Raw genomic sequence first — 230,686 nt, 5'->3', positions numbered from 1 at the left:
CCGGATGCGGTCGTCGAGCGCCTCCCGGGCGGCGCGGGCGCGGAGGACGGCCGCGCGGCCGCCACCGCGGTGCGCGACTCGGGGGCGACGGCCGTGCTCGCCTACAACGACCTCGTGGCGATCGGCCTCATCGACGGTCTGCAGGAGCTCGGCATCCGGGTGCCGGACGACGTGAGCGTGACCGGATTCGACGACATCCCGTTCGCCCGCTACACCTCTCCGGCGCTCACCACGGCATCCGTCCCGCACGCCGAACTCGGGGTTCAGGCGTGGCGCCGGATGATCGCGCTCATCCGCCACGAGGCCCCCGGAGACGACGTGCAGTTCCCGCCGCGTCTCGAGGTGCGGCGCTCGACCGGGCCGGCGACGCGCTGACGCGGATGCGTTGACACGATCCGGGTCGGGTGCTACTTTCCCGAGAAAGCGGTTTCTCGGAACCGCGACGACGAGGTCGCAGCGAGCCTCGGCAACCCCGCCAAGACACATCCGGTGGCCACGCCACCGCATCACGGAAACGAGGCGCAATGACGCGTACAGCACGTTCTCTTGCGACGAAGGGCGCCCTCGGCGCCGCGCTCGTCACCACGCTGGTCCTCTCGGGCTGCTCGCAGACCCCGACGGAGACCGGCGGATTCGACCCGGACGAGGAGATCGAACTCACCATCGCATGGTGGGGCAACGACGACCGGGCCGCCATCATGACCGAGGTCATCGACCAGTTCGAGGAGAAGTACCCGAACATCACGGTCGTCGAGCAGCCCGTCGGCGCCCCCGACGACCTGTTCAACCGCCTCGCCACCGACTTCGCCTCGGGCACCGCGCCCGACGTGTTCGCCCTCGGCGGCGCGAAGCCGCAGGAGTACGGCGCAGCGGGCACCCTGCTCGACCTGTCGACCGTCTCCGACTACCTCGACACGAGCAAGTACGAGGACTTCACGCTCACCAACGCGACGGTCGACGGCACCCTCTACGGCCTCCCCACGGGCGGCAACGCGATCGGCGTGCTCATCAACACCGACCTGTTCGAGGCGGCCGGCGTCGACCTGCCGGACGACGACTGGACGTGGGACGACTTCGCCGACGCCGCCAACGCGATCTCGGCGAACTCGGCCGACGGCGTGGTCGGGCTCGACCTGCGCATCCAGGACATCCTGGGCACCTACGTCGCGCAGAACGACGAGGACGGCATCTACAACTGGGACGGCGAGCTCGCCACGAGCGCCGAGACGATCGAGTCGTGGTTCAACTTCGAGGTGGGCCTCGTGAACGACGGCGGCCTGCCCGACCCGTCGGTCATCGTCGAGAACCAGAACCTCACCCCGGACCAGACGCTGTTCGGCACCGGCAAGGCCGCGATCACCTTCTCGTACAGCAACCAGATCGGCAGCTACGCGGCCGGCACGGGCGGTGCGAACGTCGAGATCCTGCCGCCGCCGAGCTCCACGGGCGTCTCCGGCGTCGCGGTGCTACCGTCGCAGTTCTGGTCGATCGCGGCCGAGAGCAAGCACCCCGAGGCCGCGGGGCTGCTCGTGAACTGGCTGCTCAACGAGCCCGAGCCGGCGAAGGTGATCCTGTCGAACCGCGGTCTGCAGTTCAACCCGGACATCCTCGCGGTCGTCAAGCCGCTGCTGGCCCCGGCCGACGCGCAGGCGGCCGAGTACCTCGAGAAGGTGCTCGAGATCGGCGTCGTCGCTCCCCCGCAGCCGGCGGGCGGATCGATCCTCAACGAGCTCTCGCAGCGCATCGAATCCGACATCCTGTTCGGGCGGTCGACGGTCGAGGCCGGCTCGCAGCAGTGGATCGACGAGCTCACGACGTCGCTCGCGAACGACTGATCCCGCACCATCCGCGCGCCGTGGGCGGTCCCGAAGGGGGCCGCCCACGGTCGTCTGCGGCAGACTCGTCCCGGAAGGGGACCGCATGACCGCGATCGACGACGCGCTCGCCGCACTGCGCGCGAGCGACCCGGTCGAGGGCGTCCCCGCGGGCCCGCTGCGGGCGGGGATCGCGGATGCCGCGCTCGGCTTCGTCGCGCTCGGCGGCCCCCTCGCGGCACGGCGCCGGCAGGCGCTCACGGAGCTGGCCGACTGCATCCGCCCGCTCGCGGGGGCGGGCGACCCGGTGCTCGTGGAGGGCGGCGCCTACCCGGGCGCCTGGGTCGAGAGCACGGGCTCGATCAGCGTCGAGGTGCTCACGCGCTTCGCGCCCGCGGTCGCACGCGCCACCCACCTGCGTTTCGCCGAACTGCAGCGCGACGACGGGTTGCTGCCCTACAAGGTGACCGACGCCGGGCCCGGGTTCAGCCAGATCCAGATGGTCACGCCGCTCTCCCGCACCGTGTGGAACCACTACCTGCTCACGGGCGGCACCGACACCGGCTACCTGCGCGCGATGTACGACGCGCTCGCCGCGAACGACGCCTGGCTCGCCCGGCACCGCGACACCCGCGGCACGGGCGGGGTCGAGGCGTTCTGCACCTTCGACACGGGGCACGACGCCTCGCCGCGCTTCTGGGGCGTGCCCGACCGCTGCTACCGGGGCGACGCCGCGCGCGTCGACCCCGCGCATCCCGAGCTGCCGTTCGTGGCGCCCGACCTCACGGCGAACGTCGCGGCGCAGCGGCGGTACCTCGCGCGGATCGCGACCGAGCTCGGGGCGGATGCCGCCCCGTGGGTGGCGGCGGCCGCCGCCTCGACCGCGGCGCTCGTCGCCCAGTGCCTCGCCGACGACGGGCGGTACTACGACCGCGACGCCCGCGGCGAGCTGCGCCGGATCGCATCCGACGTCATCCTGCGCGTCTACGAGGCCGAGCACGGCGACGACGCCGAGTTCGCGGCGGCGCTCGACCGCGACCTGCTGAACACCCGCCGCTTCCTCTCGGCGGCCGGGCTCACCTCGCTCGCCATGGACGACCCGCGCTTCTCGGGCGACGCCTCACGCAACTCCTGGGGCGGACCGGTGAACCTGCTCTCGATGATCCGGGCCGCGCACCCCTTCGAGCTGCACGGGCGCGTCGCCGAGCACGCGCGCGTCGCGACCGCGACCCTCACGGCGCTCGCCGTCGCCGATCGCTTCCCGCAGTGCCTCGACCCGTTCAGCGGCGCGGCCGGCTACACCGAGGCGTACTCGCCCGCGCTGCTGTTCCTCCTCGACCAGCTGGAGCGTTCGAGCGGCGTACTGCCGCGGCCCGACGGCGAGCTGTGGCTCTCGGGGCTCACCCCGACCCGGCTCGAGCACGGTGCGGCGGCGGATGCGGTGGGCGCCTCGCGGCGGGTCGGCGGTGCGCTCTACGAGCTCGCGGGCGACGACGAGCGCATCGTGGTGGAACGCGACGGCTCGCGGCTCGCCGAGTTCCCGCGCGGCTGGCGGCTCGTCGCGGATGCCGCGGGTGCCCCGGTCGCGGTCGTGAACCTCGCCGCGGCGCCCGTCTCGGGCGAGCTCGTGACGGCATCCGGCGCCACGCGCCTCACCCTCGCCCCGAACGAGCGCGTCACTCTCCCCCCTCTCGCGGTTTCACAGACCGCCCCCGCTGTCACCACCCCGCCGATCTTCCGACAAACGCTGTAGCGCCAACCGCCGGGCTACGGTGATCCCTACTGCCGGAGGCCAAGCGCTGCAGCGTTTGTCATCCTTCGAGGTGGTTGTCAGTGTCGGAGGTGGGTGGAGAGCAGCTCCGTCAGCCCCGTGCGCTCGACGCACGCGTCCAGCCGGAACGAGCGTGCCAGCTCGCGCGCCTGCTCGGGCGTCACCCCGCGGAAGCGCGCCGCGAACTCCTCGGCCATCGGCTCCGCGAGCAGGATGTGCCGCACGAGCACCGCGACGTGCGGCTGGCGACCCCACGGCCACGGCGCGTAGTCGGGCCACTCCCGCTCGAACAGCGCGTGGATCGGGTCGATGACGTCGCGCACCCCGGCATCCGATCCGCCCCACGAGTCGATGCCGAGGCGCCCCTTCTTCTCCACCAGGTCGCCCACGAGCTGCAGGTACGGCGACTCGGGCCGGGCGTGCACGAGGCCCTGCAGGCCGATGTCCTTGTACGTCCACAGCGCCCAGCTGGCCCCGTGCTCCCGGTAGATCTCGAGCTGGTCGCGCAGCAGCCGGTAGCGCCACTCGTCCTGCGAGCGGTCGTGCGAGTACACGGGCCCGAACTCGCCGATCCAGATGGGCGTGCCCGTCTCGCGCATGTAGGCGGTGCGCCGCAGGAAGCTCTGCTCGACCACCGAACGGTCGAAGTACTCGCCGCGCGTCACCCCCGGGTACTCGGTCGCGCTCGTGATGCCGGGAAGCGCGTAGTCGTGCGCCGTGTAGACGACGTTCGGCAGCGGGTTCGCGGCGTCGAAGCAGCTGAAGTCGGTGGAGTACTTGTTGCCGTCGAGGAACAGCACGTGCCGCGGGTCGATCGCGCGGATCGCCTGCTCGAGCCGCGCGTAGAACGCCGGCAGCACCTCGCCCGTGGGGTCGCTCGGCTCGTTGATGGGGTTGTAGCCGGCCACCTCGGGGCGGTCCCGGTAGCGGTCGGCGAGCGCCTCCCACAGGTGCACGACGCGGTCCTGGAAGTGCGGATGCCGCCAGAACTCGGCCAGGTGCGTCGGGTTGTCGGAGTGCCAGTGCTGGTTCTGCCGACCGGGCAGCGCGTGCAGGTCGATGACCGAGCGGATGCCGTGCCGCGCGAGCAGGGTGATCACCCGGTCGAGCTGCGCGAAGCCCGCCTCCTTCAGCTGGAACGGCCGCGCGTCGTCCTCGAAGTGGCGGTAGTTGACGGGGATGCGCACCGAGTCGAGCCCGATCCGCGCGAGCAGGGCGGCATCCGCCTCGTCGAAGAAGTCCGTGAGGAACTCGTCGAAGAAGGCGTCGGAGCTCTCGCGGCCCATGGCATCCCGCAGCAGCCGGCGGATCGCCTCCTCGTTGCCGGGGTAGCCGGTGATGAAGTTCTCCATGTTCATCCAGCCGCCGAGGCCCACCCCGTGCAGTTCGACGGTGCGGCCGTCCTCTCCGGCGAGGCGGTTGCCGTCGACGCGGATCCAGTCGAGTGCCATGTGTTCCCTACAGTTCGAGTTCGGTCGGTCGGGCGAGCCCGCGCACGGTCGTGGTGGGCCAGCCGGGGTCGACGCTCAGCACCTCGATGCCGTCGGCGTCGATCACCACCGTGTCCTCCACCTTGGCCCGCGGGGCGGACGGATTCCAGGCGTACGCCTGCCCGGCGACCACGAGCTCGGGCGCGGCGGGCGTGGCCCGCGGGTCGCGGCCGAGGTAGCCGGTGGGGCCGCCCTGGTGGTGCCGCAGCCACTCCTCCGGGCCGAAGCCGTGGCGTTCGTAGGAGGCGCGGATGTCGCCGAGCACCTCGCCGAGGGTGCGGCCGGGGCGGGTGGCGGCGAAGGCGTCGGCCTCCACCTCGAGCAGGCGCGCGTCGGCGGCGAGCTGGGCGGCATCCGCGGAGCCGAAGCGCAGCCAGCGGGTGAGGCTCAGCACGAGGCCGTGCCGGCGGGCGCCGACGACCGCGATCGCGCGGCGGCCGAGCGGCGCGGCGGTGGGCAGCGGATGCCGCCAGTCGAGCCGCCCCTCGCCCGCGACGAGCAGCACGGTCGGCTCGGCACCCGCCGCGACGACGGCGCGGGCGAGCTCGGCGGCGAGCTCGCGCTCGCTCAGCTCGGGGCGTGCTGCGCGCAGCACGGCGCCGACGGCGGTGGCGAGCTCGCCGCCGAGGGCGCGGTAGCGGGCACGCTCGGCGGGCAGCAGCGGTGCGCGCAACGCCCGCAGCTCGGCGGCGTGGGCGGTGTCGAGGATGCTCCCCGGTGCCGGGTCCGGCAGCGATGCGGACCACGGCACCGGGTGCAGTTCGAGGCCGCCGAGTTCTTCGGCGGCGAGGCGTTCGACCTCGTTCGCGTAGGCGTCGACGCGGATGCCGCCGTCGCGGTCGACGGTCGCCGTGAGCACGGGCGCACCCGCGTAGGGCACCTGCACGCGGGCGCCGTCGAGCAGCCAGGCGAGGTTCTCGGGCGTCGTGAGGGTGAGGGTCGCGGCGCCGTGCGCGTCGAGCAGCTCGCGGATGCGGGCGAGCTTCGCGGGGCGGTCGCTCGGGGCCGCGGCCGCGCCCCCGTGCGCCCTCGGCTCGCGCTCCGTGCCCGCCATCGTGCTCCTTCGCATCCGCCGCGTCGCGGCTCCCCCGAGCGTACCCAAGAAAGCGCTTTCTCGCACCTGCATCCGCCTCGCCCGGCTTCACGCAACTCAGGAACCGCCGCCCGCCCCGCCACGCCACCACCTCATCCGCCCCGCATCTCCTGAGTTGCGAACCGGGCTGGTTTCGCAACTCAGGATGGATGCCGTGTTTTCCGGATGCGGGAGGCCGTCGAGGCCGATTCTCCTGAGTTGCGAAAACCCCGGCGCGGCGCCGGGCGCACTACGGCTGCGGGTCGCGGGCGTCGTAGTGGCGGAAGGTGGACTGCACACGCAGCAGCACGGCGATGATCGCGACGATCGCGAGGCCGCCGGCGACGGGTGGCAGCCACACCGTCGTGAGCACCGCGAGACCGCCCGCGATGAGGTCGCCGACGCGCGGACCGCCGGTCACCACGACGATGAAGATGCCCTGCAGCCGCCCGCGCATCTCGTCGGGGGCCGCCGTCAGGAGCATCGTCGAGCGGAAGATGGCGCTCACCTCGTCGGAGGCGCCGGTGCCGGCGAGGAAGACCGCGGCGAGCAGCAGCAGGGGCAGGTTCACCCGGTCCCATTCCGCGCCGACCGGCCCGAACCATCCGGTGGCCGCGAGGGCGATCACGGCGCCGAACAGCGCCGTGAAGATGCCGAACAGCATGATCGCGCGCCCGATCGCGACGCCGTAGCGGTGCACGTGGGCGACCGGCCCGCTGAACAGGCTCGTGAGGAAGGTGCCCACCGCGGTCGCCGCCGTGAGCACGCCGACCGTCACGGATCCGCCGCCCAGCACGCTCGCCCCGATCGCCGGCAGCAGCACGTACGGGCGGCCGAGGCTCATCGCGACGATGTCGACGATGAAGCTCATGCGGATGTTGGGCGCCGTGCGCAGGAACCGCACCCCGTCGCGGAGCGACTCCCAGCCGGGTTTCGCCGTGCGGCTGAGGGGCGGCAGCTTCGGCAGCCCGACGACGCCGAGGAAGCCGGCGGTGAACAGCACGGCATCCACCGCGAAGGTCAGCGGGAACCCGATCGCCGCGACGAGCACGCCCGCGAGCGCGGGGCCGATCGTGAGCTGCAGCCCGAAGGCGATGCCGTTGAGCGCGTTCGCGCGCGACACCATCTCCTCCGGCACGATGCGCGGGGTGATGGAGCTGCGGGTGGCGTTGGAGATGGTGGCGGCGACCGCGTTGAGGGTCGTGAGCACGTAGAGCGGCCAGATGGGCGGGCGGCCGCCGACCGCGCCGTCGACGAGGGCGAGCGCGACGATGCCGAGGATCGACACCCACGCGACGATGCTCGAGACGATGAGCACCCGCCGACGGTCGAAGGCGTCCGCCAGCATCCCGCCCCACAGCCCCGCCACGATCATGGGGGCGAGCGAGATGCCGCCGACGAGCGCGACCGCGAAGGTGTCGCCCGTGATGTCGAAGATGAACAGGCCCACCGCGACCGAGGTGACCCAGTAGCCGACGCCCGAGACGGCCGAGCCGATCCACAGCCGCGCGAACGCCGGATGCTCGCGCAGCGGGCTGAGGTCGACGAACCGTCGCCGCCGCGGCAGCTCGATCGCCTCCGTCGGATGCTGGGCGTCTGGCGGGTTCGAGCTCATGGCCCGTCGAGCCTACGCTTCGCGGGTGATCTCCACCGTCACGAACAGCTTCGAGCTGGAGGGGCCCGCGTAGACGCCGCGCAGCGGGGCGACGTCGTTGTAGTCGCGGCCGCGGCCGACGATGACGTGGCGGTCGCCGATGTCGATGAGGTTGGTGGGGTCGAAGCCGTGCCACTGGCCGCAGTACCACTCCACCCACGCGTGGGACTCGCCCGCCACGGTCACGCCGAGCTCGGCATCCGGACGCGGGTGCAGGTACCCCGAGACGTAGCGCGCCGAGATGCCGACGGCGCGCAGCGCCCCGATCGCGAGGTGGGTGATGTCCTGGCAGACGCCCTTGCGGTGGTCCCACGCCTCGGCGGCCGTCGTGTGCACGCCGGTGACGCCCGGCATGTACTCGATGAGCTCGCCGACGGCCGTGCACACGGCCCGCGCGGCGGCGCACGGGTCGTCGTGGCCGGCCACGATCTCGCGGACCAGCTCGACCACCTCCTGCGGCGGGCGGGTGAGCGGGGTCTGGGCGAGCTGCTCGACGTACTCGGTGGCGCGGCTCGTCTCGACCGCGAGCTCCTCCCAGCCGAGCCCGCGCTCGACGGTGTCGCGGGCGCGCACCTCGATGAGGCTCGTCGCGGTGAGGCTCAACTCGTGGTGGGGGTTGAGGATCTCGAAGCTCGACACCCGGGTGCCCCAGTAGTCGACGTAGCTGTGGGTGCCCGACATGGGCGAGATCTCGAGGTTCGAGTAGAGCACGAGCTGCCCGTCGCCGGTCACGGGCAGCATCCGCGCCTCGTTGTAGGAGGCGGTGGCCTCGCCCTCGTAGTGGAAGCCGGTCACGTGCCGGATGCGCAGGCGGTTCACGTGGACTCCCCCGCCCAGCTGGGGGCCGCGTTGGTCGGGAAGTAGCGCTGCCGGATCGCCTCGGATGCCGCGCTCGTGGCGAGCTGCACGTTGTCCATGTGGCGGGGCAGGTCGACGATGATGTCGGAGATCGGCCGGTACTCGAGCTCGGAGCGAATCTGCCCGAGCAGCCGCTGCGCCTGGTCGGACACGCCCACCCGGTCGCTGCGCGGCTCGATCTCGCGCAGGCACTGCTCGGCGCGCGTCACCGAGAACAGGATGCTGCGGGGGAACAGCCGGTCGAGCAGCAGGAACTCGGCGGCGTTGCGGGCGCTGGGCACGCCGCGGTAGGTGCGCAGGTAGGCCTCGTAGGCGCCCACCGAGCGCAGGATGGTGGTCCAGCTGGGTCCGGATGCCTCGGTGAGCGAGCGGGTGGCGAGCAGCCGCGCGGTCATGTCGGCCCGCTCGATGGAGCGGCCGAGCGTGAAGAAGCTGTACGCCTCGTCGCGGCTCGTCGACGACTCGATGATGCCGACGGCGAGGGCGGCGCGTTCGCGCACCCAGCCGAAGAACTCGTGCACCTTGTCGGCGGCGACCTTGCGCGGCATCCGGGCGCGGGTGGTGTTGAGCACCTCCCACAGCTCGGTCGAGACGACCTCGCGCGCGCGGCGGGCGTTCTCGCGCGCGGCGACGAGCGAGTAGGAGATGGATGCCGACTGGTTGCGGTCGACGGCGAGGATGGCGAGCACGTCGGCGCGTTCGAGCGCCTCGTCGTCGGCCACCTCGACGCCCATCACCGACAGCAGCGAGCGGCAGGCGATGTCCTCCTCGATCCACGGGTCCTCGAGCAGCAGCTGCAGGTGCACGTCGAGGATGCGCGCCGTTCCGTCGGAGCGCTCGATGTACCGCCCGATCCAGAACAGCGACTCGGCGATGCGCGAGAGCATCACTCCTCACCCCCCGTGGAGCGCGCCTGCTGCTGTTGCTGCTGCTGGTCGCGTCGAGGCGCGTCGAGGGGGTTGTGGTCCTGCAGGTGCGGCTCGGTGATGATCGGGATGGAGCTCGTCACGGCGGCCTGCTCGGCCACGAGGCCCTGGATGTTGTGGTCGTGCGACATGAGCGGGTCGTGCCCCACCACCCAGGTGTCCTTCGAGCCGCCGCCCTGCGAGCTGTTCACCACGAGCTGACCCTCGGGCAGCGCGACGCGCGTGAGCCCGCCCGGCAGCACCCACACATCCGAGCCGTCGTTGACGGCGAACGGCCGCAGGTCGGCGTGCCGCGGGCGCAGGCCGTCGTCGACGAGGGTGGGGATGGTGGAGAGCTGCACGACGGGCTGCGCGATCCAGCCGCGCGGGTCGCGCTGCAGCCGCGACCGCAGCTGGTCGAGCTCCTCGCGCGACGCATCCGGCCCCACCACGAGCCCCTTGCCGCCGGAGCCGTCGACGGGCTTCACGACGAGCTCGTCGAGCCGGTCGAGCACCTCCTCGAGGGCGCCCGGCTCTTCGAGGCGCCAGGTCTGCACGTTCTGCAGGATCGGGTCCTCGGCGAGGTAGTAGCGGATGAGGTCGGGCAGGTAGGTGTAGACGAGCTTGTCGTCGGCGACACCGTTGCCGACCGCGTTGGCGATCGTCACGTGGCCGAGGCGCGCGGCGAGCATGAGGCCGGGCGAGCCGAGCATCGAGTCGGCGCGGAACTGCAGCGGGTCGAGGAACTCGTCGTCGACGCGACGGTAGATGACGTCGACGCGGGTGGGGCCCGCGGTGGTGCGCATGAAGACGCGCCCGCCCGAGCAGAACAGGTCGCGTCCCTCGACGAGCTCGACGCCCATGAGGCGTGCGAGCAGGGTGTGCTCGAAGTAGGCGGAGTTGTAGACGCCCGGCGTCAGCACGACGACGGTCGGGTCGTCGACCCCGTCCGGGGCCGCGGCCCGCAGCGCCCCGAGCAGCCGCTGCGGGTAGTCGCCGACCGGCCGCACCCGCATCGAGACGAACAGCTCGGGCAGGGTCTGCGCCATCACCCGGCGGTTCGAGATGACGTACGAGACACCCGACGGCACGCGCACGTTGTCTTCGAGCACGCGCCACTCGCCCTGCTCGTCGCGGATGAGGTCGATGCCGGAGACCTGGATGCGCACCCCGTTGGCGGGTTCGATGCCCGCCGCCTCGCGGTGGAAGTGGCTGGAGGAGCTGATGAGCCCCGCGGGGATGACGCCGTCGAGCACGGCGCGCTGGGTGCCGTAGACGTCGGAGAGGAACGCCTCGAGCGCCTTGACGCGCTGCTTGACGCCCGCCTCGACCCGCAGCCACTCAGCCTGCTCGATGACGCGCGGCACGGCATCCAGCGGGAAGGGGCGCTCCTCGCCGGCGAAGTCGAAGGTGACGCCCTGGGCGAGGTAGGAGTTGGCGAGCGACTCGGTGCGCCCGCGCAGCTCCTCCTGCGTCATGCGGGCGAGGGCGGCGTGGATCTCGCGGTACGACTCGCGGGCGGTGTCGCCCGTGGCGAACATCTCGTCCCACGGGGGTGTGCCGCGGCGGCGCGTGGCGACGGCGCCGTAGCCCTCGAACAGCTCGCCCATGGCATGAGCCTAGGCCCGCGATGTTGCGCCGTTGTTTCGCAGCGCATCGCCGCGCCCCACAAAGGGAAACGGCCCGCCGGAGGGGGGACCAGGCGGGCCGTCTCACGGAGCACAAGAGGCTCCGAGGGGGATCTCCCGCGGCGACGACCACCACAGCGTCGCCGCGGGAATGCACCCATGCTAAGGACGGATGCTGGATGTCCGCCTAGCACAGCCTGGGAAATCGGAAATCCGAGTAGCCCCGTCCGCTCTCAGCGCCTCACTCATCGGCGTTCGTCCGGTGAGAGCGGACACGGCCCGTGACGACCGACTCAGTTCGCCTCGATCGACCCCGCGGAGCTGACGAGCTTCTCGATCTCGCTCCGCAATGATTCCAATCGAGAAGGCGAGCGCTCCGGCCAAAGCTCCCATCGACTCTTGCCGACGACGAACTCGAGTTGCGAGGGCGCTCCCGATGCAGCCGCCGCGAACACCACGATTCGAGGCTTGGCTACTCCCTCCGTGAGGACACGCACCTCCCGCACGCTCTCGGCCGGGAATGATGCCAGGAGGCGACTCGTCGACCAGATTTCGATCGCGACGGACGTGACTCGGAGCACGAAGTACCCGGTGAGGTTCGGGCGCGCGGGCGGCTCTACGCCCTGCACGCGCACCAGGCCATCCGCCAGACTTGTCAAGCGCTGACACAGCAGCACGACGCCATCGGTGCTCCGCTGAAGCCGCTTCAGCTGAGCGATGAAGGCGGCGGAGTACGCCCACAACCCCAGCGCGACGGCCGTGAGGGTGACCGGCGTGCCCCACATCATCCCTTGAGCACGGGCGCCGACGTCCAGCCCGGCCGAAAACACACCCACGACGACGATGCCCGCAATGCCGACGCCGGCGGCGATGCCGAAAAGCCAGTTCATCGAGACACCGCCCACGCCACGCCCGTTCTGTCGAGCATGGATCCGATGTTCTCGGCGCTGGACGTCGATGCCCAGCCCAACACCGGGGCAGCGCCTACCCCGAGACCGCCAGCGGCCGTCGCGGTTGCGCCGACGACACAAGCTGTCGACACTCCGAACCGATTGCATTCCATCGCAGCAGCTATCCCCCCGTCACGAGCGAGATCGTATCGAACACGGCAGCGCCCGCATGACGCTGCCGATGGCGGCTGCCCGAACGGGACATACGACGCATGCAACCCCGGGCACCAACACCATCGGAAGACCGGCCGCTCCGCATAGGTAAGGGTTACCTTACTTATCGCATAGAATGGGCGGGTGACCCGAACCCTCCGCGCCGCGCTGGCCGCCGCCGCATCCGTGGCACTGCTCGCCGGCTGCGCGGCGCCCGGCGCAACGGGCGACGGCACGCCGACGCCGACCGCCGACACGCGACCGCTCTCCGAGCTCGAGCTCTACCCCGACCCGAAGGCCGTCGAGGGGCCGAGCACCGCGGTCGTCGCCTCGGATGCCGTCGACCCGATCGTCGAGCACCCCGCCCAGACGCTCCCCGCATCCGTCACCTCGCACGACCCCGACGGCGACCGCGAGGTGACCGTCGACGACACCTCGCGCGTGCTCGCCATCGACATCGCCGGCTCGCTCGCGGCGACCGTGTGGGGGCTGGGCCTCGGCGACAGCCTCGTCGGGCGCGACATGTCGACCACCTTCCCCGGCACCGAGGAGCTGCCCGTCGTCACCTCGGGCGCCCACGCCGTCAACGCCGAGAGCGTGCTCGCGCTGCGCCCCACCCTCGTCATCACCGACGGCTCGATCGGCCCGCGCGACGTGCTCGAGCAGCTGCGCGACTCCGGCGTCGCCGTCGTGTTCGTCGCCAACGAGCCGAGCTTCGAGGGCGCCGCCCAGCTCGCCCGCGACGTCGCGGCAGTGCTCGGCGTGCCGGATGTCGGGGAGCAGCTGGCGACGAAGATCGCCGACGACGTCGCCGAGACGATCGCGCAGATCGACCAGGTGGCCCCCGCATCCGACGACGCCAAGCTGCGCGTGATGTTCCTCTACCTGCGCGGCGGTTCGGGCATCTACTACCTGTTCGGCGAGGAGTCGGGGGCGAGCGCCCTCATCCGCGCCCTCGGGGCGCGCGACATCGCGGGCGAGCTCGGCTGGCAGGGGTCGACGCCGATGACCGACGAGGCGATGATCCAGGCCGACCCCGACCTCATCCTCGTGATGACCGACGGCATCGCCTCGGCGGGCGGCGTCGACGGCCTGCTCGCGGCGAAGCCCGCCATCGCGCTCACCACGGCGGGGCAGCATCGGCGCTTCGTCGACATGGCCGACGGCGAGATCCTGAGCTTCGGGCCGCGCTCGGCGGCCGTGCTCGACGCCCTCGCGCGAGCGATCTACGCGAAGCCCGCGGGTTGAGGCCTCCCGCGCGCGTCCAGCATTCGACCACTACCTGAGACGAACTTCTCCCCAACCCTGTCGAACATACATTCGAATGTGGGAGAATGGGGCATGGCCCCCTTCCAGCTGGTGAACACGCTCCGCGAGCAGCTCGCGACGTTGCGTGGTGTGCCCGCATCGGTGGCCGCGTATCGGGAATCGATGGACGGTGAGCTGCTGGAGGCGTCGCGGCTGATCGGCGAGTTGCAGCGTGTCGTGGATGGGCATCGGGCCCTGGTGGCGGGCGAGATCGCCCGGCGTTCGGTGCCGGCGTTCGGGTATGACGGGTTTGCGCAGCGGGCCGGTCACCGCACGGCGGAGGAGTTCCTGCGGGCTCACACCGGCGCCACGATGCGGGAGGTGAAGACGGCGGTGCGGGCCGGGCAGGCGTTGCATGAGGCGGTCGAGTTGCCGGATGCCCGCACGGGCGAGATCGTGCCGCCGTCGGCGCCGTGGATGCGGGCCGTGGTCGAGGCGGTCGGTGCGGGGGTGTTCGGGGCCGAGCATGTCGCCTCGATCCGGCGCGGGCTCGGGGATCCGGGTGAGGGTGTCACCGCCGAGCTGTTGGCGGAAGCCGCCCGCACGATCTGCGCCGAGGCGGTCGACGCGGGCGGTGCTCCTGGCGAGGCGGTGCCGGATGCGGATCGCGTGTTCCGTCGCGCCCGTGAACTGAGAGACGAGTTGGATGAGGCGGGCATCGCGGATCGCGAACGGCAGCGCATCGCGCAACGGTCCCTGCGGGTCATCCCGCAACCGGATGGGATGACGCGGTTGACCTGGCTGCTGGACCCGGAGTCCGCCGGCTACGTGACCGACCTCTACAACCGCATCACCTCGCCCAAGCGGGGCGGTCCCCGCTTCGTCGACCCGACCCAGCGTGCGGCCGCGGAGCAGATCGAGCTCGACCCCCGCACCCCCGAGCAGTTGGCGTCCGATGTGTTCCTCGACCTGCTGCGTGCCGGCTCTGTGGCGGATGCGACCCAGCTTCTGGGTGCCGGCGGCGCGGCCGTGCAACTCGTCGTCACCCGTGAACAGCTCGAGACCCCCACCGGGCACGGGTGGATCACCGGACAGAGCGACCCCGTCTCCCGGCCGACCGTCGAACGGCACCTCTGCGCCGACGGATACCAGCAGATCACCGTCGACCCGGCGGGGAACCCGCTCGACGTCGGCCGCACCCGGCGTCTCCACACCGCCAAGCAGCGCACCGCCCTCGCCATCCGCGACGGCGGATGCCGCTTCGGCGACTGCGACCGCACCGTCGGCATGGTCGAAGCCCACCACATCGACCACTGGGGCCGAGATCGCGGCGGCACCAGCGTCGAACGCGGCATCCTGCTGTGCCGGTATCACCACCTGCGCATCCACAACGAAGGCTGGCGCATCGACAAACACGGCGACGGGTTCGTCCTCATCCCCCCACCGGGAGTCGACCCACGCCAGACACCCATCCCCATGCGCAGCAAGAGTCCCGTGCAGCGCGACCTCGCACGACGACGCGTCGGCTGACCACACGCTGCCCCCTCCCGCTGGTTGAGTCGGCCGCTCAGCACCCCTCCCCGTGGGTTGAGTAGGCCGCGTAGCCCCCCTCCCCGCTGGTTGAGTAGCCCGCGCAGCGGGCGTATCGAAACCCGTGCAGACGTGGACCGGTGGGGCCTCACCGACGACGGGCGCCCCTTCGAGGGGCGTCCGTCGTGGGTCTCGATACACCGCGCTCCGCGCGGCACTCGACCGGCGGGGGTGGTGGCGGCAGCCTCGCGCCGGTTGCGCAGCCCGCGCCGCACCCCTCCCGTGGGTTGCGCGGCCCGCGCCGCGCCGTCTCCCCGCCGGTTGAGTCGGCCGCGCAGCACCCCTCCCCGCGGGTTGAGTAGCCCGCGCAGCGGGCGTATCGAAACCCGTGCAGACGTGGACCGGTGGGGCCTCACGGACGACGGGCGCCCCGTCGAGGGGCGTCCGTCGTGGGTCTCGATACACCGCGCTTCGCGCGGCACTCGACCAGCGGGGGTGGTGGCGGCTTCGCGCGGCACTCGGGCGGCGGGAGGGCGCGCGGCAGCCCCGCACGGCCGCCGCATAGGTGCGGCATAGCGGCCGTCCCGGCGGGGAGGAATAGGCTTTCGAGCAGGGGTGCGAGATGGCCGGAGAGACCCGCAGAGTACTCGTCGTCGACGACGATGCGGATGTCGCGCTGTTCGTGAAGACGGTGCTCGAGCGGCGCGCGGGATGCGTGGTGCAGCTCGCCGCCGACGGTCGGCAGGCGGTCGCCGCGATCGCCGCGTTCCAGCCCGACGCCGTCGTCACCGACATCGAGATGCCGGGCCTCAGCGGGCTCCAACTGCTCGACGCGATCCGCGCGGCGCAGCCGTGGCTGCCGGTCGTCGTCATGACGGCGCACGTGAGCGTCGACTACGCCGTCTCGGCCCTGCGCGCCCAGGCCGACGAGTTCCTCACCAAGCCGCTCGACACCGCACGCCTCGTCGAGGTGGTCGCCCGGCTCGCCGACGAGGGCCGTGCCCGGCGCGAGAACGCCGCCCCCAAGGAGTTCGTGCTCGCCGTCGGCGCGCATCCGGATGACGTGGAGATCGGCGTGGGCGGCATCCTCGCCGCGCACCGCGCCGCGGGCGACGAGATCACCATCCTCACCCTGTCGCGCGGCGCACGCGGGGGCGACGCCGACGACCGCCAGCACGAGTCGCTCGCCGCCGCCGAGCTGCTCGGCGCGCGGCTGTTCCTCAAGGACCTCGTCGACACCGAGATCCCCGGCGGCGGCCCCACCGTGCGGGTCATCGAGGAGGTCGTGCGCGAGGTGGTGCCGACGATCGTTTACACGCACACCAACCACGACCGCCACCAGGACCACCGCGCCGTGCACGAGGCCACCATCGTCGCCACCCGCTCGATCGACACGGTCGCCTGCTACCAGAGCCCCTCCTCCACGGTCGACTTCCGGCCCACGCGCTTCGTGTCGATCGACGGCTTCGTCGAGCGCAAGCTCGAGCTGCTCGCGAGCTTCCGCTCGCAGGCCGAGCACCGCGCCTACCTCGCGCCCGACTTCGTCACCGCGACCGCCCGGTACTGGTCGCGCTTCGGCGGCGGCGAGAGCGTCGAACCGCTCGAGATCGTGCGCGAGACCGCCGACCTCTCGACCCCGGTGCGCGACCGTGCCGGGGATCGCGCCGACCGGGGGCGCCGATGACCCGCGTGCTCGTGACGGGCGCGGGCGGCCCCGCCGGCGTCGCCGTCATCCGCTCGCTGCTGCGGCGACCCGACGTGACCGTGTTCGCGGCCGACATGGACGGCTGGGCGAGCGGCATCTACCTCGTGCCCGCCGGGCAGCGCCGGCTCGTCGAGCCCGGCCGCTCGGAGGCGTTCATCCCGGGCCTGAAGACGCTCATCGCCGACGACGGCATCGACGTCGTCATCTCGACCGTCGACGTCGAGCTGCAGGCCCTCGCCGAGCGCCGCGACGAGCTCGCCCCCGCCGTGCTCGCCGCACCCTCCGCCGACACCCTCGCGACCGCGCTCGACAAGCTCGCCCTCGCCGAGCGCGTCGCCCCGCACGCGCGCGTGCCCCGCACCGTGCTCGCGGGTCCGGATGCGCTCGACGTCGACTGGGAGTTCCCCGTCTTCGCGAAGCCCCGCTCCGGCGCGGGCAGCCGCGGCATCCGCGTCGTGCCCGACAGGGCCGCGCTCGAGGCCCTGCCGCTCGACGAGAACCTCATCGTGCAGGACCTGCTGCCGGGCGAGGAGTACTCGGTCGACGTGATCGCGGATGCCGACGGTCGCGTCGTCGCCGCGGTGCCGCGCACCCGCACGCGCGTCGACTCGGGCGTCGCCATCGCGGGACGCACCGTCATCGACCCGGAGCTCGAGGAGACCGCCGCCGCCGTGGCGCGCGCGATCGGCCTCGTCGGCGTCGCCAACGTGCAGCTGCGCCGCGACCGCGAGGGCCGCGCCGCGCTGCTCGAGGTCAACCCGCGCTTCCCCGGGGCGCTGCCGCTCACCATCGCCGCGGGCGTCGACATCCCCTCGCTCGTCGTCGACCTGTTCACGGGCCGCCCGCTGCCCGAGAGGCTCGACTTCCGCGAACTCGCCACCGTGCGCTTCCTCGAGGACGTCATCCTCGACCCGGCCGAACTGCTCGTCTCCGAGCACGCCGGCCACCAGGACGAGACGCCATGACCCACCCCGAACTGCGCGGCGACCACCACGTGCATTCGACCTTCTCCGACGACGCGGTCTCCACCCTCGCCGAGAACGTGGCGGCCGCGCACGCCGCGGGGCTCACCGAGCTGCGGCTCGTCGACCACGTGCGCGAGTCCACCACCTGGGTGCCCGAGTTCCTCGCCGCCGTCGCCGCACTCGAGATCCCCGACGGCCTCACGGTGCACACCGGGGTGGAGGCGAAGATCCTCGATGCGCGGGGCGCCCTCGACGTGCCGGCCGACCTCGCCGGCGTCGACCGCATCCTCATCGCCGACCACCAGTTCCCCGGCCCCGACGGCCCGTGGTCGCCCGGCGTCACGATCGAGCGGCTCGCCGCGGGGCTCAGCGTCGACTCGGCGCTCGACCTGCTGATCGGCGGGCTCGTCGGGGCGATGCAGCGGCATCCCGGCAACCAGCTCGCCCACTGCTTCTCGATCCTGCCCAAGGTGGGGCTCGACGAGGCCCAGCTCGGGCGCGACCGGCTGAACGCGTGGGCGCACACCGCGGCCGCCACCGACACCCTCGTCGAGGTGAACGAGAAGTGGGCCTGCCCCGGCCCAGCCGCCCTCGCCGCCGCACGCGACGCCGGGGTGCGGCTCGTGGCATCCACCGACAGTCACGTCGCCTCCGACGTCGGCCGCTACGAACGCGTCGGCGCCCTGCTCGACGCGGCACGCGGAGGCGGATGATGGACGCCGTCTGGGACGTGCTGTACGACGTCCTCGTCGTCGTGCTCATCGTGTTCGTCGCCACCGGCGCGGTGCCCGTGCTGACCGCCGCCTTCCACTTCCTCATGGTGCCGCTGCACAGCGTCGTCAACCACTACCGCCGTGCCGACGCGTACTTCCCCCGCGTCGCCGTCGTCATCCCCGCCTGGAACGAGGCGCTCGTCATCGGGGCGACCGTCGAGCGGATGCTGCAGCTGAGCTACCCGGAGGAGCGCCTGCGCGTGTACGTGGTCGACGACGCCTCCACCGACCACACCCCCGAGGTGATGGCAGGCCTCGTCGGCGAGCACCCCGGCCGCGTCGTGCACCTGCGGCGCGAGCAGGGCGGCCAGGGCAAGGCGCACACCCTCAACCACGGACTCCGGATCATCCTCGGCGACGACTGGGCCGAGGCCGTGCTCATCACCGACGCCGACGTCATCTTCACCCCCGAGTCGCTGCAGAAGATGACCCGCCACCTCGCCGACGACAAGGTGGGCGCGGTCTCCGCCTACATCGCCGAGGGCAGCCGCGACCGCAACTACATGACCCGCTTCATCGCGATCGAGTACGTGCTCTCCCAGCTCGCCGCCCGCCGCGCGCAGAACGTGCTCGGCGCGCAGGCCTGCCTCGCGGGCGGCGCCCAGCTGCACTCGCGCGCCAACCTCGAAGCCATCGGCGGCCGCATCCCCACCGGCACCCTCGCCGAGGACACCGTCGCCACCTTCGAGTCGCAGCTGCACGGGCGGCGGATGGTGTTCGAGCCGCGCGCGGTCGTGCTCGCCGAGGAGCCGCGCACCATCGACGCGCTGTGGAAGCAGCGCCTGCGCTGGGCGCGCGGCAACGTGCAGGTGTCGTGGATCTACCGCAAGGTGTGGTTCCGCCCGCACCGCGGCCACCACCTCGGCAACATCGCGTTCGGGCTGAGCTGGTTCAGCATCTTCCTGCTGCCGTTCGCGATGGTGCTGTCGTCGCTCGGCCTCGTCGGCCTGCTGCTGCTGCAGAGCGAGCTCGCCGAGCTCGTGTTCCGCGCCCTCTGGGTCACCGCATCCGTGTGCTTCCTGTTCTCGATGCTCGTCGGCATCCAGCTCGACCCGCGGATCGGGCGGCACGCCTGGCGGGAGGCGTTCCTGTTCCCCGGGCTCGTGTCGTTCGTCGTCATGATCGCGGCGCTCTTCCCCGGGCTCATCGAGGTGTGGCTGCCGAGCCTGTTCGGGCTGAAGCTGCTGCCGTGGGGCGAGTACGCGCTCACCCTGTTCGTGTACGTGTGGATCTCGGCCGCCATGCTCGCCGCGTGGGCGGCGCGCGCCGTCGAGGCCACACGCGTGGGAAGGTGGCTCTCGCCGCTGCTGATCTACCTCGTCGGCTACGGCCCGATGCTGTGCGCGATCACCGTGGACTCGTACATCAAGGAGTGGCGCCGGGCCGACGCCAGCTGGATCAAGACCGAGAAGGTCGGAAGGGTGCTGGGATGAGTGGACCCACTCGCGTCGAGACGGAGGAGACGCGCCGCGAACTGCGCCGCGAACTGCGCCGCGACGCCCGCCGGGAGTTCGTGCTCGTACCCCAGGCGCTGCTCGCGCTCGCCATCGTGGCCGCCGTCGTGTGGGTACGGGAGGCGTTCTTCGTATGAGCGACGGACTGCTCGCCCTCGTCGTCGACGACAGCGACGACCAGGCGGAGCTGCTGCGGCGCTACCTCGAGCGCGCCGGCTGCCGTGTCGTGACCGCCTCGAGCGCCGAACGCGCCCTCGAACTGCTCGACGGGCTCGACCCGGCGCTCGCCGTCATCGACCTCGTGCTGCCCGGCATCTCGGGCGAGGAGCTCGCGGGGCGCCTGCGCGAGAGCCACCCGGGGTGCCTGCTCGCCATCACCTCGGTGCTCGACGCCTCCCGGTACCCGGAGGCGGACGCCGTGCTGCCGAAGCCGTTCACGGGCGCCCAGCTCGCCCGCGTCGCGGAGCAGGCGCGGCGCGCATGAGCGGACGCGGCGGACCCGTGCGCGGCTGGGAGCGCTGGTACGCGCTCGTCGACGACCCGCATCCGCTGCTCAAGCAGACCCCCACCGCGGTCGCGCTGCTGATCGCGATCGTGCTGACCTTCGCCTGGCCCGACCTGGAGTTCGCCCCGTTCGGCACCGCGATGGCCGGCATCGGCGTCGTCGTCGCGGCGACCGCGCTCGCGGGCGTCTTCACGCTGCAGCGGCGCCAACCCGACGACTGGGTCGTGCTGATCGTGCCGACGATCGACATCATCGGGCTGGGCCTCTTCCGCGCCGGCACCGGCGGGGCGGGTTCGCTCTTCGCGGGCCTCATCCTGCTGCCGATCGTGTGGCTCGCCGCCGCCCCCGGTTTCCGTCACGTGCTGCTCGTGGCGTGGCTGTCGTCGTTCGCACTGCTCATGCCGTACCTCGCCGATCCGCCCGCGAACACCAGCCAATGGCTGCGCGTGATCATCTCGCCCGCGATCTTCTCCGTCGTGGCCGCGGTCGTGAACGAACTCTCCCGCGTCGGGCGGGTGCGCACCGCCGAGGCGGAGCGGCTCGCGGCCGAGCGCGCCGGCGCCCTCGAACAGAACCTCGTCGTGCTGGCCCAGCTGCAGGAGAGCGAGCAGCGCTACCGGGAGCTGCTCGAGATGTTCCGCAGCGTGTGGAACGCCACCACCGCGCAGGCGGTGATCGGCACCGACCACACCGGGCTCATCGTCGCCTGGAACCCCGGCGCCACCGGACTGCTCGGCCCGGAGGACATCGACACCGAGTACGCGGCCCGCATCGAGGAGTTCTTCCCCTTCGAGGAGCTCGACGAGCTCGACGCGGGAGCCCCCGAGACGGCGCCCGACGACCCCCTGCCCCGCGGGCTGCGGGCCCTCTTCTCGCTCGCCGACCGCGGGGAGGCGGTCGAGCGCGAGCTCGAGCTGCTGCGGCAGTCGGGCACCACCGTGCCGGTTCGGCTCACCGTCACCACGCGTCGCGACGGCGACGGGAACCCGGTCGGCTACCTGCTCATCGCGGTCGACGAGACGCGCGCCATCGAGGTCGCCCGTATGAAGGACGAGTTCGTCGGCATGATCTCGCACGAGCTGCGCACGCCCCTCAGCTCGATCCTCGGCTACCTGGAGCTGCTGCGCGACGACCCGCAGCATCCGCTCGGCGAGGAGCAGCTGCAGTTCCTCGGGGTGGCGGAGCGCAACGCCCGGCGACTGCTGACCCTCGTCGGCGACCTGCTGTTCACGGCGCAGGTCGAGTCGGGGCAGTTCCCGCTCGACGCGCGCGAGATCGACCTCGTGCCGGTCGTGGCGGGGGCGGTCGAGACAGCCGCACCCACGAGCGACGCGGCCGGCATCTCGCTCGTCGCCCAGCTGCCGGACGAGCCGGTGCTGCTGCTCGCCGACCCCGTGCGCATGGGTCAGGCGGTCGACAACCTCGTCTCCAACGCGGTCAAGTTCACCCCGCGCGGCGGCACCGTGACGGTCGGGCTGAGCGCGAGCGCCGACGAGGTCACGGTGACCGTGCGCGACACCGGGGTCGGCATCCCGCCCGACGAGGTCGACCGGTTGTTCACCCGCTTCTTCCGCGCCACCACCGCGACCCGCAACGCGGTGCCGGGCGTGGGCCTCGGCCTCAACATCACGAAGGCGATCGTGACCGCGCACGGCGGCTGGATGGACGTGTCGAGCGAGGAGGGCGTCGGCACCGAGTTCCGGATGGTGCTCCCGCGCACCCCGCGCTGAGCACCCGACAGGGGGCTCAGTCGGTGGGCGGTGCGGGCGGGGTGCCGAGCGCCTCGAGGGCGGCCCAGAACTCGACGTCGACCACGGCATCCACGTGGCCCTGCAGTTCGTGCAGCCGCTCGACCGAGTTCACCCCGACGACGGTCGTGTGGATGCGGGGCTCGCGCAGCGAGAAGTGCAGCGCCGCGGTCGCCGGCTCGACGCCCCACTCGGCGCACAGCGCGCGGAACGCGGCGACGTGCGCGAGGAACTCGGGGCTCGGCTCGGAGTAACCGTAGGTGGCGCCGCGGAAGTTGTCGCCCGCGAGGATGCCGGCGCCGAACGGGGCGGCGTTGAACACCGTCATGCCGCGCTCGGTCGCGAGCTCGATGATGCGCTCGGCGGAGCGGTCGACCACCGTGTAGCGGTTGTGGGTGAGCACGACGTCGAACGCGTCGGTCTTCACGTACTCCTCGACGAGCTCGCGGGTGCCCGCCGCGATGCCGATCGCCCCGATCCGGCCCTGCTCGCGCAGCCGGACGAGCACGTCGACGGGACCGCCCGGCGCCATCGCCTGCGCGACCGAGATCGTGTACGGGTCGTGCAGCTGGTAGAGCGGCAGCGTCTCGAGGCCCAGCCGGCCGGTCGACTCCTCGAAGGAGCGCTTCATCCGCTCGCCCGTGAAGGCGCCCGTCACCGGGTCCTGGTCGCCCTTCGAGAACACCACGCGATCCTCGGGCAGCCCGCCGAGCTCGCGGATCGCCTCGCCCAGCAGCCGCTCGCTCTCGCCGTCGGCGTAGTTGTTGGAGGTGTCGGCCTGGTGGAAGCGCGAGCTGAGGATCGCCCGCGCGAGCCCCGCATCCGCCCCGGGCCGCTTGCCGAGGCCCGAGGTGCCGACGGTGACGGGTTGCAGCGCGATGTCGAGCATGCCCCCATGCTGCCACGCTGCGCGTCGGCACGCTCCCGCCAGACCCGATGCCGGCGTCGCGGACACCATCCGCCCACCCGCTGCGCTCGACAGACGGCTCGGGGCTTCGCGAAGCGCGCGTGCGCTAGGACGAGAGCGCGCCCTCCGCCGCCTCCCAGGCCTCCGCGATGAGCTCGGCGCCGAGCGGGGTGGGGTGCACGCCGTCGGCGGCGATCGCGGCGGGGCCGTGGTGCAGCGCGGCGACGGTGAGGATGCGGTGCAGCGGCACGAAGGCGGCCCCGAACTCGCTCGCGAGGGTCGCCACCGCCTCCCGCTTGCCGGCGAGGTCGTCGAGCCACCCCTCCTGCTCGGGCGTCACGGGGGTGAGGAACGGCTCGACGAGGACGAGGCGCGGGGCGGAGGCGACGCGTGCCTCCTCGAGCAGGCCGCGGTAGGCGGACTCGAAGTCGGCGGTCGTCGTGACGAGCCCGCTGTCGAAGCGCCGCCAGGTGTCGTTGATGCCGACGTACACCGAGAGGGTGCCGGGGGCGTGGGCGAGCACGTCCGCCTCCCACCGGTCGCGGAGGTCGCCGATGCGGTCGCCGCCGATGCCGCGGTTGAGCACGGTGCGCCGGTCGCCGCGGGCGGCGAGCGAGGCGGCGACGAGCCGCACGTAGCCGGAGCCGAGGCCGTCCGGGTCGTCGCGGCGGCCGGCATCCGTGATGGAGTCGCCGATGAACAGCAGCGGTGCGGTCATGCCGTCAGGGTAGCGGGCAGGATGAGGGGATGGACGAGCTGCATGTGATCGTGCTGCCGGGCGGCGGCTACCACCGGCACGCGCCGCACGAGGGCGAGCCGGTGGCCGAGTGGCTGCGGGGGCTGGGGCACGCGGCGAGCGTGTTCGAGTACCCGGTGCTGACCCGGCATCCGGGGCCGCTGGATGCGGTGCGCGCGCGGGTGCGCGAGGTGCGTGCGGCGGGGGCCGCGCGGGTGGCGCTGCTCGGGTTCTCGGCGGGCGGCCACGCGGCGGGGATGGCCGCGTACGCGCCGGGGGCGGCGCCCGAGGAGGCGGTCGACGCGGTCGTGCTCTGCTATCCGGTGGTGTCGATGATGCTCGAGGAGCACCGCGGCTCGCGGGAGAACCTGCTCGGCGCCGGCGCCTCGTGGGCGGCGCGGCGGGCGACCTCGCTCGACCTGCTGGTGTCGGCATCCGCGCCGCCGAGCTTCGTGTGGCACACGGCCGAGGACGGCGTGGTGCCGGTGCAGCACAGCTACCTGCTCGGCATGGAGCTCGCGGCCGCCGCGGTGCCGCACGAGCTGCACGTGCTGCCGGGCGCGACCCACGGCATCGGCCTCGCCGAGGGCTCCCCCGCCGCGGCCTGGACCACCCTCTGCGCCGCCTGGCTCCACGCATTGCCCTGACTGGTCGGTTTTTGGCCCCAAACCGGTGGTTTGGGGCCAAAAACCGACCGATCAGGGCAGGGGGCCGAGGAGGTTCTGGGCGACGGTCGCGTGCACCGACTCGGTGTCGGAGGGGTGGTAGATGCCGGCGAGCACGTCGCGCTGCAGCCGGGCCAGCTCGCTCGAGCTGCGGTAGCCGCCTCCGCCCGCCACCCGCATCGCCTGGTCGACCACGTGCCGGGCCGTCTCGGTCGCCCGGTGCTTCGCGCCGGTGAGCTCGCGGAACCAGCGCGCCCCGCGATCGGCCTGCTCGTCGACGTCACGGGCCAGGGTCTCGAGCTGCGGGGCGAGGGCGTCGAGGGCGAGCGCCGCATCCGCCACGCGCCAGCGGATGTCGGGGTCGGCCGAGTACGGGGCCCCGCCGTTCTTGAGGCTCGTGCGGCGGTGGGCGGCCTCCGCGGCGAGTTCGAGCGCGCGGTCGGCGATGCCGGCGTAGACGGCGCCGATGAGCAGCAGGAAGTTGGCGAACAGGGCGAAGATGAACGGGTCGGCGTTCGGGCCGACCGGCAGGAAGCGCACGATGCGCGCGTCGGGCACGACGGCGCCGTCGAGTCTCGTGGTGCGGGACTGGGTGGCGCGCATGCCGAGGGTGTCCCAGTCGTCGAGGGTGGTGACGCCGGGGTCGTCGCGGGTGAGGATGCCGTGCACGAGGCGCGGGCCGTCCGGCCCGTCGGTCTGCTTGCCGAAGACGATGAGGCGCGTCCAGGCGGGGGCGAGCGAGGTGAAGATCTTGGTGCCCGTGAAAGCGTAACCGGCGACGGGGGTTTCCACGCGTTCGGCGGTCGTGAGCGAGTCCCACATGACGAGGTCGTTGCCGGGCTCCGAGTTGCCGAAGGCGAACAGCTCGCCGGCCTCGGCATCCGCGAGCACCCACTCGAGGGAGTCGTCGCCGCGCTCGGCGAGGGTGCGGGCGATGCCCACCACGACGAGGTGCATGTTGACCGCGAGCGCCGTCGCGGGCGCGAAGGCGGCGAGCAGCCGCTGGTCGCGCACGCTCTCGAGCAGGGAGCGCGGCCGCAGGTACCCGGCCGCCCGCAGCTCGGCCAGGTCCTCGTCGAAGAAGCGGTTCTCCCGGTCGTACCCGGGGGCCCGCTCCCGCATCCGCTCCAGCAGTTCCGCGCTCAGCCCGCTCACCCCTCCACGCTACGCGCCCCCCTCCGCGAAAGTACGTACTTTTGGGGCGCCCAGGGCCCCGAACGCCCCAAAAGTGCGTACTTTCGCGGACTAGGCGGCGCCGAGCTGGCGGCGGGCCTCGTCGATGGTGCTCAGGATGTCGAGGGTCGCCTCGAGCGGATGCTCGGGGGCCTCGAGCAGGCCGTCGGAGAGGTGCTGAGCCACGGCGGCCGCCTGGTAGGCGAGCCCGTCGCGCCAGCGCATGCCCGTCTCGTCCTCCCAGTAGGCGTTGCCGCCGTCGAGCCGCCCGAGACGGAAGCCGCCCGGGCCGACGAACGGCTCCACCTCGAGCTTCAGCCCGTTCGAGCCCGCCACCATCGCCGTGATCGGCAGCTCCACCGTCATGCTCGTGAACGAGCTCGCCGACACCTCGGGCCCGTAGCCGAGCACGACGCGCGCATCCGCATCCACCCCGGTCGGCGCGAGCTCGCCGGAGGCCGAGATCGTCTCGGGCCGGCCGAGCACGAACTGCGACCACCACAGCGTGTAGACGCCCAGGTCGAGCAGGCTGCCGCCGCCGAGCGCCGGGTCGAAGGCGCGGCTGTGCGGGTCGTACTCGAAGCGGCCCGCGAAGGTGGCCGCGGCCCCGGCGGGCGCACCGAGCACGCCGTCGTCGAGCAGCCGGCGGATGATCGTCGTCTGCGGCAGGAAGCGCGACCACATCGCCTCCATCGCGAACACGCCCGCGGTGCGCGCGGCGAGCACGATCTCGAGCGCGTCGGCCGCCGAGACCCCCATCGGCTTCTCGACGAGCACGTGCTTGCCCGCGTCGATCGCGAGCAGCGCGAGTCGCCGGTGCTCGGTGTGCGGCGCCGCGATGTACACGACGTCGACCTCGGGGTCGGCGACGAGCGACTCGTAGGAGGCGTAGTGGGTGCGGATGCCGTGCTCGCGCGCGAAGGCCTCGGCGCGCGGGGCGGAGCGCGAGGCGACCGCCACGACCCGCTGATCGGTGTAGCGGTGCACCGCATCCACCCAGTCGCGGGCGATCGCGCCGGGCGCGAGCACCCCCCAGCGCCGCACCGCGCCGCCCCGCAGCGGCACGTGGGTGGGTTCGGGGAAGACGAAGCTCACCCCCGAACGCTATCGGTCGCCCGCTGCCGCGCGCCGCCGGCCTCCCATCTCAAGGAGTCGGGCATCCCATCTCAAGGATGCGATGGGGCTGATGTCGACACGCGTGACCCCCGAGCCGGGTGAGGTCGCCCTCTCCTTGAGATGGGTGGTTCATCTCCTTGAGATGGGATCGCTCGTCGGTGAGGACGGGACGGTCAGGCGAGCGAGGCGAGCACGGCCTCGAGCTGGTCGACGGCCCAGTCGAGCTCGTCCTGCTCGATGACGATCGGGGGCGCGAGGCGGATCGTCGAGCCGTGGGTGTCCTTCGCGAGCACCCCGCGCTCGGCGAGCAGCTCGGCGACGCGGCGCCCGGATGCCAGGGCCGGGTCGATGTCGACACCCGCCCACAGCCCCGCGACCCGCACCGCCAGCACGCCGCGTCCGATGAGCGCCTCGAGGCGCCCCCGCAGGTGCTCACCGAGCGCCGCCGCACGCCGCTGGTAGTCGCCCGACTCGAGCAGCCCCACCACCGCGAGGCCGACGGCCGCCGCGAGCGGGTTGCCGCCGAACGTCGACCCGTGCTCGCCCGGACGCAGCACGCCCAGCACATCCGCATCGCCCACGACCGCGCTCACCGGCACGATGCCGCCGCCGAGCGCCTTGCCGAGCAGGTAGAGGTCGGGGATGACGCCCGCGTTGTCGCACTGGAATGTCGCCCCGGTGCGTCCGAGCCCCGACTGGATCTCGTCGGCGATGAACAGCACGTTGGAGGAACGGGTGAGGCGGCGCACCTCGGGAAGGTACTCATCTGGGGGGATGATGATGCCCGCCTCACCCTGGATGGGTTCGATCAGCACGGCCACCGTGTCGTCGTCGATGGCCGCGGCGAGCGCGTCCGCGTCGCCGTACGGCACCGCGACGAAGCCCGGCGTGTACGGGCCGAAGTCGGCGCGTGCCTCCGGGTCGGTGGAGAAGCTGATGATGGTCGTGGTGCGGCCGTGGAAGTTGCCCTCGGCCACGATGATCTTGGCGCGCCCCGGCTCGACGCCCTTCACCCGGTAGCCCCAGGCACGCGCGATCTTGACGGCCGACTCGACCGCCTCGGCGCCCGTGTTCATCGGCAGCACCATCTGCTTGCCGGCGAGCTTCGCGAGGCCCTCCAGGAACGGCCCCAGCCGGTCGTTGTGGAACGCGCGACTGGTGAGGGTCACCCGGTCGAGCTGCGCCTTGGCGGCGTCGACGAGCACCGGATGCCCGTGCCCGAAGTTGAGCGCGGAGTAGGCGGCCAGGCAGTCCAGGTAGCGCTTGCCGTCGACATCCGTCACCCAGGCGCCGAACGCCTCCGACACGACGATCGGCAGCGGGTGGTAGTTGTGGGCGCCGTACTCCTCGGCCTGCTCGAGGTAGCGGGCGGTCTCGGAGGCGAGCTCGGCGGTCATCGGCGCAGCTCCAGGGTGCAGCACTTCACGCCGCCGCCGCCGAGCAGCAGCTCGGAGAGGTCGACGCCGTGCGGCACGTACCCGCGTTCGCGCAGCTGGCGCTCGAAGTCGGTCGCGCGGGAGGCGATGACGACGTTGCGCCCGTCGCTGAACGAGTTGAGTCCGAGCACGGCGGCGTCCTCGTCGGTCACGTGGATCGCCTCCGGGAAGCGCTCCTCGAGGATGGCGCGGCTCGCGTCGTCGAAGGCCTTCGGCAGGTAGGCGACGGATGCCGGCCCGCCGGCGGAGTCGAGCACGGCGAAGGCAGTGTCGAGGTGGTAGAAGCTCGGGTCGACGAGGGTCAGGGTGACCACCTCGCGCTGGTAGATGCGCCGCAGCTCGTCGTGGCTCGCGGCATCCGATCGGAACCCGGTGCCCGCGTAGATGGTGTCGCCGACGAGCAGGAAGTCGCCCTCGCCCTCGTTGGTGGAGACGGGTTCGCGCACCTCGAATCCGTGGGCGCCGAACCAGTCCATGTAGGCGGGGCCCTCGGGGCCGCGCTCGGGGAACTGGAAGCGGGCGCCGTAGGCGATGCCGTCGAGCACGAAGCCGCCGTTGGCGGCGTAGACCATGTCGGGCAGGCCCTCGACGGGGTCGATGAGGTGCACGTCGAAGCCGAGCTCGAGGTAGAGCTCGTAGAGCGTGCGCCACTGCTCGACCGCGTTGCCGGTGTCGGTGGGGTTCTCGGGATGCATCCACGGGTTGATGCGGTAGCTCACGGTGAAGTGCGAGGGCTCGCACATGAGGACGGTGCGGTGGGTGGCGCGGCGCTCGATGGTGGCCTGCGCGGTCTCGGTCATCGTCATGATGCCCAGTGTCCCACGCAGGCATCCGGTGCGTTCAGGCGTGTGCTGCACGAAAACTGCGCGCTGTGCGGAGCGCGCGCAACGAATCCGCGTACACTCGCCGGGTGGACAACATCGACTACGGCATCCTCGACCTGCTCCGCCAGAACTCACGCGCCGGCTACGGCGACATCGGCGACCGGGTGGGACTCTCGGCCTCCGCGGTGAAGCGGCGCGTCGACCGGCTCGTCGCCGACGGCGTCATCCGGGCGTTCACCATCCAGGTCGACCCCGCCGTCGACGGCATGGCGACCGAGGCGTACGTCGAGCTGTTCTGCCGCGGCACGGTCGCCCCCGAGGAGCTCAAGCGCATCCTCTCCCAGGTGCCCGAGGTCGTCGACGCCTCGACCGTCACCGGCTCCGCGGATGCCGTGGTGCACATCCGCTCGCGCGACATCCCCTCCCTCGAGGACGCGCTCGAGCGCGTGCGCATCGCGCCGAGCGTCGACCACACCCGCAGCGCGATCGTGCTCAGCCACCTCATCCACCGCAGCTACGACTGATGACCGAGCCGGCGCCGTACGAGCGGCTGCGGGCACGCCTGCTCGCCGAGATGCGGGACGGCACCCGCCCCGCGGGGTCGCGCCTGCCCACCGTGCGCGGCCTCGCCGAGGAGCTGGGCCTCGCGCCCGGCACGGTCGCGCGCGCCTACAAGGAGCTCGAGGCGGCCGGCGCCATCGAGACGCACGGCCGCGCGGGCACCATCGTGGCGTGGTCGGCGGATGCCGGCGAGCGTCGCGTGCAGGAGCTCGCCGCCCAGCTGGCCGCCGCGGCGCGCGAGGCCGGCATCCCCGCCGAGCGCGTGCGCGAGCTCGTGGAGGCGGCGCTGCGCGCCTGAGCCCCCGTCGCTGAGTGGTCGGTTTCTGGCCCCAAACCGAAGGAATGGGGCCAGAAACCGACCACTCAGCGATGACAGGTGGCGGAACGACGGGTCAGTGGCCGGCGGTGTTCGAGTCGACGCCCGCGTCGGGGCCGTGGGAGAGGGTCGCGAGAGAGGCGAGGGCCGCGTCGTCGAGGGTGAAGTCGAAGATGGCGAGGTTGTCGCGCATCCGCTCCGGGCTCGCCGACTTGGGGATCACCACGAGCCCCTGCTGCACGTGCCAGCGCAGCACCACCTGCGCGGGGGTGCGGCCGAGACGCTCCGCGAGCTCGACCACGACCCGCTCGCCGAGCACGCCCGCGCCCTGACCGCCGAGCGGGCTCCACGACTCGGTGACGATGCCGTGCTCGGCCCCGTAGGCGCGCTGCGCGGGCCGGGTGATGTGCGGGTTCAGCTGGATCTGGTTGACCGCGGGCACCACCTCCGTCTGGGCCAGCAGGGTCTCGAGGTGCTCCACCCGGAAGTTGGAGACGCCGATCGCCCGCGCCCGCCCGTCGGCGTGCAGCCGCTCGAAGGTGCGCCAGGTGTCGACGTAGAGCCCCCGCTGCGGCAGCGGCCAGTGCATGAGCAGCAGGTCGACGTAGTCGAAGCCCATGCGGTCGAGGGCCGCCTCGAGCCCGCCGATCGCGCGGTCGTCGCCCTGGAACTCGCCGTCGAGCTTCGTCGTGACGAAGAACTCCTCGCGCGGGATGCCGCTGCGCCGGATGCCCTCGCCGACGCCCGCCTCGTTGCCGTAGCGGGTGGCGGTGTCGATGTGCCGGTAGCCGAGCGCGGCGGCGGCCTCCACCGCATCCGCGACCTCGGCGTCGTCGAGCGGCCAGGTGCCGAGGCCGAGCTGCGGGATGCCGGCGCCGGTGTTGAGGGGGACGTTGGGGATGGTCATGGGTCCACGCTAGACGCGCAGGGCGATCATGGCGCGGTCGGGGGTGCCGAAGCGGTGGGCCGTGATCGAGACGGACTGCTCGCGCAGGAAGGGCAGCAGCTCGATGCGGCCGGCGGCGGTCACGGGCCCCGCGTAGACGGCCACCTCGGGCGAGCCGTCGAGCGCCTCCGCGAGCGCGGCCGCATCCCCGCCGACGAGGCGGATGCGGGCGGGCAGCTCGCGCACGGCGCGCGCCGCGAAGGCGGCGTCGGGCTCGACGACCGCCTTCCAGCCGAGCTCGCCCGCGAGACGCCCGAGCCGCAGCGGCACGGCGGAGCTGACGGCGAGCGGCGCACGCGCGAGCGCGGCCGCGGCGAGCACGCGCACGAGCTCGGCGAGCGCGCCGCCCTCGGCGAGGCGCACCGTCACCGCGGCGGGCCGGTAGCGCAGCACGTCGCGCTCCACCCCGAGCTGCGAGACGTCGCGCGCGACGCCGAACTCGGCGGCCCAGGCGTCGGCATCCGAGAGCGCGCCCCGGCGCACGGCGTCGAAGCCGCCGTAGTCGAGCGCCGGCTGGAACGCCTCGACGAGCGTGCGCACGCGGGCCTCGAGCCCGTCGAGCCGCAGGTCGCCCTCGGGCGCGGCCGGCACCGGATGCCAGTCGCCCAGCACGAGCAGGGTGTTGGGGCCGCCCGCCTTCGCCCCCGTGCCGACGGAGGAGCGCTTCCAGCCGCCGAACGGCTGCCGTCGCACGATCGCCCCCGTGACGGGGCGGTTGACGTAGAGGTTGCCGGCCTGCACGCGGTCGAGCCACACGGCCACCTCCTCGGCGTCGAGCGAGTGGATGCCGGCGGTGAGCCCGTACGGCACCGCGTTCTGCAGCTCGATCGCCTCGTCGAGGGTCGCGGCGCGCATGAGGCCCAGCACGGGCCCGAAGTACTCGGTGCGGTGGAACTCGGACCCCGCGGCGACCCCGTCGCGCACGCCCGGCGACCACAGGCGGTCGGTGCCGTCGAGCTGACGCGGCTTGACGAGCCACGACTCCCCCTCGGCGAGCACCGTCAGCCCGCGCGCGAGCTTGCCGGCGACGGGTTCGATGAGCGGCCCGACCGTGACGGCCGGGTCCTGCGGGTAGCCGACCGCGAGACTCGTGACGGCATCCGCGAGCTGCCGGCGGAAGCGCTCCGACTCGCCGACCGTGCCGACGAGGATGGCGAGCGAGGCGGCGGAGCACTTCTGCCCCGCGTTGCCGAACGCGCTCGTCACGAGGTCCTTCACGGCGAGGTCGAGGTCGGCGGATGCCGTGACGACGATCGCGTTCTTGCCGCTCGTCTCGGCGAGCAGCGGCAGCTCGGGATCCCAGGAGCGGAACAGCGCGGCCGTCTCGTACGAGCCGGTGAGCAGCACCCGCCCGACGGCGGGCGAGGCGACGAGCCGCCGCCCGAGCTCGCCCTCCGCGAGGTCGACGAGGGTCAGCAGCTCGCGCGGCACGCCCGCCTCCCACAGCGCCTCGGCGAGCACCGCCCCCGAGCGGCGGGCCTGGTGCGCGGGCTTGAGCACGACGGCGCTGCCCGCCGCGAGCGCCGACAGCACGCCTCCCGCCGGGATGGAGACGGGGAAGTTCCACGGCGGGGTCACCACGGTGAGCGCCACGGGCGCGAAGCGCGCGTCGCGGATGGCGCCGAGCTCGCGGGCGCGTTCGGCGTAGTAGTGCGCGAAGTCGACCGCCTCGCTCACCTCGACGTCGGCCTCGGCGATCGTCTTGCCGGTCTCGGAGGCCATCACCTCGACGAGCCGCCCGCGGTACACGGCGAGCACCTCGCCCACCCGGTCGAGCAGCTCGGCGCGGGTGTGCGGCGGCACGTGACCCCAGTGCCCGCCCGCCTCCGCGGCGGCGGCGACGAGCGCGTCGAGGCGGTCGGCATCCGCGATCCGCGCCGCGGCGACGGTCGCCTCGCCGAGGGTGCTCGTCGCCGAGCGCTCCAGGATGCCGCGCCCCCACACGCGGTTGGCGACGAGCGCGGGGTCGGTGTCGGGCTCGTTGCGGAAGGCCTGCGGCGCCCGGGGTAGCGGCGGGCTCAGCCGGTTCTGGGTGCGGTTCGGCGGCGGCACCTCGGTGTCGAGCGCCGCGAGGGATGCCGTGAAGCGCTCGGCCTCGCGGGCGAAGGCGCGCTCGTCGTCGGCCAGCTCGAAGATCGCCGACATGAAGTTCTCGGTGCTCGCGTTCTCCTCCAGCCGCCGCACGAGGTAGCCGATCGCGGTGTCGAACTCCTCGGGGTGCACGACGGGCGTGTAGAGCAGCAGCCGGCGGGTGTCGGCGCGCACCGCCTGCGCCTGGGCGCTCGCCATGCCGAGCAGCATCTCGACCTCGACGCGGTGCTCGACGCCGCGTTCGACGGCGAGCTGCCACGCGAACGCGAGGTCGAAGAGGTTGTGTCCCGCGACGCCGACGCGCACGGCATCCGTCGCCTCGGGGGTGAGCGCGGCGACCAGCATGCGCTTGTAGTTGGTGTCGGTGGCCTGCTTGCTCGGCCAGGTGGCGAGCGGCCAGCCGTGGATGCGGGCGTCGACGCGCTCGAGGGCGAGGTTCGCCCCCTTGACGATGCGCACCTTGATGCCGGCGCCGCCCGCCGCGACGCGGGCGCGCGCCCACTCGGTGAGGGAGGCGAGGGCCGCGACCGAGTCGGGCAGGTAGGCCTGCAGCACGATGCCGGCCTCGAGCTGCTGCAGGCTCGGCCGGTCGAGCAGGCGGGTGAAGGCCGCGATCGTGAGGTCGAGGTCGCGGTACTCCTCCATGTCGAGGTTGACGAACTTGGTGCCGCGGGCGGACGCCGCCTGCTCGTAGAGGGGGGCGAGGTGCTCCACGACACGGTCGACGGTCTCGTCGAACCCCCAGAGCGACAGCTGCGCCGCGACGGAGGAGACCTTGACCGAGACGTAGTCGACGTCGTCCCGGGCGAGCAGCTCGCGCGTGCCCTCGAGCCGGCGGGCGGCCTCCCGGTCGCCGAGCACGGCCTCGCCGAGCAGGTTGAGGTTGAGCCGCGCGCCGTGCGAACGCAGCCGCGCGAGGCTCTTGTCGAGCTTGGCGGGGGTCGCGTCGATCACGAGGTGCTCGACCATGCCGCGCAGCACCCGGCGCGCGATGGGGATGACGGGCCAGGGCAGCAGCACCCCGGCACCGCCGCCGAGCGTCACGAGCGCCCGCAGGTGCCAGGGCAGGAAGCGCGGCACCCGTCGCGAGAGGCGCTCGAAGTTGCGGGCCGCCACCCGCAGGTCGTCGGGGCGCACGACCCGGTCGACGAAGCCGAGGGTGAACTCGAGCCCGTCGGGGTCTTTCAGCAGGCCCGCGAGGCGCTCGGCCCCGGGGTCGGGCTTCGCGGCGGCCGCGGCGGTGAGCCAGCGACGCACGAGCGCGATCGTCGCATCCGCATCCGGCAGATCGGGGGAAACCGCCATGGTTCCGAGAATAGACAGCCGCCCCGGGATGCAGGGCTCCCGGGGCGGCTGTCTGAGGGTTCTCTCATGCGGCTCAGGCCGCGGCGGCGGCCTCCAGCTTGGCGGCGCGGACGCCGCGCAGGGCGCCGGCCCAGCTCTCGAGCTGGTCGACGAGCGCCTGGAGTCCGGGCAGGTGCTGCTCGCCGGGGGTGAAGACGCTGAAGTTCTCGAAGTCGTGGAAGAACGAGAACATGAGCTGCTGGCGCACGTCGGCGATCTGCAGCTCGCCGAGGGTGCTGCGCAGCTTGTCGGCGGCACGCACCCCGCTCGAGGCGGCGCCGTAGCTGACGATCGCCCCGGCCTTGTCGTTCCACTCGCGGTAGATGAACGAGAAGGCGTTGAGCAGCGCGGGCGACGGCGCGTGGTTGTACTCGGAGGTCACGAAGATGAAGCCGTCGAACTGCTCGATCGTCTCGGCCCAGGCGCGGGTGTGCGCGTGCTCGTAGCGGCCGGCGGATGCGGGGATCGCCTCGTCGAGCAGCGGCAGTCCGGCGTCGGCGATGTCGACGACGGTGTACTCGGCGTCGCCGAGGCGGTTGGCGTGCTCGCCCACCCAGTTGGCGACCTGGTCGCCTACGCGACCGGGGCGGGTGCTGCCGATGATGATGCCGATGCGGAGCGTGTCGCTCATGGGGGTGTCCTCCGAAGTAGTTGACGTGTCACCCGACTATAACCATCGCCCCGTCGACTTATTCCTGTCGGTATCCTGAACCGCATGTCGACGACGTCCGGGGTGAGTGCCGAGCACTGGGACGTCTGGCGCGAGTACTACGGTGCCGGGCGCGCCCTCACCCACGCCTTCGACAGCCGACTGCAGGCCGACGCCGGCATCTCGCACCCCGAGTACTCGGTGCTGGTGGTGCTGTGGTCGGCCCCGCACCGCAAGCTGCGCACCGGCGAGCTCGCCGACGCCCTCTCCTGGGAGAAGAGCCGGGTCTCCCACCAGGTCACCCGCATGGTCGCGCGCGGACTCGTCGAACGCACCACGTGCGAGACCGACGGCCGCGGCGTCTGGGTCGGCCTCACCCCGGAGGGCAGCCGCGTGTTCCTCGCCTCCACGCGCGACCACACCGCCGCCATCCGCAGCTGGTTCTTCGACGTGCTGACCCCCGAGGAGCTGCGCGTCATCCGCGACGTCTCCCGCCGCATCCGCGAGCAGCTCATCGCCGACGGCGCCGCCCCGCTCCCCCGCGAGAGGGAGGCGGAGGCCGACGACGCGGCCTAGGCTCGCCGGGTGACCGAGCTGAGCACCGACGCGACCGCACCCGCGGCCGGGTGGATGCGGCCGCCCCCGGGTCGCCGCGAGCGGCTCGTCGACCTCGCCGTCGCGGTCGGGCTGTTCCTCGCCTCCATCGTCACCCAGCAGCTGTACCGGATCGCGGGCATTTACGAGCACCCGGCCGACGGGGTGCTCACCATCGCGCTCCTCGCCCTCGCGACCCTGCCGATCGCCCTCCGGCGCAGCCGCCCCGGCACGAGCGCGGTGGCCATCTCGGTCGGCTTCGTGCTCATCGGCAGCCTCTCGGTACCCGAACTGCTCATCTGCAACATCTCGCTCTTCCTCGCGATCTACTCGATCGGCGCCTGGATGCGCGGGCGCACGCGGGCGAACGTCATGCGCGCGATCATCGTGGGCGGGATGATCGTCTGGCTCGTCGTCTTCCTCTTCCAGGCGGCGACCGACCCCGACATGCTCGAGTCGTTCTCGCGGGTCGGCGCGTTCTCGCCGCTCGTCGCGTACCTGCTCATCAACTTCCTCGTCAACCTGCTCTACTTCGGGGCGGCGTGGTGGTTCGGCGACCGCGCCTACGCGGCCGCGCGGTCGCGGGCCGAGCTCGAGGAGCGCTCGCGGGAGCTCGAACGCGAACGCGAACGCACCGCGGCACAGGCGGTCGCCCTCGACCGGGTGCGGATCGCCCGGGAGCTGCACGACGCCGTCGCCCACCACGTGAGCGTCATCGGCATCCAGGCGGGCGCGGCCCGCACGGTGCTCGGCAGCGACCCGGAGGCCGCATCCGCCGCCCTGCACACCATCGAGGAGACCAGCCGCGAGACGATCCGCGAGCTGCACGAGATGCTCGTGACGCTGCGCGACCCCGACGAGCTGCCCGAGTCGGCGCGCGGGGTCGACCGCATCGGCGAACTCGTCGACGCCTCGCTCGACGCCGGCATCCCCACGAGCTACACGGTGGTCGGCGATCCGGTGCCGGTGCCCGCCATCGCGAGCGTCAACCTGTACCGCATCGCGCAGGAGGCCCTCACCAACGTGCGCAAGCACGGCGGCCCCGCCGCGACCGCCGACCTGCGGCTGCGCTACGGGCCCGGCCACGTCGAGCTCGAGGTCGCCAACACGGGCGGTGTGACCGCGCTGCGGGTGCCGGGCGGCCTCGGCCAGCTCGGGATGCGGGAGCGGGTCGCCGCGTCCGGCGGCACGCTCGAACTCGGCCCCCGCAGCCGCGGCGGCTACCTCGTGCGCGCCCGCATCCCCCTCCCGGAGGTGTCCGCGTGACCCGCATCCTGCTCGTCGACGACCAGGCGCTCGTGCGCACCGGCTTCCGGGTGATCCTCGACGCCCAGCCCGACCTCGAGGTGGTGGGCGAGGCGGCCGACGGGCTCGAGGGGATCGCACGCGCGGCCGAGCTCGCGCCGGACGTCGTGTGCATGGACGTGCAGATGCCCGGGCTCGACGGCCTCGACGCCACCCGCCGGATCGTCGCGGCGCCCGACGCGCCCGCGGTGCTCGTGCTCACGACCTTCGACCGCGACGACTACCTGTTCCGCGCGCTCGAGGCGGGCGCATCCGGGTTCCTGCTGAAGACGGCGAGCCCCGAGCAGCTCATCGACGCCGTGCGGGTGCTCGCGGCGGGCGACGCGCTGCTGTCGCCCGCGGTCACGCGACGCGTCATCGAGCGGTTCGGGGCGACGGATGCCGCCCCGCCCGCCGACGACGAGCTCGCGGAGCTCACCGAACGCGAGGCCGAGGTGTTCCGGCTGCTCGCCGACGGGCTCTCGAACGCCGAGATCGCGGGGCGGCTGTACGTCGGCGAGGCGACCGTCAAGACGCACGTCTCCAACATCCTGCTGAAGCTCGGCGTGCGCGACCGCGTGCAGGCCGTCGTGCGCGCCTACCGCTCCGGCTTCGTGCGAGCCTGACGTCCCTGCCTTCTGTCAAACGCTGCAGCGGTTGGCCGGCGGACGCAGAGATGACCGGCGCGCTGGGGGAAGCGCTGCAGCGTTTGACACCTCCCCCGGAGGGCGTCCGCCGCGAGGGGGAGGTGGATGGCGGGGGCCGGCCGTAGCGTGAAGGCGAACCGAGGAGGAACCGTGCTCGAGATCCGAGACGTCAGCAAGACCTACGGCACCCGCACCGTGCTCGACGACGTGAGCTTCGACGTCGTACCCGGCCGGATGACCGGCTTCGTCGGCGGCAACGGCGCGGGCAAGACCACCACGATGCGCATCATCCTGGGCGTGCTCGAGCCGGACGCCGGCACCGTCACGCTCGACGGGGAGCCGCTCGGCGCCACCGGCCGCCGCCGCTTCGGCTACATGCCCGAGGAGCGCGGCCTCTACCCGAAGATGAAGCTCGGCGAGCAGCTCAGCTACCTCGCGAAGCTGCACGGCCTCACCGCCGACGACGCTGCCCGCAACACCTCCGAACTGCTCGGGCGGCTCGGCCTCGGCGAGCGCGCCGGCGACCCCATCGAGAAGCTCTCGCTCGGCAACCAGCAGCGCGCGCAGATCGCCGCCGCCCTCGTGCACGACCCCGAGGTGCTCATCCTCGACGAGCCGTTCTCGGGCCTCGACCCGATGGCCGTCGACGTCGTCGTCGAGGTGCTCGGCGACCGCGCCGCCTCGGGCGTTCCCGTGCTGTTCTCGAGCCACCAGCTCGACATCGTCGAGCGGCTGTGCGACGACCTCGTCATCATCGCCGACGGCCGCATCCGCGCCGCCGGCCCCCGCGAGCAGCTGCGCGCCGAGCACGCCACGCTGCGCTACCAGCTGCAGACCTCGGCGGATGCCGGCTGGCTGCGCGAGGAGCCGGGCGTCACGGTCGTCGAGGCCGACGGGGGCTTCGCGCTCTTCGACGCCGAGAGCCCCGAGGTCGCCTCCCGCGTGCTGCAGACCGCCGTCGCCCGCGGCGAGGTCACCGACTTCGCCCGGCAGCATCCCTCCCTCTCCCAGATCTTCAAGGAGGTCGTCCGATGAACGCCGCCCGCACCCCCGCCGTCGCCCGCCCCTACTCGACCGGTCGCACCGTGTGGCTCGTCGCCCAGCGCGAGATCATGGTGCGCCTGCGCAGCGTCGCCTTCCTCGTCTCGACCGGCATCCTGCTGCTGCTGCTCGTCGGCTCGGTCGTGGTCGGCGCGCTCACCTCGCTCAACGCCGAGGCCCCCAAGGTGGCCGTCGTCGCGGGCGTCGAGCTGCCGGCCGACTCGGGCCTCACCGTCACCGAGGTCGCCGACCGGGCGGCCGCCGAGAAGCTCGTGCGCGCGGGGGACGTGGATGCCGCGATCATCCCCGACGACGGCCCGCTCGGCTACGTGGTGCTCGGCGACGACAGCCCGCCGCTCGGCGTCGTGCAGGCGCTCAGCGTCGCGCCCCCCGTCGAGCTGCTCGACACGAGCGGCACGGGCGGATTCCTCGGGTACCTCGTGGCGATCGGCTTCGGTCTGGTGTTCTTCATCTCGGCGATGACCTTCGGCCAGACGATCGCGCAGTCGGTCGTCGAGGAGAAGCAGACGCGCGTCGTCGAGATCCTGCTCGCCACGATCCCCACGCGGGCGCTGCTCGCCGGCAAGATCCTCGGCACCACGATCCTCGCCCTCGGGCAGATCACGCTGCTGCTGTCGCTCGCGATCATCGGCCTCACCGTCACCGGTCAGGGCGAGCTGCTCACGGGCCTCGGGCTGCCGTTCGTGTGGTTCGCGATCTTCTTCGTGCTCGGCTTCGCGCTGCTCGCGTCGCTCTTCGCGGCGACCGGTGCGATGGTGTCGCGCCAGGAGGACATCGGCTCGACGACCACCCCCGTGACGATGCTCGTGATGATCCCCTACTTCGTCGTGGTGTTCTTCAACGACAACGACCTCGTGGTGAAGATCATGTCGTACGTGCCGTTCTCGGCCCCGGTCGGGATGCCGCTGCGGCTGTTCCTCGGCACCGCCGAATGGTGGGAGCCGCTGCTCTCGCTCGCGATCCTCGTCGCCACCTGCGTGGCCGTGATCGCCCTCGGCGCGCGCATCTACGAGAACTCGCTGCTGCGGATCGGCACCCGGGTGAAGCTCGCCGAGGCCCTGCGGGGCTGAGAATAGGAGCGTGACTCTGCACGACACCTCCTTCCGCGGCTTCGCGAGCGACAACTACGCCGGCATCCACCCGGAGGTGATGGAGGCGATCGCCGCGGCGAACGGCGGCCACCAGATCGCCTACGGCGAGGACGTCTACACGGCACGCCTCGGCGAGGTGATCCGCGCCGAGTTCGGCGAGCAGGCGGAGGTGTTCCCGGTCTTCAACGGCACGGGCGCGAACGTCGTCGCGCTCACGGCGCTGCTGCCGCGCTGGGGTTCGGTCGTCGCGACCTCGACGGCGCACATCCACACGGATGAGGGCGGGGCGCCCGAGAAGGTGGCCGGCCTCAAGCTCTTCGTCGTGCCGACGCCCGACGGCAAGCTCACCCCCGAGCTGCTCGCCACCGAGGCGTGGGGCATGGACGACGAGCACCGCTCCGAGCCGGCGGCCGTCTCGATCACCCAGACCACCGAGCTCGGCACCCTCTACACGCCCGCCGAGGTGCGCGCGATCGCCGACGCGGCCCACGCATCCGGCCTCGCCCTGCACATGGACGGCGCCCGCATCTGGAACGCCGCCGCCGCCCTCGGCGTGCCGTTCCGCGAGTTCACGACGGATGCCGGGGTCGACATCCTGAGCTTCGGCGGCACCAAGATCGGAGCGCTCGGCGTCGAGGCGATCGTCGTGCTGAACCCCGAGCGGGTCTCCGACATCGTGCGGCTTCGCAAGACGTCCATGCAGCTCGCGAGCAAGATGCGCTTCTTCAGCGCGCAGCTGCTCGCCCTCTTCGACGGGGTCGGGCTGCGGGCCGCCGAGCACGCCAATGCGATGGCGGCGCGACTGCGCTCGGCGCTCGAGGCGGGCGTCGCCGACGGTTCCATCTCGGGCCTCGACTTCAGCCAGGCCACGCAGGCGAACGCCGTCTTCGCGGTGCTCGCGAACGACGCGGCCGACCGCATCCGCGCGCGCTTCCGCTTCTACGACTGGGATCGCGCGGCCGGCCAGGTGCGCTGGATGACCGCCTTCGACACGACGGAGGCCGACATCGACGCCTTCGTCGTCGCGATCCGCGAGGAGCTCGCCCGCTAGAGCGCGGCGACCCGAGACGACGACGCGCACGACCCGAGACGAGGCCCGCGCCCGCGGGCGTAGGCTCGAGGGGTGACGAGGTCGCCTGCAGAGATGCCCTGGCTCGACTCCTACGCCGACGGCGTGCCCCGCGAGTTCGAGGCGCCGCCCGGCTCGCTCACCGACCTCATCGGCGCATCCGTCGCCGAGTACCCGAGCCACACGGCGCTCGAGTTCTTCGGCCGCGAGACCAGCTACGCGGCCCTCGGCTCGCAGATCGAGCACGCCGCCGAGGGGCTGCGACGCCTCGGCGTGAAGGCGGGCGACCGGGTGGCGCTCATCCTGCCGAACTGCCCGCAGCACGTCGTGGCGTTCTACGCGGTGCTGCGCCTCGGCGGCATCGTCGTCGAGCACAACCCGCTCTACACGCCGCGCGAGCTGCGCCACCAGTTCGAGGACCACCGCGCGCGCGTCGCGATCGCGTGGGACAAGACGGTGCCCACCCTGCAGGACTTCCCGAGCGACCTCGCCCTCGACCAGATCGTCTCGGTCGACATGACGCACGAGTTCCCCTGGCACATGCGGATGCTGCTGCGCCTGCCGATCGAGAAGGCGCGCACCAGCCGGGCCGAGCTGACCGCGGAGGTGCGGGGCACGACCACCTGGGAGCAGCTGCTGACCGGGCCGGCGATCCCGGCATCCGTGCCCGGGCCGTCCGCGGAGGACGTGGCCCTCATCCAGTACACCTCCGGCACGACCGGCAACCCGAAGGGCGCCACCCTCAGCCACCGCAACCTCGTCGCGAATGCGGCGCAGGCCCGCGCGTGGGTGCCGTCGATTCCGCGGGGGGCGGCATCCGTGCACGCGGTGCTGCCGCTCTTCCACGCCTACGGGCTCACCCTGTGCCTCACCTTCGCGATGAGCATGGGCGCCCGGCTCGTGCTGTTCCCGAAGCCCGACCCCGACCTCGTGCTGCCGGTGTTCAAGAAGCGCCCGCCCACCTTCCTGCCGGCCGTGCCGCCGCTCTACGACCGGCTGCGCAAGGCGGCGGAGGAGAAGGGCGTGTCGCTCGAGGGCATCGAGATCGCCATCTCGGGCGCCATGCCGCTGTCGAAGGCGGTCGTCGAGCCGTGGGAGGCGCTCACGGGCGGCTACCTCGTCGAGGGCTACGGGCTCTCGGAGTGCTCCCCCGTGCTCATGGCGAACCCGGTCGCGCCGAACCGCCGCGCGGGCACCGTCGGCCTGCCGCTGCCCGGCACCGAGGTGAGGGTGGTCGACCCCGACGAGCCGACCGTCGACGTCGAGCCGGGCGCGCCCGGCGAGCTCGTCGTGAAGGGGCCGCAGGTGTTCTCGGGCTACTGGAACAAGCCGGAGGCGACGGCCGAGGTGTTCACCGACGGCTGGTTCCGCACGGGCGACATCGTGACCGTCGACGACGACGGCTTCGTGACCATCACCGACCGCATCAAGGAGCTCGTCATCACGGGTGGCTTCAACGTCTCGCCGTCGGAGGTGGAGGACATGCTGCGCGGCTATGACGGGGTCGCGGATGTCGCGATCGTCGGCATCCCGGACGCGCGCGACGGCGAGCACGTGGTCGCCGCGATCGTGCCCGAGCCGGGCGCGACCGTCGACACGGATGCGCTGCGCGCGTGGGCGAAGCAGCAGCTCGCCGCCTACAAGGTGCCCCGCCGGGTGCACCTCGTCGACGAGCTGCCCAAGTCGATGATCGGCAAGGTGCTGCGCCGCAAGGTGCGCGACCAGCTGATCGAGCTCGAGAAGCCGGCCGGCTGACGCCGGCCTCGTCCGCGAAAGTACGTACTTTTGGGGCGAGATCGGGCGATTCGGGCCCAAAAGTACGTACTTTCACGGAGAGAGAGATCATGAAGTTCGGCATCTTCATCCCCCAGGGCTGGCGTTTCGACCTCGTCGGGATCGACCCGGCGCGGCAGTGGGGCGTCATGCACGACCTCGCGCAGGCCGCGGAGGCCGGGCCGTGGGAGTCGCTGTGGGTCTACGACCACTTCCACACCACCCCGGTGCCGAGCGAGGAGGCCACCCACGAGGCGTGGACGCTCATGGCGGCGTTCGCGGCGTCGACCTCGCGCATCCGCCTCGGCCAGATGTGCACGTGCGTGCACTACCGCAACCCCGCCTACCTCGCGAAGGTCGCCGCGACCGTCGACCTCATCTCAGGCGGGCGCGTCGAGATGGGCATCGGGGCCGGCTGGTACGAGCACGAGTGGCGCGCCTACGGCTACGGGTTCCCGGATGCGCCGGCCCGGCTGCGGGCGCTGCGCGAGGGCGTCGAGATCATGCACCAGGCGTGGACGACGGGGAAGGCGACGCTCGACGGCGAGTTCTGGCAGGTGGACGGCGCGATCGTCGAACCGCGTCCGCTGCAGGAGGGCGGGATCCCGTTCTGGGTCGCGGGCGGCGGCGAGCAGGTGACGCTCAAGATCGCGGCGAAGTACGCGAGCTACACGAACTTCAACGGCGGCGCCGAGACCTTCGCCCGCAAGAGCGAGATCCTGCGCGGGCACTGCGAGAAGCTCGGGCGCGACTTCGCGGACATCACGCGCTCGTCGAACTTCAGCACGATCATCGCCGAGACGACCGCCGAGGTGCACCGCAAGGTCGACTCCTACGAGGCGCGTCTGTCGGAGTCGATCGGCGATCGGAAGGCGGCCGAAGTGGTGGCTCCGTACCGCCTGGGCTCGAACGAGGCGCTCGCGGGCACCCCCGACGAGATCGTGGACGCCCTGCGGGAGCGCGAGGCGCTGGGTCTCGGCTACAGCATCCACTACTTCCCCGACTCGGCCTACGACCGCAGCTCGGTCGCCCTCTTCGAGGAGAAGGTCATCCCGGTGCTTTCCTGACGCCGTGTGACATCCGGATTCGGCGCCGCCGACCCGCCTCGGTACCGTCGATCGGGTGACGCGCGACGCCCCCATCCACGAGCTGCTGGTCGAGACGCGGGCGTATGCACCGCCGGCGCACCTCGCGGCGGCCTCGAACGTGGCCCCGGATGCGTGGGCGCGCGCCGCGGAGGACCCGGAGGCGTTCTGGGTGGAGGCGGCCCGGCGGCTCGACTGGGACACCCCGTTCACGCGCGGCCTCGACTGGACGCCCGCGCTCGCCGACGACGGCACGCTGCGGCCGCCGCGCGCCGAGTGGTTCGCCGACGGCACGCTCAACGTGGCCGTCAACTGCGTCGACCGACATGTGGATGCGGGCCTCGGCGACAAGGTCGCCTTCCACTGGGAGGGCGAGCCGGGCGACACCCGCAGCCTCACCTTCGCCGAGCTGCAGCGGGAGGTCGCGAAGGCGGCGAACGCGCTCGCCGAGCTCGGCATCCGCCGCGGCGACCGCGTCGTCGTCTACCTGCCGGTGCTGCTCGAGACGGTCATCGTGACGCTCGCGATCGCCCGCCTCGGGGCCATCCACTCGCTCGTCTTCGGCGGCTTCTCGGCCGAGGCGCTGCGCTTCCGGGTGGCCGACACGGGCGCGAAGCTGCTCGTCACGACCGACGGGCAGTTCCGCCGCGGCAAGGCCGTGCCCGTGAAGGACAACGCGGACGCCGCGGTCGCGGGCCTCGACCACGTCGAGCACGTGCTCGTCGTGCGCCGCACGGGCGACGACATCGCCTGGACCGAGGGCCGCGACGTCTGGTGGCACGAGCTCGTCGGGCGGCAGCCCGAGACGCACGCGGCGGAGTCGTTCCCGGCCGAGACGCCGCTGTTCATCATCTACACCTCCGGCACCACCGGGAAGCCGAAGGGCCTCGTGCACACGAGCGGCGGCTACCTCACCCAGGCCTCCTGGACCCACTGGGCCGCCTTCGACGCGAAGCCCGACGACGTGCACTGGTGCACCGCCGACCTCGCCTGGGTGACCGCCCACACCTACGAGCTGTACGGCCCCCTCAGCAACGCGACGACCCAGGTGATCTACGAGGGCACCCCCGACGCCCCGCGCCGCACCCGTCACTTCGAGATCATCGAGAAGTACGGCGTGACCGTCTACTACACGGCCCCGACGCTCGTGCGCACCCTCATGACCTGGTTCCCGGATGGGGTGCCCGGCGGGTTCGACCTCTCCAGCATCCGCCTGCTCGGCTCGGTCGGCGAGGCCATCAACCCCGAGGCGTGGGTGTGGTTCCGCGACAACGTCGGGGCGGGCACGGCACCCATCGTCGACACCTGGTGGCAGTCGGAGACGGGGGCGAGCATCATGGCGCCGATCCCGGGTCTCTCCACCATCAAGCCGGGTTCGGCAACGCGCGCGCTCCCCGGCCTGCGCACCCTCGTCGTCGACGAGCAGGGTCACGAGATGCCGCCCGGCGCGGGCGGCTACCTCGTCATCCCCGACCCCTTCCCGAGCCTCGCCCGCACCGTGTGGGGCGACCCGCAGCGCTACCTCGACTCCTACTGGCGGCGGTTCGCCGACCGCGGCTACTTCTTCTCGGGCGACGGCGCGAAGGTCGACGCCGACGGCGACATCTGGCTGCTCGGCCGGGTCGACGACGTCATCAACGTCTCCGGCCACCGCCTCTCGACGATCGAGATCGAGTCGGCGCTCGTCGCGCACCCGCTCGTCGGCGAGGCGGGCGTGACGGGTGCGGATGACGCCGTCACGGGCGAGGCGATCGTCGCCTTCGTGATCCCCTCGCGCGAGGTGGGGCCGGATGCCGTGCACGAGTTGCGCGCGCACGTCGCCACCGTGATCGGGCCGATCGCGAAGCCGCGCGACATCCACCTCGTGCCGGAGCTGCCGAAGACCCGCTCGGGCAAGATCATGCGCCGGCTGCTGCGCGACATCGTCGACGGCCGCCCGCTCGGCGACACGACGAGCCTGCAGAACCCGGACGGCCCCGCACGCATCGCGGAGCACGTGGCGAGGCTCGCGCCCTGACCGCTGCTACCCGACGAGGGTGACGGCACGCGGGCCGGGGTCGAGCCCGACCCGCGCCGCGCCGCCGGTGCGCGCCTCGTCGAGCGCCTCGTCGAAGGCGTCGAGCGAGTGGGTGGCGCCGACGAGCGCGCCGAACGCGGCGTGGTCGGCCTGCTGCTCGAGGAACCACGCCGCCTCCAGGAGGTGCTGCGGCGCGTAGTTGTGCACCCCGCGCACCGTCAGCATCCGCCGCACGACCAGCTCGGGGTCGACCGCGACCGTGCCCGCGGGGAACACGCTGCCGACGAGCACGAGCACGGCGCCGATGTCGGAGGCCGCGGGCAGCGACTGCACGGCGGCGGGCGCCCCCGACACCTCGAGCGCGACCGTGTAGCCGTTCCGGGCGCGGGCCGCGGCGAGCGCCGACGCGATCCCCTCGCGGCCGCCGTCGCCGACCGCCGACGCCCCGAACCCGAGCGCGAGCGCGCGGCGGCGCGGGTCGGGGTCGGAGGCGACCACCGTGGCGCCCCGCGCCCGCGCGGCCGCGACGGCCGTGAGCCCCAGCATCCCGCATCCCGACACCGCGACGACCGCCCCCTCGAGCGGACGGATCGCGGATGCCGCCGCGAGCGCCGCCATCACGGTCGCCGTCGCGCAGCCGGCCGGCGCGAGCACCGCGGCGGGCACCTCCTCGGCAACCACCACGACGGGCGTGCGGGCCCGCAGGTGCACGTGGCTCGCGAAGCCCCCGGACAGCTCCCAGCCCCGGCGGATGCGCTCGTGACCGTACTTGACGAGCGACGCGCACTTCTGCGGCAGTCCCGCCGTGCAGTAGCGGCAGCGCCCGCAGTCGACGGCGACGCCCCAGACGACCCGGTCGCCGACCTTGAGCTCGGCCCCGTCGACGGTGCGCGGGGCCCGTCCCGGCCCGAGCGCGACGATGCGACCGACCTGCTCGTGGCCGAGCACGAGGGGTGCGGGCGCGGAGCGGTGCCCGAGCACGGTGTGCACGTCCGAGCCGCAGATCGTCGCAAGCTCGACCGCGGCGAGCGCCTCGCCCGGCCCGAGGTCGACCTGCGGCACCGCGACCCGCTCGAAGCGCACGCCCTCGCCGCGGAACACGAGCGCCTCCATCGTCCCCTGCACGCGGACGGTGCGCCGGGTGCGCTCGGCGAGCTTCACCTCAGGTGCTCCGGCAGCTCGGCGACGCTCGCGAGCACGAGGTCGGCGCCCGCGGCCCGCAGCGACTCCTCCGTCTCGCCGCCCGTCAGCACGCCGACGACGAGACCGGCGCCCGCGGCGCGGCCGCTCGCGGCATCCGCGGGGGTGTCGCCGACGACGACCATCGACGCGACCGAGCCGGCACCGGTGCGGATGAGCGCGGTCAGCGGCAGGTCGGGTGCCGGACGCCCGCGACCGGCGTCGGCGGGCGTCAGCACGACGTCGGCGAGCCCGTCCCAGCCGACCGCCTCCACCACGGCGCGTGCGGTGGTGGAGGCGAAGCCGGTCGTGAACGCGAGCTTGTGGCCCGCGTCACGGAGGGCGCGGATGGTGTCCTCCGCCCCCGGGATCGCCGCGCAGTGGCCGCCGTCGATGAGCTCGCCGATGGCGCGCTCGAACGCGCGGTTGAGCTCCTGCGCGGTCTCCTCGTCGGCGATCGCCCGGAACACCTCGATCTTCGACTGGCCCATCGTGGCGCGCACGTGGGCGAGGGCGGCGGCGCGACCCTCGTCGGTGCGCTTCACGCGGTCCCAGGCGCGGGCGAAGGCCCCCTCGACGAGTCCGTCGTCGACGACGGTGGTGCCGGCGAGGTCGAGCACGACGAGCTCGTAGCGCGGGGTGGTCTCTGCGGTGGTGGTCATGGTTTCCTCTCCTCGGTCGAGGTCAGTCGAACAGTTCCGCGACGACGGTCTCGGCGAGCCCGAGCCCCGTCGTCATCCCGATGCCGGTGGTGACCGACACGACGCGCACGCCGTCGGCGGGGGCCGCGATCAGGAAGTCCTCGGGCGCGGTCGCGTAGACGCCCTGCCAGCGCTGGCGGATGCGCAGCTCGCGCCCGAAGAGCTCGGCGCCGAGGCGCGCGAGCAGCGCGAACGCCTGCTCGTCCTGGAACGGCGGCACGCTCACCCCGCGAGAGTGGGTGTCGCCGACGACGAGGGTGCCGTCCGGCCGCTCGGTGTACATCTGGTTGACGTCGTGGGCGAAGATCTCGGGCTGCTCGCGCGCGTAGCGCTCGCGCACCGCCGCCGCGGCCGCGGTGCCGGCGAAGGCGCGGTAGCGCAGCATCGTGGATCCGGTGAGCACCGGGATGCCGAGGCCCACACCGTCGGCGAGCAGCATGTCGAGCCCGCAGCGTTCGACGCCGTGCTCCTCCGCGAGCTCGGGGAACAGCTGGTCGACGTCGTGGTTGACGCAGAACACCACGCTCTCGGCGCGGAGGTCGCCACGGCTCGTGTGCAGGATGCCGGCGGAGGCGCCGAGCGCCGAGGTGCGCCAGCGGAACGTGACGCCGCGCTCGGCGAGGTGCCGGGCGAGCGCAGGCGCCGCCTCGCGCGGGTCGGCCTGCAGGTCGTCGGCGCGCAGCATCCCGCCGACCGCGCCGACGACGGGTGCGAGCTCCTCCACCTGGGCGCGCGTGAGCAGCCGCCCGAGCCCCGCCTCCTCGAGCACCGCGAGCTCGTCGTCGGCGCGCGCCACCATGAGCGCACCGGTCTCGCGCAGCCAGATCCCGGTGCGCGCGGCGAGGCCGAGCCAGATCGCGCGCGAGCGCTCGGCGTACTCCCGCGCCGGCCCCGTGTGCATCCCGGTGCCGATGTGCCCGAAGTTGCGCACGCTCGCCCCGACGATCGCATCCGCGCGCTCGACGACGACGACCCGCAGCCCCCGTTCGAGCGCCGCACGGGCGTGACCGAGCCCGACGATGCCCGCGCCGACGACGGCGAGGTCGTAGCGGTCGTCGCTCACTTGAGCGCCCGACGGATGAGGATCGCGATGCCCTCGATCACCATGACGAGCAGCGTGATGAGGATGATGAACATCGCCGCCTGGTCGTACTTCGACACCCGCAGCGAGTCGTAGAGGTACAGGCCGATGCCGCCACCGCCGACGATGCCGAGCAGGGTCGCGGCGCGCACGTTCTGCTCGAGCAGGTAGAGCAGGTGGGCGACGAACGCGGGGACGCTCATCGGCACCGTCGAGGCGAAGTACACCTGCGAGCGGGTCGCCCCGATCGCCGCGACGGCGCGCTCGGGCCCGTTCGGCACCTCCTCGAGCGAGTCGGCGATGAGCTTGCCGAGCAGTCCCACGCCGCCGATCGCGAGGGCGAGGGTCCCCGCCTGGGCACCGAGCCCCGTGACGATGACGAACAGGATCGCGAGGATGAGCTCCGGGATGCCGCGGATGATGAGCAGCAGCCCGCGGAAGCCGCCGCGCACGTAGCGGTTCGGGGCGACGTTGCGCGCCGCGAACGACCCGACGACCATCGACAGCACGGCGGCCAGCAGCGTCGCGGCGAACGCCACCTGGAAGGTCGTGAGCACCGCGCCGATCACCTGCTCGGGCGTGTAGATGCCGAAGGTGGGCGGCCAGAGGTTCTCCTTGTCGAGCAGGATCGGCAGGTTGCCCCAGAAGGTGAAGAGGTCGCTCCAGTCGGCCTGCGCGGCCACGAAGCTGCCGGCCAGCACGACGACCGCGAGCCACACGGCGACGCGCGACGCGATCCGCTCGCCCGTCCACGGACGGTTCATGGCCGCCTGGATGGCGGCGGTGCGGTCGACGGAGGCGACGCCCGGCTTCTCGATCGCGGCCGCGAACCGCGGCGAGCGGCGCGCGAGCCCCCGCACGAGCGCATCCCCCGGCCCCTTGCCGGTGGGGCGCACGCCGAGCAGCCGCGAGCGCACGATCGAGGAGACGACCTCGAAGATCACGCACAGCACGATGATGGTGAGCGCGATCGGGAACGCCCGGCGGTAGTTGAGGGCGTGGATGGAGTTCGCGAGCTCGAGGCCGAGCCCGGCGACGCCCACGTAGCCGAGGATGACCGTCTCGCGCAGGTTGATGTCGGCGCGGTGCAGACCCACCGCGATCCACGCGGGCAGCGCCTGCGGCACGATGCCCGACCAGAACTGCTGCGCCTTCGACCCGCCCGTGGAACGGATCGCGACGCGGGGCCCCTCGTCGATCTGCTCGATGGCGTCGGCCATCATCTTCGAGATCATGCCGATCGAGTGCAGGAAGAACGCCAGGATGCCGGGCAGCGGTCCGAGGGCGAAGAGGAACACGAAGATGCTCGCGAAGGCGACCGCGGGGATCGAGCGCGACAGGATGCCGATGGCGCGGCAGGCCACCATGACGGTCGGGTGCGGGCTCGTGTTGCGCGCGGCGCCGTAGGCGACGGGGATCGAGACGAGGAAGGCGAGGAAGGTTCCCGAGATGACGATGCCGAGCGTCATCGCGATGGCGCCCCAGAACTCGCCGACGGGTGCCCAGCCCTCCCAGACGAGCGCCTCGGAGGCGCGGTCCCAGCGCCAGCCGGGCCAGGCGAACGGCACCGTGCGCTCGACGAACTGCGGGATGTTGCCGAGGCTGTCGACGATCGCGGGGAGCGAGAACCCCATGCCGATGAGCGACCACACCCCGAGCACGGCGAGCGCCACGAGCGTCACGATCGAGGCGACGGTCGCCGGTTTCGGCGCCGGGCGGCGCACCGCCTGGATGCGCGCGGCGAGGGCGGGGTCGCCCTCGAGCACGGTCACCGCAGGTCCTCGTCGCGGTCGAGGTCCCGGTCGACGGCGCGCTGCAGCTCCTCGGTGAGCAGCGCATCCCGCACCTCGGCGAGCTCCTGCTCGATCGCCTGGATCTCGCCCGTGGTGGTGGCGACGCGTCCGTAGATCTCCATGACCTGGTCGCGACCGAGTCCGGCGGTGGAGGTGTCGAGCACGACCTGGCCGGCGCGGAGGCCGACGATCCGGTCGCCCCAGTCGAGCGCGAGGTCGACCTGGTGCAGGCTGCAGACCACGGTGAGCCCCTGCTCGGCGGCGATCTCGCGGATGAGCGACATCACCTGGCCGCTCGACTCGGGGTCGAGCGAGGCGACCGGCTCGTCGGCGAGCAGGATCTCGGGGTTCTGCATGAGGGCGCGGGCGATGGCGACCCGCTGCTGCTGGCCTCCCGAGAGCGTGTCGGCGCGCTGGTAGGCGCGGTTCAGCAGCCCCACGCGGTCGAGGTGACCGAGGGCCGCGAGGCGCAGGGCGCGCGGGTAGCTGCGGATGCCGACGCGCGGCCCGCGCAGCGTCGCGAGCGAGCCGGTCAGCACGTTCTCGAGCACCGTGAGCGGGCCCACGAGCTCGAACTGCTGGAAGATGAAGCCGATGCGGCCGCGCAGGGCGCGCAACGGGCGGCCGCGGAGGCTCGGCACGTCCTGGCCGAGCGTGCGCACGGTGCCGGTGGTGGGCGTCTCGAGGCCGTCGATGTGCCGCAGGAGGGTGGACTTGCCGGAGCCCGAGAGCCCGAGCAGCACCACCACCTCCCCGCGGGCGACCGACAGCGACACCCCCGTGAGGGCGGGATCCTCCGCTCCGGGATAGTGCTTCCCGAGCTCGGTGATCTCGACGACGGGGGTGCCGCTGGCGGTCATGTCGCTATCCGTTCGTCCGGTTCGCGCTTACTGGCAGGTCTCGAGCTCGGGGAGCTCGGCGCACAGGTCGCGGATCTGGTCGTAGTAGGAGTCGTCGACGGGCTTGGTGCCGGCGAACCACTCCTTGGCGGCGTCGACATCGGCGACCTCGACGCCCGCGTCGACCATGTCCTGGAAGGTCATGTCCGAGAGCTTGTCGACGAGGATGTCGATGACCGACTGCGGCAGCGCGTTCGAGTAGACGAGGGGCGCGCCGGGCACGAGCTGGCGGTCGATCTCGACGACCTCGCCCGCCTCGATCATCGGGTCGGCCACGGCGTCCTCCGCGAAGCCGGCGACGCACTCGGTGCCCGCGGCGACCTTCTCGGCGGATGCGTCGTGCTTGCCCGCGAAGACCGGGGTGAGGCCGCTGGTCGGGTCGACGCCCGCCTCCTTGAGCGCCTTCGACGGGAACAGGCGGCCCGAGGTCGAGGTCTCCGAGACGAAGCAGATGTTCTTGCCGGCGAAGTCGGCGAGGGTCGTGATGCCCGCGTTCGGGTTGGCGATCGCGACCGAGTAGTAGCCGGGCTCGGTGAGCTCGCCCGTCAGCTGGCCGGCGAAGGGCGTGATCTCGGCGCCGTTCTTCCACGCCTGGTAGTAGGTGAAGCCGGAGAACGCGGCGACGTCGATCTTGCCGGCGATCGCGGCCTCGATGAGGGCCGTGTAGTCGGCGGCCTCGAAGAAGTTCACCTTCTTGCCGGTGATCTCGGCGATGTAGTCGCCGAGGGGCGCCCAGTTGTTCTGGGTCGACTCGGTGTCGGGCACGACGCCGAAGACGAGGGTGCCCTCGTCGCCGGAGGCGTAGGTGCCGGTCTCGGCGACGGGCGCGGTGTCGTCGCCGGTCGCGGGGGTGCTGGAACAGCCCACGAGGGCGGCGAGCACGAGCGCGGCGGCTCCCAGGCTCGCGAGGCGGGTGGCGGTGTTCTTCATGGATGAAGGCCTTTCACAAGGGATGAGCAGGACGCTGCGAAGGTAGGAGCGCCCGGTGAACTCGCGGCGAACGCACACGAACGGGCGGGCGAACCGCACGTGCCCACTGGCTCGGCCCGCGCGCGACGATGACCCCCGTTCGGGGGTGATCTTGTCGGTTGCCCACAGCGTCGACATCGCGGATGCCCCGCCGCGTTGGCGACCTCATTCATCTCGACATCGAGATACTTCGCGGACTGTTAGCGTCATCCGACTCCAGCCGACGGGGGCTGAGCAACGCGGCTGGGCGCGCGTCGTGACTGGGGCGATCCCGCATCCCATTCCCCGAAGGAGTGCTCAATGACGAGCGCGACATTCTCCACCCACCGGCACGGCGCCGGTGCCAAGACGGCCCTCACCGTGCTGGCCGTGCTGCTCCTGGTCGTCTTCGGCCTGTTCATGCTCACGAGCGACAAGATCACCTCCGGCGCGGCGCAGCTCGCCGACGGACTCGAGACCGCGCACGCCGGCAGCGGCGACCTCGCGGCCGGTGCCGTGACGCTCGCCGACGGCAACGCGCAACTCGCCGACGGCGCCGCGAGCGCCGCGGCGGGCGCCGCGAAGCTGAGCGACGGCGCGGGCAGCGCCGCCGACGGCGCCACCCGCCTCGCCGCGGGTGCCGACTCCCTCGCGGCAGGTGCCCAGTCGGCCGCGAGCGGCGCGCTCTCGGTCAGCAGCGGCTCGACCAAGGTCGCGAGCGGCGCGAACTCGGTCGCCGCGGGCGTCGACTCCGCCATCGACGGCGTCGCCCAGCTGCGCGCGGGCGCCATCGCCCTGCGCGACGGCGTGCTGAGCACCCAGCCCGGCGGCCTGATCCGCAGCATCTCCGACATCGGCCTCATCGTGGACGGCGTGGGCAGCTCGACCGGCACGCTCGCGGGCGTCGCGGCGGGCTCGCGCACCGAGGCGCAGAACCTGCAGGCCTACATCTCCGCCAACCTCGCGGTCGGCGAGCCGCTCACGGCCGACGAGCTGACCGCCCTGCTCACGGCCGCCGGCACCTGGAACGCGCAGGCGAACGCCCTGAACACCAACCTGCTCGGGCTGCAGAACGCGATCTCCGGCACCGCCCCGATCGCGCCGAGCACGACGCCGACCCTCAAGCAGGCGATGGGCGCCCTCTCCGCGGGGGTCACCAACCTGGCGACCACGAAGATCGACGGCGCGAACGGGCTCGTCGGCGGGCTCGACACCTTCCGGACGAAGCTGCTCCCCCTCCAGCAGGGTGCCGCGAGCCTCGCCGCGGGCGCGTCCGACCTGAACGCGGGTGCGAGCAAGCTCACGACGGGCACGCAGAACCTGGCCGCGGGATCCACGACCCTCGCCGAGAACGCGGGCGCGCTCGCGAGCGGCGTGGGCGCCCTCGCGAGCGGTGCGAGCGAGCTCGCCGACGGCACCGCGGCCCTCTCGGAGGGCGCCGCGAGCGCCTCCGACGGCAGCACGCAGCTGTCCGACGGGGCGAGCACGCTCGACGCGGGCACCGCCCAGCTCGCCGACGGGGCGACCCAGCTGCACAGCGGCGCCTCGAGCATGACCTTCGGCAGCCTCCTGCCGTGGGTGCTCGTGATCGGCGGCGTGCTCGTGGTGCTCCTCGGACTGTGGATCGTGCACCGCGTGCGCAGCCGCTCCGCGGCCTGACCGCCGCAGACGCGAACGGCCCCGGGAGTCCGCTCCCGGGGCCGTTCCGCGCCTTCGCTCAGCCGAGCTGCTCGCTCGGCACCGCCTCGAAGCGGGTGACGGCGAGGCCGTCGCCGCCGCGGTCGAGGTCGACCCGCACGGTGTCGCCGTCGCGGATCTCACCGCCGAGCAGCGCCTTCGCGAGGCGGTCGTCGATCTCGTGCTGCATGAGCCGGCGCAGCGGGCGGGCGCCGTAGATGGGGTCGTAGCCGCGCTCGGCGAGCCAGGCGCGCGCATCCGGGGTGACCGCGAGCTGCAGGCGCCGCTCGGCGAGGCGACGCTCGAGACGGTCGACGTAGAGCGACACGATCTGGCCGAGGTCGGCCTCCGACAGCGGCGCGAACACCACGATGTCGTCGAGGCGGTTCACGAACTCCGGCTTGAACGACTGCCGCACGAGCTCCTGCACGGCCTCCTGCTTGCGGTCCCAGCTGAGCTCGCGGTCGACGAGGATCTGGCTGCCGAGGTTCGAGGTGAGGATGAGGATCGTGTTGCGGAAGTCGACCGTGCGTCCCTGGCCGTCGGTGAGGCGGCCGTCGTCGAGCACCTGCAGCAGCACGTCGAAGACCTCGGGGTGCGCCTTCTCGACCTCGTCGAGCAGGATCACCGAGTAGGGGCGGCGGCGTACGGCCTCGGTCAGCTGGCCGCCCTGCTCGTAGCCGATGTAGCCGGGAGGGGCGCCGACGAGCCGCGAGACGGAGAACTTCTCGCCGTACTCCGACATGTCGATGCGCACGAGCGCCTTCTCGTCGTCGAAGAGGTAGGCGGCGAGCGCCTTCGCGAGCTCGGTCTTGCCGACGCCCGTCGGCCCGAGGAAGAGGAAGGAGCCGGTCGGCCGGTCGGGGTCGGAGATGCCGGCGCGCGTGCGGCGCACGGCCTCCGAGACGGCGCGCACGGCATCCCGCTGCCCGATGAGGCGTTTGCCGAGCTCGGCCTCGAGCCCGAGCAGCTTCTCGGTCTCGCCCTGGCGCAGCTTGTCGACGGGGATGCCGGTCCACGCGGCGACGACGGCGGCGATGTCCTCGTCGGTCACCTGGTCGTTGACCATGCGCGGCCCCTGCTGCTCGATGGCCTCGGCCTGCAGCAGCTGGGTCTCGATCGCGGGGATCGTCTCGTAGTTGAGCTTGGAGGCGTCCTGGTAGCGCTGCTCGCGCATGGCGCGGTCGAGCTCGATGCGGGCGTCGTTGAGGCGCGACTTCAGGTCGCCGACGCTGTGCAGCGAGCTCTTCTCGGCCTGCCAACGGGTCTGCAGCGCGTCGAGCTGCTTCTCCTTGACGGCCATGTCGGCGCGCAGCTTCTCGAGGCGCTCCTTGGAGGCGGCATCCTTCTCCTTCTTGAGCGCGAGCTCCTCGATCTTGAGGCGGTCGACGGCGCGCTTGAGCTCGTCGATCTCGACGGGCGAGGAGTCGATCTCCATCTTGAGCCGGGATGCCGCCTCGTCGATGAGGTCGATCGCCTTGTCGGGCAGCTGGCGGGCCGTGATGTAGCGGTTGGAGAGGGATGCCGCGGCCACGAGCGCGCTGTCGGCGATCGCGACCTTGTGGTGCGCCTCGTAGCGCTCCTTGAGGCCGCGGAGGATCGCGACCGTGTCCTCGACGGAGGGCTCGCCCACGTACACCTGCTGGAAGCGGCGCTCGAGCGCGGCATCCTTCTCGATGTACTCGCGGTACTCGTTGAGGGTGGTGGCGCCGATGAGGCGCAGCTCGCCGCGGGCCAGCATGGGCTTGAGCATGTTGGCGGCCGCGACCGAGCCTTCGCCGCCGCCCGCGCCCATGAGGGTGTGCAGCTCGTCGATGAAGGTGATGACCTGGCCGTCGGAGTCGTTGATCTCCTTGAGCACGGCCTTGAGGCGCTCCTCGAACTCGCCGCGGTACTTGGCGCCCGCGACGAGGGCCGCGAGGTCGAGCGAGACGAGCTGCTTGCCCTTGAGCGAGTCGGCCACGTCGCCCGCGACGATGCGCTGGGCGAGGCCCTCGACGACGGCCGTCTTGCCGACGCCGGGCTCGCCGATGAGCACGGGGTTGTTCTTGGTGCGGCGGGTCAGCACCTGCGAGATCCGGCGGATCTCGGAGTCGCGCCCGATGACGGGGTCGAGCTTGCCGCTCTGGGCGATCTGGGTGAGGTTGATCCCGTATTGCTCGAGGGCGCTCTTCTGCTCCTCCTGGCTGGAGGGTGCGCCCTGCATGTTCGCCATGATGCTCCGTGAAGAGTTGAGTGTCGGTGGCTCAAGTTTAGCGCGCCCCGTGGGGGAAATGCACGGGCGGAAAGTGAATTCCACCCCTGGATGCGGGTGAACCGGCCCGGCCGGGTCAGCGCAGCGCGCGGCGGCGGGTGAACAGCACGGCCGCGGCGCCCAGCAGCAGCGCGAGGAGCGCCAGCAGGCCGAGCGGGAGCGGGTCGGAGCCGGTCGCGGCGAGTCCGCCGTCCTCGTCGTCGGTGTCGGCGATGTCGAGGAAGGCGTCCTTGAAGAGGTTGACGTAGATGTTGCGCACGTCGGTGCCGTCGAAGTCCGGGTCCTCGCTCGAGACGGTGTGGCTGATCGTCACGACGCTCGCGCCGGCCGGCAGCGCGGCGAGGGTCGACACGACGCCCGCCCAGCGCACGAGCACGGTGTGCTCGCTCAGGTCGTCGCCCGCGATCGCGAGCACCGCGCGCGTGACCCAGGTGAGGCCGCCGTCGATCGAGAACTCCGCGAACGGGGTGCCGGCGCCGTAGGCGGAGGTGAAGGTGATGTAGACGGTCGACGCCGCGGCGCGCGACAGGCGCACGGTGTACGAGTCGGTGAGCGGGCCCTCGGGCGAGACGTTGGTCCAGTTGTCCGTCTCGGTGATGACGACGAGGCCGTCGCCGCCGCGACCGAGGAAGACGTACGGCGGCGTGATGTCGAGCGCCAGCATCCGGAACATCATGACGACGCCGTCCTCGCCGGGCAGGCCGACGGGCGTCGCGACCGGGGTCGGCAGCGCGATCTGCGGCAGCTCGGCGAAGCCGTACAGGTCGAGCGCGAGGCCGAGGCCGCTCACCGTCCACCACAGCACGTCCTGCAGCACGGGCTCGACGGCGACCGCCGCGGCATCCGCGGCCTGCACGATGAGGGTGCTGTGGCCGGTGCCCGCGTCGATCGACACGAAGCCCTGGCCGACGGGGCTCGTGACCGGCTCGGGGCCGCTCGTGTCGGTGACGGTGCTCGTGATGAACACGAACTCGTCGTCGCCCGAGCCCGCCTCGAGCCGCAGCTCGGCGAGGTTCGAGCTCACCACGAAGCGGTCGTTCCCGGCCTGGCCGTAGAGCACGGCCGGGCGGCTCACGCCGTTGCTGAGGTGGCCGAGGTCGGTCGGCAGGGTGTCGAAGGCGTCGGATGCGTCGACGTACGGCGCGGTGCGCGGGTTCGTGTAGAACTGGCCGACCAGGAAGGTGTCGTCGCCGTCGCCGCCGTTGACGGTCGAGGGCGAGCTCGTGTCGTCGAAGACGAAGGTGTCGTCGCCGTCCAGGCCGTTGATCGTGAGCTTGCCGTTCACGCTGCGGTCGTAGCTGATGCGCTCGGCGGTCGTGTCGCCGCTCGCGACCGCGACGAGCGCGGGCCGGCGGGCGGGCAGACCGGGGATCTCGGTGACGGCGCGCAGCAGCACGACGTCGTCGCCGTCGCCCGCGTTGACGGTGAGCGTGTTGATGGCGAGCGGGTCGGTGCCGCTGCCCACGACCTCGATGCGGGTCTCGCGGTTGTCGGGGTCGTCGATGCCCCACACGGTGACCTCGACGTGGTTGGAGCCGTTCTGGCCGTCCACCCGCAGCGAGTTGGGCAGCTCGAGGCCGTCCCAGTCGTCGCCGCCGGTGCCGGTGTGGGTGCCGTCCTCGATCGTGATCCGGGTGATCGTGACGAGGTCGTCGCCGTCGTCGCCCGAGGTGACCGCGCTCGCGCCGCCGTAGACGGTGGTGTGGCCGGCGATGACCGTCTCGTCGAACTCGACCTCGTCGTCGCCGTTGCCCGCGAACACCGTGATGAGGGGCTCGACGTCCGTCGCCTCGATGCGGCCGCCGAAGTACGCGGTCGTGTCGACCGGGGCCGCCGGGATCTGGCCGTAGGCGGTGCGCACGATGACCTGCGCGCCGCGGATGAGCGTGCCGAGCGGGGCGGTCACATCGTTGCCCGCGCGCAGCTCGGTCACGAGCAGCGCATCCGCACCGCCCGTCGTGATCGTGCGGGCGCCGTCCACGGTGTCGCCCGTGGGCAGCAGCGTGAGGCTCTCGAGCGGGCCGCCCGCCACGAACGGCACCGTGATGCGCACCCGCCCCTTCGACGAGGCGGCGAGCAGCAGGGTGAGCGGGCCGCTCGCCTCGGTCACGAACACGCCGTCCTCGCCCTCGGCGAGCAGGCGGCCGTCGGTCGCGGTGTCGACGTGCAGGTCGTCGCTGCCGTCGGAGGAGCCGAGGTGGCCCTCGATGGCGAACAGGTCGATCGAGAGGCCGCGCACCCGCACCGTCGACCCGGCCACGTCGTTGACGATCGACCCGGCGAGGGCGCCGAGCGACACATCGCCCTCGGTCGCCGTGACGGAGTCGAGCACGAGGTCGCCCGTGGTCTGGTCGAGGTAGATGCCGTGCGGCGCCGTCGCGAGCAGGCGACCGCGGGCCGCGTTGGACGAGCGGATCTCGAGGTGGTTGACCGTCGGCGTCACCTGCCCGATCGTGCCGCCCGCCGTCATCGTGATGTTCGTGCCGATGACATCCGCCTCCGCGTCGTCCTCGGCGTCGAGGATCGACGCGAGCGGCGTCGTGGTGGTGAGCGTGACGTCGGATCCGGTGGACTCGATGGTGCCGACGAGCAGGTCGCCGACCGTCTCGGTGTCGCGGATCCAGCCGTTCGTGTACAGGTCGATGCGGCCGGTGCCGTCGCTCTGCGACCACCAGTGCCCGGGCTCGTCGACGTCTTCGACGTCGGCGTCGATGTCGCTCGTCACCGTGAAGGTGATGACCGTGTCGGTCGAGGTGTGGCGGATGGCAATGACGTCTGCCGCGGCGACGCTGCTGAACACGTAGGCGCTGTCACGCGCCGTCGTGCCGGCCGTGGAGGTGTCGAACGCGATGAGCACCGCGTCGTCGAAGGAGTAGGCCCCGTCGCTCGGGTTCTGGTAGGTGCCGTGGTAGAAGTACACCGAGTAGCGCCCCGACGGTCCGCTCGGCGGCGTCAGGATGCTCCCGTACGACGGCGGGTTGTAGACGTCGTCCTGGATCTCGTGGGCGGTGAACGAGGCGGGCGTCGTGCCGACCGCGCTGTCGAGCACCTCGATGTCGAGGGTGCCGCCGGCGACGAGCTCTCCGATCGTCCAGCTGAGGGGTGCCGTCGAGGTGCTGCGGCGGTAGGCCTGCAGATCGAGCACGAGGTCGCCGTCGGCCTCCGCCTCGATCTTGATCGCGTGGTCCACCTCGGACCCGGTCGCGCCCGAACGGTACTCGATGAGCCGCACCGCGATCCCGACGCGCGTCGCGGGCGAGGTGCCGAGCGAGCCGATCGACCCGGCGCGCGCCGAGAGCTTCACCTCGTTGGCCTGCACGTCGAGCGCGCCCGAGTTGGTCGAGAGGATGTCGCCGTTGGCGTTGGAGATGAGCACGTCGCCGATGGGGTTGTAGATCTCGCCCGAGAGGGTGATGTCGTTGTCGGCGTCCGGGTTCGCGTAGTTGACGATCTCGACGTGCGTGCGCACGAAGTCCGCCGTGCGGATCGTGTACCGGAAGGTGAACTTGTCGAACATGTTGTAGACGCGCTCGCTCACCGTCGCGGCGAGCTGGTCGAGGTTCACGACGTCGATGCCCTCGATCTCGAGCGGGCGGACCGACCAGTTGTAGATGTGCACGAAGTCGAAGGTCGGCTGCAGCTGGAACGATCCGTTCTGACCGGTGAGCCAGCGGCCCGACTCCGGTCCGCTGTCGCCGTACTCGTTGATCCAGAAGTCGGCCGTCGCGCCGCCCAGGTTGTCGATGTGCGCGACGCGTACGGTGCCGGCCGGCAGCTGGTCGCCCGCGAAGTACTCCACGTTGTCGCTGCCGTACACGTGCAGGTTGTAGACCTTGAGGATCGTGCCGTCGGCGGCGATCCACAGCTGCGGGTCGGCCGCGTGGAGGATGACGTCGGCCTCCCAGAAGATCGGCCGCTGTCCGCGGAAGGTGCGCGGCTCGCCCGTGTCGCCGCCGTCGAAGGCGCCCGTGCTGTGACCCGCCGAGGTGTGCCAGGCGCCCGCGTCCTGCACCGTGTTCACGTCGAGGTCGAAGGTGTGCACGAGGGAGGCGTCCTCGGCCGTGACCTTCGCGATCGTGTCGGAGTACAGGCGCGCCGTGGCGTCGGTGTCGCCGCCGAGGCAGCCGCAGCTCGCGTAGGCGTCGGCGTTCATGTTGGGGCCGTGGCTCTTCGCCTCGAGGCGCACCGCCTCCCAACCGATGAGCGAGACGCCCGTCCGGATGAGCACGCTCGCCGTCCCACCGACGTAGACGTTGGCGGTCGCGTCCGAGTCGGCGCCGAGCGCCTTCGCCCGGCTGTAGCCGTAGGCGCCGAGCGTGCCGCGGTTGCCGGCGGCGTCGGTGCCGAGTTGGGCGAGGATGTGGATCTCGTCCGCGGTGAGGTCGATGTCGCCGTAGGCGCCCGTCTCGCCCGCGGTGCTCGCGTCGCCGATCTCGATCGTGACGTTCGTCGTGGCGGAGGTGCCGCATCCGCCGCAGTCGTTGCCGCTCGAGTCGGCGCCGAGGCCGGAGGCGTTCGCGGTGCCCGAGGAGTAGCCGTTCGGCTGCGCGAAACCGCGGATGCCGAGCAGGTGCTCGGCCGTCATGTCGCCGTAGATGAGGATGTTGGTGTTGAGGGTCTCGGTCGACTTCGACTCGGCGTTGACGCCCGCACCGAGGCCGCCCGCCTTCGCGCTGCTGCGGGTCTGCACGTCGCCGCGCGTGGTGACCGACACGTCGATGCTCCAGCCGGAGGTCACCGAGGCGCCGTTCTCGATCTGGAAGGTGCTCGTCAGCGTGACGGATGCGGTGGCGTGCGAGGCGCCGATCGCCACGAAGCCGCCGCCGCCGTTGGTCGAGTCGGCGTTCGCGAGGCCGATGCCGTCCATGAGCACCGTGAAGTCCTCGGTGCCGGTGATCTTCTTCGTCGCGCCGCTCGTGACCTTCGCGTTCGCGCCGATCGTGACCGAGACGGTCGCGTTCGTCGTCGCGGTCGTCTCGGCCTCCTGCACGTTGACGAAGCCGCCGCCGCTCGACTGCACGGTCGCCGAGGTGGGCAGCGAGCCCGAGGGCACGTCGCCGAACTGGGCGGGGGGTGCGAGGGTCTGGGTGCCCGAGCCCGCACTCGTGAGGTCGATGAGGATGCGGCCGACGCCGGTCGCGGCGCCGAGGTCGACGGGGCCGATCGTGAAGGAGCCGATGGCGGCGGAGCCCGGGCGGCCGCTCACGTCGAGGTCCTTGACGGGGCCGCCGAGCGTCTCGGAGATCTGGAAGGTGCCGGAGCCGCTGTTGACGACGTAGTACTGGCCGCCGTCGACGAAGCCGTCGAGCGGGCGCGAGTCGTAGGCGAACAGCTTGTGCACGAGCTCGGAGGCCTCGGTGCTCGAGACGTCGGGCGTGAGCGGCAGCACCTCGCGCGGGATGTACACGGGCACGTCGTACACGATCTCGAAGATCGGGTTGTCGTCGTCGTCGACGCCGACCTGCACCTCGCGCGGGTCGTAGTGGTCGACGCAGTCGGTGCCGCTCGTCGCGCCGATCGCGTGGCAGTAGCTGTCGGCGAGCTGGATGCGGTTGTCGTCGAGCTTGATGACCCAGTAGGTGCCGCCGTTGTCGAGGCCGCCGAGGGGCGCGCCCGAGCCCGAGCTGTAGTACACCTTCTGCCCGGTGGTGAAGCCGTGCGCCTCGATGATGATGGCGTTGTTGTCCTCCGCGACGGTGCCGGCGGAGTCGTCGACCTCGTCGGGGGCGCTGCCCGGCGGCACGACCGCGGGGTCGCGGTACGGCAGGCCGTTCGAGTCCGCCTTGATGTCGACGTAGCCGCTCGTGAAGGTGCCGGCGTCGGGGTCGTGGTAGACGATGATCTGGCCGTCGGTGTACGGGTTGGTCGTGACGGTGTCGACCGCCTCGTCGCCGTCGACGTCGGGGTCGTCGGTGTCGTCCACGTTCCCGGCCGTGAGCACGAGCGGGCCCGTCGTCACGTCCGGGTCGTAGAGGCGGATGGTGTACTCGTCGATGACCTCGACGCGGTAGCGCTTGCCGTCGACGAGGCCCGTGACGCTGCCGCCCGCGGCGCGGTAGATGACGTACTGCCCGTCCTCGAGCAGGTGCGGCAGCGCGATGAAGATCGGCTGGCAGGCCGGGAGCGCGGGGTTGCACGCCTCGGTCTGCGGCAGGTCGCAGCCGTCGCCCGGGGTCGGGTCGCAGCGGTAGACGAGGTGGTCGTCCTCGTCGCGGTACAGCCGCCCGAACGAGATGGTGTTCGCGTCCGGGTCGACCTTGGCGCCCTCGAATTCGGTCCCGAGCAGCACGGTGTCGTTGTCGACGACGATGACGTTGTAGCTGGTGCCGTCGACGAGCCCACCGGTGGCGACGCCGCCGGAGACGCTGTAGCGCAGGGTCGCGCCCGTCGTGAGGCCGTGGTTCGCGGTGAAGGTGATCGAGTCGGCGTCCGTGTCGACCGACTGGAACACCCGGTTCGGATCCGCCGGCACGGGCGCCTTCGAGTTGAAGTAGGTCGAGAGCGACACCGCGCCGCCCGCGGTCACCGTCGATCCCGCCGCGATCGTGAGCAGCAGCTTCGGCTTCGTGGTCGCGCTCGCCTTGTTGCTGCCGACCCGCACGACCCCGCCGCCCGCGGTGCGCATCGACGAGGTGGCGCCCGGGGTCTCGGAGGCCTGGATCGCGATGCCGCCCGAGGTGACGATGTGGCTGCCCGAGGCACCCAGCACGGCCTCGACCGTGGAGGACACCGTGGCCGAGGCGGTGCCGGTGCTGACCTGCACGACCCCGCCGCCGTCGGAGGAGAGCGAGGCGCTCGCCGCGTCGATCGCCCCGACCTTGATGTCGATGCTGAGCGCTCCGTCCGCCGCCTCGGTCGCGCCGTGCACGGAGCCGAGCAGACGGGCCGCGGTGGTGTTGTTGACGAGCGCCGTGGGGGCGCTCGTGTCGACGGCCACGACACCGCCCGACACCGAGCCGCCGCCCGAGGTGGCGGTGTTCGTGCCACTCGCGTGCACGGCGATCGTCGCGCCGGTCGAGGAGATGAGGGAGGCCGCCGTGACGACCGCGAGGATCGTCGCGGTCTCGGAGATGATCGCCGCGGGCTCGAGCACGGTCACACCCGCGAGCCCGGCGCCGATGCCGCCCGCGGCGATCGTGGCGGTGTTCGTGCCGTCCGCCTCCACGAGCACCGCGCCGCCGTAGACCTTGGTGTCGAGGGTCGCCGTCGTCGGGTTGTCGATGCGCGCCACGGGCTTGCCGAAGGTGACGCCCGCGAGTCCGCCCGAGACGGTGTCGGTCGTGAGCGAGCTCGTGTTGTTCGCGGTCGCACCGACGTGCACCGCGCCGCTGCCGTGCACCCGCAGCTCGCCGCCCGTGATGAGGGCGGTGGTCGCCGCGAGGCCGTCGACGTTCGCCGAGGCCGAGATGCCGCGGATGTCGACGATGCTGCCGCCCTTCGAGCGCAGCACGCCGGTGAGCGTGTTGGCGGCGTCGGCGGTGGCCGCGGCCCCCGCCGAATCGAGGATCCGGCCGTCGATCTTCGCGGTCGTCGCCGACTTCGTCTGCGCGATGGACTCGGTCGATCCGCCGCCGATGAGCGTCGCGCTGGTCATCTCGAGCGAGGCCGTCACGGGGTTGACGGCGGTGACCTCGACGGAGACGGCTCCGCTCGCGGTCAGGCCGCCCGATCCGAGCGTGATCCGACCGGTGGTCTCGGCGCGCTGGGTGAGCGTCGCGTGCACCGACACCCCGGAGCCGCCCGCGAGCACCTGCACATCGGTCAGCTCCACCTGGGCGAGGATGTCGTTGCCGGCGTCCACCGTGATGGCCATGCCTGCGCTCGACGCGGTTCCCGCCTCGATGATGCCGACGGTCTTCGCGTCGATCGTCGCGGTGACGGGGATGATCGAGACTCCCGCGAGGCCGACCGAGACCTGCTTCATGGTCGCGTGCGCGACGTTGTCGGACGACACCGTCATGACGACGTCGCCGCCCGCGGCGCGGAACCACGATGCGCCGAGCGGCACCGTCGCGGCGGTGTCGGCGTCTGCGGTGATCTCGGCGACCGCACCGACCTTGCGGAACGAGCCGAAGCTGAACCCGACCACGTCGGCGTCGACGACGGCGTGGTTGACGGAGGTGGCGCCGAGGATCGCACCGACGCTCGTCGTCGGGCTCTCGAGCGTCGCCGTCGTCGCGGCCCGGATGCTGGCGGTGGGCAGTACGACATCGGCGGCGGCACCCGCGATCGACATCGTGTCGGTCTCGACGTTCGCGGTCTGCACGGAGGCGGCCGTCGCGAGCGCCTTGCCGCCCGCGACGATCTCGCCGCCCCAGACGTGGGCGGTGGTCGCGGCGGACTTCAGCAGGATGGCGACGGCACGCGTCACCGAGACGCCGAGGGCGCCGACGCCCGTCGAGTCGAGCGAGGCGTGCAGCGTGCGGTGCGACTGGGCTTCCGCGCCGACCTTGCCGCCCGCGACCACGGAACCCTGCAGGTTCGCGGTTACCGGGGCGGCGATCGTCGCGTCGGTCGCGTAGACGCCGCCGGTGATCGCGCCGCCGTTGCCGGCGACCGCGGTCGCCGATGCCTGGGAGCCGAGTCCCGCATCAACCGGGGTGGTCGCGGACACGACGACATCGCCCGCGCTCTTCACGGTGCCCACGGCGTGCAGTTCGGCGTAGGTGCGCGCCGACTCGGCGATCTCCGCGGTCACCACGAGGCCACCCGCGCCGATGATGAGTCCGACGGCGACGAGCACGGCGTCCGCCTTCGCGCGGTTCTGCGCGGTCGCGGTCACGGCGACCGAGCCGGAGGCCAGGATCTCGCCGTTGGCGATCGCGTCGGTGGTGCCCGTGACGCGGGCGGTCGGCGTCATGACCGAGAAGCCCATGCCGGAGAGGTTGCCGCCGTTCGTGGAGACGTCGGTGTGGTTGCGGGTGTCGGCCGTGACGGCGATCGCGCCACCCGCCGTGATGCTCGAGTGCTCGGTGAGCGTCGCCTTCGTGTCGCGCGAGACGGTCGCGGTGGCGTAGCTGGCGCCGGCGGAGTAGACGCCCGTCGCCACGGAGATCATGAAGACGCTCGCCGTGTGGCGGCCGGTCGCCGAGATCGTCGCGCCGCCCGTGAGGAAGGCCGTGCCGTCGAACGTCGCGCTCGTCGTGCCCGAGATGGGGGCGACGCCGCCTGCCGCGGTCACCCCGGCGAGGGCGCCCGCGTTGATCGCGTACACCTGGACGGGCACGACGATCGTCGACGAGGCGGCCACGCGCAGTCCGCCGGATGCCGAGGTGCCGCCGATCTCGACGTCGCCGATCCGGGCGGTCGTGTCGCCGTCGGGGTCGATCACGACGACGGCCGCGCCGACGGCCACGCCGCCGACGCCGACGCCCACGCCGAGTCCCTCGATGCGGCGGTCGGCCGTGGCGTCGGCCGAGACGATGCCACCCGCGTGCGGGATGACGGCCGTGTCGTCGATGTGCGCGTTCTGCACGGCGTGGCTGTCGATGACGAGGAACTGGCCCTGGAGGGCGAGGCCGCCCGCGGCGCCCGCGAAGGCCATGCCCGTCGTGCGCTCGCTCATGACGGCGGCGACGCCGACGCCGCCGCCCGCCGTGATGGAGACGCCGGCCGAGATGCCCGCGTCGACGTTGCTCGTGAGGTTGGCGATCGCGACCGATCCGCCGAGGGCGCCCGCGCCGATCGCGGCGGCGCCCGCGATGCCCAGGTAGTCGTTCGCCTCCTCGGCGCGCACCGCGACATCCCGGCCCGCGACGATGACGACGCCGGTGCCGATCGTGGCGCTCGTGCCGCGCGGCAGGTCGTCGGCCGCGAGCGCGTCGCTCACCCGCGTGGCGCCGGGGCTGCTCGCCCCGACCGAGGAATCGGCCGACGAGACCGCGTCGCCCACGTGCGCGTCGGCCTTCGAGCCCGTGTTCGAGCCCGCACCCTCGAGGATGCTCGTGTAGCCGTGGTCGCCCTGGCCGGAGGCGGTGGCATCCGAGTTCCCGGTCACGTTCTGGTCGTCGGGCTCGAGCGCCGAGGCGTCGCCCGCGCTGCCGCCGCCCGCGCTGTAGTCGTCCTTCGCCTCGGTGCCGAAGGTCCACACCGAGACGGCGCCGGCCACGCCGACCGCGCCGCCCGCGACGCTCAGGCCGAAGGTCGTGATGCTCGCCGAGGCGAGGGCCGAGATGCTGAAGTCGCGCGCGACGCTGATCGACGCGTTCGGGCCGACCGCCGCCTGGGTGCTCACCGCGAGCACACCGATGTCGATGCCACCCGAGACCCCGACGGCGCCGGCGGCGATGCCGCCCGCGACGGTGAGCGTGCGGCTCGCGTTGGCGGCCGTGATGCTCACCGACTGCGCGGAGCCGGGCGTCGAGGTGAGGTTGATGCGGGTGGGGGCGCTCGCCGAGGAGTCGACGACCGCCCGGGTGACGACCGTCAGCAGCGTCGTGGTGACGGCGCCCGCCACACCGACCGCGCCGGCGCCGAGGGCGACGGTGAGGCCGAAGACGTCCTGCGTGGAGCGGGCCTGCACCGCGACACCCGCGAATCCGGGCCGCAGACCGAAGTCGCCGTAGGCGGAGCTCGCGAAGCCGCCGGTGAGGATGCCGCCCACCGGGGCGGTCACCCCGTCCGCGTCGATGATCGAACCGGCGGCGACGTACGCCTGGGTGTCCTTGCTCGCCGAGGTGACGCCCACGCCGATGCCGACACCCACGAAGCCGCCCGCCGCGCCACCCGCGACGACGACGATCTCGGTGTCGTCGGCCGCGTCGACGACGACGCTGCCGCCCGCGTCGACCGTGACCCGCTGCAGCGTCGCGTGGGTGTGCACGTCGAGCACGAGCACCGTGACGGCGCCCGCGACGCCGACGAAGCCGCCGGACGCGGTGGCCGCGACGGCGACCATGCTCTCGTGGCCGTGAGCCGTCACGACGGTGTCGGCGGTCGAGACGACGACGGCGCCGAGCCGCAGCTCCGCATCCGTGTCGAGGTCGACGACGCCGACCGTCGCGCTCACCCCGACGCCCGCGGTGCCGCCCGCGGCGACCGCCGAGACTATGAGCATGCTGAGGTCGTGGCCCGCCGCGACCAGCACGGAGGCGGCGTGGCCGGTCGATCCGGCGGTGACCTGGGCGAGGCGTCCGATGAAGGCGAGGGTGCGGCTCGTGACGACGTTGACGCTGCCGCCGACGCCGACGCCCGCGACCCCGGAGACCGCGGCGCTCACGCCCACCCCGGCGATGTCGTCGCTCGAGGTGGCGGTGACCGCGACGCCCACGAAGTCGTCGTCGGCGGATGCGGTGATGGTGCGCACGCCCGAGGTGCTCGCCGGGTCGGGCGAGGGCTGCGCGCCCTGCAGCACGATGCTGTGACCGCGCCCGGTCGCGACGGCGGCGTTCAGCGTGATGAAGCTGCCGGTGCAGTCGGCGGGCACCGTGGACTCGGTGAGGCACTTCTGGGTGGTCAGCTTGAAGCCGGAGCCCGAGAGCTTGACGTAGTAGCTGCCGCCGTCGACGAGGCCGCCGATCGCCGTGCCGCCGCCCGCGCTGTAGATGACCGAGTCGCCGTCGTGGAGGTCGAGGTCGTACGGCAGCGTGATGACCTGGCCGACGACCGCGCCCGAGGTCTTCGGGTCGAAGTAGGGCGACTCGCTCGCCGGCAGCGATGCCGAGCGGCCGTCGACGATGCGGTGCGACTCACCGGTCGCTGTGCTCGGGTCGAGCGTGAGGATGGTGGGGTCGTCGAGCGCCGACAGCTGCACGGCGGTCGGCGAGACGACGTGCACGACGTAGCTGTCGCCGCTCGTGAGTCCGCCGATCTCGGCGCCGCCGCCGGCGTCGTAGACGACGGTCTGGCCGTCGCGCAGGCCGTGCTGGTAGCCGAGCTCGATCGTGGTGCCGTCGGACTGCACCGCGCTCTGCGGGGTGAAGCGGGTGTCGACCGCCTCGACCACGAAGCCGCCGGTCGTCACGCGGATGCCGCTGCCGAGGGCGCCGCGGCCCTGCACGATCGAGTTGTCGCCGATGAAGGCGATGGTCTGCTTCGAGATGACGGGCACGGCCGCCGCGGCTCCGACGCCCGCGGTGCCGCCCACCGCGAGCGAGCCCGCGATGATGTCGAGCGAGAGGGCGTCGTTCGCGGCGATGCGCACGCTGCCGCCCGCGTAGACGGTGCTGCGCGAGGAGGCGCACGCGGATTCCGTGGCGGTGACCGCGGCGCACTCCTCGCCGACGGTCGCGCGGGTGGTGATCGAGATGACCGAGACGGCCGCGTTGACCGCGACGCCGACGGTGCCGCCGCCGGACCCGCCCGCCGAGATCGAGGTGAGGTCCTCGCTCGAGTCGGCGTCGACCGTCACGTTGCCGTTCGCGGCGACCGCGACGCCGGGGGCGATCCAGGCGCGGGTGTCCTTCGTGATGACCTGGACGTCGGCGCCCGCTCCGACGCCCGCGGTGCCGCCGAGGGCCAGCTGGCCCGCGGCGCCGAGGCTCGTGGTGTGGTCGGATGCGACGACCGTCACGCCCTGGGTCGCCATCGCCCCGAGGTTGTCGCCGTTCACGACGACGCCCGTGGAGATGTAGGCGTGGGTGGTGTTGTCGTGCACCGCGACGGTCGCCGAACCCGCGACGCCCGCCGTGCCGCCGGCCGCTCCGGCGACGGCGATCGACTCGAAGTCCTCGGACTGCGTGGCGACGATCGCGAGCCCCTGCGTGCCCTTCGCGACGATTCGGTCGTACTCGGCGATGCCCGCATCCACCTTGCCGGTGCGCACGAGCACGACCGAGGAGACGCCGACGCCCGCCGTGCCGCCCGCCGCGACGCCGCCCGCGAAGAGCAGCGAGTCGTGCACGTCGTCGGCGGCGACGATCGTCATATCGCCACCCGCCGTGACCGTGGTCGGGGTGCTCTGGCCGCCGTCGATGAGGGCACGCGTGCCGCTGTCGTCGCCCTGGTTGACGATGAGCACGACGAACGATCCGGTGACGCCCGCGCTCTGGGCGGCGGCGGCCCCCGCGGCGAGCATCGTGAACGACTCCCGCGCGATGGCCGACACCGTGACGGAGCCGCCGACGGTCGCGTGCACGCCCTTGCCGATGACCGCGCGCACGTCCTTGTTGATGACGTTGAGCACGAGGGCGAAGCCGACGCCCGCGGATCCCGTGGTGAGGCCGACCGCGCCGGCGAGCTCGACGAACTCGGTGTCGTCGTTCGCGTAGACGGTGAGCGACTGGCCGGGCAGGGACCCGATGGTCTGGTTGATCGAGGTGGCGTCGCCGACGAGCGCCTGCGTCGCGATGTTCACGATGTCGACGATGAGCGAGCCGCCGACGGCGGTCTGCCCGACGCTCGCGCCGCCCGCGAGGGCCACCCCGCTCACATCCGGGATCTCGAAGTCGAGGATGGGGTCGACGGCGAGCGCCACGATGCCGGAGGTCGCGGCGAGCACGATCGCGCCGGCCGCGTCGATCACGACGGGGGCGAGTGCCGTGGAGCCGATGCGCGCGATCGTGTCGGTGTCGATGACGTTGACGACGATGGCCGCGCCGATGCCGGAGGAGCTCGTGCTGAGGGCGCCCGCGGCGGCGACCGACTGCAGCCCCATCGGGTTGCTCGCGGCGAGGACGAGGCCGCCCGCGGTCGTGATGTGCACGCCCTCGCCGATCGTGGCGAGGTTGCGCAGCAGCAGCACCTGCACGGCGATCGAGCCCGCGACGCTCGCCTGGCCGGTGCCGCCCGCGGCGGCGATGCCCCAGGCGGTGAAGTCGTTGCGGCCGTTCGGCGTGATCGCGGTGACCGTGATCGTGTCGCCCGCCGTGATGGTGACCCGGTCGCCGATCGAGCCGCGGTCGTCGACGTCGACGTAGTTGAGGGCGACGGCCGCGCCGATGTTGGTCGAGCCCGTCTTGAGCGAGGTGCCGGTGGCCTTCGCGGTCGCGTCGACGCCGGTCTCGGCGAGCACGCCGACCGCGCCGCCCGCGACGAGCACGAGGTCGGCCGGGATGCGGGCGAGGGTGTCGATCGTGACCCAGTTGACGGTCACGGCGGCGCCGACCCCGACGCCGTCGGAACCCTGCCCGCCCTGCGAGGAGGACTGGCTGTTGCCGTTGTTCACCTGCGAGGACGAGCTCGGGAGGGTGATGCCCTTGCCCTGGGTGGCGGGGGTGTTGTCGACCTGGTTCTGGGCCTGCTCGTCGGAGTTCGATGCCGCGTCCGTCGCCGTGTCGATCGCCTTGCCCTGGGCGCTCGCCTTCGCGTCCGCGACCGCGGAGGTCACGGTGTGCGCCGCGAGCGTGAGGGAGCCGCCCGCGGTGAGCGAGCGCAACGTCTCGGCGGTCGTCTCGATGTCGACGACGTTGATCGCGATGATCGCGCCGACGGCGACCCCGTCGCCCACGGCCTCCGCGTCGCCCGTCGTCGTGGTGGAGCCGTCGTGCTGCGCGCGGATGGCGATCGAGCCGGTGACCGTCCAGGTCTCGGCGGAGCTGCCGATGCGGGCGATCGTCGTGTGCTGCACGATCGTGATGCCGACGGCCGGGCTCACCGCGGTCGAGGAACCGGCGGAACCGGCCTTGACGATCGTCGTGACCGTGTCGGCCGAGATGGCCTCGATCGTGACGTCGTGGCCGCCCGAGATGACGGCGCCGTCCTCGATCTCGGCACGCGTCACGTTGTCGAGCACGGGGTTGATGGCGACCGAGGCGCCGACGCCGGTCTTGCCCGACTTGGCGAGTGCGGCGTCCGCCTTGGCGATGGCGGTGTCGGCGCGCAGGTTCTCGGCCCGCAGCACGACGTCGCCGGTGCCGGCGTCGACGATCGCCGTCGAGGGGATGAGCGCCTGGGTCTGGGTCGTGACGACGTTGAGGGCGAAGGAGCCGGCGACGGCGACGTCGGTCGAGCCGGCACCCGACTCGCTCGAGGCGGTCACGGTGTGCACGCGGTCGCCGTCGACGTCGGTCATGGTCGCGGACGCCGTGAAGCCGTTCGCCGTGATCGTCGTGTTCTCGCCGAGGCCGGCCCGGTTGACGAGCCACAGCAGGCTGAGCGAGACGGCCGCGCCGATGCCGGCGCTCGTCGCGTGCACCGCGGTGCCGTCGGCGGTGGAGATGGCGTCGGCGTTCTGGCTCGAGCGCAGCACGACCGCGCCGCCCGCGGTGATGCTGAGGCCGTCGGGCAGTTCGGCGATCGCCGAGACGTCGGCGATGGTGAGGGCGATCGCCGCGGCGACCGTCACCTCGCCGTCGGAGCTCTTGGCGCTCGGGTTGCTCGAGGTGTTGCGCACGCCCTTGCCGCCGTTGGCGCTCGAGGTGCTGCCGGCGAAGTCGCGCTGGGTGGTGAGCTTGTCGCCGACGCTGCCCTGGCTCGACGGGCTCGTCTCGCCGTCGTTGTCGGTCTTCGACTTGGCGCCGCTCGCCGACGCCTCGGCGGTGGACTCGTTGTGGGACGAGCCGAGGGCCGCGAACTCGACGCCGTCGCCCGCCGTGATGTTGCGGTCGGTGCGGGCGAGCACGGCGTGGTCGGCGAGGGTGAGCGCGAGAGAGACGCCGACGGAAGCGCTCGATCCGCCCTCCGCCTCGGCCGTCGCCTTCGTGACCACGGAGGCTCGCTGGGTGGCGATCGCCTGGAGGGCACCGCTCAGCTCGATGAGGTTGTCGCCCGTGAGGGCGTCGATGCGCACCGTCGTCTTGACGTCGGAGCTCGTGACGGCGATCGCGGGGGCGACGGCCGCGCCGCCGGACCCGCCACCGCCGGAACCGCCGGATCCAGAACCGGAGCCCGAGCCCGAGCCCGAACCGGAGCCGGAGCTCGTGATCGCGGCGCCCATGCGCGCCTCGGTCGCGGCGTCGACGCGGGCACTCGCCGACATCGTGAGGTCGTGCGCGCCCGTGAGCAGCGCGTCCGCCTCGATCGCCGCGGTCGTCTCGTCGAGCACGAGGTTGAGGGCGAAGGAGACGCCGACGCCGACCGAGCCCGAGCTCGTGACGCCGAGACCGACGGGCAGCGCCTTGACGGTCGAGGAGAGGGCGGAGGCGGCGGTGATGGTGGCGTCGCCGTCGGTGAGTTCGACGATGCCCGCGATGCCCGCGTAGGTCTCCTGGTTGACGATCGCGATGGCGACGGAGCCGGCGATGCCGACCGAGGCGGCGGCCCCCGAGGCGGAGGCGGCGCCGACCGTCGAGACCGCGTCGTCGCCGACGACGGTCACGGTGGCCGAGAGCACGAGCGCGTGCGCACGGATGGTGAGCCAGCTCGGCACGACCGCGCGGTTGGTGACGTTGGAGATCGTGAGGGCGACGGCCGCGCCGATCGCGACGGAGGAGCTGCCCGACCCGCCCGAACCGGAGCCCGATCCGGAGCCGGAACCCGAACCGCTGCCGGAGCCGCTCGAGGCGGGCTGCGTGGCGGAGGAGTCGGCGGAGCTCGACGCGTCGGTGTTGGCCGAGGAGGCGAAGGTGACGGTGCCGCCCGCGACGAGCAGGGTGACGTCCTCCGTCACGCGCGCCTCGGCGAGGACCGTCGAGATGACGATGCCGATCGCGGCGGCGACCGAGACGCCGCCGTCGGAGGTGGAGGCGCTCGGCGACTTGCCGCTGCCGGAGCCGGCGCCGCCGTGGCGGGTCGAGACGGTGTCGGCGTAGTCGCGCTGCGCGCCGACCTCCTTGTCGACGCCCGTCTTGCCCTCGCCGTCGGCGGTGTCCTCGTCGCCCTTCGGCGCGTTGCCCGAGGCGGATGCCGAGCCGGAGGCGGTGGCGACCGAGCGGCTCGAGGCCTGCAGCGTGATGCCGTCGCCCGCCTCGACGTTGCGCGAGAGCTCGGCGATCGCGCCGTGGTTGGCGATCGTGAGGCCGAGCCCGACACCGATCGCGGCCTTGCCGGCGGAGGTCGCCTCGGCGCCCGCGGTCGTGCCGGCGGTGGCGTCCTGCGCGGCGCTCAGGGTGAGCGTGCCGCTCAGCTCGAGGAAGCCCGTGCCGACGAGGGCCTCGGTCGTGACGTTGGAGATGATGATGGCGATCGCCGGGGTGATCGCGACGCCCGAGGAGCCGGAACCCGAGCCGCCCGACCCGGAGCCCGATCCCGAACCGCTGCCGGAGCCGCTGCCCGACCCGGAGCCCGAGCCGCTCGACGACGAGCCCGTCGCGACGGTGCCCATCTTCGCCTCGACGGAGGCGACGGTGAGGGCGGAGGCGTCGAGCGTGATGTCGTGGGCGCCCGTGATCGAGACGCCGTCGTCGATGAGCGCCTGCACGACGTCCGTCACGAGTGCGAGGCCGAAGGCCACGCCCACGCCGACGGACTCGGCGCTCACGCCGTCCTCCGCGGGGAGCGCCGTGACGGTCACGGCGAGGTCGGATGCCGCGGTCGCGGTGAGGCCGCCGCCCGTGAGCACGACCTCGCCGTAGACGCCCGCGAGCGTCTCCTGGTCGACGATGACGATCGCGACCGAGCCGGCGATGCCGACGCCGCCGGCGGCGCCCGCCGTCGAGGCGGCCGAGACGGTGGCGGTGTGGTCGTCGCCGTCGACGGCGACCGTGGCCGAGAGCACGAGGTTCTCGGCGCGCACCGTGAGCCACGAGGGGATGACCGCGCGGTTGATGACGGTGGAGAACGTCAACGCGACGCCCGCGCCGATGGCGGCGGTGCCGCCGTCCGTCGCGGAGCCGTCGGCGTGCGAGGCGGCGTCGGAGTTCGCGGCGGAGGCGAGCTCGATCGTGCGGCCCGCGATGAGCTCGGTGACGTCGTCGCCGACACCCGCCTGCACGAAGACCGTGGAGATGACGATGCCCACGGCGGCCGCGACGGAGATCGAGCCGCCGGAGGTCTCGGCATTCGGCGTGGAGCCGTTGCCGGTGTTCTTGACGCCGTTCTTGTTCGCCGCGGTGTCGGTGTAGTCGCGCTGCCGGCCGACCTGCTTGTCGACGCCCGTGCGGTGCTCGCTGTCCTCGGCCTTGTCCTCGTCGGTCTCCTCGGGGGCACCCGCCGCCGAGGCCTCGCCGGTCGCGGTGGCGGAGGAGATCGAGGTCGCGGAGAGGCGCAGGTCGCGGCCGACGGTCGCGTTGCGTTCGAGGGTCGCGGTGGCGCCGTGCGGGGCGATCGTGAGGCCGAGCGCGATGCCGACGGCGGCCTGCCCGGCGGTCGCCGTGGCGCCACCCGTGGCCGCCGCGGTCGCGTGCTGAGAGGCGCGGAGCACGAGGTCGCGGTCGACCGTGAAGAGGGCTCCGGATGCCGTGCCGATCCGCGCCGTGGTGACGACGTTCGAGAGGGTGATCGCGACGGCCGGCACGACGGCGACGCCGCTCGAGCCGGAGCCGCCGGAGCCCGAGCCGCCGCCGGAACCGCCGCCCGATCCCGAACCGGAGCCCGAACCCGAACCGGAGCCGGGTGCCTCGGCGCCCATCCGCGCCTCGCTCGTGGCCGAGGTGGTGGCGCTCGCCTCGAGCACGACGTCGCGGGCGCCCGTGAGCGAGACCCCGTCGGCGATGAGGGCCGAGACCTCGTCGTCGAGCAGCACGAGCGCGAAGGAGACGCCGATGCCGACGTTGCCGCTCGAGGTGGAGCCCGCGCCGACCGGCAGCGCCTTCGCGGTGGCCGACACCTTCGAGGCGGCGGTGAGCGTCGCGTCGCCGCCGCTCAGCTCGACGGTGCCGTCGATCGCCGCGAGCGTGTCCTGGTCGACGATGACGAGCGCGACGGAGCCGGCGATCGAGACGCCGCCCGCGGCACCGGAGGAGGCCTCCGCGGTGATCGTCGCGGTGTCGTCGGCGCCCTTCGTCGCCACGGTCGCCGCGACGGTCAGGTCGTGGGCGCGGACGGTGAGCGTCGCGGGCACGAGCGAGCGGTTGAGGTGCTCGGCGTAGCTGATGGCGACGCCCGCGCCGATGGCGGCGGTGCCGCCGTCGGTCGCCGAGCCGTCGGCGGCGGAGGCCGCGTCGGCGTTGAGGGCGGAGGCGAGCCGCACGGCGTCGGTGGCGACGATCGTCGCGACGTCGTCGGTGACGACCGTCTCCGCCGTCACGGTGGAGATCGTGATGCCGATCGCGGCGGCGACCGAGACGGAGCCGTCCGAGGTCTCGGCCGCGGGGGTCTCCGCGTCGCCCGAGGTGCCGAGCCCGCGGTCTCCCGCCGTCTGGTCGGCGTGGTCGCGCTGGGCGCCCACCTGCTTGTCGACGCCCGTGCGGTCCTTCGTGTCGGGGGTCGTCGCGTCGGAGTCCTCCTCGTCGGGGGCGCCGGCGGCCGAGGCCGAGCCGGTGGCGGATGCCGCCGAGATCGCGGTGGCCTCGAGCGAGACGGAGCCGCCCGCCGTCGTGTCGCGGGCGAGCACCGCGCGGGCGGAGTGGTTGGCGAGGGTCAGGCCGAGCCCGATGCCGATCGCCGCGGTCGCGGCCCCGGTCGCCTCCGCGCCCGCCGTCGTCGTCGCGGCGGCGTCGAGCGCGGCCGCGAGGGAGAGCGAGCCGGCGAGCGACAGCACGCCCGTGCCGACCCGTGCGGTCGCGTCGACGTTCGAGAGCACGACCGCGATCGCGGGGGTGATGGTCACGTCGCCGCCGGCGGCGCCCATCCGGGCCTCGACGGTCGTCTCGGCCGCGGCATCCGCGGTGAGGCTCACGTCGCCGGCATTCGTGATCGAGACGCCGTCGACGATCTCCGCCTTCGTCGTGTCGCCGACGATCGCGAGGGCGAAGGAGATGCCGACACCCAGGCTGCCGCTCGAGGTGGAGCCGTCGCCGACCGGCAGCGCCGCAAGGTTCGCGATGAGCGCGGAGCCGGCGACGAGCACGAGGTCGCCGCCGCCCAGCACGAGGGTGCCGCGGATCTCGGCGAGCGTCTCGTGGTCGATGATGGCGATCGCGGCCGAACCCGCGACCGAGACCTTGCCGGCGGCGCCCGAGGATGCCGAGGCGCCGATCGTCGAGGCGTCGTCGCCGCCGTCGGCGGCCGCCTCGGCGCGGGCCTCGACGCCGTGCGCCGTGATGACGACGGTCGCCGGGACGCTCGCGACGTTGCGCAGCTCGGAGAGGGTGAGGGCGACGCCCGCGCCGATCGAGGCCGAACCGTCGGGCGAGGTCGAGGAGCCGTCGGCGGTGCTCGCGGCGTCCGCGGCGGCGCGGGTCGTGAGCTTCACGACGCCGTCCGCACGCAGCGTCGGCACGGTGTCGGCGATGACCGTGCGGGCGGTGACGGTCGAGATGACGACGCCCACGGCGGCCGCGACCGCGATCGGGGCGCCCGAGTCGGTCTCGGCCGCGGGTGCCTCCGCGTCGCCGGTGTCGCCGAGGTCGTGGCTGCCCGCCGTGTCGTCGGCGAAGCCGCGCTGCTGGGCGACCTGCTTGTCGACGCCGGTCTTGCCGTCCTCGGGGGTCGTCGTGTCGGGCGCGTCGGGGTCGTCCTCGGCCTTGGTGCCCGCGGCGGATGCCTCGCCGGTCGCCGCGGCGGAGGAGACGCTCACCGCGGTGAGCGAGATGTCGCCGCCCGCGACGACGGTGCGCGCGAGGGTCGCGGTGGCGCTGTGCTTCGCGATCGTGAGGCCGAGGGCGATGCCGACGGCGGCCGAGCCGGAGCTCGTCGCGACGGCGCCGCCGGTCGAGGCGGCGCTCGCGGTCTGCGACGCCGAGAGCGCGAGGTCGCGCGCGAGCTGCAGGCTGCCCGTGCCGAGGGTCGCCGAGGTGGCGACGGTCGAGAGCACGATTCCGACGGCGGGCGCGACGGCCACGCCGCCCGCCGCGCCGATGCGGGCGGTCGCGGTGGCGACCGACGTCGCGGTCGCCGTCAGCGTCACGTCGCGCGCGCCCGTGACGGCGATGCCGTCGCCGATGATCGCGGTGGTGTCGACGGCGAGGATCGCGAGGGCGAGGGCCGCGCCGATGCCGACGCTGTCGCCGCTGGCGCCGTCGAGGCCCGGCAGGGCGTTGAGGGTCGCCGCGACGTCGGCGCCCGCCTCGAGCACGAGGTCGCCGCCCGTGAGGGTCACGGCGCTCTCGAGCGAGGCGCGGGTCTCGTGGTCGACGAGCGCGATCGCGAGGCTGCCCGCGACCGAGACGTCGCCCGCGGCGCCCGACTTCGAGTCGGCCGTGATGGTCGAGGTGGTGTCGCCCGCGTCGTCGGCGGCGATCGCCCGGAGCGTCAGCGCGCCCGCCGTGATGTGCAGGTTCGCGGGGACGACCGCGCGGTTGCTGACATCGCTGAGGGTCAGGGCGACGCCCGCGCCGATCGCGGCGCTGCCGCCGGTGGCCGAGCCGTCGGCGGCGGACGCGGCGTCCGCGTTGACGCCCGTGGCGAGGGTGACGGCACCGGGGGTGGTGATCGTGACGGTGCCCGTGAACTTCGCCTCGGCCACGACATCCGAGATCGCGATGCCGATCGCGGCGGCGGCGGAGACACCGCCCTCGGAGGTCTCGGCCGACGGGGTCTCGGAGCCGCCCGAGCCCTCGACGCCCTGCGTCGTCGCGACGCCGTCGGCGTGGTCGCGCTCGGCGCCGACGAGCTCGTCGACCCCGGTCTTGCCGTCGCCGTCGGTGTCCGTCTCGGCGTCGGACTCCTCTTCCGCGCCGCCCGCGGAGGCGGTGCCGGAGGCGGAGACGGCGGAGATCGTGGTGGCCGCGAACGAGGCGGAGGCGACGTTCGTGAGGTTGCGCGCGAGCTCGGTGCGTGCCGTGTGGGTGGCGGTCGCGAGGCCGAGGGCGATGCCGATCGCGGCCGTGCCGCCGGTCGCGGCGGCGTCCGCGGTGGCGCCGGCCGTCGCATCCGTCGTCGCGGTGAGGGCGATCGCGCCGCTCGTGAGCGCCGCGCCGGTGCCGATGCGCGCGCCGGCCTCGACGGTCGAGAGCGTCACGGCGACGGCGGGCGCCACCGAGACGGAGCCGGATGCGGCACCCATCGTCGCGGTCGTCGTCGCCTCGGTGTGGGCGGAGGCGCTGATCGCGAGGGCGCCCGCGAGGGTCGCGGTCGCGCCGGCGGCGAGCTCGGCGAGCACCGTCTCGTCGAGGATGACGAGCGCGAAGGCGGCGCCGACGCCGACCGAGCCGGTGCTCGAGGAGCCGCTCTCGGCGGGCACCGCGGTCGCGTCGACGGTCGCGTCGGAGGAGGCGCTGATCGTGAACGCGCCCGTTCCGGTGGTCTGGGCGGAGCCCGCGAGCCGGGCGACGGTCTCGCGGTCGATGACGGCGATCGCCACGGCGCCCGCGATCGAGACGCCGCCCGCGGCGCCCGCGGTGGCGTTCGCGGCGAGCTCCGATCCGGCGGGGCTCGTCGCCTCGATCGTGATGGCGCCCGCGCGGGCCGAGCCGCCCGCGGCGATCTCGGCGGTCGTGCGGGTCGTGGCGAGGGTCAGCGCGACGCCCGCCCCGATCGCGACGCTCGCGTCGCCCGCCGCCGAGCCGGTGCCGGCGCTCGTGGCATCCGCCTCGCCGGAGGCGGTGAGGGTGAGGGTCGCCGCGACGACGCGCCCGGTCGCCGTGATGACGGCGGTGACGTTCGCGCGGGAGATGACGACGCCGACGGCGGCGGCCGCGCCGACCGCGCCCTGCGAGGTGGAGGCGCTCGGCGCCTCGGGGGTGTCGCTCGAGCCGGCGAGGTCGGCCGCGTGGTCCTTCTCCCCCGCGACCTGCGCGTCGACGCCGGGGCCGCTCGTGCTGTCGTCGCCCGCGCCGCCCGCGGCCGCGGTCGCGTCGCCGGTGGCGTGCGAGCTGCCGGTGGCCGTGACGGTCGCGGCGCCCGTGACGGTCACGAGGCGCGCGACGGATGCCGTCACGTCGTGGTCGGCGATCGCGAGGCCGAGCGCGACGCCGACGGCGGCGCTGCCGCCCGCGGCGTCCGCACTCGCGGTGGCGGTGGCGGTGGCGGTCTGGGTGGCGGTGAGCTCGAGGCTCGCGGCGGTCAGCTCGGCACCCGTGCCGATCGTGGCGGAGGTGCTCGCGGTGTGGAAGGAGGTCGCGACGGCGGGCGCCACCGAGACGGAGGGGCTCGTGGCGCCGATGCGCGCCTCGGCGGATGCGGTGGAGGTGGAGCTCGCGGCGACGCGCACGGCGCCGGCCTGCGCGGTCGCGCCGGAGCCTATCGCCGCCACGACGACGTCCTCGACGACGGCGATGGCGGCAGAGGCGCCGATGCCGACCGACTCACCGCTCACGCCGTCCTCGGCGGGCAGCGCCGTGACGGTCGCCGTGAGGGCGGCGGCGGCCTCGACGGTGAGCGCCCCGGTGAGCACTGCGGCGCCGTCGAGGCGCGCCTCGGTGCGCGCGTCGACGATGGCGATGCTGACCGAGCCGGCGATCGAGATGTTGCCGCCGCCCGCGCCCGCGGAGGCGGAGGCGCCGATCTCGGAGACGGTGTCGGTGCCGCGTGCGGCGACGGTCGCCGAGACGGTGAGCGATCCCGCGGTGACGGTGACGCCCGCGGGGAGCGTCGCGCTGTTGAGCTGGTCGAGCGTGGTCAGGGCGACGGCCGCTCCGATGCCCACCGCGGAGGGGGCGGTCGCGGAGCCGTCGGCGACCGAGGCGGCATCCGTCTGCAGCGCGGAGGAGATGGTGACGGCGTCGCCCGCGATCGCGGTGACTCCGGACTCGATGACGGTGTGCGCCGTGACGGTCGCGATGACGACCCCGACGGCGGCGGCGACGCTCACGCCGCCCTGCGAGGTGGAGGCGGAGGGGCTCTCGGCCGACTGGCTGCCGGACGGGTCGGCGTGGTCGCGTTCCTTCGCGATCGCCTGGTCGACGCCGTCGCCCTCGCCGCCGCTGGTGGAGTCGCCGGGCGCACCGGATGCGGAGGCTTCGCCCGTCGCGTCGAGGTCGGCGAGGCCGGTGGCCGAGAGGGTCACGTCGCCGGTCGCGGCGACGTTCCGGCCGAGCGCCGCCTTCACCTCGAGCTCGGCGAGCACGAGGCCGAGGGCGATGCCGAGGCCGGCGGTGCCCGCGGACACCGTGGCGCCCGCGTCGGCGGCGACCGTGGCGTCCTGCGCGGCGGTGAGCTGCAGCGCTCCGCTCGTCGCGAGCTGCGTGCCCGTGCCGAGGCGGGCGGTCGTGCCGAGGTCGACGCGCGCCACGGCGACCGCGGGGGTGATCGCGACCCCGCCGCCGGCGGAGCCCATCTTCGCCTCGACGCTCGTCGCGTGGGTGGCGTCGGCGGCGACCGTCACGTCGTGGGCGCCGGTGATCGTGGCCGCGTCGGCGATGGCCGCGGTGGTCGTCTCGTCGACGAGGGCGATCGCGGCGGCGGCGCCGATGCCGACGCTCGAGCCGGAGGCGCCGTCGCCCGAGGTGGCGGAGGTCGTGGTGGTCGTGTCGGAGGTCGCCTCCAGCTCGACGTCGCCCGTGCCGCCCGCGACGGTGAGGTCGCCGGCGAAGTCGGCGGTCGTGGCGAGGTCGGCGAAGAGCAGCGCGACGGAGCCCGCGACCGAGATGGTGCCCTGGCCCGCGCCCGCCTTCGAGCTCGCACCGAGCACGGTCGTCGCGTCGGCGGTGAGGGAGAGCGAGCCGACCGTGCCGGTGCCGGTCCAGGCGTGCGTCGTGACGTCGACGTCGGTGAGGGCGACCGCGGCGCCGATCGCCGCCGTGCCGCCGGCAGAGGCGGCGCCGTCGGCCGTGCTCGTCGCGGTGGTCGAGCTCGTCGCCGCGAGGGACAGCGCGCCCGCCGTGTTCAGCGCACCCGCCCCCGTCGGCCCGGCCTCGACGCGTGCGGTGCCGAGCACGAGCGCGATCGCGGCGGCCGCGTCGACGCCTCCGGAGGAGGTGGAGGCGGAGGGGAGGTCGGGGCCGGTGCCGCCGCCCGAGACCGAGCTCGCGTGGTCGCGCTGCTGCTCGAGCTGCTCGTCGACGCCGTCGCCCTCCTCGCCCGCGTCGGCGTCGCCCTCGGGCGCGCCCGAGGTGGATGCCGTGGCGGAGGCGGTCTGGGTGGAGGTGCCGGTGGCGGCGAGGGTCGCGCTGCCGACCGTGACGGCACGGGCGACCGTGGCGGTCACCGCGTGGTCGGCGATCGTGAGGGCGATGCCCGCGCCGACCGCGGCGGTGCCGCCCCCGGCGACGGCGCCGGTGGCGGTCGCGGAGGCGGTGGCCTCCTGCTCGGCGGTCAGGGTGAGGGCCGCGCCGCTGTCGATCGCGGTGCCGGTGCCGATGCGGGCGACCGTCGAGGTGGTCGCGAGGGTCGTCGCGACGAAGGCGGCGATCGCGACGCCGCCCGCGGCGGCCCCCTCGGCGAGGGCGGTCGTGGTGTCGTGACCGGTGGCGGTGATCTCGATCGTGCCGCCCGCGGTGAGCGTCGGCGCGAGGGTCGCCCCGTCGGCGAGCTCGGCGAGCGTGCGGTGGGTCACGGCCGCGACGGCGGCGCTCGCGCCGACGCCGACGGTCGAGTCGCCCGAGCCCTTGGCCGTCTTCGCGGATGCCGCGCTCTCGGCGGCGGAGTCGGCCGTGACGCTGAGCGCGCCCGCGATGCCGTCGCCGTCGAGGTCCAGGTCGAGCGAGCCGCCGGCCGAGGCGGTCGTGTCGAGGTCGACGAGCAGGAGCGCGAGGCTGCCGGCGAGGCCGAGAGTGCCACCCGATCCGGCGCCGGCGATCGACGTCGCGGTGAAGCGGTGCGCGGTGGCGGGGTCCCCCGTGGCGGTGGTGCTGTCGACGCCCGCGACGAGGGTGAGCGCGTCGGCGTCGATGGTCGTCCCGGATCCGGTGGTCGCGCTGATCACGACGTCCGCGTCGGTGATGGCGATTCCGGCTCCGATGGTGACGCTCGGGGGGCCGCGGTCGGCGGGCTCTCCGGTGGCGGTCGAGTCGGCGGCGTCGTGGTGGCGGGCCTCGAGGGTCACGGCGCTCGCGGTGAGGTGCACGCCGTCGGCGGTCGCCTCCGCGTGCGAGGAGTAGAGGGTGACGGAGATCGCGGCGGCGACCGACACGACGCCCGCGGGCGAGGAGGGCTCGGGCGTGGAGCCGGGCACCGAGCCGGGGGTGCTGTGGTCGGCGGCGTAGTCGCGCGCGCCGTCGATCGAGCCGGAGGCGGGCTGGCTGTCGGGGCTGCCCTCGCCCGCGGCACCGCCGGCCGAGGCCGAGGCGGTCGTGGCGGCGGCCGAGGCACCCGCCACCCGGATGACGATGGCGCCCGCGGCGGTGAGGTCGCGCTCGGTCACGGCGCGCACGGCGTGGGTGACGAAGGAGAGCGCGAGCGCGAGGCCCACGGTCGCGTCGCCGGATGCCGCGGCTCCGCTCGCGGTCGTCGTGACCGGTGCGCGCTGCTCGGCCTCGACGGTCACGTCGCCGCTCGCGAGGAGCGCGGGACCGATGCCGATCCGCGCGAGGGTCGTCACGGTCGAGACGCCGATGGCGCTCGCCCCGGCGACGGTCACGCCGCCGCCGCTCGCGCCGCCCTCGGCCGTCGTCTCGAGCGCCGAGGTCGAGTCGGCCGAGACGGCGAGCGTGTGCAGCCCGTCGACGGTCGCGCCGTCGGAGAGCTCGGAGAGGCTCGAGTCGTCGAGCGAGCCGAGCGCGACGCTCGCGCCGATCCCGGCGGTCTCGCCCGCGACGGGTGCGGCCGGCGTCGCCGAGGCGGTCGTCTTCTTGTTGCCGCGGGTGCCGACCGTGACATCCGCCACGGCGTCGCCGCTCGCGAGCGGGTCGGTCAGCTGCACGGCGCCCGAGACGGTCGCCCGGGTGACGATCGTCGCGAGCGCGAGGGCGACCGCGCCGGCGACCGCGACGGCATCCGCCGCCGCTCCGCTGCCGGCCGATGCGCCCGAGACGGCGGTCGCGACGTAGTGGTTGGCGTCGCCCGAGACGGTGGGGGCCGTGACGGCCTCGACCGTGAGGGCGTCGGTCGTGTAGTCGCCGCCGACGACGCGGGCGGAGGTGGTGACCGCGCTGCGGTTGACGGCGACCGCGACGCCCACGCCGCTCGCGGTGTCGCCGACCGGCGCCCCGTCGGCGGATGCCGTGGAGCCGCCGCGCGAGGCGGCGCTCACGGTGACCCCGTCGGGTGCGACGACGGCGGCGCCCGGCTGCAGCAGCGCGACGGCCGACTGGTCGAGGTCGACCGAGGTGAGCGCCCCCGCGACGGTGATGGTGCCCGAGGGGGTCTCGGCCGCGCCGTCGGTCGTCGTGCCGGGGTCGGTGTCGTTGCCCGCCGCGCCGCCGGGGCTCGCGGTCGCGGTCGCGGTGACGGCGGCGGTGGTCTCGGCGTTCACGGTGAGGTCGGATGCCGTGAGCGCGCCCGTGCCGTTCACGGTCGCGGTCGCGCCGGCGGTCACCGTGGCGATGGCGACGGCCGCGCCGCGGGTCGCACCCGTCGCGTCGGCGTCGACCGTGACGGTCGTGGTGTTCTGCGCGTCGACGGCGAGCGAGCCGGCCGCCGTGATGACGGTCGCACCCGTGACGAGCGCGGTGGCGGAGGTGGTGACGCTCGCGCGGGCGAGGGCCGCGTCCGTGTCGGAGTCGACGCTCGCGTCGGGGGTGGCCGTCGCCGCGAGGGTCGCGTCGACCTTCGCCGCGAGGGTGACGTCGCCGCTCGCGGTGACGGTGGCGCCGTCGAGGGTCGCCGTCGCGCTCGCCGTGACGTTCACGGTGTCGGTCGGGGTGGCGGCGGGTGCCGCGGTCGCGGTCGCGCTCAACTCGATCGAGCCGCCGGTGAGCGTCGTGTCGGTGAGCACGATGGAGGCGTCGGTGTCGTCGGCGGTGCCGGCGGTGAGGTGGATGTCGCCGTCGCCGGCGGCGTCGCTCGTGTCGATCGTGACGGCGTCCGCCACGATGTGCGCCGCGACGATGCGGATGGTGACGCCCGGCAGTACGAGGTCGGTGAGGATGCGCACGGTGACGCCGGGCGAGGCGGCGAGGATCTCGAACACGTCGTTCGGGACGACGAGCGTGACCGACTCCATCGAGCCGGTCGTGCTCACCACGAGGATCGCCTGGGTCGTGGTGTCCTGGCTGACCTCGAGCACGTCGTCGGCGGTGGTCGTCGAAACCGAGACCTCGTCGGGGGTGCCCGTGACGGCGAGCGGCTCGAGACCGGCGTAGCCGACGGATGCGGCGTCGACCGAGAGGGTGCCCGAGTCGGAGCCGCTCGGCACCGACTCGACGCGCCCGCCGCCGACGTCGAGGGACAGGGTGTCGTGGCCGCCGGCGCCGCCGTCGACCGTCGCGACCGATCCGCCCGCGGCGGCCTGGATGGCGAAGGTGTCGTCCTCGCCGGCCGAGCCGACGAGGTGGGCGAAGCCCGAGAAGGAGAGGTCGGCGACGGTGCCCGCCCCGGCGCCCGAGACGGTCCACGTGACGGGGCCGCTCGAGGTGGTGCGCGTGAGGGTGGCGTCCGAGCCGGCGACCGCGACGGTGGTGACGCCCGTGTAGGAGACGCTCTGTCCGCCGACGGTGACCGTGCCGGATCCGGATGCGCCGAGCGTCCAGCCGATGCCGTCGCCCGTCACCGTGAGCGAGGCGGAACCCGAGCCGGTGATCGTGAGCGGGATGGCGCCGAGCGCCGCGAGCACCCCCGCGCCGATCGAGATCGAGGAGGCGGTCACCGCGACGCTCAGCACCTCGGTGAGCGCGGTGCGGGTCTCGGTGCCGTCCACCGTGGCGACGAGGTCGGTGCCGTCGATCGCGACCGTGACGGTCGTGCCGGTCAGGACGACGGCGACCGGCGTCGGCTCCTCCTCTTCCTCGCCTTCGCCTTCGCCCTCACCCTCGTCGCCCTCTTCGGCGAAGAGCTCGAGCGCGCCGACGGAGAGCAGCGAGTAGTCGGCCTCGGATGCCGTCTCGTCGGAGGCGGGCTCGCTCGGCTCGGGGTCGGGCGTCGGCTCGGTCGTGGGCTCCGGCTCGGGCGTCGGCTCCGGGGTCGGGGTCGGGGTCGGTGTCGGGGTCGGCGTCGGGGTCGGCTCCGGGTCGGGCGTCGAGCCGACCGTGGTCGGGCCGACGGTGCCGGGGCCGCAGACGAGGGTGCGGCTCGTCGAGCTCGAGCTCGAGCTCGAGCTGGACGAGCTGCCGTCGCCGTCGCCGCCGGTGACCTTGAGCACGCAGTTCGAGGTGCCCGTCGAGGTTGTCGGTGCCGGGGTCGTCGTGATGACGACCTGGCGGGTGACCGTCTGCGGCGCGGCGGGCGCGACCGGTGCCGGGGCCTCGGCGACGGACGCGGGCGCGACGATCACCGGGGCGTCGGGCACCGCCGGGCCGAGCGGCACGACGGGGGTCGTGACGACCGGCTCCGTCGACACGACCGCGGCCGCGGCGGGAGCCGGTGCACCCGAGAGCGTGGCGAGCACGACCACCGCGGCCGTCGCGGCCGCGAGCGCACCGAAGGCAGCGCGTCCTCGGGACGCGCGCACAACGGGGGCTTCGACGCTCATCTGTTCCATACGACCGGATCGGGGATCCTCGACGGGTGGGAGGCACACGGCCGCGTGGTGCTCATGCTAGCCACCTCGCACTGTCCCCCACCAGACCCAAGGTGTAGGAAGGTAAGACGACCGGGCATGTCGACGCCGGACACCTCGCGGACGAAAGGAACCGACATGAACTTCCTCCACAACATCTGGGACTTCCTCTGGGTCCTGTTCTGGGCGTTCGCCTTCGTCGCCTACCTCTTCGCGATCTTCGCGATCATCGGCGACCTGTTCCGCGACGACAAGCTGAACGGCTGGTGGAAGGCGCTGTGGATCATCTTCCTGATCTTCCTGCCGTTCCTGACCGCGCTCGCGTACCTCATCTTCCGCGGCAACGGCATGGCCGAGCGGGGCGCGAAGGCCGCGGCGGCGGACCGTCGGGCGACCGAGAGCTACCTGCGCGAGGTGACGGGCGGCAGCTCGCCCACCGACGAGATCGCCAAGGCGAAGTCGCTGCTCGACGCGGGCGCGATCACCGAGGACGAGTTCGCGATCCTCAAGGCGAAGGCGCTCGGCTGAGCCGAGCCGTTCAGGCGGAGGGGTCGTCCGAGCGCAGCGGGCGCCAGACGACGAGCTGGTTCTGCTTGCGCGCGCGGGTGCCCGCCCGCAGCGAGACGACCTCGCCCTCGGCGCCGGCCGCGAACACGCGCCGGCCGGGACGCGTGAGCAGCTCGTCGGCGAGCGCCGCCTCGAGCTCGCGCACCCGGCCCGTGAGCGCGGTCACCTGGTTCTCGAGCTCGAGGATGCGCCGCACCCCCTCGAGGTTGAGCCCCTCGGCCGAGAGGCGCGCGATCTCCCGCAGCTGCACGACGTCGCGCATCGAGTAGCGCCGCGACTGACCGGAGGTGCGCTGGGGGCTCACGAGCCCCATCCGGTCGTACTGGCGCAGGGTCTGCGGATGCATGCCCGCGAGCTCGGCGGCGACCGCGATCGCGAAGAGGGGGGTCGACTCGTCCATCATCCGCGCGCCTGATCCAGCAGCTCGTCGCGCGGGTTCTCGTCGGGGAGCGTCGCGGCGAACTCCTCGAGCTTCTTCTTCGCCTCCGCGCTCAGGTGGCTGGGGACCGCCACGTGCACGGTCGCGAGCAGGTCGCCCGTGGCCTTCGCCGTCGCCACCCCGCGACCCTTGACGCGCAGCACGCGCCCGCTCGGGGTGCCGGGTGCGACGCGCAGCCGCACCGGGTCGCCGTCGAAGGTGGGCACCTCGATCGTCGCGCCGAGCGCCGCCTCCGCGAACGTGACGGGCACGTCGAGCCGCAGGTTCACGCCGTCACGCTCGAAGACCGGATGCGGGCGCACGGTGACCGTGAGCACGAGGTCGCCCGCGGCGCCGCCGTCGGGGCTCGCCTGGCCCTTGCCGCGCAGCTTGATCTTCTGCCCGTCGGCGACGCCCGCCGGGATCTTGACCTTCGTGCTCTTGCCGCCCGGCAGCTGCAGGGTGACCGTGTCGCCGTGGATCGCGGTGGCGAAGTCGAGCGTCGTGGTGGCGGTGATGTCGGCGCCGGGGGTCGGTCCGCCGAAGCCGCGGTAGCCGCCCGTCGAGGTGCCGAAGCCGCCCCCGCCGAACATCCCGCCGAGCAGATCCTCGAAGCCGCCCTGGCTGTATGCCGTTCGGGTTCGACCGCCGCCGTTGAACATGCCGCCGAAGACATCCTCGAATCCGCCCGCGCCTCCCGGGGTGAACCGGGCGCCGGATCCCATGGCCCGCAGCTGGTCGTACTCGGCGCGCTCGTCGGGGTCGGACAGCACGGCGTACGCCTCGCTGATCTCCTTGAAGCGCGCCTCGGCGGCCGCATCCCCGGGGTTCGAGTCGGGGTGGAACTGCCGCGCGAGCTTGCGGTAGGTCTTCTTCAGCTCGGCGTCGGACACGTCCTTCGCGACGCCGAGCACGGCGTAGAAGTCCTTGTCGAACCAGTCCTGGCTGGCCATCGGACTCCTCTCTCGGCTAGGCGGACGGGGGTGCGCTCACGGCGACCTTGGCGGCGCGGACGAGCCGCTCGCCGAGGACGTAGCCGGGCTGGATGACGTCCTTCACGGTCTCGACCTCGACATCCGGATCGGGCAGCGAGACGACCGCCTCGTGGATGTTCGGGTCGAACGGCTCGCCCACCTCGCCCACGCGGCGCAGCCCGTACTTCTCGAAACCGGCGCGCAGCTTCTGCGAGACGAGGGTGAGCGGGGCGCCCTCGACGAGGTCGCCGTGGGCGTCGGCGCGGTCGAGGTCGTCGATCGCCGGCAGCAGCGAGCGGATCACCTCGGCGATGACCGCCTCGCGGTTCGCCTGACGGTCGCGCTCCACCCGCCGCCGGAAGTTCTCGAGCTCCGCCTCCGCGCGCGCGGCGCGGTCGCGGTACTCCGCCACGAGATCCTTCTCGGCGTCGGCGAGCAGCGCGAGGTCGTCGTCGCTCAGCCCGTCGCCGCCGTCCGGAGCCCGGTCGGCCGCGTCGGGGCGCGGCTCGCCGGTCTTCGGATCGATCTTCCGCTTGTCGTGGACCTTCGGCTCCTGCGGCTCATCGCCGCGAGCGTCCGGCTCCATGTCGTCGCGGTTCTTGTCCACCATGCCTTACTTCTTCTCGTCCTCGTCGTCGACGATCTCGGCGTCCACCACGTCCTCGTCGGAGGAGGCGGAGGAGGTGCCGCTCGTCGGGCTCGGGCCCTCGGCCGCGTCGGTGCTCGCCTGGTAGATGGCCTCGCCGAGCTTCGTCTGCGACTCGTTCAGCTTGTCGAACGCCGTCTTGATGGCGCCCTCGTCCTCGCCCTGGAGCGCGGTCTTGAGCGCCTCGATGTCGCCCTTCACCTCGTCCTTGACGGAGTCGGCGATCTTGTCCTCGTTCTCGGAGATGAGCTTCTCGAGCGAGTAGACGAGCTGCTCGGCGTTGTTGCGCACCTCGGCCGCCTCACGACGCGCCTTGTCCTCGGCGGCGTGCTCCTCGGCCTCGCGCACCATGCGCTCGATGTCGTCCTTCGCCAGCGACGAACCGCCGGTGATGGTCATCGACTGCTCCTTGCCGGTGCCCTTGTCCTTCGCCCCGACGTGCACGATGCCGTTCGCGTCGATGTCGAAGGTGACCTCGATCTGCGGCACGCCGCGCGGCGCCGGCGCGATGCCGGTGAGCTCGAAGGTGCCGAGCGCCTTGTTGTCGCGGGTGAACTCGCGCTCGCCCTGGAAGACCTGGATGGCGACCGACGGCTGGTTGTCGTCGGCGGTCGTGAAGGTCTCGCTGCGCTTGGTCGGGATCGCGGTGTTGCGCTCGATGAGCTTCGTCATGATGCCGCCCTTGGTCTCGATGCCGAGGCTGAGCGGGGTCACGTCGATGAGCAGCACGTCCTTGCGCTCACCCTTCAGCACGCCGGCCTGGAGGGCGGCGCCGACGGCGACCACCTCATCCGGGTTGACGCCCTTGTTCGGGTCCTGGCCGCCGGTGAGCTTCTTGACGAGCTCGGTGACGGCGGGCATGCGGGTCGAGCCGCCGACGAGCACGACGTGCGCGATGTCGGAGACCTTGATGCCGGCCTCCTTGATGACGTCGTCGAACGGCTTCTTGGTGCGGTCGAGCAGGTCGGAGGTCATCTGCTCGAACTGGGCGCGGGTGAGCGTCTCGTCGAGGTTGGCGGGGCCGTTCTCGGTGAGCGAGAGGTAGGGCAGCTGGATGCTCGCCGACATGCCGGAGCTGAGCTCCTTCTTCGCCTGCTCGGCGGCCTCCTTGAGGCGCTGCAGCGCGATCTTGTCGCCCGAGACGTCGACGCCGGTGGTGTCCTTGAACTTCTTGATGAGCCACTCGACGACGCGCTGGTCCCAGTCGTCGCCACCGAGGCGGTTGTCACCGGAGGTGGCGCGCACCTGGATGGTGGAGAAGTCGTCGTCCTTGCCCACCTCGAGCAGGGAGACGTCGAAGGTGCCGCCGCCGAGGTCGAAGACGAGGATGAGCTCGTCCTCCTTCCCCCGGTCGAGGCCGTAGGCGAGGGCCGCCGCGGTGGGCTCGTTGATGATGCGCAGGACGTTCAGGCCCGCGATCTCGCCGGCCTCCTTGGTGGCCTGGCGCTCGGCGTCGTTGAAGTACGCGGGGACGGTGATGACGGCGTCCGTCACGTCCTCGCCGAGGTACTGCTCGGCGTCGCGCTTGAGCTTCTGGAGGATGCGCGCGGAGAGCTCCTGCGGCGTGTACTTCTTTCCGTCGATCTCCTTCTTCCAGTCGGTGCCCATGTGGCGCTTGACGGAGGCGATGGTGCGGTCGACGTTCGTGACGGCCTGGCGCTTCGCGGTCTCGCCGACGAGCACCTCCCCGTCCTTGGTGAAGGCCACGACCGAGGGGGTCGTGCGGAAGCCTTCGGCGTTCGCGATGACGGTGGGCTCGCCGCCCTCGAGGACCGCGACCACGGAGTTGGTGGTACCCAGGTCGATACCGACTGCTCGAGCCATGTGCTGTTGCTCCTTGAAAGTTCTGTCGTGAGTCGCGGACTTGAGCCGCGACGTGTCAAGTTTGCACCCCATCCGGGGGCGATGTCAAGAAAGCTGAGTCGGGGCGACTCAAGGTGTGCGTGCCGACGGCACGCCACGCGACGATACCGCCCGTTCACCCGGCGGCAGTAGCGTTGCCCGCATGACCGACCCGAACGGCGACGAGGCCGCGGCCTCCGCATCCGTGCCCCCGCCCCCGCCGACCGCCAACACGGCCGCCATGAGCGTCATGGTCGGCGACGACGACGGGCGCAAGATCCCCCGCAAGCAGGTCGTCTCGTGGGCGTTCTGGGACTGGGCGACGCAGCCGTTCAACTCCGTCATCCTCACCTTCGTCTTCGCACCTCTCTATCTGGTGTCGGCGCACTTCCTCAGCCCCGAGCTCGCGGCGCTGCCCGTCGACTCGCCCGAGCGGATCACGGCGCTCGCCAAGCTCTCCAGCCAGTACGGCGCCTGGACGGCGATCGCGGGCCTGCTGATCTTCGCGCTCGCCCCCGTGCTGGGCGTGCGCTCGGATGCGACCGGCGGCCGCAAGCGCTGGCTCGTGAGCTTCACCGCGCTGCTCGCGCTCGTGCAGTTCGCCCTGTTCTTCGTCTACGAGGACCCGGCCTACTTCACCTACGGCGCGATCATCCTGGCGCTCGGCTCGGTCGTCAACGAGATCGCCGGCGTCAACTACAACGCGATGCTGCACCAGGTGTCGACCCCGTCGACCGCGGGGCGCGTGAGCGGCCTCGGCTGGGGCCTCGGCTACCTCGGCGGCGTCGTCGCGCTCATCATCGTGGTCGTCGTCACCCAGCTCGAGTGGTTCGGCCTCGACGTCTCGGGCGGCCTCGCCTACCGGCTCATCGCGCTCGGCGCGGCGATCTGGACGATCGTGTTCGCCATCCCGCTCGTGCTCAACGTGCCCGAGCACAAGGTGATCGACGACCGGCCGAAGGTGGGCTTCTTCTCGAGCTACGTCGAACTCGTGAAGGACATGATCGCGCTCTTCCAGCAGTCGCGGCCGACGTTCTGGTTCCTCTTCGCGAGCGCCATCTACCGCGACGGCCTCGCCGGCGTGTTCGCCTTCGGCGGCATCCTCGCGGCGGTCGGGTTCGGCTTCACCTCCAACGAGGTGATGATCTTCGGACTCGCCGCCAACATCGTCGCGGGCGTCTCGACGATCCTCGCCGGCCGGCTCGACGACCGCTTCGGCGCGAAGGCCGTCATCGTGACGGCGCTCGGCGGCCTCGTGGTCATGGGCCTGTTCGTCTTCTTCGCGCGCGACCTCGGCGTCATCGCCTTCTGGATCGGCGGGCTCGCGCTGTCGATGTTCACCGGCCCCGCGCAGGCGGCGAGCCGCTCGCTGCTCACGCGCGTCACCCCATCCTCCATGCAGGGCGAGGTCTTCGGGCTCTACGCGACCACGGGCCGGGTGGCCAGCATCCTCTCCCCCGCCGCCTGGACGATCTTCGTCACCGCCTTCGCGAGCACCGTGTTCGGCGTCATCGGCATCGTGCTCGTGCTCGCCGTGGGCCTCACGCTGCTCATCTTCGTGAAGCTGCCGAAGGGCTCCGTCGCGACGGGCTCGTTCGTGCACCTGAGCGGCTGGAACATCGACGTGCTGCGCGGCCTCACCCTCGCGCTGTTCGTCGGGGTGGGTGCGGCGATCTTCTCGGTGACGGGCGCCGGCTTCATCCCCGGCGGCTTCATCGTCTCGGCCGTGCTGTTCCTCATCGCGGCGTCGTCGGCGATCCTCGCGCTGCGCGGCCTCGCCCGGCTGCGCACCTCGGGCGAGTCGGGCGCCGGCGTCGGCAAGGCCACCGTCGTGCTCGGTGCGCTCGCCCTAGTGGGAGCCGTGCTCGCCCTGCTCACCCAGTTCGGCATCCTGCCCGCCCTCACCCTCGGCTGACGCGCGTTTCCACTGCTAGAAATGCAGGAGACTCTGGCCTGAAGCCACACCCCCTCCACAGATCTCGGCCCCGTCGGCCAGGATCTCCTGCATTTCTCCATGGCCGAAGGGCGGATGCGGGGCTAGCGTGAGGGTATGTCGACTCGGACGCTGGCCTACTGGCTCGCGCTCGTCGACCGCCTCGTGGAGCGCGGCTTCACGGGGGCGCTCGACGAGCACGGGGTGACCCGGATGCAGTGGCGCATCCTGACCGCGCTGGGCGACGGGCCGGCGAGCGCCGAGCAGCTCGACGCATCCCTCGCCGACCTTCCCGCCTACGACGACGACGCGACCACCGCGGAGCAGCTGAGCGAGCTCGTCGAGAGCGGCTGGGTGTCGGCCGACGGCGCCTACCGGCTGACCGAGCGCGGCGAGACGGCGCGCAGCCACATCGTCGAGGCGGTCGCGACGCTGCGCGCCACCCTGCTCACCGGCATCACCGAGGACGAGGAGGCGGCGACCATCGCCCTCCTCGAGCGGATGGCGCGCAACCTCGGCTGGGACGCCTGACGATGCCCTAGGCTGGGCACGTGTCAGCCTCCCCCGAGGGCACCGACCTCGTCCTCCTCCTCGACGACGACGGCAAGCCGATCGGCACCGCGCCCAAGGCGACCGTGCACACGACCGACACCCCGCTGCACTTCGCGTTCTCCGTGCACGTCGTCAACCCGCTCGGCCGGATGCTGGTGACGCGCCGCGCACTCGGCAAGGACACCTTCGCGGGCGTCTGGACGAACGCCTTCTGCGGCCACCCGGCACCCGGCGAGACCGCCCTCGACGCGATCGCGCGCCGGGCGGAGGCCGAGATCGGCATCCCGGTGCGCGAGGTCGAGATCGTGCTGCCGCACTTCCGCTACCGCGCCACCGACGCGAACGGCATCGTCGAGAACGAGATCTGCCCGGTGTTCCGCGCCGTGGTCGACTCCGACCCGAAGCCCTCGAGCACCGAGGTCGCCGAGTGGGTGTGGGCCGAGCCGATGTCGGTGCGCATGGCCGTGTCGGCCGCGCCGTTCGCCTTCAGCCCCTGGTTCGCCCTGCAGCTCGCCGCCTGGCCGGCCGGCAAGTAGCCGTCACGAGCCCGGGGCGCCCGCGTCGGTCGTGGTGACGTCGGTGCGGTGGAAGTTCTGCCACGAACGGGATGCCGTGGGTCCACGCTGCCCCTGGTAGCGGTTCGCGTAGGGGCCCGAGCCGTAGGCGTTGATGACGGGCGAGCTCGTGCGGATGAAGCAGAGCTGGCCGATCTTCATGCCCGGCCACAGCTTGATCGGCAGGGTCGCGACGTTGGAGAGCTCGAGCGTGACGTGACCGGAGAAGCCGGGGTCGACGAAGCCGGCGGTCGAGTGGGTGAGCAGGCCGAGGCGTCCGAGCGAGCTCTTGCCCTCGAGCCGCGCGGCGATGTCGTCGGGCAGCGTGACGAGCTCGAAGGTCGAGCCGAGCACGAACTCGCCGGGGTGCAGGATGAACGGCTCGCCCGGCTTCGCCTCGATGAGACGGGTGAGCTCGGGCTGCTCCTCGGCGGGGTCGATGAAGGGGTACTTGTGGTTGTCGAACAGCCGGAAGTACCGGTCGAGGCGCACGTCGATGCTCGACGGCTGGATCATCGCTCGATCGAGCGGTGCGAGGCCGATGCGTCCGGCGTCGAGTTCGGCGGCGATGTCGCGGTCGCTGAGCAGCATGCGTCGAGCGTATCGGGCGTCAGGCGCCCGAGGTCCACCCGGATGCGTGCAGCCGTTCGAAGGCGTCGAGCAGCAGTTCGAGCGTGAAGTCGAACTCCTCCTCCGGCTCGCACGCGCCGCTCGGGGTGCGCGCGGCCGTGTCGAGGGCGATCGCCGCGATGTGCGGGTAGCGCTCCGCCATCGTGCGCAGCAGCGCCTCCCGCTCGGCGCCGCTAGGTGTACGCCGTACACCTCTGATCGGAAGGAACCCCGTGCCCGCCCACCGTCGCCTGTCCCTCGCCGCGGGGCTGCTCTACCTCGCCACCTTCGCGGCCTCGATCCCGGCCGCCCTCCTCTACGCGCCCCTGCTCGCGGGCGCCGCGCGTCCGGACCCCGTCGCCGCGCGAACCGCCGCGCTGCTCGAGGTGGCGCTCGCGCTCAGCTGCATCGGCACCGCGGTCGTGCTCGCACCGGTCGTGCGCCGGGTGAGCGAGGTGGCGGCGCTCGGCTTCGTGGCGGCGCGCACCCTGGAGGCGGGCATCATCGTGCTCGGGGTGGTCGCCGTGTTGACGCTCTCGGGCGTGCGGGCGACGGCGGCGCCCGACGACGCCGTCGCGCAGGCGCTCGTCGAGGTGCACCGCTGGGCGTTCCTGCTGGGCCCCGGCCTCATCCCGGCGATCAACGCGCTGTTCCTCGCCCCCGCCCTCTTCCGTGCACGCTTCGTGCCGCGGGCGATCCCGCTGGTCGGCATGGTCGGCATCCCGCTGCTGCTCGCCTCGGCATCCGCGACCGTGTTCGGCGTCTTCGACCAGACCTCGCCGCCGGCCGCCCTCGCGGCCGCACCCATCGCCCTCTGGGAGCTCGGCCTCGGACTGTGGCTCAGCATCCGCGGATTCCGGGCGGATGCCGTCGAGCGCCTCGTATAGGCTCTACCGGTAGCCGTTCGCGGCTGCGGGGCTGTAGTTCAATGGCAGAACTTCTGCTTCCCAAGCAGATAGCGCGGGTTCGATTCCCGTCAGCCCCTCAAGGTCCTGACGGACGGCTTCAGCCGTTCGGCAGGACCTTCGTGTCGCGCAGTGAATCGTCCCCACCGACGACGCCGGAGCATCACAGCACGCGACCGGTGGCCCGGAATACGAGGGCCTGCGTCGTACGGGCGGCCTGATCGGCCTCGCGGCGCATCTCGGCCCGGCGCGCGAGGGCGTCGCGGTCGAGCGGCCGGGACGCGTGGCGGTGGCCCCAGCGCTCGAGGGCGCGGCCGACGGCCACGGCGAGCTCGCCGAGCCCGGGTCGGACGGAGACGGCGGGGCGGGAGACGGCGGCGTTCATGGTGGTCACTCTCCTTCCGGGGTGACCTCCCCGCGCACGAGCGGGAAGGCGTTGACCTGGAGTTGCACCGGGCGGCTGCCCGGCGTGGGGGTCGTCTTGTAGGCGTCGATGTACTCGCGGAGCACGGCGTCGATGCCGCTCATGAGCCCGTGCAGCTGCTCGGGCGTGAGCCGGAGGTTGATGGTGTCGAACGACGTCGCGTCGAGCCAGACGCGGTCGAAGACGCTCTCGCCCTGGGCGAGGAACTCCTCGAGGCTCGCCCGGCGGGCGCGCATCCACTCCTCGTCGACGAGTTGGGCGGCGAGACGGTCTGCGCTGCCCGGCGGCAGCGTGTACGCGTCGGGGGTGGCGATCGAGCCCGGGCTGCGCTCCCACCAGCGGTCGCGGCGGTCGCCGCGCCCGACATCCTCACGGACGAGGCCGTGCTTCTCGAGCTGGCGCAGGTGGTAGCTGGTCGACCCGCTCGACTCGCCGAGCCGTGCGGCGAGACCGCTCGCCGTGAGCGGGCCGTACGCGGAGAGCTCGTCGTAGATGCGCACCCGCAGCGGATGCGCGAGGGCGCGGAGCGCCTCCATCGTCAGCACGTGGTCGATGCCGGGATGCTGCGGGCTGCTCGGCTGCTGCTCGATGGGTTCCATGTTCACAAAGATACCTTTGCAAACACACGTTTGCAAACACTTCTTTGCGAATGGGTCAGAACGGCAGCACCACGGGCACCAGGAACACGCTCACCACGAGCACGATGAGGGTGAACGGGGTGCCGATCCGCACGAAGTCGGCGAGGCGGTAGCGGCCGGGTTCCACGACGAGCGTGTTGACGGGCGACGACACGGGCGTGAGGAACGCGGCGGATGCGGCGATCGCCACGATCATCGCGAACGGGTACGGCGAGTAGCCGAGGTGCTGCGCGGCCGTGATCGCGACGGGTGCGAGCAGCACGGCGGTCGCCGTGTTGGAGACGAACATGCCGACGAGCGCGGTCACCGCGAACAGCAGCGCCAGCACCACGTAGGGGCCCGCCCCGCCGAGCACCGCCAGCAGGCCGTCGGCCGCGAGCTGCACCCCGCCGGTCTTCTCGAGCGCCTGCGCGACCGGCAGCATGCCCGCGATGAGCAGCAGCGTCGGCCAGTGGATGGCACGGTAGGCGCTCGGCAGGTCGATCGCGCGGAAGACGCCCATGAGCAGGGCGGCGATGAGCGCCGCGATGACGTTCGGCACGACGCCCGTCACCATGAGCGCGATCATGACGCCCACCGCGACGAGCGCGTAGGGCGCCCGGTTGGCGGCCGGCGCCGCCTCGGCCGCCTCGGTCGGGAGGTCGAGTACGACGAGGTCGGCGCTCTCGCGGCGGAGCCGGTGGATGGCATCCCAGGTGCCCGTCACGAGCAGGGTGTCGCCCACCGCGAGCCGCACCCGGTGGTAGTCCTGCCCGGGAGGGCGGCCGTGGTGGCGCAGCCCCAGCACGGTGACGTCGTAGCGGCTGCGGATGCGCGCCTCGACGACCGTCTTCGCGGCGAGTCGCGAGTCGGGCACGACGAGCAGCTCCGCCATCCCCACCTGCCGCGAGTAGGTGTCGAAGAAGTCGCCCGGCGTCTCGACCTCCTCGAGCCCGAGGCCCTCCAGGCGCTCCTCGGGCGGCGCGAGGTCGAAGACGAGCTCGTCGCCGCCCTTCACCGTGGTCTCGGTGCTCGTCAGCAGCTCGGGGCCGCGCAGGAAACGGCCGCGCTGGATCGCCAGCACCGAGGTGTGCACCTCGCCGATCTCCAGACCGAGCAGGGCGCGGCCGATGAGCGGCGAGCCCGACCCGACGCGGAAGGTGCGCGCCCGGGTGTCGGCGCCGTAGTCGGCGACGAGCACCTCGAAGTTGCGCGCGACGCCCGGCGCGCTCGCCTCGCCGCCGAGGAAGCGGCGCGCGACGAGCATGTAGCCGACGCCGAGTACGAGCACCACGAGACCGATCGGCGTGAAGGTGAAGAAGCCGAAACCGGTGAACCCCGCGCGACGCAGCTCGGCATCCACAACCAGGTTGGGGGCCGTCGCGATGAGCGTGAGCATGCCCGAGATGAGGCCCGCGAAGCTGAGCGGCATGAGCAGCTGCCGCGGCGACATCCCGGTGCGCGCCGCGATGCTGAGCGCCACGGGGATGAAGATCGCCACCACACCCGTCGAGCTCATGATCGAGCCGAGCAGCGCGACGGCCAGCATGAGCAGCACCACGAGCAGGGTGCGGTTGCTGCCGGCGCGCGCCGACAGCAGGTCGCCGAGCCGGTAGGTGACGCCCGTGCGCGAGAGGCCCGCACCCACCACGAAGAGCGCCGCGATGAGGATGACGTTCGGATCCGAGAAGCCCGACAGCGCCTCCGGCACGGTCAGGATCCCGGTGAGCGGCAGCGCGACGATCACGAGGAGCGCCACCACGTCCATCCGGGGGCGCCCGAGCGCGAAGAGCACGATGGCGGCGGCGAGCACGGCGAGCACCACGAGCAGCTCGAAGGTCATGCGCCCGTCTCCTTCCCCCTCATCGCATGGTCAGGATGTCAGGAACGCGCGGATGCCGTCGAGCAGTCGATCGACCTCGTCGGCCGTCGAGTAGGGGGCGAGTCCCGCGCGCAGCGCCCCCGCGTCGCCCAGGCCGAGGGCGCGCGACGCCTCGAGGGCGTAGAAGTTGGAGGCCGGCGCGTGCACGTCGCGCGCCGCGAGGAGGGCGGAGGCCTCCTCGGCCGAGCGCCCCGGGAAGCCGAGCAGCAGGGTCGGGGTGCGGCGGGCCGCACGCGAGTAGACGACCACCCGGTCGCCGAGCTCCGCGATCCCCGCCTCGAGTCGCGCGAGCAGCGCCGACTCGTGCGCGTGCACCGCGGCGAAGGATGCGGCGAGCGCCTCCCGGCGCGTCGTCGCGGCGCCCGGCGCGATCGCCGCGAGCACCTCGACCGCCGCCGTGACGCCCGCCATGAGCTCGTAGGGCAGGGTGCCGAACTCGAACCGCTCGGGCACCGCGTCCGTCGACGGCGCGAGCTTGTCGGGGCGGATCGTCGCGAGCAGTTCGGGGTCGGCGCCGAGCACCGCGCAGTGCGGCCCGAGGAACTTGTACGGCGAGCAGACGACGAAGTCGGCACCCAGCTCCGCCCGGTCGACGAGCTCGTGGGCGGCGTAGTGCACCGCGTCGACGTACACGAGCGCGCCGACCGCGTGCGCCGCATCCGCGACCGCCCGCACGGGCGGGATCGTGCCGATGAGGTTCGAGGCGGCCGTGAGCGCGACCACGCGCGTGCGCTCCGAGAGCACGTCGCGCAGCTCGTCGAGCCGCAGCTCACCCGTCGCCGGGTCGAGCTGGATCCAGCGCACCGTCGCGCCCGTGCGCTCGGCCGCCTGCACCCAGGGCCGCACGTTCGAGTCGTGGTCGAGGCGCGTCACGACGACCTCGTCGCCCGGATGCCAGTCCCGCGAGAGATGCCGGGAGAAGTCGTAGGCGAGCTGGGTGGCGCTGCGCCCGTAGACGACACCGGATGCCGGCACGTTCAGCAGCGCGCCGACGGCGGCGCGCATGGCGAGCACGGCATCCGTCGCGTTGCGCTCCGACCGGGTCGAGGTGCCGCGGTTCGAGAGCGGGCCCGTGAGGGTGCGGGCGATCGCCTCGCCGACCGCGGTCGGGGTCTGCGTGCCGCCCGGGCCGTCGAAGTGCGCCACCCCCGTCGCGAGTGCGGGGAACTGCGCCCGGAAGGCGGCGACGTCGTAGCTCATGGGGTCTCTCTCGGTGGGGCGGGTCGGGCGCGGGCGCGCGGGTTCAGGGGATCGGGGTCGGCGGGGCCTCGGTCGGCGTCGACGCGGCCGTGCCGAACAGGCCGGTGCCGTACGTCGTGAGCACCTGGTAGGCGTCGCCGTACGTCTTCGGATCGATGTGCTCCGGGTTCCCGTACTTCGCCAACAGGAGGCCGAGCAGCCCCTGCGCCGGCGGGCTGAGCGGCTTGTCGCGGTGGGCGTTGCCCGGATGCGGGTCCTCCGCCTGCGGGTTCGGCGGCAGGTACTGCGGGGTCGTGGTGGGCCACGTGGACGGGTCGCGCGCGACGCCGAGGTTCACGGCGTTGAAGAGCGGTGTCGCCTCCGCATCCCGGCGGCTCAGCGGCTCGAGCCCGTGCAGCCGGCTGAGGGTCGCCGCGAGCGCCCCGTGGTGCATCTCGTCGTGCACGATCGTGCCGGCGGCCGTCCACGCCGAGACCGCGATCGCGGGCACCCGGCACCCGAGGCGGTGGAAGGTGAACCCCATCTCGCCGGGCTCCGCATCCTCCTCGGGCGGCTCGGCCGCGGGCGGCGCCACGTGATCGTAGGTGCCGCCGTGCTCGTCGAAGGTGATGAGCAGCATCGTGTTGAGCGCGTTCGAGCCCGCCCCGGTGCCGCTGCCGCGGATGGCCGTGTAGATGTTGTGCAGCAGCAGCTCGCCGGCACGCACATCCGAGATCGCGGAGTCGATGACCTCGGTGCCGTCGACGTCGCTCTCGCGCAACTCGCCGAAGGCGGGGTGGAAGTCGTTGTGGTTGTACGCCATCCGCGGCTCGATGAACGAGTAGGCCGGCAGCCGGCCGTGCGCGACGTCGTCGTAGAACTGGGTCATCGTGGCGAAGTGCCCCGTCTTCCAGTACCGCTCGAGCACGGGCGCGTGCAGCACGCCGGTGAGCGAGACGAGCTGCAGCTCGTCGTAGTAGATGCGCCAGTCGACCCCCGCATCCTCGAGGCGGTTGAACACGGTGGGCGCCGCCGGGGCGTCGAGCCACTTGCTGTAGCCCCCGCCGTCCTGGTTGGTGACGAAGCCGTGCGAGGTGGAGGCGTGGAAGAAGGAGCGGTTGCAGAAGGTCTGGCTCGGCACGGCCGCGTACCAGTGGTCGTACACCGCGAACTCCCGCGCGAGCGTCGAGAGCACGGGCAGCATCTCGGGCGTGAACGACCCCATCACCTGCCCGAGCTCGGCGTTCGTCGGGGCGCGGCTCGCCCCCTTCACCTCGGTCCAGTTGATCGCGTAGTCGGTGACGAAGCCGTCCATCGTCGGCCGGCTGTCGTCGTCCGGGATGTTGTACGGCGGCCGCACGGTGCCGAACAGCTGCGTGTTGACGTGCGGATACGGCTCGCCGGGGTCGGGGTTCGGCGAGCCCATGATCTCGTCGGTCGTGCCGGTGTACGGATGCGCGGGGATGCGGGTGCCGTCGGGCGCGGTGTTCGCGTGGTCGCCGAAGGCGAGACCCTCGAAGCTCTGCCCGGCGGGGAGAGTGCCCGCGTCGTAGAGGTAGCCGAGCAGGTTGTCGAAGGAGCGGTTCTCGTCCATGATCACCACGAGGTGGGCGAAGCCGGGCGCCGTCTCGGCATCCGGGGTCGGCAGGGCCTCGCGGGCACCGAGGTCGTGCCCGATCGCACCGCCCACGACGCCGCCCACCACGACACCCGCGGCCGCCGCCCCACCGCCCAGCAGGAAGTCCCGGCGGCTCGTGCCGCTCGGCTGCCCGGCGCGGTGCGGATCGTCCGGCTGCTCGTCCACGTGCCCATCTCAGCAGAATGCGGCCCCGGACGCGTGGACTACCGTGGACGCGTGACCGTGTTCTCCCCCGAGGTCGTCGGCGCGGTGCTCGCGCACATGAACGGCGACCACACCGACGACAACACCCTCATCGTGCGCGCCTTCGGCGAGGTGGAGCCCGATGACGCCGAGATGATCGGCCTCGACCACCTGGGCGGCGTCTGGCGCTACCGCGTCGACGGTGCCGAGCACGAGCTGCGCGTGCCGTGGTCGCGCGAGATCTCCGAGCGTCCCGAGATCCGCCGCGAGGTCGTGGTGCTCTACAACGCCGCGTGCGAACGGCTCGGCGTGACCCCGCGGCCGCACGCGTGAACGCCATGACGCCCAACCGGATCGTGGCCGCGATCGTGGGCACCCTCTCCGGCATCCTGGGCGGCACGGGCATCGCCGTCGCCGCGGCCATCGGGGGCGGCGAGGCGCTCGTCTTCGGCCTGTTCGGCACCAACCTGCTGCTCGGCGCCGTGCAGCTCGCCCTCGCGGTCGCGCTCGTGAGCGGCTTCCTGCGCGGGGATGCGGCGGCCCGCGTCGTGAACATCGCGGCCGGCACCGTGCTGCTGCTGCTCGGGCTGTTCGGGCTGTTCACGGTCGGCACCCCGGCCAACGTCTTGGCGCTCAACGGCGCCGACAACGTGCTGCACTTCGCGGGCTCGGTCGCGCTGCTCGCGACCGGACTCGGAGCGCCGCGCGGCGAGCGCCCCCCGAGCTGAGGGGTTCCGGGCGCGGGCGGGGCCGCTAAACTAAGGCGAACCTAACCTCAAGGAGTGCCCGTGACCGTGCTGCCCTTCTCCCAGGCCCTCCGCGAGCGCACCTGGGCCAGCCACTCCGACAGCGAGGGCGCCGGCTTCATGACCGACCTCATGAAGGGCGAGGGCACCCGCGAGGACTACATCGCCCTCGTCGCCCAGCACTACTTCATCTACGAGGCCATCGAGGGCGCCGAGCAGGTGTTCGCGGGCGACCCCGTCGTCGCCCACTTCGCGACCCCGCGCCTCACCCGCCTGCCGGCGCTGGAGGCCGACCTCGAGTACCTGCTCGGCGCCGACTGGCGCGAGCAGATCGAGCCGCTGCCCACCACCGTCGCCTACGTCGACCGCATCCGCCGCGTCGCCGCCGAGCGCTGGTCGGGCGGCTTCGTCGCCCACCACTACACGCGCTACCTCGGCGACCTCTCGGGCGGCCAGTTCATCCGCAAGGTCATGCAGCGCCGCTTCGGCTTCGAGACGAACGGGGTGGGCTTCTACCTCTTCGACGAGATCGCCGACCCGAAGGAGTTCAAGGAGACCTACCGCGAGCAGCTCGACGCCGTCGGCTGGGATGCCGCGGAGCGCGAGCGCGTCATCGACGAGGTGCTGCTGGCCTACCGCTTCAACACCGAGCTCTTCGAGGACCTGGCCCGGGCGAAGGCCGCCGCGTAGCCGCGTCCGGCCCCCGTAGGCTCGGGGCATGGTGCACGCGCTGCAGGTGACCCGGGGCGAGACGGGGGCGACGGTCGCATTCGTCGACGTGGCGGAGGGCGACCTCGGCGACGGCGAGGTGCTGCTCGACGTCGCCTACTCGAGCCTCAATTTCAAGGACGGCCTCGCGCTGCGCGGCGACCGCGGCGTCGCCCGGGTCAGCCCGCTCATCCCCGGCATCGACGTCGTCGGCACGGTCGCCGCGTCGAGCGACGACCGCTGGCGGCCCGGCGACGAGGTCGTGCTCACGGGAGCCGGCCTCGGCGAGACGCGCAACGGCGGGTACGCGCGGCGCGCCCGCGTGCAGGCCGAGTCGCTCGTGCGCGTGCCCGCGCAGCTCGGGATGCGGCGCGCCGCCGCCATCGGCACCGCCGGCTTCACCGCGGCGCAGGCCGCGCTCGCGCTCGAACACGCCGACATCCCCGAGGGCGACGTCGTCGTCACCGGGGCGACCGGCGGGGTCGGCTCGGTCGCCGTCATGCTGCTCGCCGCATCCGGACGCCGCGTCGTGGCCGCGACCGGGCACCCCGACGACCGCGGCTACCTGGAGCGGCTCGGGGCATCCGAGCTCCTCGACCGCGCCGAGCTGCAGCAGGCGGGCAAGCCCCTGCAGGCGAGCCGCTGGGCCGGCGCCGTCGACGTGGTCGGCGGCACCACCCTCGCGAGCCTGCTCGCCCAGGCCCGCTACGGCGGCGCCGTCGCGGCCTGCGGTCTCGTCGAGAGCGCCGAGCTCGCCACCACGGTCATGCCGTTCATCCTGCGCGGGGTGAGCCTGGTCGGCATCAACTCGGTCGAGGCGCCGCTCGTCACGCGCGACCGCGTCTGGAGCCGCCTCGCGCGCGACCTCGACCTCGCCCTGCTCGACTCGATGACCGAGGAGATCGGCCTCAGCCGCGTGCCCGAGTACGCGGGCCGCATCCTCGCCGGCGACACGCGGGGCCGCATCGTCGTCGACGTGGCACACTGACACCGTGGCAATCGTCCTGCTGGTGATCGGCGAGATCTTCGCCGGACTCGCGGCCCTCGTGCACGTCTACATCTGGATGCTCGAGAGCGTGCTCTGGAACCGCGAATCCACGCGGCGCACCTTCGGGGTGCGCTCGGCGGAAGACGGCGACACCCTGCGCGGGATGGCCTACAACCAGGGCTTCTACAACCTGTTCCTGGCGCTCGGCGCGTTCGCGGGGCTCGGGCTCAGCTGGACGGCCGACTTCCGATCGGCGGGGATCGCGGTCATGCTCTTCGCGTGCCTGTGCATGGTGCTCGCGGCGGTCGTGCTGCTCACCTCGAACCGCCTGCTCACGCGGGCCGCGCTCGTGCAGGGCGGGTTCCCGACGATCGCGGTCGTTGCGACCGTCGTGGGGTTGCTGGTTTCGTAGCCCGCGCACATCCGCAGGGTGGGGCCTCACCGACGACGGGCGCCCCTTCGAGGGGCGTCCGTCGTGGGTCTCGATACACCGCCTTCGGCGGCACTCGACCAGCGGGAGGGGGCGCGGGGGTGGCGCGGCGCTACCGCGGCGACGCGGTGGCCGCGGCGCGTGCCGCGGCCGGCAGCGCCCGCAGGATGCGGTCGAGGGCCGCGGCGTCGTGGGCGGCCGTGAGGAACCAGGCCTCGTAGACGCTCGGCGGCGCCGAGACGCCCTGCTCGAGCAGGGCGTGGAAGAAGGGGGCGTAGCGCCAGGCGTCCTGCGCCTTCGCGTCAGCGTAGTCGCGCACCGGAGCCTCGCGGAACGCGATCGAGAAGAGACTCCCGGCGCGCGGGATCACGTGGGCGACCCCCTCGGCGGCGAGCGCCTCCGAGACCGCGGCGGCCACGGCATCCGCCGCCGCGTCGACGTGCGCGTAGACCTCGGCCTCCGCGAGCCGCAGCGTCGTGAGGCCCGCGGCGACCGCGAGCGGGTTCCCCGAGAGGGTGCCCGCCTGGTACACCGGGCCGAGCGGCGCCAGCTGGTCCATGAGCGCGGCACGGCCGCCGAGCGCCGCGAGAGGCATGCCGCCGCCGATCACCTTGCCGAAGGTGAACAGGTCGGGAGCCCAACCCTCGGCCGCACCCTCGAGCCCCCACCAGCCGGCGGGGCCGACCCGGAAGCCGGTGAGCACCTCGTCGAGGATCACGAGCGCGCCGTGCGCGTGGGCGAGCTCCACGAGCGCGCGGTTGAAGCCCGGCTGCGGCGCGAGCACGCCCGCGTTGGCACCCGCCGCCTCCGTGATGACGGCCGCGATGCGGCCCGGATGCGCGGCGAACGCCGCCTCGACCGCGGCGAGGTCGTTGTAGGGCAGCACGAGCGTCTGCGCGGCGATCGGCGCCGGCACCCCGGCCGAGCCGGGCAGCCCCTGGGTGGCGACGCCCGAGCCCGCCTCGGCGAGCAGACCGTCGGAGTGCCCGTGGTAGTGCCCCGCGAACTTGACGACCAGCTCGCGCCCCGTCGCGCCGCGCGCGAGCCGGATCGCGGTCATGGTCGCCTCGGTGCCGGTCGACACGAGGCGCAGCTTCTCGACGCCGCTCGCCGCCCCGAGCCGCGCCCGCACGAGCTCGGCGAGCTCCGTCTCGGCGGGGGTGGAGGCGCCGAACGACAGCCCGCGGGCGGCGGCGGTCTGCACGGCCGCCACGACCTCCGGATGCGCGTGGCCGAGCAGCGCCGGACCCCACGACGCGACGAGGTCGACGTACTCGCGGCCGTCGACATCCGTCACGTACGCACCCCGCGCCGACACGAGGAAGCGCGGCGTGCCGCCGACCGAACCGTAGGCGCGCACGGGCGAGTTCACCCCGCCGGGCAGCGCCGCCTGGGCGCGTGCGAAGGCGTCGTCGTTGGCGGTCACGCGCGGGCCCAACGCTCGGCCGCGTCGAGCGCGAAGTAGCTGAGCACGGCATCCGCCCCCGCCCGCACGATCGAGGTGAGCGACTCGTCGACGGCCCGGTCGCCGTCGATCCAGCCGTTGCCGGCGGCCGCCGCGATCATCGCGTACTCGCCCGACACCTGGTACGCCCACACGGGCACGGGGGATGCCGCGGCCGTGTCGGCGAGCACGTCGAGGTAGCTCATGGCGGGCTTCACCATGACGACGTCGGCGCCCTCCTCGACGTCGATGAGCGCCTCGCGCAACCCCTCGCGGCGGTTCGCCGGGTCGAGCTGGTACGTGCGGCGGTCGCCGACGAGCGAGGACTGCACGGCCTCGCGGAACGGGCCGTAGAAGGCGGAGGCGTACTTGGCGGCGTAGCCGAGGATCGGCACGTCGGCGCGGCCGGCCGCGTCGAGCACCTCGCGCACGGCGGCGACCTGGCCGTCCATCATGCCCGAGAGGCCGACGAGCCCCGAGCCCGCCTCGGCCTGTGCGAGCGCCATCTCGCGGTAGCGCACGAGGGTCGCGTCGTTGTCGACCCGCCCCGCGGCGTCGAGCACGCCGCAGTGACCGTGGTCGGTGAACTCGTCGAGGCACAGGTCGGTCTGCACGACGAGCGCGTCGCCCACCTCGGCGGCGGCGACGCGCGTGGCGACGTTGAGGATGCCGTCGGGGTCGGTCGCGCCGGAGCCGGTCGCGTCCTTCTCCACCGGCACGCCGAACAGCATGACGCCGCCGATCCCCGCGGCCGCCGCGCGCTGCAGCTCGACGCGGAACGAGTCGAGGCTGTGCTGCACGACCCCCGGCATCGAGGCGATGGGGCGCGGCTCGGCGGCCCCCTCGGCGACGAACATCGGCAGGATCAGCTGGGCGGCATCCACCCGGGTCTCCCGGGCGAGCCGGCGCCAGGCCGGGCTCTGCCGCAGCCGGCGCGGACGGATGACGGGGCCGCTCACTCCGCCTCCGCGTACTCGACGAGACCCTCGATGAGCGAGTCGACGCTGCGCTCGTCGGCGATCACGTGCACGGGCAGCCCCGCCGCACGCGTGTCGAAGGCGGTGCGCGGGCCGATGCACGCCACCACGGTCTCCGCGGGCAGCGGCGCGAGCTGCTCCGCCACCTGCCGTGCGACCGAGCCCGAGGTCACCAGGATCGCGCGGATGCGTCCGGAGGCGACATCCGACTTCACCTCGATCGCCGCGGGCACACCCACCGTGCGGTACGCCGTCACGAACTCCACCTCGAAGCCGAGCTTCTGCAGGCCCGCCACGAGCGTCGGCTCGGCGATGTCGGACTGCGGGATGAGCACACGACCCCGGATGCCCGAGTCGGGCCACTCCTTCACGAGCCCGCGCGCCGAGTTGTCGGAGGTGGGCACGAAGTCGACGCGGTAGCCGGCGAGCTGCAGCGCGGCGGCGGTCGTCTCGCCGACGGCCGCGATGCGGGTCTCGTCGGGCACCTTGACGCGCTGGCTCACGAGCACGTCGACGGTCGTGGCGCTCGTCACGACGAGCCACGCGAACTGGCCGTCGCCGAGCTCGTGCAGGGCGTTGGCGAGCGTGATCGGGTCGTCCGAGCTCGCGAAGTTGATGAGCGGGGCGATCACCGGGATGCCGCCGAAGCCGCGCACGCTCGCCGCGACCCCGTCGCCCCACTTGCCGCCGCGCGGCACGAGCACCCGCCAGCCGGCGAGCGGCTTGCGCGGCTCGGCGCTCACGAGGCACCCCCGAGCCCGGCGAGCTCCGCCGCGCCCGCCGCGAGCAGCTCCTCGGCCACCCGGGCCGCGAGTTCGCCCGCCGGATCCTTCGCGTCCTCCGGGTAGAGGGCGTGGGATGCCGTGAGCTGCTCGGCGCCGTCGAGGGAGTAGACGCGCGCCGAGAGGAACAGCAGGCCGTCCTCGAACAGGGCGGACGCGCCGAGCGGCGCAGCGCATCCCGCCTCGAGCTTCGCGAGCACGCCGCGCTCGGCCTCCGCGGCCAGGCGGCTGGGCTTGTGGTCGAGCTTCGCGACCGTCTTCTCCTGGCCGGTGCGCGTTTCGACGGCGAGTGCGCCCTGGGCCGGCGCGGTGGGCCAGGAGGTGAGGCTCATCCACTCGCTCGCGGCGTCGATGCGTCCGAGCCGGTCGAGACCCGCGGCGGCGAGCACGATCGCGTCGAGGCGGCGTTCCGGGTCGTCGGCGGTCAATCGGCCGAGCCGCGTGTCGATGTTGCCGCGGATGTCGACCACCTCGAGGTCGGCGCGGCGGCGCAGCAGCTGGGCGCGGCGGCGCGGCGAGCCGGTGCCGACCCGCGCCCCCGCGGGCAGCGCGTCGAGGTCGCGCCCGTCCGCCGCGCACAGCACGTCGCGCGCGTCGGCGCGCTTCGGCACGGCCGCCACCGTGAGCCCGGGCAGCGGCGCGGTCGGGAGGTCCTTGTACGAGTGCACGACGGCATCCACCTCGCCCGCGAGCAGCGCCTCGCGCAGCGCCGCGGCGAACACCCCCGCCCCGCCGAGCTGCGAGAGCGGCTCGGAGATGCGGTCGCCCTCGCTCTCGATCGTGACGAGCTCGGCACCGAGGCGCGTCGCCACCGTGCGCGCCTGGGCGAGCGCGAGCGCGCTGCCCCGGGTGCCGAGCCGCAGGGTCACGACACCGGCTCCACGACGGTCGCCTGCACGCCCACGCAGCATCCGGGGCGGCACACGTCGAACCAGGGTCCGAGGTTCGTGAGGGCGGGGCGCTCGGCCACCGGGGTGCCGTTCACCCGCTCGAGCACGAGGTCGACGAGCCCGGCCACGAAGGCGGGGTGGATGCCGGGGGTCGGGATGCGCTTCGCCGCGAGACCCGCCTCGGCCGCCGACTCGAGGGCCTCGTTGTCGAGGTCCCACATGACCTCCATGTGATCCGACACGAAGCCGAGCGGCACGATCACGATCGCCTCGACGCCCTGCGCGGGCAGGCCCTCGATGACGTCGTTGATGTCGGGCTCGAGCCACGGCTGGCTCGGGGGGCCGGAGCGCGACTGGTAGACGAGCTCCCAGTCGATGTCGCTGCCCGCCTCGCGCATGACCACCTCGGCCACCGCGAGATGCTGCGCCTCGTAGGCGCCGCCGGGGCCGAAGTCGGGGCCCGACTCGACGGCCGCCGTCATCGGGATGGAGTGGGTGGCGAACAGCACGCGCGTGCGCTCGGGCGCGTGGCCGGCCGCCGCGAGCTCGGCGAGCGCGGCACGCAGCCCCTCCACGAACGGGGTGACGAATCCGGGGTGGTCGAAGTACGGGCGCACCTTGTCGAGCCGCACCTCGCCGGCGAGGCCCGTCGTGTCGAGTGCCTTCACGATGTCCTCGGTGTACTGCCGGCAGCTCGAGTAGCTCGCGTAGGCGCTCGTCGCGACGCCGATGAGCGTGCGGTGACCGTCGTCGTAGGCCTGCTGCACGGCATCCGCGAGATACGGGTCCCAGTTGCGGTTGCCCCAGTACACGGGCAGCTCGATGCCGCGGGCGGCGAGCTCGGCCTCGAGGGCGGCCTTCAGTTCGCGGTTCTGCTGGTTGATAGGGCTCACGCCGCCGTAGTGGCGGTAGTGGTGGGCGACCTCCTCGAGGCGCTCGTCCGGGATCCCGCGCCCCCGCGTCACGTTGCGCAGGAACGGGATGACGTCGTCCTGGCCCTCGGGTCCGCCGAAGCTCGCGAGCACGATCGCGTCGTAGGCGACCGGGGTCTCGACGTGCTCGGGCCCGAGCTCCTTCGTCGTCTCGATCACGACAGCACCTCCGCCACCTCGTCGACGTCGATCCGGCGCCCCGTGAAGAAGGGCACCTCCTCGCGCACGTGCCGGCGCGCCTCGGTCTGCCGCAGGTGGCGCATGAGGTCGACGAGCTCGACCACCTCGTCGGCCTCGAGCGCGAGGATCCACTCGTAGTCGCCGAGCGCGAAGCTCGCGACGGTGTTCGCCTGCACGGCCGGGTACTCGGAGCCCTTGCGGCCGTGGTCGGCGAGCATCCCGCGGCGCTCCTCGTCGGGCAGCAGGTACCAGTCGTAGCTGCGGATGAAGGGGTAGACCGTCACCCAGCCCTTCGGCGGCAGCCCCCGCAGGAAGCTCGGCGCGTGCGAGCGGCTGAACTCGGCGTCGCGGTGCACGCCGAGGGCGTTCCAGGTGGGCAGCAGCGCGGCGATCGCGGGCACGCGACGCAGGATGCGCAGCGCCGACTGCAGGGTCTCGGCGGTGTCGCCGGTCAGCCAGACCATGAGGTCGGCATCCGCCCGCAGCCCGGAGACGTCGTAGAGCCCGCGCAGCACGACACCCGTGGCCTCAACCTCGGCGATCGCCTCGGCGAGGCCGTCGACCGTGACGGCGCCCCGGCTCGCCGGGTCGCGGCGCCACACGGCCCACAGGGTGAAGCCGGTCGGGCGCGGGGAGTCGGACGGGACGGAGGGCGCAGACGTCACCCCCCTATCCTCCCCCGATCACGCGGATGCCGCGAATCGGCGGCCGACCGCCGCGGGGAGGTCAGTCGTCGTCGCCGCCGAAGATCGCCCAGGCGACGAGGCCGAGCGCGACGATCGCGACGGCGGCACCCCCGACGATCCACGGCACGGGGTTGCGCTCGTAGGCGGCCTTCGCCTTGTCGACCAGCTCGCCGGTGCGCTTCGGGACGTCGAACTTGTCCTCGATGGCCTCCAGGGTGTCGGCCAGCTCGTGCCGTGCCTTCGCGGCCGCGGCCTTGGCGTTCTCGATGGCGTCGCTCATGACGGTCCTCGCCTTCCTGTGCCCTTGACGGCGTTGATGTCCTTCTGGATGGAGTCGATGGCCTCGGTCGGCAGCGGCGGGATGCCGCGCTTGAGGATGCGGTAGCCGATGAGCCCGAGGATCACCGCGACGATGAGCAGCACGCCCGCGACGACGAGCGCCGCGGCCCAGTCGGGCATGACGTAGCTGAGGCCGATGATCGCGAGCGTCAGCAGCACGCCGACGAAGAACAGCAGCACGACGACCGCGCCGAGCAGCAGGCCCGCGCCGACGCCGAGCGCCTTGAGCTTCTCGACGAGCTCGGTCTTGACGAGCTCGATCTCGCGCTGCACGAGGGACTGCACCTGCTCGGGCAGGCCCGTCAGCAGCTCGACGAGCGAGCGCTTGGGGCGCCGCCTCGTCGGGTCGAAGGTGGGGTCGGTCATCCGCTCACCCCCGTCAGGAGCCGGAGCCGGACGTCGACTTCTTCGCGGTGGTGGACTTCGCGGGCGCCTTCTTCGCCGGAGCCTGGGCGGGCGCCTTCGTCGCCGCGCGGGCGGACGAGCTGCTCGAGCCGCGGCCGGCGACCTGCGCGACGACCTTCTTGGCGCCGTCGGCGACGAACTCGGCCACCTCGGGCGCCTTGTCCTTCACGAAGTCCTGCACGTCGTCGACGCGCTTCTGCACGATCGGCGCGTTCCAGAGGTTCGAGGCGGCCGCCTTGATCTGCTCGTAGCGCTGCCGACCGGCGCGCGTGCCGAGCACGTATCCGACGCCGAGTCCGGCGAGGAAGAGGATCTTGCCTTTCATGGTGCGCTCCGTTCTCCGCGTCCCGCTGCGCGGTGGCCATGTGGGGCTGTCGTCCCAGACTAGCCCTCGCCCTCCGAGGTTCCGGAGGGGATTGCATTCGCGACGGTTCGGGCGTAGGACACGACCGCCGCGAGCCCCGTGCCCGATTCAGCCTCCCCCACCCGATGCATTCCGTCAATGGCATGTTCGCCGCCGACGCGACGACCGGTGCGCTCCCACTCGACGACCGCGGCGTCGACGGGGGTCGGGACGGGCATCCCGAGCAGCACCTCGGCATCCGCTCGGGCGAGCTCGGGGGTCACCTCGACGCCCGCGTCGTACGACAGCCGCAGCAGCTGCAGCGGGGTGGCCTCGGCCACCCACGCCCACTTGGCGCTCACCTGCGTGAGCGCGCGCGCCGTGACGCCCGGGGCGTCGGGTGCGACGAGCACCCCGGTGCCGCGCGGCACGGCGGCGAGCTCGGGCGCGTCGACGGCGATCGTCGCGACGGTCACGCGGGTGCGGGGCGCCTCCGCGTCGAGGGGCGCCGCGAGCACCACCTCGCCGAGGATCCACTCGCCCGTCGACGTCGTCACCCCGAGGGCGTCCCAACGTGCCGCGGCGACACCCGTGCGCAGCTCCACGCCGAGCGTGCGGAGCTCGGCCTCGAGGGCGTCGACGAGCCGGAACAGCCCACCGCGCAGCGACGCGACCGCCGAACCCGCGGGCGCCTGCTCGCGCATCGCCCGCACGGCGCGGGCGAGCGAGCCCTCGCTGCGGAGCGCGCGACGCAGGCCGGGCGCCGCGCGGTCGAGCGGCAGCTCGTCGGCCGGAAGCGAGTGCACGCCGCGCGTCACGGGCGAGACGAGCCCGTCGACGACGGCGCCTCCCATCCGCCGCCGCACGAGTTCGCCGAGCGTCCCGGCCTTCGCGCCGACGACGTCCGGCAGCACCGAGTCGAGCTGGGCGCGCAGCGCACCGCGCACCCCGATCGCCGTGATGACGTCCTGGGCGAGCGGCACCCCGGGGATGCCGAAGAGGCTCGTCGCGGGCAGCGGCACGGCCGAGCCGTCGCGACGGTGCAGCCAGGCCGGCGCCGGGGCGGGGGTCACGATGTCGGTGTCGAGGTGCAGCTCGCGCAGCAGCCGGGGGATGTCGTCACCGCGCGTGGCGTACGCCTCGGCTCCCGCATCCAGTTCTATGCCTGCTACGGAATGTCTGGCGAGCTGCCCGCCGAGCCGCTCGCCCGCCTCGAGCACCGTGACCTCGCGACCGGCGCGCGCGAGCTCGCGCGCCGCCACGAGGCCGGCGACGCCGCCGCCCACCACGACGACGCGCGGTGACTCACCCTCGGGCATGCACGAACTCCACGACGCGGGTGAGCACCTCGGGGTCGGTGTCCGGCGGCACCCCGTGGCCGAGGTTCGCGACGTGCGCGGGTGCGGCGAGCCCGCGGTCGAGCACGTCCTCGAGATGCGACTGCAGCACGGACCACGGCGCCGCGAGCAGGGCCGGGTCGATGTTGCCCTGCAGGGGCACGCCGCCGCCGAGCCGGGCGCTCGCCTCGTCGAGCGGCAGCCGCCAGTCGACGCCCACGGCGTCGACGCCGAGCCCCGGCAGCAGGTCGATGACCTCGCCGCTGCCGACGCCGAAGTGGATGCGCGGAACTTCGAACCCGCGCAGCGCGTCGAGCGCCCGCTTCGAGTGCGGCGCCACGCGTCGCTGGTAGTCACGGCGCGCGAGCGAGCCGATCCACGAGTCGAACAGCTGGGCGGCGCTCGCGCCCGCCTCGACCTGCGCGCGCAGGAAGGCGCCCGTGACATCCGCGCACCAGTTCAGCAGCGCGGCCCAGGCGTGCGGGTCGCTGTACATGAGGGAGCGCGCCCGCAGCTGATCCTTCGAGGGGCCGCCCTCGACGAGGTAGGAGGCGAGCGTGAAGGGCGCGCCGCCGAAGGCGATGAGCGGCGTCGAGCCGAGCTCGGCGACCGTCAGCCGCACGGCCTCCGCGATCGGGGCGAGCGCCTCGGGGTCGATCGGGCGCAGCCGCAGCACGTCGGATGCCGTGCGGATGGGGGAGTCGAGCACGGGGCCGCGGCCCGGCACGATACGCACGTCGACGCCCGCGAGCAGCACGGGCACGACGATGTCGCTGAACAGGATCGCGGCGTCCACCCCGTGCCGGCGCACCGGCTGCAGGGTGATCTCGGCCGCGAGCTCGGGCGTCAGGCACGCGTCGAGCATGTCGACGCCCGCACGCGAGGCGCGGTACTCGGGCAGCGAGCGTCCGGCCTGACGCATGAACCAGACGGGGGTGCGCTCGGGCCGGTCGCCGCGCACCGCGCGGATGAAGGGGGCGGCGGCGGTGCGCCCGTCGACGAGCGGATGGTGAGGGGACAGCACCCGACCATCCTCCCATCCATGCCCGGTACGATGAGGCGCGTGCTGTTCTGTCTGACGGCGAACCACGCGAACGCCGACTTCCCCCTCCTCGACCGGGTCTCCCGCATCCCGGCCGACGAGGCGAGCCGTCGGCTGGCGGAGCTCGAGTTCGTGCGCGGGGCGGTCGTGCTCTCGACGTGCAACCGCTTCGAGGCCTACCTCGACCTCGACGACCCGCTCGCGGCCGCCGACGCGATCGCCGCGGAGGCCGTGGTGTCGGCGCTCGGCGGGCTCGCCCCCGAGGATGCCGCCGAGCTGCGGGCGCGCGCGACCGTGCACACGGGCGACGGCGCCGTGCGGCACCTCTTCGCCGTGACCGCGGGGCTCGAGTCGATGGTCGTCGGCGAGGAGGAGATCGCCGGGCAGGTGCAGCGCGCCGCCCAGGACGCCCGCCGCGCGGGCACCGTGAGCGGCCCCCTCGACCGCCTCTTCCAGCAGGCCGCCCGCACCTCGCGCACCGTGCGCTCCGCCGGCGACCTGAGCGGCGCCGACCGCTCGCTCGCCCGGCTCGCCCTCGACCTCGCCTCCTCGCGCATCCCCGACTGGTCGGCCGCCCGCGTGCTGCTCGTCGGCACGGGGCGCTACGCCGCCACCACGATCGCCTCGCTGCGCGCCCGCGGCGCCGCGGATGTACGGGTCTACTCGGCCACCGGCCGCGCCGCGATGTTCGCCGGCAAGTACGGGGTGCGCGCCGAGGCCGAACTGCCCGCGGCGCTCGCCGACGTCGACGTCGTCATCACCTGCACCGCCCGCTACACGGTCACCCCCGAGGCGATCCCCGCGGGACGGAGGCTGCTCGTGATCGACCTGGGGCTGCCGCGCAACGTCGACCCCGCCGTGGGCGCCCTGCCCGGCGTCGAACTGCTCGACCTCGAGCTGCTCGCCCTGCACGCCCCGCTGCCCGAGCTCGCCGACTCGGCGCACGCCCTCGTGGGCGGTGCCGTCGCCGGGTACGCGGCCGACGAGGCTGCGGCGCCGTCGATCGTGGCGCTGCGTCGCCACGTGGAGGCGCTGCTCGAGGCGGAGCTCGAGCGGGCCCGCGTCCGCGGCGACGACGGCCGCACCGAGGCGGCCCTGCGCCACTTCGCCGGCGTGCTCGTGCACGGCCCGTCCGAGCGGGCGAGGATGCTCGCCGCCGAGGGCCGGATCGACGAGTTCGCCGCGGGCCTCGAGGCGGTCTACGGCGTCGAGCCCGCACCCGTCACGCACGCGGAACAGGATTCGGCGAGCGCCTGACGCCCGCCGACGAGACCGCATCCCCGTCCGCCCCTGCAGCGGACGGGGATGCGGAGCCTCACTCCGCCCGGCGCATCCGCACCCGGGCGGTCACCGCGGCGGCCGCACCGGCCGCGACGAGGATGCCGCCGAGGGCGAGCAGCACCCCGGCATCCGCACCGGTCAGCGCGAGCGTCTCGAGCTCACCGCAGACCTGCGCCCCGGTGACGGTCACCCGCCACGCGGTCGCCCCCTGGAGCCCGTCGTTCGGCGACTTGGTGGTCACCGTCACCTCGTAGGTGCCTGCACGCAGGTACACCGTCGAGCTCGTCGCCGGCACGCCGTCGATGAAGTAGTTCACGTCCTCGAAGAACGAGACGCCGTCGACCTGGCCGAGCGTCAGCACGCCCCGCCCGTCGGTGGTGCACTGCTGCGCGAGCACGGCGCTCGTCGGGAAGATGCCGTACGTCGGCGGGTCCTCCGGCGGGTTCGTGTTGCAGTCGGGCGTGGCCGGCGGATACGTGAGGTCGACCTGCATCTCGGGGTTCACCGAGAGGGTCGCCGTCGTGATGACGCGCGTCCAGCCGTAGTGCGCGGGGTCGGTAGTGGTCGTCCACTCGCCGTCCACCTGCACCCAGCCGGGCCAGCCGTTCGCCTCGCCCGTGTCCGGATCGACGGATGCGCCGGGCCAGAGCACCTTGCCGGTCAGCACGCCCGACGGCGGGACGGTGCCGAGCGGCAGCGTCACGGTGTTGGTCCCGTCGGTCATGATGATGTCGGCGTCGTGGTCGCTGGCCTGGTTGTACGGGTCGGTCAGCGTGATCGTGTAGAAGATCCACGGGGAGTCGGCGAGGCATTCGCCCGTCGCCGTGGAGCCCTCGATCGTGAGGCACTCCTTCGGCGCGGTGAACTCGAGCTCCCAGCGTGTCTGCGCTCCGGGCGCGAGCACCACCGGACCGTCCGACTGGTCGAGTTCCGCGGTCACGATCTTCGTGCTCGGCGTGCCGCCCGAGTAGGTGCCCGGCTCGGTCACCACCCCGTCGACCTTCCAGACGATGCCCTCGATGTCGGGCAGCGTGAAGGTGCCGCTCGTGGTCGCGTCGCAGGTGGCCGGCACGGAGCTCAGCGTGGGCTCGATGACGGTCGGTCCCGGGTTGCAGTACGGGTTGCCGCTCGGGTACTCGAGGTCGTCGCTGATCGAGGGGTTGACGGAGATGATCGCCGTCACGCCGTCACGGGTCCAGGCGTAGTTGCCGTCGATCTCGTGCCAGACGCCGCCCTCGTTCGACCAGCCCGGCCAGCCGATGGGGTCGCCGTCGCCGTCGATCGCGGCACCCGGCCACAGCACGCGGCCCGAGAGGGTCTCCCCGTCGTGGATGGTGCCGAGCGCCGGGATGAAGGTGAAGCTGTCGGAGCCGCTCTGGAAGGTGAGCTCCGCGGTGTCACCCGTCGACTGGTGGTCGGGGTCGACGAGCGTCACCGTGTAGCTGATCCACGGCACGTCGTTCTCGCAGATCGCGGTGATCTGGCCCGTGAGCTCCGGGCTCTGGCACTCCGGCTTCGGGAAGTCGAGCTTCCACGTGTAGCTCCACAGCAGGGTGCGCGGATCCTGCACGCCGCCCTTCAGCACCGTGCCCTCGGTCGCCCGGGCGACGACGGTCACCTTCGTGCCGGCCTTCACGGTGTAGGTGCCCGGCTCGGTCTCGACACCGTCGACCCACCACGTCACCTTGTCGACGTCGGGCAGCGTGTACTGGCCCGCCGCGGTGCAGGTGGGCGGTGTCGTGGACGGCTCGGCCGTCACCTCGTTGCAGCCGAGCTCGGTCGTGGTGTACGTCGGCCGGGGCCCGGTGAAGCCCATCTCGTGCAGGAACTTCTCGTCGAAGGGGTTGTCGGGACCCCACAGGTAGGGACCCGGGTCGAGGGTCGCGTCGGCGCCGTCGTACGAGGCGTAGATGTCGCCCTGACCGCACGTCACGGGAGCGGTGTAGGGGTAGTCGCCCGGCGTGGAGATCTCGCCCAGCTTGTCGACCACATCGATCTTCTGCGCCCACTGGCTCGAGCCGAGGTACTTCCAGCTCGCCGCGGTCACCCAGAACGAGCGGCACAGCTCTCCGGTCGAGTTGGCCGGGTTCGGCACCGTGATCACGCCGCTGTTCCTCGCCGGGTCGTAGGTGTAGCTCACCGAGGAGTTCGGGATGCACTTCGGCGGCGGCGCACAGCTCGGGTCGCTCTTCGGGAGCACCCCGGCGAGGGTTCCCGAGAAAGTCTTCGCGGTGCTGTCGTCGGCGAAGCGGTAGCCGGGGTCGGCGGTCGCGGTGACCGTGTAGCTGCCCGGACCGCTCACGCGGTCGAGGGCGCCCCACGCGGCGTGGCTCGTCGCGCCGAGCACGACCTTCTCGGGCGCCGTGCAGGTGGCGGGGGTGATCGTCAGGCTCGCCTCGGCGCCCGCGCACAGCGGCACGGTCATGAGTGCGCTGAGGTCGGTGTGCTTCGCGTCGTAGAGCGGCGGCCAGCCGATGTTGTCGACCTGCTGGGGGATGTCGTCGGGGAAGCTGAAGCCGTTCGCGACCTTCGCCTTGTCCTGCTGGATCGCCCAGCCGGCGCCGCAGACGTCATCGGGCAGCAGGGCCGGATCGAGCGAGGAGAACCAGGAGTTCGCCTCCTTGCTCGGGTTGTCGAGCACCTGCACGAGCAGACGCTGCGCCCCCGAGTTACCCCACGAGGCGGGCTTGTTCGGGTCGAGCTTCTTGTAGATGTACGCCGCCACGCCGTAGGTGGTGGTGGGCTGCGTGGTCTTCGAGGTCGTCGCGACGCTGCGGGATGCCGGCGCCGTGCTCGGCGAGGGGGACGAGGACGGCGCGGGGGAGGGGGAGGTCGACGGCACCGGGGACGGTGCGGTCGACGGCGCCGGGGAGGGCTTCGCCGACGGCGATGCGCTCGGGCTCGGCGACGGGCTGGGGCTCGACGACGGGCTGGGGCTCTGGGTCGGCGTCGGGCTCTGGGTCGGCGTCGGGTTCGACCACCAGCGATCGTAGCCGCGTGAGGAGTTGTGACCGCCGCCGCCACCGGGGCGGCCGTCGGAGGCGGCCTGCGCGGGCGCGACGGTCGCGAACGTCAGACCGACGGCGAGGGCGAGGGCGAGCAGGGAGGCAGGGGTCTTCTTGAGCACGGTGATGTGTCCTTGCAGGGGGGACTCGTGCGTATGGCGGCGCACGAGCAAGGCACACGACGACGCCTCGGGAGGGACCGAGAGGGATGCGTCCAGGTGTGGGATGTGGGGGGTTTATCGGGGGGTGATGCGGTGGTGCACACCGGACGGTGGGGATCCGCGGGTACGGCCCGTAGCGGTGCAAGCCTCAACATAGGGGCCCCCATATGGGGGGCGCAAGCCCTAATTCGCGACTGGGGACAAGTGGGGTAGAACACCCCGCCCGAATCAGTGCACGTACTCGAGCAGATCGAACCCGACCGCGCGCAGCGCCTCCAGCACCCGCAGCCGCGAGGCGATCGATCGGTCGCTGAACTGCACCGAGACGGCGTAGGCGATGCCGCGCCGCGGCCCCCGCAGCACGCCCACCTCCGAGCGCACCCCGGAGTCCGTGCCGGTCTTGTTCACGAGCTGCAGCCCGTGGTCGACGCCGCGGTGCGAGAGGGGGTCGACGCCGAAGGCGCTCGCCACCATCGAGAGGTCGGTGTTGAGCGAGAGCCAGCCGAGCACGCGCGACGAGGTCAGCGCATCCACGACCTGCCCTCGCGCGAGCGACGCGAACAGCCAGGCGAGCTCGGCGGTCGAACCCACCGAGAGCTGCGGGGCGTCGTCCGGTCCGCGGGTGTCGCGCACGAGGTCGAGCAGCGCCGTGCGCATGAGCCCGAGCGCCTCGGTGCGCTCGCGCACGGCATCCAGCCCCACCTCGCGCAGCAGCACGTTGGTGGCGAGGTTGTCGCTCGTCGCGCCCACGAGCGTCGCCACGTCGGCGAGCGGCAGCGACCGCGCCTGCAGGTGCCGCCACAGCCCCGAGTCGCCGACCGCGTCCTTCGGGGTCTTGTCGAGCACCTCGAGCGCCGGCGCCGCCTGCTCGGAGAGCCGCGCCGACACCTCGATGAGCAGCAGGATCTTGCCGACGGATGCCGTGGGCAACACGATCCGGTCGTCGATCGACAGCACCCGCTCATCCGAGTCGAGGTCGATGACCGACGCCGACACCTGCGCGCCGCCGTAGGCCAGCTCGCCGAGGGCCGTGAAGGCGCCCGCGAAGCTCGGCACCCGGTGCTCGGCGCGGTGCCGTGGCGCGCGTGCGAGTTGCACACGTGCGCGGCGACCGCTGAGCACGGGGGTGTCTACCAAATGGTGACCCTGTCGTCGGGTTCGAGCCAGAGAGCGTCGGCGGGTGTCAACGCGAAGGCGGAGGCGAACACGTCCAGGTTACGGACGATCTGGTTGCAGCGGAACTCGTTCGGCGAATGCGGGTCGATCGACAGCAGCCGCAGCGCCTCCTCGTCGCGCACCTTGATCTGCCACGCCTGCGCCCAGCTGAGGAAGAAGCGCTCGGCACCCGTGAGCCCGTCGACGACGGGCGGCTCCTCGCCCCCGAGCGAGAGCAGGTAGGCCTTCCACGCGATGCCGAGGCCGCCGAGGTCGCCGATGTTCTCGCCGATCGTGAGGGCGCCGTTGACGTGGTGGCCGGGCAGCTGCGCGGGCTCGAGCGCGTCGTACTGGGCGATGAGCTTCGAGGTGCGCTCCTCGAAGGCCGCGCGGTCCTGCTCCGTCCACCAGTCGGTGAGCCGGCCGTCGCCGTCGAAGCGCGAGCCCTGGTCGTCGAAGCCGTGCCCGATCTCGTGGCCGATGACGGCGCCGATCGCGCCGTAGTTGGCCGCCGCGTCCCGAGCCTCGTCGAAGAAGGGGAACTGCAGGATCGCCGCGGGGAACACGATCTCGTTGAAGCCCGGGTTGTAATAGGCGTTGATGGTCTGCGGCGTCATGAACCACTCGTCGCGGTCGATCGGCTTGCCGATCTTGCCGAGCTCGCGCGCGAACTCGAACGCCGCCGTCGCCCGCACGTTGCCGATGAGGTCGGATGCGTCGATCGCGAGCGTGGAGTAGTCGCGCCACGTCACGGGGTAGCCGATCTTGGGCGTGAACTTGGCGAGCTTGTCGAGGGCCCGGGCGCGGGTCTCGTCGGTCATCCAGTCGAGCGTCTCGATGCTTCGCCGGTACGCCTCGACGAGGTAGGCGACGAGCTCGTCCATCGCGGTCTTGGCATCCGGGCTGAAGTGCCGCGCGACGTAGACCTTGCCGACCGCCTCCCCCATGGCGCCCTCGACGAGGCTCACGCCGCGCTTCCACCGGGCGCGCAGCTCGGGGGTGCCGGTGAGGGTCTTGCCGTAGAAGGCGAAGTTGGTGTCGACCACCTCGGCGTGCAGGTAGGGGGCGACCGAGCGGATGAGCTGGAAGCGCAGCCAGTCGCGCCAGGCGGCCAGGTGCTCCTCGGTGAGGAGGCTCGCGAGGCCGGTCACGAAGCTCGGCTCGCGCACCACGACCGTGTCGAAGGAGCCCGCGGGCGCGCCGAGGCCCTCGAGCCAGACGTCGAGCGGGGCGCCCTCGGCGAGCGCCGCCGTCTCGGCCCAGCCGAGCGGGTTGTAGGTGGCCTGGCTGTCGCGCGTGCGCACGTTGTCCCAGTGGTGGGAGGCGACCCGGGTCTCGAGGTCGAGGATGCGGGCAGCGCGCTTGGCGGCCTTGTCGAACCCCGCGAGGGTCAGCATCCGCTCCAGATAGCCGAGGTAGGCATCCCGGATCTCGGCGAACTTCTCCTCGCGGTAGTACGACTCGTCGGGGAGGCCGAGGCCGGCCTGCTCGAGGAAGACCAGGTAGCGCTCGGGGTCGCCCGGGTCGTTGTCGACGAAGGCGGCGAAGAAGCCGCCGACGCCCTGCCGCTCGAGCGCGCCGAGCGCGTGCAGGAACGCGGGGATGCTCTCGAGCGTCGCGACCTCGGCGAGCTCGGCGCGGATCGGCTCCCAGCCGAGCGCCTCGATGCGCTCGTCGTCCATGAAGCTCGCGTACAGGTCGCCGAGCTTGCGTTCCTCGGTGCCGGCGTCGGCGCCCTGCGCCTCGACGATGATGTCGCGCACCGCCTGCTCCGCCGCCTCGGCGAGCAGGTAGAAGGAGCCGTAGCGCGCCTTGTCGGAGGGGATCTCGGTGCGCTCGATCCAGCGTCCGTTGACGTGGCGGAACAGGTCGTCCTGCGGGCGGATGGCGGGGTCGAGCTCGTCGAGGGCGATGCCGGAAGCGGTCATGCCTGCCAGCCTAGACTCGGCTCATGGCAGCGCAGCGGGTGCTCATCATCGGCGGTAACGGGATCATCAGCTCCTCGGTGTCGAGGCTCGCCGTGGAGCGCGGCTACGAGGTGACCCTGCTCAACCGGGGGCGCTCGACGACGCGGCCCGCCGTCGAGGGCGCCGAGGTGATCGTCGGCGACGCGGACGACCCCGCCACCATCTCCGCCGCCATCGGGTCGCGCGAGTTCGACGTCGTCGCCAACTTCCGCGCCTTCGTGCCTGCCCAGGTCGAGGCGGATGTGGCGCTCTTCTCGGGACGGACCGGCCAGTACCTCTTCATCTCCTCGGCATCCGCGTACCAGAAGCCGATCGCGCAGCTGCCGATCGTCGAGTCGACGCCGCTCGTGAACCCGTTCTGGCAGTACTCGCGTGACAAGATCGCGTGCGAGGACGTGCTCGTCGCCGCCCACCGCGACACGGGCTTCCCCATGACGATCGTGCGGCCCTCGCACACCTACGACGCGACCCTCATCCCGCTCGAGGGCGGCTGGACGACGCTGCAGCGCATCCGCGACGGCAGGCCGATCGTCGTCCACGGCGACGGCACCAGCTGGTGGACCCTCACCCACGCCCGCGACTTCGCGCGCGCCTTCGTCGGCCTGTTCGGCAACCCGCACGCGATCGGCTCGCCCGTGCACATCACCTCCGACGAGTCGCTCACCTGGGACGCGATCGCCCGCCTCTTCGGCCGCGCCCTCGGGGTCGAACCCGACATCGTGCACGTGGCATCCGAGCGGATCGCGCGCGAGCTGCCCGCGATCGGCCCCGGGCTCGTGGGCGACAAGGCGCACTCGGTGCTCTTCGACAACACCCGCATCAAGCAGCTCGTCCCCGGCTGGGTCGCGACGACCCCGTTCGCGGACGGTGCCCGCGAGATCGCCGAGTGGTACCTCGCCGACCCCGCGCGCCAGACGGTCGACGCCGAGCTCGACGCGGCCTTCGACCGGCTCGCCGCATCCGCCCGCTGAGCGCAGCATGACCACGACACCGTCCACCACCCGCCCCGCGCACACCACCGCGTGGCGCAACGCCGTGTTCGCGACCTTCGCCCTCAACGGGCTGGGGGCGGCGACCTGGGCGATCCGCATCCCCAGCATCCGCGACCAGCTCGAGCTCTCGACCTCGTTCGTCGGCTACCTCATCCTCGGGGTGTCGATCGGCTCCATCGTGGGGCTCGTGCTCGCGAGCCACGTCATCCAGTGGATCGGCGGCCGGCGCACGATCGCCGCCATGCTGCTCGTCTGCGCCCTCGCGCTCGTCGGCATCGGCCTCGGCACGAGCGTGCTCGGCTCGTTCGGCGTCGTGGTGGCCGCGATGGCCGCGTACGGCTTCGGCAGCGCCATCTGCGACGTCGCGATGAACGTCGAGGGCGCGGCCGTCGAGAAGGTGATCGGCCGCACCCTCATGCCGCTGTTCCACGCGAGCTGGTCGGCCGGCATGGTGGTCGGCACCACGATCGGCACCGCGCTCGTGTTCGCGCACGTCGACATCGCCGTGCACACGATCGGGATGGCCGCGCTGCTGCTCGTGGGCGCCCTGCTCGCCCCGCGCGCCATCCCGCGGGTCGCCACCCACGCCGACACCGGCGAGGCCGTCGCGCACGTGTCGTTCCGCGACCGGATGGCGATCTGGCTCGAGCCGCGCACCCTCGCGATCGGCCTCATCGCGCTCGGCATGGCCTTCACCGAGGGTTCGGCGAACGACTGGCTCGCCCTCGGCATGGTCGACGACCGCGGGCTCGAGAACGGCCAGGGCGCGGCGCTGTTCACCGTGTTCACGGCAGCGATGATGGTGGGCCGGATCGCGGGCGGACCGCTCATCGACCGCTTCGGCCGCGTCGTCGTGCTCTGGATCACGGGCGCGGCCGCCGCGGTCGGGGTCGCGCTCGTCATCTTCGTGCCGGTCATCCCGGTCGCCGTCGTCGGCATCGTGCTGTGGGGCGTCGGCGCCTCGCTCGGCTTCCCCATCGCCATGTCGGCCGCCGCCGACGATCCGGCCCGCGCCGCCGCCCGCGTCTCCGCCGTCGCGACCCTCGGCTACTGCGCGTTCCTCGTGGGCCCGCCGCTCATCGGCCTCGTCGGCGAGCACGTCGGCATCCTCAACGCGCTCCTCATCGTGTTCGTGCTGATCGTGCTGGCGACGCTCGCGGCGCCGGCCGCCCGCCCGCCGCGCGGCGCCCGCGGCCGGGCTGCCGCATCCGAGCCCGCGGCCTCGGAGTCGAGGGGCTGAATTTGGTGGTCATAGACATGTCTATGACCACCTGGACAAGCGCGCGCGGGTATCCGAGAGCCCGCAGCGGTGTCCGAACGCCCGGATAGCGTGGTGACGTGAGAGCGATCGACCGACGCATCCTCGCGCTCGCCGTGCCCGCGCTCGGGGCGCTCGTCGCCGAGCCGCTCTTCCTCGCCACCGACACGGCCCTCGTCGGCCACCTCGGGGTCGACCCGCTCGCGGCCCTCGGCATCGCGAGCACCGTGCTCAGCACCGCGATCGGGCTGCTCGTCTTCCTCGCCTACGCCACGACCCCGGCGGTCGCCCGGATGCTGGGAGCCGGCGACCGCGCGGGCGCCGTGCGCGCGGGCGCCGACGGCATCTGGCTGGCCCTCGCGCTCGGCGCCGTGCTCGCCGTCGCCGGGGTGTTCGCGGCGCACCCGCTCGCCGCCGCGTTCGGTGCGAGCGACGCCGTCACCGAGCTCGCGGCGCGCTACCTCGGGATCTCGTGCGCCGGCATCCCCGCGATGCTCGCCGTGATCGCCGCCACGGGACTCTTCCGCGGGCTGCAGGACACCCGCACCCCGCTCGTCATCGCGGTCGCCGGCTTCGCGGCGAACGGCGCCCTCAACGCCGTGCTGATCTACGGAGTCGGCTGGGGCATCGCGGGTTCGGCGGTCGGCACCGTCGTGGCCCAGTGGGGGATGGCGGCGGCCTGCGTCGCGATCGCCGTGCGCCACGCCCGCCGCGAGGGGGCGAGCATCCGTCCGGGGCTGCCGGGGGTGGCCTCCGCCGCGCGCGCCGGGGGGTGGATGCTGCTGCGCACCCTCACGCTGCGCATCGCGCTCGTCGCCACCACGGTCGCGGCGACGGGCCTCGGCACGGTGACGCTCGCCTCCACCCAGGTGCTGTTCCAGCTGACGTTCCTGTTCGCGCTCGCCCTCGACGCCTTCGCGATCGCCGCCCAGGCGATGATCGGGTACGACCTCGGGGCGGGCACGGGGGCGCAGGTGCGGGTGACCGTGCGTCGGCTCGTCGGCTGGGGGCTCGTCTCGGGTGTCGTGCTCGGTGCGCTGCTCGCGGTGGTGGCGCCCTGGCTCGGGCGCGTGTTCAGCTCGGATGCCGCGGTCGTCGAGGCGGTGCCCGTCGGCGCCTGGGTGATCGCCGCCACGATGCCGCTCGGCGCGCTCGTGTTCGTGCTCGACGGGGTGCTCATCGGCGCCGCCGACGGCCGCTTCCTCGCCCTCGCCGGCGTCGTCAACATCGCCGTCTACCTGCCGCTGCTGTGGCTCGCCGCCCAGACCCCGGCATCCGCGGGCGCCCCCGCCGCCGTGCTCGCCATCCAGCTCGCCTACTGCATCGGCTTCTACGGCATCCGCGCCCTGACCCTCGGCCTCCGCACCCTCGGCTCCCGGTGGATGGGTCAAACGCTGTAGCGCCTGGCCACCGGCGCCGGTGATGACCGCAGCGGGTGGCCGACCGCTACAGCGTTTGACACCTCCGCTCCCAGCTTGGGCCTGCGAGAATCACGGGGTGAGCGAGATCAAGCAGGTCCGGCCCCGCACCGAAGGCTGGACGCAGAAGGTGGAGGCCGACGGCCGCCCCGTGCTGCAGTTCGCCTCCCCGCGGCGCACCCAGCCGCCCACCCACCTCGCCGACCTCACGCCCGAGGAGCGCGCCGCGAAAGCCGTCGAACTCGGCGTGCCCGCCTTCCGCGCCAAGCAGCTCGCCACCCACTACTTCACCCACTACACGAGCGACCCGGCCGAGATGACCGACCTGCCCGCATCCGGACGCGAGGAGCTCGTCGCGGCGATGCTGCCGCCGCTGCTCACCGAGGTGCGACGCCTGCGCACCGACAAGGGCGAGACGATCAAGTTCCTCTGGCGCCTCTTCGACGGGGCGCTGGTCGAGTCGGTGCTCATGCGCTACCCCGGCCGCGTCACGCTGTGCGTGTCGAGCCAGGCCGGATGCGGCATGAACTGCCCGTTCTGCGCCACCGGCCAAGCCGGCCTCACCCGCAACATGTCGGCGGCCGAGATCGTCGCCCAGGTGGTGGAGGCGAACCGCGCCATCGCGAACGGCGAGCTCGGCGGCCTGCGCCGCGACGGCGGCCACGACGCGCCCCGCGTCACCAACATCGTGTTCATGGGCATGGGCGAGCCGCTCGCCAACTACAACCGCCTCATGAAGGCCGTGCGCGTCATGGTCGCCCCGCAACCCAACGGGCTCGGGATGTCGGCGCGCAACATCACGGTGTCGTCCGTGGGGCTCGCCCCCGCCATCCGCAAGCTCGCCGACGAGGACCTGCCGCTCACCTTCGCCCTCAGCCTGCACGCCCCCGACGACCAGCTGCGCGACGAGCTCATCCCCGTGAACTCGCGCTGGAAGGTCGACGAGGCCCTCGACGCCGCGTACCACTACTACGAGGTCACCGGCCGCCGTGTCTCCATCGAGTACGCCCTCATCAAGGACATGAACGACCACGCCTGGCGCGCCGACCTGCTCGCCCAGAAGCTCAACGAGCGCGGGCGCGGCTGGGTGCACGTGAACCCCATCCCCCTCAACCCCACGCCCGGTTCGGTGTGGACCTCCTCTGAGGCGGATGTCACGGCCGAGTTCATCCGTCGGCTCGAGGAGTCGGGCATCCCGACCACGCTGCGCGACACCCGCGGCAAGGAGATCGACGGCGCCTGCGGCCAGCTCGCCGCTGCCGACGGCTGATTCCGCTTCGCGGCGGGCCGAGGGATCTGCGAGACGCATACCCCCGCGTGCCGCCGCTGACGCGTCGGCGCGCTCCCGCCAGACCCGATGCCAGCGTCTCGCAGATCCCTCGGCCCGCCGCTTCGCTCGACCTTGCGGGCGGTGGGGGTGAGCTGCCGCAGGGGGTGAAGGGCACGCGCGCTACGGCTCGAGCGCCAGGCCGATGTCGACGAGGTGGATGCGGCCCGCGAGCTCGGCGGCGGGGGAGCGGAGCAGGCCCGCCTTGCAGGCGCCGAAGGTGACGGTGAGGTCGGCGGGGAGCACGCCCTCCGCATCCGGCACCCCGCCCGTGTCGGGGTGGATGCCGCTCGGCAGATCGACCGCGACCGCGAGCGGAAGCGCGCCCTCCCGGGCGAGCACGCGGGCGCGGGCGGCGGCCACCGCGGAGCGCGCCGGCTCGCGCAGACCCGGCTGGGCGCCGATGCCGACCACCCCGTCGAGCACGGCATCCGCCGCCGCGAGCGCCGCCGCGAACTCCGGGCCGTCGGGGGCGTCGTCGACGCGGGTGGCACCCGCCGCGAGCGCCGCAGCCTCGCCCTCCCGGTGGATGCGGTCGCCGAGCGACACGTAGTCGACGTCGGCGCCACGCCCCGCGAGCAGGGCACCCGCATACAGGGTGTCGCCGCCGTTGTCGCCGGATCCGACGAGCAGCAGCACGCGCGCCTCGTGCAGCGGCACGCCGAGCCGGCTCAGCTCGGCCGACACGGCATCCGCGAGCGCCCCCGAGGCGCGCGCCATGAGCGGCACGCCCGCCGCCAGCAGCGGCGCCTCCGCCGCCCGCACCTCGCCGGCCGTGTACCCGCGCACGGCCCCATCCTCGCGCCACGGAGTGCGCTCCGCGAAATAGACTCGACGGGTGCGTCTCGTGGTGGCCCGGTGCTCGGTGGATTACGCGGGGCGACTCTCGGCACATCTGCCGCTCGCGACGCGACTGCTCGTCGTGAAGGCCGACGGCTCGGTGCTCGTGCACGCCGACGCGCTCAGCTACAAGCCGCTCAACTGGATGAGCCCGCCCACCGCGTTCAGCCTCGACGAGGTCGACGAGGAGCGCGCCTCCGCCGGCGTCGTCGAGCTCTGGCGGGTGTCGAACGTGAAGACCGCCGACATCCTGCTGATCTCGATCCACGAGATCCTGCACGACTCGAGCCACGAGCTCGGCGTCGACCCGGGCCTGCAGAAGGACGGCGTGGAGGCCGAGCTGCAGCGCCTGCTCGCCGAGCAGATCGAGCTGCTGGGCGAGGGCCACCACCTCGTGCGCCGCGAGTACATGACCGCGATCGGCCCCGTCGACATCCTCGCGACGGATGCGGAGGGCCGCTCCGTGGCGGTCGAGATCAAGCGCCGCGGCGACATCGACGGAGTCGAGCAGCTCACCCGCTACCTCGAGCTCATGAACCGCGACCCGCTGCTCGCGCCCGTCACGGGAGTGTTCGCGGCGCAGGAGATCAAGCCGCAGGCGCGCACCCTCGCCGAGGACCGCGGCATCCGCTGCCTCGTGCTCGACTACGACGCCATGCGCGGCCTCGAGACCGGCCACGCGCGCCTGTTCTGACCCGCCCCCGACCCGAGAACCCCATGACCCGACCCTTCACCGCGGTGCTGTTCGACCTCGACGGCACCATCGTCGACTCGGCGCCCGGCATCCTCTCGAGCCTCGCCCACACCTACGAGCAGCTGCGGCTGCCCGTGCCCGCCCCCGCCGAGCTGCTCAAGTGGGTCGGGCCGCCCATCCTCGACTCGTTCCGCGACCTCGCGAAGCTCGACGAGGACGAGTCGCGCTACGCGCTCGCCCTCTACCGCGAGGACTACCGTTCGCGCGGCGTGTACGACGCCCCCGCGTACCCGGGCGTGCTCGACGCGCTGCGCGCCATCCGCGCGGCGGGGCTGCCGCTCTCGCTCGCCACCTCGAAGCCCGAGTCGCTCGCGAAGCTCATCCTCGACGACCTCCACGTCGCGGATGCGTTCACCGAGATCACCGGCGCCTCCGAGGACGAGGTGCGCTCGTCGAAGCCGGATGTGGTAGCCGAGGCGCTGCGTCGCCTCGCGGCCGACGGGGCCGACCTGTCGCGTCCGGTCATGGTGGGCGACCGCATCCACGACGTCGAGGGGGCGGCCGAGCACGGCGTGCCCACCATCTTCGTCACGTGGGGCTACGGTGCCCCCGCCGAGGCATCCGGCGCGATCGCGACCGTCGACACGGCCGCCGAACTGCTCGCGAAGCTCGCGCTGTAGGGCGGCCCATTCCGAAAGCAGGCTGGATCGACGTCTCCGGCCGCCGTCGGCCGCGAACGAGGCGATCCGCCCTGCTTTCGCAACGACTCAGCAGCCGCAGTCCTCCGCCGACACCGGCCCGACGAGGGCGTCGACGCCGCGGATGACGGGGCCGGCATCCGAGACCACGTCGTAGCCCTCGCGCGCCCAGTACTCGAAGCCGCCGATCATCAGCTTCACCTCGTAGCCGAGCTTCGCGAACTCGAGCGCCGCCTTGTCGGCGCCGTTGCAGCCGGGGCTCCAGCAGTAGACGACGACCGGGGTGTCGAGCGGGATCTCGGCGGGCGCCCGCGAGGCGACCTCGCGCCGCGGGATGTGCAGGGCCCCGGCCGCATGCCCCTGGTGCCAGGAGGCGTGGTTACGGGTGTCGACGAGCGCGAGACGCTCGCCGGCGGCGAGGGCCTCGGCGACATCCGAGGCGTCGGTCTCGTAGCGGAGCTTGGCGGCGAAGTGGGCGACGGCGGCCTCGCGCTCGGCGGCGCTGAGCGGCGAGACGGATGCGGCGAGCGTGTCGGTCATGCCCCGACGCTACCCGCGGGCGGCGGCGAGCGCCCTCCCGCATCCGCCACACGTCCCCGAGTTCCCGCCAAGCTCCGGAGGGTCAAACGCTGCAGCGCTCGGCCTGCCGCGCCAGGCATCCGTGGCGCGCGAGGGGAAGCGCTACAGCGTTTGACCACACATCGGGACGGGGTTGTCTAGCTGGCGCCGGATGCGGGCGGCGGGTCAGGATGGGGCATGGGATCAGCGTTGACCTCCATCGGACTTCCGGTCGCCCTCGGCATCATCATGTTCGGGCTCGGCCTCTCACTCACCCCGCGCGACTTCGCCCGCGTGGCGAAGCATCCGAAGGCGGTGATCATCGCCCTCGTCTGCCAGCTGCTGATACTGCCCGCACTGTGCCTCGGCCTCGTGGTGCTGTTCCAGCTGCCGCCGGTGCTCGCGGTCGGCATGATGCTGCTCGCGGCATCCCCCGGCGGCACCACCGCGAACCTCTACAGCCACCTGTTCCGCGGCGACGTCGCCCTCAACATCTCGCTCACCGCGATCAACTCGGTGATCGCGGTGTTCACCCTGCCGCTCATCACGAACCTCGCCATCTGGTGGTTCATGCCCGCCCAGGACGAGCTCGGGGTGCAGTTCGCGAAGGCGGTCGAGGTGTTCGCGATCGTGCTGCTGCCGGTGCTCGTCGGGATGCTGGTGCGCTGGTGGAGGCCGGGCTTCGCCGAGCGGATGGACAAGCCGGTGCGCATCGCCTCGATGGTGATCCTCGCGGTGGTGATCGCCGGGGCGATCGTGTCGAACTGGGCGCTGCTGGTGGAGAACGTCGGCCGCCTCGCGATCATCACGGTCGTGTTCTGCCTGTGCTCGCTCGCGCTCGGCTTCTTCGTGCCGCGCCTGTTCCGGGTGGAGCCGCGGCAGGCGGTGGCGAGCTCGTTCGAGATCGGCATCCACAACGCGACGCTCGCGATCGTGATCGCGCAGACGGTGATCGGCAGCATGGAGATGTCGCTACCGGGCGCCGTCTACGGCGTGCTGATGTTCTTCGTCGCGCTCGGCTGGGGCTTCCTCATCCGCCGCCTGGTGCCTGTCGCGGCCGCGGCCGCGTAACCCTCAGACCTGCAGGGCGACGCGGTCGGAGGTGGTGGCGACCGCGGTGGAGAGGTCGCCCCCGATGCGGTAGCGCGCGCCCTGGTGGTCGTCGGGCAGGCGGTCGCCCGCGCCGTGCAGCTTGTTGCGGAGGGTGCCGGGCGCGTAGGAGCTCGGGTAGGCACCGCGCGCCTGCAGCACGGGGATCAGGTACTCGACGATGTCCTCGAAGGTGCCGGGGGTGATGGCGTAGGCGAGGTTGAAGCCGTCGACGTCGGTGTATGCCACCCACTCCTGCAGCTGGTCGGCGATCGTCTCGGCGCCGCCCACGAGGGTCGGGCCGAGGCCGCCGATCGCCCCGTTGATCGCGATGTCGCGCACCGTGAACTCCTCGCCGTGCTTCGCCGACTCGGCGAAGTTCTGCACGGCCGACTGGATGGCGTTCGACTTGACGTTCCCGACCGGCTCGTCGAGCGCGTACTGCGAGAGGTCGACGCCCATCCACCCCGACATGAACACGAGCGCACCCTCGGGCGAGGCGTACTGCAGGAAGTCCTCGTACTTGGCCTGGGCCTTCTCGTCGGTCTCGTCGGTGATCACCGTGATGAGCGTGTAGATGCGCGCCGCGTAGCGGTCGCGGCCCGCCGCCTCGAGGGCGTCGCGGATGCGCGAGACGGTGCCCTTGAGCACCTCCTTGGTGGGCGCGGCGACGAAGATCGCCTCGGCGTTGCCCGCCGCGAAGGCGATGCCGCGCGGGGAGGCGCCCGCCTGGTAGATGACGGGGGAGCGCTGGGGCGAGGGCTCGGTGATGTGGATGCCGGGCACCGTGTAGTGCTTGCCGTAGTGGCGGATCTCGTGCACCTTCTCCGGGTGCGTGAAGACCCCGGTCTCGCGGTCGCGCACGACGGCGTCGTCCTCCCACGACCCCTCCCACAGCTTGTAGAGCACCTCGAGGTACTCGTCGGCCTGGTCGTAGCGGTCGTCGTGCTCGAGCTGGTCGTCGTGGCCCATGTTGCGCGCGGCGCTCGGCAGGTAGCCGGTGACGACGTTCCAGCCGACGCGGCCCTTCGTCAGGTGGTCGAGCGTCGACATCCGCCGGGCAAAGGGGTACGGGTGCTCGTAGGCGGTGCCCGCGGTGATGCCGAAGCCGAGGTTCTCGGTGACGGCGGCCATCGCCGAGATGAGCAGCACCGGGTCGTTCACGGGCACCTGGGCGCCGTTGCGGATGGCGGCTTCGTTCGTGCCGCCGTAGACGTCGTAGGTGCCGAGCACATCCGCGATGAAGACGCCGTCGAAGGTGCCCCGCTCGAGCAGCCGGGCGAGGTGCGTCCAGTACTCGATGTCCTTGTAGGTGTCCGAACGGTCGTCGGGGTGCCGCCACATCCCGGAGGACTGGTGGGCGACGCAGTTCATGTCGAACGCGTTGAAGCGGATCTGACGGGGCGCGTTGTCGGTGGGCACCGATGTATGGTGCCTGCCGTCACGCGCCCCGTCGACCCATTCGGTCACAGACCGTCACCGACGGTCATACGAGGACACACTCGCGTCAGGGACGCCGCACCGTCCGCGCCCGCGCGACGACCGCGACCCCCGCGGTCAGCATCAGCACGGCCAGCACGAGCGAGGTGAGCGCCCCGTCGACGCCGGCCTCGGCGAGCAGTCGCACCTCGCCGAGCGCGAGGGTCTGCACCTCGCCGCCGGATGCGCCGGGGTCGTCACCGGGGTCGTCGCCCGGCTCCTCTCCCGGGTCATCGCCGCCGGTGCCGGCGCCTCCACCGGCTCCGCTCCCCGAGGTCTCGGCGTCCCCCAGCACCGAGATCGCGTTGCCCCCGACGGCCACCGGCGCCCCCGCATCCGCGAGCAGCTGGGTACCCCCGAGCACCGCGTCCGCTCCGCCGGTCGACCCCTCCTGGTCGCCTTCGGCGGTGGACCCGGATGCCGTGCCCGCGTCGCTCGTCGACGCGTCCCCCAGCACCGAGATCGCGTTGCCGCCGACGGTGATCGGCACCCCCGCATCCGCGAGCAGCTGAGTGCCCGAGGCGGTCGCGTCGCTTCCATCGGTCGAGGCGGATCCGCCGGACCCGCTCGCCGACGAGCCCGCCTGCGCGCCCGAGCTGTCGGCGTCGCCGAGGATCGAGATCGCGTTGCCCCCGAGCTGCACGGGGGCGACGAGCCCGACGATGCCCTGGGTTCCCGAGGCGAGGCCGTCCTCGCCGCTGGTTCCGGTGTCGGCGTGCGCGACGCCGACTCCGAGGGCCATGAAGCCCCCGGTGACGAGGACCGTCCACAGTCCTCGCGAGACGTACTTGTTCATGATTCGACTCCTTGCCTGGCTTGACGTCGCGTCCGGACGGGCGCGACGGAACGTCTGTCCGCCCGACAGGCGGACTCGTCCCGTGTCAGGCGGGCGAGGTGTCGATGTCGAGGGTGGGCGGGCGCGGCGCACGGAAGGCGTCCGGGCGCGGTCGTCCCGCGGCGAGCAGCAGCAGCGCGGCGCCGAGCACCGCGATGGCGAGCAGTCCGGGGGCGCCTCCCGCGCCGGCGAGGGCGCTCGGCGGTGGGTCGGCGGGGGTCCCGCCCGGCAGCAGGCCGAGCGGCGACGCGTCGGCGGATGCCGTGAGCACGTCGAGTGCGACGACGGCGGGCGCCGCGGTCCGGGCGAGCAGCACGGCGGCGGATGCGAGGGCTCCGGTGGAAGCGGCCGCGGGCACGGGCGCGGGTTCGGCCGACGCGGGTTCGGGGACGAGCACCGGGACCGGCGGCACCTCCGGCACCGTGACACCGACGACCGTCGCGAGCGTGTCGTCCACGACTCCGGCGACGGGTGCGGTGGGTTCTCCGACGCCGAGCAGCCCGTCGAGCGTCTCCGCCACCGGCTGCGTGACGGTCTGCGCGGGCGAGCTGTCGGCGATCACGCCGGCCGTCGCGCCGACGAGCGGCAGCTCGCGCACCGTGGGCGGCGGGGCGACGACGGAGGCGACGGCCGCGCCCACGTCGACGGGGATGCCGGGCAGCACGGGGGCGTCGTCGGCGTGCGCCGGGGAGGGGGCGAGGAGCACGAGCAGACCGGCGGCGATCGCCACGCCGACGCCGATGAGGGCGCCGCGCCAGGGGCTTCGTCTCGTGATGACCGCGTCGAGGGCGGCGCCGTCCGCCGGGTTCATCGTCTCCTCCTCGTCGTCGAGCAGGTGCCGGGGCCACCCCCGGATGGGGGTCACGATACGCCGAGCACGACTCGATCTCCAGCCTCCGCTTGCGCGATCGTGACTAACGATATATCGTTAACCTATCGCGATACCTCGCGAGTCATGGTCTGCGAAAGGAGATCGATCATGCACCCCCAGGCTTTCCGACGCCACGAGCGTCCCGCCAAGTTCCACCACGACCCCACCAACCCCGCCGCGCACGGCCCGCACGCCGAGTTCGGCGTCCACGCCGCCGGGCGGTACTTCACCCCCGGACTGATGGGTCCCGGCCTCGTGCCCCCCTTCGGCCCCCGGGGACGCGGTCGTGGCCGCGCCGGCCGCGGAGACATCCGCGCCGTCATCCTGTCCCTGCTCACCGACGGACCCTCCAACGGCTACGGCATCATCAAGACCATCGCCGAGCGCAGCGGCGGCGTCTGGCGCCCGAGCCCCGGCTCGGTCTACCCGACGCTGCAGCAGCTCGTCGACGAGGAGCTCATCGAGTCGAGCGGCGAAGGCCGCCGCACCGAGTTCACCCTCACCGAGGCGGGCGCCACCTACGTGAAGGAGCACGCCGAGGAGCTCGCCCGTGCGTGGGAGTCCGGCGCACCGAAGCGCAGCGAGCAGGAGCTCGCCTTCCAGCAGAGCGTGGGCAAGCTCATGGGCGTCGTGGGCCAGTTCCACCACGCCGCGAGCGACGCCCAGCGTCAGGCCGCGATCGAGAAGCTCGACGAGGCCCGCCGCGCGCTGTACCTCATCCTCGCCGACTGAGTCGGCATCCCCTCGGGGGCGGTCAGGGCGCACACCCTGGCGGTCCCCGAGCTGTGTCTCCGGCACATATCGGTACGGCATGGCGCCCCGTAGGGTGGCGCCATGCCGTACCTGCGCGTTGGGCCCGAGACGATCTACCACGAGGTGCACGGCACCGGTGAGCCGCTCCTGCTGCTGCACGGCGGGTACTGCTCGCTCGAGAACATGCGCCCGCTCGGCGGGCTGCTCGCCGAGCGCTACGAGGTGCACGCCCCCGAGCGCGCCGGCCACGGCCGGACGCCCGACCGCGAGGGCCCCTACGGCTACGGCCGCATGCTCGAGGAGACCGTGGCCTACCTGGATGCCGTGGGTCTCGACTCCGTGCACGTCGTCGGTTTCAGCGACGGCGGCATCCTCGCGCTGCTGCTCGCCCTCGAGCACCCGGGGCGGGTGCGCCGCATCGTGCCGATCAGCGCCAACATCCACACCGACGCCTTCGTGCCCGAGGACTACCCGCACGAGACCGTGCCGCAGGCCGCCCACGAGCGGCTCGACCGCGAGTACGCCGAACTCTCGCCCGACGGCGCGGAGCACGGCGCGGTCGTGCTCGAGAAGCTGCTCGCGATGTGGACGGCCGAGCCCGACATCCCCGTCGCGTCGCTCGCCGGCATCCGGGTGCCGACGCTCGTCATGGCGGGCGAGCACGACGCGATCCGCCGCGACCACAGCGAGCTGATCGCCTCATCCATCCCGGGAGCACGGCTCGTCGTGGTGCCGGGCACCACGCACATGCTCGTGAGCGAGCGACCGGATGCCGTGGCCGCCGAGGCGCTCGGCTTCCTCAGCGCCGGCGGCTGACGCCCTCGCCCTGCACGCTCGCCCGCGCCACGAGCTCGCCGGCCGGGCCGAGCGCGCTCACCTCGACCCCGGCGCCCGTCCGGCGGCCGCGCAGCCGCACCTCGGCGTCCACGAGCACGGGCGCGTGGGAGCGGTAGGCGACGGTGCGCGGCGCGAGGTCCGGCTCGTGCGCCGCGACCGCGTCGAGCAGCAGGATGCGCAGCAGCGGGCCGTGCACCAGCAGCTCGGCGAGCCCCTCGACGCGCTGCGCCCAGTCGCGGTCGTAGTGGATGCGGTGCGTGTTGAAGGTGATGGCCGAGAAGCGGAAAAGCTGACGGACGTCGACCGTGACCCTCCGCTCCCAGTCGGCGGGCTCCTCCGGGGCCGCCACGGGCGCGGCGGCCGCACCCGGTTCCGCCGCCTCCAGGAACACGTCGTGCCAGGTGCTCTCGATCGCGAGCCGCCCGTCGACGCGGTACTCGCGCACGATGTCGGCGAACACGAGCCGCCCCGAGCGTCCCGTCTTCTCCACGACCGCCCCCGCGCGGGCGGACTGCTCGACGCGCTCCCCGAACCGCAGCGGGGCGTGGAAGACCGTGTCCTCGCCCGCGTACATGCGCCGCGGCAGCTCGATCTCGGGCAGGATGCCGTCGCGGGCGGGCGTGCCGTCGGGGCGCAGCGCGGCGAGGTCGGCGTCGAAGGGGAAGTACAGCCCCTCCCAGCCGGGCGGCAGCGCGCCGCCCGACACCGGGATGACGGCGCTCGGCGCGAAGGTGCCGCGGTACTGCGCCGCCGGCACGGCGGAGAGGGTCTCGCGGCGGGTCGGCATCAGATCACGCCGTCCGCCCGGAGCACGGCGATGCGCTCGGCGTCGTAGCCGGCGAGGCCCGCCAGCACGATGTCGGCGTGCTCGCCCATGCGGTTCGCCGTGCGGGCCGGGGTGGCGGGGGTGGCGCTCAGCTTGATCGGCTGGCCGAACATCCGCAGCACCCCGAGCGGGCCGTAGTCGGCCTCGACGACCATCTCGCGCTCGGCGGTGCCGGGCTCCTCGACGACCTCGCCGATGTCGCGCACGGCGGTGAGCGGGATCACGTCGCCCGCGAGCCGCTCGAGCTCGGCGCGCGTGCGGTCGGCGAACCAGGCGACGACGAGCGGCTTCACGCGCCGCTCGTACACCTCGGGGTCGAAGCGCTTGCGCATGGTGTCGAGTTCGGGGTCGTCGGCCGCCTCGGGCGTGCCGAACAGTTCGCACGCGGCCCGCCACAGCTTGTCGGTGTAGGCGCCGAAGAACACCTGGCCGTCGGCGCACGGGAACAGCTCGTAGGGGCGCACCCAGGCGTGCGCGTTGCCCTGCGGCGACGCCACCTTGCCCTCGACCGTGTAGTCGACGACCGCGGTCTCCGTCATCGCGATGATGCTGTCGACCTGCGCGACGTCGACGAGCTGGCCCTCGCCCGTCGCCTCCGCGTGCCGCAGCGCCGCGAGCGCCCCGATCACGCCGAACAGGGATGCCGACAGGTCGCCGATCGTCACGCCGACGCGCACGGGCGCCTCGCCCGGGTAGCCGTTCATCGACCAGATGCCGCCCGCCGCCTGCGCCGTGTTGTCGAACGCCGGTCGGCGGCTGCGCGAACCGGTCTGCCCGTAGCCGGAGATCGCGAGGTACACGAGCCGCGGGTTGATCGCCGCGAGCGTCTCGTAGGAGAGGCCGAGCTTCGCCATGGTGCCGGGTCGGAAGTTCTCGACGAGCAGGTCGGCGCCCGCCACGAGGTCCTTCAGCACGGCCTTGCCCTGCTCGTTCGCGAGGTCGAGGGCGAGGCCGAGCTTGCCGCGGTTGTACTGGCCGTAGTAGCCGCTGAACTCCTCCTCGCCGTCGCGCAGGTAGGGCGGGAAGCCGCGCGACACATCCGGGTCGGCGGGGTTCTCGACCTTGATGACGGTCGCGCCGAGGTCGGCGAGCAGCGACGCCGCGTACGGCCCGGCGAGCACGCGCGAGAGGTCGAGCACGACGACCCCCGAGAGCGAGCCCGCGGAGGCGGCGAGCAGCGGATGCGGTGTCGGGAGGTTCATGGTGCGGCTCCGTTCGGGCGGTTCAGGAGACCCCTGCTGCGGTGAGCGCCGTGGCGACCCGGGAGGCGAGCGGCCGACCGAGCACGCGCGACATCCACTGCGAGGTGCGCACGAGGCCCTCGAGGTCGACGCCGGTCTCGATGCCGAGGCCGTGCAGCAGCCAGACGAGCTCCTCGGTTGCGAGGTTACCCGTGGCGCCCTTCGCGAAGGGGCAGCGCCCGAGGCCGCCGGCCGAGCTGTCGAACTCGGTGATGCCGACCCGCAGGGCGGCCTGCACGTTGCCGAGCGCCTGGCCGTAGGTGTCGTGCAGGTGCAGGGCGAGCACGTCACGGGGCACGCCGGCGTCGACGGTGCGTTCGACGAGGTCGACGACGTGGCCGGGGGTGCCGGTGCCGATCGTGTCGCCGAGGGCGATCGTGGAGGCGCCCGCGGCGTGCAGGCGGCCGGCGAGCTCGGCGACGCGGGCGACGGGCACCGGGCCCTCCCACGGGTCGCCGAACGACATCGAGACGTAGCCGCGGACGGGCACCCCCACCTCGCCGGCGGCCGCGATCACCTCGGCGGCGGTCGCGAGGGCGCCCTCGACGGTCGTGTTGAGGTTCGCGTGGGCGAAGCTCTCGGTGGCGCTCACGACCACCGAGACCTCGTCGAGGCCGGCCGCGAGCGCGCGGTCGAGGCCGCGGCGGTTGGGCACGAGCGCGACGCCGCGCACCCCCTCGGGCACCGCGACGCCGGCGACGACCTCCTCGGCATCCGCGAGCTGCGGAATCCAGCGTGCCGGCACGAAGCTCGTCAGCTCGACGGCCCCGAGGCCCGTCGCGAGCAGCCGACGGCAGAACTCGATCTTGACCTCGGGCGAGAGGATCTCGGGCTCGGCCTGCAGGCCGTCCCGCGGGCCGACCTCGAAGACGCGCACGCGCGTCGGCAGGCCCGGGTCGGCCACCGGCTGGGGGCGCGGATGCCAGAGCGGCCGGGCGTCGGGATCGGTCATCGCACGGAACGCAGCTCGGCGAGCACGTCCTGGGCGTGTTCGAGCCGGATGAGCTTGTCGGCCACGATGCGCTCCGCGACGCGCGTGATCTCCTCGCCGGCGGCGCCCGCGGAGGCGGCGATCGTGCGGGCGTGCAGGGTCATGTGGCCGCGCTGGATGCCCTCGGCCGCGAGCGCCCGCAGCGCCGCGAGGTTCTGGGCGAGACCCACCGAGGCGATGACCGCGGCCAGCTCGGCCGCCGTGCGGATGCCGAGCAGGCGGATGGCGGCCTGCGCCACCGGGTGCGCGCGCGTCGCGCCGCCGACGAGCCCGACCGCGAGCGGCAGCTCGAGCGTGCCCGCGAGGTGCCCGCCCTCGCCGAGCTCGAAGTGCGACAGCGCGGTGTAGCCGCCCCCGCGCGCGGCGTGCGAGTGGGCACCCGACTCGACGGCGCGGGTGTCGTTGCCGGTCGCGAGCACGACGGCCGTGATGCCGTTCATGATGCCCTTGTTGTGGGTCGCGGCGCGGTACGGGTCGGCCTCGGCGAAGGCGCTCGCGTGCACGATGTCGCGCACCACCTGCGCGCCGCCGAGCAGCTCGGCGTCGAACACGGCCCGCGCCCGGATGAGCCGCTGGTCGGCCTTGTTGGAGAGGATGCGCAGCAGCGAGCGACCGTCGGCGAGCTCGGCGACGCGCGGGGCGAGCGCCTCGGCCATCGTGTTGACCGCGTTCGCGCCCATGGCATCCCGCACGTCGACGTGCAGGTGGGCGACGAGGTGCACGCCCGTGCGGGTGGGCAGGGTGCGCACGACGAGGTCGCGGGCGCCGCCGCCGAGGCTCGTGAGCATCGGGTCCTGCGCGTCGGCGAGTGCGAGCAGCTCCTCGCGCGCCTCGAGCAGTCGCAGGCGCGCCGCCTCGGGGTCCGCCGCGTCGACCACCTGGATCTGGGCGATCATCACGGGGCCCGTCGTGGAGGTGCGGAAGCCGCCGTGGCCGCGCGTCATCCGGGCGGCGTTCGAGGCCGCAGCGACGACGCTCGGCTCCTCGGTGGCCATCGGCACGAGGCGGTCGACGCCGTCGATCGTGAAGTTGGTGGCGACGCCGACCGGGATGCCGATGATCCCCACGACGTTCTCGATGAGGTGGTCGGCGGCCTCCAGCGTGAGGCCGCGCGCGGGGTCGAGGGCGTCGAGGGCGCCCGCGTCGAGGCCGGCGGCCTCGGTCACCGCGGCACGCCGTGCGGTGGCGTCGAGATCCCGCAGTCCCGACAGTCGGCTGTTGATCGACACTGGTGCTCCTCCACGGATCGGTCGTCGATCGAGCCGCGTCCCCGCGACCGACCGCATCGAGTTCACCCTAGGAATCCGCCGCACGACGGCGTATGGAACGTCCACCCACGCCTGAGGGTGTCTCGTGTGCGGATCAACCGCCCCCGAGCTGCTCGCTCAACTCGTCGAGCCGGGTGGCCAGACCGATGCGGAACAGCCGCTCGTCGTCGCGCCAGCCCTCGCCGAGCACGGCATCCAGGCGCTCGAGGCGCTGCAGGATCGTGTTGGTGTGGAAGTTGAGCGCGCGCGCCGTGCGGGTGGGGCTCGCGTTGTGCCGCACGAACGCCCGCAGGGTGCCGAGCAGGTCGGTGCCGCGGCTCTCGTCGTAGCGCCGCACGGCCCCGATCGTGCCGTCGAGGAACGCCGCGAGCGCACGCTCGTCGGCGTCGAGGATGGCGGAGTACGGCAGGTAGTCCTCGGTGCGGGCGGTGAGGTCGTCGGCGCCGAGGGCGGCGAGCAGCCGGGCTGTGCGCAGCGCCTGACCGGCCGCCGCCGGGAGCGCCCCGGCGGCCCGCGGCGGCACGACCGCGAGCACGGGGCGCTGCACGGCCCGCGCGACCCGCGCCCGCAACTGCTCGAGGTCGGGCGAGACGGTGTCGCCGTCGTAGCAGACCACCACGAAACCGCGGTACTCGCCCACGAGCGCCCGCTGGTCGAAGGAGGGGGCGAGGGTCCGTGCGGCGCCCGCCCGATGCTCGCCCGGCACCACGAACAGGGCGAGCGCGTCGAGCCGTTCGGGGTCGATGCCGAGGCGGCGCACGCGACGCTCGACGTCGCCGCGGCGCTCGGGCACGGCATCCAGCAGTTCGGCGACGAGCTCGCTCTGGGTGCGGTGCTCGGCCCCCGCAACGGCCTCCTGCTGCAGGGCGAGCAGGGCACCCACCTGCGCGGCGCGCTCCACCGTGCGACGGTCGACGGCGCCGAGCGCGAAGTCGCCGTCGCCGAGCAGCACCGTGCCGAAGAACTGGGGGCCGGCGGTGAGCGCCGCGACCGCGTGCACGCCCGGCACCCCCTCGACGAGCACGCAGTGCCCGGATGCACGGCTCTCCTCGATCGCGGCGCGCGTCGCATCCGCGAGCTCGACCATGCCCTCCGGCAGCGGCAGGCCCGCGGCGGCGATGAGTCGGCCGCCCGCGTCGACGATCGCGACCGTGCGGTCGAGGGCGGAGGAGAGCGTCTCGGCCACCGGCGAGAAGCCGCCGCCCGCGAGCACGGCGTGCACGAGCTCCTGGTGCACCGTGTTGGCCCGGTCGCGCTCGGTGAGGTGCTCGGTGAGGCTCTCGAGGGCGTGGCGGGTCTCGTCCTCCGAGCTGCGCAGCTCGCGCAGGGTGCGCGCCGTCTGCAGCACGATCGAGGCGTGGTCGGCGAGCGCCGAGAGCAGCGCGATCTCCTCGGGGGTGAACACGTGCTCGTCGCGGTCGGCGACGAACAGCACGCCGAGCACCTCGTCGTCGGTCAGCATCGGCACACCGAGGATCGACACGAGCCCCTCGGCCGAGACGGCGTCGTCGATGCCGCGCTCGTGGCGGTCGCTCGCGTAGTCGGCGTAGCGCGACACCCACTGGGCGGCACGCGTCTCGACGATCGCGCTCGCGAGGCCCGCACCGGCCGGCACGCGCAGCTGCTGGAAGGCGGCACTCACCGAGCCGCTCGTCTCGCGCACCCGGAGTTCACGGGATGCGGGGTCGAACTCGGAGAGGTAGGTGACGTCGGCGCCCATCATCTCGTGGGCGCGCTGCACGAGGCGGGCGAGCACGGCATCCGAGTCGCGCAGCTCGGCGAGCTCGCGGGCGCTCGCGAACAGGGCGCTCAACTCGTGCTCGCGGCGGCGCAGGCGGGTGTTCTCGCGGCGCAGGCGTTCGAGCTCGTCGGCGGCGCGCGCGGGTGCGTCCTCGCTCATCGGGTCCTCCGTCGTCCGCCGGCCCTCCCAGTCTCGCGGGCGGGCCGCGGTCCGGGCAGGGCGGATTTCACATGAGTATGCCGCGGAGGTGGCGGTATGTCACATACTCCTGCGTCGGGGCGGCTGCGTAGGGTGACAGGGTGACCACCGCCGCGCCGCCGCTGCTGCTGCGCGGGGCGCGACTTCCCGGGGCCGAGGGCGAGCACGCGGTGCTGCTGCGCGACGGGCGGATCGCCGCCGTCGACCCGCGCGACCGCGCCGAGACGGCGGGCGCCGAGCCGGTCGAGCTCGGGGGACGCCTGCTGCTGCCGGGGCTGTGGGACGAGCACGTGCACCTCACCCAGCACGTCATCCGTCGCCGCCGCTTCGACCTCGCCGACACCGCGAGCCCCCGCGAGGTGCTCGAGCGGCTGGGCGCGGAGCTCGCGCGACGCGGGGAGGCCGCGCCCGACGAGCTGCTCGTCGGATACGGCTTCCGCGACGGGTTGTGGACCGAGGCGCCGAGCCTCGCCGCGATCGACCTCGTCGCGCCGCGGGTGCCCGTCGCGCTCGTGAGCGGCGACCTGCACTGCGCGTGGCTCAACACCGCGGGCGCCCGGATGCTGGGGCTCGCCCCGGATGCCTCGGGCCTCGTGCGCGAGGGCCCGTGGATCGCCGCCTCCGCCCGGCTCGAGAGTTCGAGCACGCTGCCCGCCTCGGCCTACCGCGAGGCCGCCGAGGATGCCGCCCGGCGCGGGGTCGTGGGGGTCGTCGAGCTCGAGCACGCCGACAACATCGCCGAGTGGCCGGCCCGCGTCGCGGCGGGCGTGGAGCAGCTGCGCGTCGAGGCCGCCGTCTGGCCCGACCGGCTCGAGGCGGCGATCGCCGCGGGGCACCGCACGGGCGACGCACTCGACCCCGCGGGCCTCGTGCGCATGGGGCCGCTCAAGATCGTCGTCGACGGCTCGCTCAACACCCGCACGGCCTGGTGCTGGGAGCCGTATCCCGACCTCGACCCGCACGCCGAGCACGCCTGCGGCGTCATCACGACCGCCCCCTCCGAGCTGCGCGAGCTGCTGCGACGGGCGCGTGACCACGGCATCTCGGCGGCCGTGCACGCGATCGGCGACCGGGCGAACAGCGAGGCGCTCGACGCCTTCGCCGAGCTCGGCATGGCGGGCCGCATCGAGCACGCCCAGCTCGTGGCCGAACGCGACTTCCCGCGCTTCGCCGCGCTCGGCGTGGTCGCGAGCGTGCAGCCCGAGCACGCCATGGACGACCGCGACGTCGCCGACCACCACTGGGCGGGCCGCACCGACCGCGCCTTCGCCTTCGGCTCGCTGCACGCCGCGGGCGCCGAACTGCGCCTCGGCTCGGACGCGCCCGTCGCGCCGCTCGACCCGTGGATCTCGATGTCGGCCGCCGTCGCGCGCCGCCGCGGCGACCGCGCGCCCTGGCATCCGGAGCAGCGCATCCCGTTCGAGGTGGCGCTCGCCGCCTCCACCCGCGGCCGCGCGACCGTCGCCGTGGGCGACCCCGCCGACCTCGTGGCGGTCGACCTCGACCCCGCGACCCTCGACCCCGATGCCCTGCGCACGATGCCGGTCGCCGCGACCTGGCTCGCCGGCCGCTTCACCCACCGCGCCCTCTGAGCCCCGCCGCCCGCCCACTCGGGCACTCCAGAAATGCAGGAGCTGCGGCCGCCGCGCCCCGGAATCCGGCCGAAGTAGTGCACGCCGCCGCAGAATCTCCTGCATTTCTGGAGTGAGGCGGATGCTGCGGTACGCGACCGACGCGACGGGGGCGGCGCGAGCACCTCAGCGAACCCGGTCACCACCCGCGAGAAATGCAGGAGATCTCATCCGGCGCTGCCGGCATCCCGCAACCCTGCGGGCTCCTCGAGGCGAATCTCCTGCATTTCTGTTCGACCCCCGAGACGACGCACTCCAGAAATGCAGGAGATGTGGGGTCGGCGGCCCGGAAGTCGGGGGGAGGGATGCGCGCGGGGCGCGAATCTCCTGCATTTCTGGAGTGGGGCGGATGCGGGAGGGCGGGTGTCAGCGCGCCCAGACGCGCTCGCCGGCGAGCCAGGTCTCGGCGACGCGGGTGCGGGCGATGTCGGCGGTGGGCACCGTGAGCACGGGGGCGTCGAGCACGACGAAGTCGGCGGGGGCGCCCGGCACGAGCGCGGCGGGGGTGCCGAGGGGTGCCAGCCGGGCGGCGCGCGAGGCGTAGAGCTCGAGCGCCTGCGCGACCGTGATCGCGGCGGAGGCGCCCACGTCCGTGCCGTCGGCGGCCCGCCGGTCGACCGCCGCCTGCACCGAGAGGAACACGTCGTCGGCGTCGCTCCACGCGGTCGCCGGCCGGTCGGAGGAGAGCGCGAGCGGCAGCGAGCTGCCGTACAGGGTGCGCAGCGGGTAGGCGCGCCCGTCGGAGACGTCGGGCAGGTTCTGCTTGTAGGCCTCGTACTCGGCGAACAGGAACACCGTGTGCGTCGCGACGCCGAACCGCATCCGCGCCCCCTCGAGCCGCCGCAGCAGCTCCTCCGGCACGAGCGTCACGTGCTCGAGCCGCACCGAGGGCACCGCGTCGAGCCACGGCTCCTGATCGCCGAACAGCTCGAGCACCCGCTCGAGCGCCCGGTCGCCCATCGCGTGGACGGCGAGCTGCACGCCGTTGCGGCGCGCCCACGCGCCCGCGGCGAGCGCCTCCGCGTCGGAGGTCATCTGGATGCCGCACCCGTCCGAGTCGGGGTACGGCTCGCGCACCCAGGCGGTGCGGTTCGAGAACGCGCCGTCCATGAGGATCTTGACCCCCGCGATCCGCACCCGGCCGGTGCGGTCGTCGTCGGTGAGCGTCTCGGGCACGCCGTGCACCCACCCGGGGTAGAGGGCGACGCGCGGCCGGAACCCGGCGGCGGATGCGTCGCGGAACACCCGCAGCGGCTCGGGGATGACACCGGAGAACAGGTCGCACACCCCGACGATGCCGTGCGAGAGGAAGTGCGCATCGAGCGAGACGACGCGCCGCACGAGCTCGGCGTGGTCGGGCTCGGGGCGGCGGTCGGCGACCGCGGCGACGGCCGCGAGCTCGGTGAGCACCCCGGTCGGGTTCCCGTCGGCGTCGCGCTCGAAGCGCGCGCCGGGCGGGTCGGGCGTCGCGGCCGTGATGCCGGCGACGTCGAGCGCCCGCGTGTTGCACACGGCCGAGTGCGCGTCGCAGCGCCACACGATGATCGGCCGCTCGGTCGAGACCGCGTCGAGGTCGGCCGCGTTCGGCGAGCGCCCCTCCGGGAACCGCGAGTCGTCGTAGCCGCGCCCCACGATCCAGGCGTCGTCGGGCCGCGCCGCGGCGTGCGCCCGAAGCACCTCCACGAGCCCCGCGAGCGAGGTGACGGCGGGCGGCAGGCAGTCGGCGGCGTCCGCCGCCTCGGCCATCAGCGCCGGATGCGTGTGCAGGTCGAGCAGGCCCGGCAGCACCGTGCGCCCGCCGAGGTCGACGACCTCCTCGCCCACCGCATCCGGGGCATCCGCGGCCTCGCCCACCCAGGTGACGAGCCCGTCCTCCACCCGGAACGCGGAGGCGAGCGCACCCTCGCCCGTGACGACCGTCGCGTTCGTGACGAGCATCAGCCCACCCGCACGCGGGGGTCGAGGATGCCGTAGACGAGGTCGATGAGCAGGTTGAGCGTCACCACGAGGAACGCCGCGAAGAGCGTGAGCCCGACGATGAGCTGCACGTCGACCGCCCCCACCGCCTCGATGAGCAGCGAGCCGATCCCCGGGATCGCGAACACCCGCTCCGTGATGACCGCGCCGCCGAGCAGCACGCCGAGGTCGAGGCCGAACACGGTCACCACCGGCAGCAGCGCCGTGCGCAGGCCGTGCCGGCCGATGACGCGCGCCTCAGCGAGCCCCTTCGCGCGGGCCGTGCGGATGTAGTCGAGCCCCATCACCTCGAGCATCTCGCTGCGGGTGAGCCGCGCGTAGACGGCCGCCGAGACGAAGGCGACCGACACCCACGGCAGGATCAGGTGGGTGAGCCACTCGACGGGCGAGTCCTCGAAGGGCACGTAGCCGGAGGTCGGCAGCCAGCGCAGCGTGAAGCCGAAGATCAGGATCACGAGGATGCCGGCGAGGTACACGGGGGTCGAGACGCCCGCGATCGAGAAGGTCATGATGCCGCGGTCGACGACGCTGTTGCGGCGCAGCGAGGCGATGAGCCCGCCGATCACGCCCGTCACGAGGAACAGGATGGCGGCGCCGAGGGCGATCGAGGCGGTCGCCGGGAAGCGGTCCGAGATGAGCTCGGTGACGGTCGCGTTCCGCAGGAACGAGTAGCCGAAGCACGGGGCGTCGCAGTCGATCGTGACGGTCGAGCCGAAGGTGCGGCCGAACAGGATGCCGCGCAGGAACTCGCCGAGCTGCACGAACCAGGGCTGGTCGACGCCCATGTACTCGCGCACCTTCGCAAGGTTCGCCTCGGTGCACGGCCGCCCGCAGGCGAGCCGCGCCGGGTCGGAGGGCAGCAGGTAGAACAGGGCGAAGGTCACGACGGCGATCACGAACAGCACGACGACGATGCCGAGCAGACGGAAGGAGAGGTAGCGCAACAGGGTCATCGGCGGGCCGTCCGCGGGTCGAGGGCGTCGCGCAGGCTGTCGCCGAACACGTTGAACGCGAGGGTCACGAGGAACAGGGCGGCGCCCGGGAAGACGAGGTACATGGGGCTCGTGCGCACCCACAGGATCGCGTCGCCGATCGTGCGGCCCCATGACGGCGTCGGCGGGGTCACCCCGACGCCGAGGAACGACAGCGCCGCCTCGGCCGCGATCATCCCGGGGATGATGAGCGAGGTGACGACGATGATCGTCGCGCCCACGTTCGGCAGCACCTGGCCGAGCACGATGCGCCCGGAGCGCGCGCCCATCGCCTTCGAGGCGACGACGAAGTTGCGCTCGCGCAGCGCGAGCGCCTGCCCGCGCACGATGCGCGAGATCCCGGGCCAGCCGAACAGGCCGATGACGAGCACGATGAACGGGGGCCGCGGCAGGTCGGCGGGGATGATCGCCATGAGCGCGATGAGGAAGACGAGCACCGGGAAGCCGAACATGACGTCGACGATGCGGCTCATGATCCGGTCGTACCAGCCGCCGAAGTAGCCGGAGGTGATGCCGACGATCGTGCCGATGAGCACCGAGAGCAGCGTCGCCGAGATGCCGATGAAGAGCGAGGTGCGGGCGCCGTACACGACGATCGAGAACAGGTCGCGGCCGGTGAGCGGCTCGACGCCGAACCAGTGGTCGGCGCTGATGCCGCCGCCCCAGCCGAGCGGCTGCCCCTGCCCGTCGAGCAGGTCCTGGTGGTAGGTGAAGGGGTCGTTGCCGGTGATCGCGGTGATCGGGTCGGCGAGGATCGCGGCGAGCAGGAAGACGGCGATCGTGACGGCGGATGCCACGGCGAACGGATCGCGGGCGAGCTTGCCGACGAGGGTGCGGAATCCGGTCTTGCGGGCCGAGACGGCGAGGTCGTCGCGGCCGGCGGTCGTGGCGGTCATGCGGCCGCCTCGGGGTCGTCGGCGTCGAGGGCGAGCCACAGCTCGCGCCGCTGCCGCTGCGCCGCCGGGTCGGCGACGGGGGCCGCGGCGAGCAGCCGGCGGGTGTAGGCGTTCTCGGGGGCGGCGAGCACCCGGCCGGCGGGCCCCTGCTCGACGATGCGCCCGAGCCGCATCACGGCGACCTCGTCGGCGAGCTCCTGCACGACCGCGAGGTCGTGGCTGATGAAGAGGCACGCGAAGCCGAGCTCGCGCTGCAGCTCGGCGAGCAGTTCGAGCACCCGCGCCTGCACCGAGACGTCGAGGGCGCTCGTGGGCTCGTCGGCGATGAGCAGGGTGGGCTCGAGGGCGATCGCCCGCGCGATCGCGACGCGCTGGCGTTGGCCGCCCGACAGCTCGTGCGGGAAGCGGTCGATCGTGGAGGCCGGCAGCCGCACGGCGTCGATGAGCTCGGCGGCGCGCCGCCGACGCTCCCGCTCGGGCGCGCGGGTGTGCAGTCGCAGCGGCTCGGTGATGGCGTCGCCCACGAGCGAGCGCGGGTTGAGCGAGGATGCCGGGTCCTGGAAGACGTAGCCGAGCGTGCTGCGGAGGCTGCGCATCCGCGCCGACGGGGCGGTCGCGAGGTCGACGCCGGCGACCTCGATGGAGCCGGAGCGCAGCGGCAGCAGGCCCGCGAACGCCCGGCCGAGGGTCGACTTGCCGGAGCCCGACTCGCCGACGAGTCCGAAGGTCTTGCCCCGCGCGATGCGGAACGAGGCGCCCTCCACGGCGACCACACCCCCGCCGCGCAGTCCGGCCCGGCCGTAGGCGATGACGGCGTCGCGCGCCTCCGCCGCGAGCGCGGCGTCGCCCGGCACGGCCTCCGCCGACGGCATCCGGGGGGCCGTCTGCAGACTCGACAGGCTCGGCACGGCGGCGAGCAGCTCGCGCGTGTAGTCCTCGGCGGGTGCGGCGAACACCGACTCGACCGAGCCGGTCTCGACCACCTTGCCCTGCCGCATGACGACCACGTCGTCGGCGAGGTCGGCCACCACGCCCATGTCGTGCGTGATGAGCAGGATCGCGGTGCCGTGCGTCGTGCGCAGCCCCCGCAGCAGTTCGAGGATGCCGGCCTGCACGGTCACGTCGAGCGCGGTCGTCGGCTCGTCGGCGATGAGCACGACGGGGTCGCACGAGATCGCCATCGCGATCATCGCGCGCTGCAGCTGGCCGCCCGAGAGCTCGTGCGGGAACGAACGCCCGACCCGGTCGGGATCCCTCAACCCGACCGAGCCGAGCAGCTCGAGCGTGCGCGCCCGCACCTCGGCCCGCGGCATCCGCGGGTGGTGGGCGCGGATCGCCTCCGCCACCTGCCAGCCGATGCGGTAGGCGGGGGTGAAGGCGCTCATCGGCTCCTGGAAGATCGTGCCGATGCGGCCGCCGCGCACCCGGCGCAGCTCTGCCGCATCCGCCCCGCGCAGTTCGCGGCCCTCGAGCCGCACGCTGCCGGACACCCGGGCGGTGCCGGGCAGCAGCCCGAGGATCGACATGGCCGTCGCGCTCTTGCCGGACCCGGACTCGCCCACGAGGGCGAGCACCTGGCCGCGGTGCACCTCGAACGAGATGCCGTCGACGGCGGGCGGAACCGGATCGGCCGGACCGGCCTGGCGGGTGAACTCGATGCGAAGTCCGTTCACCGCCAGGACGGTCTCGGCGCGATCCGTCCGGGTCATCCGGCCAGACTCAGCGTGGTGAAGTCCGGGAACGGCGGGTAGCCGGGGATGGTGAACGGCTCCACGTCGCTGCCCCCGAGGTAGGAGTTGCGCGTGAGGTAGAGCGGCAGCATCGAGCCGAGGCCCATGATCTGCTTGTCGATCGCCGTCCAGTCGGATGCCGCCTGGTCGGGGTCGGTCTCCGCGATGGCCGCGTGCATCGCCTCGTCGACGGCCGCGTCGTTCGTGCGGGACAGGTTGTACCCGCCGTCGATGTAGGCCGAGTCGAACATGAGGCTGATGTACGAGTTGGCGCTCGGGTAGTCGCCGATCCAGTACGACAGGAACATGTCGTAGTCGGGGTTGCCGCCCATCGCGTCACCGTACATGACCCCGATGTCGAGGGGGTTGATGTTGACGGTGATGTCCGCGCGGGCGAGTCCCTGCTGCAGCGCCTCGGCTGCGGCGGTGTCCTCGTTGGCGACCCACAGGTTGAGGGTGACGCCGTCGGGGTAGCCCGCCTCGGCGAGCAGCTCCTTGGCCTTGTCGACGTCCTCCGGGTAGAGGTCGAAGTCCTCGTGGCCGGCGATGCCGCCCGGGATGAGGGTGGTCGCCGCGACGGCGGCCTGGTCGCCGCCCTGGGCGAGCACGATGGCGGCCCGGTCGGTCGCGTACTGCACGGCCTGGCGCACGAGCGGGTTCGACAGGGTCGGGCTGTCGTTGTTGAGCGCCACGTAGTACAGCATCCCGCCGTCGGAGGTCACGAGCCGCTCCTGCGCCGACGGGTCGGCGTTCACGAGGGCGAGCTCGGCCGCGCTCAGCGGGTAGGCGTTGATCGAGGTCTTCGCGTCGCCCGTGTCGGAGATGAGCGACTGGGCGGTCGTCGACGGGTTCTGGCTCTGCCGGATGACGATCTTGTCGGGCCCGGCGGTGCGCACCTCGTCGGTCGACTGGTCCCAGTGCTCGTTGCGCACGAACACCGTCTCGGAGCCGGCCACGTTCGACTCGATCCGGTAGGGGCCGGATGCGATGGGCTGCTCGTCGTAGGCGGCCAGGTCGGTGCCCTCACCCACCGGCACGGGCGCGAAGGCGTTCATCGCCGCGAGCCACGGCCAGTCGCCGTAGGAGGTGGTGAGGTGGAAGACGATCGTCTTGTCGTCGGGCGTCTCGATGCCGTCGAGCTCGGCGCCGTCGAACGGGCCGGCGTAGCTGTCGCCGCCCTGGATGAGGCTCTGGTGGTAGTGCAGGCCGCCCGCGAGGTCGGGCGAGTAGGTGCGCTCGACGCCGTACTTGATGTCGGCCGAGGTGATCGGGGTGCCGTCCTCGAACTCGATGCCGTCCTTGAGGGTGTAGGTCCAGCTGAGGCCGTCTTCGCTGACGGTGCCGGTGTCGGTCGCGAGGTCGGGCACGACCTCGACGCCGCTGTCGGTGACCTTCCACGTGGTGAGGCGGCGGGCGATCAGCCCCTCCCAGGTGCTCGGGAAGTTGACGTTGATGGCGGGGTCCCATCCGAGCGTCGTGTCGGTGCTCAGGATGTAGAGGGTCTGCTCGCCGTCGCCCGTGTCGCCTCCGCCGGCGGTGCAGCCGGTGATGGCGAGGGCGGTGGCTGTCAAGGCGGCGGCGACTCCGACGAGTCTGCGGCTGCGGCGGTGGTGCGTCATTGCGGGGGCCTCCTCGGCTCTGGCTGCGATCAGGTTGGTGCGGAGGTGTTTCGGGTGCTCTGAGGCTAATCACGCCGTCAAGCGGGTGCGTATGTGGAGTCCACCCACAGGGTCGGGGCCCGGGTGTGCGAACCACCGCTCCCGCGGGGCGCCGCGACCCCGGATGCTGGGGGCGTGCGCGAGAACCCGGACTACGCCCTGACCGATCCCGAGGAGGCCAAGCGCCTCATCCGCGCCCACCCGTGGGCCACCATGGCCAGCGCCACCCCCGACGGCGTCGTCGTCTCGCACTACCCGTTCCTGCTCGACGAGGACGCCGACGGGATCGTGCTGCTGAGCCACGTCGGGCGCCCCGACGAACGTCTGCACCGGCTCGGGGAGTCCGAGCTCGCCGTCGTCTTCTCCGGCCCCTCCGGCTACATCTCCCCCTCCTGGTACGGGCTGCCGCACGCCGTGCCCACCTGGAACTTCGCCACCGTGCACGCCTACGGAACACCCGAGATCCTCGACCGGCACGAGAACCTCGCCGTGCTCGAGCGCCTCGTCGACCACTTCGAGGACCGCCTGCCGAACCCGTTCCGCATGCGCGGCACGCTCGAGAACTCCGCCTACGCCGACCGCATCGTCGACGGCACCGTCGGGTTCCGGATGCGGGTGACCCGTTTCGTCGGAAAGGACAAGATGAGCCAGGACAAGAGCCCCGAGGTCGTGGACCGCATCCTCGCCGAGCTCGAGGCGGAGGGCGGTCCGTACACGAACCCCGCCCTCGCCGCCCGCATGCGCGACGCCCGCTGACGCTTTATGTCGGTGGGAACACATCCAGCCGGGCATCTATAGCGCCCGCGCCATATCGACGGGTGCGGCGCGGTGACACGATCGCCGCATGATCGACGAGACCCTGCGCATCCGACTCGCGGAACTCGGCCGCCACGACCCGACCCCCGGCGCCCTCGCGGGCGTCGTCGTGATCGACATCACGCGCGTCGTGGCCGGCCCGTACTGCTCGATGCTGCTCGCGGACCTCGGGGCGACGGTCGTGAAGATCGAGCACCCCGACGACCCCGACTACGCCCGCACCTTCCCCCCGCAGCTCGAGGGGGAGGCGGGCACGGTGAGCGGCTTCTTCGCTCAGTTCAACCGCAACAAGCTCGGCGCCACCCTCAACCTGCGGCACCCCGGGGGCCGCGCGCTGCTCGAGCGGCTGGTCGCCTCCGCCGACGTGCTCGTCGAGAACTTCCGCCCCGGCACGATGGACCGACTCGGCCTCGGCTACGAGCGGTTGCGCGAGGTGAACCCGCGGCTCGTCTACGCGGCGCTCAGCGGCTTCGGTCAGACGGGACCCTCGCGCGGCAAACCCGCCTACGACAACTCCGCCCAGGCCACCGGCGGGCTGTGGTCGATGAACGGCCCGGCCGACGGCGAGCCCACGCGCGTCGGCACCATCATCGGCGACCTCGCCGCGAGCCTCTACGGCGCCATCGGCGTGCTCGCCGCCATCCGGCACGCCGAACGCACCGGCGAGGGCCAGCTCGTCGACATCTCGCAGCAGGACTCGGTCATGACCCTCACCGAGAACGCCGTCGTCAACCACCTCGCGACGGGCGCCGTCGCCCGCCCGCTCGGCAACGCGCACCCCTTCGTGCGCCCGTACGAGCTGTTCTCGTGCGCCGACGGCTACGTCTTCTTCGGCGGTTACACCGACAAGTTCTGGCGGATCTCCTGCGACATCTTCGGCGGCCCGGGGGAGTACGAGGCGCATCCCGAGCTGCACGCCATGGCCGACCGGTTCGACGCCGACGTCTACCGCGAGCGCGCGAAGCCGCTCGTCGACGGCTGGTTCGCGCACCGCACCAAGGCCGAGCTCGAGGAGCTCGCGGGGGATGCGGTGCCGCTCAGCGCCATCAAGGACATCGCCGAGGTGGTGGCCGACCCGCACATCGCGGCGCGCGACATGGTGGTCGAGACCGAGTACCCCGGCATCGGCACGCTCGGCACCTTCGGCTCGCCCGTCAAGCTCGGGGCGACCCCGCCCCGCACGCGCGGCGAGGCGCCCGCGATCGGCGCGCACACGGATGCCGTGCTCGACGCGCTGCTCGGGATGCCGGCCTCGGAGCTCGCGGCGCTGCGCGCGGACGGGACGATCTCGTGAGCGACGGGCGCGTCACCCTCGAGCGCGTCGACGGGGTCGGGGTGATCACGATCGACCGCCCCGCGAAGCTGGGGGCGCTGACCCTCGCCATGTACGACGAGCTCGGGGCGGCCTTCGCCGAGGTGCGCGACGACCCCGGCATCGGGGTCGCGATCCTCACGGGAACGGGAGACCGCGCCTTCTGCGTGGGCGCCGACCTCGGCGAGTCGATCCCGGCCCTCGCCTCCGGGAGGTTCGACATCCGCGAGTGGGACGCCGCGCACCAGAAGCACACCCGGCTCGAGAAGCCCGTCATCGCCGCGGTCAACGGGCTGTGCCTCGGCGGCGGGTTCGAGATCGTGCTGTCGACCGAGCTGCGGATCGCGGCCGCGTCGGCCGTGTTCGCGCTGCCCGAGACCGGCGTCGGCGTGGTGCCGGCGGGCGGCACCCTCGCGCGGCTCACGCGGCAGATCCCGTACCCGTGGGCGATGGAGCTCATGCTGCTCGGCACGCGCATCGACGCCGCGACGGCGCTGCGCTACGGCATCCTCAACCGCGTCGTGCCGGATGCCGAGCTGCAGGAGGCGGCGTGGGCGATGGCGCGCCGGGTGCTCGAGCTCAGCCGCACGGCCGTCGCCACGGTGATCCGCTCGGTGCGCGAACTGGGGGCGCTGCCGCTCGACGCGGCCTTCGACCGCGAGGCCGAACTCGGCCAGCAGGCCTTCACCTCCCCCGACGCCCGCGAGGGCCTCGCCGCCTTCGCCGCCCGCCGCGCGCCCCGCTTCCCCTCGGGCGCGGGGTGACGGTCCCTAGGCTGCCGTCATGACCGACGACGCGCTCGCGGCAGCCCTCGCTGAGAACGGGCGGCTGCGGCGGCGGGCGGCGGAGCTCGAGGCGCTGTTCTCGACGGCGCGCGAGCTCGTACGGCTGCGGGACGTCGACGAGGTGCTGAGCCGCCTCGTCGAGCGGGCTCACGCGCTCATGGGCACCGACGTCACCTACCTCTCCGAGGCGCAGGGCGCCGACGGCGAGCTGCGGGTGCGCTACACCGCAGGCACCGTGACCCCCGAGTTCCGCCGGCTGCGGGTGCCGGCCGGGGTCGGGCTCGCGAGCCTCGTCGTGCGCACCCGCGAGCCGGTGCGCGTGCCGCGCTACGAGGCGATGAGCGAGGCACCGCACGACGCGCACATCGACGCGGTCGTGCGGGCGGAGGGGCTCGTGTCGTTCCTCGGGGTGCCGCTCGCGGTCGGCGACGAGGTGCTCGGCGCCCTGTTCGCCTGCAACCGCTCACCGCACGAGTTCGCCCCCGAGCAGGTGCTGCTGCTGTCGGCCTTCGCCGACCACGCGGCGGCCGTGCTGCACAGTGCGCGGTTGCTCGCGGCCGCCTCGGCCGCGACGATCCGCGCCGAGGAGGCCTACCGCGAGCTGGAACGGCACCTCTCGGCATCCGCCCTCGCCGTGGTCGCGGAACGCCGGGCCGGGTGGCTGCTCGACGCGATCGACGGGCGCGCCCCCGCGGATGCCGACGACGGCGTCGCCGCGCCCGCCGGGTTCACGGGGTGCGCGGTGCTCGCGGTGGCCGCCCGCGGCCTGGTCGACGCGGTGCGCGTCGTGGAGCGCGCGGTGGGCGATGCGGGATTCGTGGCGGCGTGGAACGGCCGGATCGCGATCGCCTGGACCGCACCCGAGGTGGTCGCCGAGACGGAGCGGGTGCGCCGGATCGCGGCCGACGCGCTGCGCGACCCCGGCCTCACGGCGGTCGCGTTGCGGCGGGAGCTCGCGCGCGCCGGACTGCGCGAGGGCCTCGAGCGCGCGGTGCGCGACCTCGAGCTGCTGCCCGCGCTCGGCGTGACGGGGGCGACCGTGTCGTCGGACGCCTTCGCGCCCTACCAGGTGCTCGCCCCGGCCGACCCCGCCGCGCTCGACGGCTTCATCGCCGAGCTCCTCGGGCCCGTGCTCGCCTGGGACGAGCGGCGGGGCGCCCGCCTCGTCGACACCCTCGGCGCCTACTTCGACGCGGGCGAGAGCCGCGGGGCGACGGCGGCCACCCTGCGCATCCACCCCAACACGGTGCAGCAGCGTCTCGACCGCATCCAGGCCCTGCTCGACGGCGCCCTCGCCGACCCCGAGCGCCGCTTCCGCGTGCAGGCGGCCGTGCGCCTCGAGCTGCTGCGGCGGGCGGTGCGCGCCGCAGCCTCAGGGTGAACGCCACACCGCCGCCGGGCGCACCTGGTCCGCTCCACCATGTGCGCCGCGCACACCCTCCTGCGAGGCTCGGGGGGTGACCGAGTACGCGGGCGCCCGCAGTCCGATCCAGCGACGCGGCGACGAGCACCACGACTGGGCGCTGTACCGCGGCGAGGGGCGCGTCGGCATCGAGTGGTACTTCCGCGAGGCCTCCGCCCTGCCGACCTCGGTGATGCTGTACCACCTCGAACCCGGCACCTCGGAGGGTGAGCACCTGCACCTCGAGGGCGACCCCGCCAGCTGCTCGGTCGAGACCCAGCACGAGCTCTACCTCGTCGTCTCGGGCGAGGTGGTCATGACGGTCGACGGCGAGCGCGCGGTGCTCGGCCCCGGGGATGCCGTCTACGTGCCCGAGGGCGTGCCGCACGGCGTCGCCAACGAGACGGACGCGCCCGCCGAGCTCGTGCTGCTGTTCGGCGAGCCGACCGGACAGACCCCGTACACCGTGAACCCCGCCCGGGCGGAGGAGGACTGAGCATGCCGTACACCGCGACCGACGACATCCGCATCTACTTCGAGGCGTTCGGCGACCCGGCGCATCCGCTCGTCGTGCTCGTCTCGGGCGGGGGCGCGCAGCTGCTCAGCTGGGACGAGCGCTTCATCGCGCTGCTCACCGCCGAGGGGTTCCGCGTGGTGCGGTTCGACAACCGCGACACCGGGATGTCGCACCGCTTCGGCGGGCCGGAGGACGTCGACGGCGGCTACGGCCTCGAGGACATGGCCGACGACGTCGTGCGCGTGCTCGACGAGCTCGGGGTGCCGGCGGCGCACATCGTGGGCCACTCGATGGGCGGCATGATCGCGCAGATGGCCGCGATCCGGCACCCGGAGCGGGTGCTGAGCCTCGGGCTGCTCTCCACGATCCCCGACAAGAGCGACCGCTACGTGCTGCACGAGCACCCCGTCGTCGAGGTGCCCGAGCGGTACACGCGCGAGCAGATCGTCGCCTTCGCCGAACCGATGGCGCTCGCCTGGGCGGACGGCACCGCGTACGACCCGCAGCTCGAGTGGCACGTCGCACGGGCCGGCGAGGCCTACGACCGCGGCTACGCGCCGGAGGGGTTCATGCGGCAGTGGTCGGCCCTCTACCGCGCGCCCGACCGCCTCGAGGCGCTCCGCTCCGTGACCGTGCCGGCCCTCGTCTTCCACGGCCGCGAGGACCGCACGTTGCACTGGTACGCGGCGTTCGATATCGCGGATGCCATGCCCGCCGCCGAGCTGCAGGTGCACCCCGGCATGGGGCACTTCATCCCGTGGGAGCTCTGGCCGGACCTCGTCGCCGGCATCGTGCGCACGGCGCGGCGGGCGTAGCGCGTCCCCTACCCGGCCGGCGGTGCCGCGGCCACCGGCACCGCGAACCCCGAGATGTCGTCGCTCGTGGTGCCGTCGAGGGCGAGCTCGGCGAGCACGCGGCCGATCGCGGGGGTGAACTTGAAGCCGTGGCCCGCGGCGAGGGCGACCAGCACCTCCGGATGCGCGGGCAGCGGGCCGAGCACGAACTCGCGGTCAGGGGTGAGCGCGTACTGGCAGGTGACGGTGCGCAGCACCTCGCCCGAGCCGGGGATCACCTCGCCCATGAAGCCGCGCAGCTCGTCGAGCAGTTCGGGCGAGGGCACGAAGGTGCGCTCGGCGGGCGTCATGAGGTTCTCGGAGACGTCGCGCGCCGCCTTGATGCTCGGCTCGCCGTACGTCGGGAAGCCGTAGAAGCAGTGGTCGTCCTCCCAGATCCACACCGGGAAGCGCGCGGGGTCGTAGGGGGCGGCGTCGGCCGGCGCGAAGTAGCTCACCTGCTCCTGCATGACCACGAGCGGGATCTCGGCGCCGAGGGGGGCGAGCAGCTCGTTCGTCCACGCGTCGGCCGCGATGACGACCTTGCGAGCCCGCACCTCGCCGCCGGAGGTGCGCACGACGACGCCCTCGGCATCCGGCTCGACCGCCTCGACGCGCGTGCGGTCGCGGATGTCGGCGCCGTTCACGCGCGCGTGCAGCTGCAGCGTCGCGACCGTGCGGGCGGCGTGGGCGATGCCCGAGTCGGGGGTGTAGACGGTCTCGACGCCCTCCGGGATGGCGAACTGCGGCCAGCGCTCGTGCACCTCGGCCGGGCTCAGCAGCTCGTGCGGGACGCCCGTCGCGGTGAGCGCGCGGGCGAAGTCGGATGCCGCGTACGGTCCGCCGGTGCGGATGAAGACGACGCCGCCCGTGATGGTGGTGAGGCGCTCGCCGGTGGCCGCCTCGAGCTCGGCCCAGTCGCGGTAGGCGGACTGCGCGAGGCGCACGTAGCGCTCCTCGCCGTAGGAGGTGCGGATGATGCGCGAGGTGTCGTGCGAGGCCCCCCGCACGTGCCCGAGCTCGAACTGCTCGAAGGCGACGACCTTCGCCCCGCGCCGGGCGAGGTGGTAGGCGGCGGCGCTGCCGAGCGCCCCCATCCCGACGACGGCGACGTCGAAGGTCTCCATGCTGTGCGCGGCTCCTGTCCCGGGACGCGGCGGATGCGTCCGAGGCCCAGTCTGCGGCAACGCGGCATCCGCCCCCATGTACGGTCTGCCCACGGATGCCGCGCCGCGGTGTGCCGCGCACCCGCCGCTCAGGCGGCGACCGCGCGCAGGAACTCGCGCGTGCGGGCCTCGACCGGGTCGTCGAGCACCTGGGCGGGCGGGCCCTGCTCGAGGATGACGCCCTTCTCGAGGAACACCACGAGATCCGACACCTCGCGCGCGAAGCCCATCTCGTGCGTCGCGAGCATCATCGTCATGCCGTCGCGGGCGAGCTCGCGCACGATGCTCAGCACCTCGGCCACCAGCTCCGGGTCGAGAGCCGAGGTGATCTCGTCGAGCAGCACCACCTCGGGGTCCATGGCGAGCGAGCGCACGATCGCGGCGCGCTGCTGCTGTCCGCCCGACAGCTGATCGGGGTGGTAGCCGGCGCGCTCGGCGAGACCCACGCGGGCGAGCAGCTCGTCGGCACGCGCCTCGGCCTCCGCCCTCGAGAGCCCCAGCACCTTGCGGGGGGCGAGGGTGATGTTCTCGCGCACCGTCATGTGCGGGAACAGGTTGAACGACTGGAACACCATCCCCACCCGCCTCCGCAGCCGGTCGAAGTCGACGCCCGGCCCGGAGACGACGTCGCCGTCGAGGCGGATCTGGCCCTCGTCGATCCCCTCGAGGGCGTTGACGCAGCGCAGCAGGGTCGACTTGCCCGAACCGGATGCCCCGATGAGCGTCACCACCTGGTGCCTCCGGATCGACAGGTCGATCCCGGCGAGCACCTCGTGGTCGCCGTAGCGCTTGCGCACACCCTCGAACTCCAGGAAGGTCATCGGGTCCTCCTCGCGCGCCGGGCGGCGCCTCGGGCCAGCAGCCAGTCGACGAGGCGCGCCTGCGGGATCGTGATGAGCACGAAGAGCGCGGCGACCACGGCGACCGACGAGAGGTTGAAGTTGGACGAGGCGAAGAACTTCGCCTGGCTGAAGGCGTCGACCGCGCCGATGATGCTCACGAGCGCCGTGTCCTTCTGGAGCGCGATGAACGCCGAGAGCAGCGGAGGGATCACCGCGCGCACCGCCTGCGGCAGCACGACGTGCCGCAGGGTGAGCCCGTACGACATCCCGAGCGAGCGCGAGGCACCGACCTGCGAGAGGTGCACGGCTTCGATGCCCGCCCGGTAGATCTCGGCGACGTAGGCGCTGTAGGTGAGCGTGAGCGCGATGATCGCGTACCAGGCCTGGGGCAGGCCCGCGAAGAAGGGGAGGCCGGCGAGCGGCAGCCCGAAGCCGATGAGGTACAGCACGATGATCGAGGGGATCGCGCGGAACCCGTCGATGTAGGCGATGGCGAGCGCGCGCAGCGGCCGTGCGCCGTCGCCGGGCACCATCCGCACGACGGCGAGCACGAGGCCGAAGGCGAGCACGAACACCATCGAGATCACCGCGATGAAGATGTTGAGCCCGAACGCCCGGACGATGTTCTCGGCGCTCTTCACCATGAAGTCGACGTTGAAGAAGGTGGTGATGATCTTCGCCTGGTTGGCGGTCAGCACCATCACGATCGCGAGCACGAGGGCGAGCGCGAGCGAGCTGCTGAGTGCGCCGAAGCTGTGCGCGCGTGAGCGCGAGGCGAGGGCGCGCGCCTCGAGACGCTCGCCCGCGGCATCCTGCCGACCGGCGGCGAGCGCGAACCGCAGGCCGCGGGCCGCGTACCCGGCGATGCCGACGGCGACGAGGGAGGCGAGGACGCCGAACGCGAGGCCGGTCGCCGAGAACTCGTCCTCGGCCGGGTGCGAGGCGACCGTGCCGAGCATCCCCGCCCAGAGGAGCAGCGCGAGCGGCACGACGAGCGCGACGACGGCGATCGCGCGGGAGGGCGGCGGGGGACTCAGGCGGGAGGCGCCGGCGACCGCCGGCGCCTCCCCGGTGTCGACTGAGGTCAAGGCGCGTCCAGGAACCGGATGCTGGCCGGGTCAATGCCGAACAGCGGCGCGAGGTACTTCTCGGAAAGGAAGTCCATCGTGCCGTCGGCCTTCATGGCCGCGAGCGCCTCGTTGACCGCGTCGACGTTCGGGGTGTCGAGCGGCATGACCATGCCCCAGTCGTCATCCGCCTTCCACTGCCCGATGATCTCGAGCTGGTCGGCGTACGGCTTCGACTGGGTGAGGGCGGTCTCGGTGTCGGTGACGATCGCGTCGACCTGTCCCGCGGCGAGGGCCGCGAACATCTCGGGGCCGTCGCTGAACAGGGCGAGGTCCTGGGTCGGCTTCAGCACATCCGTCAGCCACTTCGAGTTCGTGGTGCTCTGGATCGTGCCGATCTTCGCGTCGCGGATGTTGGTCTCGTCGTACTTCGAGTCCTTCTGCACCGTGACGGAGCGGTTCGAGGTGTAGTACGGGTCGGAGAAGGTGAAGATCGCCTTGCGCTCCTCGGTGATGCTCGTGACGACCGCGCCGAGGTCGTAGTCGGTGAACGAGCCGGAGATGTACTGATCCCACGAGAGCACCTTGATGGTCATCTTCTCGAGACCGGCGCGGTGCGCGATGTCGGCGAGCATGCACATCTCGAAGCCGTCGGTGAGGTTCTCGGGCGTCGTGCCGTTCCACCATCCGGGGTTCGGCAGCACCGTCACGACGGAGAGCTGACCGTCGACGATCGGGTCGAGCTCGATGCTGCCCGCCTCGCCGGGGAGGTCGCAGTCGCCGAAGCCGTTGGGGCCGGAGGCCTCGCCTCCGCCGGATCCTCCGTCGCTCGAACAGCCCACGAGGACGAGGGCGAGGGCTGCCGCCGAGACGGCGGCCAGGGCGGTGATGCGTCGTTGCATGCTGTGTCTCCTGTCTGGGGCGGGCTTCATCGACCGCCTCCCGCCAGTCTCCGAGGCCCGACGAGGCGCCCTCCATGGGCGGTACGCCCACGCTTCCCGCGGGACGGTGTGCGGTCGCCCCTCCGGCGGGTGCGGCTAGCCCTGGTGCGCCGCGCGCTCGAGGGCGTCGCGCACCGCGACGACGGCGGGGTGCCCGGCGGAGGCGAGGCGCGTCGAGGTGAACACCGTGCGGCGCGGGCCGCCGTCGAGGTCGACGAGGTCGACGGTCGGGGCGGCGCCCTGCCAGATGAGGTCGGGCAGCAGCGCCACGGCGTGGCCGGTCTGGATGAGCCGCACGTGCGCCTGCAGGTCGGCCGTCTCGAACCGCACCTGCGGCTCGAAACCGGCCCGCCGGCAGGCCTGCTCGGCCCAGTGCCGCGACGCCGCGCCGTGCGGCTCCATGACCCAGGGCGCATCCCGCGCGTCGCGGATGTCGCGGATCGAGAAGCGCCCGGCGCCGCCGGGCGGCACGGCGAGCCGGATGGCGTCGGTCGTGAGCGGGCGCCGGTCGAGGCCCGCGAGCTGCGGCGCCGCGTGCCCCGGGTACTCCTCGGCGATGACGAGGTCGAAGTCGCGCGCGAAGGTCTCGTGCAGCGCCGTCTCGGGTTCGCGCTGCGTCACGACGGCCGTGAGCGCCGGGTGCTCGCGTTCGAGCACGTCGAGCGCCGCCGGCAGCAAGGCGAGCGCGACCGACTGGAAGATCGCGACGCGGATGACGCCGGTCGCCTGCTCGAGGGATGCCGCGAGCTCGGTGTCGGCGCGCTCGAGCGCCGCGAGGATCTCCTCGGTGCGGCCGACGAGCAGTTCGGCCTGCGGGGTGAGCTGCAGGCGCCGCCCCGACTTGCGCAGCAGCGGCACCCCGGCCTCGCGCTCCAGCTGCGCGAGCTGCTGCGACACCGCAGAGGGGGTCAGGTGCAGCGCCGCGGCGACCGCGGCGATCGTGCCGCGCAGCGCGAGCTCGCGCAGCAGGGCAAGGCGGCGGACGTCGAGCACCGGAGATCCTTAAGCACAACTGATGGATATTGCGAAGAATTCGTTGCTATACCTTACGGGATGCGCCGCCGCATACTGGCGCCGTGACCCCGCCGAAGCCCGCATCCGCCGCCGCCCCCGCCGCCCTCGCCGACCGCGAGGCGACCGCCGACGCCGTCGTCGCCCAGGTGCGCCGCTGGCTCGAGGCCGCCGCCGAGCTGCCCGTCGACGCCTCCGCCAAGAACCTCGCGGGGCTGCTGCAGGACCCCGCCGGCCTCGACTTCGCGGTCGGCTTCGTCGACGGCGTCATCCGCCCGGAGGACTCCCGCGTCGCCGCCCGCAACCTCGCGCGCCTCGCCGCCCGCCCGCCGCGCTTCCTCGCCTGGCCGCTGCGCGCGGCGCTGCGCCTCGGCGGGCTCGTCGCGCCGATCCTGCCGGGCATCGTCGTGCCGATCGCCCGCACGGTGCTGCGCGGCATGGTCGCCCACCTCGTCATCGACGCGAACGACCCCGGCCTCGGCCGGGCCCTCCGCCGCATCCGGGCGCGCGGCGCCCGCCCCAACGTCAACCTGCTCGGCGAGGCCGTGCTCGGCGCGCACGAGGCGAACCGCCGCCTCGACGGCACCCGCCGCCTGCTCGCCCGCGACGACGTCGACTACGTCTCGATCAAGGTGTCGGCGACCGTCGCCCCGCACTCGCCGTGGGCCTTCGACGAGGCCGTCGACGACATCGTCGAGGCGCTCAGCCCGCTCTTCCGGCAGGCCGTCGAGGCGCGACCCGCGAAGTTCGTCAACCTCGACATGGAGGAGTACAAGGACCTCGACCTCACGATCGCCGTCTTCCAGCGCATCCTCGACCAGCCCGAGCTGCGGAACCTCGAGGCCGGCATCGTGCTGCAGGCCTACCTGCCGGACGCGCTCGGCGCCTACCTGCGGCTGCGCGACTGGGCGCACGCCCGCCGCGAGGCCGGCGGCGCGGGCATCAAGGTGCGGCTGGTGAAGGGCGCGAACCTGCCCATGGAGCGCGTCGACGCCTCGCTGCACGACTGGCCGCTCGCCACCTGGCACAGCAAGCAGGCCACCGACACCAACTACAAGCGGGTGCTGGATGCCGCCCTCCGCCCCGAGCACGTCGCCGACGTGCGCCTCGGGGTCGCGGGCCACAACCTCTTCGACCTCGCCTACGCCCGCCACCTCGCGACCGAGCGCGGGGTCGCGGATGCCGTGGAGATCGAGATGCTGCTCGGCATGGCCCCCGCGCAGGCCGAGGCGGTGCGTCGCGACGTCGGCTCTCTGCTGCTCTACACGCCCGTCGTCGCGGCATCCGACTTCGACTCGGCGATCGCCTACCTGATCCGGCGCCTGGAGGAGGGCGCGAGCTCGGAGAACTTCATGTCGGCCGTGTTCGAGCTCGCGAGCTCCAAGCCGCTGTTCGCCCGCGAGCGCGACCGCTTCCTCGCCTCGCTCGCCGACGTCGACGACACCGTGCCCGCGCCGCACCGCGTGCAGGACCGCACGCAGCCGCCCGCGCCCGCGGAGCCCGGCTTCCACAACGCACCCGACACCGACCCGGCCGTCGCCGCCAACCGCGACTGGGCGCGCGCCGCGCTCGAACGCTCGCGCAGCACCGAGCTCGGGGCCGCGACCGTCGCGGCATCCACCATCCCGGATGCCGCGGGTGTCGACCGCGTGCTCGCCACGGCGGTCACCGCCGCGGGCCCGTGGGCCGCACGCGGCGCCGCGGAGCGCGCCGCCATCCTGCACCGCGCGGGCGAGCTGCTCGAAGAGCGCCGCGGCGCCTTCGTCGAGATCATGGCCGCCGAGGGCGGCAAGACGGTCGACCAGTCCGACCCCGAGGTGTCGGAGGCGATCGACTTCGCCCACTACTACGCCGAGCGCTCGCGCGAACTCGAGCACCTCGACGGCGCCGAGTTCGTGCCGGCGCAGGTGACGCTCGTCGTGCCGCCGTGGAACTTCCCGCTCGCGATCCCGGCGGGCGGCGCCCTCGCGGCCCTCGCCGCCGGTTCGGCCGTCGTCTTCAAGCCCGCCCGGCGCACGGCGCGCACGGCGGCGGTGCTCGCCGAGGCGCTGTGGGATGCCGGGGTGCCGCGCGAGGCGCTGCAGTTCGTGGCGCTCGGCGACGCGGGGCTCGGCGAGACGCTCATCGCCGACGGGCGCGTCGACCAGGTGATCCTCACGGGCGGCTACGAGACGGCGGAGCTGTTCCGCGGCTTCCGGCCGGGGCTGAAGCTGCTCGCCGAGACGAGCGGCAAGAACGCGATCGTCGTCACCCCCTCGGCCGACCTCGACCTCGCCGTGCGCGACGTCGCGTACTCGGCGTTCGGGCACGCGGGCCAGAAGTGCTCGGCGGCCTCGCTCGTGATCCTCGTCGGCTCGGTCGCCGACTCGCGCCGCTTCCGCGAGCAGCTGCTCGACGCCGTGCGCTCGATGCCGGTCGGCGAGGCCGCCGACCCGGCGAGCCGCATGGGCCCGATCATCGCGCCCGCCGACGGCAAGCTGCTCGACGCCTTCACGAGCCTCGCCCCCGGCGAGAGCTGGCTGCTCGAGCCGCGCAAGCTCGACGCGGAGGGGCGGATGTGGACCCCCGGCATCAAGACCGGCGTGCGTCCCGGATCCGAGTTCCACCTCACCGAGTACTTCGGGCCGGTGCTCGGCATCATGCAAGCCGCCACCCTCGACGAGGCCCTCGAGCTGCAGAACGCGGTCGACTACGGCTTGACGGCGGGGCTGCACTCGCTCGACGCGGGCGAGATCGCCCGCTGGATCGACCGCGTCGAGGCGGGCAACCTCTACGTCAACCGCGGCACGACGGGTGCCATCGTGCAGCGCCAGCCCTTCGGCGGCTGGAAGCGCTCGGTCGTCGGCCCCGGCACGAAGGCCGGCGGCCCCAGCTACCTGCTCGGGCTCGGCACGGTGCGCCCCGCGCCCGCCCTCGACGCGATGCCCGCGCTCGAGCCGCGCGCCGACCGCATCGTCTCGGTGTTCGGCGCCCGCGGCTCGGGCGCCCGCTCCCGCCTGCTGCGCTCCGCCGCGAGCGACCGCCGCGCCTGGTCGACCGAGTTCGGCACGGTGCGCGACGTCTCCGGTCTCAGCGCCGAGCGCAACGCCTTCCGCTACCGCCCCGTGCCCGTCACCGTGCGCGCCGAGGCCGGAGCGGATCCCGTCGAGGTGGCGCGGGTGATCCTCGCGGGCCTCGTGAGCGGCTCGGCGATCACCCTCTCGTCGAGCGCGGCCCTCTCGCCGTCCGAGGAGGCCACCCTCCGCGCGGCCGGCGTCGGCATCCGCACCGAGGATGCCGCGACCTTCCAGCAGGGGACGGCCGGCCTCCGCGACGCCCGCATCCGCCTCGTGGGCGGGCGCGCGGAGGAGCTGCTGACGGCGATCGGCGGGCGCCCCGACGTGGCCGTCTACGACCAGCAGGTGACCGAGTCGGGACGCGTCGAGCTGCTGCCGTTCCTGCGCGAGCAGGCCGTGGCGATCACCGCGCACCGCTTCGGCACGCCGAGCGTGCTCGTCGAGGCGCTGCCGCTCGTCGAGTCGGCCTGACGCTGGAGGGACACCGTGGCAACCGCTCTCGACGCCTACTCCTGGGACTCGCTCGCGCCCTACGCGGAGCTCGCCCGCGCGCATCCGGAGGGCATCGTCGACCTCGCGATCGGGAACCCCGTCGACCCGGTGCCCGACGTCGTGCAGCGCGCGATCGCGGCGGGTGCGAACGCGCACTCCTACCCGCAGCTCGAGGGCACGCCCGTGCTGCGCGAGGAGATCGTGGCCTGGTACGCCCGACGCCGGGGTGTGCCGGGGCTCGGCACGGCGAACGTGCTGCCGACGATCGGCTCGAAGGAGCTCATCGCCCTGCTGCCGCTGCTCGTGGGCATCGGCGCGGGCGACGCGGTCGTGCATCCGCGTGCCGCCTACCCGACGTACGCCGTGGGCGCGCGGCTCGCGGGGGCCGAGCCGGTGGCGAGCGACGACCCCGCCGAGTGGCCCGAGAACACCCGGCTCGCGTGGATCAACTCGCCCGGCAACCCGGATGGCCGGGTGCTCGGCGTGGACGCCCTGCGCGCGGCCGTCGCGCGGGCGCGCGAGCTCGGGGCGATCCTCGCGCTCGACGAGTGCTACGCCGAGCTCGGCTGGGAGGGGGAGTGGGCGAGCGGGCGCATCCCGAGCATCCTCGACCCGGCGGTGTGCGACGGCGACGTCACGGGCCTCGTCTCGGTGTACTCGCTCAGCAAGCAGTCGAACCTCGCCGGCTACCGCGCCGCCTTCCTCGCGGGGGATGCCGGGATCGTCGCCCGCATCCGGGAGCCGCGCCTGCACATCGGCCTGTGGCCGCCGACGCCCGTGCAGGCCGCGATGGTGGCGGCGCTGCGCGACGACGCGCACGTGGCGGCCCAGAAGGAGCTGTACCGGGCCCGCCGCATCCGTCTGGCCGAGGCGGTCGCCGCCGCGGGCTTCCGCATCGAGGGCAGCGAGGCGGGCCTGTTCCTGTGGACCACCGAGGACCGCGACGCCTGGGAGAGCGTCGACCGCCTCGCGCGTCTCGGCGTCCTCGCGGTGCCGGGCCACTTCTACGGCACCCACACCCCGCATCACGTCCGCTTCTCCCTCACCGCGCCCGACGCCCTCATCGCCCGAGCCGCCGAGCGCCTCAGCCCCCGTCGCTGACCGGTCGGTTTCTCGCGTCAAACCGCCGGAATGGGGCCGAAAACCGACCGGTCAGCGGATGTCGTGGAGGCGGCGCCAGGCGAGCTCGGCGAAGGTCGCGGCGTGCTCGGCGAGGCCCGAGTCGTCGAAGACGGCGCCCTCCGAGTGCATGGGGGCGGTCGCGCCCTCGGCCTGCACCCCGAGGAACACGAGCGTGCCGGGGACCTCCTCGAGCACGAAGGCGAAGTCCTCGGAGGCCATGCCCGGCTCCGGCAGCAGCACGAGCCGATCGCCGTAGCGCTCGCCGAGCACCTCGAGCACGCGCGCCGTCTCGGCGGGGTCGTTGACGGTCACCGGGTACGAGTCGACGAACTCGACCGTCATCGTGCAGCCGTGCGCCTCGCCGATCGCCGTGACGAGCGTCGGCAGCTCGCCGCGGATGGTCGCGAGCGCCCCGCGCGAGAGGGTGCGGATGTTGGCCTCGAGGTCGACGGATGCCGCGAGCACGTTGCTCGCGAGCGAGTCGGACGAGATGCGGGTGACCGAGATGACGGCCGGGTCGACCGCGGGGATGCGGCGCGCCGCGAACGTCTGGATGGCGAGCACGATCTCGGCCGCGACCGGCACGGGGTCGACCGCGTGGTGCGGGTAGGCGGCGTGCCCGCCGGTGCCCGCGACCCGGATGCGCAGCACGCTCGCGCTCGCCATGATCGTGCCCGTGCGGGTGACGGCGCTGCCGAACGGCGTGACGCAGTCGACGTGGATCGTGTACGCCGCGACGGGTCGCTCGCCCGAGGCCTCGAGCACGCCCTCCTCGATCATCGTGCGGGCGCCCGCGAAGCCCTCCTCGCCGGGCTCGAACATGAACACCACGGTGCCGGGCAGCTCCGCGCGACGTGCGGCCAGCATCCGGGCGGCGCCCACGAGCCCCGCCATGTGCAGGTCGTGCCCGCAGGCGTGCATCGTGCCGTCGGCGGAGGCGAACTCCAGCCCCGTGGTCTCGGTGACGGGCAGGCCGTCCATGTCGGCCCGCAGCAGCACGGTCGGGCCGGGCAGCGCCCCGCGCAGCACCCCGGTGACCGAGGTGAGCGCGCGGCCGGTCGTGAGCTCGAGCCCGAGGCCGTCGAGCGCCTCGAGCAGCACCGCCTGGGTGCGCGGCGTCTGCAGCCCCACCTCGGGGTGGGCGTGCAGGCGGCGGCGCAGCGCGACGAGCTCCTCGCCGAGCGCGGCATCCGCCGTGAACGCGGTCACCGCGCGACCCGCTCCCCGAGGGTCGCGAGCGGCCCCGCCGCCTTGACCGAGACCCGCACGGTGGGCCGGTCCGCGTAGGCGACGTGCGCCTCGAGCACCTCGACGATCTCGACCGTGCGCGGGTCGGCGCCCGCCTGCACGGCCTTCGCGATGGCGGCCGCCGAGGCGGTCTCGATCGCGCTCGCGCGGTCCTCCTGCACGCTCAGGTGCTCGGCCCGGCCGCCCGCGAGGGCGATCGCCGCGCCGACCGCGTTGGCGACTGCGCCGTCGTGGGGGCGGATGACGTCCGCGACCCCGGCGAGCGCGTCCGGCACGAGGAACCCGCCCCCGCCGACCACGATGAGCGGCAGGTCGCCGCGCCCGAAGGAGAGCGCCTCGACGGCCGCCTCGAGCCGGTCGTGGGCGACGGCGAGGCCGGCCCGCAGCGCGTCGGCGATCGCCGCGGGCTGCTCGGGCAGCCGCCGCCCGGCGACCGCCGCGCCCGCGAGCGAGGCGGCATCCGTGAGCGTCGGCGTCGCCCCGCCGAACAGCAGCCCCTCGCTCGTGATGCGGTGCCCGACCGAGCCGGGCCCGACCGCGCCGGTGGTCGGGTCGACGATCGTGCCGCCGCCGATGCCGAGGCTCAGGATGTCGGGCATCCGGAAGTTGGTGCGCACGCCCCCGATGTCGCGCGGGGTGGTCGACTCGCGCGGGAAGCCGTCGACGACGACGCCGAGGTCGGAGGTGGTGCCGCCCACGTCGATGACGATGCCGTTCTCGACGCCGGAGAGGAAGGCGGCGCCGCGGATCGAGTTGGCGGGGCCGGAGCCGATCGTGAGCACGGGGAACTGCTCCGCGTACTCGAGCGACATGAGGGTGCCGTCGTTCTGCGCGAAGAAGGTCTGCGCGTCCAGCCCCTCCTCGGCGACGACCGTGACGAGCGCCTCGGTCACGGCGCGCGCCACCGAGTACAGGGCCGCGTTCAGCACGGTCGCGTTCTCGCGCTCGAGCAGGCCCGTGGGGCCGATGTCGTGGCTGAGGAACACCCGAGCGTCGGCCCCGAGGTGTGCCCGGATGAGCTCGCCCACCTCCTGCTCCTGCTCGGGCGTCGAGGGGCTGAACACCCCCGCCACGGCGACGGCGTCGACCTGCCCGACCTCGTCGAGGAAGCGCCGGATGCCGTCGCGGTCGAGCGGGGCGATGGGCGTGCCGTCGACCATGTTGCCGCCGCGGATCATGGCCGAGCCGGCCAGCACGAGGTGCGCGAGGTCGCTCGGCCAGCCGAGCAGCGGCGGGTAGGCGGTCGTCGCCGGCGCGCCGAGCCGGATGGCGGCCACCCGGTCGAGGCCGCGCCGCTGCACGATCGCGTTGGTGGCGTGGGTGGTGCCGAGCATCACGCGTGCCACGCGCGAACGGTCTTCGCCGAGCTCGGCGAGCACGTGCGAGATGCCCGCCCGGATGCCGCCCGTCACGTCGTCGGTCGTGGCCTGCTTGGTGCGCGCGAGCACGGTGCCCGCCTGGTCGATGACCGCGGCATCCGTGTTGGTGCCGCCGACGTCGACGCCGATGGAGAGGTCGCGTGCGGTGCTCATCGTGCTCCCAGCTCGAAGGGGGTGTAGTCGATGTCGAGGCCGAAGGCGCGCGGACCGGCGAGCTCGAGGCCGCGCGGACTGCGCCACAGCGGGTCGGCCGGCCAGGCGAGCACGGCCACCCGCTGCCCGAAGCGCAGCATCTCGGTCGTGATGGCGTGGCCGGTCTCGGCGTCGACGAGGGTGACGTTGTCGGGCACGCTCACCACGACCCGGCCGTCTTCGACCACGACGAGGTTCTCGTTCTGCAGCTCGATGCTCTGCACCCGGCCGCGGTCGTCGCCGAGACCCGTGATGGTGACGCTGCCACGCGTGAAACCCGTCTCGGTGCGCCGGTCGAGGTCGGTGATCTTGCCCGTCAGGAGGATCTCGCCCCCCATCGCCTCGGCGATCGCCGACACCGGCTCGGCGGCGGCGAGCAGCGCTCGGCCGACGCGGATGGCGGCGCTCACGGTGCCCTCGATGACGGCGCCGCGCGCGGTCTCGCGCGTCATGGGGTAGTGGGTGCCGAGGCAGATGGAGCCGCTCGCGATCGTGAGGACGCGGGCGAGGCGCTCGAGCCAGTGCAGGTCGACCGTCTCGAGCACGGAGACGTTGCCGATCACATCCGAGAGCACCGCGAAGTCGCACGGCAGGCCGGCGACGTTCATGGAGATCATCGCGGCATCCGGGTAGGCGCGACCCATGCCGTCGGCGTCGAGCACCTTGAGGCCCAGCTGCGACGCCCAGCCGATCGGGCCGACGCCGTTGCTGCCGCCGATCTCGGCCGCCATGAGGGTCGTGATGGGGCGGCCCGCCGCGCGCTCCGAGACCCGCAGCAGCGTCTCGACCTGCTCGGCGGCGGTGAGCATCTCGATGCCGACGGTGGGGGCGCCGATGCCCGACATGAGGATGACGGTGTCGTCGTCGGTGAGCTCGTCGACCGTCACGAGCTGCACGGGTCCACGCTCGCGCAGCGCCTGCTCGACGACGATGCGCGAGGTGTAGACGGATCCGCCGCCGCCGGTGCCGAACACGGCGGTTCCGGCGGCGAGCGCCTCGATGTCGTCGGCGGTCACCTCGGTGAGGCGGGGTGGGGCGGCGGTCTGCGGCATGCTCCCACGCTAGGAGCGCGGCACGCCCGCGGGCCAGGTGCGCTTACACCGGGGTCGGGGTCCGCACTGTGCGCATGGCACAGAGCGGATGCCGTCCTATGGCGCGCGGGACTACGCCGCGCCGCGGTTGCGGCGGCGCATGGGCCGCGGGGCCCGGTCGCCGAGGAACGAGCGGGCCGAGTCGACGACGTAGCCGCGGCTGAGCGCCTCGCGCCCGATGAGCATCCGGAAGCCCATCGCGTCGCGGTTGCTGAGGGTCACCTCCGCATCGACGCGGTGGCCGACGAGCACGAGCGGCAGCGACACCACGAAGCGCTCCTCGACGTGCCCGGAGGAGCTGCGCACGCGGCGCACGTCGAGCACCGGGCACTCCACCTCGGCCTCGTCGGCATCCGACTTCTGCCAGGGGCGGATGCGGAACCGCACCCACGCCTCGCCGTCGCGATCGAAGGCCTCCACCTCGTAGGCGTGGATGGACGAGGTCTGCGCGCCGGTGTCGAGCTTCGCCTTGATCCACGGCACGCCCACATCCGGCAGCTGCACCCACTCGCGCCAGCCCGCGAGGGTGTTTGAATGGGTTCGCTCGCTCACCGCAACATTCTGGCAGGGGCCCACCCATGAAACTCGCGATCCTCTCGCGCGCGCCCCGCGCCTACTCGACGCAGCGCCTCCGCGCCGCGGCGCAGCAGCGCGGGCACGAGGTGCGGGTGCTCAACACCCTGCGCTTCGGGATCGACCTCACGGGCGACGAGCCCGACCTGCAGTACCGCGGCAAGCCGCTCTCCGACTACGACGCGATCCTGCCGCGCATCGGCGCCTCCATCACCTACTTCGGCACCGCCGTGGTGCGCCAGTTCGAGCAGATGGACGTCTACACGCCGAACACCGCCAACGGCATCTCGAACGCGCGCGACAAGCTGCGGGCCACCCAGATCCTGTCGCGGCACAACATCGGGATGCCGGCGACGACGTTCGTGCGCAACCGCGCGGACGTGCGCCCCGCGATCGAACGCGTCGGGGGTGCGCCCGTCGTCATCAAGCTGCTCGAGGGCACCCAGGGCATCGGCGTCATCCTCGCCCCCGGCGTGAAGGTCGCCGAGGCGATCATCGAGACGTTGCAGTCGACGAACCAGAACGTGCTCATCCAGCACTTCGTGCAGGAGAGCAAGGGCCGCGACATCCGCGCGCTCGTCGTCGGCGACCGGGTCGTCGCGGCGATGCGGCGCACCGCCCAGGGCGACGAGTTCCGCTCGAACGTGCACCGCGGCGGCACGGTCGAGAAGGTCGACCTCTCGCCCGAGTACGCGCAGGTCGCCGTGCGCTCGGCGCAGATCATGGGCCTCCGGGTGGCGGGCGTCGACATGCTCGAGGGGGCGGACGGCCCGCTCGTCATGGAGGTGAACTCCTCGCCCGGCCTGCAGGGCATCGAGGAGGCGACGCAGCTGGATGTGGCGGGCGCCATCATCGACTACATCGCCGGCCAGGTCGCCTTCCCCGAGATCGACGTGCGCCAGCGCCTCTCGGTGTCGACCGGCTACGGCGTGGCCGAGCTGCTCGTGCACACCAACGCCGAGCTCGTCGGCAAGACGCTCGGCGAATCCGGCCTCTGGGAGCGCGACATCACGGTGCTCACCCTGCACCGCGGCGCGAGCGTCATCCCGAACCCCCGCAAGGGGCAGCTGCTCGAGGCGGGCGACCGGCTGCTGTGCTTCGGCAAGCTCGAGGAGATGCGCGGCATGATCCCCGAGCGCCGCCGTCGCCGCGCCAAGGTGCGCAAGCTCCCCGCCGAGCCGATCCCCACGGAGGAGTAGGGGAAAGAGACAGGGGCGGCATCCGAAGATGACCGCCCCTGGGGTGGTGCGCGAGGCGGGACTTGAACCCGCACGCCCTTGCGAGCACTGGCACCTGAAGCCAGCGTGTCTGCCATTTCACCACTCGCGCGTGGAACCGCCGAAGCGGAACAGCCTAGCGAGACTATCATGCGCCGCCCGGGAGGCCGATCGGCGGCGGAACCGGGGGACGCACCGACTTGTCCGCACCCCCGAATCCGCCGCTCGGGCGACACGGCGCAGCCGTGCGGCGGAGGCCGTGCGGCGAGGAGCCGACTACCATCGGACTGTTCGAGTGCGCCGGGCGGACTGGCCGCGCCTGCCGAGAGGAGACCCTTGGGGATTCTCGACGAGTTCGAGAAGGGCTTGGAGCGCGTCGTCAACGGTGCGTTCGCCAAGACCTTCAAGAGCGGTCTGCAACCCCTCGAGGTGACCGCGGCGCTCCGCCGCGAGCTCGACACGAAGGCGGCCGTCGTCTCGCGCGACCGCATCCTGGTGCCCAACCGGTTCGCGGTGCGGCTCTCGCCCTCCGACTACGAGCGGATGACGGGCCTCGGCCCCGCCCTCGTCGACGAGTTCACGCAGCTCGTGCAGCAGCACGCCACCGCCCAGCGCTACGCGTTCGCGGGCGGCATCGACATCCGCCTCGAGCGCGACCCGAGCCTCTCGGCCGGCATCGTGCGCATCGACTCCGAGAACGTCAAGGGCGCCGTCGTCTGGGCGCCCGTGCTCGACATCGGCGGCAAGCGCTACCCGCTCGCCAAGGGCCGCACCGTCATCGGGCGCGGGTCGGATGCCGACATCACGATCGACGACACCGGCACCTCCCGGCAGCACGTCGAGGTGCTGTGGGACGGCACCCGCGGCCAGGTCTCCGACCTCGGCTCGACGAACGGCTCGAAGCTCAACGGGCGGCCCGTCACGAAGGCGGTGCTCGAGCCCGACTCGGTCATCGAGATCGGCCGCACCCGCATCGTCTTCCGCGTGCTCGCCCAGTCGGCCGAGACCGCATCCCCCGAGGCGGGGAGGCAGCGATGAGCGAGTTGACGCTGCTCGTGCTGCGGCTCGCGTTCCTCATCCTCATGTGGGCGTTCGTGTTCATGGTGGTCTACGCGCTGCGCTCCGACCTGTTCGGCGACCGCGCCCGCAAGAAGCTCCCCGAGCCGGCCGCCGCACCCGCGTTCCCGGCGAGCCCCGTCGCGACGACGCCCGCGCCCGCCCCGGTCGCCGTGCTGCCCGAGCCGCACCGTGCGGCCCCGCAGGCCGGCGCGGGCACCCCGCGCCGCCTGGTCATCACCTCCGGCCCGAAGGAGGGCATGGAGATCGACCTGCCCGCCGAGCAGCTCACGATCGGCCGCTCGGGCGAGTCGGGGCTCGTCATCCGCGACGACTACACCTCCACCCACCACGCCCGGCTCATGCTGTGGAACGACGAGTGGGTCGTGCAGGACCTCGACTCCACCAACGGCACCTTCCTCGACGGCACCCGCGTCACCCTCCCCACCCCGGTGCCGCCGGGATCGACGGTGACGATCGGCACGACGAGCTTCGAGTTGCGGCGGTAACCGGGTGGCGACGACTCCCACGACCGCGGCCGTCTCCCACGTCGGGAAGATCCGCGCGAGCAACCAGGACTCCGGGTACCTGGGTCGCCACCTCTACCTCGTCGCCGACGGCATGGGCGGGCACGCGGGCGGCGACGTCGCGAGCGCGATCGCCGCGCAGCGGGTGGCCGAGGCCGACCAGGGCTACGCGAGCCCCGAGGAGGCGGTCGAGGCGCTGCAGTCGGCGCTCATCGCCGCCAACGGGCTCCTCGCCGAGACGGTCTTCGAGCACAACGAGCTCACCGGCATGGGCACGACGGTGTCGGCGCTCGTGCGGGTGGGCGACCGCCTCGCCCTCGCCCACATCGGCGACTCGCGCGTCTACCGCTTCCGCGAGGGCGAGCTCGAGCAGATCACGACCGACCACACCTTCGTGCAGCGCCTCGTCGAATCCGGTCGCATCACCCCCGAGGAGGCCGCCGTGCACCCCCGGCGCGCGGTGCTCATGCGGGTGCTCGGCGACGTCGACGCCTCCCCCGAGATCGACACGGCCGTGCTCGACATCCGCCCGGGCGACCGGTGGATGCTGTGCTCCGACGGTCTGTCGGGCTACGTCTCCGACGAGAAGATCGTGCAGATCCTCGGCACGATCCGCACCGCGCAGGGCGCGGCCGACCGTCTCGTCAAGGAGAGCCTCGACCACGGCGCCCCCGACAACGTCACCGTGCTGCTCATCGACATCGACGACTCCGAGGGGGCGTCCGGCGCGGCACCCGTGTTCGTCGGCTCGGCCGCGCAGCCGCTCAGCTTCGGCCAGGAGGAGGTGGCGCGGCGACCGATCCGCCTGCCCACCCTGCTGCTGCATCCGCTCAAGGCGAGCGCCCCCGACGACGCGCACTTCGAGCCCGAGAGCGAGAGCTACCTCGACGAGCTCATCGAGGAGGACCGTCGCCGCGCCATCCGGCGTCGCGTGCTGTGGGCGGTGGGCGTGGGCCTCGCGGCGGCCGCGATCGTGCTGGCCGGCTACCTCGGCTACCGCTGGACGCAGATGCACTACTTCGTCGGGGTGAGCGAGGGCAACGTCGCGATCTTCCAGGGCGTGCAGCAGTCGATCGGACCGATCTCGCTCTCGCGGGTCTACCAGACCACCTCGATCGCGGTCGACGACCTCCCGCTGTACCAGCAGGAGGCGGTGGAGAACACCATCAGCGCCGACAGCCTGCGCGACGCCCACGAGATCGTCGACCGCCTCTCGGCGGCGGCGGGGGACTGACGTGTCGGCGCCCGAGACGAGCGCGATCGGCAGCCCGGCACCGGCCGGCGGCCGCGTGTCGACCTTCACCGGAACCATACGCATCCGGCTGCGCACACGCGCCCGGCTGCGCAACCTCGAGCTGTGGCTCATCGTCGTCGCGCTCGGGCTCGCCGCCTCCGCGATCGCGCTCGTCGAGCTCGGCGCGATCGGCGAGGTGCAGCCCGACATGCTGCCGCTCGTGGCGATCCCGGCCGCGCTCGTGCTGCTGCTGCACGTGGTCGAGCGGGTCGTCGCACGCGAGGCGGACCCGTTCGTCGTGCCGATCGCCGCGTTCCTCAACGGCCTCGGCATCGCCATGATCCACCGGCTCGACATCGCCGAGGGTCACACCGGCTGGGCCGCGTTCGCGGTGCGGCAGGTGGCGTGGACCTCGATCGCGCTCGCGCTCGCCATCGCGGGGCTCCTCATCGTGCGCAACCACCGCGTGCTGCAGCGCTACCGCTACATCGCGATGTTCGTGGCGCTCGTGCTGCTGCTGCTGCCGGTGCTGCCGGGCATCGGCGACACGGGGGCGAACGCCGACGTGTGGATCCGCGTGGGCGTGTTCTCGTTCCAGCCGGGCGAGCTCGCGAAGATCGCCCTCGCGGTGTTCTTCGCCGGCTACCTCGTGACGGCCCGGGATTCGCTCTCGTTCGTCGGGCGGCGCATCCTCGGCATCCGCTTCCCCCGGGCGCGCGACCTCGGGCCGATCCTCGTCGTCTGGGTGCTGTCGATGGGCGTCATCGTGCTGCAGCGCGACCTCGGCACCGCGCTGCTCTACTTCGGCCTGTTCCTCGTGATGCTGTACGTCGCGACGGGGCGGGCGAGCTGGGTGCTCATCGGCCTCGCGCTGTTCGCGGCGGGCGGCTGGCTGGCGAGCCGCCTGCTGCCCTACGTGCAGGGCCGCTTCCACAACTGGCTCGACGCCTTCAACCCCGAGGTCTACGACCGCGACGGCGGCAGCTACCAGCTCGTGCAGGGCCTCTTCGGCCTCGCCGACGGCGGCCTCGTCGGCACGGGCCTCGGCCGCGGGCGGCCCGACATCGTGCCGCTCGCCGAGAGCGACTACATCATCGCGAGCCTCGGCGAGGAGCTCGGGCTCATCGGCCTGTTCGCGATCCTCGCCCTCTACCTCGTGTTCGTGGCGCGCGGGTTCCGGATCGGCGTGGCCGGGCAGGACGACTTCGGTCGCCTCCTCGCGGTGGGCCTGTCGTTCGTGGTGGGCCTGCAGGTGTTCATCGTGGTCGGCGGCGTGACCCGCCTCATCCCGCTCACAGGCCTCACGACCCCGTTCCTCGCCGCGGGCGGCTCCTCGCTCGTCGCCAACTGGATCATCGTCGCCCTGCTGTTGCGACTCTCCGACTCGGTGCGGCAGCAGCCGCACGCCGTCGTCGAGGGGGGTGCCGCATGAACAAGGAGCTGCGCCGGATCAGCCTGCTCGTGCTCGCCATGTTCGTGGCGCTGTTCACCTCGTCGACCGTCATCCAGGTGGTCGAGCAGGAGAACCTGCAGGCCGACTCGCGCAACGTCCGCACGCTCTACGCGAGCTTCTCGGCCGAGCGCGGGCAGATCATCGCGGGCGACACGACCATCGCCCAGTCCGTGAAGTCGGATGACGCCTACAAGTACCAGCGCGTGTACCCGCAGGGCGAGCTGTACGCCCCCGTCACCGGCTACTTCACCCTCAACGGCGAGAACACCGGCATCGAGGGCAGCCTCAACGAGTACCTCAGCGGCCGCGCCAACCAGCAGTTCCTCGACCGCCTGAACTCGATCCTCACGGGGCAGAACCCGAAGGGCGCGACCGTGCAGGTCACGGTCGACCCCGTCATCCAGCAGGCGGCGTGGGATGCGCTCGGCGATTACCAGGGGGCGATCGTCGCGATCGAGCCGTCGACCGGACGCATCCTCGCGATGGTGTCGAAGCCCTCGTTCGACCCGAACCTGCTCGCCGGGCACGACCAGTCGGTCGTGCTGCAGAACTACGAGCAGCTGCTCGCCGACGAGCGCGATCCGCTCATCAACCGCACCATCCAGGGCGACCTCAACCCGCCCGGCTCCACCTTCAAGGTCGTCATGACCGCGACCGCCCTCATGACGGGCGACTACACGGGCGACAGCACCCTGCCCAACCCGACGAGCCTTGTGCTGCCGGGCACGAGCACCACGATCACCAACCAGAACAGCGCCACCTGCGGCGGCGGCGAGACGGTCACGATCGCCACGGCCTTCCGGCTGTCCTGCAACATCCCGTTCGCCGAGCTCGGCGAGGAGCTCGGCTACGACGCGATCGACGAGCAGGCCCGCGCCTTCGGCTTCGAGGATCCGGAGCTCGAGGTGCCGATGCGGGTGGAGCCGAGCGTGTTCCCCGAGCCGGAGAGCACGGCCCAGCTCATGCTGCAGTCGTTCGGCCAGGGCAACAACCGGGTGAGCCCGCTGCAGATGGCGATGGTGTCGGCCGCGGTCGCCAACGGCGGCGAGCTCATGCGTCCGAACCTCGTCGAGCGGGTCACGGCGCCGGATCTCTCGGTGCTGCAGGAGTTCGAGCCGTCCGTCTACGGGCATCCGATCACCCCGGAGGTGTCTGCGAGCATGATTCAGATGATGGTGTCGAATGTGGACTCCGGCGCCGCGAGTGGTGCCAGAATCAGTGGTGTCGACGTCGCGGGCAAGACGGGCACAGCGCAGAACGGCGAGGATGAGCCCTACACCCTCTGGTTCACCGGATTCGCCCCCGCCGAAGACGCCCAGGTCGCGATCACGGTGCTCCTCGAGGACGGTGCCGGACGGGGGCAGAACGGGTCCGGCAATGGAATCGCGGCCCCGATCGCGAAGAAGGTCATAGAGGCGGTGCTGAACAGATGAGACCCACGAGCGGCCTCACCTTCGGGGGGCGTTACCAGCTGTCGAGCCGGATCGCGATCGGCGGCATGGGCGAGGTCTGGCAGGCCACCGACCTCGTCATCGGGCGCACCGTCGCCATCAAGATCCTCAAGGACGAGTACCTGGGCGACCCGGGCTTCCTCGAGCGCTTCCGCGCCGAGGCCCGGCACGCCGCCCTCGTCAACCACGAGGGCATCGCGAACGTCTTCGACTACGGCGAGGAGGACGGCTCCGCCTACCTCGTCATGGAGCTCGTGCCGGGCGAGGCGCTCTCGACGGTGCTCGAGCGCGAGAAGGTGCTCTCGACCGACCGCGTGCTCGACATCGTGGCCCAGACGGCATCCGCCCTGCAGGCCGCGCACTCGGCGGGCCTCGTGCACCGCGACATCAAGCCCGGCAACCTGCTCATCACGCCCGACGGACGCGTCAAGATCACCGACTTCGGCATCGCCCGGATCGCGGATCAGGTGCCGCTGACCGCGACCGGCCAGGTGATGGGCACCGTGCAGTACCTCTCGCCCGAGCAGGCGAGCGGTCACCCGGCCTCCCCGTCGACCGACATCTACTCGCTCGGCATCGTCGCCTACGAGGCGCTCGCGGGTCGCCGCCCCTTCACGGGCGAGTCGCAGGTGGCGATCGCGATGGCGCAGATCAACGAGGCGCCGCCGGACCTGCCGGTCACGATCTCGGAGCCGGTGCGCAACCTCGTCTACTCGTGCATCGCGAAGCGCCCGGAGGACCGCCCGGCGACCGCCGCGCACCTCGCGCGCGCGGCCCAGGCGCTGCGCCGCGGCGACGTCGCCGGTGCCGCCGCGGCCGTGCCGGGCGTCGGAGCGGGTGCCGCGGCTCTCGCGGCGGCCGCCACCGCCGCCACTCGCGTGCTCCCCTCGGCCACCCCGGGCGCCGCCGCCGCGGAGCCCGTCGAGCACCAGCGCCGCCGCAGCCCCTGGATGTGGCCGCTCATCGCGATCGTGTCGCTGCTCGCCGTCGCGCTCATCGCGATCATCATCGTCTTCGCTGTGCAGCCGAACCCCGGCGACGACGATCCGACCTCGCCTCCGCCGACCACGCCGACGACCCCGACCACGCCCACCGACACCCCCACCGCCGACACGGTGCGGCTCGTGCGCGACGACTTCCTCGGGCTCAGCTACGACGAGGCGCTCGCCAAGCTCGACGAGTCGGGCGGCAACTTCTCGGTCACGCCCGCCACCGGGCCTCACGCGCTCAACCCCTCCGACGAGGGCAAGGTGCAGGACATCAAGCCGGTCGGCAACGTGCGCAAGGGCTCGGCCATCACGGTCGTGCTGTGGGATTCGTTCCAGCCGCCCGCCCCGCCGGCGAAGCCGACCGTCTCGGCGAGCACGCCCGACCGCAACTCGGGCGACATCGTCTCGATCGAGATCGTGCCCTACACCGGGTGCCCCGACGGCTACGCGCGCAGCGGCTACTCGTTCACGATCACCGGTGCGACGCCCACCTCCGTGCAGCTCGAGCCCGAGGAGACGACGTTCGAGATCACCCTCGGCGACCCGGGCACCACCGCGACGGTGTCGTTCGTGGCCACCTGTGCCGGCGGGATCACCTCGCAGACCTCGGGCACGCTCGAGATCCCGATCAATCCCTAGACGGATTCCGGCGAATACCGCCGCGGCTAGACTGGCCCGGTGAGTGATGGGGTGGTCGAGGGCGTCCGGATGCTGGCCGGCCGCTACGAGATCGGCGCGCTCCTGGGTCGCGGCGGCATGGCCGAGGTGCACGAGGGGCTCGACACCCGACTGAACCGCAAGGTCGCCATCAAGCTGCTGCGCCCGTCCCTCGCCACCGACCCCGCGTTCCGCACGCGCTTCCGCCAGGAGGCGCAGGCCGCCGCCCGCATGGCGCACCCCACGATCGTGCGCGTCTTCGACGCCGGCGAGGAGACGGTCACCGGCCCCGACGGGCACGAGGTGCAGCTGCCGTTCATCGTCATGGAGCGCATCGAGGGCAAGCTGCTCTCCGACCTCATCCGCTCCGGCCCCGTCGCCGCCCCCGAAGCCGCCCGCATCATCACGGGCGTGCTCACCGCCCTCGAGTACTCGCACCGCGCGGGCGTCGTGCACCGCGACATCAAGCCCGGCAACATCATGCTGACGCCCAACGGGCAGGTGAAGGTGATGGACTTCGGCATCGCCCGGGCCATCTCCGAGTCGTCGGCGAACGTCGCCCAGACGAGCGCGGTGCTCGGCACCGCGAGCTATTTCTCGCCCGAGCAGGCCCGCGGCGAGAGCGTCGACGCGCGCACCGACCTGTACTCGACGGGCGTCGTGCTCTACGAGCTGCTCACCGGGCGCGCCCCGTTCCGAGGCGACAGCCCCGTCGCGGTCGCCTACCAGCACGTGAGCGAGCTGCCCACCCCGCCGAGCGCGGTCAACCCCGCCGTCTCGCCCGCCATGAGCGCCGTCGTCATGCACGCCCTGGCGAAGGACCGCTTCGACCGCTTCCAGAGCGCCGCCGAGTTCAAGGCCGACCTCGAGGTGGCGGTGGGCGGCAAGGTGCCCGACCGGGCGCCCGGCCAGGACGACTTCAACGCGACCCTGTTCGGTGTGAACCCGAACTCGACCGCCGCATCCGAGGCCACCCTGCGCCGCCTCGCCAACGATGAGAACCGCCCGGTGCGCACCCAGAGCCGCCCGCCGGTCGCCTGGATCTGGGGCGGCATCGCCGTCATGGTCGTCGTGATCGTCGCCGCGATGGTGTGGGTATTCAGCCTCTCGCCCGAGAGGATCGTGGGCCCCGGCACCGCGATCTCGGTTCCGGATGTCGTGGGAGATCCCGCCGACGAGGGCATCCAGACCCTGCGCGACGCGGGACTGCGCCCGACGCGCGTCGACCGCCCCGACGCCGACGTCGAGAAGGGGCTCATCATCTCGACGAGCATCGAGGCGGGGCAGAAGGTCGGCCCCGACGAGGCGATCGAGGTGGTGGTCTCGACGGGTCCGCCGAGCGTCACCCTGCCCGCCCTCGGCAACATGAGCGAGGCCGACGCGATCGCGAAGATCGGCGAGCTGAACCTCAAGTACGGCACCTCGACGCCCGTCAACTCGCCGAGCATCGCCCAGGGGCTCGTGGTCGCGGCGACGGTCGGCGACAGCTCGACCCAGATCACCACCCAGACCGCGGTGCCCGCGGGCAGCACGATCAACCTGCTCGTCTCGACGGGGCTCGTGAACGTCCCCGACCTCACCGGCCTCGCGATCACCGACGCGCAGGCCCAGCTGCAGAGCCTGCAGATCACCGTGAAGCTCTCGCCCGACAACAGCTGCGCGGGCCAGAAGGTGACGAGCCAGTCGGGCAAGGGCGACATGCCGCAGCACTCCACGGTCACCGTGGTGTTCTGCAACGGGGCCTGAGCCCCGCCCCCGCGATCAGCCCAGCTTGACGAGCGGGCTCAGCGTCACCGCGCGCTCGGCCGCCTCGGGCAGGCCGGTGGTCGCGAGCCAGTTGCCCAGCATCCGGTAACCGCCCTCGGTGAGCACCGACTCGGGGTGGAACTGCACGCCGTAGACCGGTGCATCCCGGTGCCGCAGCCCCATGATGATGCCGCCGTCGGTGCGTGCCGTCACCTCGAGCTCGTCGGGCACGGTGCCGTCGACGACCGCGAGCGAGTGGTAGCGGGTGGCGCGGAACGGCTGCGGCACGCCGTCGAAGAACGCCGAGTCGTCGTGCCGGATGAGCGAGGTCTTGCCGTGCATGAGCTCGTCGGCGTGGGTGACGACCGCGCCGAGCGCCTCCGCGATGGCCTGGTGTCCGAGGCAGACGCCGAGCAGCGGCGATCCGGCCGCGAGCGCCGCCCGCACGACCGGGATCGAGACGCCCGCGGATGCCGGGGTGCCGGGGCCGGGCGACAGCAGCACCGCGTCGTACTCGGCGATGCGCTCGGCGGCATCCTCGGCGGCGAACGAGTCGTTCCGCACGACGTCGGTCTCGGCGCCCAACTGCAGCAGGTAGCCGTTCAGGGTGTAGACGAAGCTGTCGTAGTTGTCGACCACGAGTACGCGGGTCATCACTCCACCGTCACTTCCTGTGTACCGATGAACTGGTCAATCCAGGGGAACACCCAGAATACGAGCGCCGCGAACACCGCGGCGACCAGCACCAGCAGGATGAGCACCCGCACCCACCAGGGGCCGGGCAGCACACGCCAGAGAGCTCCGTACATCAGGCCTTCGCATTCACGGTCGGGGCGATCTCGTCGGGGGCGCCGAAGTTCGGCGCGGATGCGTCGCGCGGGTAGAAGCGGTCGAACACGCCGTACGCGATGATGCGCTCGCGCGAGGTGTACTGCGGGTTGCAGCTCGTGAGGGTGATGTAGCGCTCGGACGGCACGGTCGCCGGGTCCTGCGGAACCGGGTCGAGCACGCCGATGCCGGTGGGGTGCACGTACTCGAGGTTGCGGAAGCTGTACTCGTACCAGCCCTCGGCGGTCTCGACGTAGATGTGGTCGCCGAGCTGCAGCTCGTTGATGTGGTGCAGGCTGCCGCCGTGGCCCATCCGGTGCGCGGCGATCGCGAAGTTGCCGATCGCGCCCGGCATCTGCGTGGAGGGGTAGTGGCCGAGCTTGCCCCTGTCGAGCACGTCCTTGGTGCCGACGCCTTCGGCGATCGTGCGGTAGTAGTCGGCCCCCCAGCGCGGCACGATGAGCGCCGCGAACGCCGTCGCGTTGGAGGGGGCGGTGCCCACCGGGATGACGGTGGTGTCGGCGTCCGGGTCGGTGGGCTCGGGGGTGTCGGTGGGCTCGGGGGTGTCGCTCGGATCGGGCGTCGGGTTCTCCTGCGCCTGCTGGTTCCACTCCTGGCTGAGCTCGCTCGCCTCGCGCTTGACCTCGTTGCCGACGAGGTACTCGCTGATCCAGAGCTGCCACGCGATGAACAGCAGCACGAGCGCGCCGGCCGTGATGAGCAGCTCGCCGAGCACCCCGATGATCGAGACACGGCGCCGGGCACGCGGCGCACGCCGTCGTGCCCGCCGGGGGGCGGAGGTCGACGGCGCGGCTTCGGGACCGGCACTCATGCCTGGATTCTAGGGGCGTCGGCTGAATGCTCCCTCGGGGCTCCGAGCCGGGCAGGTTATGATTCTCGGCATGGCCCGTCCCAAAACCCGTACCAAGCCGGCCTCTCAGGAGACCTCGCGGAGCGAAGACGCCCCGAACCCGGTCTGGTTCAAGCCCGTCATGTTCGGCTTCATGCTGCTCGGTCTCGCCTGGATCATCGTCTTCTACGTGAGCCAGAACTCGCTGCCGATCCAGCAGCTCGGCCCCGGCAACATCCTCGTCGGCTTCGGCATCATGTTCATCGGCTTCCTGATGACCACGCGGTGGCGCTGAGTCCGATCCCTCCAGGAATTACACGCGTGTGATTCTCTCCACACTGTGGATCGAGGTGTGGAGAACCCCCGTCAACCGAGCGCGATGAGGCGCAACGTCGACAGCAGGATCAGCCCCGCCGCGATCCCCGCCCCGATCCAGTAGGCCTGCCGGCCGTGCTCGCCGCGGTTCTCGAGCAGCCACCACCCGCCGACACCGGCGATGAGACCGGCCACGAGCTGCGGCAGCCCCGCGAGGTTGGCCACCGCCGTGTAGACGAGGTTGAACCCCATCAGCACGAGCAGCAGGGTCACGTTGAGGCCGCTGCGCAGCGCCGACACCGCGAACGCGGCGAACACCCCGAAGAGCGCGCCGCTCAGGCCGTAGGCCACACCGCCCGCGAGCGTGCCGATCGCCGAACCGCACACCGCGCTGAACAGGAACAGGAACAGGAACCGCCGACGGCCCAGGAACCGCTCGACGATCGGCCCGAACCAGGCGAAGAGCGCGAAGTTGACGAGCGTCAGCAGGATGAATCCGCCGTCGGCGACCGAGACCTGCGTGAGGAACGCGGTCAGGTAGCGCCACAGCTCCCAGGGCTGCTGGCCCGGCACCGAGGAGCCGAGCAGCAGGATGGGGGCGTTGTTCGTGAAGAAGCCGAGCGCCCACAGCAGCGCCGAGACCGCCACGACGATCCAGCTGAGGTGCGGACCGCTGCTCCCGTCGAGGTAGGCGTTCGCGACGCGGCCGCGCGCGGACGGCCGCCGCGCGGCACCCCGGGCGGCGGTGCGCTGCTTGACCTGCTTGGCCGAGGCGGGGCTCCACGTGACCGAGCCGCCCGCCTCGCGCACGCAATCCGGGCACTGCACGCCCACCGGCGCCAGGATCTGGCACTCGGGGCAGATGGTGCGCCCGCAGCGCTGGCACAGCACCCAGCTCTGACGGTCGGGATGGCGGTAGCAGACCGAGGGGTCGTCCTCGAGCTGCTCGCCGAAGCGGGGTGAGCTCACAGGGTCTCGACGTCGATGCCGGTGATCACGACATCCTCGAGCGGCTTGTCGCGACCGTCCGTCGGCACCGCCTCGATCGCGTCGACGACGCGCTTCGAGTCGTCGTCGACGACCTCGCCGAAGATCGTGTGGGCGCCGTTGAGCCACGGGGTGGGCACGGTCGTGATGAAGAACTGCGACCCGTTGGTGCCGCGGCCCATCTGCTTGCCGGCGTTCGCCATCGCGAGCAGGTAGGGCGCGTCGAAGCGCAGCTCGGGGTGGATCTCGTCGTCGAACTGGTAGCCCGGGCCGCCGATGCCCTGACCGAGCGGGTCGCCGCCCTGCAGCATGAACTGCTTGATGATGCGGTGGAAGATGACGCCGTCGTAGAGCGGCTTCGTCGACACCTCGCCCGTGCGCGGGTGCTTCCACTCCTTGGCGCCCGTCGCGAGGCCGACGAAGTTGTCGACGGTGACGGGGGCGTGGTTGCCGAACAGGTTGACCTTGATGTCACCGAGGGTGGTGTGGATGGTCGCGACAGCGGTGGGGAGAGCCATTCGGCCATTGTTTCACACGGGCGCCGTGGCAGGATGGGAGGACGTCGAGCCGCAACCGGAGGTCGTGATGGCACTGTCCCGCAAGCGTCAGAAGGAGCTGAAGAGGCTCAAGCGCTCGGCCGACGAGCTCTGGGAGGAGCAGCGCGAGGCGCTCGACCACGCCAGCCGGGTGCTGCGCGAGGCGACGCGTCAGGCGAACGCCCTCGCCCGCGAGGAGGTCGCGCCGCGCGTCACCGGCGTCTACACGGACCACGTGCAGCCGGTCGTCGCGACCGGGATCGCGGGCGCCCGCACCGCGGGGTCCGCCGTCAAGGACAAGGTCGTGGGAGACGTCATCCCCGCGCTCTCCGGCGCCGTCGGCTCGGCGATCGCCGTGATCGAGGCGGTGCGCGACCCGCGCGTGCGCGAGGTGGTGCGCAGCGCCGCCCGCACCGGCAAGGTCGTGCTGCCGACCGCACCCGCCAAGCGGGGCCTCGGCCCCGGCGGCTTCATCCTCATCGGTCTCGGCGTGGTCGCCGTGGCGGGTGTCGCGTACGCCGCGTGGCAGACCCTGCGCGCCGACGAGGACCTGTGGATCGAGGACCTCGCCGACGTCGGATCGGTCGACGTGGGCGACGCTGACGAGGACGAGTTCTGAGCGCAACCACCCCGCCCGCGGGTGGCGGGCCGGTCGACGACGGCCAGGATCCGCCCATCGCCCCGCAGCGCTGCGTGAACTGCGGGTCGACCCAGCTGCACCAGGACACCAACGGCCTGTGGCACTGCGACTACTGCCGGTCGACGTTCCGCGCCGACGATCCGGCGATGATCGTGGTCTCCTCGCCCGAGGTGCAGCAGGCGAACGAGAACGTCGTCGACACGGCCGACATGCTCACCTTCGACCAGCAGCAGGCGGTCTCGACGCATCTGCGTGAGCTGGGCGCGCGCACCGACGTCATCGTCGTCGTCGAGACCGTCAACACGATCACCGAGAACGTCGAGTACTACGCCCGCAAGCGCGCACAGGAGCTGGGCGTCGGCGACGACGCGAAGGACAACGGCGTCTACATCCTGCTCGTGCGCGACCCGCGGCGCGTGCAGATCCAGGCCGGCAACGGCATCTCGCACTACGTCGGCCCGCAGGACCTCGAGGCGATCACCAAGGACACGATGGTCCCCTCGCTCAAGGCGGGCGACCTCGTCGCGGCGCTCACCGCGGGGGCCGATGCCGTGGTCGAGACCTACCAGGACCACAAGGCGACGGGGGTGGTGCGCAGCGCCTCCCGCGCATCCGGATCCTCGTCGCTGCCGCCCGCCTACCGCCAGCGGGTGTGGAACCGGGCGAGCTCATCCGGCTCGCGCTCCAAGTCGTCGTCGATCGGCGGCTTCTTCGTCGTGCTCATCATCGTGCTGGTCATCTGGCTCGCGACGACCGGGCGACTCGGCGGCGGCGGTTCGGGCGGGGGCGGCGGCTCCTACGACTCCGGATACGACTCGGGCTACGACTCCGGGGGCGGCTCCTACGACTCGGGGTACGACTCGGGCGGCGGCAGCGACTACGGCGGGGGCGACTTCGACTCCGGCTCGGGCGGCGGCTCCGACTGGTGAACCGGGAGACCCTCTCGGATGCCGCGCTCGCGGCGGGTCTCGCCGTCGCGGCGCTGCTGCCCCTCGGCATCCCCGCGCTCGAGCTGGGCGAACTGCCCGACACGGCCCCCGCGGGGGTCGCGCTGCTGCTCGCGCTGCTGCAGACGCTCCCCCTCGTGCTGCGCCGCCTCGCGCCGGCGCCGACCCTCGGCGTCATCGGGGCGGCCTGGGCGACCGCGCAGCTGCTCGGCGCCGACACGGGTCTCGCGGGGCTCGGCCTGCTCGTGGCGATCTGGTCGTGCGCGCGGCACCAGCGACGCGGGCGCCGGTGGACGGTCGCCCTCGGCACCCTCGCCTACGCGCTGCTCGCCGGGGCGCTCGCGATCGCCGGGTCGCCCGAGCGCCCCGTCGACTGGGTGACCTTCTGGCTCGTGCTCGCGGCGCCGTGGGTGCTCGGCATGGTGGGGCGGCTGCGGCACGACCGGCAGGCCGATCGGGAGCGCGCGGCGGTCGCGGACGCGCGGGCCGCCCTCGCGGGCGAGCTGCACGACGTCGTCACGCACCACGTCACCTCGATGGTGCTGCAGGCCGACTCGCTCGCCTTCGCCGCCGAGCAGCGGGGCGACGACCCGGATGCCGGGGCGCTCGCGGGAATCGGCACCTCGGGGCGCGCCGCCCTGCAGGAGCTGCGCTCCCTGCTCGACGCCCTCGACCCGGCGTCATCGGATGCCGCCCCGCGCCGGCCCGCCGACCTCGCGGCGCTCGTCGAGCGGCTCCACGGAACCGGCTACCCCATCCGCCTCGACGCCTCGACGGCACCGACGCTCACACCGGAGACCGCGAAGGTGCTGCACGACGTCGCGCGCGAGGCGCTCACCAACGCCATGCGGCACGCACCTGGGGCGCCCATCCGCGTCGCGCTCGCGGACGACGGCTCGGGCGGCGTCGTGCTGTCGGTCGAGAACCCCGTGCAGGGTGCGCGACCGGCCGTGGCCCCTGCCGGCGGCCGCGGGCAGGCGATCATGGCCGCGCGCGCGGCGACCGTGGGGGCGACCGTCGTCTCCGGCCCCGAGGCCGGCGGGACGTGGCGCACGGTCGTGCGGGTTCCCGCGGATGCGCTGCGCGAGGGGGCCGATCGTGTCGACTGACGCGGGCGGCGCGCCCATCCGGGTGGCGATCGTCGACGACCAGGACGCCGTGCGCGAGGCGTACGCGCGCGTCATCGACGCGGCCCCGGGCCTCACCGTGGCGGGGGCCGGCCGCACGGGCGAGGATGCCGTCGCGATCGCCGCGACGGGCGGCGCGGACGTGATCGTCATGGACGTGCGGATGCCGGTGCTCGACGGCATCGCCGCGACCCGCGCGATCGTCGAGACCGGGCCGGGGGCGCCGCGCATCCTCGTGGTCACGACGTTCAACCTCGACGCCTACGTGTACGAGGCGCTGCGCGCGGGGGCGAGCGGGTTCCTGCTCAAGGACGCCTCGCCGCGCGACTTCGTGGCCGCGATCGGGGTGGTGGCGCGGGGGGATGCGATGGTCGACCCGAGCGTGACGCGGGCGCTCATCGGTCGGCACGCGGAGCGGCTGCGGCCGAAGGCCGAGCCGGCCGAGGCACTCGCATCGCTCACGGCCCGCGAACTCGAGGTGCTGCGGCTGCTCGCCGCCGGGCTGTCGAATGCGGAGATCGCGGAACGGCTCGTCGTGACGCGCGAGACGGTGAAGACCTACGTGTCGCGGCTGCTCGCGAAGCTCGGCCTCCGCGACCGCGTGCAGGCGGTCGTGCTCGCCTTCCGTGCGGGGCTCGTCGACGACTGACCCGCCCGCGGATTGTCATCCTTTGGGGGACCCGCCCCGGCGTCCGCCGCTCGTAGCGTCGCGCTATGACCGTTTCCGAAGTCCCCCAGACCACCCCCGCCACCCCGTCGAAGGCGCGCCGCTTCTTCGCGCATCCGCTCGTCTGGATGCCGATCGGCGTCGTCGCGATCAGCGCCGCGGCGGCCCTCGCCGACGTGCTCGGCTCCGCCTTCGGCAGTGCGGGCGAGGCCGCCGGCACCCTGCTCGGCGGCGTGCTCGCCCTCGTCCTCTACCGCCTCGTGCTGCGCCGGATCGCGGGGCGGCAGACCCCCGAGCTCGCGTTCGCGTGGGGCCGGGTCGCGCGGCGCGCCCTGCTCGGCGCGGCGATCGGCGTCGGCTTCATCGCGGTGTCGGTGTCGCTGCTCGTGCTGCTCGGCGTCTACACCGTCACCTGGCAGCCGGTGGATGCGGTGGGCACCGTCGCCGCGGCGCTCGCGGTGAGCCTCGGCGCCGCGATCGTGGAGGAGTTGGTGTTCCGCGGCGTCGCGTTCCGCGCGATCGAGGAGCTCGCCGGCCGCCGCGTCGTGCTCGGACGGGCGCTCGCCCTCGGGATCACGGCCGTCCTGTTCGGCGCCGCGCACATGCTGAACGCGGGCGCCACCCTGTGGAGCGGCGTCTCGATCACGGTCGAGGCGGGCCTCATGCTCGGCGCCGCGTTCCTCTGGAAGCGCGACCTGTGGTTCGTGATCGGCCTGCACACCGCGTGGAACGCCGCAGAGCGTCTGCTCGGCATCGCCGTCTCGGGCCACCGCGACCCGGGCATCTTCGTCACCACCGCGCACGGCCCCGAACTGCTCACCGGCGGCGCCTTCGGCCTCGAGGCCTCGATCGTGCCCGTGCTCGTCGGCCTCGCCCTCGCTGTCGCGATGCTCCTGCGCTCCCGCGCGACGGCGGCCACGCGGTAGACCGCGAGGGTCTCGAGACGCGTCCGGCTACGCCGGTCGCTCCTCGACCACCGGGGGTGGTGGCACGCCGTCGCCACCACAGGTGGTCGAGGAGCGCCGCCGCGAAGCGGCGACGCGTCTCGAGACCCGTGCACCTCGCGAAAAGTGGGCTCGTTGGGAAATTCGGCGAGCCACCCGGGCACACTCTCGGGTAGGCGTCATCTCTGTGCCTCAGAAGACGTTGAGCTTCCCTGGCAGGTATAGCTCGTCGTTGATCCGCCATTCGGCCTCAGCCGTGATCTCCCACGCCCGGGTCTCAGTGACGCACCCGGCCCGCCTGGCACGCTCGAGGTCCGTCAACTCGGTACGGGCCATTCGAGCGCTTATTCCAATCCGGGGTGTGGGGCGGTGCATCCGAACGGAGTCGGAACCTCCTTGTACGCTGACACCCTGGAGGACGTTCTTGCCGGAAACTACCCGTAGTGTCGCCGCGGTCGGCGTGGCCGTTGTGCTCCTCGCTGTCCTGTCCGGCTGCGCGACCCCCGATCCTCGCAAGTTCGCTCTCGAGTCGGCACAGGCCAACTTTCAGGGGTTCGATCAGCAGGTCCAGGAGCAACTCCCAGACCTCCCCACCACGGGATTTCGCGACTTCGTAGTGCAAAGCCACCGCTTCGGCGGAGCAGGATCCCTGATCGACCTCACCGAAGCCGAGATCCGGGAAGACGCCTACTCGCTGCAGTACGGCACGACGCGGATACTCGAGGCATCACAAGATGACGACATCGCGACCGTGCTCGGCTTTGTCAGCGGGTACTACGAAACCGGCGGTGGGTGGAGCTACAAGCAGGCGACCGTCTTCTCCTGCTTCACCGTGTCCCTGGACCTCGATGACCAGCGCGTGCTCGGCTTTGACGACGCTGACTGTACGGATGCGATCTACGCAGTCACCAGTCGCGATGATGAGGTCCCGTTCTCCGAGCTGGTGCCCGATCTGTCACGGTAGCGCTGGCGGGTGTCCAGGGTGTGTGTCCGCGGTGCTCTCGACGAGCCCAAAAGTGGAGCCTAGGGGAATCGAACCCCTGACCTCCTGCTTGCAAAGCAGGCGCTCTACCAATTGAGCTAAGGCCCCGTTCGGTGTGACAGCCTACCTTCTCGGGGGAATGCCGGACGACCGGAGGCGTTGGAGGGAACATGGCTCGCTTCGTGAAGTACGCGCAGTTCGGAGGACCGGAGGTTCTCGAGGTGGTCGAAGGCCCGGTGCCGCAGGCCGGCTCCGGCGAGGTCGTGGTCGAGGTGAAGGCAGCGGGCGTGAACCCCATCGACGGGAAGCTCCGCTCGGGTCTGCGGGCGAGCGCGCCGCTCACCTCGCCCCGCACGACCGGGTCGGATGGCGCGGGCGTCATCGTCGAGCTCGGCCCGGATGTCGAGGGCTGGGCGGTCGGCGACGAGGTGATCGTGACGAGCGCGCGCGGCAGCTACGCGACCCACGCGGTGGTGCCCGTATCCGGGCTCACCCGCAAGCCGGGGGCGCTCAGCTGGGCGCAGGCCGCCGGCCTCGGCGTCCCGGCGGGGACCGCCTACCAGTCGCTGCGGTCGCTCGGCGTCGCCGAGGGGATGACGGTGCTCGTGCACGGGGCCTCCGGCGCGGTCGGGCAGGCGGCGCTGCAGTTCGCGCGTGAGCTCGGCGCGACCGTCGTCGGCACCGCGAGCGAGGCGAACTTCGACCGCATCCGCCAGCTCGGCGGCATCCCCGTCGCCTACGGGCCGGGGCTCGTCGAGCGGGTGCGGGCGGTCGCGCCGAACGACGTCGACCGGGTGCTCGACGCCGCCGGCACCGACGAGGCGATCGAGGCCTCGCTCGAGCTCGTCGACGACCCGCAGCACATCGCCACGATCGTGCGCGGTGCGGATGCGCCGGGCTGGGGCATCCGCGCGTTCTCGGGCGGCAGCGCGACCGCGCTCACACCGGAGGAGCTCGGGTGGCGCGCCGACGGCATCCGGTGGGCGGCGGAGCTCGCCGCCCAGGGGCGCTTCGACGTGGAGATCGCGCGCACCCTGCCGCTCGACCAGGCGGTCGAGGCGCAGACCCTGCTCACGCGCGGCGGCTCGCGCGGGAAGATCGTGCTGCTGCCGTAGGGGGTGCGGGGCTGCTGGTTTCGATACGCGCCCTACGGGCGCTACTCAACCAGCGAGCAGGGCGCCCCCTCAACCGCGCCGACGACCTCGAAAAGTCTCCACCAGCGACCGGCGCGACCGCGCTCGTGCCGGTCGCGAAGCGACGCGCCGCGGATTACCGCGGCGCAGAACAAACACAGTGGGGCTACCAGGACTTGAACCTGGGACCTCTTCGTTATCAGCGAAGCGCTCTAACCGCCTGAGCTATAGCCCCGAGAGACACGTTCCAGCGGAACGGCCTCGCCTACAGTACCCCACGCATCCGCGCGGGGCAAAAGCGCTCAGTTGTTCTGGAAGCCGACCAGCAGGCCGCCGGTGAACCGCACGCTCAGGTTGTAGAGCAGCGCCCCGAGCGCCCCGAGGATCGTGCCGGTGACCGTGTTGAGCACCGCGACGACGAACGAGAACAGCAGCACCTGGCCGAGGCCGAACGCGTCGGTGATGGAGAAGTTCTCGTTGCCGAGGATGTCGCGCAGCAGCGCGTCGAGCTTCGTGAACACGTCGGTCGAGTTGAGCACGATCCACACGAGCGCGGTCGCCACGACGAGCACGATGCCGAGGCACAGCCAGATGAGGAAGCTGAACTTCACGACCGACCAGAAGTCGATGTACACGAGCTTCAGCCGCACCTGCTTGCTGCTGCTGCTGCGGTGCTCCTTGCGCTGGAGCTTCTCGGCGACGCTGCTCATGCGGTCTCGTCCTTCCCCGTGTCGGGTGCGATGGTCTCCGCGTCCGTGGTCTCGGATTCTGCGGGCTCGTCAGTCTCGGATGCGGCGAGGTTGCGTTCGCTGTTGCGGGCGATCGCGATGATCTTGTCGTCATCCGCGAGCTGCACGAACTTGACGCCCATGGTGTTGCGACCCTTCGGCGGCACCTCGGCCACGGCAGACCTTATCACCTTGCCCGTGGCGAGAACTGCGAGCACCTCGTCGTCCTGTTCGACGATGAGCGCGCCGGCCAGCTCGCCCCGCGACTCGGTGATCTTGGCCACCAGGATGCCGAAGCCGTTGCGGCCCTGCACCCGGTACTGGGAGACGGCGGTGCGCTTCGCGTAGCCGCCCTCCGTCACCACGAACACGAACGGACCGTCGACGATCTCGGCATCCGCATCCTCGTCGACCGGCTCGTCGTCGGAGCCGCGCGCCACGACGGATGCCGACAGCAGCGTGTCGCCCTCGCGGAACTTCATGCCGTGCACGCCCGCCGTCGAGCGGCCCATCGGCCGCAGCGAGTTGTCGTCGGCGGTGAAGCGCAGCGACTGCCCCTGCCGTGAGACGAGCAGCACGTCGCTCGACTCGTCGACGAGCAACGCCGAGACCACCTCGTCGCCCTCGTTGAGGTTGATCGCGATGATGCCGCCGGTGCGGTTGGTGTCGTACTCGGTGAGCGCGGTCTTCTTGATGTAGCCGCCGCGGGTGGCGAGCGCCAGGTACGGCGCCACATGGTAGTCGCGGATGTCGAGGATCTGCGCGATCTGCTCCTCCGGCTGCAGCGCGAGCAGGTTGGCGACGTGCTGGCCCTTCGCGTCGCGGCCGGCCTCCTGCAGCTCGTACGCCTTCGCGCGGTAGACCCGGCCCTTGGTCGTGAAGAACAGCAGCCAGTGGTGGGTCGTGGTGACGAAGAAGTGCTCGACCACGTCGTCGGCACGCAGCTGCGCGCCCTTCACGCCCTTGCCGCCGCGGTGCTGCGAGCGGTAGTTGTCGCTGCGCGTGCGCTTGATGTAGCCGCCGCGCGTGACGGTGACCACCATCTCCTCCTCGGGGATGAGGTCCTCGACCGACATGTCGCCGTCGAAGCCGAAGAGGATCTCGGTGCGCCGGTCGTCGCCGTACTTGGCGGCGATCTCGGTGAGCTCCTCGGTGATGATGCCGCGCTGGCGCGACTCGTCGGCGAGGATCAGCTTGTACTCGGCGATCTCCGCCTCGAGCTCCGCCAGGCGGTTCTGGATCTTCTGGCGCTCGAGGGCGGCGAGCCGGCGCAGCTGGAGCGCGAGGATCGCATCCGCCTGCAGCTCGTCGATCTTCAGCAGCTTGATGAGGCCGGCCCGCGCCTCGTCGACGTCGGGCGAACGGCGGATGAGCGCGATGACCTCGTCGAGCGCGTCGAGCGCCTTCACGTAGCCGCGCTGGATGTGGGCGTCCGCCTCCGCCTTGTCGAGGCGGAACTGCGTGCGGCGGACGATCACCTCGATCTGGTGACGGATCCAGAACGTGATGAAGGCGTCGATCGACAGCGTGCGGGGCACCCCGTCGACGATCGCCAGCATGTTCGCTCCGAAGTTCTCCTGCAGCTGCGTGTGCTTGTAGAGATTGTTCAGAACGACGCGCGCCACCGCGTCACGCTTGAGGATGATCACAAGTCGTTGTCCGGTACGACCCGAGGTCTCGTCGCGGATGTCGGCGATGCCGGTGAGCTTGCCCTCCTTGACAAGCTCGGCGATCTTCACCGCGAGGTTGTCGGGGTTCACCTGGTACGGCAGCTCGGTGACGACGAGGCAGGTGCGGCCCTGCAGCTCCTCGACGTTGACCACCGCGCGCATCGTGATCGAGCCGCGGCCCGTGCGGTAGGCGTCGTGGATGCCCTTGACGCCGAGGATCTGCGCGCCGGTCGGGAAGTCGGGGCCCTTCACCCGGGCGATGATCGCGTCGAGCAGCTCCTCGCGGCTGGCATCCGGGTGCTCGAGCGCCCAGAGCGCCGCATCCGAGACCTCGCGCAGGTTGTGCGGCGGGATGTTGGTGGCCATGCCGACCGCGATGCCCACCGAACCGTTGACGAGCAGGTTCGGGAACCGCGCCGGCAGCACCGTCGGCTCCTCGGTGCGACCGTCGTAGTTGGGCTGCATGTCGACGGTGTTCTCGTCGATGTCGCGGACCATCTCCATGGCGAGCGGCGCCATCTTGGTCTCGGTGTACCGGTGGGCGGCCGCGCCGTCGTTGCCGGGCGAGCCGAAGTTGCCCTGGCCGAGCGCGAGCGGGTAGCGCAGCGACCACGGCTGCACGAGGCGCACGAGCGCGTCGTACACCGAGCTGTCGCCGTGCGGGTGGAACTGGCCCATGACGTCGCCGATGACGCGCGTGCACTTCGAGAAGGCGCGGTCGGGGCGGTAGCCGCCGTCGTACATCGTGTAGATCACGCGGCGGTGCACGGGCTTGAGGCCGTCGCGCACGTCGGGCAGGGCGCGCCCGACGATGACGCTCATGGCGTAGGCGAGGTAGCTCTCCTGCATCTCCAGCTGCAGGTCGACCTGCTCGATGCGGTCGGCGGGGGGCTGCTCGGTCGTGGTGTCGTCTGCCATGGGGTGTCCTTAGATGTCCAGGAAGCGCACGTCGGCCGCGTTCGTCTGGATGAACTGGCGGCGCGCGTCCACGTCGTCGCCCATGAGGGTCGCGAACACGCCGTCGGCGATCGCCGCGTCGTCGAGCGTCACCTGCTTCAGGGTGCGGGTCTCCGGGTTCATCGTGGTGTCCCACAGCTCCTGGTGGTTCATCTCGCCGAGACCCTTGTAGCGCTGCACGCCGTTCTCCTTCTGGAGTCGGCGGCCGGCCGCGAGGCCCGCCTCCATGACGGCGTCGCGCTCGCGGTCGGAGTACACGTACTCGTGGTCGGCGTTCGTCCACTTGATGCGGTACAGCGGCGGCATCGCGAGGTAGACGTAGCCCATCTCGATGAGCGGCCGCATGTAGCGGAACAGCAGGGTCAGCAGCAGCGTCGTGATGTGCTGGCCGTCGACGTCGGCATCCGCCATCAGCACGATCTTGTGGTACCGGGCCTTCTCGCCGTCGAAGTCCTCGCCGATGCCGGTGCCGAAGGCTGTGATCATCGCCTGGATCTCGGCGTTGCCGAGCGCCCGGTCGAGCCGCGCCTTCTCGACGTTGAGGATCTTGCCACGCAGCGGCAGGATCGCCTGCGTCTCCGGGTTGCGGCCGGTCTTCGCCGAACCGCCGGCCGAGTCGCCCTCGACGAGGAAGATCTCGGAACGCGACGGGTCCTTGCTCGAGCAGTCGGAGAGCTTGCCCGGCATCCCGCCGCCCTCGAGCAGACCCTTGCGGCGGGTCTGCTCGCGCGCCTTGCGCGCGGCGATGCGGGCCGTGGCCGCCTGGATGGCCTTGCGGATCACATCCTTCGCCTGGTTCGGGTTGCGGTCGAACCAGTCGTTCAGCTGCTCGCCGACCACCCGCTGCACGAACGACTTCGCCTCGGTGTTGCCGAGCTTCGTCTTCGTCTGGCCCTCGAACTGCGGCTCGCTGAGCTTGATCGAGATGACGGCGGTGAGGCCCTCGCGCACGTCGTCGCCGGAGAGGTTCTCGTCCTTCTCCTTGAGCAGCCCCTTCTCGCGAGCGTACTTGTTCACGAGGGTCGTGAGCGCCGCGCGGAAGCCCTCCTCGTGGGTGCCGCCCTCGTGGGTGTTGATGACGTTCGCGTAGGTGTGCACGCTCTCCGAGTAGGCGGTCGTCCACTGCATCGCGATCTCGAGGGCCATGTGGCGCTCGGTGTCCTCCGCCTCGAAGGAGATGATCTCGGGGTGGATGATGTCGGCCTTCTTGGCGGCGTTCAGGTAGTCCACGTAGTCGGCGAGGCCGCGCTCGTAGAAGAACACCTCGTTGCGGAAGGCGCCCTCCTCGTCGACCTCGCGCTCGTCGGTGATCTCGATGCGCAGGCCCTTGTTGAGGAACGCGGTCTGCTGGAAGCGGGTGCGCAGGGTCTCGTAGTCGAACTCGACCGTCTCGAAGATGTCGTCGTTCGGCCAGAAGGTGATCGTCGTGCCGGTGAGCTCCGACTTCGCGCCCTTCGCGAGCGGCGCATCCGGCACCCCGTCGTGGAACGCCATCGTCCAGTGGAAGCCCTCGCGCTGCACGTCCACCTCGAGGCGGTGCGAGAGGGCGTTCACGACCGAGCTGCCGACGCCGTGCAGACCGCCCGAGACGGCGTACCCGCCGCCGCCGAACTTGCCGCCCGCGTGCAGCACGGTGAGCACGACCTCCACGGTGGAGCGCTTCTCGACGGGGTGCTCGGCCACCGGGATGCCGCGGCCGTTGTCGACGACGCGCAGGCCGCCGTCGGCGAGGATCGTCACGAGGATGTCGTCGCAGTACCCCGCGAGGGATTCGTCGACCGAGTTGTCGACGATCTCGTAGACGAGGTGGTGCAGACCGCGCGGCCCCGTCGACCCGATGTACATGCCGGGGCGTTTGCGGACCGCTTCGAGACCCTCGAGAACCTGGATGGCTTCGGCGCCGTAGTTGTCCGGCGCAGGACGCGAAGAGGGGGAATTCATAGAGGAAGGGGCTCCTGACGGTCGGTCCGCGATAGCCTGGAGACCCGGCCCGCGAACGTCTTCGATCCTACCTCAGCGGGCCTCCGGAAACCGGCCGAAAATCCCCTCTGAGCGCCTTTTTCGCCCCATCCGACCTCTTTTGTCTTCTCAGCCGTAAGTATCGCGAGGACCGCGCCCTGGAATCGCGCGGGGGCCGCGTTTCCACGAGGGGGCGTCCGGCCCTTCGAAGCGGATCGCCTCGATGCCCGCGGACGGATGCCGCTCGGCGATCCGCGCGAGCACCTCCGAGCGCATCATCCGCAACTGCTGCGCCCACGCCGTCGAATCGCAGCGCACCGTCAGCAGACCGTCCTCCACCGACACCGGATCGGTGTGCGCGGCGACCTCCGCACCGATGAGCTCCGGCCACCCGACGAGCAGCTCCGACTTCGCGAGCGGGGAGTCCCAGCCCATCGAGCGGGTCAGGTGCTCGAGCACGTCGTCGATGCCGCGCGGCTCGCGTCCGGCACCGTACGGCACCGTCGTCTCCTCCCGCGCGGCGCGGCCGCGGCGCCGCGCATCGGACGAACGCGCCTCCGGGTCGCCGAACACCCGGCGGATGCGGTGGTACGCCGCGAGGTGCTCCGGCTCGCGCTCCTCGCTCACCGCTCGGCCCCGTCATCGAGCACCCGCCCCGCCCGGATGCGCACGAGGTGCGCGGCGAGCGGCTCGGGCACATCCGACTCGACCGCCGCCGTGATGAGAACCTGCTCGTAGCCCTGCACGGCATCCGCGAGCCGGCGCCGCCTCGCCTCGTCGAGCTCGGCGAACACGTCGTCGAGGATGAGCACCGGGTCGCCCGCCGGCGACTCGGCCCGCAGCAGCGCCGCGGATGCCAGGCGCAGGGCGAGCGCGAACGACCACGACTCCCCGTGGCTCGCGTAGCCCCGCGCCGGCAGGCCGTTGAGCCGCAGCAGCAGGTCGTCGCGGTGCGGACCCGCGAGGGTGAGCCCGCGGTCGAGTTCGGCGCGCCGGTTGCGGGCGAGCGCCGCGACGAACGCCGACGTCGCCTCGGCCGCGTCGATCTCGGTGCGCACGGTGGCGTTGTCGACCTCGGTCACCTCATCGGGGCGGGCACCGAGGATCGAGAGCTCGCTCGCGAGCTCGGCCGTGTGCACCTCGCCCGCCACCGCCGCGTACGCCTCGGCGACGAAGGGGCGCAGGCGGGCGACGAGCGCCCCGCGCGCCTCGATGATCTCGGAGCCGAGGTCGACGAGCCGCTCATCCCACACGTCGAGGGTCGTCAGCTGCGAGGCGGCCACCCGCGCGGCCCGCGCCGACTTGAGCAGGGTGTTGCGTTGACGCAGCACCCGCTCGTAGTCGCCGAGCACCCCCGACATCCGCGGGGTGAGCTGCACGAGCAGCTGGTCGAGGAAGCGCCGGCGACCCGAGGGCTCGCCGCGCACGATCGCGAGATCCTCCGGCGCGAACAGCACGGCGTGCACGTTGCGCGGTAGATCGCGCGGCTTCGCGGGGGCGCGATTGACTTGCGCCCGGTTCGCGCCCTGCCGGTTCAGCTGCAACTCGACCAGCACCTGCCGCCCGGCGTGCTCGAGCCGCGCGCGCACGATCGCCGCATCCTGGCCCTGCCGGATGAGGGCCTGATCGCCCGAGACGCGGTGCGATCCGAGGGTGGCCAGGTAGTTGATCGACTCGACGAGGTTGGTCTTGCCCTGCCCGTTGCTGCCCACGAAGAGGTTCGGCCCCGGCACGAGTGCCACGGAGGCGGACGTGTAGTTCCGGAAGTCGGCGAGTTCGAGGTGGGAGACGAACACGACCCGCGTCAGGCCTTGCGGACCGCGTGGCCGCCGAACTGCTTGCGGAGGGCGGCGACCGCCTTCATCGAGGGGGAGTCCTCCTGGCGCGACACGAAGCGCGCGAAGATCGACGCGGAGATCGTCGGCACCGGGACGGCGTTGTTGAGCGCCTCCTCCACCGTCCAGCGGCCCTCGCCGGAATCCTCGACGTAGCCCTCGATGTCGCGGAACTCGGGATCCTCCTCGAGCGCCTTCACGAGCAGCTCGAGCAGCCAGCTGCGCACCACGGTGCCCCGCTGCCACGCCTTGAAGACGCCCGGCACGTCGTGGATGAGCTCGTCCTTCGCCTCGAGCAGCTCATAGCCCTCGGCCCAGGCCTGCATGAGCGCGTACTCGATGCCGTTGTGCACCATCTTCGCGTAGTGGCCGGCGCCGATCGCGCCCGCGTGCACGAAGCCCTCCTCGCGCGGACCCTCCGGCCGCAGCGCGTCGAAGATCGGCATCGCGCGCTCGATGTCGGCCGCGTCGCCGCCGGCCATGAGCCCGTAGCCGTTGACCGCGCCCCACACGCCGCCCGAGACGCCGCAGTCCACATAGCGGATGCCGTGCTCCGCGAGCAGCGCCGCGTGCTTGGCGTCCTCCGTGAAGCGGGAGTTGCCGCCCTCGATCACGAGGTCGCCCTCACTGAGGGCAGCCGCGAGATCCGTGATGACCCCCGTGGTGATCGGGCCGGACGGCACCATGACCCACACGATCCGGGGACCGGGCAGCGCGGCGGCGAGCGCCCCGAGATCCGGGACGTCGCTCACCTCCTGATTCGGGTCGTACCCGGTGACCTCGATGCCCGCCGCCCGCAGACGGATGCGCATGTTGTTGCCCATGCGGCCGAGACCCACGAGTCCGATGTGCATGATCGCCTTCCGCATCGCGCGAAGCGCGACGATTTTTTCAGCGCAGCAGCAGGTTCGGCTGCAGCAGGTACTTGTAGTTGTCGGAACCGGCGGTGTCGCGCGAGGACTGGCTCGTGATGAGCACGGGGCCCGGCTTGTTGGGGTTCTCGGTCTTGGTGAACGAGATCCGCACGAACTCCGAGTGCACCGCGCCGAGACCGTCGAGCAGGAACGCGGGCTTGAGCGAGACGACCGTGTCCTCACCGACGAGGTGAGCGTCGATCGTCTCGGATGCCTGGGCCTGCTCGGAGCCGGCCGCCTCGAGGGTGAGTCCGTCGATGGAGAAGCTGAACCGCAGCGCCGCCTCGCGCTCGAGCACGAGCGAGACACGGCGGGTGGCCTCGACGAGCTCGGCCGTGTTGAGCACGGCGTAGTTCTCGACCGTCTCGGGGAACAGACGCTTGACGGGCGGGAAGTTGCCCTTGATGAGCAACGAGGTGACCGTCTTCTTGTCGGCCTTGAAGGCGATGAGCTCGCGGTCGTCGCCGCGCACGATCGAGACGCCGATCGTGCCGGAGTGCGCGAAGGTCTTGCCGATCTCGGAGAGCGTGCGCGCCGGCACGAGGGCCGTGGTGCCGGCGGCCGAGGACGATCCCGAGTCCCAGTCGATCTCGCGCACCGCGACACGGTAGCGGTCGGTGGCGACCAGGGAGAGGTTGTTGTCTCCCACCTCCAGCTGCACACCGGTGATCACCGGGGTCACGTCGTCGCGGGAGGCCGCGACCGCGACCTGCGCCACGGCGGCCGCGAACTCCTCTGCCGGGAGCACACCGGTCTGGTCGTCGATCTGAGGAAGAGTCGGATACTCCTCGACGGGCATGCTCAGCAGGGTGAAGCGCGCGGATCCGCAGCTCACGAGGATCTTGCCGTCCTGCGTGGAGAACACGACCGGGGCGTTCGGCAGCCGGCTCGCGATGTCGGCGAGCAGCCGGCCCGAGACGAGGGCGGTGCCCTGCTCGTCGACCTCGGCCGCGATCTCGGTGCGGCTCGACACCTCGTAGTCGAAGGAGGAGAGCGTGAGCGCGCCATCCGTCGCCTCGAGCAGCACGCCGCTCAGGATCGGCTGCGTGGTGCGCTGGGGCAGCAGTTTGACGGCGAACGACACCGCCTCGCTGAAGACGTCGCGATTCACCTGGAACTTCACGCGTCACTCCTGTCTGTGGACTCGAGGATCCGCACGGGTTTGTGTTCAACGATCTTGGCACGGACCGGAGCAGGATCGGTTATCGGACGGCCCATGAATGAAGAGAGAAAGGTAATCGTCTTAACGCCTGTGCGAACTGTGGACAAGTATCGTCCCGCCCGCCGACGTCGGGGAACTACATCCGTGGAAGATGTGAGCGGACTGCGGATGCCGTGGGCCGGCGGGTGGGGAAACCCGATCCGGCGGGTTTCGGTATCCACATCCCGCCTCGGCGCGTTCCACATGTCATCCGGAAGTTATCCACAGCCGGTTCCACAGTCTGTGGGTTTCGCCCGTCCCGCTGTTTCCCGCTGGTTGAGTGCCGCCGAAGGCGGTACCCCTCCCGCTGGTTGAGTGCCGCGCGAAGCGCGGTGTATCGAAACCAGCGAAGGCGCCCCTCGATGGGGCGCCTTCGCTCGGTGAGGCCCCGAGTGCCCACGTCTTCACAGGTTTCGATACGCCGCTGCGCGGCTACTCAACCAGCGGGAAGGGGTCGCTGCGCGGGCTACTCAACCCGCAGAGGCGCTACGGCCGGTAGCGCTGGTTCTGCTTGATGCGCGCCGTCAGCTCCGTCACCTGGTTGTAGATCGAGCGGCGCTCCTTCATGAGCTCCGAGATCTTCTTGTTGGCGTACATGACGGTGGTGTGGTCGCGGTTGCCGAACAGCTGCCCGATCTTCGGCAGCGACAGGTTCGTCAGCTCGCGGCACAGGTACATCGCGATCTGGCGTGCCGTCGCCACCGCCTGCGACCGCGACGAGCCGTAGAGGTCGTCGACGGTGAGCTTGAAGTAGTCGGCGGTGTGGTTGATGATGTCGACCGGCGAGATGACGTTGTCCTCGTCGAGGGTGATGAGGTCCTTCAGCACCGTCTGCACGAGCGCCAGGTCGATGGGCGTCTTGTTGAGGTTCGCGAACGCGGTCACCCGGATGAGCGTGCCCTCGAGCTCGCGGATGTTGGACGACACCTTCGTCGCGATGTACTCGAGGATGTCCTCCGGCACCTGCAGCCGCTCCGACTGCGCCTTCTTCCGGAGGATCGCGATACGCGTCTCGAGGTCGGGCAGCTGCACATCCGTGATGAGTCCCCACTCGAAGCGCGACCGCATCCGGTCCTCGAAGCCGGTGAGGTGCTTGGGCGCGAGGTCGCTCGTGATGACGACCTGCTTGTTGTGGTCGTGCAGCGTGTTGAAGGTGTGGAAGAAGGCCTCCTGGGTGGAGTCCTTGCCCTGCAGGAACTGGATGTCGTCGATCAGCAGGATGTCGATCTCGCGGTAGCGCGACTGGAACACCGAGGCGCGGTTGTTGGCGATCGAGTTGATGAAGTCGTTGGTGAACTCCTCGGAGCTCACATAGCGCACCCGGATGCCGGGGTAGAGGCTCTCGGCGTAGTGGCCGATGGCGTGCAGCAGGTGGGTCTTGCCGAGGCCCGAGTCGCCGTAGATGAACAGCGGGTTGTAGGCCTTGGCGGGCGCCTCGGCGACGGCGACCGCGGCCGCGTGGGAGAAGCGGTTGGATCCGCCGATGACGAAGTTGTCGAAGTTGTACTTGGGGTTCAGGCGCGAGTCGGTGCGACGCCCGAGTTCGATGACCGGGTTGACCTGTTCGCTCGGGCCCGCGTCGTGACTCTCCTCGGGCACCGGCTGCAGCGCCGGCTGGATGTCGGGGTTCACGACGATTGCGAAGTTCACGACCTCGGTGTCGTGGTCGCCGAGCGCTTCCAGCAGGGGCACCCGGATGCGCTGCTCGAGCATCCCGCGGGTGAGCTCGTTGGGCACCTCGAGGTAGATGGTGCCGGCGAGAACGCCCTTCGGTTCGACCAGGTTGATGAAGCCGTGCAGCTGCGGCGTGATCCGCTCGTCGGCGCTGAGGCGGGCGCGGATGGCGGCCCACAGCTCCGTGGTCGGGTCGTCGCTGTCGGTCATTCGGTGTCGGTCCTCAGGTCGCTATCCACAGCACTGTGCACAGGAGGGAACGCAGTACTCGGCCCGATACGCAAGATCCCCGGGTGCGCGGCGGGCTGACGACCACCTTAGTTGTGGATAGTCGCCTGTGGACAACCGTCTCTCGGCGGATGTGGAGACAGCGCGGGTAATGTGGACGCAGGTTTGACCGGTGACGGTCGAGGCCCTATTTTTAACAGGTTGTCGATCGTTCCGGATCGACCCCGTACTTTCTTTCCCGGTCACCGCACACCGGGGCCAGGAGATATCACCATGAGCAAGCGAACCTTCCAGCCGAACAACCGGCGCCGCGCCAAGAAGCACGGCTTCCGTCTGCGTATGCGCACCCGCGCCGGTCGCGCCATCCTCGCCGCGCGTCGCGCCAAGGGACGCACCGAGCTCTCCGCGTAGTCCGGACGACGTGCTGGCCAGGGCGAACCGAGTGGTCAAGCCCTCGGACTTCCGCGCGACCGTGCGTCGCGGACGGCGCTCCGCCACGCCCAGCACGCTCATCTACCGTGTGGATCGCGCGGCCGACGAGCCCGCCCGCTTCGGGTTCATCGTCGCCAAGACGGTCGGCAACGCCGTCGAGCGGAACCTGGTGAGGCGTCGCATGCGTGCCGTGTGCCGCTCGATCGTCGACGCCGGCGGCAGCGGGGCGGATGTCGTGGTGCGGGCGCTCCCCGGATCCGCCCAGCGCTCCTGGGCTAGTCTCTCCGCCGAGATGCACGCGATCCTCGACCCCGCACTGATCCGATGAAGCACGTCGGCCTCACCCTCTGGCTGCTGCCGAGGAACATCTGCGTCGCGATCCTGCGCGGATACCGCGCCGTCATCTCCCCCCTCTACGGCGACGTCTGCCGCTACTACCCGAGCTGCTCCGCTTACACCCTGGGCGCCATCCAGCAGCACGGCGTGGTGAAGGGGGTCGGCCTCGGCGCCTGGCGGATCCTGCGCTGCCACCCCTGGGCGCGCGGCGGCATCGACGACGTGCCCGCATCCCGACACCACGACCACTATCACCTCACCCCGTTCGGCTTCGTCGCCGCGGGACACGGAAAGGGCTGATCCAGCCTCATGGACTTCTTCGGCACCATCCTCTGGCCCATCAAGTGGGTCATCGAGGCGATCCTGGTGGGCTTCCACTGGTCGTTCTCGCAGCTCGGCCTCGACCCCGCCGCCGGCCTCACCTGGGTGCTGTCGATCGTCGGCCTCGTGCTCATCGTGCGCGCGGCCCTCATCCCGATCTTCGTGCGGCAGATCAAGAGCCAGCGCAAGATGCTCGAGGTCGCGCCCGAGCTGAAGAAGATCCAGGACAAGTACCGCGGCAAGAAGGACCAGTTCTCGCGCGAGGCGATGCAGCGCGAGACGATGGCGCTCTACCAGCGCGCCGGCACCAACCCGCTGTCGTCGTGCCTGCCGCTGCTCATCCAGATGCCGATCTTCTTCAGCCTGTTCTCGGTGCTGAACGAGGCGCGTCAGGACAAGGCGGGCGTCGGCCTGCTCAGCCAGGAGCTCGCCGACCAGTACACGAACGCGACCCTGTTCGGCGTCGCGCCGCTCAAGTACAGCCTCGTCGACGCCTTCAACTACGGCAACGTCGCGGTCACCGTGATCGCGATCGCGATGATCCTCATCATGACGGCCTCGCAGTTCTACACGCAGCTGCAGATCATGTCGAAGAACCAGACGCCCGAGATGAAGGCCAGCCCGATGTACCGGCAGCAGCGCATCCTGCTGTACATCCTCCCGGTGGTCTTCCTCTTCTCCGGCCTCGCGTTCCCGATCGGCGTGATGTTCTACTGGCTCACCTCGAACATCTGGACCCTCGTGCAGCAGTGGCTCGTCATCCGGAACATGCCCACGCCGGGTTCGGAGGCGGCGCTCGCCCGTGAGGCGCGGCTCGCCAAGAAGCGCCGCAATCTCATCGAGACCGACGCGGAGGCACTGGCCGAGTTCGTCCACGAGGAGCCGCAGAAGCCCGTGACCACCCAGCGCCAGCAGCCGGTCGGCAAGAACCGCGCTAAGAAGCAAGGACCGAAGAAGTGACCGACGAGAACGTGATCGACCTGCCCGAGACGGCGGTCGCCGCCGAGGGTGCACCCAGCGAGCAGGAGCTCGTCGATGAGGGCGACATCGCCGCCGACTACATCGAGGAGCTGCTCGACATCGCCGACATCGACGGCGACATCGACATCGACGCGCGCGCCGGACGGGCGTACCTCTCGGTCACGGCGGGGTCGGACTCGAACCTCCGCCTGCTCGCGAAGCCCGACACGGTGACGGCGCTGCAGGAGCTCACCCGCCTCGCCGTGCAGGCGAAGACCGGCCGGTTCTCGCGGCTCATCCTCGACATCGCCGGATCGCGCGACGCGCGTGCGGGGGAGCTCGCCTCGCTCGTGGACCACGCGATCTCGCGCATCGAGGGCGGCGCGGCCGCGGCATCCCTGCCCCCGATGTCGAGCTACGAGCGCAAGCTCGTGCACGACCTGGTGAGCGAGCGCGGCTACGTCTCCGCCTCGGAGGGCGAGGGCCACGACCGCCACACGGTGATCACCGCGAAGTAGTCGCGATGTTTCACGTGAAACATCGGGGGATGCGATGAGCGGGCTCGAGGCGGAACCCGCCGTCGCGGCGCAGCTCTTCGGCGAGCGGATCGAACTGGCTCGCCGGTTCACGGCCGACCTCGCCCGTGAGGGCGAGACCCGCGGACTCATCGGTCCCCTCGAGCTGCCGCGGCTGTGGTCGCGGCACGTGCTGAACTCCGCCCTCGTCGCTCCCCTGCTCCGTGCGGGACGCGTCGGAGACGTCGGGAGCGGCGCGGGCCTGCCCGGCCTCGTGCTCGCGATCGCACGCCCGGATGCGCGGTTCGTGCTCATCGAGCCGATGGAGCGCCGCGTCGACTGGCTCGTCGAGGAGGCGGAGGCCCTCGGCCTCGACAACGTCGAGGTGGTGCGGGCACGCGCGGAGGAGGCACGGCTCGCCGAGCCGCTCGACCAGGTGACGGCACGCGCCGTGTCGGCGCTGTCGAAGCTCATCCCCCTCACCGTGCCGCTGCTGCGCTCCGGCGGCGAGCTCGTCTTCATGAAGGGCGCCCGCGTCGACGACGAGGTGATCGCCGCCGAGAAGCAGATCCGCAAGGCGCGCCTCACCGACGTGCGCGTCGAACTCCTCGGCGAGGGCGTCGTGCCCGAGCCCACCCGCGTCTTCCGAGCCACCCGCCCGTAGCCGCTCTCTCCCGCTGGTCGAGCATCCCGCGGAGCGGCGCCACCCGCCGCCTCCACGGGTTGGTTTCGATACGCGCCCTTCGGGCGCTACTCAACCAACGGAAGGCTCGCCCGTGGCCGAGAGTCCGGTCGCGGCGACAACCTCCGCTGGTCGAGTAGCCGGCGCAGCGGTACCCCTGCTGGTCGAGTAGCCCGCGAAGCGGGCGTATCGAGACCACCCCCCGCCCCCACGCGTTGGTTTCGATACGCGCCCTCCGGGCGCTACTCAACCAACGGGAGGGGGATGCCCTGCAGCGCTACTCAACCGACGGGCGGGGGAGGGTTCTCTGCTGGTCGAGCGGCCGGCGTATCGAGACCACCGCCGTCGGCACCCCGCTTCGGGAACCGCTTCCTGCTGAGTGCCGGCAGCAGCCTCGTCTCCCCGCGGATGAGCGCCTCGCGTTTCGCCCGCGACCACCCCTGCACCCGCTTCTCGGCGGCGTACGCGTCGCCGATGTTGGTGCACTCGTGAACGTAGACGAGCGCCACCGGCATGCGGCGGCTCGTGTAGCGGCTGCCGACGCCGGCCGCGTGCTGCAGCATGCGGGCGTCCAGGTCGCGGGCGGAGCCCACGTAGTAGCTGCCGTCGGCGCAGCGCAGGATGTACATCGCGATCATGCGGACATCATGGCGGGGTGCGGGGGAGGGCGTCGGGGGTTCTCCACAGCGGTCGCACCCCTCGCTGGTCATCGAGGCCGGCGGTGTTGGTTTCGATACGCGCCCTTCGGACGCTACTCAACCAACGGGTAGGGCTTCCGCTGGTCGAGTAGCCGGCGGAGCCGGCGTATCGAGACCACCCCGAGGGGGAACGGGCGAGACCGCCGCGGGTGGGCTGGTTTACAGTGGAGAGTCGCGGCCGCACGGCCGCGATGTTTCACGTGAAACATCGAGAGGGAGATGTGACCACCCCCAGCCCCTTCGATGCGTCGACCCCGTTGGCGCGCGAGGTCGCCGAGATCACCCGGCGCCGCCAGGCTCTCGCCGCCGAGCCGTTCCCCGTCCCGCCGCGGACGCGCGTCTTCACGGTCGCGAACCAGAAGGGCGGCGTCGGCAAGACCACCACGGCGGTCAACCTGGCCGCGGCGCTCGCCCAGGCGGGCGCCCGCGTGCTCGTGATCGACCTCGACCCGCAGGGCAACGCATCCACCGCCCTCGGCGTCGAGCACCGCTCCGAGACGCCGAGCGTCTACGACGTCATCATCAACGACGTGCCCATGGCGGAGGTCGTGCAGGCGAGCCCCGACTTCGAGACGCTCGACTGCATCCCCGCCACGATCCACCTCGCCGGCGCCGAGATCGAGCTCGTGTCGATGGTGGCGCGCGAGCAGCGGCTGCGCTCCGCCCTCGAGGCCTACATCGAGCAGGCGGGGGAGCGCGCGCCCCACTACGTCTTCATCGACTGCCCGCCCTCGCTCGGGCTGCTGACGATCAACGCCTTCGTCGCGGCGCGCGAGGTGCTCATCCCCATCCAGTGCGAGTACTACGCGCTCGAGGGGCTGTCACAGCTCCTCAACAACATCAAGCTCATCGAGCGGCACCTGAATCCGGAGCTCGCCGTCTCGACGATCCTGCTCACGATGTACGATTCCCGCACCAACCTCGCGCATCAGGTCGTCCACGAGGTGCGCGAGCACTTCCCCGACGAGGTGCTCGACACGGTGATCCCGCGTTCGGTGCGCATCTCCGAGGCGCCCAGCTACGGCCAGAGCGTCATCAGCTACGACCTCAACTCGCCGGGATCCCTGTCGTACCGCGAGGCCGCAGCAGAGATCGCCCGACGCGGGGCCAGGAAGCAGGAGGACAACTGATGGCGGCTCCCAAGCGCACGGGACTCGGTCGCGGCATCGGCGCGCTCATCCCGACCTCGGACGAGCACCACGAGCGCCCCGTCGACGTGTTCTTCCCCGCCGCCGAGGAGCACGCGGATGCAGAGCTCGTGGCGGTGCCGGGCGCCCGGCTCGCGAGCCTGTCGCCGGACGACATCGTCCCGAACCCGCAGCAGCCGCGGCACGAGTTCCGCCAGGAGGAGCTCGACGAGCTCATCGTCTCGGTGCGCGAGTTCGGCGTGCTGCAACCGATCGTGGTGCGCCCGCGGCCGGGTGCATCGGCGGGGGAGCCGCAGTACGAGCTCATCATGGGCGAGCGGCGCCTGCGCGCGTCGAAGGCGGCCGGGCTCGAGGCGATCCCCGCGGTCGTGCGGAACACCGACGACGAGGCGATGCTGCGCGACGCCCTGCTCGAGAACCTGCACCGCGCCGAACTGAACCCGCTGGAGGAGGCGTCGGCCTACAAGCAGCTGCTCGAGGACTTCGGCATCACCCAGGAGCAGCTCGCCGAGCGGATCGGGCGCTCGCGTCCGCAGATCAGCAACACCCTCCGGCTGCTGCGGCTACCGGCGGCGGTGCAGCGCAAGGTGGCCGCCGGGGTGCTGAGCGCGGGCCACGCCCGCGCCATCCTGTCGGTCGGCGACGACGCGGCGATGGAGAAGCTGGCCGACAAGATCGTCAACGAGGAGCTGTCGGTGCGCGCCGCCGAGGTGGCGGCCGGGCTCGTGTCGAACAAGCCGAGCAAGGCGAAGCCCGCGGCCGGGCGTCGACAGGACCACCTGGCCGAGGTGGCGGAGCGCCTCGGCGACCGGCTCGACACCCGCGTGAAGATCACCCTCGGGGCGAGCAAGGGCACCATCGTCATCGACTTCGCCACCGTGGGCGACCTGAACCGGATCCTCACCGAGCTGGGCCAGGACCCGTTCGGCGCGTAGGCGTTCCCCTCTGCTGGTTGAGTAGCGCCCGGAGGGCGCGTATCGAAACCCGTGCAGACGTGGTCCAGTGGGGCCTCACCGACGACGGGCGCCCCGTCGAGGGGCGTCCGTCGTGGTTTCGATACACCGCCTTCGGCGGCACTCAACCAGCGGGAAGGCCGCCGGCCGGACCGAGTGACGCCACCCCTCTGCTGGTTGAGTAGCGCCCGCAGGGCGCGTATCGAAACCCGTGCAGACGTGGCTCAACCGGCGGGAAGGTGACAGCACGGCCGCAGGCCGTACCGCGTGATACCACCTTCTGCTGGTTGAGTAGCCCGCGGAGCGGGCGTAACGAAACCCGCGTCGCAGGCTCCATGGAGTCAGGAAAACACCTGATCAGCCGCGGATTACGGCTCGCGGCGGGCGTCTTCGGCGAGGGCCGCGTACACCCAGCCGAGGTCGTGGCCGGCGGCCTCGAGGGCCTGGGGGAGCAGCGAGGTCTCGGTGAGGCCCGGCAGCACGTTCGCCTCCAGGAACCAGGGGGTGCCCGAGCCGTCGACGATGAGGTCGACGCGCGAGATGTGTCGCATGCCGAGCGCGCGGTGGGCGGCGAGGGCCGACTCGGCCGCGCGCGCCGCCACATCATCCGGCAGCCGCGCCGGCACGTAGAAGCGGGTCTCCCCCGCGTTGTAGCGCGCCTCGAAGCTGTAGACGCCCGAGAGCGGCTCGATCTCGACCGCCGGCAGGGCGACGGGCCCGTCCCCCGTGTCGATGACGCCGATCGCGATCTCGGTGCCGCGGATGCACTGCTCGACGAGCGCCACATCCCCGTAGGTGTAGGCGTCGACCATGGCGCGCGGCAGGTCCTTGCGGTCCTCGACGATGGTCACGCCCTGGGCCGAGCCGCCGCGGGCGGGCTTCACGACGAGCGGCACCGGCAGCTCGTCGGCGATCGCCTCGAACACGGCATCCGCCCCGAGCTCGCGGAACGCGTCCCGCGGAAGGGTGATGGATCGCGGGGTCGCGACGCCGGCGCGCTCCACGATGGCCTTGGCGGTCGGCTTGTCCCAGGCGAGGCGTGCCGCCGCCGAGCGGGAGCCGACGTAGGGCACCCCGAGGAACTCGAGCAGCCCGCGCAGCGCGCCGTCCTCGCCGCTCGCGCCGTGCAGGGCCGGCCACACGACGTCGGGGCGGTGCTCGCCGAGGTAGGCGAGCAGGGTCGCGTCGGGGTCGCGCAGCTCCACCTGGGCGCCGTGGCCGGCGAGGGCGTCGGCGACGCGGCGTCCGGAGCGCAGCGACACGTCGCGCTCGTGGGAGATGCCGCCGGCGAGCACGACGATGTGGGTGGGGGTGTCGGTCACGTGAAACCTCCGGTCAGCCGGCGAAGGGGGGCAGCACGTCGCGCTCGGCGGGCACGATCGGCAGCGGCGCCGTCTGCGAGAACTCGCCCAGCAGCGCCAGCTCGCCGTTGATGACGGTGGCGAGGCGGCGGATGCCCTCCCGGATGAAGTCGGGCTTGGGATAGCAGAACGACAGGCGCATGTTGCGGCGCCCGTTGCCGTCGGCGTAGAACGCGGTGCCGGGGGTGTAGGCGACGAGCTCCTTGACGGCGCGCGGCAGCATGGCCTTCGAGTCGAGGTGCTCGGGCATCGTGAGCCACACGTAGAAGCCGCCGTTCGGCACCGTCCAGCTCATGCTCGGCAGGTGCTCCTGCAGGGCGGCGAGCATGGCATCCCGGCGCTCGCGGTAGACGCCGCGGAAGGTGTCGATCTGCCCGCGCCAGTCGGCGGTCTCCATGTACTCGGAGATGACGATCTGCGAGAACGAGGATGGCGACAGGATGGCGGCCTCGTTCGCGAGCACGAGCTTCTCGCGGATGGCGTGGGGCGCGATCGCCCAGCCGACGCGGAGTCCGGGGGCCAGGGTCTTGGAGAAGGTGCCGAGGTACACGACGCCGTCCTCGTCGAGCGAGCGGATGGCGGGCGGCGGCGCCTGATCGAAGTAGAGCAACCCGTAGGGGTTGTCTTCGAGCACGAGGATGCCCTCGGAGCGGGCGATCTCGAGGATCTCGACGCGCCGCTCCCACGTGAGGGTGACGCCCATCGGGTTCTGGAAGCTCGGGATCAGGTACAGGAACTTGATCCGCTTGCCCTCCGCCTTCACGCGCGCGATCGTCTCGCGCAGCGCCTGCGGTTCGAGACCGTCGGCATCCATCGGCGAGTGCACCGTCTCGGCCTGGAAGGAGCGGAACACCGTGATCGCGGTGACATAGCTCGGGCCCTCGGCGATCACCACGTCGCCCGGGTCGAGGAACAGCTTCGACAGCAGCTCGAGCGCGTGCTGCGAACCGGTCGTCACGACTACGTCGTCGACGGAGCCGTGGATGCCCTCGAGCGCCATCACCTCGAGGATCTGCTCACGCAGCCGGGGCACCCCCTGACCGGAGCCGTACTGGAGCGCGACCGCGCCCTGCTCCGACACCGTGCGCTCGACGGCCGTCTCGATGAGCTGCTGCGGCAGGGCCGACACGTACGGCATGCCGCCCGCGAGCGAGACCACCTCGGGTCGGCTCGCGACGGCGAACAGGGCCCGCACCTCGGAGGCGGCAAGGCCGGCGGTGCGCGCGGCGTAATGCCCGTACCACTGGTCGAGGTTGGTGCCCTGGGTGCCTGTCATGTGCGGTCCGATCGTCCGGTGCCCTCCAGGGTAGCCGCACAAACACCGCGGCCCCTGCGCCGACAGGGCTGCAGGGGCCGCGGGTGTGCGAGTGGCTTACGCCAGGAACTCGGCCAGGTCGGCCTCGAGGGCCGGCTTCGGCTTCGCGCCGATGACCCGCTTGACGACCTCGCCGTTCTGGAACACGTACATCGCCGGGATCGAGGTGATGCCGTACTTCATGGCGGTCTCGGGGTTGTCGTCGACGTCGAGCTTCACGATCGAGATCTTGTCGGCGTGCTCCTCGGCGATCTTGTCGAGGATCGGCGAGACGGCGCGACACGGGCCGCACCAGGTGGCCCAGAAGTCGACCATGATCGGCTTCTCGGAGTTCAGCACCTCGTCGGCGAAGGTGGCGTCGGTGACGGCCTTGGCTGCGGACATGGGATTCCTTTCGGTGGGACGGACGGTCAGGCCGGGACCGCGGCGGCCTTCGCCGCATCCGCGATCTCGGCGAGGTAGTGCTCGGCGTCGAGCGCCGCGACGACGCCCGAACCGGCGGCGGTCGCCGCCTGCTTGTAGCTCGGGTCGATCACGTCACCCGCGGCGAAGACGCCCGGGATGTTGGTGCGCGAGCTGCGCCCCTGCACCGCGATCGTGCCCTCGGGGGCCAGCTCCAGCTGCCCGTGCACGAGGTGGGTGCGCGGGTCGGCACCGATCGCCACGAACATCCCCTGCACATCCAGGGTCGTCTCGGTGCCGTCGACCGTGTTCACGATGCCGATGCCGGTGACCTTCTCGTCGCCGTACACGTGCTTGACCTCGTTGTTCCAGATCACCTGGATCTTCGGGTCGGAGAAGGCGCGCTCCTGCATCGCGGCGGATGCGCGGAAGCTGTCGCGACGGTGGATGAGGTACACGACGTCCGCGAATCGGGTGAGGAAGGTCGCCTCCTCGAGCGCCGAGTCGCCGCCGCCGATCACGGCCACCTTCTTCTGACGGAAGAAGGCGCCGTCGCAGGTGGCGCACCACGAGACGCCGTAGCCGGAGAGGCGCTCCTCGTCGGGCAGGCCGAGCTTGCGGTAGGCGGAGCCGGTGGCGTAGATGATCGCGTGCGCCTCGTGCACCGAGCCGTCGCCGAGGGTGACGCGCTTCACGTCGCCCGTCAGGTCGAGGGCGGTGACGTCGTCGTAGACGATCTCCGCACCGAAACGCTCGGCCTGCTGCTGCATCCGCACCATGAGCTCGGGGCCCATGATGCCCTCCGGGAAGCCGGGGAAGTTCTCGACCTCGGTGGTCTTCATGAGCTCGCCGCCGAACTCGACCGAGCTCGCGATGACGAGCGGGTTCAGGTTGGCGCGTGCGGCGTAGATCGCGGCCGTGTAGCCGGCGGGGCCGGAGCCGATGATGATGAGGTGGCGCACCGGGGGTCTCCTGTCGAGGGTGTCGCGAGGTACAACACATCCTAGGTCGCGGGCATTCCTGCTCCCGCGTCCGCCCGCTGGTTGAGTAGCGCCCGCAGGGCGCGTATCGAAACCCGTGCAGACGTGGATGCGTGGGGCCTCACCGACGACGGGCGCCCCGTCGAGGGGCGTCCGTCGTGGTTTCGATACACCGCCGCTGCGCGGCGGCACTCAACCAGCGGGAGGGGGGTGGCCGCTACGCGTGGCACTCAACGAGCGGCGGGGGCGGCCGGCGGGCGTCAGGTGCGGCGGAGGAGGCGGCGCAGGGGGGTGAGGCCGGCCTGCAGCTCGGGCACGCGCACGAGGAGCAGGAGCGCGAAGTAGACGGCGAGCACGGTGGCGCCGACGAGGGCGACCGAGACGAAGGCCGTTCCCGTGTTGGCGACGGCGAAGCCGCGGGAGAAGCCGCCGAGCAGGGCGAGCACGCCCACGCCGGCGCCGATCGCCGGCACCGCGGCGGCGAAGAAGAGGGCCGTGCGCACGAGCACGCGGCGCGCGTCGAGCCCGTGGATGCGGTGGCGCAGCACGAGGGCGAGCACGAGCGCCTGCACGGTGCTCGCGATCGTGGTGGCGAGCGCGACGCCCACCGCCACCTGCGGCTTCGGCGCGAGCAGCGCGACGGCGAGCAGGGCGAGGCTCACCGTGACCCCCTGCAGCACCTTGATGAGGAACGGCGTGCGGGTGTCGCCGAGCGCGAAGAAGCCGCGCTGCAGCACGAACATCGCCGAGAACGGCACGAGCCCGATCAGGTAGGCGATGAGCACCGAGCTGATGCCCACCACCTCCGCGGGGGTGCGCCCGAAGAACGCGCCGAAGGGGATCGCGGCGGCGCCGATGGCCGCACCGGCACCCGTGACGAGCATGACGATGACCCGCAGCGAGCTCGACAGGTCGTCGCGCACCGACCTGACATCCCCGGCGCTCGCGTGCGCGCTCATCCGCGTGAAGTAGGGGGTCGCGATCGACAGGGCGAGGATCGAGTGCGGCAGCATGAACAGCAGCCAGGCCGTGTTGAGCACGGCGACCGACGCGTCCTGCGGGCCGGCAAGGGACGCCACACGTGTCTGCAGCACGATCGTCAGCTGCGTCACCACGATCATCCCGAACATCCAGCCGGCCGCCTTGCCGGTGGCGCGCAGGCCCACCCCCTTCCAGTGGAAGTCGGGCCGGAACCGCAGGCCCGTACGCCGCCAGAACAGGGTGAGCACGAGGCACTGCGCGGCGATGCCGAGGGTGGCGCCACCGCCGAGCAGGGCGATCTGCGCGGGGGTCCAGCTCGCCGGGTCCTGGTGGGCCGGGTCGATGCCGAACAGGGCCGCGAACAGCGCGAGCGAGCCGATCAGGATGACGTTGTTGAGCACCGGCGCCCAGGTGTACGGGCCGAACACCTGGCGGGCGTTGAGCGCCTCGCCGAGCAGCGCGTACACCGCGTAGAAGAACACCTGCGGCAGGCACCAGTAGGCGAACGCCGTGGCGAGCGCCATCGCGTCGGCGTCGAACACCGTGCCCACGCCCTGCACCGCATACAGGGGGATCAGCAGCGGGGCCGCGAGCGTCACGAGCACCGCGATCGCGAGGCACGCCGTGACGCCGAGCGTCAGCAGCTTGTTGACGAACGCCTGCCCGCCGTCGGCATCCCGCGCCGCCCGCACGATCTGCGGCACGAGCACGGCGCTCGTGAGGCCGCCCGCGACGAGCGCGAACAGGTTGGAGGGGATCGTGTTGGCGAGTGCGAAGGCGTTGACGCCGGGGTTCTGCTGGCCGAGCACCCAGGCGAGCACGGCGAGGTTCACGAAGCCGAGCACGCGGGAGACGAGCGTTCCCGCGGCGATGGTGGTGCTCGCCCGCCGGATGGTGCCGTCGTCGACGGCCGGGTCAGACATCCGCGTCCTCGAGCGGTGCCTCGGCCGCGGCCCGCCGCTCCTTGCGCCGCCGCAGCACGAGGCGCACGATGCCGGCGCCGAACACCGCCACGAGCAGCAGGATGACGACGAGGGTGCCGATGCCCTCCCACTCGGCCTGCACCGTGACGCGCACGAAGCCCGTGTCGAGCGGCACCCCGGTGGGGCTGTGCACATCGGTCTGCACGAGCACCTCGCCGTTGGCGACCGCCTCGACCTTGAGGTACGCGGTGCCGGTGGCGCCCGGCTCGACCGTGAGGTCGACGGGCTCGGCCACCTGCAGGATGGGGCTCTTCGGGTCGATGCTGACGCGCACCGTCACCGGGAACTCGAGGGCGTTGCTGACCGACACCCGGAACTCGGTGTTGCGGGCCAGCTGCAGCACATCGCTGCCGCGTTCGAGGCGGATGGAGTTCGTGATCTCCTGCGAGCGCTCGTGGAAGGCGGTGACGGCATCCGTCCAGCCGCTCGCGTCGGAGGACCAGCCGAGGCCGTACAGCGCGATCCGCTCGAGTCGGCGCGGGTCGAGCAGCACCGTCGGGTCGGCGAGCACCGACGAGAACTGGAGCTCGGCGGCGGCGTCGGATGCGGCGTCGGTGAACGCGGCGTCGCGCTCGGTCTCGTCGGCGGCCTCGGCGAGGGTTGCGGACGACGGCGTGGTGGCGAGGATCTCGGACAGCGGCACGAGCTGGGAGGACGCGGCGGCGTTGATCGCGGTGAGCGCCTCGGGCAGCGACGACATCGTGTACGGCCAGACGCGGCCGAGGGTGAGCACGATCCCGCGTCCCGGGGTCTCCGTCGCGTCCGCCGCGAGCTCGGCGCGCAGCGCCTCGAGGGCGCTCGTGAGCTCGGCCTCCGTCACGGCACCGGCGGCGTCGCCGAGCAGGCTCGACAGACCGGTGTCGGTGACGATGCCCTGGATGCCGTCGAGCGTCACGAGCGGGGTGGAGGGCGCGCCCACCGACTCGTCGGAGACCAGCACGTCCTCGTAGCCGGCGGCCGCGAGGGGCGCGAGCTGATCCGGTCCGATGCCCGACGCGCCCGGCCAGGCGATCGTGGGCAGGGTGCTCGACCACGCGAGCACGTCCTCCGTGCTCGGGAACGGCGGGGCGGCATCCGGGTCGACGGGGGCCGTCGGCTCGGGCGAGGGCGTGGGGCTCGGGCTCGCGGTCTCGACCGGGGTGAAGTCGGCCGGGTCGAGTGCGAAGCCGAAGCCGCTCGGCTGGAGCACGTCGAGGGTGTCGGTGCGGGCTGCGGCCGCGACGTCGGCGTCCGCGTAGGCGAGGGTGAACACCTCGGCGTCGAGGGCCTCGAGGCGGGCGAGCCACGCGATCGCCGACTCGGGGGCCGAGCTGCCGAGCACGCGGATCGACGCGAACACCATCGGGTCGACGGCGAGGGTCACCGTCGAGCCCTGCACCGCGTCGAGCTGGCGGGTGAGCAGGCCGAACGACGCCGTGTAGCGGGCGAGGTCCTCGGCGGGGATGAGGCCGGTGGGCTCCGGCGGCACGACGATCGGCATGATGACGGCGATCGACAGCGGGCCGACGCCGGGGGTGACGGTGGCGACGCTCGCGGTGCGCGTCGTGGGCGTCTGCTCGGGCTCCGGATCGGCGGCGACGGGGCTCGCGACGACCGCCAGCACCGCCGCGGCGAGCAGCCCGGATGCCAGCGCGCGCCAGGCGCGGCGGGTCGTCAACGGCACAGCGGGGCGCTTCCGAACGACACGGCCGACATGCTGTGAAGTCTAGACTCGACGGCTATGCAACCCGTTGCGGCCGCGGTCGAGCGTCTCCAGGCGCTGGCCGACTCCCCCCGCATCCGGGCGCTCGCGGAGCGGTTCGCGGATGCCGGGCACGAGCTCGCGCTCGTGGGCGGCCCCGTGCGGGATGCCTTCCTCGGCCGCGACGCGCACGACCTCGACTTCGCGACCTCGGCGACGCCCGACGAGATCCTCGCGGTGATCGCGCCGATCGCCGACACCCACTGGGACATCGGGCGCGCCTTCGGCACGATCGGCGCCCGGCTCGGCGAGCTCACGGTCGAGCTCACCACCTACCGCTCCGACGTGTACGACGGCACCACCCGCAAGCCCGTCGTGGCGTTCGGCGACTCGCTCGAGGGTGACCTGCTGCGCCGCGACTTCACCGTCAACGCGATGGCGCTGCGGCTGCCCGAGAAGGTGCTCGTCGACCCCTCCGGCGGGCTCGACGACCTGCTCGCGCGGAGGCTGCGCACGCCCATCGAGCCGGAGGTGTCGTTCGGCGACGACCCGCTGCGGATGCTGCGCGGCGCCCGATTCACGGCGCAGCTCGGGTTCGCGCTCGAGCCGGCGACGGCATCCGCGATCGAGGCGATGGCCGGGCGCATCGACATCGTCTCGGCCGAGCGGGTGGGCGAGGAGCTGTCGAAGCTGCTGCTCGCGCCCGACCCGGTGCCGGGGCTGCGGGTGCTCGTCGAGACGGGGCTCGCCGAGCACGTGCTGCCCGAGTTGCCGGCGCTGCGGCTCGAGATCGACGAGCACGCCCACCACAAGGACGTCTACGAGCACTCGCTCACCGCCCTCACGCAGGCGATCGCGCTCGAGCGCTCGCGGGGGCACGCGCCCGACCTCGTGCTGCGGCTCGCGGTGCTGCTGCACGACATCGGCAAGCCGGCGACCCGCAGGATCGAGCCGGGCGGCGCCGTGAGCTTCCACCACCACGACGTGCTCGGGGCGAAGCTCGCCACCAAGCGCCTGCGCGAGCTGCGCTTCGACGGCGACACGATCAAGGCGGTCGCGACCCTCATCCGCCTGCACCTGCGCTTCTTCGGCTATGCCGACACCTCCTGGACGGATGCGGCGGTGCGCCGCTACGTGCGCGACGCGGGCGAGCAGCTCGAGCGGCTGCACATCCTGTCCCGCGCGGATGTGACGACCCGCAACCAGCGCAAGGCGGCCCGGCTGCAGCGCGCCTACGACGAGCTCGAGGAGCGGATCGCCGTGCTCGCGGAGGAGGAGGAGCTCGCCGCCCTCCGTCCCGACCTCGACGGGGAGCAGATCATGGCGATCCTCGGCATCCGTCCCGGCCCCGAGGTGGGCGAGGCCTACCGCCACCTGCTCGAGCTGCGACTCGACGAGGGGCCGCTCGGCCCCGAGGCGGCGGAGGCCCGGCTGCGCGAGTGGTGGGCTGCGCGCCCACCCGTGTAAGATAGCCAGGTTGCCCGCGCGCCTGCGCGCGTGAGCACGATGCATTCAACCCTCCTGCTGCAGACATCCTGCAGCCGTTCTAGTCCGAAGGAGGTGGGTCAATGACGCATCAGTACGAGTTGATGGTGATTCTCGATCCCGAGATCGATGAGCGCACCGTCGCACCCAGCCTGGACAAGTTCCTCGGCGTCATCCGCAACGACGGTGGCACCATCGAGAACGTCGACATCTGGGGTCGTCGCCGCCTGGCGTACGAGATCAAGAAGAAGGCCGAGGGCATCTACGCCGTCGTCAACTTCACCGCCACGAGCGAGGCCACCCTCGAGCTCGACCGTCAGCTGAAGCTGTCGGAGGCCGTGCTGCGCACCAAGGTGCTCCGCGCGGAGGAGGCCGTGGCCCGTGCCGACAAGCACGCCGAGTCCGAGGCGAAGAAGGCTGCCCGCAAGGCAGCCAAGGCGCCCGCCGAGAAGCCGGCCGCGAAGGCGGCTGCCGAGAAGGACGCCGAGTAGGCCATGGCCGGCGAGACGATCATCACGGTCGTGGGCAACCTCACGGCGGACCCGGAGCTGCGCTACACGCAGTCCGGCCTCGCGGTCGCGAACTTCACGATCGCGTCCACGCCGCGCACCTTCGACCGGGCGAGCAACGACTGGAAGGACGGCGAGGCCCTGTTCCTCCGCGCGTCCTGCTGGCGTGAGTTCGCCGAGCACGTCGCCGGCTCGCTGACGAAGGGCAGCCGCGTCGTCGCGACCGGTCGCCTCAAGCAGCGCTCCTACGAGACCAAGGAGGGCGAGAAGCGCACCGCCATCGAGCTCGAGGTCGACGAGATCGGCCCGAGCCTGCGGTACGCGACCGCCCAGGTGACCCGCGCATCCTCCGGTTCGGGAGGCGGTGGCCGCTCGCAGGGCGCCGTCGCCGACGAGCCGTGGGCGAGCTCCGGTCCCTCCTCCGACGCGGGCGATGTGTGGAACACGCCCGGCTCCTACTCCGACGAGACCCCGTTCTGACGCCTCGCGGCATCGGAACCCATACCTGAAAGAAGACAGCCATGGCTGGAAAGAGCAGCGGCGGCCAGGACCGCCGCAAGCGCGTCGCGAAGGGCGGCAAGAACGCCGCCCCCGCGAAGGCGATCAAGGTCGGCATCATCGACTACAAGGATGTCGCCACCCTCCGCAAGTTCGTCTCGGAGCGCGGCAAGATCCGCGCCCGTCGCATCACCGGTGTCTCCGTGCAGGAGCAGCGCCTCATCGCCCGCGCCGTGAAGAACGCGCGCGAGATGGCGCTCCTCCCGTACGCGGGCTCGGGCCGTTAAGGAGATCGACATGTCGAAGCTCATCCTCACCTCCGAGGTCACCGGCCTCGGTTCCGCCGGTGACGTCGTCGAGGTCAAGAACGGCTACGCCCGCAACTACCTCATCCCGCAGGGTTTCGCCGTGGCCTGGAGCCGCGGCGGCGAGAAGCAGGTCGACCAGATCAAGGCGGCGCGTGCCGCTCGTGAGCTGGCCACCCTCGAAGAGGCCCAGGACCTGAAGGCGAAGCTCGAGGCCGCGCCGATCAAGCTGAGCGTGAAGGCGGGCCGCGAGGGCCGTCTGTTCGGCTCGGTCAAGACCGCCGACATCGTCGCCGCGGTCGAGGCCGCCGGTCTCGGCTCGATCGACAAGCAGAACATCGAGCTCGCGGCGCCGGTCAAGGCGACCGGCCGCCACGAGGCGAGCGTGCGTCTGCGCGAAGACGTGGTCGCCGCCCTCCAGCTGGAGGTCGTCGCGGCCAAGTAGTCCGCGGAGAACACCTGGCGGCGCGCCCCTTCGGGGGTGCGCCGCTAGTGCTTTTCCGGGGTTCGTGTCAAGCGTTTCTCCACACCGGGCTGAGGAAACCCGCAAGCTTAAACCGGCACTGTAGACATGTTTCTACACACAGGGTGTGTGATGTATAACTCCTGATCAGCACCATGATCGGGCGGAAATCAGTCGAGTTGTCCACCGCGGATTCCACACCTTGTGCACACAGCCCCCGGCGTTTCCCGCCGTGAGTCCACATAGTTATCCACAGGGTGGTTTGAACCGCGTGCGGGGTGTGCCTAGCTTGGCATCCGGCGCCTTCGGGATACGGCGCCCCCACCGCCACCGAGCAGTTCGCGACAGTGCGGTGCGCCTGCTCTCGGTGTCCGAGGCGGCACGTAGTTTCGACCTCGGAAGGGAGCAGCGTGTCCATCGCCCACCTGGGTCTGGCCCCCGAGGCCGATCGTCCGCGCGACGGCCGACAGGGGGAGCGCACGCCTCCGCACGACCTCCTCGCCGAGCAGAGCGCCATCGGCGGCATGCTGCTCAGCAAGGACGCCGTGGCCGACGTGCTCGAGACGGTGCGCGGGGTCGACTTCTACATCCCGAAGCACGAGGTGATCTTCGACGCGATCCTGTCGCTCTACTCGCACGGCGAGCCGACCGACGTCATCGCGGTCACCGACGAGCTCACCAAGACGGGCGAGCTGCAGCGGGCCGGCGGCCCCGAGTACCTGCACACCCTCACGGGTGTCGTGCCGACGGCGGCGAACGCCGGCTTCTACGCCTCCATCGTCGCCGAGAAGGCGGTGCTGCGCCGGCTCGTCGAGGCGGGCACCCGCATCGTGCAGATGGGCTACGCGAGCGAGGGCGAGGTCACCGACCTCGTCAACAACGCGCAGGCCGAGATCTACGGCGTCGCGGGCGGCGTCGAGGCCGAGGACTACGTGCCCCTCGTCGAGGCGATGAACGCGGCCTCCGAGGAGATCGAGCTGGCATCCGGCCGCGGCGGGCAGATGACGGGTGTGCCGACCGGCTTCACCGAGCTCGACTCGCTCACCAACGGCCTGCACCCCGGGCAGCTCATCATCATCGCCGCGCGCCCCGCCCTCGGAAAGTCGACGCTCGCGCTCGACTTCGCGCGCGCCGCAGCCATCCAGCACGACATGCCGGCGATCTTCTTCTCGCTCGAGATGGGCCGCTCCGAGATCGCCATGCGCCTGCTCTCGGCCGAGTCGAACGTGTTCCTGCAGTCGATGCGCAAGGGAACCGTGCGCAGCGAGGACTGGACCACCCTCGCCTCCACCCGCGGGCGCATCGCCGACGCCCCCCTCTACATCGACGACAGCCCCAACATGACGCTCGTCGAGATCCGCGCCAAGTGCCGCAGGCTCAAGCAGAAGGTGGGCCTCAAGCTCATCGTCATCGACTACCTGCAGCTCATGACCTCCGGCAAGCGCGTCGAGAGCCGCCAGCAGGAGGTCTCAGAGTTCTCGCGCGCGCTCAAGCTGCTCGCCAAGGAGCTGCAGGTGCCGGTCATCGCGCTCTCGCAGCTCAACCGCGGCCCCGAGCAGCGTGTCGACAAGAAGCCGGCGCTCTCCGACCTGCGCGAGTCGGGCTCGCTCGAGCAGGATGCCGACATGGTGATCCTGCTGCACCGCGAGTCGGCCTACGAGAAGGAGTCCTCGCGCCCGGGCGAGGCCGACCTCATCATCGCCAAGCACCGCAACGGCCCCACCGGCACCGTCACGGTCGCCTTCCAGGGCGCCAACTCCCGCTTCGCCGACATGGCCCCCGCCTGATCCGCGCTTCTCGGACGAACATCAAACGAAAGTCAAACTGAATCAAATTTTGACGTTGGAGGCTGAGGAGCCTCAGGCGGCGAGTTCGCGGGCGGTTCCGAGGTTGTCGAGGGCGGATGCCGGGTCGGCCCGTGTGAGGGCGAGTGCCGAGATGACGAGGGCGCTCACCGCGCGGGCCGAGCTGTCGAGCTGGGCCTCCGTGCGCTCGGGGTGCCGAGCCGCGAGCCCGCGGCGGATCGCCGCGAACATCTCGGCGCGGTAGTCGACGATCGCCTGGCGCACGGCGTCGTCCTGCGCGATCGGCGCGGATGCCGTGTTGATGAGCAGGCAGCCGTCGTCGGCGATCGTGGAGCCGCGGGCGCGGAGTGCGGCGTCGAGCCCGGCGAGGTACTCGTCGAGCGCGGTCGGCGCGACCTGCTCGGCCTGGAGGGGGCGCAGCCGCGGGCGCACGACCTCGTTGAGGTAGCTGTCGATCGCCGCGTCGAAGAGCCCCCGCTTGGAGCCGAAGGCGTGGTAGATGCTCGAGCGGTTGAGTCCGGTGGCGGCCTCGAGCTCGGGAACCGAGGCGTTCTCGAAGCCGGTCGCCCAGAACACGTCGCGCGCGGCGCGCACCACGGCGGCCGTGTCGAAGCCCTGCGTGCGTCCCACGATCGTCCTTTCTGCAACAGACGGTCCATAACGTGCTATTGTGAAACAAGTATTACACAAAGCGTCCCGGGAAACCGGGGGAAGGAGGAGGTCGTGATCATCGCGGCATCCGTGCTCGCCGCCCTCGCGGCGCTGCTGCACGTCTACATCTTCATCATGGAGTCCGTCACCTGGACGAGCCCCCGCACCCGCGCGACCTTCGGGCTGAGCGAGACCGAGGCGACCGCCACCAAGGAGATGGCGTTCAACCAGGGCTTCTACAACCTGTTCCTCGCGATCGTCGCGATCGTCGGCATCGTCGCGCTCGCGATCGGCCAGCTTGCGGTCGGCGCGGCCCTCGTGTTCGCAGGCGTCGGCTCGATGCTCGCCGCGGCCCTCGTGCTGCTCGTCACCTCGCCCGACAAGCGCCGTGCCGCGATCACCCAGGGCACGCTGCCGCTGCTCGCCGTGATCGTCCTCGTCCTCGCCCTCGCGCTCTGAACGGAGAACACGCCATGAGCACCGCGACCAGCACCCAGATCCAGCTCGCCGCCCGCCCGAGCGGCTGGCCCACGCACGACGACTTCCGCACCGTCACCGTCGAGTACGCGGCCCCCGCCCCCGGCGAGGTGCGCGTGCGCAACGAGTTCGTCTCCGTCGACCCCTACATGCGCGGCCGCATGAACGACGTGCGCAGCTACGTCGCGCCCTACGCGCTCGGCGACCGCATCACGGGCGGCGCGATCGGCCGCGTCGTCGCCTCGGCGGATGAGGGCCTGCCGGTCGGCGCCGTCGTGCTGCACCAGCACGGCTGGGCGGATGTCATCCAGGCGCCCGCCGCGACCTTCCGCGCCGTGCCCGAGCTCCCGGGCGTGCCGCTCTCGTTGCAGCTGCACATCCTCGGCATGACGGGCCTCACCGCCTACGTGGGGCTCACCCGCATCGGGCAGCTGAAGGAGGGCGACACCGTGTTCGTGTCGGGCGCGGCCGGCGCGGTCGGCACCGCCGTCGGCCAGATCGCCAAGCTGCTGGGAGCCGGGCGCGTCATCGGCTCGGCGGGCACCCCCGAGAAGGTCGCCCTGCTCACCGAGAAGTACGGCTACGACGCCGCGTTCGACTACCGCGCGGGTCCCGTGCGCGAGCAGCTCGCGGCGCTCGCCCCCGAGGGCGTCGACGTGTTCTTCGACAACGTCGGCGGCGACCACCTCGAGGCCGCGCTCGACGTCATGAACGACGGCGGCCGCCTCGCGCTGTGCGGCGCGATCGCCGGCTACAACACGACCGAGAAGGCGCCCGGGGCCGACAACCTGGCGAACATCATCACGCGCGCCCTCACCCTGCGCGGCTTCACCCTCGCCGCCCACCTCGACCTCGCCCCCGAGTTCGCGGCGCGGATGACGGAGTGGTTCGGCTCGGGGCGCATCGCCTACGACGAGACGATCGTCGACGGCATCGACAACACCGTCGACGCGTTCCTCGACATGATGCGCGGCGCCAACACCGGCAAGATGCTCGTGCGGGTCTGAGGCCCCGCCTCAGGCGCTCTCGCGCACGACGAGGGTGGTCGGCAGCACGATCTCGCGCTGCGGACCACCCGCGATCACGTCGAGCAGCAGCTGCACCATCGACTCCGAGATGAGCTCCCACGGCTGGCGCATGGTGGTGAGCGGCGGCTCGTGGGTGGCGGCGAGCCCGGAGTCGTCGAAGCCGGCGACGGCGACGTCCTCGGGCACGCGCAGGCCCGCCTTGCGCAGCGCCGCGATGGCGCCGGCCGCCATGAGATCGGATGCCGCGAAGACCGCGTCGAACTCGGCACCCGTGGCGAGCAGGCGGGTCATCGCCGCAGTGCCGGACTCCTGCGAGTAGTCGCCCTCCTCGACGAGCGCGGGGTCGAAGGCGGCGCCGAGCTCCTCCCGGAAGCCGACGAGACGGTACTTGCCGCCGGGGGTGTCGCCGGGGCCCGCGATCATGGCGATCCGGCGGTGACCGCGATCGAGCAGGTGCCGGGTCATGATGCGGGCGGAACGCTGCTCGTCGACCGACACGGTGGCGACCTCGCCCTGGTGGCCGAGGGGCAGGCCGCAGCTGACGGTGGGAACGCCCGCCGCGACGAGTCGCTCGAGCAGCGGGTCGGCCTCGTGGGAGGAGATGAGCAGCACGCCGTCGACGTGGCCGGCGCGCACGAAGTGCTCGACGTTCGCGCGCTCGGCCTCGGTGCCGGCGACGAGGAGCACGAGCGTCATCTGGCGCTGGGTGAGGGCCTCTGCCGCTCCGCGCAGCAGGAGCGCGAAGGTCGGGTCGGCGAAGAGCAGGTGCTGCGGCTCGGTGAGCAGGAACGCGAGCGAGCCGGCCCTGCCGGTGGCGAGGCTGCGGGCCGCGTGGTTGATGGTGAACCCGGTCTCGCGGATGGCGTCCTCGACGGCGACGCGCGCGTCCGGTGACACCCAGTGGCCGCCGTTGATGACGCGGGAGACGGTGCCGCGCGAGACGCCGGCGGCGGCGGCGACGTCGCGGATGGTCGGCTTGCGCCGCTGCGCCGTCGTGTCGTCCACGAGGGGAACTCTATACCCGCACCCCCCGTACTGGGACCGGTCACAGATGAATAACGATGGGCATCCCGGGTCGCGGAACCGGAGTGGGCCATGTTCAACTGGGACCGGTCACAGATTTCCGACCCGATGGAGTGTTACGTGAACCAGAACGCCTGGCCCCTCGAGGGGATCGCCTACGGAGGCGACTACAACCCCGAGCAGTGGCCCCGCGAGACGTGGCGCGAAGACGTCGCCCTCATGCGGGAAGCGGGCGTCACCCTCGTCTCCGTCGGCATCTTCTCCTGGGCGCTCCTCGAGACCGAGGAGGGCGTGTTCGACTTCGGCTGGCTCGACGAGCTGCTCGAGCTGCTGCACGCGGGCGGCATCCGCGTCGACCTCGGCACCCCCACGGCATCCCCGCCCGCCTGGTTCTTCGCGAAGCACCCCGATGCGCGGGTCGTCGACCGCAACGGTGTCGTGCAGGGCTTCGGATCGCGCGGCATGGCCTCCCCGTCGTCGCCCGCCTACCGTGCGGCGAGCGTGCGCATCGCCACCGAGCTCGCGAAGCGCTACGCCGAGCACCCCGCCGTCGTCATGTGGCACGTGCACAACGAGTACGGCGTGCCCGTCGGCGAGGACTACTCCGAGCAGTCGGCGGTCGCCTTCCGCCGCTGGCTCGAGGAGCGCTACGGCGACCTCGACGGCCTCAACCGGGCCTGGGGCACCGCCTTCTGGGGCCAGCGCTACGGCTCCTGGGAGCACGTCGGCGTGCCCGCCGCCGCCGCCTCCGTCGTCAACCCCGCGCAGCGGCTCGACTTCGCGCGCTTCACCGACCACCAGCTGCGCCAGTGCTTCCTGGCCGAGCGCGACGCCATCCGGGCGCACGCCGCGCAGCCCATCACGACCAACTTCATGGCCAACCAGTCCTGGACGACCGACCTGTGGAAGTGGGGCGAGGTCGTCGACATCGTCGCGGACGACTCCTACCCGTGGGCGGCCGACACCGAGAACGAGATCGGGCTGGCGATCGCCTCCGACCTCTCGCGCTCGGTCGGCGGGGGTGACCCGTGGATCCTCATGGAGCACTCCACGAGCGCCGTCAACTGGCAGCCGCGCAACGTCGCCAAGCGCGCCGGCGAGATGGCCCGCAACTCGCTCGCGCACCTCGGGCGCGGGGCGGATGCCGTGCTGTTCTTCCAGTGGCGCGCCTCGCGCTCCGGCGCGGAGAAGTTCCACTCGGCGATGATCCCGCACGCCGGCACCGACTCGCGGCTGTGGCGGGAGGTCGTCGACCTCGGCGCGAAGCTCGGCCGCCTCGGCGAGCTGCAGGGCAGCCGGGTGCGCGCGGACGTCGCCCTGCTCTGGGACTTCGAGTCGTTCTGGGCGCAGGACCTCGAGTGGCGCCCCTCGGTCGAGCTCGACCACAAGGAGCGGGTGCGCGCCTTCTACGAGCGGCTCTGGCGCGACGGCATCACGGTGGACTTCGCGCTGCCGACGCACGACCTCTCGCGCTACGCGCTCGTCGTCGCCCCGGCGCAGTACCTGCTCACGGCGGAGGGCGGCGCGAACCTCACCCGCTACGTCGAGCAGGGCGGCACCCTGCTCGTCTCCTTCTTCTCCGGCATCGTCGACGAGAACGACGCCGTGCACGCGGGCGGATTCGGCGCCCCGCTCGCCGAGGTGCTGGGCGTGAAGGTGGAGGAGTTCCTGCCCCTGCGCGAAGGGGTCACCACCACCGTCCGGTGGCGCGGACGCGAGCTCGCCGCCGACGCGTGGCAGGAGGACCTGCGCGTGACGACCGCCGAGGTGCTCGGCGTGCACCGCGACGGCCCGGGCGAGAACGGCGCCGCGATCACCCGCAACGTCCACGGCGCCGGTGCCGCCTGGTACCTCAGCACCCGCCTCGACGCCGACGGCCTCGCGGCCGTCATGGCCGAGGTGTACGCGGATGCCGGGCTCGCGCCCGCCGGGCAGCCGGACGGGGTCGAGCTGGTCACCCGCCGCGGCCCCGACGCCGACTACCTCATCGCGATCAACCACCGCGACACCGCGGCGCAGCTCGCCGCATCCGGTCGGGAGCTTCTGACCGACACGCCCGTCGAGGGCGTCCTCGAACTCCCCGGCGGCACCGTCGCCGTCGTGCGCACCCCGCGCGATCCCCTGGGAGGTACCGCCTGAATCACTCCCGGGGCCACCTGCCCCGGGTCCCACCCCGGTCGCGACGAGGCGGCGCTGTCCTGCGCCCGCCTCTGCGGCCACCGTTCCGAAAGGAAAAGAGAATGCGCAGCAAGCTCATCGGACTCGGCGCCATCGCCGCCGTGTCCGCGCTCGCCCTCGCGGGCTGCTCCGGCACGCCGAGCGAGGACGACGACGCCCCCGCGGCCGGCGAGATCGTCATCTGGACCGACGCCGAGCGCGAGGCCGCCATCACCGCCGCCGCCGAGAAGTTCGAGGAGGAGACCGGCGCGACCGTGACCCTCGTGCAGAAGAACTTCGAGGACCTCCGCGCCGACTTCATCGCCCAGGTCCCCACCGGTGAGGGCCCCGACATCACCGTCGGCGCCCACGACTGGCTCGGCGCCCTCGTCACCGCCGGTGTCGTCGACACGATCGACCTCGGCGACAAGGCCTCGTCCTTCGAGCCCGTCGCGCTCGAGGCGATGACCTACGACGGCCAGCTCTACGCCCTCCCGTACTCGCTCGAGACGATCGCGCTCATCCAGAACGTCGACCTCGTGGGCACCGAGGCGCCCGCGACCTGGGACGACCTGATCGCCCGCGGCACCGCGGCCGGCACCGAGCGCCCCTTCGTCATCAACACCAACGGCGAGACCGGCGACGGCTACACGATGTACGGCTTCCAGACCTCGTTCGGGGCGCCCGTCTTCGTACAGGACGAGACCGGCTCGTACACCAACGAGGTCGGCATGGGCGGCGCGGCCGGCGAGGCCTTCGCCTCGTGGCTCGGCGCGAACGGCGCGAACGGCACCGGCATCCTGTCGACCACGATCGACTACGACACGAACAACACCCTGTTCAACGAGGGCAAGGTGCCCTACACGATCCAGGGCCCGTGGGCGATCAGCGCCTTCCCGGACGTCAACGTCGTCGTGAACCCCATCCCCTCGGCCGGCGGCCAGGATGCGGCCCCGTTCGTCGGCGTGCAGGGCTTCTACCTGAGCTCGCAGTCGAAGAACAAGCTGCTCGCCCAGGAGTTCCTGGTGAACTACCTCGGCACCGAGGACGCCCAGCGCGCCCTCTACGAGGCCGACCCGCGCATCCCCGCGTGGACCAGCCTCGCCGAGGAGGTCTCCTCCGACCCGATCATCGCGGGCTTCGTCGCCTCGTCGAAGAACGGCGTGCCGATGCCGTCGATCCCCGAGATGGGCAAGGTCTGGGACTTCTGGAACGCGGCCGAGTCGCAGATCATCAGCGGCGCCGACCCCGTGTCGACCTGGAACCAGATGATCACCGACCTGACGGCGGCCCTCGCCGGCTGACGTCGACCGACCGGGGCGGGGAACCCTCTCCCCGCCCCGGTCGCCCTCCACTCCCACCCGACCCACACGGAGCGAACATGACGGCCGAATCCACCCGGCGCACCCGCCCGACCCTCCCCGCGGGAGGGTCCCACGCCCGCAACTGGCGCGGGCTCGGCGGGGGCTTCCTGCTCAAGCTCGCCCTCATGGCGCTCGTGAACGCGCTCGGCGTCAGCGTCGTGCTCTCGGCCATCGCCGCCGAGAGCTGGATCATCCTCGCCGTCTCCGTCGTGCTGCTCGTCGCGGCCGACGTCATCTACTTCACCCGGCGGGCCCTGCCGCTCAAGTACCTCTTCCCCGGCCTCGTCTTCCTGCTCGCCTTCCAGGTGTTCACCCTCGGGTACACGGGCTACGTCGCCTTCACCAACTACGGCACGGGGCACGCCGGCAGCCAGCAGCAGGCGGTCGACGCCGCGCTCATCCAGGCCGAACGCCGTCTCGACGACTCGCCCAGCTACCCGCTCGCCGTCGTGCAGCGCGGCGACGAGCTCGGCTTCGCCATCAACGACGACGGCCGGCTGCGCGTGGGCACCGCCGAGCAGCCGCTCCGCGACGCGGGCGCGCTTCCCGACAGCTCGAGCGCCCCCGCCTCGGTCCCCGGCTGGGACGTCGTGCCGCGTGCGCTGCTGCTCGGCGACGCCGAACTGCAGGAGCAGGTCGCCTCCCTCCGCGTGCCCATCTCCGCCGACGCCAACGACGGCTCGCTGCGCACCCGCGAAGGATCCACCGCGGCCGTCTACCGGTCGAGCCTCGTCTGGGACGAGCAGGCCCAGACCATCACGGATGTCGACAGCGGCGTCGTCTACACCGCCGACCCGTCCACCGGGAACTTCGTCGCCGCCGACGGCAGCACCCTGCCGACCGGCTGGATCGTGACCGTCGGGTTCGACAACTTCCTGCGCGCCTTCACCGACCAGCGCTACTCCGTGCCGCTGCTGCAGGTGACCGGGTGGACCTTCGCCTTCGCCGCGCTCACCGTGTTCACGAGCTTCGCCCTGGGCCTGTTCCTCGCGATCGTGTTCAACGACGAGCGGGTGCGGGCGCGTCGCGTGCTGCGCACCCTGTTCCTGTTCCCCTACGCCTTCCCGGCCTTCATGTCGGCGCTGCTGTGGCGGGGCATGCTCAACTCCGAGTTCGGGATCGTCAACGACCTGTTCTTCTTCGGCGCCGACATCAACTGGCTCGGCGATCCGTGGCTGGCCCGATTGGCGGTGATCTGGGTCAACCTGTGGCTCAGCTTCCCGTACTGGTTCCTGGTGTGCCTCGGGGCGCTCCAGTCGCTGCCCGGCGAGACCCTCGAGGCGGCCACGATCGACGGGGCCGGCCCCTGGCGCCGCTTCCGCTCGATCACGCTGCCGCTGCTGCTGGTGTCGACGGCGCCGCTCGCGATCGCCTCCTTCGCCTTCAACTTCAACAACTTCACGATCATCTACATGCTCACGAGCGGCGGCCCCTACTTCACGGGCGGGGCCGCGCAGCTCGGGGCGACCGACCTGCTGATCTCGGCGATCTACAAGATCTCCGGGGTCGCGGGCGGCACCGCCGACTACGGGCTCGCGAGCGCCCTGTCGATCATCGTGTTCCTCGTCATCGGGGCCATCTCCGCGCTGGCCTTCCGTCAGACGCGCAAGCTCGAGGAGATCCAGTCATGAGCGCACCCACCGCATCCCCGACCCGCACCTTCGCCCTGACGCCGCGGCGCGCCCGGTGGTGGGCGGAGGTCGGCTGGAAGTACCCGCTGGCGGTCGTCATGGCGTTCTTCGCCGTGTTCCCGCTCGTCTACGTGCTGTCGGCCTCGCTCAACCCGCGCGGCAACCTGTCCGGGTCGAGCGCGTTGTTCTCGGAGGTGACCCTCGAGAACTTCATCCGGCTCGGCTCGACGAGCTTCTGGATCTGGATGCTGAACACCCTGTTCATCGCCACGGCATCCGCCATCGGGGCCGTGCTGATGGGGGCCGCGGCCGCCTACGCCTTCAGCCGCTTCCGGTTCCGCGGGCGCCGCACGAGCCTCACCTCGCTGCTCATCATCCAGATGTTCCCGCAGACGGTCGCCTTCATCGCGGTGTTCCTCATGCTGCTCGCGCTCGGCGAGGTGGTGCCGGCGCTCGGCATCAACTCCAAGATCGCGCTCATCTGCGTCTACCTCGGCGGTGCGCTCGGGGCCAACACCTTCCTGATGTACGGCTTCATCAACACCATCCCGACCGAGATCGACGAGTCGGCGAAGATCGACGGCGCCTCGCACGCGCAGATCTTCTGGCAGCTCATCCTGCCGCTCATGCGGCCCGTGCTCGCGGTGGTGTTCCTGCTGGCCTTCGTCTCGGCGTTCGGCGACTTTATCCTGGCGAAGATCATCCTCACCAGCGAAGACAACTGGACCCTCGCGGTGGGCATGTACCAGTGGGTGTCGAACCAGCTCGCCACCCGGTGGGGGCTGTTCGCGGCGGGCGCGGTGGTGGCCTCCATCCCGGTGCTCGTGCTGTTCCTGACGCTGCAACGCTACGTCGTCGGCGGGCTCGTGCAGGGCGCCGTCAAGGGCTGACCGGCGCCGTCGCCGGCCCGGGCGTAGCGTGAACGCCATGCGGGTGGTCGTCGGAGGAGCGTCGGGCATGATCGGCGGCGCGCTGTTCGCGGCCCTGCGCGAGCGCGGCGACCGGGTGGTCGCGCTCGTGCGGCGCGCCGCCCGAGGGGGCGACGAGGTCGCGTGGGATCCGGCGAGCGGCCACCTCGACTCGGCGGCGCTCGCCGGGGCGGATGCCGTGGTGAACCTCTCGGGGGCCTCGATCTCGCGCCTGCCGTGGACGCGCCGGTACCGCCGCGAGATCCTCGCCTCGCGGATCACCGCGACCACGGCCCTCGTCGGTGCGCTGCACGAGGCCGCGCGCGCGGGCGCCCCCGTGCCGGTGCTCGTGAGCGGGTCCGCGGTCGGCTTCTACGGCAACCGCCCCGGCGAACGGCTCGACGAGAGCTCGGCGGCGGGCGGCGGGTTCCTCGCCGAGACGGTGCGCGCCTGGGAGGTCGCGGCGCTCGAGGCGCCCGAGCAGACCCGGGTCGCGCTCGCCCGCACGGGTCTCGTGATCGGGCCGGCGGGGGCGACCGCGCCGCTGCGGGTCATCGCCCGCCTGGGGCTCGCCGGGCCGCTCGGCTCGGGACGCCAACGCTGGCCGTGGATCTCGCTCGCCGACGAGGTCGGTGCGCTCGTGCACCTGATCGACGCGCCCGTCGCGGGACCGGTCAACCTGGTCGCGCCGGATGCCGCCCCCGCCTCCGAGGTCATCCGGGCGGTCGCCGCGCACGAGCACCGGCCGTACTGGCTCCCGGCTCCGGCGTTCGCCATCTCGGCCGCGTTGGGGGCCGCCGGGCGCGAGCTGCTGCTCGCCGACCAGGACATCGAACCCGCCGTGCTCACGGCATCCGGCTACCGGTTCCGGCACCGCACCGTCGCCGAGGCGGTCGCGGCGCTGCCGAGCTGAGGGGCGATCCGGACTCAGCCCGCCTCGGCGGCGTCGCGCGCCCGAAGCAGGGCACGCCAGTCGGCGGGGACGCGGCCGGCGGGCCCCGGCACCGGCTGATCCGCGGGACGGCTCCTCGGCGGGGCGAGCGGGGGTCCGTCGACGAGCTCCTCGGTGCGGTAGTCCCAGAACCAGTCCTCACCCGGCTCGAAGCTCTGCATGAGCGGATGCGCGCTCGCGCGGAAGTGCGCGGTCGCGTGCCGGCCGAGCGAGGTGTCGCAGCAGCCCACGTGCCCGCAGGCCGCGCAGCGCCGCAGGTGCACCCACCAGCCGCCGGAGGCCTCGCACTCCGCGCATCCGGTCCCCGACGGGGACACCGCGGTGTCGATCGACTCGTCGGCCATACCGTCACCCTATGCGGACGGTTGACCCGCCCGCCGTGCGGGGTGAGGATGAACGAGGACCGCCCCCGGGCCCGCCCCACCCCCGCGGGCGCGGAGAGGGAGGCCGGATGACGCGGGTCGAGATCGCCTCGGCGCCCGACGCGGGCGGCGGACGTTCCCGACGCGGGCATCGCCACCGCTCAATCGCCGAGAAGATCGGCGCCATGGGTCTGCAACGCGTCGGCGCGCTCATGCTGCTGCTCGCGACCGCGGCCGCCATCCTCTGGGCGAACCTCGGGCTCGGCTCCTACACCTCGTTCTGGGACACCCACCTCGAGCTCGGCGTGGGCGAGCTGCACCTCGAGTTCACCCTGCACGCGCTCGTGAACGACGCGCTCATGGCGATCTTCTTCTTCACGGTCGGCCTCGAGGTGCGCCGCGAGTTCGCGATCGGTGAGCTGACGAGCTGGTCGCGCGCCATGGTGCCGGTCGTCGCCGCGGTCGTGGGTCTCGTCGTGCCCGCGCTGCTGTTCGTGCTCATCGCGGCACCGAGCGGGCAACAGCAGGCCTGGGGTGTCGTCATCTCGACCGACACGGCGTTCCTGGTGGGTGCGCTCGCACTCGTCGGGCCGCGGGTGCCCGGGCGGCTGCGGGTGTTCCTGCTCGCGCTCGCGGTCGTCGACGACATCGGCGCGCTCAGCATCATCGCGCTCGTCTACACCCAGGACTTCACCCCGCTGCCGCTGCTCATCGCCGTCGCCGGGCTCGTCGCGATCTACTTCACGCGCTACCTGCGGATGGGGCGCGGGCCCGTGTACGCGACGCTCGCGATCATCGTGTGGCTCGCCTTCCTGGCATCCGGGGTGCACCCGACCCTCGCGGGTGTCGCCATCGCCCTGCTCGTGCCCGTGTACCGCCCGAACCGTCGCGACGTCGAGCACGCGCTCGAGCTCGCGCGCACCTTCCGGCAGTCGCCCAACAGCGAGTACGCGCGCGTCGCCGCCAACAGCCTGCGCGAGTCGATCTCCATCAACGAGCGCCTGCAGTCGGCCTACGCCCCGTACGTGGCGCT

The 230,686-nt window shown here is 72.4% G+C and carries 189 protein-coding genes and 4 tRNA genes (2 of these 193 running past the window's edge); 94 read left to right on the top strand and 99 right to left on the bottom strand.

Annotated elements, in window-relative coordinates; all coding sequences use genetic code 11:
• The 3 genes from D7I47_RS06665 to D7I47_RS06655 all read left to right on the top strand — a co-directional run.
• A protein-coding gene (locus D7I47_RS06665) for a LacI family DNA-binding transcriptional regulator (RefSeq protein WP_120762318.1) crosses the window boundary here: on the top strand, positions 1 to 375 show its 3' end. The gene continues 630 nt to the left of window position 1, outside the view; 375 of the gene's 1,005 nt are visible here — the last part of the coding sequence; the start codon falls outside the window, past its left edge; the stop codon is at positions 373 to 375.
• 149 nt (positions 376 to 524) lie between these two features.
• Positions 525 to 1,835: an ABC transporter substrate-binding protein gene (locus D7I47_RS06660; protein WP_120762317.1), complete on the top strand. Its 1,311-nt coding sequence runs from the start codon at positions 525 to 527 to the stop codon at positions 1,833 to 1,835.
• Positions 1,836 to 1,920: 85 nt separating this feature from the next.
• Positions 1,921 to 3,567, top strand: a complete 1,647-nt coding sequence (locus tag D7I47_RS06655) for an MGH1-like glycoside hydrolase domain-containing protein (protein ID WP_120762316.1) — start codon at positions 1,921 to 1,923, stop codon at positions 3,565 to 3,567.
• 77 nt (positions 3,568 to 3,644) lie between these two features.
• On the opposite strand, the gene D7I47_RS06650 is transcribed toward D7I47_RS06655, so the two are convergent.
• From D7I47_RS06650 to D7I47_RS06620, 7 genes are all read right to left on the bottom strand, one after another.
• Positions 3,645 to 5,036 carry a glycoside hydrolase family 5 protein gene (locus D7I47_RS06650; protein WP_120762315.1) on the bottom strand — a complete coding sequence of 464 codons (1,392 nt, stop codon included), beginning with the start codon at positions 5,034 to 5,036 and terminating at the stop codon, positions 3,645 to 3,647.
• A 7-nt stretch (positions 5,037 to 5,043) separates the two neighbouring features.
• Positions 5,044 to 6,129: a M24 family metallopeptidase gene (locus tag D7I47_RS06645; RefSeq protein ID WP_227000912.1), complete on the bottom strand. Its 1,086-nt coding sequence runs from the start codon at positions 6,127 to 6,129 to the stop codon at positions 5,044 to 5,046.
• A 268-nt stretch (positions 6,130 to 6,397) separates the two neighbouring features.
• Positions 6,398 to 7,762: an MFS transporter gene (locus tag D7I47_RS06640; protein WP_120762313.1), complete on the bottom strand. Its 1,365-nt coding sequence runs from the start codon at positions 7,760 to 7,762 to the stop codon at positions 6,398 to 6,400.
• A 12-nt stretch (positions 7,763 to 7,774) separates the two neighbouring features.
• Positions 7,775 to 8,620, bottom strand: coding sequence for a transglutaminase family protein (locus D7I47_RS06635; RefSeq protein WP_120762312.1), 846 nt, complete (start codon positions 8,618 to 8,620; stop codon positions 7,775 to 7,777).
• Positions 8,617 to 9,546 carry an alpha-E domain-containing protein gene (locus D7I47_RS06630; protein WP_120763847.1) on the bottom strand — a complete coding sequence of 310 codons (930 nt, stop codon included), beginning with the start codon at positions 9,544 to 9,546 and terminating at the stop codon, positions 8,617 to 8,619. Before D7I47_RS06630 ends, D7I47_RS06635 begins: the two co-directional genes overlap by 4 nt.
• Positions 9,546 to 11,174: a circularly permuted type 2 ATP-grasp protein gene (locus D7I47_RS06625; protein WP_120762311.1), complete on the bottom strand. Its 1,629-nt coding sequence runs from the start codon at positions 11,172 to 11,174 to the stop codon at positions 9,546 to 9,548. Before D7I47_RS06625 ends, D7I47_RS06630 begins: the two co-directional genes overlap by 1 nt.
• A 311-nt stretch (positions 11,175 to 11,485) precedes the next feature.
• Entirely contained in the window at positions 11,486 to 12,082 is a 597-nt protein-coding gene (locus D7I47_RS06620) for a hypothetical protein (RefSeq protein ID WP_157981657.1), read from the bottom strand.
• A gap of 357 nt (positions 12,083 to 12,439) precedes the next feature.
• Here D7I47_RS06620 and D7I47_RS06615 point away from each other — a divergent pair, with 357 nt between their 5' ends.
• From D7I47_RS06615 to D7I47_RS06575, 9 genes are all read left to right on the top strand, one after another.
• Positions 12,440 to 13,543: a heme/hemin ABC transporter substrate-binding protein gene (locus D7I47_RS06615; protein WP_120762309.1), complete on the top strand. Its 1,104-nt coding sequence runs from the start codon at positions 12,440 to 12,442 to the stop codon at positions 13,541 to 13,543.
• Positions 13,544 to 13,636: 93 nt separating this feature from the next.
• On the top strand, positions 13,637 to 15,073 hold the full coding sequence (locus tag D7I47_RS06610; protein WP_120762308.1) for an HNH endonuclease signature motif containing protein: 1,437 nt from the start codon (positions 13,637 to 13,639) through the stop codon (positions 15,071 to 15,073).
• Between the two features lie 622 nt (positions 15,074 to 15,695).
• On the top strand, positions 15,696 to 16,757 hold the full coding sequence (locus D7I47_RS06600) for a response regulator (protein ID WP_120762306.1): 1,062 nt from the start codon (positions 15,696 to 15,698) through the stop codon (positions 16,755 to 16,757).
• Positions 16,754 to 17,743: an ATP-grasp domain-containing protein gene (locus tag D7I47_RS06595; RefSeq protein ID WP_120762305.1), complete on the top strand. Its 990-nt coding sequence runs from the start codon at positions 16,754 to 16,756 to the stop codon at positions 17,741 to 17,743. Before D7I47_RS06600 ends, D7I47_RS06595 begins: the two co-directional genes overlap by 4 nt.
• Positions 17,740 to 18,456, top strand: a complete 717-nt coding sequence (locus D7I47_RS06590) for a PHP domain-containing protein (protein WP_120762304.1) — start codon at positions 17,740 to 17,742, stop codon at positions 18,454 to 18,456. The genes D7I47_RS06595 and D7I47_RS06590 overlap by 4 nt, the downstream gene beginning before the upstream one ends.
• Positions 18,453 to 19,949, top strand: coding sequence for a glycosyltransferase family 2 protein (locus D7I47_RS06585; RefSeq protein ID WP_227000910.1), 1,497 nt, complete (start codon positions 18,453 to 18,455; stop codon positions 19,947 to 19,949). The genes D7I47_RS06590 and D7I47_RS06585 overlap by 4 nt, the downstream gene beginning before the upstream one ends.
• On the top strand, positions 19,946 to 20,107 hold the full coding sequence (locus tag D7I47_RS14750) for a hypothetical protein (RefSeq protein ID WP_157981656.1): 162 nt from the start codon (positions 19,946 to 19,948) through the stop codon (positions 20,105 to 20,107). The genes D7I47_RS06585 and D7I47_RS14750 overlap by 4 nt, the downstream gene beginning before the upstream one ends.
• On the top strand, positions 20,104 to 20,454 hold the full coding sequence (locus D7I47_RS06580) for a response regulator transcription factor (RefSeq protein ID WP_120762302.1): 351 nt from the start codon (positions 20,104 to 20,106) through the stop codon (positions 20,452 to 20,454). Before D7I47_RS14750 ends, D7I47_RS06580 begins: the two co-directional genes overlap by 4 nt.
• Entirely contained in the window at positions 20,451 to 22,205 is a 1,755-nt protein-coding gene (locus tag D7I47_RS06575) for a sensor histidine kinase (protein ID WP_120762301.1), read from the top strand. Before D7I47_RS06580 ends, D7I47_RS06575 begins: the two co-directional genes overlap by 4 nt.
• Before the next feature lie 16 nt (positions 22,206 to 22,221).
• On the opposite strand, the gene D7I47_RS06570 is transcribed toward D7I47_RS06575, so the two are convergent.
• Positions 22,222 to 23,112: an aldo/keto reductase gene (locus D7I47_RS06570; RefSeq protein WP_157981655.1), complete on the bottom strand. Its 891-nt coding sequence runs from the start codon at positions 23,110 to 23,112 to the stop codon at positions 22,222 to 22,224.
• 124 nt (positions 23,113 to 23,236) lie between these two features.
• Positions 23,237 to 23,848 (bottom strand): SGNH/GDSL hydrolase family protein, encoded by a 612-nt coding sequence (locus tag D7I47_RS06565; RefSeq protein ID WP_120762299.1) that lies wholly within the window; start codon positions 23,846 to 23,848, stop codon positions 23,237 to 23,239.
• A 29-nt stretch (positions 23,849 to 23,877) separates the two neighbouring features.
• On the opposite strand from D7I47_RS06565, the gene D7I47_RS06560 reads away from it, so the two are divergent.
• On the top strand, positions 23,878 to 24,513 hold the full coding sequence (locus tag D7I47_RS06560) for an alpha/beta hydrolase (RefSeq protein ID WP_120762298.1): 636 nt from the start codon (positions 23,878 to 23,880) through the stop codon (positions 24,511 to 24,513).
• 51 nt (positions 24,514 to 24,564) lie between these two features.
• Here the strand turns inward: D7I47_RS06560 and D7I47_RS06555 are convergent, their stop codons facing one another.
• The 4 genes from D7I47_RS06555 to ddaH all read right to left on the bottom strand — a co-directional run bounded on the left by D7I47_RS06555 (position 24,565) and on the right by ddaH (position 29,062).
• Entirely contained in the window at positions 24,565 to 25,686 is a 1,122-nt protein-coding gene (locus D7I47_RS06555; RefSeq protein ID WP_120762297.1) for an acyl-CoA dehydrogenase family protein, read from the bottom strand.
• A gap of 90 nt (positions 25,687 to 25,776) precedes the next feature.
• On the bottom strand, positions 25,777 to 26,799 hold the full coding sequence (locus tag D7I47_RS06550; RefSeq protein ID WP_227000908.1) for a Gfo/Idh/MocA family protein: 1,023 nt from the start codon (positions 26,797 to 26,799) through the stop codon (positions 25,777 to 25,779).
• A 194-nt stretch (positions 26,800 to 26,993) separates the two neighbouring features.
• Positions 26,994 to 28,217: an ornithine--oxo-acid transaminase gene (rocD, locus tag D7I47_RS06545; protein ID WP_120762296.1), complete on the bottom strand. Its 1,224-nt coding sequence runs from the start codon at positions 28,215 to 28,217 to the stop codon at positions 26,994 to 26,996.
• The gene (gene ddaH / locus D7I47_RS06540; RefSeq protein ID WP_120762295.1) at positions 28,214 to 29,062 is read right to left on the bottom strand and encodes a dimethylargininase; all 849 of its coding nucleotides are present in this window, start codon (positions 29,060 to 29,062) and stop codon (positions 28,214 to 28,216) included. Before ddaH ends, rocD begins: the two co-directional genes overlap by 4 nt.
• A 104-nt stretch (positions 29,063 to 29,166) precedes the next feature.
• Between ddaH and D7I47_RS06535 the strand changes: the two genes are divergently transcribed.
• Both D7I47_RS06535 and D7I47_RS06530 read left to right on the top strand, forming a co-directional pair.
• On the top strand, positions 29,167 to 29,604 hold the full coding sequence (locus D7I47_RS06535) for an Lrp/AsnC family transcriptional regulator (protein WP_120762294.1): 438 nt from the start codon (positions 29,167 to 29,169) through the stop codon (positions 29,602 to 29,604).
• Positions 29,604 to 29,939, top strand: coding sequence for a GntR family transcriptional regulator (locus tag D7I47_RS06530; RefSeq protein WP_120762293.1), 336 nt, complete (start codon positions 29,604 to 29,606; stop codon positions 29,937 to 29,939). The genes D7I47_RS06535 and D7I47_RS06530 overlap by 1 nt, the downstream gene beginning before the upstream one ends.
• Positions 29,940 to 30,033: 94 nt before the next feature.
• Here the strand turns inward: D7I47_RS06530 and D7I47_RS06525 are convergent, their stop codons facing one another.
• From D7I47_RS06525 to D7I47_RS06515, 3 genes are all read right to left on the bottom strand, one after another.
• Positions 30,034 to 30,864, bottom strand: a complete 831-nt coding sequence (locus tag D7I47_RS06525; RefSeq protein WP_120762292.1) for an aldo/keto reductase — start codon at positions 30,862 to 30,864, stop codon at positions 30,034 to 30,036.
• A gap of 9 nt (positions 30,865 to 30,873) precedes the next feature.
• Positions 30,874 to 34,299, bottom strand: coding sequence for a bifunctional proline dehydrogenase/L-glutamate gamma-semialdehyde dehydrogenase (locus D7I47_RS06520; RefSeq protein ID WP_120762291.1), 3,426 nt, complete (start codon positions 34,297 to 34,299; stop codon positions 30,874 to 30,876).
• A gap of 73 nt (positions 34,300 to 34,372) precedes the next feature.
• The gene (locus tag D7I47_RS06515) at positions 34,373 to 34,969 is read right to left on the bottom strand and encodes an NADPH-dependent FMN reductase (protein WP_120762290.1); all 597 of its coding nucleotides are present in this window, start codon (positions 34,967 to 34,969) and stop codon (positions 34,373 to 34,375) included.
• A gap of 84 nt (positions 34,970 to 35,053) precedes the next feature.
• Here D7I47_RS06515 and D7I47_RS06510 point away from each other — a divergent pair, with 84 nt between their 5' ends.
• The 9 genes from D7I47_RS06510 to acs all read left to right on the top strand — a co-directional run bounded on the left by D7I47_RS06510 (position 35,054) and on the right by acs (position 45,609).
• Positions 35,054 to 35,563: a MarR family winged helix-turn-helix transcriptional regulator gene (locus D7I47_RS06510; protein WP_120762289.1), complete on the top strand. Its 510-nt coding sequence runs from the start codon at positions 35,054 to 35,056 to the stop codon at positions 35,561 to 35,563.
• Positions 35,564 to 35,572: 9 nt separating this feature from the next.
• Positions 35,573 to 36,847, top strand: a complete 1,275-nt coding sequence (locus tag D7I47_RS06505) for a sensor histidine kinase (RefSeq protein ID WP_227000906.1) — start codon at positions 35,573 to 35,575, stop codon at positions 36,845 to 36,847.
• Positions 36,844 to 37,491 (top strand): response regulator, encoded by a 648-nt coding sequence (locus D7I47_RS06500; RefSeq protein ID WP_120762288.1) that lies wholly within the window; start codon positions 36,844 to 36,846, stop codon positions 37,489 to 37,491. The genes D7I47_RS06505 and D7I47_RS06500 overlap by 4 nt, the downstream gene beginning before the upstream one ends.
• Before the next feature lie 171 nt (positions 37,492 to 37,662).
• On the top strand, positions 37,663 to 38,547 hold the full coding sequence (locus D7I47_RS06495) for an ABC transporter ATP-binding protein (protein ID WP_120762287.1): 885 nt from the start codon (positions 37,663 to 37,665) through the stop codon (positions 38,545 to 38,547).
• Positions 38,544 to 39,644, top strand: a complete 1,101-nt coding sequence (locus D7I47_RS06490; protein ID WP_120762286.1) for an ABC transporter permease — start codon at positions 38,544 to 38,546, stop codon at positions 39,642 to 39,644. Before D7I47_RS06495 ends, D7I47_RS06490 begins: the two co-directional genes overlap by 4 nt.
• A 10-nt stretch (positions 39,645 to 39,654) precedes the next feature.
• Positions 39,655 to 40,716 carry a threonine aldolase family protein gene (locus D7I47_RS06485; RefSeq protein WP_227000904.1) on the top strand — a complete coding sequence of 354 codons (1,062 nt, stop codon included), beginning with the start codon at positions 39,655 to 39,657 and terminating at the stop codon, positions 40,714 to 40,716.
• A 93-nt stretch (positions 40,717 to 40,809) separates the two neighbouring features.
• A complete protein-coding gene (locus tag D7I47_RS06480) occupies positions 40,810 to 42,489 on the top strand; it encodes a long-chain-fatty-acid--CoA ligase (protein ID WP_120762285.1) in 1,680 nt (559 codons plus the stop codon).
• 89 nt (positions 42,490 to 42,578) lie between these two features.
• Positions 42,579 to 43,574, top strand: a complete 996-nt coding sequence (locus tag D7I47_RS06475; RefSeq protein ID WP_120762284.1) for an LLM class F420-dependent oxidoreductase — start codon at positions 42,579 to 42,581, stop codon at positions 43,572 to 43,574.
• A gap of 55 nt (positions 43,575 to 43,629) precedes the next feature.
• Positions 43,630 to 45,609 carry an acetate--CoA ligase gene (gene acs, locus D7I47_RS06470; RefSeq protein ID WP_319592677.1) on the top strand — a complete coding sequence of 660 codons (1,980 nt, stop codon included), beginning with the start codon at positions 43,630 to 43,632 and terminating at the stop codon, positions 45,607 to 45,609.
• A 6-nt stretch (positions 45,610 to 45,615) separates the two neighbouring features.
• Here acs and D7I47_RS06465 read toward each other — a convergent pair whose 3' ends face one another.
• Genes D7I47_RS06465 through phnD form a run of 6 tightly spaced genes read right to left on the bottom strand, consistent with a single transcriptional unit; the run spans position 45,616 to position 52,192 of the window.
• A complete protein-coding gene (locus D7I47_RS06465) occupies positions 45,616 to 46,770 on the bottom strand; it encodes an alcohol dehydrogenase catalytic domain-containing protein (RefSeq protein ID WP_227000902.1) in 1,155 nt (384 codons plus the stop codon).
• Positions 46,767 to 47,450, bottom strand: coding sequence for an HAD family hydrolase (locus D7I47_RS06460; protein ID WP_120762283.1), 684 nt, complete (start codon positions 47,448 to 47,450; stop codon positions 46,767 to 46,769). The genes D7I47_RS06465 and D7I47_RS06460 overlap by 4 nt, the downstream gene beginning before the upstream one ends.
• 22 nt (positions 47,451 to 47,472) lie before the next feature.
• On the bottom strand, positions 47,473 to 48,552 hold the full coding sequence (locus tag D7I47_RS06455; protein ID WP_120762282.1) for a TIGR03364 family FAD-dependent oxidoreductase: 1,080 nt from the start codon (positions 48,550 to 48,552) through the stop codon (positions 47,473 to 47,475).
• Complete coding sequence (locus D7I47_RS06450; protein ID WP_227000900.1) at positions 48,549 to 50,342, bottom strand: PhnE/PtxC family ABC transporter permease; 1,794 nt, start codon at positions 50,340 to 50,342, stop codon at positions 48,549 to 48,551. Before D7I47_RS06450 ends, D7I47_RS06455 begins: the two co-directional genes overlap by 4 nt.
• Positions 50,339 to 51,223, bottom strand: a complete 885-nt coding sequence (phnC, locus tag D7I47_RS06445; RefSeq protein WP_120762281.1) for a phosphonate ABC transporter ATP-binding protein — start codon at positions 51,221 to 51,223, stop codon at positions 50,339 to 50,341. Before phnC ends, D7I47_RS06450 begins: the two co-directional genes overlap by 4 nt.
• Positions 51,224 to 51,250: 27 nt before the next feature.
• Positions 51,251 to 52,192, bottom strand: coding sequence for a phosphate/phosphite/phosphonate ABC transporter substrate-binding protein (gene phnD / locus D7I47_RS06440; RefSeq protein WP_120762280.1), 942 nt, complete (start codon positions 52,190 to 52,192; stop codon positions 51,251 to 51,253).
• A 339-nt stretch (positions 52,193 to 52,531) separates the two neighbouring features.
• On the opposite strand from phnD, the gene D7I47_RS06435 reads away from it, so the two are divergent.
• Entirely contained in the window at positions 52,532 to 53,869 is a 1,338-nt protein-coding gene (locus tag D7I47_RS06435; protein WP_120762279.1) for a YhgE/Pip domain-containing protein, read from the top strand.
• A gap of 58 nt (positions 53,870 to 53,927) precedes the next feature.
• On the opposite strand, the gene D7I47_RS06430 is transcribed toward D7I47_RS06435, so the two are convergent.
• Together D7I47_RS06430 and D7I47_RS06425 are read right to left on the bottom strand one after the other, a co-directional pair.
• Positions 53,928 to 56,102 (bottom strand): ATP-dependent Clp protease ATP-binding subunit, encoded by a 2,175-nt coding sequence (locus D7I47_RS06430; RefSeq protein WP_120762278.1) that lies wholly within the window; start codon positions 56,100 to 56,102, stop codon positions 53,928 to 53,930.
• 115 nt (positions 56,103 to 56,217) lie between these two features.
• Positions 56,218 to 85,443, bottom strand: coding sequence for a beta strand repeat-containing protein (locus D7I47_RS06425; protein WP_157981654.1), 29,226 nt, complete (start codon positions 85,441 to 85,443; stop codon positions 56,218 to 56,220).
• A 165-nt stretch (positions 85,444 to 85,608) separates the two neighbouring features.
• Here D7I47_RS06425 and D7I47_RS06410 point away from each other — a divergent pair, with 165 nt between their 5' ends.
• Entirely contained in the window at positions 85,609 to 85,998 is a 390-nt protein-coding gene (locus D7I47_RS06410; RefSeq protein WP_157981653.1) for an SHOCT domain-containing protein, read from the top strand.
• A 10-nt stretch (positions 85,999 to 86,008) separates the two neighbouring features.
• Here the strand turns inward: D7I47_RS06410 and D7I47_RS06405 are convergent, their stop codons facing one another.
• From D7I47_RS06405 to dnaK, 4 genes are read right to left on the bottom strand one after another with little or no spacing between them, the layout of a single operon-like run.
• A complete protein-coding gene (locus tag D7I47_RS06405) occupies positions 86,009 to 86,437 on the bottom strand; it encodes a heat shock protein transcriptional repressor HspR (RefSeq protein ID WP_120762273.1) in 429 nt (142 codons plus the stop codon).
• Positions 86,437 to 87,408 carry a DnaJ C-terminal domain-containing protein gene (locus D7I47_RS06400; RefSeq protein ID WP_120762272.1) on the bottom strand — a complete coding sequence of 324 codons (972 nt, stop codon included), beginning with the start codon at positions 87,406 to 87,408 and terminating at the stop codon, positions 86,437 to 86,439. The genes D7I47_RS06405 and D7I47_RS06400 overlap by 1 nt, the downstream gene beginning before the upstream one ends.
• A gap of 16 nt (positions 87,409 to 87,424) precedes the next feature.
• Positions 87,425 to 88,039 (bottom strand): nucleotide exchange factor GrpE, encoded by a 615-nt coding sequence (locus D7I47_RS06395; protein ID WP_227000896.1) that lies wholly within the window; start codon positions 88,037 to 88,039, stop codon positions 87,425 to 87,427.
• 3 nt (positions 88,040 to 88,042) lie between these two features.
• A complete protein-coding gene (gene dnaK, locus D7I47_RS06390; RefSeq protein WP_120762271.1) occupies positions 88,043 to 89,899 on the bottom strand; it encodes a molecular chaperone DnaK in 1,857 nt (618 codons plus the stop codon).
• Between the two features lie 181 nt (positions 89,900 to 90,080).
• On the opposite strand from dnaK, the gene D7I47_RS06385 reads away from it, so the two are divergent.
• From D7I47_RS06385 to idi, 3 genes are all read left to right on the top strand, one after another.
• The gene (locus D7I47_RS06385; RefSeq protein WP_120762270.1) at positions 90,081 to 91,832 is read left to right on the top strand and encodes an MFS transporter; all 1,752 of its coding nucleotides are present in this window, start codon (positions 90,081 to 90,083) and stop codon (positions 91,830 to 91,832) included.
• Positions 91,833 to 91,967: 135 nt separating this feature from the next.
• Positions 91,968 to 92,381: a MarR family winged helix-turn-helix transcriptional regulator gene (locus D7I47_RS06380; RefSeq protein WP_120762269.1), complete on the top strand. Its 414-nt coding sequence runs from the start codon at positions 91,968 to 91,970 to the stop codon at positions 92,379 to 92,381.
• Between the two features lie 20 nt (positions 92,382 to 92,401).
• Positions 92,402 to 92,938 (top strand): isopentenyl-diphosphate Delta-isomerase, encoded by a 537-nt coding sequence (gene idi, locus D7I47_RS06375; RefSeq protein ID WP_120762268.1) that lies wholly within the window; start codon positions 92,402 to 92,404, stop codon positions 92,936 to 92,938.
• Between the two features lie 3 nt (positions 92,939 to 92,941).
• Here the strand turns inward: idi and dcd are convergent, their stop codons facing one another.
• Together dcd and D7I47_RS14745 are read right to left on the bottom strand one after the other, a co-directional pair.
• A complete protein-coding gene (gene dcd / locus D7I47_RS06370) occupies positions 92,942 to 93,547 on the bottom strand; it encodes a dCTP deaminase (RefSeq protein WP_120762267.1) in 606 nt (201 codons plus the stop codon).
• Between the two features lie 19 nt (positions 93,548 to 93,566).
• Complete coding sequence (locus D7I47_RS14745) at positions 93,567 to 93,728, bottom strand: hypothetical protein (protein ID WP_157981652.1); 162 nt, start codon at positions 93,726 to 93,728, stop codon at positions 93,567 to 93,569.
• A gap of 70 nt (positions 93,729 to 93,798) precedes the next feature.
• On the opposite strand from D7I47_RS14745, the gene D7I47_RS06365 reads away from it, so the two are divergent.
• Both D7I47_RS06365 and D7I47_RS06360 read left to right on the top strand, forming a co-directional pair.
• A complete protein-coding gene (locus tag D7I47_RS06365; RefSeq protein WP_227000895.1) occupies positions 93,799 to 94,452 on the top strand; it encodes a DUF4386 domain-containing protein in 654 nt (217 codons plus the stop codon).
• 27 nt (positions 94,453 to 94,479) lie between these two features.
• Positions 94,480 to 94,550 (top strand) — tRNA-Gly (locus tag D7I47_RS06360).
• A gap of 83 nt (positions 94,551 to 94,633) precedes the next feature.
• Here the strand turns inward: D7I47_RS06360 and D7I47_RS06355 are convergent.
• The 5 genes from D7I47_RS06355 to D7I47_RS06335 are packed head-to-tail and all read right to left on the bottom strand — an operon-like array spanning position 94,634 to position 100,376.
• Positions 94,634 to 94,855, bottom strand: coding sequence for a hypothetical protein (locus tag D7I47_RS06355; protein ID WP_120762266.1), 222 nt, complete (start codon positions 94,853 to 94,855; stop codon positions 94,634 to 94,636).
• A gap of 5 nt (positions 94,856 to 94,860) precedes the next feature.
• A complete protein-coding gene (locus tag D7I47_RS06350; RefSeq protein WP_120762265.1) occupies positions 94,861 to 95,493 on the bottom strand; it encodes a winged helix-turn-helix domain-containing protein in 633 nt (210 codons plus the stop codon).
• A 55-nt stretch (positions 95,494 to 95,548) separates the two neighbouring features.
• Positions 95,549 to 97,354: an SLC13 family permease gene (locus D7I47_RS06345; protein ID WP_120762264.1), complete on the bottom strand. Its 1,806-nt coding sequence runs from the start codon at positions 97,352 to 97,354 to the stop codon at positions 95,549 to 95,551.
• Between the two features lie 30 nt (positions 97,355 to 97,384).
• Entirely contained in the window at positions 97,385 to 98,593 is a 1,209-nt protein-coding gene (locus D7I47_RS06340) for a cysteine desulfurase-like protein (protein ID WP_120762263.1), read from the bottom strand.
• Positions 98,594 to 98,636: 43 nt separating this feature from the next.
• Positions 98,637 to 100,376, bottom strand: coding sequence for an alkaline phosphatase family protein (locus D7I47_RS06335; protein ID WP_120762262.1), 1,740 nt, complete (start codon positions 100,374 to 100,376; stop codon positions 98,637 to 98,639).
• A 51-nt stretch (positions 100,377 to 100,427) separates the two neighbouring features.
• On the opposite strand from D7I47_RS06335, the gene D7I47_RS06330 reads away from it, so the two are divergent.
• Genes D7I47_RS06330 through D7I47_RS06310 form a run of 5 tightly spaced genes read left to right on the top strand, consistent with a single transcriptional unit; the run spans position 100,428 to position 103,248 of the window.
• Positions 100,428 to 100,727 (top strand): DUF2470 domain-containing protein, encoded by a 300-nt coding sequence (locus tag D7I47_RS06330; RefSeq protein WP_120762261.1) that lies wholly within the window; start codon positions 100,428 to 100,430, stop codon positions 100,725 to 100,727.
• 5 nt (positions 100,728 to 100,732) lie between these two features.
• A complete protein-coding gene (locus tag D7I47_RS06325; protein ID WP_120762260.1) occupies positions 100,733 to 101,122 on the top strand; it encodes a DUF4383 domain-containing protein in 390 nt (129 codons plus the stop codon).
• A 60-nt stretch (positions 101,123 to 101,182) separates the two neighbouring features.
• Complete coding sequence (locus D7I47_RS06320) at positions 101,183 to 101,830, top strand: biliverdin-producing heme oxygenase (RefSeq protein WP_120763838.1); 648 nt, start codon at positions 101,183 to 101,185, stop codon at positions 101,828 to 101,830.
• A gap of 28 nt (positions 101,831 to 101,858) precedes the next feature.
• Complete coding sequence (locus D7I47_RS06315) at positions 101,859 to 102,836, top strand: MDR family oxidoreductase (RefSeq protein WP_120762259.1); 978 nt, start codon at positions 101,859 to 101,861, stop codon at positions 102,834 to 102,836.
• A 4-nt stretch (positions 102,837 to 102,840) separates the two neighbouring features.
• A complete protein-coding gene (locus D7I47_RS06310; protein WP_227000893.1) occupies positions 102,841 to 103,248 on the top strand; it encodes a DUF1304 domain-containing protein in 408 nt (135 codons plus the stop codon).
• A gap of 130 nt (positions 103,249 to 103,378) precedes the next feature.
• On the opposite strand, the gene D7I47_RS06305 is transcribed toward D7I47_RS06310, so the two are convergent.
• The 11 genes from D7I47_RS06305 to hemE all read right to left on the bottom strand — a co-directional run bounded on the left by D7I47_RS06305 (position 103,379) and on the right by hemE (position 112,605).
• The gene (locus D7I47_RS06305) at positions 103,379 to 104,692 is read right to left on the bottom strand and encodes a glutamate-1-semialdehyde 2,1-aminomutase (protein ID WP_120762258.1); all 1,314 of its coding nucleotides are present in this window, start codon (positions 104,690 to 104,692) and stop codon (positions 103,379 to 103,381) included.
• Positions 104,689 to 105,669: a porphobilinogen synthase gene (gene hemB, locus D7I47_RS06300; RefSeq protein WP_120762257.1), complete on the bottom strand. Its 981-nt coding sequence runs from the start codon at positions 105,667 to 105,669 to the stop codon at positions 104,689 to 104,691. The genes D7I47_RS06305 and hemB overlap by 4 nt, the downstream gene beginning before the upstream one ends.
• Complete coding sequence (locus D7I47_RS06295) at positions 105,666 to 106,430, bottom strand: uroporphyrinogen-III synthase (RefSeq protein ID WP_120762256.1); 765 nt, start codon at positions 106,428 to 106,430, stop codon at positions 105,666 to 105,668. The genes hemB and D7I47_RS06295 overlap by 4 nt, the downstream gene beginning before the upstream one ends.
• Positions 106,427 to 107,380, bottom strand: a complete 954-nt coding sequence (gene hemC, locus D7I47_RS06290) for a hydroxymethylbilane synthase (protein ID WP_120762255.1) — start codon at positions 107,378 to 107,380, stop codon at positions 106,427 to 106,429. The genes D7I47_RS06295 and hemC overlap by 4 nt, the downstream gene beginning before the upstream one ends.
• Positions 107,335 to 108,450, bottom strand: coding sequence for a ferrochelatase (locus D7I47_RS06285; RefSeq protein WP_120762254.1), 1,116 nt, complete (start codon positions 108,448 to 108,450; stop codon positions 107,335 to 107,337). Before D7I47_RS06285 ends, hemC begins: the two co-directional genes overlap by 46 nt.
• A complete protein-coding gene (hemQ, locus tag D7I47_RS06280; RefSeq protein WP_120762253.1) occupies positions 108,447 to 109,136 on the bottom strand; it encodes a hydrogen peroxide-dependent heme synthase in 690 nt (229 codons plus the stop codon). Before hemQ ends, D7I47_RS06285 begins: the two co-directional genes overlap by 4 nt.
• Positions 109,137 to 109,197: 61 nt before the next feature.
• Positions 109,198 to 109,437 carry a DUF3618 domain-containing protein gene (locus D7I47_RS06275; protein ID WP_120762252.1) on the bottom strand — a complete coding sequence of 80 codons (240 nt, stop codon included), beginning with the start codon at positions 109,435 to 109,437 and terminating at the stop codon, positions 109,198 to 109,200.
• Positions 109,434 to 109,862 carry a phage holin family protein gene (locus D7I47_RS06270; protein WP_120762251.1) on the bottom strand — a complete coding sequence of 143 codons (429 nt, stop codon included), beginning with the start codon at positions 109,860 to 109,862 and terminating at the stop codon, positions 109,434 to 109,436. The genes D7I47_RS06275 and D7I47_RS06270 overlap by 4 nt, the downstream gene beginning before the upstream one ends.
• A 13-nt stretch (positions 109,863 to 109,875) precedes the next feature.
• Positions 109,876 to 110,226, bottom strand: coding sequence for a YtxH domain-containing protein (locus tag D7I47_RS06265; RefSeq protein ID WP_120762250.1), 351 nt, complete (start codon positions 110,224 to 110,226; stop codon positions 109,876 to 109,878).
• Between the two features lie 59 nt (positions 110,227 to 110,285).
• On the bottom strand, positions 110,286 to 111,563 hold the full coding sequence (locus D7I47_RS06260) for a protoporphyrinogen/coproporphyrinogen oxidase (protein ID WP_120762249.1): 1,278 nt from the start codon (positions 111,561 to 111,563) through the stop codon (positions 110,286 to 110,288).
• A complete protein-coding gene (hemE, locus tag D7I47_RS06255; protein ID WP_120762248.1) occupies positions 111,550 to 112,605 on the bottom strand; it encodes a uroporphyrinogen decarboxylase in 1,056 nt (351 codons plus the stop codon). Before hemE ends, D7I47_RS06260 begins: the two co-directional genes overlap by 14 nt.
• A 39-nt stretch (positions 112,606 to 112,644) precedes the next feature.
• Between hemE and D7I47_RS06250 the strand changes: the two genes are divergently transcribed.
• Complete coding sequence (locus tag D7I47_RS06250) at positions 112,645 to 113,880, top strand: glutamyl-tRNA reductase (RefSeq protein ID WP_120762247.1); 1,236 nt, start codon at positions 112,645 to 112,647, stop codon at positions 113,878 to 113,880.
• Between the two features lie 58 nt (positions 113,881 to 113,938).
• Here the strand turns inward: D7I47_RS06250 and D7I47_RS06245 are convergent, their stop codons facing one another.
• Positions 113,939 to 116,629, bottom strand: a complete 2,691-nt coding sequence (locus tag D7I47_RS06245) for a hypothetical protein (RefSeq protein ID WP_157981651.1) — start codon at positions 116,627 to 116,629, stop codon at positions 113,939 to 113,941.
• Positions 116,630 to 116,651: 22 nt separating this feature from the next.
• Here D7I47_RS06245 and D7I47_RS14740 point away from each other — a divergent pair, with 22 nt between their 5' ends.
• On the top strand, positions 116,652 to 116,897 hold the full coding sequence (locus D7I47_RS14740) for a hypothetical protein (protein ID WP_157981650.1): 246 nt from the start codon (positions 116,652 to 116,654) through the stop codon (positions 116,895 to 116,897).
• Between the two features lie 401 nt (positions 116,898 to 117,298).
• On the opposite strand, the gene D7I47_RS06240 is transcribed toward D7I47_RS14740, so the two are convergent.
• Both D7I47_RS06240 and D7I47_RS06235 read right to left on the bottom strand, forming a co-directional pair.
• The gene (locus D7I47_RS06240; RefSeq protein ID WP_227000892.1) at positions 117,299 to 118,207 is read right to left on the bottom strand and encodes a serine hydrolase; all 909 of its coding nucleotides are present in this window, start codon (positions 118,205 to 118,207) and stop codon (positions 117,299 to 117,301) included.
• On the bottom strand, positions 118,201 to 120,153 hold the full coding sequence (locus tag D7I47_RS06235) for a M13 family metallopeptidase (RefSeq protein WP_120762245.1): 1,953 nt from the start codon (positions 120,151 to 120,153) through the stop codon (positions 118,201 to 118,203). Before D7I47_RS06235 ends, D7I47_RS06240 begins: the two co-directional genes overlap by 7 nt.
• Before the next feature lie 23 nt (positions 120,154 to 120,176).
• Between D7I47_RS06235 and D7I47_RS06230 the strand changes: the two genes are divergently transcribed.
• The 4 genes from D7I47_RS06230 (at position 120,177) to rlmN (ending at position 125,130) form a co-directional block, all read left to right on the top strand.
• Positions 120,177 to 121,163: an SDR family oxidoreductase gene (locus D7I47_RS06230; RefSeq protein WP_120762244.1), complete on the top strand. Its 987-nt coding sequence runs from the start codon at positions 120,177 to 120,179 to the stop codon at positions 121,161 to 121,163.
• A 7-nt stretch (positions 121,164 to 121,170) separates the two neighbouring features.
• On the top strand, positions 121,171 to 122,424 hold the full coding sequence (locus tag D7I47_RS06225; protein ID WP_120762243.1) for an MFS transporter: 1,254 nt from the start codon (positions 121,171 to 121,173) through the stop codon (positions 122,422 to 122,424).
• Positions 122,425 to 122,522: 98 nt separating this feature from the next.
• On the top strand, positions 122,523 to 123,842 hold the full coding sequence (locus D7I47_RS06220) for an MATE family efflux transporter (RefSeq protein ID WP_227000891.1): 1,320 nt from the start codon (positions 122,523 to 122,525) through the stop codon (positions 123,840 to 123,842).
• A gap of 97 nt (positions 123,843 to 123,939) precedes the next feature.
• Entirely contained in the window at positions 123,940 to 125,130 is a 1,191-nt protein-coding gene (gene rlmN, locus D7I47_RS06215) for a 23S rRNA (adenine(2503)-C(2))-methyltransferase RlmN (protein ID WP_319592676.1), read from the top strand.
• 180 nt (positions 125,131 to 125,310) lie between these two features.
• On the opposite strand, the gene D7I47_RS06210 is transcribed toward rlmN, so the two are convergent.
• Positions 125,311 to 125,976, bottom strand: coding sequence for an NAD(P)H-hydrate epimerase (locus D7I47_RS06210; RefSeq protein WP_120762241.1), 666 nt, complete (start codon positions 125,974 to 125,976; stop codon positions 125,311 to 125,313).
• 49 nt (positions 125,977 to 126,025) lie between these two features.
• Here D7I47_RS06210 and nucS point away from each other — a divergent pair, with 49 nt between their 5' ends.
• Together nucS and D7I47_RS06200 are read left to right on the top strand one after the other, a co-directional pair.
• Positions 126,026 to 126,721, top strand: coding sequence for an endonuclease NucS (nucS, locus tag D7I47_RS06205; RefSeq protein ID WP_120762240.1), 696 nt, complete (start codon positions 126,026 to 126,028; stop codon positions 126,719 to 126,721).
• Between the two features lie 23 nt (positions 126,722 to 126,744).
• Positions 126,745 to 127,401 carry an HAD hydrolase-like protein gene (locus D7I47_RS06200; RefSeq protein ID WP_120762239.1) on the top strand — a complete coding sequence of 219 codons (657 nt, stop codon included), beginning with the start codon at positions 126,745 to 126,747 and terminating at the stop codon, positions 127,399 to 127,401.
• Positions 127,402 to 127,488: 87 nt separating this feature from the next.
• Here D7I47_RS06200 and D7I47_RS06195 read toward each other — a convergent pair whose 3' ends face one another.
• Entirely contained in the window at positions 127,489 to 127,959 is a 471-nt protein-coding gene (locus D7I47_RS06195) for a rhodanese-like domain-containing protein (RefSeq protein ID WP_120762238.1), read from the bottom strand.
• A gap of 216 nt (positions 127,960 to 128,175) precedes the next feature.
• On the opposite strand from D7I47_RS06195, the gene D7I47_RS06190 reads away from it, so the two are divergent.
• Positions 128,176 to 129,048: a bile acid:sodium symporter family protein gene (locus D7I47_RS06190; protein WP_120762237.1), complete on the top strand. Its 873-nt coding sequence runs from the start codon at positions 128,176 to 128,178 to the stop codon at positions 129,046 to 129,048.
• Positions 129,049 to 129,051: 3 nt separating this feature from the next.
• Here D7I47_RS06190 and D7I47_RS06185 read toward each other — a convergent pair whose 3' ends face one another.
• The 3 genes from D7I47_RS06185 to D7I47_RS06175 form a co-directional block, all read right to left on the bottom strand.
• Positions 129,052 to 130,440, bottom strand: a complete 1,389-nt coding sequence (locus tag D7I47_RS06185; RefSeq protein WP_120763834.1) for an LLM class flavin-dependent oxidoreductase — start codon at positions 130,438 to 130,440, stop codon at positions 129,052 to 129,054.
• A 133-nt stretch (positions 130,441 to 130,573) separates the two neighbouring features.
• Entirely contained in the window at positions 130,574 to 131,341 is a 768-nt protein-coding gene (locus D7I47_RS06180; RefSeq protein ID WP_120762236.1) for a hypothetical protein, read from the bottom strand.
• Between the two features lie 85 nt (positions 131,342 to 131,426).
• Positions 131,427 to 132,245 carry a hypothetical protein gene (locus D7I47_RS06175; RefSeq protein WP_120762235.1) on the bottom strand — a complete coding sequence of 273 codons (819 nt, stop codon included), beginning with the start codon at positions 132,243 to 132,245 and terminating at the stop codon, positions 131,427 to 131,429.
• A 114-nt stretch (positions 132,246 to 132,359) separates the two neighbouring features.
• Between D7I47_RS06175 and D7I47_RS06170 the strand changes: the two genes are divergently transcribed.
• Together D7I47_RS06170 and D7I47_RS06165 are read left to right on the top strand one after the other, a co-directional pair.
• Positions 132,360 to 132,983: a PadR family transcriptional regulator gene (locus D7I47_RS06170; RefSeq protein ID WP_120762234.1), complete on the top strand. Its 624-nt coding sequence runs from the start codon at positions 132,360 to 132,362 to the stop codon at positions 132,981 to 132,983.
• A gap of 102 nt (positions 132,984 to 133,085) precedes the next feature.
• Positions 133,086 to 133,820: an alpha/beta fold hydrolase gene (locus tag D7I47_RS06165; protein WP_120762233.1), complete on the top strand. Its 735-nt coding sequence runs from the start codon at positions 133,086 to 133,088 to the stop codon at positions 133,818 to 133,820.
• On the opposite strand, the gene D7I47_RS06160 is transcribed toward D7I47_RS06165, so the two are convergent.
• The 5 genes from D7I47_RS06160 to D7I47_RS06140 all read right to left on the bottom strand — a co-directional run bounded on the left by D7I47_RS06160 (position 133,804) and on the right by D7I47_RS06140 (position 140,067).
• Positions 133,804 to 134,628 carry a hypothetical protein gene (locus tag D7I47_RS06160; RefSeq protein WP_120762232.1) on the bottom strand — a complete coding sequence of 275 codons (825 nt, stop codon included), beginning with the start codon at positions 134,626 to 134,628 and terminating at the stop codon, positions 133,804 to 133,806. The genes D7I47_RS06165 and D7I47_RS06160 overlap by 17 nt on opposite strands.
• A complete protein-coding gene (locus tag D7I47_RS06155) occupies positions 134,628 to 135,869 on the bottom strand; it encodes a CaiB/BaiF CoA transferase family protein (protein ID WP_120762231.1) in 1,242 nt (413 codons plus the stop codon). Before D7I47_RS06155 ends, D7I47_RS06160 begins: the two co-directional genes overlap by 1 nt.
• 22 nt (positions 135,870 to 135,891) lie before the next feature.
• Positions 135,892 to 136,860, bottom strand: a complete 969-nt coding sequence (locus D7I47_RS06150) for a hydroxymethylglutaryl-CoA lyase (protein ID WP_120762230.1) — start codon at positions 136,858 to 136,860, stop codon at positions 135,892 to 135,894.
• The gene (locus D7I47_RS06145; protein WP_264371293.1) at positions 136,857 to 138,128 is read right to left on the bottom strand and encodes a hydroxymethylglutaryl-CoA reductase, degradative; all 1,272 of its coding nucleotides are present in this window, start codon (positions 138,126 to 138,128) and stop codon (positions 136,857 to 136,859) included. Before D7I47_RS06145 ends, D7I47_RS06150 begins: the two co-directional genes overlap by 4 nt.
• Positions 138,129 to 138,261: 133 nt before the next feature.
• A complete protein-coding gene (locus tag D7I47_RS06140) occupies positions 138,262 to 140,067 on the bottom strand; it encodes a helix-turn-helix domain-containing protein (RefSeq protein ID WP_120762228.1) in 1,806 nt (601 codons plus the stop codon).
• Between the two features lie 140 nt (positions 140,068 to 140,207).
• On the opposite strand from D7I47_RS06140, the gene D7I47_RS06135 reads away from it, so the two are divergent.
• A complete protein-coding gene (locus tag D7I47_RS06135) occupies positions 140,208 to 141,698 on the top strand; it encodes an amidohydrolase (protein ID WP_120762227.1) in 1,491 nt (496 codons plus the stop codon).
• A 405-nt stretch (positions 141,699 to 142,103) separates the two neighbouring features.
• Here the strand turns inward: D7I47_RS06135 and D7I47_RS06130 are convergent, their stop codons facing one another.
• From D7I47_RS06130 to D7I47_RS06110, 5 genes are read right to left on the bottom strand one after another with little or no spacing between them, the layout of a single operon-like run.
• Positions 142,104 to 143,675 (bottom strand): amidohydrolase, encoded by a 1,572-nt coding sequence (locus D7I47_RS06130; RefSeq protein WP_120762226.1) that lies wholly within the window; start codon positions 143,673 to 143,675, stop codon positions 142,104 to 142,106.
• Positions 143,675 to 144,667, bottom strand: coding sequence for an ABC transporter permease (locus D7I47_RS06125; protein ID WP_120762225.1), 993 nt, complete (start codon positions 144,665 to 144,667; stop codon positions 143,675 to 143,677). Before D7I47_RS06125 ends, D7I47_RS06130 begins: the two co-directional genes overlap by 1 nt.
• Positions 144,664 to 145,602: an ABC transporter permease gene (locus D7I47_RS06120; RefSeq protein ID WP_120762224.1), complete on the bottom strand. Its 939-nt coding sequence runs from the start codon at positions 145,600 to 145,602 to the stop codon at positions 144,664 to 144,666. The genes D7I47_RS06125 and D7I47_RS06120 overlap by 4 nt, the downstream gene beginning before the upstream one ends.
• Positions 145,599 to 147,311 carry a dipeptide ABC transporter ATP-binding protein gene (locus D7I47_RS06115; RefSeq protein WP_120762223.1) on the bottom strand — a complete coding sequence of 571 codons (1,713 nt, stop codon included), beginning with the start codon at positions 147,309 to 147,311 and terminating at the stop codon, positions 145,599 to 145,601. Before D7I47_RS06115 ends, D7I47_RS06120 begins: the two co-directional genes overlap by 4 nt.
• A complete protein-coding gene (locus tag D7I47_RS06110; protein ID WP_120762222.1) occupies positions 147,308 to 148,951 on the bottom strand; it encodes an ABC transporter substrate-binding protein in 1,644 nt (547 codons plus the stop codon). Before D7I47_RS06110 ends, D7I47_RS06115 begins: the two co-directional genes overlap by 4 nt.
• A gap of 174 nt (positions 148,952 to 149,125) precedes the next feature.
• Between D7I47_RS06110 and D7I47_RS06105 the strand changes: the two genes are divergently transcribed.
• From D7I47_RS06105 to D7I47_RS06080, 6 genes are all read left to right on the top strand, one after another.
• The gene (locus tag D7I47_RS06105; protein ID WP_120762221.1) at positions 149,126 to 149,746 is read left to right on the top strand and encodes an FMN-binding negative transcriptional regulator; all 621 of its coding nucleotides are present in this window, start codon (positions 149,126 to 149,128) and stop codon (positions 149,744 to 149,746) included.
• A gap of 88 nt (positions 149,747 to 149,834) precedes the next feature.
• On the top strand, positions 149,835 to 151,100 hold the full coding sequence (locus tag D7I47_RS06100; protein ID WP_120762220.1) for a CaiB/BaiF CoA transferase family protein: 1,266 nt from the start codon (positions 149,835 to 149,837) through the stop codon (positions 151,098 to 151,100).
• Complete coding sequence (locus tag D7I47_RS06095; RefSeq protein WP_120762219.1) at positions 151,097 to 151,882, top strand: enoyl-CoA hydratase/isomerase family protein; 786 nt, start codon at positions 151,097 to 151,099, stop codon at positions 151,880 to 151,882. The genes D7I47_RS06100 and D7I47_RS06095 overlap by 4 nt, the downstream gene beginning before the upstream one ends.
• 19 nt (positions 151,883 to 151,901) lie before the next feature.
• Positions 151,902 to 153,284, top strand: a complete 1,383-nt coding sequence (locus tag D7I47_RS06090) for a helix-turn-helix domain-containing protein (protein ID WP_120762218.1) — start codon at positions 151,902 to 151,904, stop codon at positions 153,282 to 153,284.
• Positions 153,285 to 153,360: 76 nt separating this feature from the next.
• Positions 153,361 to 153,801 carry a cupin domain-containing protein gene (locus D7I47_RS06085; protein ID WP_120762217.1) on the top strand — a complete coding sequence of 147 codons (441 nt, stop codon included), beginning with the start codon at positions 153,361 to 153,363 and terminating at the stop codon, positions 153,799 to 153,801.
• 2 nt (positions 153,802 to 153,803) lie between these two features.
• Complete coding sequence (locus D7I47_RS06080; RefSeq protein ID WP_120762216.1) at positions 153,804 to 154,637, top strand: alpha/beta fold hydrolase; 834 nt, start codon at positions 153,804 to 153,806, stop codon at positions 154,635 to 154,637.
• An 8-nt stretch (positions 154,638 to 154,645) separates the two neighbouring features.
• On the opposite strand, the gene solA is transcribed toward D7I47_RS06080, so the two are convergent.
• From solA to D7I47_RS06055, 5 genes are all read right to left on the bottom strand, one after another.
• Positions 154,646 to 155,782, bottom strand: coding sequence for an N-methyl-L-tryptophan oxidase (gene solA / locus D7I47_RS06075; RefSeq protein WP_157981649.1), 1,137 nt, complete (start codon positions 155,780 to 155,782; stop codon positions 154,646 to 154,648).
• Between the two features lie 128 nt (positions 155,783 to 155,910).
• Positions 155,911 to 156,642: an amino acid ABC transporter ATP-binding protein gene (locus D7I47_RS06070; RefSeq protein WP_120762214.1), complete on the bottom strand. Its 732-nt coding sequence runs from the start codon at positions 156,640 to 156,642 to the stop codon at positions 155,911 to 155,913.
• The gene (locus D7I47_RS06065) at positions 156,639 to 157,751 is read right to left on the bottom strand and encodes an amino acid ABC transporter permease (protein WP_227000889.1); all 1,113 of its coding nucleotides are present in this window, start codon (positions 157,749 to 157,751) and stop codon (positions 156,639 to 156,641) included. The genes D7I47_RS06070 and D7I47_RS06065 overlap by 4 nt, the downstream gene beginning before the upstream one ends.
• Entirely contained in the window at positions 157,748 to 158,632 is an 885-nt protein-coding gene (locus D7I47_RS06060; protein WP_157981648.1) for an ABC transporter substrate-binding protein, read from the bottom strand. The genes D7I47_RS06065 and D7I47_RS06060 overlap by 4 nt, the downstream gene beginning before the upstream one ends.
• Positions 158,633 to 158,767: 135 nt before the next feature.
• On the bottom strand, positions 158,768 to 159,664 hold the full coding sequence (locus D7I47_RS06055) for a LysR family transcriptional regulator (protein WP_120762212.1): 897 nt from the start codon (positions 159,662 to 159,664) through the stop codon (positions 158,768 to 158,770).
• An 83-nt stretch (positions 159,665 to 159,747) separates the two neighbouring features.
• Between D7I47_RS06055 and D7I47_RS06050 the strand changes: the two genes are divergently transcribed.
• Complete coding sequence (locus tag D7I47_RS06050) at positions 159,748 to 163,209, top strand: bifunctional proline dehydrogenase/L-glutamate gamma-semialdehyde dehydrogenase (protein ID WP_120762211.1); 3,462 nt, start codon at positions 159,748 to 159,750, stop codon at positions 163,207 to 163,209.
• 15 nt (positions 163,210 to 163,224) lie between these two features.
• Entirely contained in the window at positions 163,225 to 164,331 is a 1,107-nt protein-coding gene (dapC, locus tag D7I47_RS06045; protein ID WP_120762210.1) for a succinyldiaminopimelate transaminase, read from the top strand.
• Between the two features lie 51 nt (positions 164,332 to 164,382).
• Here the strand turns inward: dapC and D7I47_RS06040 are convergent, their stop codons facing one another.
• The 4 genes from D7I47_RS06040 to D7I47_RS06025 form a co-directional block, all read right to left on the bottom strand.
• On the bottom strand, positions 164,383 to 165,561 hold the full coding sequence (locus tag D7I47_RS06040; RefSeq protein WP_120762209.1) for a M20 metallopeptidase family protein: 1,179 nt from the start codon (positions 165,559 to 165,561) through the stop codon (positions 164,383 to 164,385).
• The gene (locus D7I47_RS06035; RefSeq protein WP_120762208.1) at positions 165,558 to 167,132 is read right to left on the bottom strand and encodes a hydantoinase/oxoprolinase N-terminal domain-containing protein; all 1,575 of its coding nucleotides are present in this window, start codon (positions 167,130 to 167,132) and stop codon (positions 165,558 to 165,560) included. Before D7I47_RS06035 ends, D7I47_RS06040 begins: the two co-directional genes overlap by 4 nt.
• Entirely contained in the window at positions 167,129 to 168,223 is a 1,095-nt protein-coding gene (locus D7I47_RS06030; RefSeq protein WP_120762207.1) for a DUF917 domain-containing protein, read from the bottom strand. The genes D7I47_RS06035 and D7I47_RS06030 overlap by 4 nt, the downstream gene beginning before the upstream one ends.
• Before the next feature lie 111 nt (positions 168,224 to 168,334).
• Complete coding sequence (locus D7I47_RS06025) at positions 168,335 to 168,814, bottom strand: ATP-dependent zinc protease family protein (RefSeq protein ID WP_120762206.1); 480 nt, start codon at positions 168,812 to 168,814, stop codon at positions 168,335 to 168,337.
• A 26-nt stretch (positions 168,815 to 168,840) separates the two neighbouring features.
• Here D7I47_RS06025 and D7I47_RS06020 point away from each other — a divergent pair, with 26 nt between their 5' ends.
• Positions 168,841 to 170,034, top strand: a complete 1,194-nt coding sequence (locus D7I47_RS06020; protein WP_120762205.1) for a RimK family alpha-L-glutamate ligase — start codon at positions 168,841 to 168,843, stop codon at positions 170,032 to 170,034.
• Between the two features lie 44 nt (positions 170,035 to 170,078).
• On the opposite strand, the gene D7I47_RS06015 is transcribed toward D7I47_RS06020, so the two are convergent.
• Positions 170,079 to 170,164: transfer RNA gene (locus D7I47_RS06015), tRNA-Leu, on the bottom strand.
• A 224-nt stretch (positions 170,165 to 170,388) separates the two neighbouring features.
• Between D7I47_RS06015 and D7I47_RS06010 the strand changes: the two genes are divergently transcribed.
• The 7 genes from D7I47_RS06010 to pknB are packed head-to-tail and all read left to right on the top strand — an operon-like array spanning position 170,389 to position 179,165.
• On the top strand, positions 170,389 to 171,090 hold the full coding sequence (locus tag D7I47_RS06010) for an FhaA domain-containing protein (RefSeq protein WP_120762204.1): 702 nt from the start codon (positions 170,389 to 170,391) through the stop codon (positions 171,088 to 171,090).
• Positions 171,087 to 171,617 carry an FHA domain-containing protein FhaB/FipA gene (locus tag D7I47_RS06005; RefSeq protein WP_120762203.1) on the top strand — a complete coding sequence of 177 codons (531 nt, stop codon included), beginning with the start codon at positions 171,087 to 171,089 and terminating at the stop codon, positions 171,615 to 171,617. The genes D7I47_RS06010 and D7I47_RS06005 overlap by 4 nt, the downstream gene beginning before the upstream one ends.
• Positions 171,618 to 171,621: 4 nt before the next feature.
• Positions 171,622 to 172,869, top strand: a complete 1,248-nt coding sequence (locus D7I47_RS06000; protein WP_120762202.1) for a PP2C family protein-serine/threonine phosphatase — start codon at positions 171,622 to 171,624, stop codon at positions 172,867 to 172,869.
• Between the two features lie 55 nt (positions 172,870 to 172,924).
• A complete protein-coding gene (locus tag D7I47_RS05995; RefSeq protein WP_227000953.1) occupies positions 172,925 to 174,301 on the top strand; it encodes an FtsW/RodA/SpoVE family cell cycle protein in 1,377 nt (458 codons plus the stop codon).
• On the top strand, positions 174,298 to 175,755 hold the full coding sequence (locus D7I47_RS05990; protein WP_120762201.1) for a peptidoglycan D,D-transpeptidase FtsI family protein: 1,458 nt from the start codon (positions 174,298 to 174,300) through the stop codon (positions 175,753 to 175,755). Before D7I47_RS05995 ends, D7I47_RS05990 begins: the two co-directional genes overlap by 4 nt.
• Entirely contained in the window at positions 175,752 to 177,401 is a 1,650-nt protein-coding gene (locus tag D7I47_RS05985; protein ID WP_120762200.1) for a protein kinase domain-containing protein, read from the top strand. The genes D7I47_RS05990 and D7I47_RS05985 overlap by 4 nt, the downstream gene beginning before the upstream one ends.
• 39 nt (positions 177,402 to 177,440) lie before the next feature.
• Positions 177,441 to 179,165 (top strand): Stk1 family PASTA domain-containing Ser/Thr kinase, encoded by a 1,725-nt coding sequence (gene pknB / locus D7I47_RS05980; RefSeq protein ID WP_319592675.1) that lies wholly within the window; start codon positions 177,441 to 177,443, stop codon positions 179,163 to 179,165.
• Between the two features lie 15 nt (positions 179,166 to 179,180).
• Here the strand turns inward: pknB and D7I47_RS05975 are convergent, their stop codons facing one another.
• The 3 genes from D7I47_RS05975 to D7I47_RS05970 are packed head-to-tail and all read right to left on the bottom strand — an operon-like array spanning position 179,181 to position 180,825.
• Positions 179,181 to 179,819, bottom strand: a complete 639-nt coding sequence (locus tag D7I47_RS05975; protein WP_120762199.1) for an anthranilate synthase component II — start codon at positions 179,817 to 179,819, stop codon at positions 179,181 to 179,183.
• Positions 179,819 to 179,974 (bottom strand): hypothetical protein, encoded by a 156-nt coding sequence (locus D7I47_RS14865; RefSeq protein WP_170154366.1) that lies wholly within the window; start codon positions 179,972 to 179,974, stop codon positions 179,819 to 179,821. The genes D7I47_RS05975 and D7I47_RS14865 overlap by 1 nt, the downstream gene beginning before the upstream one ends.
• The gene (locus D7I47_RS05970) at positions 179,974 to 180,825 is read right to left on the bottom strand and encodes a class E sortase (RefSeq protein ID WP_120762198.1); all 852 of its coding nucleotides are present in this window, start codon (positions 180,823 to 180,825) and stop codon (positions 179,974 to 179,976) included. The genes D7I47_RS14865 and D7I47_RS05970 overlap by 1 nt, the downstream gene beginning before the upstream one ends.
• Before the next feature lie 70 nt (positions 180,826 to 180,895).
• On the opposite strand from D7I47_RS05970, the gene D7I47_RS05965 reads away from it, so the two are divergent.
• Positions 180,896 to 181,138, top strand: a complete 243-nt coding sequence (locus D7I47_RS05965; protein WP_120762197.1) for a cell division protein CrgA — start codon at positions 180,896 to 180,898, stop codon at positions 181,136 to 181,138.
• A gap of 71 nt (positions 181,139 to 181,209) precedes the next feature.
• On the opposite strand, the gene D7I47_RS05960 is transcribed toward D7I47_RS05965, so the two are convergent.
• Both D7I47_RS05960 and D7I47_RS05955 read right to left on the bottom strand, forming a co-directional pair.
• Positions 181,210 to 182,127 (bottom strand): rhomboid family intramembrane serine protease, encoded by a 918-nt coding sequence (locus D7I47_RS05960; RefSeq protein ID WP_120762196.1) that lies wholly within the window; start codon positions 182,125 to 182,127, stop codon positions 181,210 to 181,212.
• Positions 182,124 to 182,663, bottom strand: a complete 540-nt coding sequence (locus tag D7I47_RS05955) for a peptidylprolyl isomerase (RefSeq protein ID WP_120762195.1) — start codon at positions 182,661 to 182,663, stop codon at positions 182,124 to 182,126. The genes D7I47_RS05960 and D7I47_RS05955 overlap by 4 nt, the downstream gene beginning before the upstream one ends.
• A gap of 25 nt (positions 182,664 to 182,688) precedes the next feature.
• On the opposite strand from D7I47_RS05955, the gene D7I47_RS05950 reads away from it, so the two are divergent.
• The 6 genes from D7I47_RS05950 (at position 182,689) to D7I47_RS05925 (ending at position 187,970) form a co-directional block, all read left to right on the top strand.
• A complete protein-coding gene (locus tag D7I47_RS05950; RefSeq protein WP_157981647.1) occupies positions 182,689 to 183,300 on the top strand; it encodes a hypothetical protein in 612 nt (203 codons plus the stop codon).
• Between the two features lie 74 nt (positions 183,301 to 183,374).
• Complete coding sequence (locus tag D7I47_RS05945; protein WP_120762193.1) at positions 183,375 to 184,250, top strand: TPM domain-containing protein; 876 nt, start codon at positions 183,375 to 183,377, stop codon at positions 184,248 to 184,250.
• A complete protein-coding gene (locus D7I47_RS05940; protein WP_120762192.1) occupies positions 184,247 to 185,377 on the top strand; it encodes a sensor histidine kinase in 1,131 nt (376 codons plus the stop codon). Before D7I47_RS05945 ends, D7I47_RS05940 begins: the two co-directional genes overlap by 4 nt.
• Positions 185,367 to 186,044, top strand: a complete 678-nt coding sequence (locus tag D7I47_RS05935; RefSeq protein ID WP_227000888.1) for a response regulator — start codon at positions 185,367 to 185,369, stop codon at positions 186,042 to 186,044. Before D7I47_RS05940 ends, D7I47_RS05935 begins: the two co-directional genes overlap by 11 nt.
• Before the next feature lie 65 nt (positions 186,045 to 186,109).
• Complete coding sequence (locus D7I47_RS05930) at positions 186,110 to 186,988, top strand: CPBP family intramembrane glutamic endopeptidase (RefSeq protein ID WP_120762190.1); 879 nt, start codon at positions 186,110 to 186,112, stop codon at positions 186,986 to 186,988.
• Between the two features lie 478 nt (positions 186,989 to 187,466).
• Entirely contained in the window at positions 187,467 to 187,970 is a 504-nt protein-coding gene (locus D7I47_RS05925) for a hypothetical protein (RefSeq protein WP_120762189.1), read from the top strand.
• A gap of 53 nt (positions 187,971 to 188,023) precedes the next feature.
• Here D7I47_RS05925 and D7I47_RS05920 read toward each other — a convergent pair.
• A tRNA-Ala gene (locus tag D7I47_RS05920) sits at positions 188,024 to 188,096 on the bottom strand.
• Between the two features lie 62 nt (positions 188,097 to 188,158).
• On the opposite strand from D7I47_RS05920, the gene D7I47_RS05915 reads away from it, so the two are divergent.
• Complete coding sequence (locus tag D7I47_RS05915; RefSeq protein ID WP_120762188.1) at positions 188,159 to 189,103, top strand: NADP-dependent oxidoreductase; 945 nt, start codon at positions 188,159 to 188,161, stop codon at positions 189,101 to 189,103.
• A gap of 179 nt (positions 189,104 to 189,282) precedes the next feature.
• On the opposite strand, the gene D7I47_RS05910 is transcribed toward D7I47_RS05915, so the two are convergent.
• The 9 genes from D7I47_RS05910 to dnaA form a co-directional block, all read right to left on the bottom strand.
• Positions 189,283 to 189,356, bottom strand: a tRNA-Ile gene (locus tag D7I47_RS05910).
• 67 nt (positions 189,357 to 189,423) lie between these two features.
• Positions 189,424 to 189,831 (bottom strand): DUF3566 domain-containing protein, encoded by a 408-nt coding sequence (locus tag D7I47_RS05905; RefSeq protein WP_120762187.1) that lies wholly within the window; start codon positions 189,829 to 189,831, stop codon positions 189,424 to 189,426.
• Positions 189,828 to 192,437: a DNA gyrase subunit A gene (gene gyrA / locus D7I47_RS05900; protein WP_120762186.1), complete on the bottom strand. Its 2,610-nt coding sequence runs from the start codon at positions 192,435 to 192,437 to the stop codon at positions 189,828 to 189,830. The genes D7I47_RS05905 and gyrA overlap by 4 nt, the downstream gene beginning before the upstream one ends.
• Positions 192,438 to 192,446: 9 nt before the next feature.
• The gene (gene gyrB / locus D7I47_RS05895) at positions 192,447 to 194,417 is read right to left on the bottom strand and encodes a DNA topoisomerase (ATP-hydrolyzing) subunit B (protein ID WP_120762185.1); all 1,971 of its coding nucleotides are present in this window, start codon (positions 194,415 to 194,417) and stop codon (positions 192,447 to 192,449) included.
• A 147-nt stretch (positions 194,418 to 194,564) separates the two neighbouring features.
• Positions 194,565 to 195,062, bottom strand: a complete 498-nt coding sequence (locus tag D7I47_RS05890) for a DUF721 domain-containing protein (protein ID WP_120762184.1) — start codon at positions 195,060 to 195,062, stop codon at positions 194,565 to 194,567.
• A complete protein-coding gene (recF, locus tag D7I47_RS05885) occupies positions 195,059 to 196,231 on the bottom strand; it encodes a DNA replication/repair protein RecF (protein ID WP_120762183.1) in 1,173 nt (390 codons plus the stop codon). Before recF ends, D7I47_RS05890 begins: the two co-directional genes overlap by 4 nt.
• 8 nt (positions 196,232 to 196,239) lie before the next feature.
• Entirely contained in the window at positions 196,240 to 197,124 is an 885-nt protein-coding gene (gene gnd, locus D7I47_RS05880) for a phosphogluconate dehydrogenase (NAD(+)-dependent, decarboxylating) (RefSeq protein WP_120763830.1), read from the bottom strand.
• A gap of 37 nt (positions 197,125 to 197,161) precedes the next feature.
• Positions 197,162 to 198,307, bottom strand: coding sequence for a DNA polymerase III subunit beta (gene dnaN, locus D7I47_RS05875; RefSeq protein WP_120762182.1), 1,146 nt, complete (start codon positions 198,305 to 198,307; stop codon positions 197,162 to 197,164).
• Positions 198,308 to 198,871: 564 nt separating this feature from the next.
• Positions 198,872 to 200,269: a chromosomal replication initiator protein DnaA gene (gene dnaA, locus D7I47_RS05870; protein WP_120762181.1), complete on the bottom strand. Its 1,398-nt coding sequence runs from the start codon at positions 200,267 to 200,269 to the stop codon at positions 198,872 to 198,874.
• Positions 200,270 to 200,560: 291 nt separating this feature from the next.
• Between dnaA and rpmH the strand changes: the two genes are divergently transcribed.
• Genes rpmH through rsmG form a run of 6 tightly spaced genes read left to right on the top strand, consistent with a single transcriptional unit; the run spans position 200,561 to position 203,515 of the window.
• Positions 200,561 to 200,698 carry a 50S ribosomal protein L34 gene (gene rpmH, locus D7I47_RS05865; protein ID WP_071299798.1) on the top strand — a complete coding sequence of 46 codons (138 nt, stop codon included), beginning with the start codon at positions 200,561 to 200,563 and terminating at the stop codon, positions 200,696 to 200,698.
• 31 nt (positions 200,699 to 200,729) lie between these two features.
• Positions 200,730 to 201,047: a ribonuclease P protein component gene (gene rnpA / locus D7I47_RS05860; RefSeq protein ID WP_264371289.1), complete on the top strand. Its 318-nt coding sequence runs from the start codon at positions 200,730 to 200,732 to the stop codon at positions 201,045 to 201,047.
• On the top strand, positions 201,044 to 201,355 hold the full coding sequence (gene yidD, locus D7I47_RS05855; protein WP_120762179.1) for a membrane protein insertion efficiency factor YidD: 312 nt from the start codon (positions 201,044 to 201,046) through the stop codon (positions 201,353 to 201,355). The genes rnpA and yidD overlap by 4 nt, the downstream gene beginning before the upstream one ends.
• Positions 201,356 to 201,364: 9 nt before the next feature.
• Entirely contained in the window at positions 201,365 to 202,336 is a 972-nt protein-coding gene (gene yidC, locus D7I47_RS05850) for a membrane protein insertase YidC (protein ID WP_120762178.1), read from the top strand.
• 11 nt (positions 202,337 to 202,347) lie between these two features.
• Positions 202,348 to 202,854: a Jag family protein gene (locus D7I47_RS05845; RefSeq protein ID WP_405083450.1), complete on the top strand. Its 507-nt coding sequence runs from the start codon at positions 202,348 to 202,350 to the stop codon at positions 202,852 to 202,854.
• A 34-nt stretch (positions 202,855 to 202,888) separates the two neighbouring features.
• The gene (gene rsmG, locus D7I47_RS05840; protein ID WP_120762177.1) at positions 202,889 to 203,515 is read left to right on the top strand and encodes a 16S rRNA (guanine(527)-N(7))-methyltransferase RsmG; all 627 of its coding nucleotides are present in this window, start codon (positions 202,889 to 202,891) and stop codon (positions 203,513 to 203,515) included.
• 299 nt (positions 203,516 to 203,814) lie between these two features.
• On the opposite strand, the gene D7I47_RS05835 is transcribed toward rsmG, so the two are convergent.
• Positions 203,815 to 204,171, bottom strand: coding sequence for a GIY-YIG nuclease family protein (locus D7I47_RS05835; RefSeq protein ID WP_120762176.1), 357 nt, complete (start codon positions 204,169 to 204,171; stop codon positions 203,815 to 203,817).
• 251 nt (positions 204,172 to 204,422) lie between these two features.
• Here D7I47_RS05835 and D7I47_RS05830 point away from each other — a divergent pair, with 251 nt between their 5' ends.
• Together D7I47_RS05830 and D7I47_RS05825 are read left to right on the top strand one after the other, a co-directional pair.
• Positions 204,423 to 205,361, top strand: coding sequence for a ParA family protein (locus tag D7I47_RS05830; RefSeq protein ID WP_120762175.1), 939 nt, complete (start codon positions 204,423 to 204,425; stop codon positions 205,359 to 205,361).
• A complete protein-coding gene (locus tag D7I47_RS05825) occupies positions 205,361 to 206,314 on the top strand; it encodes a ParB/RepB/Spo0J family partition protein (RefSeq protein WP_120762174.1) in 954 nt (317 codons plus the stop codon). The genes D7I47_RS05830 and D7I47_RS05825 overlap by 1 nt, the downstream gene beginning before the upstream one ends.
• 386 nt (positions 206,315 to 206,700) lie before the next feature.
• On the opposite strand, the gene D7I47_RS05820 is transcribed toward D7I47_RS05825, so the two are convergent.
• The 6 genes from D7I47_RS05820 to D7I47_RS14735 form a co-directional block, all read right to left on the bottom strand.
• A complete protein-coding gene (locus D7I47_RS05820; RefSeq protein ID WP_120762173.1) occupies positions 206,701 to 207,654 on the bottom strand; it encodes a D-alanine--D-alanine ligase family protein in 954 nt (317 codons plus the stop codon).
• 13 nt (positions 207,655 to 207,667) lie between these two features.
• Positions 207,668 to 208,969, bottom strand: a complete 1,302-nt coding sequence (locus D7I47_RS05815) for an aminotransferase-like domain-containing protein (RefSeq protein ID WP_120762172.1) — start codon at positions 208,967 to 208,969, stop codon at positions 207,668 to 207,670.
• 96 nt (positions 208,970 to 209,065) lie between these two features.
• Positions 209,066 to 209,392 (bottom strand): thioredoxin, encoded by a 327-nt coding sequence (gene trxA, locus D7I47_RS05810; RefSeq protein ID WP_120762171.1) that lies wholly within the window; start codon positions 209,390 to 209,392, stop codon positions 209,066 to 209,068.
• Positions 209,393 to 209,418: 26 nt separating this feature from the next.
• Positions 209,419 to 210,372, bottom strand: coding sequence for a thioredoxin-disulfide reductase (trxB, locus tag D7I47_RS05805; RefSeq protein WP_120762170.1), 954 nt, complete (start codon positions 210,370 to 210,372; stop codon positions 209,419 to 209,421).
• Between the two features lie 278 nt (positions 210,373 to 210,650).
• Positions 210,651 to 212,294 carry a murein biosynthesis integral membrane protein MurJ gene (gene murJ, locus D7I47_RS05800; protein ID WP_157981646.1) on the bottom strand — a complete coding sequence of 548 codons (1,644 nt, stop codon included), beginning with the start codon at positions 212,292 to 212,294 and terminating at the stop codon, positions 210,651 to 210,653.
• Complete coding sequence (locus D7I47_RS14735) at positions 212,287 to 214,017, bottom strand: DUF6049 family protein (protein WP_157981645.1); 1,731 nt, start codon at positions 214,015 to 214,017, stop codon at positions 212,287 to 212,289. The genes murJ and D7I47_RS14735 overlap by 8 nt, the downstream gene beginning before the upstream one ends.
• Before the next feature lie 57 nt (positions 214,018 to 214,074).
• Here D7I47_RS14735 and D7I47_RS05795 point away from each other — a divergent pair, with 57 nt between their 5' ends.
• The 6 genes from D7I47_RS05795 (at position 214,075) to dnaB (ending at position 219,082) form a co-directional block, all read left to right on the top strand.
• Positions 214,075 to 215,502, top strand: a complete 1,428-nt coding sequence (locus tag D7I47_RS05795; protein ID WP_120762168.1) for a CCA tRNA nucleotidyltransferase — start codon at positions 214,075 to 214,077, stop codon at positions 215,500 to 215,502.
• A 101-nt stretch (positions 215,503 to 215,603) separates the two neighbouring features.
• Entirely contained in the window at positions 215,604 to 216,011 is a 408-nt protein-coding gene (gene rpsF / locus D7I47_RS05790; protein ID WP_120762167.1) for a 30S ribosomal protein S6, read from the top strand.
• A gap of 3 nt (positions 216,012 to 216,014) precedes the next feature.
• Entirely contained in the window at positions 216,015 to 216,509 is a 495-nt protein-coding gene (locus D7I47_RS05785; protein WP_120762166.1) for a single-stranded DNA-binding protein, read from the top strand.
• A gap of 41 nt (positions 216,510 to 216,550) precedes the next feature.
• Positions 216,551 to 216,814: a 30S ribosomal protein S18 gene (gene rpsR, locus D7I47_RS05780; RefSeq protein ID WP_120762165.1), complete on the top strand. Its 264-nt coding sequence runs from the start codon at positions 216,551 to 216,553 to the stop codon at positions 216,812 to 216,814.
• A 10-nt stretch (positions 216,815 to 216,824) separates the two neighbouring features.
• Positions 216,825 to 217,277, top strand: a complete 453-nt coding sequence (rplI, locus tag D7I47_RS05775; RefSeq protein ID WP_120762164.1) for a 50S ribosomal protein L9 — start codon at positions 216,825 to 216,827, stop codon at positions 217,275 to 217,277.
• 428 nt (positions 217,278 to 217,705) lie between these two features.
• Positions 217,706 to 219,082, top strand: a complete 1,377-nt coding sequence (gene dnaB, locus D7I47_RS05770) for a replicative DNA helicase (RefSeq protein WP_120762163.1) — start codon at positions 217,706 to 217,708, stop codon at positions 219,080 to 219,082.
• 72 nt (positions 219,083 to 219,154) lie between these two features.
• Here dnaB and D7I47_RS05765 read toward each other — a convergent pair whose 3' ends face one another.
• Positions 219,155 to 219,730 (bottom strand): TetR/AcrR family transcriptional regulator, encoded by a 576-nt coding sequence (locus D7I47_RS05765; protein ID WP_120762162.1) that lies wholly within the window; start codon positions 219,728 to 219,730, stop codon positions 219,155 to 219,157.
• A 93-nt stretch (positions 219,731 to 219,823) separates the two neighbouring features.
• Here D7I47_RS05765 and D7I47_RS05760 point away from each other — a divergent pair, with 93 nt between their 5' ends.
• Entirely contained in the window at positions 219,824 to 220,210 is a 387-nt protein-coding gene (locus D7I47_RS05760; protein ID WP_120762161.1) for a DUF1304 domain-containing protein, read from the top strand.
• A 14-nt stretch (positions 220,211 to 220,224) separates the two neighbouring features.
• Positions 220,225 to 221,235 (top strand): NADP-dependent oxidoreductase, encoded by a 1,011-nt coding sequence (locus D7I47_RS05755; RefSeq protein WP_120762160.1) that lies wholly within the window; start codon positions 220,225 to 220,227, stop codon positions 221,233 to 221,235.
• A gap of 9 nt (positions 221,236 to 221,244) precedes the next feature.
• Here D7I47_RS05755 and D7I47_RS05750 read toward each other — a convergent pair whose 3' ends face one another.
• Positions 221,245 to 222,261 (bottom strand): LacI family DNA-binding transcriptional regulator, encoded by a 1,017-nt coding sequence (locus D7I47_RS05750; RefSeq protein WP_120762159.1) that lies wholly within the window; start codon positions 222,259 to 222,261, stop codon positions 221,245 to 221,247.
• A 126-nt stretch (positions 222,262 to 222,387) separates the two neighbouring features.
• Here D7I47_RS05750 and D7I47_RS05745 point away from each other — a divergent pair, with 126 nt between their 5' ends.
• From D7I47_RS05745 to D7I47_RS05725, 5 genes are all read left to right on the top strand, one after another.
• Entirely contained in the window at positions 222,388 to 224,418 is a 2,031-nt protein-coding gene (locus D7I47_RS05745) for a beta-galactosidase (RefSeq protein ID WP_193726462.1), read from the top strand.
• Positions 224,419 to 224,519: 101 nt separating this feature from the next.
• Positions 224,520 to 225,740, top strand: coding sequence for a sugar ABC transporter substrate-binding protein (locus D7I47_RS05740; protein ID WP_120762157.1), 1,221 nt, complete (start codon positions 224,520 to 224,522; stop codon positions 225,738 to 225,740).
• Positions 225,741 to 225,817: 77 nt separating this feature from the next.
• Positions 225,818 to 227,431, top strand: a complete 1,614-nt coding sequence (locus tag D7I47_RS05735; RefSeq protein ID WP_120762156.1) for an ABC transporter permease subunit — start codon at positions 225,818 to 225,820, stop codon at positions 227,429 to 227,431.
• Positions 227,428 to 228,321 carry a sugar ABC transporter permease gene (locus tag D7I47_RS05730; protein ID WP_120762155.1) on the top strand — a complete coding sequence of 298 codons (894 nt, stop codon included), beginning with the start codon at positions 227,428 to 227,430 and terminating at the stop codon, positions 228,319 to 228,321. The genes D7I47_RS05735 and D7I47_RS05730 overlap by 4 nt, the downstream gene beginning before the upstream one ends.
• A gap of 37 nt (positions 228,322 to 228,358) precedes the next feature.
• Positions 228,359 to 229,252: a TIGR01777 family oxidoreductase gene (locus D7I47_RS05725; protein ID WP_120762154.1), complete on the top strand. Its 894-nt coding sequence runs from the start codon at positions 228,359 to 228,361 to the stop codon at positions 229,250 to 229,252.
• A gap of 14 nt (positions 229,253 to 229,266) precedes the next feature.
• On the opposite strand, the gene D7I47_RS05720 is transcribed toward D7I47_RS05725, so the two are convergent.
• The gene (locus tag D7I47_RS05720; protein ID WP_120762153.1) at positions 229,267 to 229,635 is read right to left on the bottom strand and encodes a UBP-type zinc finger domain-containing protein; all 369 of its coding nucleotides are present in this window, start codon (positions 229,633 to 229,635) and stop codon (positions 229,267 to 229,269) included.
• Between the two features lie 107 nt (positions 229,636 to 229,742).
• Between D7I47_RS05720 and nhaA the strand changes: the two genes are divergently transcribed.
• On the top strand, positions 229,743 to 230,686 hold the 5' portion of the coding sequence (nhaA, locus tag D7I47_RS05715) for a Na+/H+ antiporter NhaA (protein ID WP_120762152.1). The gene runs 961 nt beyond the window's last position; the window shows 944 of its 1,905 coding nt (coding positions 1-944); it begins with the start codon at positions 229,743 to 229,745; its stop codon lies off the right edge, out of view.

Source organism: Protaetiibacter intestinalis (assembly GCF_003627075.1).
Lineage (GTDB): Bacteria > Actinomycetota > Actinomycetes > Actinomycetales > Microbacteriaceae > Homoserinibacter > Homoserinibacter intestinalis.
The sequence above is the reverse complement of the archived record's forward strand: the minus strand, read 5'-3'. Positions and strand labels throughout refer to the sequence as shown.

Coding starts and splice junctions, on each gene's coding strand:
- D7I47_RS05725 (WP_120762154.1), top strand. CDS start 228,359: ATGCGGGTGGTCGTCGGAGGAGCGTCGGGCATGATCGGCGGCGCGCTG.
- D7I47_RS06115 (WP_120762223.1), bottom strand. CDS start 147,311: ATGACCCGGACGGATCGCGCCGAGACCGTCCTGGCGGTGAACGGACTT.
- D7I47_RS06355 (WP_120762266.1), bottom strand. CDS start 94,855: ATGAACGCCGCCGTCTCCCGCCCCGCCGTCTCCGTCCGACCCGGGCTC.
- D7I47_RS06405 (WP_120762273.1), bottom strand. CDS start 86,437: ATGGACGAGTCGACCCCCCTCTTCGCGATCGCGGTCGCCGCCGAGCTC.
- D7I47_RS06400 (WP_120762272.1), bottom strand. CDS start 87,408: ATGGCCAGCCAGGACTGGTTCGACAAGGACTTCTACGCCGTGCTCGGC.
- D7I47_RS06270 (WP_120762251.1), bottom strand. CDS start 109,862: ATGACCGACCCCACCTTCGACCCGACGAGGCGGCGCCCCAAGCGCTCG.
- rocD (WP_120762296.1), bottom strand. CDS start 28,217: ATGACCGCCGAGCTCGCCTCCGAGACCGCCCGCTACCTCGAGCAGGCC.
- D7I47_RS06395 (WP_227000896.1), bottom strand. CDS start 88,039: ATGGTGGACAAGAACCGCGACGACATGGAGCCGGACGCTCGCGGCGAT.
- D7I47_RS06180 (WP_120762236.1), bottom strand. CDS start 131,341: ATGAACAAGTACGTCTCGCGAGGACTGTGGACGGTCCTCGTCACCGGG.
- D7I47_RS05905 (WP_120762187.1), bottom strand. CDS start 189,831: ATGAGCAGCGTCGCCGAGAAGCTCCAGCGCAAGGAGCACCGCAGCAGC.
- solA (WP_157981649.1), bottom strand. CDS start 155,782: ATGGAGACCTTCGACGTCGCCGTCGTCGGGATGGGGGCGCTCGGCAGC.
- D7I47_RS06155 (WP_120762231.1), bottom strand. CDS start 135,869: ATGAACCTCCCGACACCGCATCCGCTGCTCGCCGCCTCCGCGGGCTCG.
- D7I47_RS06660 (WP_120762317.1), top strand. CDS start 525: ATGACGCGTACAGCACGTTCTCTTGCGACGAAGGGCGCCCTCGGCGCC.
- dcd (WP_120762267.1), bottom strand. CDS start 93,547: ATGCTGCTCAGCGACCGCGACATCGCCGCCGAACTCGACGCCGGACGC.
- D7I47_RS05785 (WP_120762166.1), top strand. CDS start 216,015: ATGGCCGGCGAGACGATCATCACGGTCGTGGGCAACCTCACGGCGGAC.
- D7I47_RS06340 (WP_120762263.1), bottom strand. CDS start 98,593: ATGAGCTACGACGTCGCCGCCTTCCGGGCGCAGTTCCCCGCACTCGCG.
- D7I47_RS06190 (WP_120762237.1), top strand. CDS start 128,176: ATGGGATCAGCGTTGACCTCCATCGGACTTCCGGTCGCCCTCGGCATC.
- D7I47_RS05955 (WP_120762195.1), bottom strand. CDS start 182,663: ATGGCTCTCCCCACCGCTGTCGCGACCATCCACACCACCCTCGGTGAC.
- D7I47_RS06380 (WP_120762269.1), top strand. CDS start 91,968: ATGTCGACTCGGACGCTGGCCTACTGGCTCGCGCTCGTCGACCGCCTC.
- D7I47_RS06265 (WP_120762250.1), bottom strand. CDS start 110,226: ATGAAAGGCAAGATCCTCTTCCTCGCCGGACTCGGCGTCGGATACGTG.
- D7I47_RS05815 (WP_120762172.1), bottom strand. CDS start 208,969: ATGACAGGCACCCAGGGCACCAACCTCGACCAGTGGTACGGGCATTAC.
- D7I47_RS05975 (WP_120762199.1), bottom strand. CDS start 179,819: ATGACCCGCGTACTCGTGGTCGACAACTACGACAGCTTCGTCTACACC.
- D7I47_RS06090 (WP_120762218.1), top strand. CDS start 151,902: ATGACCGACGACGCGCTCGCGGCAGCCCTCGCTGAGAACGGGCGGCTG.
- D7I47_RS06235 (WP_120762245.1), bottom strand. CDS start 120,153: ATGACCGCTTCCGGCATCGCCCTCGACGAGCTCGACCCCGCCATCCGC.
- D7I47_RS06140 (WP_120762228.1), bottom strand. CDS start 140,067: ATGAGCGAGGACGCACCCGCGCGCGCCGCCGACGAGCTCGAACGCCTG.
- D7I47_RS05985 (WP_120762200.1), top strand. CDS start 175,752: ATGAGACCCACGAGCGGCCTCACCTTCGGGGGGCGTTACCAGCTGTCG.
- D7I47_RS06100 (WP_120762220.1), top strand. CDS start 149,835: ATGATCGACGAGACCCTGCGCATCCGACTCGCGGAACTCGGCCGCCAC.
- D7I47_RS06080 (WP_120762216.1), top strand. CDS start 153,804: ATGCCGTACACCGCGACCGACGACATCCGCATCTACTTCGAGGCGTTC.
- rpsR (WP_120762165.1), top strand. CDS start 216,551: ATGGCTGGAAAGAGCAGCGGCGGCCAGGACCGCCGCAAGCGCGTCGCG.
- D7I47_RS06070 (WP_120762214.1), bottom strand. CDS start 156,642: ATGACCTTCCTGGAGTTCGAGGGTGTGCGCAAGCGCTACGGCGACCAC.
- ddaH (WP_120762295.1), bottom strand. CDS start 29,062: ATGACGATGACCGAGACCGCGCAGGCCACCATCGAGCGCCGCGCCACC.
- D7I47_RS06620 (WP_157981657.1), bottom strand. CDS start 12,082: ATGAACTGGCTTTTCGGCATCGCCGCCGGCGTCGGCATTGCGGGCATC.
- trxA (WP_120762171.1), bottom strand. CDS start 209,392: ATGTCCGCAGCCAAGGCCGTCACCGACGCCACCTTCGCCGACGAGGTG.
- D7I47_RS06645 (WP_227000912.1), bottom strand. CDS start 6,129: ATGGCGGGCACGGAGCGCGAGCCGAGGGCGCACGGGGGCGCGGCCGCG.
- D7I47_RS06515 (WP_120762290.1), bottom strand. CDS start 34,969: ATGAGCGACACGCTCCGCATCGGCATCATCATCGGCAGCACCCGCCCC.
- D7I47_RS06410 (WP_157981653.1), top strand. CDS start 85,609: ATGAACTTCCTCCACAACATCTGGGACTTCCTCTGGGTCCTGTTCTGG.
- D7I47_RS06125 (WP_120762225.1), bottom strand. CDS start 144,667: ATGACCCTGTTGCGCTACCTCTCCTTCCGTCTGCTCGGCATCGTCGTC.
- murJ (WP_157981646.1), bottom strand. CDS start 212,294: ATGTCTGACCCGGCCGTCGACGACGGCACCATCCGGCGGGCGAGCACC.
- D7I47_RS06165 (WP_120762233.1), top strand. CDS start 133,086: ATGCCGTACCTGCGCGTTGGGCCCGAGACGATCTACCACGAGGTGCAC.
- D7I47_RS06630 (WP_120763847.1), bottom strand. CDS start 9,546: ATGCTCTCGCGCATCGCCGAGTCGCTGTTCTGGATCGGGCGGTACATC.
- gnd (WP_120763830.1), bottom strand. CDS start 197,124: ATGCACATCGGACTCGTGGGTCTCGGCCGCATGGGCAACAACATGCGC.
- D7I47_RS06260 (WP_120762249.1), bottom strand. CDS start 111,563: ATGCCCGAGGGTGAGTCACCGCGCGTCGTCGTGGTGGGCGGCGGCGTC.
- D7I47_RS05970 (WP_120762198.1), bottom strand. CDS start 180,825: ATGAGTGCCGGTCCCGAAGCCGCGCCGTCGACCTCCGCCCCCCGGCGG.
- D7I47_RS05825 (WP_120762174.1), top strand. CDS start 205,361: ATGGCGGCTCCCAAGCGCACGGGACTCGGTCGCGGCATCGGCGCGCTC.
- D7I47_RS06460 (WP_120762283.1), bottom strand. CDS start 47,450: ATGACCACCACCGCAGAGACCACCCCGCGCTACGAGCTCGTCGTGCTC.
- rpsF (WP_120762167.1), top strand. CDS start 215,604: ATGACGCATCAGTACGAGTTGATGGTGATTCTCGATCCCGAGATCGAT.
- D7I47_RS06130 (WP_120762226.1), bottom strand. CDS start 143,675: ATGCTCGTCACGAACGCGACGGTCGTCACGGGCGAGGGTGCGCTCGCC.
- gyrB (WP_120762185.1), bottom strand. CDS start 194,417: ATGAATTCCCCCTCTTCGCGTCCTGCGCCGGACAACTACGGCGCCGAA.
- rplI (WP_120762164.1), top strand. CDS start 216,825: ATGTCGAAGCTCATCCTCACCTCCGAGGTCACCGGCCTCGGTTCCGCC.
- D7I47_RS06170 (WP_120762234.1), top strand. CDS start 132,360: ATGCACCCCCAGGCTTTCCGACGCCACGAGCGTCCCGCCAAGTTCCAC.
- D7I47_RS06600 (WP_120762306.1), top strand. CDS start 15,696: ATGGCCGGAGAGACCCGCAGAGTACTCGTCGTCGACGACGATGCGGAT.
- D7I47_RS14750 (WP_157981656.1), top strand. CDS start 19,946: ATGAGTGGACCCACTCGCGTCGAGACGGAGGAGACGCGCCGCGAACTG.
- D7I47_RS06570 (WP_157981655.1), bottom strand. CDS start 23,112: ATGCTCGACATCGCGCTGCAACCCGTCACCGTCGGCACCTCGGGCCTC.
- D7I47_RS06060 (WP_157981648.1), bottom strand. CDS start 158,632: ATGCAACGACGCATCACCGCCCTGGCCGCCGTCTCGGCGGCAGCCCTC.
- D7I47_RS06110 (WP_120762222.1), bottom strand. CDS start 148,951: ATGACGCACCACCGCCGCAGCCGCAGACTCGTCGGAGTCGCCGCCGCC.
- D7I47_RS06120 (WP_120762224.1), bottom strand. CDS start 145,602: ATGACCGCCACGACCGCCGGCCGCGACGACCTCGCCGTCTCGGCCCGC.
- D7I47_RS06590 (WP_120762304.1), top strand. CDS start 17,740: ATGACCCACCCCGAACTGCGCGGCGACCACCACGTGCATTCGACCTTC.
- D7I47_RS06565 (WP_120762299.1), bottom strand. CDS start 23,848: ATGACCGCACCGCTGCTGTTCATCGGCGACTCCATCACGGATGCCGGC.
- D7I47_RS06225 (WP_120762243.1), top strand. CDS start 121,171: ATGACCACGACACCGTCCACCACCCGCCCCGCGCACACCACCGCGTGG.
- phnD (WP_120762280.1), bottom strand. CDS start 52,192: ATGAAGAACACCGCCACCCGCCTCGCGAGCCTGGGAGCCGCCGCGCTC.
- D7I47_RS06655 (WP_120762316.1), top strand. CDS start 1,921: ATGACCGCGATCGACGACGCGCTCGCCGCACTGCGCGCGAGCGACCCG.
- dnaA (WP_120762181.1), bottom strand. CDS start 200,269: ATGACCGACAGCGACGACCCGACCACGGAGCTGTGGGCCGCCATCCGC.
- D7I47_RS06640 (WP_120762313.1), bottom strand. CDS start 7,762: ATGAGCTCGAACCCGCCAGACGCCCAGCATCCGACGGAGGCGATCGAG.
- D7I47_RS14865 (WP_170154366.1), bottom strand. CDS start 179,974: ATGTACGGAGCTCTCTGGCGTGTGCTGCCCGGCCCCTGGTGGGTGCGG.
- D7I47_RS05965 (WP_120762197.1), top strand. CDS start 180,896: ATGGCCCGTCCCAAAACCCGTACCAAGCCGGCCTCTCAGGAGACCTCG.
- D7I47_RS06610 (WP_120762308.1), top strand. CDS start 13,637: ATGGCCCCCTTCCAGCTGGTGAACACGCTCCGCGAGCAGCTCGCGACG.
- D7I47_RS06150 (WP_120762230.1), bottom strand. CDS start 136,860: ATGACCGATCCCGACGCCCGGCCGCTCTGGCATCCGCGCCCCCAGCCG.
- D7I47_RS06425 (WP_157981654.1), bottom strand. CDS start 85,443: ATGAGCGTCGAAGCCCCCGTTGTGCGCGCGTCCCGAGGACGCGCTGCC.
- D7I47_RS06475 (WP_120762284.1), top strand. CDS start 42,579: ATGAAGTTCGGCATCTTCATCCCCCAGGGCTGGCGTTTCGACCTCGTC.
- D7I47_RS06435 (WP_120762279.1), top strand. CDS start 52,532: ATGACGAGCGCGACATTCTCCACCCACCGGCACGGCGCCGGTGCCAAG.
- D7I47_RS06560 (WP_120762298.1), top strand. CDS start 23,878: ATGGACGAGCTGCATGTGATCGTGCTGCCGGGCGGCGGCTACCACCGG.
- D7I47_RS06575 (WP_120762301.1), top strand. CDS start 20,451: ATGAGCGGACGCGGCGGACCCGTGCGCGGCTGGGAGCGCTGGTACGCG.
- gyrA (WP_120762186.1), bottom strand. CDS start 192,437: ATGGCAGACGACACCACGACCGAGCAGCCCCCCGCCGACCGCATCGAG.
- yidC (WP_120762178.1), top strand. CDS start 201,365: ATGGACTTCTTCGGCACCATCCTCTGGCCCATCAAGTGGGTCATCGAG.
- D7I47_RS06185 (WP_120763834.1), bottom strand. CDS start 130,440: ATGAACTGCGTCGCCCACCAGTCCTCCGGGATGTGGCGGCACCCCGAC.
- D7I47_RS06480 (WP_120762285.1), top strand. CDS start 40,810: ATGCCCTGGCTCGACTCCTACGCCGACGGCGTGCCCCGCGAGTTCGAG.
- D7I47_RS06325 (WP_120762260.1), top strand. CDS start 100,733: ATGACGCCCAACCGGATCGTGGCCGCGATCGTGGGCACCCTCTCCGGC.
- D7I47_RS06385 (WP_120762270.1), top strand. CDS start 90,081: ATGACCGACCCGAACGGCGACGAGGCCGCGGCCTCCGCATCCGTGCCC.
- D7I47_RS06200 (WP_120762239.1), top strand. CDS start 126,745: ATGACCCGACCCTTCACCGCGGTGCTGTTCGACCTCGACGGCACCATC.
- D7I47_RS05730 (WP_120762155.1), top strand. CDS start 227,428: ATGAGCGCACCCACCGCATCCCCGACCCGCACCTTCGCCCTGACGCCG.
- D7I47_RS06650 (WP_120762315.1), bottom strand. CDS start 5,036: ATGGCACTCGACTGGATCCGCGTCGACGGCAACCGCCTCGCCGGAGAG.
- D7I47_RS06585 (WP_227000910.1), top strand. CDS start 18,453: ATGATGGACGCCGTCTGGGACGTGCTGTACGACGTCCTCGTCGTCGTG.
- D7I47_RS06430 (WP_120762278.1), bottom strand. CDS start 56,102: ATGGCGAACATGCAGGGCGCACCCTCCAGCCAGGAGGAGCAGAAGAGC.
- hemC (WP_120762255.1), bottom strand. CDS start 107,380: ATGCTGCGTGGGCGTGCAGGCGACCGTCGTGGAGCCGGTGTCGTGACC.
- D7I47_RS06510 (WP_120762289.1), top strand. CDS start 35,054: ATGTCGACGACGTCCGGGGTGAGTGCCGAGCACTGGGACGTCTGGCGC.
- D7I47_RS06595 (WP_120762305.1), top strand. CDS start 16,754: ATGACCCGCGTGCTCGTGACGGGCGCGGGCGGCCCCGCCGGCGTCGCC.
- D7I47_RS06345 (WP_120762264.1), bottom strand. CDS start 97,354: ATGACCTTCGAGCTGCTCGTGGTGCTCGCCGTGCTCGCCGCCGCCATC.
- D7I47_RS06030 (WP_120762207.1), bottom strand. CDS start 168,223: ATGCCGCAGACCGCCGCCCCACCCCGCCTCACCGAGGTGACCGCCGAC.
- D7I47_RS06350 (WP_120762265.1), bottom strand. CDS start 95,493: ATGGAACCCATCGAGCAGCAGCCGAGCAGCCCGCAGCATCCCGGCATC.
- D7I47_RS06020 (WP_120762205.1), top strand. CDS start 168,841: ATGAAACTCGCGATCCTCTCGCGCGCGCCCCGCGCCTACTCGACGCAG.
- D7I47_RS06005 (WP_120762203.1), top strand. CDS start 171,087: ATGAGCGAGTTGACGCTGCTCGTGCTGCGGCTCGCGTTCCTCATCCTC.
- D7I47_RS06625 (WP_120762311.1), bottom strand. CDS start 11,174: ATGGGCGAGCTGTTCGAGGGCTACGGCGCCGTCGCCACGCGCCGCCGC.
- D7I47_RS06035 (WP_120762208.1), bottom strand. CDS start 167,132: ATGAGCACCGCACGCGACCTCTCCATCGGCGTCGACGTCGGCGGCACC.
- D7I47_RS05755 (WP_120762160.1), top strand. CDS start 220,225: ATGAGCACCGCGACCAGCACCCAGATCCAGCTCGCCGCCCGCCCGAGC.
- D7I47_RS06525 (WP_120762292.1), bottom strand. CDS start 30,864: ATGACCATCCCCAACGTCCCCCTCAACACCGGCGCCGGCATCCCGCAG.
- D7I47_RS06315 (WP_120762259.1), top strand. CDS start 101,859: ATGGTGCACGCGCTGCAGGTGACCCGGGGCGAGACGGGGGCGACGGTC.
- D7I47_RS14745 (WP_157981652.1), bottom strand. CDS start 93,728: ATGGCGGAGCGCTACCCGCACATCGCGGCGATCGCCCTCGACACGGCC.
- D7I47_RS05930 (WP_120762190.1), top strand. CDS start 186,110: ATGACCGTTTCCGAAGTCCCCCAGACCACCCCCGCCACCCCGTCGAAG.
- D7I47_RS05745 (WP_193726462.1), top strand. CDS start 222,388: ATGGAGTGTTACGTGAACCAGAACGCCTGGCCCCTCGAGGGGATCGCC.
- D7I47_RS06195 (WP_120762238.1), bottom strand. CDS start 127,959: ATGACCGACACGCTCGCCGCATCCGTCTCGCCGCTCAGCGCCGCCGAG.
- D7I47_RS05735 (WP_120762156.1), top strand. CDS start 225,818: ATGACGGCCGAATCCACCCGGCGCACCCGCCCGACCCTCCCCGCGGGA.
- D7I47_RS06230 (WP_120762244.1), top strand. CDS start 120,177: ATGGCAGCGCAGCGGGTGCTCATCATCGGCGGTAACGGGATCATCAGC.
- D7I47_RS05740 (WP_120762157.1), top strand. CDS start 224,520: ATGCGCAGCAAGCTCATCGGACTCGGCGCCATCGCCGCCGTGTCCGCG.
- yidD (WP_120762179.1), top strand. CDS start 201,044: ATGAAGCACGTCGGCCTCACCCTCTGGCTGCTGCCGAGGAACATCTGC.
- D7I47_RS06490 (WP_120762286.1), top strand. CDS start 38,544: ATGAACGCCGCCCGCACCCCCGCCGTCGCCCGCCCCTACTCGACCGGT.
- rpmH (WP_071299798.1), top strand. CDS start 200,561: ATGAGCAAGCGAACCTTCCAGCCGAACAACCGGCGCCGCGCCAAGAAG.
- rsmG (WP_120762177.1), top strand. CDS start 202,889: ATGAGCGGGCTCGAGGCGGAACCCGCCGTCGCGGCGCAGCTCTTCGGC.
- D7I47_RS06275 (WP_120762252.1), bottom strand. CDS start 109,437: ATGAGCGACGCCATCGAGAACGCCAAGGCCGCGGCCGCGAAGGCACGG.
- D7I47_RS06160 (WP_120762232.1), bottom strand. CDS start 134,628: ATGCCGACCCGCCGCGAGACCCTCTCCGCCGTGCCGGCGGCGCAGTAC.
- dnaK (WP_120762271.1), bottom strand. CDS start 89,899: ATGGCTCGAGCAGTCGGTATCGACCTGGGTACCACCAACTCCGTGGTC.
- D7I47_RS06520 (WP_120762291.1), bottom strand. CDS start 34,299: ATGGCGGTTTCCCCCGATCTGCCGGATGCGGATGCGACGATCGCGCTC.
- D7I47_RS05720 (WP_120762153.1), bottom strand. CDS start 229,635: ATGGCCGACGAGTCGATCGACACCGCGGTGTCCCCGTCGGGGACCGGA.
- phnC (WP_120762281.1), bottom strand. CDS start 51,223: ATGACCGCCAGCGGCACCCCCGTCGTCGAGATCACCGAGCTCGGGAAG.
- D7I47_RS05795 (WP_120762168.1), top strand. CDS start 214,075: ATGCAACCCGTTGCGGCCGCGGTCGAGCGTCTCCAGGCGCTGGCCGAC.
- D7I47_RS05835 (WP_120762176.1), bottom strand. CDS start 204,171: ATGATCGCGATGTACATCCTGCGCTGCGCCGACGGCAGCTACTACGTG.
- D7I47_RS05915 (WP_120762188.1), top strand. CDS start 188,159: ATGGCTCGCTTCGTGAAGTACGCGCAGTTCGGAGGACCGGAGGTTCTC.
- D7I47_RS05830 (WP_120762175.1), top strand. CDS start 204,423: ATGTTTCACGTGAAACATCGAGAGGGAGATGTGACCACCCCCAGCCCC.
- D7I47_RS06580 (WP_120762302.1), top strand. CDS start 20,104: ATGAGCGACGGACTGCTCGCCCTCGTCGTCGACGACAGCGACGACCAG.
- D7I47_RS06530 (WP_120762293.1), top strand. CDS start 29,604: ATGACCGAGCCGGCGCCGTACGAGCGGCTGCGGGCACGCCTGCTCGCC.
- D7I47_RS05990 (WP_120762201.1), top strand. CDS start 174,298: ATGAACAAGGAGCTGCGCCGGATCAGCCTGCTCGTGCTCGCCATGTTC.